Origin of the sequence: Gordonia sp. Z-3 (genome assembly GCF_036233855.1) — a bacterium.
GTDB classification, from domain to species: Bacteria; Actinomycetota; Actinomycetes; order Mycobacteriales; family Mycobacteriaceae; genus Gordonia; species Gordonia tangerina.
The window spans coordinates 1-230686 of the sequence record NZ_JAZARS010000004.1; the positions used below are offsets into that span (position 1 = coordinate 1).

At 66.6% G+C, this 230686-nt stretch carries 223 protein-coding genes, 1 tRNA gene and 2 pseudogenes (1 of these 226 cut by a window edge); 114 read left to right on the forward strand and 112 right to left on the reverse strand.

Annotated elements, in window-relative coordinates; all coding sequences use genetic code 11:
• Positions 1-180 precede the first annotated feature (180 nt).
• Genes VX037_RS05165 through VX037_RS05195 form a run of 7 tightly spaced genes read right to left on the reverse strand, consistent with a single transcriptional unit; the run spans position 181 to position 5993 of the window.
• Entirely contained in the window at positions 181-1551 is a 1371-nt protein-coding gene (locus tag VX037_RS05165; RefSeq protein ID WP_328713483.1) for a SagB family peptide dehydrogenase, read from the reverse strand.
• Positions 1552-1561: 10 nt separating this feature from the next.
• Complete coding sequence (locus tag VX037_RS05170; RefSeq protein ID WP_328713485.1) at positions 1562-2539, reverse strand: ABC transporter substrate-binding protein; 978 nt, start codon at positions 2537-2539, stop codon at positions 1562-1564.
• 57 nt (positions 2540-2596) lie between these two features.
• Positions 2597-3382, reverse strand: coding sequence for an exodeoxyribonuclease III (locus tag VX037_RS05175; RefSeq protein WP_287015365.1), 786 nt, complete (start codon positions 3380-3382; stop codon positions 2597-2599).
• Positions 3383-3385: 3 nt separating this feature from the next.
• Positions 3386-3919, reverse strand: a complete 534-nt coding sequence (locus VX037_RS05180; RefSeq protein ID WP_328713486.1) for a barstar family protein — start codon at positions 3917-3919, stop codon at positions 3386-3388.
• Positions 3916-4374, reverse strand: coding sequence for a ribonuclease domain-containing protein (locus VX037_RS05185; protein WP_235726163.1), 459 nt, complete (start codon positions 4372-4374; stop codon positions 3916-3918). Before VX037_RS05185 ends, VX037_RS05180 begins: the two co-directional genes overlap by 4 nt.
• A gap of 22 nt (positions 4375-4396) precedes the next feature.
• Positions 4397-5365, reverse strand: a complete 969-nt coding sequence (locus VX037_RS05190; RefSeq protein ID WP_235726161.1) for a GNAT family N-acetyltransferase, cg3035/Rv0428c family — start codon at positions 5363-5365, stop codon at positions 4397-4399.
• Between the two features lie 13 nt (positions 5366-5378).
• Entirely contained in the window at positions 5379-5993 is a 615-nt protein-coding gene (locus VX037_RS05195) for a peptide deformylase (RefSeq protein WP_235726160.1), read from the reverse strand.
• 218 nt (positions 5994-6211) lie between these two features.
• Between VX037_RS05195 and VX037_RS05200 the strand changes: the two genes are divergently transcribed.
• From VX037_RS05200 to VX037_RS05215, 4 genes are all read left to right on the forward strand, one after another.
• Positions 6212-6574 carry a DUF3263 domain-containing protein gene (locus VX037_RS05200; protein ID WP_235726159.1) on the forward strand — a complete coding sequence of 121 codons (363 nt, stop codon included), beginning with the start codon at positions 6212-6214 and terminating at the stop codon, positions 6572-6574.
• Positions 6575-6643: 69 nt separating this feature from the next.
• Positions 6644-7138 carry a LytR C-terminal domain-containing protein gene (locus tag VX037_RS05205; protein ID WP_235726158.1) on the forward strand — a complete coding sequence of 165 codons (495 nt, stop codon included), beginning with the start codon at positions 6644-6646 and terminating at the stop codon, positions 7136-7138.
• Between the two features lie 105 nt (positions 7139-7243).
• Positions 7244-7912, forward strand: a complete 669-nt coding sequence (sodC, locus tag VX037_RS05210) for a superoxide dismutase[Cu-Zn] (protein WP_235726157.1) — start codon at positions 7244-7246, stop codon at positions 7910-7912.
• 54 nt (positions 7913-7966) lie between these two features.
• Positions 7967-9091 carry a glutamate--cysteine ligase gene (locus VX037_RS05215; RefSeq protein WP_235726155.1) on the forward strand — a complete coding sequence of 375 codons (1125 nt, stop codon included), beginning with the start codon at positions 7967-7969 and terminating at the stop codon, positions 9089-9091.
• Positions 9092-9219: 128 nt separating this feature from the next.
• Here the strand turns inward: VX037_RS05215 and mnhG are convergent, their stop codons facing one another.
• Genes mnhG through VX037_RS05245 form a run of 6 tightly spaced genes read right to left on the reverse strand, consistent with a single transcriptional unit; the run spans position 9220 to position 15721 of the window.
• Positions 9220-9552 carry a monovalent cation/H(+) antiporter subunit G gene (gene mnhG, locus VX037_RS05220; RefSeq protein ID WP_235726154.1) on the reverse strand — a complete coding sequence of 111 codons (333 nt, stop codon included), beginning with the start codon at positions 9550-9552 and terminating at the stop codon, positions 9220-9222.
• On the reverse strand, positions 9549-9812 hold the full coding sequence (locus VX037_RS05225) for a monovalent cation/H+ antiporter complex subunit F (protein WP_235726150.1): 264 nt from the start codon (positions 9810-9812) through the stop codon (positions 9549-9551). Before VX037_RS05225 ends, mnhG begins: the two co-directional genes overlap by 4 nt.
• On the reverse strand, positions 9809-10600 hold the full coding sequence (locus tag VX037_RS05230) for a Na+/H+ antiporter subunit E (RefSeq protein WP_235726149.1): 792 nt from the start codon (positions 10598-10600) through the stop codon (positions 9809-9811). Before VX037_RS05230 ends, VX037_RS05225 begins: the two co-directional genes overlap by 4 nt.
• A complete protein-coding gene (locus VX037_RS05235) occupies positions 10597-12204 on the reverse strand; it encodes a Na+/H+ antiporter subunit D (RefSeq protein WP_235726147.1) in 1608 nt (535 codons plus the stop codon). The genes VX037_RS05230 and VX037_RS05235 overlap by 4 nt, the downstream gene beginning before the upstream one ends.
• Positions 12201-12812, reverse strand: coding sequence for a Na(+)/H(+) antiporter subunit C (locus VX037_RS05240; RefSeq protein ID WP_235726145.1), 612 nt, complete (start codon positions 12810-12812; stop codon positions 12201-12203). Before VX037_RS05240 ends, VX037_RS05235 begins: the two co-directional genes overlap by 4 nt.
• Positions 12809-15721, reverse strand: a complete 2913-nt coding sequence (locus tag VX037_RS05245; RefSeq protein WP_235726144.1) for a Na+/H+ antiporter subunit A — start codon at positions 15719-15721, stop codon at positions 12809-12811. Before VX037_RS05245 ends, VX037_RS05240 begins: the two co-directional genes overlap by 4 nt.
• A 76-nt stretch (positions 15722-15797) precedes the next feature.
• On the opposite strand from VX037_RS05245, the gene VX037_RS05250 reads away from it, so the two are divergent.
• A complete protein-coding gene (locus VX037_RS05250; RefSeq protein WP_235726143.1) occupies positions 15798-16217 on the forward strand; it encodes a hypothetical protein in 420 nt (139 codons plus the stop codon).
• Between the two features lie 159 nt (positions 16218-16376).
• Positions 16377-16940 carry a hypothetical protein gene (locus VX037_RS05255; RefSeq protein WP_235726142.1) on the forward strand — a complete coding sequence of 188 codons (564 nt, stop codon included), beginning with the start codon at positions 16377-16379 and terminating at the stop codon, positions 16938-16940.
• Between the two features lie 55 nt (positions 16941-16995).
• Here VX037_RS05255 and VX037_RS05260 read toward each other — a convergent pair whose 3' ends face one another.
• The 4 genes from VX037_RS05260 to moeA all read right to left on the reverse strand — a co-directional run bounded on the left by VX037_RS05260 (position 16996) and on the right by moeA (position 22381).
• On the reverse strand, positions 16996-19287 hold the full coding sequence (locus VX037_RS05260; RefSeq protein WP_235726141.1) for an AAA family ATPase: 2292 nt from the start codon (positions 19285-19287) through the stop codon (positions 16996-16998).
• On the reverse strand, positions 19287-20237 hold the full coding sequence (locus VX037_RS05265) for a CDP-alcohol phosphatidyltransferase family protein (RefSeq protein WP_372475449.1): 951 nt from the start codon (positions 20235-20237) through the stop codon (positions 19287-19289). Before VX037_RS05265 ends, VX037_RS05260 begins: the two co-directional genes overlap by 1 nt.
• A 103-nt stretch (positions 20238-20340) precedes the next feature.
• Entirely contained in the window at positions 20341-21057 is a 717-nt protein-coding gene (locus VX037_RS05270; RefSeq protein ID WP_235726138.1) for a phosphatidylserine decarboxylase, read from the reverse strand.
• Between the two features lie 109 nt (positions 21058-21166).
• On the reverse strand, positions 21167-22381 hold the full coding sequence (gene moeA / locus VX037_RS05275; protein WP_235726137.1) for a molybdopterin molybdotransferase MoeA: 1215 nt from the start codon (positions 22379-22381) through the stop codon (positions 21167-21169).
• A gap of 69 nt (positions 22382-22450) precedes the next feature.
• Here moeA and VX037_RS05280 point away from each other — a divergent pair, with 69 nt between their 5' ends.
• Entirely contained in the window at positions 22451-23251 is an 801-nt protein-coding gene (locus VX037_RS05280; protein WP_235726136.1) for an HAD-IIA family hydrolase, read from the forward strand.
• A 290-nt stretch (positions 23252-23541) separates the two neighbouring features.
• Here VX037_RS05280 and VX037_RS05285 read toward each other — a convergent pair whose 3' ends face one another.
• The 4 genes from VX037_RS05285 to VX037_RS05300 all read right to left on the reverse strand — a co-directional run bounded on the left by VX037_RS05285 (position 23542) and on the right by VX037_RS05300 (position 27160).
• Positions 23542-24015, reverse strand: a complete 474-nt coding sequence (locus tag VX037_RS05285; protein ID WP_235726135.1) for an SRPBCC family protein — start codon at positions 24013-24015, stop codon at positions 23542-23544.
• Between the two features lie 230 nt (positions 24016-24245).
• Complete coding sequence (locus VX037_RS05290; RefSeq protein ID WP_235726134.1) at positions 24246-24674, reverse strand: DUF350 domain-containing protein; 429 nt, start codon at positions 24672-24674, stop codon at positions 24246-24248.
• Positions 24675-24797: 123 nt separating this feature from the next.
• Positions 24798-25910, reverse strand: a complete 1113-nt coding sequence (locus tag VX037_RS05295; protein WP_235726133.1) for an acyl-CoA dehydrogenase family protein — start codon at positions 25908-25910, stop codon at positions 24798-24800.
• Between the two features lie 53 nt (positions 25911-25963).
• Positions 25964-27160, reverse strand: coding sequence for an acyl-CoA dehydrogenase family protein (locus VX037_RS05300; protein ID WP_328713489.1), 1197 nt, complete (start codon positions 27158-27160; stop codon positions 25964-25966).
• A 182-nt stretch (positions 27161-27342) separates the two neighbouring features.
• Between VX037_RS05300 and VX037_RS05305 the strand changes: the two genes are divergently transcribed.
• Entirely contained in the window at positions 27343-27957 is a 615-nt protein-coding gene (locus VX037_RS05305) for a TetR/AcrR family transcriptional regulator (RefSeq protein WP_328713491.1), read from the forward strand.
• Positions 27958-27993: 36 nt separating this feature from the next.
• On the opposite strand, the gene VX037_RS05310 is transcribed toward VX037_RS05305, so the two are convergent.
• Positions 27994-29238, reverse strand: coding sequence for an MFS transporter (locus VX037_RS05310; protein ID WP_328713492.1), 1245 nt, complete (start codon positions 29236-29238; stop codon positions 27994-27996).
• Between the two features lie 79 nt (positions 29239-29317).
• On the opposite strand from VX037_RS05310, the gene VX037_RS05315 reads away from it, so the two are divergent.
• On the forward strand, positions 29318-29938 hold the full coding sequence (locus VX037_RS05315) for a TetR/AcrR family transcriptional regulator C-terminal ligand-binding domain-containing protein (protein WP_442903638.1): 621 nt from the start codon (positions 29318-29320) through the stop codon (positions 29936-29938).
• A 9-nt stretch (positions 29939-29947) separates the two neighbouring features.
• The gene (locus VX037_RS05320) at positions 29948-31360 is read left to right on the forward strand and encodes an amidase (protein ID WP_328713496.1); all 1413 of its coding nucleotides are present in this window, start codon (positions 29948-29950) and stop codon (positions 31358-31360) included.
• A 181-nt stretch (positions 31361-31541) separates the two neighbouring features.
• Here VX037_RS05320 and VX037_RS05325 read toward each other — a convergent pair whose 3' ends face one another.
• Both VX037_RS05325 and VX037_RS05330 read right to left on the reverse strand, forming a co-directional pair.
• Positions 31542-33173, reverse strand: coding sequence for a solute symporter family protein (locus VX037_RS05325; protein WP_266060306.1), 1632 nt, complete (start codon positions 33171-33173; stop codon positions 31542-31544).
• Positions 33170-33529 carry a DUF485 domain-containing protein gene (locus tag VX037_RS05330; protein WP_266060308.1) on the reverse strand — a complete coding sequence of 120 codons (360 nt, stop codon included), beginning with the start codon at positions 33527-33529 and terminating at the stop codon, positions 33170-33172. The genes VX037_RS05325 and VX037_RS05330 overlap by 4 nt, the downstream gene beginning before the upstream one ends.
• Before the next feature lie 347 nt (positions 33530-33876).
• Between VX037_RS05330 and VX037_RS05335 the strand changes: the two genes are divergently transcribed.
• A complete protein-coding gene (locus VX037_RS05335; RefSeq protein WP_328713498.1) occupies positions 33877-35124 on the forward strand; it encodes an HNH endonuclease in 1248 nt (415 codons plus the stop codon).
• A gap of 193 nt (positions 35125-35317) precedes the next feature.
• Here the strand turns inward: VX037_RS05335 and VX037_RS05340 are convergent, their stop codons facing one another.
• From VX037_RS05340 to VX037_RS05355, 4 genes are read right to left on the reverse strand one after another with little or no spacing between them, the layout of a single operon-like run.
• Positions 35318-37060 (reverse strand): sodium/solute symporter, encoded by a 1743-nt coding sequence (locus tag VX037_RS05340; protein ID WP_328713499.1) that lies wholly within the window; start codon positions 37058-37060, stop codon positions 35318-35320.
• Positions 37057-37437: a hypothetical protein gene (locus VX037_RS05345; RefSeq protein WP_266060313.1), complete on the reverse strand. Its 381-nt coding sequence runs from the start codon at positions 37435-37437 to the stop codon at positions 37057-37059. Before VX037_RS05345 ends, VX037_RS05340 begins: the two co-directional genes overlap by 4 nt.
• Positions 37434-38219, reverse strand: a complete 786-nt coding sequence (locus VX037_RS05350) for a LytR/AlgR family response regulator transcription factor (RefSeq protein ID WP_328713500.1) — start codon at positions 38217-38219, stop codon at positions 37434-37436. The genes VX037_RS05345 and VX037_RS05350 overlap by 4 nt, the downstream gene beginning before the upstream one ends.
• Positions 38220-38247: 28 nt before the next feature.
• The gene (locus VX037_RS05355) at positions 38248-39465 is read right to left on the reverse strand and encodes a sensor histidine kinase (protein ID WP_266060317.1); all 1218 of its coding nucleotides are present in this window, start codon (positions 39463-39465) and stop codon (positions 38248-38250) included.
• 142 nt (positions 39466-39607) lie between these two features.
• On the opposite strand from VX037_RS05355, the gene VX037_RS05360 reads away from it, so the two are divergent.
• The 6 genes from VX037_RS05360 to VX037_RS05385 all read left to right on the forward strand — a co-directional run bounded on the left by VX037_RS05360 (position 39608) and on the right by VX037_RS05385 (position 43775).
• Entirely contained in the window at positions 39608-40447 is an 840-nt protein-coding gene (locus VX037_RS05360; RefSeq protein WP_328713502.1) for an alpha/beta hydrolase, read from the forward strand.
• A gap of 42 nt (positions 40448-40489) precedes the next feature.
• Positions 40490-40837, forward strand: coding sequence for an AraC family transcriptional regulator (locus VX037_RS05365; protein ID WP_328713504.1), 348 nt, complete (start codon positions 40490-40492; stop codon positions 40835-40837).
• A 103-nt stretch (positions 40838-40940) separates the two neighbouring features.
• Positions 40941-41519: a hypothetical protein gene (locus VX037_RS05370; protein ID WP_328713506.1), complete on the forward strand. Its 579-nt coding sequence runs from the start codon at positions 40941-40943 to the stop codon at positions 41517-41519.
• The gene (locus VX037_RS05375; RefSeq protein ID WP_328713507.1) at positions 41480-41899 is read left to right on the forward strand and encodes a helix-turn-helix domain-containing protein; all 420 of its coding nucleotides are present in this window, start codon (positions 41480-41482) and stop codon (positions 41897-41899) included. The genes VX037_RS05370 and VX037_RS05375 overlap by 40 nt, the downstream gene beginning before the upstream one ends.
• A gap of 7 nt (positions 41900-41906) precedes the next feature.
• The gene (locus tag VX037_RS05380; RefSeq protein WP_328713508.1) at positions 41907-42791 is read left to right on the forward strand and encodes an AraC family transcriptional regulator; all 885 of its coding nucleotides are present in this window, start codon (positions 41907-41909) and stop codon (positions 42789-42791) included.
• A gap of 186 nt (positions 42792-42977) precedes the next feature.
• Entirely contained in the window at positions 42978-43775 is a 798-nt protein-coding gene (locus VX037_RS05385; RefSeq protein ID WP_328713509.1) for an alpha/beta hydrolase, read from the forward strand.
• Positions 43776-43785: 10 nt separating this feature from the next.
• Here the strand turns inward: VX037_RS05385 and VX037_RS05390 are convergent, their stop codons facing one another.
• The 6 genes and pseudogenes from VX037_RS05390 to VX037_RS05415 form a co-directional block, all read right to left on the reverse strand.
• Entirely contained in the window at positions 43786-45384 is a 1599-nt protein-coding gene (locus tag VX037_RS05390) for a polyamine aminopropyltransferase (RefSeq protein WP_328713511.1), read from the reverse strand.
• A gap of 18 nt (positions 45385-45402) precedes the next feature.
• On the reverse strand, positions 45403-45828 hold the full coding sequence (locus VX037_RS05395; RefSeq protein ID WP_235723915.1) for a DUF350 domain-containing protein: 426 nt from the start codon (positions 45826-45828) through the stop codon (positions 45403-45405).
• 71 nt (positions 45829-45899) lie between these two features.
• On the reverse strand, positions 45900-46517 hold the full coding sequence (locus VX037_RS05400; RefSeq protein ID WP_328713513.1) for a DUF4247 domain-containing protein: 618 nt from the start codon (positions 46515-46517) through the stop codon (positions 45900-45902).
• Positions 46514-47053, reverse strand: a complete 540-nt coding sequence (locus VX037_RS05405) for a DUF2617 family protein (protein ID WP_328713515.1) — start codon at positions 47051-47053, stop codon at positions 46514-46516. The genes VX037_RS05400 and VX037_RS05405 overlap by 4 nt, the downstream gene beginning before the upstream one ends.
• A complete protein-coding gene (locus VX037_RS05410; RefSeq protein WP_328713517.1) occupies positions 47050-47682 on the reverse strand; it encodes a DUF4178 domain-containing protein in 633 nt (210 codons plus the stop codon). Before VX037_RS05410 ends, VX037_RS05405 begins: the two co-directional genes overlap by 4 nt.
• 129 nt (positions 47683-47811) lie before the next feature.
• Positions 47812-48993 (reverse strand): annotated as a pseudogene (locus VX037_RS05415) (nitrate ABC transporter substrate-binding protein).
• A gap of 296 nt (positions 48994-49289) precedes the next feature.
• Here VX037_RS05415 and VX037_RS05420 point away from each other — a divergent pair.
• The 8 genes from VX037_RS05420 (at position 49290) to VX037_RS05455 (ending at position 57609) form a co-directional block, all read left to right on the forward strand.
• On the forward strand, positions 49290-50069 hold the full coding sequence (locus VX037_RS05420; protein WP_328713518.1) for an ABC transporter ATP-binding protein: 780 nt from the start codon (positions 49290-49292) through the stop codon (positions 50067-50069).
• On the forward strand, positions 50066-50980 hold the full coding sequence (locus tag VX037_RS05425) for an ABC transporter permease (protein WP_328713519.1): 915 nt from the start codon (positions 50066-50068) through the stop codon (positions 50978-50980). The genes VX037_RS05420 and VX037_RS05425 overlap by 4 nt, the downstream gene beginning before the upstream one ends.
• A 129-nt stretch (positions 50981-51109) precedes the next feature.
• Positions 51110-52141, forward strand: a complete 1032-nt coding sequence (locus VX037_RS05430; RefSeq protein WP_328713520.1) for an isopenicillin N synthase family dioxygenase — start codon at positions 51110-51112, stop codon at positions 52139-52141.
• A gap of 55 nt (positions 52142-52196) precedes the next feature.
• Complete coding sequence (locus VX037_RS05435; RefSeq protein WP_287015403.1) at positions 52197-52874, forward strand: GntR family transcriptional regulator; 678 nt, start codon at positions 52197-52199, stop codon at positions 52872-52874.
• A 304-nt stretch (positions 52875-53178) separates the two neighbouring features.
• On the forward strand, positions 53179-54804 hold the full coding sequence (gene groL, locus VX037_RS05440; RefSeq protein WP_235723923.1) for a chaperonin GroEL: 1626 nt from the start codon (positions 53179-53181) through the stop codon (positions 54802-54804).
• A 225-nt stretch (positions 54805-55029) separates the two neighbouring features.
• Positions 55030-55815 carry a glycoside hydrolase family 16 protein gene (locus VX037_RS05445; RefSeq protein WP_235723924.1) on the forward strand — a complete coding sequence of 262 codons (786 nt, stop codon included), beginning with the start codon at positions 55030-55032 and terminating at the stop codon, positions 55813-55815.
• A 37-nt stretch (positions 55816-55852) separates the two neighbouring features.
• Entirely contained in the window at positions 55853-56662 is an 810-nt protein-coding gene (locus VX037_RS05450) for a tyrosine-protein phosphatase (protein ID WP_235723925.1), read from the forward strand.
• Positions 56663-56733: 71 nt separating this feature from the next.
• Positions 56734-57609: a hypothetical protein gene (locus tag VX037_RS05455; protein ID WP_235723926.1), complete on the forward strand. Its 876-nt coding sequence runs from the start codon at positions 56734-56736 to the stop codon at positions 57607-57609.
• Positions 57610-57671: 62 nt separating this feature from the next.
• On the opposite strand, the gene VX037_RS05460 is transcribed toward VX037_RS05455, so the two are convergent.
• On the reverse strand, positions 57672-58172 hold the full coding sequence (locus VX037_RS05460; protein WP_235723927.1) for a PaaI family thioesterase: 501 nt from the start codon (positions 58170-58172) through the stop codon (positions 57672-57674).
• A 47-nt stretch (positions 58173-58219) separates the two neighbouring features.
• Here VX037_RS05460 and VX037_RS05465 point away from each other — a divergent pair, with 47 nt between their 5' ends.
• The 6 genes from VX037_RS05465 (at position 58220) to VX037_RS05490 (ending at position 62747) form a co-directional block, all read left to right on the forward strand.
• Positions 58220-58825 carry a TetR/AcrR family transcriptional regulator gene (locus tag VX037_RS05465; protein WP_235723928.1) on the forward strand — a complete coding sequence of 202 codons (606 nt, stop codon included), beginning with the start codon at positions 58220-58222 and terminating at the stop codon, positions 58823-58825.
• Between the two features lie 113 nt (positions 58826-58938).
• Positions 58939-59616: a DUF4166 domain-containing protein gene (locus VX037_RS05470; RefSeq protein ID WP_266060337.1), complete on the forward strand. Its 678-nt coding sequence runs from the start codon at positions 58939-58941 to the stop codon at positions 59614-59616.
• A gap of 63 nt (positions 59617-59679) precedes the next feature.
• Positions 59680-60120, forward strand: coding sequence for an SRPBCC family protein (locus VX037_RS05475; RefSeq protein ID WP_328713521.1), 441 nt, complete (start codon positions 59680-59682; stop codon positions 60118-60120).
• Positions 60121-60245: 125 nt separating this feature from the next.
• Positions 60246-60764: a DUF6764 family protein gene (locus tag VX037_RS05480; protein WP_235723933.1), complete on the forward strand. Its 519-nt coding sequence runs from the start codon at positions 60246-60248 to the stop codon at positions 60762-60764.
• A 159-nt stretch (positions 60765-60923) separates the two neighbouring features.
• Positions 60924-61886, forward strand: coding sequence for a polyphosphate kinase 2 (ppk2, locus tag VX037_RS05485; RefSeq protein ID WP_372475024.1), 963 nt, complete (start codon positions 60924-60926; stop codon positions 61884-61886).
• A 42-nt stretch (positions 61887-61928) separates the two neighbouring features.
• The gene (locus VX037_RS05490; RefSeq protein WP_266060340.1) at positions 61929-62747 is read left to right on the forward strand and encodes a hypothetical protein; all 819 of its coding nucleotides are present in this window, start codon (positions 61929-61931) and stop codon (positions 62745-62747) included.
• 13 nt (positions 62748-62760) lie between these two features.
• On the opposite strand, the gene VX037_RS05495 is transcribed toward VX037_RS05490, so the two are convergent.
• A complete protein-coding gene (locus VX037_RS05495; protein WP_328713522.1) occupies positions 62761-64827 on the reverse strand; it encodes a prolyl oligopeptidase family serine peptidase in 2067 nt (688 codons plus the stop codon).
• Between the two features lie 192 nt (positions 64828-65019).
• On the opposite strand from VX037_RS05495, the gene VX037_RS05500 reads away from it, so the two are divergent.
• Complete coding sequence (locus VX037_RS05500; protein ID WP_235724027.1) at positions 65020-66642, forward strand: serine hydrolase; 1623 nt, start codon at positions 65020-65022, stop codon at positions 66640-66642.
• A 21-nt stretch (positions 66643-66663) separates the two neighbouring features.
• Here VX037_RS05500 and VX037_RS05505 read toward each other — a convergent pair whose 3' ends face one another.
• Positions 66664-67863, reverse strand: coding sequence for an NADH:flavin oxidoreductase (locus VX037_RS05505; protein WP_235723936.1), 1200 nt, complete (start codon positions 67861-67863; stop codon positions 66664-66666).
• The gene (locus VX037_RS05510; RefSeq protein ID WP_235723937.1) at positions 67863-68459 is read right to left on the reverse strand and encodes a TetR/AcrR family transcriptional regulator; all 597 of its coding nucleotides are present in this window, start codon (positions 68457-68459) and stop codon (positions 67863-67865) included. Before VX037_RS05510 ends, VX037_RS05505 begins: the two co-directional genes overlap by 1 nt.
• A 249-nt stretch (positions 68460-68708) precedes the next feature.
• On the opposite strand from VX037_RS05510, the gene lpdA reads away from it, so the two are divergent.
• The 4 genes from lpdA (at position 68709) to VX037_RS05530 (ending at position 73537) form a co-directional block, all read left to right on the forward strand.
• Entirely contained in the window at positions 68709-70094 is a 1386-nt protein-coding gene (gene lpdA / locus VX037_RS05515) for a dihydrolipoyl dehydrogenase (protein WP_235723938.1), read from the forward strand.
• A gap of 404 nt (positions 70095-70498) precedes the next feature.
• Entirely contained in the window at positions 70499-71584 is a 1086-nt protein-coding gene (locus VX037_RS05520; protein ID WP_235723939.1) for a helix-turn-helix domain-containing protein, read from the forward strand.
• A complete protein-coding gene (locus tag VX037_RS05525) occupies positions 71581-72612 on the forward strand; it encodes an AraC family transcriptional regulator (protein ID WP_328713524.1) in 1032 nt (343 codons plus the stop codon). Before VX037_RS05520 ends, VX037_RS05525 begins: the two co-directional genes overlap by 4 nt.
• A 52-nt stretch (positions 72613-72664) precedes the next feature.
• Positions 72665-73537 carry a DNA-3-methyladenine glycosylase family protein gene (locus VX037_RS05530; protein WP_287015461.1) on the forward strand — a complete coding sequence of 291 codons (873 nt, stop codon included), beginning with the start codon at positions 72665-72667 and terminating at the stop codon, positions 73535-73537.
• Between the two features lie 32 nt (positions 73538-73569).
• On the opposite strand, the gene VX037_RS05535 is transcribed toward VX037_RS05530, so the two are convergent.
• Together VX037_RS05535 and VX037_RS05540 are read right to left on the reverse strand one after the other, a co-directional pair.
• A complete protein-coding gene (locus VX037_RS05535; protein WP_235723941.1) occupies positions 73570-74211 on the reverse strand; it encodes a class I SAM-dependent methyltransferase in 642 nt (213 codons plus the stop codon).
• Between the two features lie 24 nt (positions 74212-74235).
• Positions 74236-74772 carry a carboxymuconolactone decarboxylase family protein gene (locus tag VX037_RS05540; protein WP_328713526.1) on the reverse strand — a complete coding sequence of 179 codons (537 nt, stop codon included), beginning with the start codon at positions 74770-74772 and terminating at the stop codon, positions 74236-74238.
• 25 nt (positions 74773-74797) lie between these two features.
• Here VX037_RS05540 and VX037_RS05545 point away from each other — a divergent pair, with 25 nt between their 5' ends.
• The gene (locus VX037_RS05545) at positions 74798-75265 is read left to right on the forward strand and encodes a MaoC family dehydratase (protein WP_235723943.1); all 468 of its coding nucleotides are present in this window, start codon (positions 74798-74800) and stop codon (positions 75263-75265) included.
• A gap of 22 nt (positions 75266-75287) precedes the next feature.
• Here VX037_RS05545 and VX037_RS05550 read toward each other — a convergent pair whose 3' ends face one another.
• The 3 genes from VX037_RS05550 to ramB form a co-directional block, all read right to left on the reverse strand.
• A complete protein-coding gene (locus tag VX037_RS05550) occupies positions 75288-76694 on the reverse strand; it encodes a lipase family protein (protein WP_235723944.1) in 1407 nt (468 codons plus the stop codon).
• A gap of 245 nt (positions 76695-76939) precedes the next feature.
• Complete coding sequence (locus VX037_RS05555) at positions 76940-78220, reverse strand: lipase family protein (RefSeq protein WP_372512330.1); 1281 nt, start codon at positions 78218-78220, stop codon at positions 76940-76942.
• Between the two features lie 627 nt (positions 78221-78847).
• Complete coding sequence (ramB, locus tag VX037_RS05560; RefSeq protein WP_266060349.1) at positions 78848-80266, reverse strand: acetate metabolism transcriptional regulator RamB; 1419 nt, start codon at positions 80264-80266, stop codon at positions 78848-78850.
• Positions 80267-80360: 94 nt separating this feature from the next.
• Between ramB and VX037_RS05565 the strand changes: the two genes are divergently transcribed.
• From VX037_RS05565 to VX037_RS05580, 4 genes are all read left to right on the forward strand, one after another.
• Positions 80361-81149 carry a hypothetical protein gene (locus tag VX037_RS05565; RefSeq protein WP_235723946.1) on the forward strand — a complete coding sequence of 263 codons (789 nt, stop codon included), beginning with the start codon at positions 80361-80363 and terminating at the stop codon, positions 81147-81149.
• Positions 81150-81554: 405 nt separating this feature from the next.
• Entirely contained in the window at positions 81555-82850 is a 1296-nt protein-coding gene (aceA, locus tag VX037_RS05570; protein WP_235723947.1) for an isocitrate lyase, read from the forward strand.
• Positions 82851-83034: 184 nt separating this feature from the next.
• Positions 83035-83934 carry a 3-hydroxybutyryl-CoA dehydrogenase gene (locus VX037_RS05575; RefSeq protein ID WP_235723948.1) on the forward strand — a complete coding sequence of 300 codons (900 nt, stop codon included), beginning with the start codon at positions 83035-83037 and terminating at the stop codon, positions 83932-83934.
• 244 nt (positions 83935-84178) lie between these two features.
• A complete protein-coding gene (locus tag VX037_RS05580) occupies positions 84179-84904 on the forward strand; it encodes a heparin-binding hemagglutinin (protein WP_235723949.1) in 726 nt (241 codons plus the stop codon).
• A 193-nt stretch (positions 84905-85097) separates the two neighbouring features.
• Here the strand turns inward: VX037_RS05580 and VX037_RS05585 are convergent, their stop codons facing one another.
• Positions 85098-85628: a helix-turn-helix domain-containing protein gene (locus VX037_RS05585; protein WP_328713528.1), complete on the reverse strand. Its 531-nt coding sequence runs from the start codon at positions 85626-85628 to the stop codon at positions 85098-85100.
• A gap of 75 nt (positions 85629-85703) precedes the next feature.
• On the opposite strand from VX037_RS05585, the gene VX037_RS05590 reads away from it, so the two are divergent.
• Positions 85704-86897 carry a benzoate/H(+) symporter BenE family transporter gene (locus tag VX037_RS05590; RefSeq protein ID WP_328713530.1) on the forward strand — a complete coding sequence of 398 codons (1194 nt, stop codon included), beginning with the start codon at positions 85704-85706 and terminating at the stop codon, positions 86895-86897.
• 97 nt (positions 86898-86994) lie between these two features.
• Here VX037_RS05590 and VX037_RS05595 read toward each other — a convergent pair whose 3' ends face one another.
• From VX037_RS05595 to VX037_RS05605, 3 genes are all read right to left on the reverse strand, one after another.
• Positions 86995-87489, reverse strand: a complete 495-nt coding sequence (locus tag VX037_RS05595) for a hypothetical protein (protein ID WP_235723952.1) — start codon at positions 87487-87489, stop codon at positions 86995-86997.
• Positions 87490-87639: 150 nt separating this feature from the next.
• Positions 87640-88452, reverse strand: a complete 813-nt coding sequence (locus VX037_RS05600; protein WP_235723953.1) for an SDR family NAD(P)-dependent oxidoreductase — start codon at positions 88450-88452, stop codon at positions 87640-87642.
• Positions 88449-89267 carry a TetR/AcrR family transcriptional regulator gene (locus VX037_RS05605; protein ID WP_235723954.1) on the reverse strand — a complete coding sequence of 273 codons (819 nt, stop codon included), beginning with the start codon at positions 89265-89267 and terminating at the stop codon, positions 88449-88451. Before VX037_RS05605 ends, VX037_RS05600 begins: the two co-directional genes overlap by 4 nt.
• A gap of 37 nt (positions 89268-89304) precedes the next feature.
• On the opposite strand from VX037_RS05605, the gene VX037_RS05610 reads away from it, so the two are divergent.
• The 6 genes from VX037_RS05610 (at position 89305) to VX037_RS05635 (ending at position 94511) form a co-directional block, all read left to right on the forward strand.
• Entirely contained in the window at positions 89305-90657 is a 1353-nt protein-coding gene (locus tag VX037_RS05610) for a DUF445 domain-containing protein (protein WP_235723955.1), read from the forward strand.
• A 63-nt stretch (positions 90658-90720) separates the two neighbouring features.
• Positions 90721-91227 carry a helix-turn-helix domain-containing protein gene (locus tag VX037_RS05615; protein ID WP_235723956.1) on the forward strand — a complete coding sequence of 169 codons (507 nt, stop codon included), beginning with the start codon at positions 90721-90723 and terminating at the stop codon, positions 91225-91227.
• Positions 91228-91229: 2 nt separating this feature from the next.
• Positions 91230-92060 (forward strand): histone H1-like repetitive region-containing protein, encoded by an 831-nt coding sequence (locus VX037_RS05620; protein ID WP_235723957.1) that lies wholly within the window; start codon positions 91230-91232, stop codon positions 92058-92060.
• Positions 92061-92161: 101 nt separating this feature from the next.
• Positions 92162-92455, forward strand: coding sequence for a DUF2516 family protein (locus tag VX037_RS05625; protein ID WP_235724030.1), 294 nt, complete (start codon positions 92162-92164; stop codon positions 92453-92455).
• 61 nt (positions 92456-92516) lie between these two features.
• The gene (locus VX037_RS05630) at positions 92517-93356 is read left to right on the forward strand and encodes a MerR family transcriptional regulator (RefSeq protein WP_235723958.1); all 840 of its coding nucleotides are present in this window, start codon (positions 92517-92519) and stop codon (positions 93354-93356) included.
• Positions 93357-93398: 42 nt separating this feature from the next.
• Positions 93399-94511: an alpha/beta fold hydrolase gene (locus tag VX037_RS05635; protein WP_235723959.1), complete on the forward strand. Its 1113-nt coding sequence runs from the start codon at positions 93399-93401 to the stop codon at positions 94509-94511.
• Here the strand turns inward: VX037_RS05635 and VX037_RS05640 are convergent.
• Entirely contained in the window at positions 94495-95526 is a 1032-nt protein-coding gene (locus VX037_RS05640) for a UDP-N-acetylmuramate dehydrogenase (protein ID WP_328713688.1), read from the reverse strand. The two genes, VX037_RS05635 and VX037_RS05640, sit on opposite strands and share 17 nt — an antisense overlap.
• A gap of 106 nt (positions 95527-95632) precedes the next feature.
• On the opposite strand from VX037_RS05640, the gene VX037_RS05645 reads away from it, so the two are divergent.
• From VX037_RS05645 to VX037_RS05670, 6 genes are all read left to right on the forward strand, one after another.
• Entirely contained in the window at positions 95633-96127 is a 495-nt protein-coding gene (locus tag VX037_RS05645) for a DUF2505 domain-containing protein (RefSeq protein WP_287015416.1), read from the forward strand.
• A gap of 67 nt (positions 96128-96194) precedes the next feature.
• Positions 96195-96704 carry a DUF2505 domain-containing protein gene (locus VX037_RS05650; RefSeq protein WP_266060361.1) on the forward strand — a complete coding sequence of 170 codons (510 nt, stop codon included), beginning with the start codon at positions 96195-96197 and terminating at the stop codon, positions 96702-96704.
• A 38-nt stretch (positions 96705-96742) separates the two neighbouring features.
• Positions 96743-97492 carry a class I SAM-dependent methyltransferase gene (locus VX037_RS05655; protein ID WP_372475042.1) on the forward strand — a complete coding sequence of 250 codons (750 nt, stop codon included), beginning with the start codon at positions 96743-96745 and terminating at the stop codon, positions 97490-97492.
• A 74-nt stretch (positions 97493-97566) separates the two neighbouring features.
• On the forward strand, positions 97567-98385 hold the full coding sequence (locus VX037_RS05660) for a carbon-nitrogen hydrolase family protein (protein ID WP_328713531.1): 819 nt from the start codon (positions 97567-97569) through the stop codon (positions 98383-98385).
• Positions 98386-98397: 12 nt separating this feature from the next.
• Positions 98398-99498, forward strand: a complete 1101-nt coding sequence (locus tag VX037_RS05665; RefSeq protein ID WP_235723964.1) for an LmeA family phospholipid-binding protein — start codon at positions 98398-98400, stop codon at positions 99496-99498.
• Between the two features lie 141 nt (positions 99499-99639).
• Positions 99640-100443: a DUF1542 domain-containing protein gene (locus tag VX037_RS05670; protein ID WP_328713532.1), complete on the forward strand. Its 804-nt coding sequence runs from the start codon at positions 99640-99642 to the stop codon at positions 100441-100443.
• 59 nt (positions 100444-100502) lie between these two features.
• Here VX037_RS05670 and purU read toward each other — a convergent pair whose 3' ends face one another.
• Positions 100503-101432, reverse strand: a complete 930-nt coding sequence (purU, locus tag VX037_RS05675) for a formyltetrahydrofolate deformylase (protein ID WP_287015421.1) — start codon at positions 101430-101432, stop codon at positions 100503-100505.
• 27 nt (positions 101433-101459) lie between these two features.
• Between purU and deoC the strand changes: the two genes are divergently transcribed.
• The gene (deoC, locus tag VX037_RS05680; protein ID WP_235723966.1) at positions 101460-102134 is read left to right on the forward strand and encodes a deoxyribose-phosphate aldolase; all 675 of its coding nucleotides are present in this window, start codon (positions 101460-101462) and stop codon (positions 102132-102134) included.
• 14 nt (positions 102135-102148) lie between these two features.
• On the opposite strand, the gene VX037_RS05685 is transcribed toward deoC, so the two are convergent.
• Complete coding sequence (locus VX037_RS05685; protein WP_235723967.1) at positions 102149-103120, reverse strand: NAD(P)/FAD-dependent oxidoreductase; 972 nt, start codon at positions 103118-103120, stop codon at positions 102149-102151.
• Positions 103117-104049 (reverse strand): class I SAM-dependent methyltransferase, encoded by a 933-nt coding sequence (locus VX037_RS05690; RefSeq protein ID WP_235723968.1) that lies wholly within the window; start codon positions 104047-104049, stop codon positions 103117-103119. Before VX037_RS05690 ends, VX037_RS05685 begins: the two co-directional genes overlap by 4 nt.
• 48 nt (positions 104050-104097) lie before the next feature.
• Between VX037_RS05690 and VX037_RS05695 the strand changes: the two genes are divergently transcribed.
• A complete protein-coding gene (locus VX037_RS05695) occupies positions 104098-104661 on the forward strand; it encodes a helix-turn-helix domain-containing protein (protein ID WP_235723969.1) in 564 nt (187 codons plus the stop codon).
• 74 nt (positions 104662-104735) lie between these two features.
• Entirely contained in the window at positions 104736-105992 is a 1257-nt protein-coding gene (locus VX037_RS05700; protein WP_235723970.1) for a L,D-transpeptidase, read from the forward strand.
• A gap of 25 nt (positions 105993-106017) precedes the next feature.
• Here the strand turns inward: VX037_RS05700 and VX037_RS05705 are convergent, their stop codons facing one another.
• Positions 106018-106785: an SDR family NAD(P)-dependent oxidoreductase gene (locus tag VX037_RS05705; RefSeq protein ID WP_235723971.1), complete on the reverse strand. Its 768-nt coding sequence runs from the start codon at positions 106783-106785 to the stop codon at positions 106018-106020.
• Between the two features lie 42 nt (positions 106786-106827).
• Here VX037_RS05705 and VX037_RS05710 point away from each other — a divergent pair, with 42 nt between their 5' ends.
• The 3 genes from VX037_RS05710 to VX037_RS05720 are packed head-to-tail and all read left to right on the forward strand — an operon-like array spanning position 106828 to position 109858.
• Complete coding sequence (locus VX037_RS05710; RefSeq protein WP_328713534.1) at positions 106828-107970, forward strand: ROK family transcriptional regulator; 1143 nt, start codon at positions 106828-106830, stop codon at positions 107968-107970.
• A complete protein-coding gene (locus tag VX037_RS05715) occupies positions 107967-108779 on the forward strand; it encodes a transglutaminase-like domain-containing protein (protein WP_235723973.1) in 813 nt (270 codons plus the stop codon). Before VX037_RS05710 ends, VX037_RS05715 begins: the two co-directional genes overlap by 4 nt.
• Positions 108780-108784: 5 nt before the next feature.
• Positions 108785-109858 (forward strand): zinc-binding metallopeptidase family protein, encoded by a 1074-nt coding sequence (locus VX037_RS05720; RefSeq protein WP_328713536.1) that lies wholly within the window; start codon positions 108785-108787, stop codon positions 109856-109858.
• A gap of 184 nt (positions 109859-110042) precedes the next feature.
• Here the strand turns inward: VX037_RS05720 and otsB are convergent, their stop codons facing one another.
• The 4 genes from otsB to VX037_RS05740 all read right to left on the reverse strand — a co-directional run bounded on the left by otsB (position 110043) and on the right by VX037_RS05740 (position 114115).
• Complete coding sequence (otsB, locus tag VX037_RS05725) at positions 110043-110828, reverse strand: trehalose-phosphatase (RefSeq protein ID WP_235723975.1); 786 nt, start codon at positions 110826-110828, stop codon at positions 110043-110045.
• Positions 110825-112360: an alpha,alpha-trehalose-phosphate synthase (UDP-forming) gene (locus VX037_RS05730; RefSeq protein WP_266060377.1), complete on the reverse strand. Its 1536-nt coding sequence runs from the start codon at positions 112358-112360 to the stop codon at positions 110825-110827. Before VX037_RS05730 ends, otsB begins: the two co-directional genes overlap by 4 nt.
• 5 nt (positions 112361-112365) lie before the next feature.
• Positions 112366-112527: a hypothetical protein gene (locus VX037_RS05735; RefSeq protein WP_006330670.1), complete on the reverse strand. Its 162-nt coding sequence runs from the start codon at positions 112525-112527 to the stop codon at positions 112366-112368.
• 127 nt (positions 112528-112654) lie between these two features.
• Complete coding sequence (locus VX037_RS05740; RefSeq protein ID WP_235723977.1) at positions 112655-114115, reverse strand: threonine/serine ThrE exporter family protein; 1461 nt, start codon at positions 114113-114115, stop codon at positions 112655-112657.
• Positions 114116-114119: 4 nt separating this feature from the next.
• On the opposite strand from VX037_RS05740, the gene VX037_RS05745 reads away from it, so the two are divergent.
• Positions 114120-114194, forward strand: a tRNA-Thr gene (locus tag VX037_RS05745).
• Between the two features lie 126 nt (positions 114195-114320).
• Here the strand turns inward: VX037_RS05745 and VX037_RS05750 are convergent.
• Complete coding sequence (locus VX037_RS05750) at positions 114321-115205, reverse strand: formylglycine-generating enzyme family protein (RefSeq protein WP_266060548.1); 885 nt, start codon at positions 115203-115205, stop codon at positions 114321-114323.
• A gap of 80 nt (positions 115206-115285) precedes the next feature.
• Between VX037_RS05750 and VX037_RS05755 the strand changes: the two genes are divergently transcribed.
• Positions 115286-116833, forward strand: a complete 1548-nt coding sequence (locus tag VX037_RS05755) for a carboxylesterase/lipase family protein (RefSeq protein WP_266060382.1) — start codon at positions 115286-115288, stop codon at positions 116831-116833.
• 171 nt (positions 116834-117004) lie between these two features.
• A complete protein-coding gene (locus VX037_RS05760) occupies positions 117005-117283 on the forward strand; it encodes a hypothetical protein (protein WP_235723979.1) in 279 nt (92 codons plus the stop codon).
• 133 nt (positions 117284-117416) lie between these two features.
• Here the strand turns inward: VX037_RS05760 and VX037_RS23715 are convergent, their stop codons facing one another.
• The gene (locus VX037_RS23715) at positions 117417-121211 is read right to left on the reverse strand and encodes an nSTAND1 domain-containing NTPase (protein WP_442903639.1); all 3795 of its coding nucleotides are present in this window, start codon (positions 121209-121211) and stop codon (positions 117417-117419) included.
• Between the two features lie 381 nt (positions 121212-121592).
• Here VX037_RS23715 and VX037_RS05775 point away from each other — a divergent pair, with 381 nt between their 5' ends.
• The 5 genes from VX037_RS05775 (at position 121593) to VX037_RS05795 (ending at position 126225) form a co-directional block, all read left to right on the forward strand.
• Positions 121593-121991: a RidA family protein gene (locus VX037_RS05775; protein WP_266060384.1), complete on the forward strand. Its 399-nt coding sequence runs from the start codon at positions 121593-121595 to the stop codon at positions 121989-121991.
• Positions 121988-123175 carry a winged helix DNA-binding domain-containing protein gene (locus VX037_RS05780; protein WP_328713538.1) on the forward strand — a complete coding sequence of 396 codons (1188 nt, stop codon included), beginning with the start codon at positions 121988-121990 and terminating at the stop codon, positions 123173-123175. Before VX037_RS05775 ends, VX037_RS05780 begins: the two co-directional genes overlap by 4 nt.
• A gap of 104 nt (positions 123176-123279) precedes the next feature.
• Positions 123280-124005 carry a response regulator transcription factor gene (locus VX037_RS05785; protein WP_287015429.1) on the forward strand — a complete coding sequence of 242 codons (726 nt, stop codon included), beginning with the start codon at positions 123280-123282 and terminating at the stop codon, positions 124003-124005.
• The gene (locus VX037_RS05790; protein ID WP_287015430.1) at positions 124002-125489 is read left to right on the forward strand and encodes a sensor histidine kinase; all 1488 of its coding nucleotides are present in this window, start codon (positions 124002-124004) and stop codon (positions 125487-125489) included. Before VX037_RS05785 ends, VX037_RS05790 begins: the two co-directional genes overlap by 4 nt.
• A gap of 58 nt (positions 125490-125547) precedes the next feature.
• On the forward strand, positions 125548-126225 hold the full coding sequence (locus VX037_RS05795; RefSeq protein WP_235723984.1) for a DUF899 domain-containing protein: 678 nt from the start codon (positions 125548-125550) through the stop codon (positions 126223-126225).
• A gap of 3 nt (positions 126226-126228) precedes the next feature.
• Here VX037_RS05795 and VX037_RS05800 read toward each other — a convergent pair whose 3' ends face one another.
• Both VX037_RS05800 and VX037_RS05805 read right to left on the reverse strand, forming a co-directional pair.
• On the reverse strand, positions 126229-127068 hold the full coding sequence (locus VX037_RS05800) for a hypothetical protein (RefSeq protein ID WP_266060386.1): 840 nt from the start codon (positions 127066-127068) through the stop codon (positions 126229-126231).
• Positions 127069-127447: 379 nt separating this feature from the next.
• Positions 127448-128551 (reverse strand): DNA adenine methylase, encoded by a 1104-nt coding sequence (locus VX037_RS05805; RefSeq protein WP_442903640.1) that lies wholly within the window; start codon positions 128549-128551, stop codon positions 127448-127450.
• An 80-nt stretch (positions 128552-128631) separates the two neighbouring features.
• Here VX037_RS05805 and VX037_RS05810 point away from each other — a divergent pair, with 80 nt between their 5' ends.
• Positions 128632-129060: an HIT family protein gene (locus VX037_RS05810; protein WP_235723986.1), complete on the forward strand. Its 429-nt coding sequence runs from the start codon at positions 128632-128634 to the stop codon at positions 129058-129060.
• A gap of 58 nt (positions 129061-129118) precedes the next feature.
• Here VX037_RS05810 and VX037_RS05815 read toward each other — a convergent pair whose 3' ends face one another.
• Positions 129119-131212: a RecQ family ATP-dependent DNA helicase gene (locus VX037_RS05815; RefSeq protein WP_266060388.1), complete on the reverse strand. Its 2094-nt coding sequence runs from the start codon at positions 131210-131212 to the stop codon at positions 129119-129121.
• A 132-nt stretch (positions 131213-131344) separates the two neighbouring features.
• Between VX037_RS05815 and VX037_RS05820 the strand changes: the two genes are divergently transcribed.
• The 3 genes from VX037_RS05820 to purD all read left to right on the forward strand — a co-directional run bounded on the left by VX037_RS05820 (position 131345) and on the right by purD (position 136137).
• Complete coding sequence (locus VX037_RS05820) at positions 131345-132637, forward strand: bifunctional glycosyltransferase family 2/GtrA family protein (protein ID WP_266060390.1); 1293 nt, start codon at positions 131345-131347, stop codon at positions 132635-132637.
• Positions 132634-134763 (forward strand): ArnT family glycosyltransferase, encoded by a 2130-nt coding sequence (locus VX037_RS05825; protein ID WP_266060391.1) that lies wholly within the window; start codon positions 132634-132636, stop codon positions 134761-134763. The genes VX037_RS05820 and VX037_RS05825 overlap by 4 nt, the downstream gene beginning before the upstream one ends.
• Positions 134764-134883: 120 nt before the next feature.
• Positions 134884-136137, forward strand: coding sequence for a phosphoribosylamine--glycine ligase (purD, locus tag VX037_RS05830; RefSeq protein WP_266060393.1), 1254 nt, complete (start codon positions 134884-134886; stop codon positions 136135-136137).
• A gap of 30 nt (positions 136138-136167) precedes the next feature.
• On the opposite strand, the gene eutC is transcribed toward purD, so the two are convergent.
• From eutC to VX037_RS05875, 9 genes are all read right to left on the reverse strand, one after another.
• Positions 136168-136944, reverse strand: coding sequence for an ethanolamine ammonia-lyase subunit EutC (gene eutC / locus VX037_RS05835; RefSeq protein WP_328713539.1), 777 nt, complete (start codon positions 136942-136944; stop codon positions 136168-136170).
• Complete coding sequence (locus VX037_RS05840) at positions 136941-138350, reverse strand: ethanolamine ammonia-lyase subunit EutB (protein ID WP_266060394.1); 1410 nt, start codon at positions 138348-138350, stop codon at positions 136941-136943. The genes eutC and VX037_RS05840 overlap by 4 nt, the downstream gene beginning before the upstream one ends.
• Positions 138347-139792 (reverse strand): ethanolamine permease, encoded by a 1446-nt coding sequence (gene eat / locus VX037_RS05845; RefSeq protein WP_266060396.1) that lies wholly within the window; start codon positions 139790-139792, stop codon positions 138347-138349. Before eat ends, VX037_RS05840 begins: the two co-directional genes overlap by 4 nt.
• Positions 139793-139945: 153 nt before the next feature.
• Positions 139946-140902, reverse strand: a complete 957-nt coding sequence (locus VX037_RS05850; protein ID WP_266060398.1) for an alpha/beta hydrolase — start codon at positions 140900-140902, stop codon at positions 139946-139948.
• 187 nt (positions 140903-141089) lie between these two features.
• The gene (locus VX037_RS05855; RefSeq protein ID WP_235723995.1) at positions 141090-141698 is read right to left on the reverse strand and encodes a mycothiol-dependent nitroreductase Rv2466c family protein; all 609 of its coding nucleotides are present in this window, start codon (positions 141696-141698) and stop codon (positions 141090-141092) included.
• A gap of 14 nt (positions 141699-141712) precedes the next feature.
• Positions 141713-142114, reverse strand: coding sequence for a DUF302 domain-containing protein (locus VX037_RS05860; RefSeq protein WP_235723996.1), 402 nt, complete (start codon positions 142112-142114; stop codon positions 141713-141715).
• A 62-nt stretch (positions 142115-142176) separates the two neighbouring features.
• Positions 142177-142446 carry a metal-sensitive transcriptional regulator gene (locus VX037_RS05865; RefSeq protein WP_235723997.1) on the reverse strand — a complete coding sequence of 90 codons (270 nt, stop codon included), beginning with the start codon at positions 142444-142446 and terminating at the stop codon, positions 142177-142179.
• Positions 142447-142512: 66 nt separating this feature from the next.
• A complete protein-coding gene (locus tag VX037_RS05870; protein WP_266060402.1) occupies positions 142513-144654 on the reverse strand; it encodes an MMPL family transporter in 2142 nt (713 codons plus the stop codon).
• 210 nt (positions 144655-144864) lie between these two features.
• A complete protein-coding gene (locus VX037_RS05875) occupies positions 144865-145431 on the reverse strand; it encodes a TetR/AcrR family transcriptional regulator (protein WP_266060403.1) in 567 nt (188 codons plus the stop codon).
• Between the two features lie 119 nt (positions 145432-145550).
• Between VX037_RS05875 and VX037_RS05880 the strand changes: the two genes are divergently transcribed.
• Positions 145551-146456, forward strand: coding sequence for an SDR family oxidoreductase (locus VX037_RS05880; RefSeq protein WP_328713541.1), 906 nt, complete (start codon positions 145551-145553; stop codon positions 146454-146456).
• A gap of 4 nt (positions 146457-146460) precedes the next feature.
• Here VX037_RS05880 and VX037_RS05885 read toward each other — a convergent pair whose 3' ends face one another.
• Complete coding sequence (locus VX037_RS05885) at positions 146461-146931, reverse strand: nucleoside deaminase (protein WP_235724001.1); 471 nt, start codon at positions 146929-146931, stop codon at positions 146461-146463.
• A 119-nt stretch (positions 146932-147050) separates the two neighbouring features.
• On the opposite strand from VX037_RS05885, the gene VX037_RS05890 reads away from it, so the two are divergent.
• Genes VX037_RS05890 through purB form a run of 3 tightly spaced genes read left to right on the forward strand, consistent with a single transcriptional unit; the run spans position 147051 to position 149566 of the window.
• On the forward strand, positions 147051-147644 hold the full coding sequence (locus VX037_RS05890) for a TetR/AcrR family transcriptional regulator (protein WP_266060406.1): 594 nt from the start codon (positions 147051-147053) through the stop codon (positions 147642-147644).
• A gap of 33 nt (positions 147645-147677) precedes the next feature.
• Complete coding sequence (locus VX037_RS05895) at positions 147678-148082, forward strand: hypothetical protein (protein WP_266060408.1); 405 nt, start codon at positions 147678-147680, stop codon at positions 148080-148082.
• 56 nt (positions 148083-148138) lie between these two features.
• Positions 148139-149566 (forward strand): adenylosuccinate lyase, encoded by a 1428-nt coding sequence (gene purB, locus VX037_RS05900; protein WP_235724004.1) that lies wholly within the window; start codon positions 148139-148141, stop codon positions 149564-149566.
• A gap of 49 nt (positions 149567-149615) precedes the next feature.
• Here the strand turns inward: purB and VX037_RS05905 are convergent, their stop codons facing one another.
• Positions 149616-149909: a SelT/SelW/SelH family protein gene (locus VX037_RS05905; RefSeq protein ID WP_235724005.1), complete on the reverse strand. Its 294-nt coding sequence runs from the start codon at positions 149907-149909 to the stop codon at positions 149616-149618.
• Positions 149906-150145: a hypothetical protein gene (locus tag VX037_RS05910; RefSeq protein ID WP_266060410.1), complete on the reverse strand. Its 240-nt coding sequence runs from the start codon at positions 150143-150145 to the stop codon at positions 149906-149908. The genes VX037_RS05905 and VX037_RS05910 overlap by 4 nt, the downstream gene beginning before the upstream one ends.
• A gap of 17 nt (positions 150146-150162) precedes the next feature.
• Here VX037_RS05910 and VX037_RS05915 point away from each other — a divergent pair, with 17 nt between their 5' ends.
• Positions 150163-151053: a phosphoribosylaminoimidazolesuccinocarboxamide synthase gene (locus VX037_RS05915; protein ID WP_235724006.1), complete on the forward strand. Its 891-nt coding sequence runs from the start codon at positions 150163-150165 to the stop codon at positions 151051-151053.
• An 8-nt stretch (positions 151054-151061) separates the two neighbouring features.
• Complete coding sequence (locus VX037_RS05920; RefSeq protein ID WP_266060412.1) at positions 151062-153218, forward strand: S9 family peptidase; 2157 nt, start codon at positions 151062-151064, stop codon at positions 153216-153218.
• 222 nt (positions 153219-153440) lie between these two features.
• Here the strand turns inward: VX037_RS05920 and VX037_RS05925 are convergent, their stop codons facing one another.
• Both VX037_RS05925 and VX037_RS05930 read right to left on the reverse strand, forming a co-directional pair.
• On the reverse strand, positions 153441-154997 hold the full coding sequence (locus VX037_RS05925) for a DHA2 family efflux MFS transporter permease subunit (protein ID WP_266060413.1): 1557 nt from the start codon (positions 154995-154997) through the stop codon (positions 153441-153443).
• Positions 154994-155563, reverse strand: coding sequence for a MarR family winged helix-turn-helix transcriptional regulator (locus VX037_RS05930; RefSeq protein ID WP_328713543.1), 570 nt, complete (start codon positions 155561-155563; stop codon positions 154994-154996). The genes VX037_RS05925 and VX037_RS05930 overlap by 4 nt, the downstream gene beginning before the upstream one ends.
• 192 nt (positions 155564-155755) lie before the next feature.
• On the opposite strand from VX037_RS05930, the gene VX037_RS05935 reads away from it, so the two are divergent.
• The 5 genes from VX037_RS05935 (at position 155756) to VX037_RS05955 (ending at position 159287) form a co-directional block, all read left to right on the forward strand.
• On the forward strand, positions 155756-156238 hold the full coding sequence (locus VX037_RS05935) for a glutathione peroxidase (RefSeq protein WP_235724010.1): 483 nt from the start codon (positions 155756-155758) through the stop codon (positions 156236-156238).
• Positions 156239-156386: 148 nt separating this feature from the next.
• Positions 156387-156626, forward strand: a complete 240-nt coding sequence (purS, locus tag VX037_RS05940) for a phosphoribosylformylglycinamidine synthase subunit PurS (protein ID WP_235724011.1) — start codon at positions 156387-156389, stop codon at positions 156624-156626.
• A 7-nt stretch (positions 156627-156633) separates the two neighbouring features.
• A complete protein-coding gene (purQ, locus tag VX037_RS05945) occupies positions 156634-157314 on the forward strand; it encodes a phosphoribosylformylglycinamidine synthase subunit PurQ (protein ID WP_328713545.1) in 681 nt (226 codons plus the stop codon).
• A gap of 4 nt (positions 157315-157318) precedes the next feature.
• Positions 157319-157993, forward strand: coding sequence for a hypothetical protein (locus tag VX037_RS05950; protein ID WP_328713546.1), 675 nt, complete (start codon positions 157319-157321; stop codon positions 157991-157993).
• Between the two features lie 25 nt (positions 157994-158018).
• The gene (locus tag VX037_RS05955) at positions 158019-159287 is read left to right on the forward strand and encodes a M18 family aminopeptidase (RefSeq protein ID WP_235724014.1); all 1269 of its coding nucleotides are present in this window, start codon (positions 158019-158021) and stop codon (positions 159285-159287) included.
• Between the two features lie 10 nt (positions 159288-159297).
• Here VX037_RS05955 and VX037_RS05960 read toward each other — a convergent pair whose 3' ends face one another.
• The 3 genes from VX037_RS05960 to VX037_RS05970 all read right to left on the reverse strand — a co-directional run bounded on the left by VX037_RS05960 (position 159298) and on the right by VX037_RS05970 (position 162665).
• Positions 159298-160137 (reverse strand): lytic transglycosylase domain-containing protein, encoded by an 840-nt coding sequence (locus VX037_RS05960; RefSeq protein ID WP_442903641.1) that lies wholly within the window; start codon positions 160135-160137, stop codon positions 159298-159300.
• A 226-nt stretch (positions 160138-160363) separates the two neighbouring features.
• Positions 160364-161680 carry a hypothetical protein gene (locus tag VX037_RS05965; RefSeq protein WP_328713547.1) on the reverse strand — a complete coding sequence of 439 codons (1317 nt, stop codon included), beginning with the start codon at positions 161678-161680 and terminating at the stop codon, positions 160364-160366.
• 13 nt (positions 161681-161693) lie between these two features.
• A complete protein-coding gene (locus VX037_RS05970; RefSeq protein WP_235724016.1) occupies positions 161694-162665 on the reverse strand; it encodes an AraC family transcriptional regulator in 972 nt (323 codons plus the stop codon).
• Positions 162666-162755: 90 nt separating this feature from the next.
• Between VX037_RS05970 and VX037_RS05975 the strand changes: the two genes are divergently transcribed.
• The gene (locus VX037_RS05975) at positions 162756-163613 is read left to right on the forward strand and encodes an SDR family oxidoreductase (RefSeq protein ID WP_328713549.1); all 858 of its coding nucleotides are present in this window, start codon (positions 162756-162758) and stop codon (positions 163611-163613) included.
• Positions 163613-164092, forward strand: a complete 480-nt coding sequence (locus VX037_RS05980) for an anthrone oxygenase family protein (RefSeq protein ID WP_235724018.1) — start codon at positions 163613-163615, stop codon at positions 164090-164092. The genes VX037_RS05975 and VX037_RS05980 overlap by 1 nt, the downstream gene beginning before the upstream one ends.
• Positions 164093-164111: 19 nt before the next feature.
• On the opposite strand, the gene VX037_RS05985 is transcribed toward VX037_RS05980, so the two are convergent.
• Complete coding sequence (locus VX037_RS05985; RefSeq protein WP_235724019.1) at positions 164112-164978, reverse strand: SDR family oxidoreductase; 867 nt, start codon at positions 164976-164978, stop codon at positions 164112-164114.
• A 153-nt stretch (positions 164979-165131) separates the two neighbouring features.
• Between VX037_RS05985 and VX037_RS05990 the strand changes: the two genes are divergently transcribed.
• Positions 165132-165545, forward strand: a complete 414-nt coding sequence (locus VX037_RS05990) for a winged helix-turn-helix transcriptional regulator (RefSeq protein WP_235724020.1) — start codon at positions 165132-165134, stop codon at positions 165543-165545.
• On the opposite strand, the gene VX037_RS05995 is transcribed toward VX037_RS05990, so the two are convergent.
• From VX037_RS05995 to VX037_RS06005, 3 genes are all read right to left on the reverse strand, one after another.
• Positions 165533-166873: a VOC family protein gene (locus tag VX037_RS05995; RefSeq protein ID WP_235724021.1), complete on the reverse strand. Its 1341-nt coding sequence runs from the start codon at positions 166871-166873 to the stop codon at positions 165533-165535. The two genes, VX037_RS05990 and VX037_RS05995, sit on opposite strands and share 13 nt — an antisense overlap.
• Positions 166870-167421 carry an RNA polymerase sigma factor gene (locus VX037_RS06000; RefSeq protein WP_372475041.1) on the reverse strand — a complete coding sequence of 184 codons (552 nt, stop codon included), beginning with the start codon at positions 167419-167421 and terminating at the stop codon, positions 166870-166872. Before VX037_RS06000 ends, VX037_RS05995 begins: the two co-directional genes overlap by 4 nt.
• Positions 167422-167496: 75 nt before the next feature.
• The gene (locus tag VX037_RS06005; RefSeq protein ID WP_328713551.1) at positions 167497-168354 is read right to left on the reverse strand and encodes an alpha/beta fold hydrolase; all 858 of its coding nucleotides are present in this window, start codon (positions 168352-168354) and stop codon (positions 167497-167499) included.
• A 72-nt stretch (positions 168355-168426) separates the two neighbouring features.
• Between VX037_RS06005 and VX037_RS06010 the strand changes: the two genes are divergently transcribed.
• From VX037_RS06010 to VX037_RS06020, 3 genes are all read left to right on the forward strand, one after another.
• Complete coding sequence (locus tag VX037_RS06010) at positions 168427-169029, forward strand: TetR/AcrR family transcriptional regulator (protein ID WP_235724023.1); 603 nt, start codon at positions 168427-168429, stop codon at positions 169027-169029.
• 67 nt (positions 169030-169096) lie between these two features.
• Positions 169097-169855 (forward strand): VOC family protein, encoded by a 759-nt coding sequence (locus VX037_RS06015; RefSeq protein ID WP_235724024.1) that lies wholly within the window; start codon positions 169097-169099, stop codon positions 169853-169855.
• A gap of 243 nt (positions 169856-170098) precedes the next feature.
• Positions 170099-172645, forward strand: coding sequence for an ATP-dependent Clp protease ATP-binding subunit (locus VX037_RS06020; protein WP_235724025.1), 2547 nt, complete (start codon positions 170099-170101; stop codon positions 172643-172645).
• A 517-nt stretch (positions 172646-173162) separates the two neighbouring features.
• Here the strand turns inward: VX037_RS06020 and VX037_RS06025 are convergent.
• Positions 173163-174395 carry an RNA polymerase sigma factor gene (locus tag VX037_RS06025; RefSeq protein WP_328713694.1) on the reverse strand — a complete coding sequence of 411 codons (1233 nt, stop codon included), beginning with the start codon at positions 174393-174395 and terminating at the stop codon, positions 173163-173165.
• Positions 174392-174817, reverse strand: a complete 426-nt coding sequence (locus tag VX037_RS06030; RefSeq protein WP_235726351.1) for a YciI family protein — start codon at positions 174815-174817, stop codon at positions 174392-174394. Before VX037_RS06030 ends, VX037_RS06025 begins: the two co-directional genes overlap by 4 nt.
• Before the next feature lie 390 nt (positions 174818-175207).
• On the opposite strand from VX037_RS06030, the gene VX037_RS06035 reads away from it, so the two are divergent.
• Complete coding sequence (locus tag VX037_RS06035) at positions 175208-176053, forward strand: enoyl-CoA hydratase-related protein (RefSeq protein ID WP_266060430.1); 846 nt, start codon at positions 175208-175210, stop codon at positions 176051-176053.
• Between the two features lie 12 nt (positions 176054-176065).
• Here VX037_RS06035 and VX037_RS06040 read toward each other — a convergent pair whose 3' ends face one another.
• From VX037_RS06040 to VX037_RS06055, 4 genes are all read right to left on the reverse strand, one after another.
• Positions 176066-176707, reverse strand: coding sequence for a DUF305 domain-containing protein (locus VX037_RS06040; RefSeq protein ID WP_266060432.1), 642 nt, complete (start codon positions 176705-176707; stop codon positions 176066-176068).
• The gene (locus tag VX037_RS06045; protein WP_328713696.1) at positions 176704-178176 is read right to left on the reverse strand and encodes an LVIVD repeat-containing protein; all 1473 of its coding nucleotides are present in this window, start codon (positions 178174-178176) and stop codon (positions 176704-176706) included. Before VX037_RS06045 ends, VX037_RS06040 begins: the two co-directional genes overlap by 4 nt.
• 369 nt (positions 178177-178545) lie before the next feature.
• A complete protein-coding gene (locus VX037_RS06050) occupies positions 178546-179790 on the reverse strand; it encodes an MFS transporter (protein ID WP_328713553.1) in 1245 nt (414 codons plus the stop codon).
• A gap of 94 nt (positions 179791-179884) precedes the next feature.
• A complete protein-coding gene (locus VX037_RS06055) occupies positions 179885-180487 on the reverse strand; it encodes a TIGR03086 family metal-binding protein (RefSeq protein ID WP_328713554.1) in 603 nt (200 codons plus the stop codon).
• Positions 180488-180577: 90 nt separating this feature from the next.
• On the opposite strand from VX037_RS06055, the gene VX037_RS06060 reads away from it, so the two are divergent.
• Positions 180578-181510, forward strand: coding sequence for a helix-turn-helix transcriptional regulator (locus VX037_RS06060; RefSeq protein WP_266060435.1), 933 nt, complete (start codon positions 180578-180580; stop codon positions 181508-181510).
• Between the two features lie 111 nt (positions 181511-181621).
• On the forward strand, positions 181622-182725 hold the full coding sequence (locus VX037_RS06065) for a DUF2235 domain-containing protein (RefSeq protein WP_266060436.1): 1104 nt from the start codon (positions 181622-181624) through the stop codon (positions 182723-182725).
• Between the two features lie 98 nt (positions 182726-182823).
• Here the strand turns inward: VX037_RS06065 and VX037_RS06070 are convergent, their stop codons facing one another.
• Positions 182824-183261, reverse strand: coding sequence for a DUF1330 domain-containing protein (locus VX037_RS06070; RefSeq protein ID WP_328713556.1), 438 nt, complete (start codon positions 183259-183261; stop codon positions 182824-182826).
• A gap of 226 nt (positions 183262-183487) precedes the next feature.
• Positions 183488-183802, reverse strand: a complete 315-nt coding sequence (locus tag VX037_RS06075) for an EthD family reductase (protein WP_266060439.1) — start codon at positions 183800-183802, stop codon at positions 183488-183490.
• A gap of 206 nt (positions 183803-184008) precedes the next feature.
• Between VX037_RS06075 and VX037_RS06080 the strand changes: the two genes are divergently transcribed.
• From VX037_RS06080 to VX037_RS06095, 4 genes are all read left to right on the forward strand, one after another.
• On the forward strand, positions 184009-184458 hold the full coding sequence (locus tag VX037_RS06080; RefSeq protein ID WP_328713557.1) for a MaoC/PaaZ C-terminal domain-containing protein: 450 nt from the start codon (positions 184009-184011) through the stop codon (positions 184456-184458).
• A gap of 89 nt (positions 184459-184547) precedes the next feature.
• Positions 184548-185645, forward strand: coding sequence for an enoyl-CoA hydratase/isomerase family protein (locus VX037_RS06085; RefSeq protein ID WP_328713559.1), 1098 nt, complete (start codon positions 184548-184550; stop codon positions 185643-185645).
• Positions 185638-186414, forward strand: a complete 777-nt coding sequence (locus tag VX037_RS06090) for an enoyl-CoA hydratase (protein ID WP_328713560.1) — start codon at positions 185638-185640, stop codon at positions 186412-186414. The genes VX037_RS06085 and VX037_RS06090 overlap by 8 nt, the downstream gene beginning before the upstream one ends.
• 235 nt (positions 186415-186649) lie before the next feature.
• Positions 186650-187624 carry an alpha/beta hydrolase gene (locus VX037_RS06095; protein WP_328713697.1) on the forward strand — a complete coding sequence of 325 codons (975 nt, stop codon included), beginning with the start codon at positions 186650-186652 and terminating at the stop codon, positions 187622-187624.
• A gap of 99 nt (positions 187625-187723) precedes the next feature.
• On the opposite strand, the gene kstR is transcribed toward VX037_RS06095, so the two are convergent.
• The gene (gene kstR, locus VX037_RS06100; protein ID WP_235725230.1) at positions 187724-188386 is read right to left on the reverse strand and encodes a cholesterol catabolism transcriptional regulator KstR; all 663 of its coding nucleotides are present in this window, start codon (positions 188384-188386) and stop codon (positions 187724-187726) included.
• Positions 188387-188504: 118 nt separating this feature from the next.
• Between kstR and VX037_RS06105 the strand changes: the two genes are divergently transcribed.
• The 7 genes from VX037_RS06105 to VX037_RS06135 all read left to right on the forward strand — a co-directional run bounded on the left by VX037_RS06105 (position 188505) and on the right by VX037_RS06135 (position 197557).
• Positions 188505-190685 (forward strand): acyl-CoA dehydrogenase family protein, encoded by a 2181-nt coding sequence (locus tag VX037_RS06105; protein ID WP_328713562.1) that lies wholly within the window; start codon positions 188505-188507, stop codon positions 190683-190685.
• Between the two features lie 119 nt (positions 190686-190804).
• Entirely contained in the window at positions 190805-191917 is a 1113-nt protein-coding gene (locus VX037_RS06110) for an acyl-CoA dehydrogenase family protein (RefSeq protein WP_266060447.1), read from the forward strand.
• Positions 191907-193070 carry an acyl-CoA dehydrogenase family protein gene (locus VX037_RS06115; RefSeq protein WP_328713564.1) on the forward strand — a complete coding sequence of 388 codons (1164 nt, stop codon included), beginning with the start codon at positions 191907-191909 and terminating at the stop codon, positions 193068-193070. The genes VX037_RS06110 and VX037_RS06115 overlap by 11 nt, the downstream gene beginning before the upstream one ends.
• Before the next feature lie 220 nt (positions 193071-193290).
• Positions 193291-194301: a bifunctional MaoC family dehydratase N-terminal/OB-fold nucleic acid binding domain-containing protein gene (locus VX037_RS06120; protein ID WP_235725234.1), complete on the forward strand. Its 1011-nt coding sequence runs from the start codon at positions 193291-193293 to the stop codon at positions 194299-194301.
• A complete protein-coding gene (locus VX037_RS06125) occupies positions 194298-194711 on the forward strand; it encodes a MaoC family dehydratase (RefSeq protein WP_328713566.1) in 414 nt (137 codons plus the stop codon). Before VX037_RS06120 ends, VX037_RS06125 begins: the two co-directional genes overlap by 4 nt.
• Positions 194711-195889: a lipid-transfer protein gene (locus tag VX037_RS06130; protein ID WP_266060555.1), complete on the forward strand. Its 1179-nt coding sequence runs from the start codon at positions 194711-194713 to the stop codon at positions 195887-195889. The genes VX037_RS06125 and VX037_RS06130 overlap by 1 nt, the downstream gene beginning before the upstream one ends.
• Positions 195890-195913: 24 nt before the next feature.
• Positions 195914-197557 (forward strand): AMP-binding protein, encoded by a 1644-nt coding sequence (locus VX037_RS06135; RefSeq protein ID WP_328713567.1) that lies wholly within the window; start codon positions 195914-195916, stop codon positions 197555-197557.
• A 221-nt stretch (positions 197558-197778) separates the two neighbouring features.
• Here the strand turns inward: VX037_RS06135 and VX037_RS06140 are convergent, their stop codons facing one another.
• Complete coding sequence (locus VX037_RS06140) at positions 197779-199050, reverse strand: SLC13 family permease (protein WP_235725236.1); 1272 nt, start codon at positions 199048-199050, stop codon at positions 197779-197781.
• Between the two features lie 2 nt (positions 199051-199052).
• Positions 199053-200762 (reverse strand): MFS transporter, encoded by a 1710-nt coding sequence (locus tag VX037_RS06145; protein WP_328713569.1) that lies wholly within the window; start codon positions 200760-200762, stop codon positions 199053-199055.
• A gap of 157 nt (positions 200763-200919) precedes the next feature.
• Here VX037_RS06145 and VX037_RS06150 point away from each other — a divergent pair, with 157 nt between their 5' ends.
• Positions 200920-201060, forward strand: coding sequence for a hypothetical protein (locus VX037_RS06150; protein ID WP_328713571.1), 141 nt, complete (start codon positions 200920-200922; stop codon positions 201058-201060).
• Between the two features lie 92 nt (positions 201061-201152).
• Here VX037_RS06150 and VX037_RS06155 read toward each other — a convergent pair whose 3' ends face one another.
• Both VX037_RS06155 and VX037_RS06160 read right to left on the reverse strand, forming a co-directional pair.
• The gene (locus VX037_RS06155; RefSeq protein ID WP_235725239.1) at positions 201153-201584 is read right to left on the reverse strand and encodes a DUF6918 family protein; all 432 of its coding nucleotides are present in this window, start codon (positions 201582-201584) and stop codon (positions 201153-201155) included.
• A 134-nt stretch (positions 201585-201718) separates the two neighbouring features.
• The gene (locus VX037_RS06160) at positions 201719-202504 is read right to left on the reverse strand and encodes an SDR family oxidoreductase (protein ID WP_328713573.1); all 786 of its coding nucleotides are present in this window, start codon (positions 202502-202504) and stop codon (positions 201719-201721) included.
• Positions 202505-202609: 105 nt separating this feature from the next.
• On the opposite strand from VX037_RS06160, the gene VX037_RS06165 reads away from it, so the two are divergent.
• Positions 202610-203227 carry a TetR/AcrR family transcriptional regulator gene (locus VX037_RS06165; protein ID WP_328713575.1) on the forward strand — a complete coding sequence of 206 codons (618 nt, stop codon included), beginning with the start codon at positions 202610-202612 and terminating at the stop codon, positions 203225-203227.
• A gap of 169 nt (positions 203228-203396) precedes the next feature.
• Here VX037_RS06165 and VX037_RS06170 read toward each other — a convergent pair whose 3' ends face one another.
• The 4 genes from VX037_RS06170 to VX037_RS06185 form a co-directional block, all read right to left on the reverse strand.
• On the reverse strand, positions 203397-204254 hold the full coding sequence (locus VX037_RS06170; RefSeq protein WP_328713577.1) for a MaoC/PaaZ C-terminal domain-containing protein: 858 nt from the start codon (positions 204252-204254) through the stop codon (positions 203397-203399).
• A 4-nt stretch (positions 204255-204258) separates the two neighbouring features.
• A complete protein-coding gene (gene kstD / locus VX037_RS06175) occupies positions 204259-206007 on the reverse strand; it encodes a 3-oxosteroid 1-dehydrogenase (protein WP_328713578.1) in 1749 nt (582 codons plus the stop codon).
• Positions 206008-206090: 83 nt separating this feature from the next.
• Positions 206091-207050, reverse strand: coding sequence for a tyrosine-protein phosphatase (locus VX037_RS06180; protein WP_328713579.1), 960 nt, complete (start codon positions 207048-207050; stop codon positions 206091-206093).
• A gap of 47 nt (positions 207051-207097) precedes the next feature.
• A complete protein-coding gene (locus tag VX037_RS06185; RefSeq protein WP_328713580.1) occupies positions 207098-208147 on the reverse strand; it encodes a ferredoxin--NADP reductase in 1050 nt (349 codons plus the stop codon).
• 178 nt (positions 208148-208325) lie between these two features.
• Here VX037_RS06185 and VX037_RS06190 point away from each other — a divergent pair, with 178 nt between their 5' ends.
• From VX037_RS06190 to VX037_RS06200, 3 genes are all read left to right on the forward strand, one after another.
• Complete coding sequence (locus VX037_RS06190) at positions 208326-209126, forward strand: mycofactocin-coupled SDR family oxidoreductase (RefSeq protein ID WP_328713581.1); 801 nt, start codon at positions 208326-208328, stop codon at positions 209124-209126.
• Entirely contained in the window at positions 209126-209953 is an 828-nt protein-coding gene (locus VX037_RS06195; RefSeq protein WP_328713583.1) for a mycofactocin-coupled SDR family oxidoreductase, read from the forward strand. Before VX037_RS06190 ends, VX037_RS06195 begins: the two co-directional genes overlap by 1 nt.
• Before the next feature lie 269 nt (positions 209954-210222).
• Entirely contained in the window at positions 210223-211722 is a 1500-nt protein-coding gene (locus VX037_RS06200) for an MFS transporter (RefSeq protein ID WP_328713585.1), read from the forward strand.
• Between the two features lie 136 nt (positions 211723-211858).
• Here VX037_RS06200 and VX037_RS06205 read toward each other — a convergent pair.
• The 7 genes and pseudogenes from VX037_RS06205 to VX037_RS06240 all read right to left on the reverse strand — a co-directional run bounded on the left by VX037_RS06205 (position 211859) and on the right by VX037_RS06240 (position 218998).
• Positions 211859-213333 (reverse strand): annotated as a pseudogene (locus VX037_RS06205) (FAD-dependent oxidoreductase).
• A 112-nt stretch (positions 213334-213445) separates the two neighbouring features.
• Positions 213446-214330: an alpha/beta fold hydrolase gene (locus VX037_RS06215; protein ID WP_442903642.1), complete on the reverse strand. Its 885-nt coding sequence runs from the start codon at positions 214328-214330 to the stop codon at positions 213446-213448.
• Complete coding sequence (locus VX037_RS06220; protein ID WP_328713591.1) at positions 214314-215093, reverse strand: glucose 1-dehydrogenase; 780 nt, start codon at positions 215091-215093, stop codon at positions 214314-214316. The genes VX037_RS06215 and VX037_RS06220 overlap by 17 nt, the downstream gene beginning before the upstream one ends.
• Positions 215094-215097: 4 nt before the next feature.
• Positions 215098-215361, reverse strand: a complete 264-nt coding sequence (locus VX037_RS06225; RefSeq protein ID WP_328713593.1) for a hypothetical protein — start codon at positions 215359-215361, stop codon at positions 215098-215100.
• Between the two features lie 6 nt (positions 215362-215367).
• A complete protein-coding gene (locus VX037_RS06230) occupies positions 215368-217032 on the reverse strand; it encodes an FAD-dependent oxidoreductase (RefSeq protein WP_328713594.1) in 1665 nt (554 codons plus the stop codon).
• A gap of 14 nt (positions 217033-217046) precedes the next feature.
• Positions 217047-217424, reverse strand: coding sequence for a nuclear transport factor 2 family protein (locus VX037_RS06235; protein ID WP_328713596.1), 378 nt, complete (start codon positions 217422-217424; stop codon positions 217047-217049).
• A complete protein-coding gene (locus VX037_RS06240; protein ID WP_328713597.1) occupies positions 217421-218998 on the reverse strand; it encodes an FAD-binding protein in 1578 nt (525 codons plus the stop codon). The genes VX037_RS06235 and VX037_RS06240 overlap by 4 nt, the downstream gene beginning before the upstream one ends.
• Positions 218999-219193: 195 nt before the next feature.
• On the opposite strand from VX037_RS06240, the gene VX037_RS06245 reads away from it, so the two are divergent.
• Entirely contained in the window at positions 219194-220834 is a 1641-nt protein-coding gene (locus tag VX037_RS06245; protein ID WP_328713598.1) for a flavin-containing monooxygenase, read from the forward strand.
• Positions 220835-220896: 62 nt separating this feature from the next.
• Here the strand turns inward: VX037_RS06245 and VX037_RS06250 are convergent, their stop codons facing one another.
• Complete coding sequence (locus tag VX037_RS06250; protein ID WP_328713599.1) at positions 220897-221448, reverse strand: flavin reductase family protein; 552 nt, start codon at positions 221446-221448, stop codon at positions 220897-220899.
• Positions 221449-221584: 136 nt separating this feature from the next.
• Here VX037_RS06250 and VX037_RS06255 point away from each other — a divergent pair, with 136 nt between their 5' ends.
• On the forward strand, positions 221585-222265 hold the full coding sequence (locus VX037_RS06255; RefSeq protein WP_442903643.1) for a PadR family transcriptional regulator: 681 nt from the start codon (positions 221585-221587) through the stop codon (positions 222263-222265).
• A gap of 6 nt (positions 222266-222271) precedes the next feature.
• Here VX037_RS06255 and VX037_RS06260 read toward each other — a convergent pair whose 3' ends face one another.
• The 5 genes from VX037_RS06260 to VX037_RS06280 form a co-directional block, all read right to left on the reverse strand.
• A complete protein-coding gene (locus VX037_RS06260) occupies positions 222272-223198 on the reverse strand; it encodes an alpha/beta hydrolase (RefSeq protein WP_328713600.1) in 927 nt (308 codons plus the stop codon).
• Positions 223195-224043 (reverse strand): IclR family transcriptional regulator, encoded by an 849-nt coding sequence (locus VX037_RS06265; protein ID WP_328713603.1) that lies wholly within the window; start codon positions 224041-224043, stop codon positions 223195-223197. The genes VX037_RS06260 and VX037_RS06265 overlap by 4 nt, the downstream gene beginning before the upstream one ends.
• A gap of 174 nt (positions 224044-224217) precedes the next feature.
• A complete protein-coding gene (gene bphC / locus VX037_RS06270) occupies positions 224218-225123 on the reverse strand; it encodes a biphenyl-2,3-diol 1,2-dioxygenase (RefSeq protein ID WP_328713604.1) in 906 nt (301 codons plus the stop codon).
• Between the two features lie 88 nt (positions 225124-225211).
• Positions 225212-226390, reverse strand: coding sequence for an acyl-CoA dehydrogenase family protein (locus VX037_RS06275; RefSeq protein ID WP_328713606.1), 1179 nt, complete (start codon positions 226388-226390; stop codon positions 225212-225214).
• A gap of 46 nt (positions 226391-226436) precedes the next feature.
• Positions 226437-227612, reverse strand: coding sequence for a Rieske 2Fe-2S domain-containing protein (locus VX037_RS06280; protein WP_328713609.1), 1176 nt, complete (start codon positions 227610-227612; stop codon positions 226437-226439).
• A 223-nt stretch (positions 227613-227835) separates the two neighbouring features.
• Between VX037_RS06280 and VX037_RS06285 the strand changes: the two genes are divergently transcribed.
• The 4 genes from VX037_RS06285 to dmpG all read left to right on the forward strand — a co-directional run.
• Positions 227836-228615: an SDR family NAD(P)-dependent oxidoreductase gene (locus tag VX037_RS06285; RefSeq protein WP_328713611.1), complete on the forward strand. Its 780-nt coding sequence runs from the start codon at positions 227836-227838 to the stop codon at positions 228613-228615.
• Positions 228616-228687: 72 nt separating this feature from the next.
• Positions 228688-229476 (forward strand): 2-keto-4-pentenoate hydratase, encoded by a 789-nt coding sequence (locus tag VX037_RS06290; RefSeq protein ID WP_328713613.1) that lies wholly within the window; start codon positions 228688-228690, stop codon positions 229474-229476.
• Between the two features lie 41 nt (positions 229477-229517).
• Positions 229518-230423, forward strand: a complete 906-nt coding sequence (locus VX037_RS06295; protein WP_328713615.1) for an acetaldehyde dehydrogenase (acetylating) — start codon at positions 229518-229520, stop codon at positions 230421-230423.
• On the forward strand, positions 230420-230686 hold the beginning of the coding sequence (gene dmpG, locus VX037_RS06300; protein WP_328713617.1) for a 4-hydroxy-2-oxovalerate aldolase. 810 nt of this gene lie beyond the right edge of the window; the window shows 267 of its 1077 coding nt (coding positions 1-267); it begins with the start codon at positions 230420-230422; the stop codon falls past the right edge of the window. The genes VX037_RS06295 and dmpG overlap by 4 nt, the downstream gene beginning before the upstream one ends.

Below are 230686 nucleotides of genomic sequence, written 5' to 3' on the forward strand. Positions count from 1 at the left end.
CCCCAGCAGATACGACAACGGCACCGGTGTAACCGGTGATGCAGGCGGCCGTTCTGGGTTTCCTACCGTGCCGAGCAACGCATTCGCTCCTGTGCGTGCTTATCCGGTCCGGCATATCGTCATCATCTCGGCCTGCTGGCAAACAAGGTATTCGAACTCGCGTTCGAAGTCAACAACTTTTCACGAACTTTTTGCCGGCGTCCCCACCACAAAACTCCCGACGTTGCATTCAACCAGTTCGTCGACCCCGGTGGCCTCGCCGAACGCGGCGGTGTCGCCGTAACCCTGGGCGACGCCGCCGAGTCCCATGGCGGTGGCGGTGAGGTAAAGCGTCTGGGTGAGCACGCCGACATGTTTGAGGATCACCGCGTACGGCATCTGCTCATAGGTCCACATGATCCGACCGGGGCGCGCCGCCAGTACCAGGAGTATCTGCGGCAGTTGGCCATCGGCAAGGGTGAGCGACGCGGGTGCGAACAATGTGGCGACCGCCGGACTGTCGTAGGGCGCGACCGGCCGCAGGACATGGTCGAAGGAATCGTAGTGGTACATCCCCGGCGCCACGCCGTCGGCGGTGCGCACGACCGGATAGATCTCCAGCTCGTAGAGCGACCCGCCGGACGGGTACGGCCGCGACGGCAGCTCCTCGGGGACCGGCCGGTCGGCGTTCACAGTTCGGACGCTGCGTGTACGCGCGCATCGGAACAGCAGCTCACCGAGCTGGGCGAGGGATATCGGGTGTGCATCGTCGAAGTCGCGCACTGACTTCCGGTCCTCCACCACGGCAGCCAGCGGCGCGTCGGCGGTGCGGAGATCGGAGAGGTCGGGTTCTGGCAGGGCAATCGGGTCGCCGGGGTAGACGTCGCGTCGCGCCGGGACCGGCTCGAATGTGCCCTCGGCCCACCGGGTGGGACCGAAGTGCTGCCAGTTGGTCGCGCGGTCGCCGACCGTGCTGTGGCGATGGAACCAGAGCTCATGCGGACCCCAACTCCGGGTGGGGAACTCGGCATGCTCACAGCCGGCGGCGACCGCGTGACCCGACCAGGCCAGATCGGACAGCAGCCGTTGCTGTACCGATGACTTCGGTGATTCGGAGCCAAGGCCGCCGGCGACGGACAGGATCTCCGGATCGTGGATCTCGACATCACACCAGCTGCGCGGGTTCTCTGCGACGACGACGCCATCCTCGCGCCGGATCACCGTGAACCGCGACAACTCGACGTCGTCGCCGACGTCGGCAACCGTGGGGCGTGCAGTCGGCGGCCGTCGGAACGGCCGCAACGAGTACAGCTTTCGCTCACCCACAGAGACCGTCATCGACAACGCTCCGGCATCGATCAACCGCTCGACGAGGCTGTCGACGTCCGTATCGGAACCCTCGGACACCGTGATCGGGCCCACGTTGAGCGACCGGAGCACGGCCAGCTGCGGTCGGGTGAGCCTGTCCAACCGCTTCTTGGCCGGCAGAACAACCGCGACACCACCGCCGCCCAGCAGGAATCGGGCTCCGGGCGCCAGCGTGTAGACGGTATGTGGGGTGCGCTCGCTCATGAGTCCGACGTCAGGCGGCGGCACGCTGCAGCGCCGGATACATCTTGTCCAGCACGTACGGGATCGACAGCGGCGTCGGCTCGTTGAGGCCGCCGATCTCGGCGACCGACAGTCGGCTGACTGCACCACTTTCAACTGAACGCAGGCCCTGATACCCGGGCAGCTTCTCCAGCGCGTTCATCTGCTGGTCGGTGTTGGCGGTGACCACCAACAGATCCGAATCGAGCATCGGGACGTTTTCGGTGGAGATCGGGAAGCGTGGTTGACCGTTCTTGCGGAATTCCGCGACCAGCTGCGGCGCGATGGTCATACCCAGCGATGAGAACAGGTAGGTGGCACCGTCGTCGGGATCGGCCATCACCTGGATCTGATCGTTGGAGAACATGTAGGCCATCGTGTAGGTCTTGCCGTTCAGACCGGGCATGTCCTGTTTGGCGGCGTTGATCTTCTCGTCGACGCCCGCGGTGATCTCCTTGGCCTTCTCGGGTTCGCGCAGCACCGTGCCGAGGAACGTGACCATGTCCTGCCACGGGTCGATCTGCTTGCCGGTGATGCCGGGGATGGTGGGAGCCAATTTCGAGACACTGTCATAGATCTCGGGCTGCCCGTCGGCCATGTACGACGTCGCAAGGATCAGGTCGGGCTCGGCCTTGGCCACCTGCGCGACGATGTCGTCGGTGCTGATCGGGGTGGAATCCTGCAGCTGATCGCTGGCCCACGGGGCCGGATTGCCGGTCAGCACCTGGATGTTGTCGAGGTAGGCGACGGGGGTGATCCCGAACGACAGGGTGACGTCGATCCACTGTGCGCCGAGGGTGACGATCCGCTTGGGCACACCGTTGATGGTGACCGAGCCCTTGGACGTGTTGACCTGGATCGGGGCGCCCTCGTCGGCCGATTCGTCGGGCGAACTACAGGCACTCAACGCCAGCGCCGCCACCACCAGAGGGGCGATCAACACGAGCAGAACACGCAACGCACGGGTCATGCGTGCAGCCTAACCTAAGCATCCAGATCGGAGGCAGGCCCATGACCGGCCGAGCAATCAGTACTCCAGGACCACCGGCGCGTGGTCGCTGGCGCCCTTGCCCTTGCGTGCCTCGCGGTCCACCCAGGCGCCGCGCACCCGATCGTCGAACGCCGGTGAACATAGCAGATAGTCGATCCGCATGCCCTCGTCACGCGGGAAACGCAACTGCGTGTAGTCCCAGAAGGTGTAACCGTCGGCGTAGGGGAGTGCCGAGTCGCGGAAGCCCACATCACCGATGGCCTGGATGGCGGCACGCTCGACGTCGGAGACGTGGGTGTGCCCCTCGAACGCGGTGGGGTCCCAGACGTCATCGTCGGTCGGGATCACATTCCAGTCGCCGGCCAGCACCACCTGGGCGGCCGGATCATGCGCCAGCCACAACGACGAGATGTCGCGTAGCTTCGCCAGCCAGTCGAGTTTGTACCGGTAATGCGGATCGTCGAGGGCCCGGCCGTTGGGCACATACAGACTCCACACCCGGACGTCGCCGCAGCGGGCCGAGATCGCGCGTGCCTCCCGTGCGGGCGTGGTGTACTCGGCGCCGAACGACGGCTGCCCCTCGAAGCCGGTCTCGACCTCGTCGAGCCCGATCCGTGAGGCGATCGCGACGCCGTTGAAGCCGCCGGTGCCGATGTGTGCGACGTCGTAGCCGGCGGCCAGGAAACTCATCACCGGGAACTCGTCGTCGCGGCACTTGGTCTCCTGCATCGCCAGCACGTCAACGTCGTTGCGTTCCAGCCAGCCGACCACGCTCTCCGAACGGGCGCGGATCGAGTTCACATTCCAGGTGGCGATGCGCATCAGTCAGTCCTCTGTGTCGTCGTCGGCGTCGGGTGCGATCTCGGCCACCACAGCCCCCGCGTCGTGCCACCGTTGCGTCACCCAGCTCGTCAGTGCCGGTGGGGTCAGCAGGATCATCGCGAACGGCAACGGTGTGTCGCGGTCACGGTAGTGATCGCGATAGAAGACCAGCGAATCGGCAAGCCATCGCAGGTCACCCGGGTCGCGACGCAACAGGCTCTCTGCATGATCGACCACCGTCACCAGCGCCGTGAGCGAGCCGTCGGTTGGGGCATCGGCATCGAGGTCGCGCATGCAGTCGTCGAAGGCGTCGCGGTTACGACCGAAATGCGGCGGAAAACCCCACCCCCGTGCGAACTCGTCGAGCAGTGAGCTGAGCGACGGCATTGCGCGGCCGTCGACATGCCGTAGCCGAGTCTGCGCGGGCATCGCCGGGCAGTTTCCGTCGGCGATGACGCCGACGACCGGCCCGTCGCGCCCCGCGTCGAACAGGAACCGCCGCACCCCGATGGGTGTGGGCGCTGCGTCGGGACTCACTGGTCCGGTCCCCGGATCTGGACGAACGAGCGGTAGTGGTCATCGGTGTACCAGGCGCTGCCATCGCTGCCGGTCACGATGCGCTCGGCGTCGCGGCTGCGGCCGGGTTCCTTGGGATTGACGTCCCACTCGCGGTAGTCGATGCGTCCGCCGGCGCTCGTAGCGGGCAGAAGGCCCTCGTTGTTGCGGAAGACCGAACCGCCGCGGGTGCCGGGTGCATCGGCCGCTTCCGGCCATTCGCCGGCGTCGATCAGAGCGAGGGTCGCCATGACGTGGTCGGGGATGTCGGCTGCCACCGTTCCGGTGGCCGTGGCATTGCCCGCGACACCCCGGGGGGCCTGCGATGCGTCGTCGGAGCTGCCGAACGACCAGGTGAGGACCGCCGCGGCGATCGCGAGAACGATCCCGACGACCGACGCGATGGTGCGTCGTCGCGCCACCCTCGTCCTTGTCACGCGCTCACCTTAAGTCGTTCGATCACAGGGCGAGATAGCGGGAGGTGTGATGCAGACCGAAACCCGTCGTCCGATACCAGGTGCCGGCGATTCGATCGGCGGCGTGCACCAGTACATGAGCACGTTGCGCGTCGTGGTCGGCGCCCCACGCGACCAGCGCCGCCAGCACCGCATCGGCCTGGCCGGGAGTCGCCGACGATACGGTCAGGCCGAGCCACCGAGTGCCGTCGGTGCCCCCGGTCACGGTGCCGCGTCCGATCGCGTCGGGTCCGTCGCCGCTCGAGGCGAACACCACCGGTCCCTCCGACGCGCCGACGACAGCAGTCGCGACTGACAGATCGACGTCGGGACCCCGGTAGGCATGCAGCCATGCCGGGCTCGGTGAGTCGTCGAGCCCCACCTGCTCGGCCGGGGTTGTCGGCTCTGTGTGGATCACGTCGAGATCACCGGCCAGGAGCTGCATCTCGTCGCCCAGCGGCTGTCCGACAACCTGCCCCGCCGGGAGCAGCCGCTCGGGGATGGCCACCACCGTCGGCAGGTTGCGCTCCGCGTACCAACCGCGCAGCGCCGACATGGTGGCCGCGTCGGTGCCCGCGCCGAACTCGAGAGGCACCGCCGAGTTGGCGCGGCGGGTGAATCCGCCGCCCGCGCGGAGCAACCATCCGTCGAGCATCGCCGATTCGGTGCCCGGCCAGGCGGCCGCGGCCGCGGCCTCCAGACTGCGGATCTGCGAGTTGCGCACCGTCATCCGCGACAGCACGCGAATCGAGGTCACCGCCGTGCGGGGGATCGGCTGTGGGCCATCGCGGTCGATGACCAACGGGTCCCCGTCGTCGAGCAGCACCCCGGTGACATCGGACAGTGCGGCACCAGAACCGCCGCGCCAATCGGCCGGTGTCGCGTCGCCCAGACGGTATCGGATGACGACGCGGTCACCCACGAACGGGATGCGGTGGCCGGACGCCGGGTCGTCGGACGGGTGTGTCGTCACCGGGAGTTGTCGCTCAGTCGTCGTCTTCGTCGTCGTGCCCGAACGGATCGTCGACGCTGCCGGGGAGCCAGGTCAGGCCGGGTTCACCCCAACCATTGCGCTTGATGGTCTTCTTGGCCGCCCGCGCGTTGCGTCCGATCAGCACGTCGACGTACAGGAACCCGTCGAGATGACCGACCTCATGCTGCAACATGCGCGCGAAGAATCCGTTGCCCTCGATCGACACCTCGTCGCCGTTGCGGTCGACACCGGTGACCCGGGCCCAGTCCGCGCGGCCGGTGGGGAACTGTTCACCCGGCACCGACAGACACCCTTCGACGTCGTCGTCGGGATCGGGCATGGTCTCCGGGATCTCCGAGGTCTCCAGCATGGGATTGATCACCTCGCCGCGGCGACGCGTCGCGGTGTAGCGCTCACCGTCCGGGCAGTCGTAGACGAACATGCGTTTGCCGACCCCTACCTGGTTGGCGGCCAACCCGACCCCGTTTGCAGCGTCCATCGTTGCGTACATGTCGTCGAGTAGTGTCACCAATTCCGGCGACGGGCGGCGGTCGGCATCGAGTTCGACGAGCTCGGTGGGATGGTGCAGCACCGGTTCGCCGACGATGCAGATCGGGAGAATTGCCATGTGGGACAGATTACCCAGCGGCCCCACGCCCCTTTCTCGTGGCGAGTCACATCGCGAACGGGGCCGCCGATCGTGGTTAGATGATCAGCGAACCACATTGCTGTGATTTGTCCGGGCCTCGAGGATCCGGTCGGTGGTGTCGACCGGTGTGGGGCGGGGGTAGCGCCCGCCGGGCGAGCGGTGATGTGATGTGCACGAGGCGATCTTGAGGGAGCGAGATGGACGGCGCAGCTGCGCGAAGCCAGAAGCAGGGCGATCAACCCACACCCGCAGATTCATCCGCCGAACAGACGACGAACCCTGTCGATCCGCACGAGGTCGGGCCGGACGGGCTGTCCCGTCGCGACCACGACATCCTGTCGTTCGAACGGCAGTGGTGGAAGTACGCCGGGGCCAAAGAAGAAGCCATCAAGGAGCTCTTCGGACTCTCGGCAACCCGGTACTACCAGGTGCTCAACGCGCTCGTCGATCGCCCCGAGGCGCTGGCCGCCGACCCGATGCTGGTCAAGCGGCTGCGCCGGCTGCGGGCGTCGCGCCAGAAGGCCCGCGCGGCGCGTCGCCTGGGCTTCGAGATCACCTGACCCGACCACGTCGGTGACTCCCGTGACCGTGACGGGCCCGTCATCGGATGTGAAGTAAGGTTCTCGGTGATGAACGCTGATCACGAGCCGAGTCGCCTGCCGCTGCGGGCGGGGGCGATGATGTTGCTGGCCGTGGCCATTGTCTTTCTCGGCCTGGGCTGGCACTCCGCGGCCACCAGCGGCGATGATCCGGAGCAGGAATTGGAGGCGGCGCAGAGCCAGGCCACCAGCGCGACGACGCAGTCGTCGGCGAGCGCGGCCGCCTCGTCGTCGGCGACGGCATCGGCCGATACGCCACAATTGTGCGTCTTCAACGCCGGGTCGATCTCGGGTCTGGCCGCCGACATCACCGAATCGTTGCAGGCCGCAGGTTTCCAGACCGACGAACCGGGGAACCTGTCGACCGCGTCGATCACCGAGAACACCATCTTCTACGACACCGGACAGCAGTCGGCGGCCGAAGAGGTCGCGGATGCGCTCGGCGGTGACGCCAGTGTCGACCCGCGTCCGTCGTCGTTCACCCAATGCCCGGACGGTATGCCTGTCATCGTGGTCACGCGGTGATCTCCCTCGACGATCCGAGGGGTGGTCACCACACCCGCGAACCCGATGACCACGAACTCCGATGAGCACCCACAGATTTCGGCCCGTTGACGATCAAGGAGTGACATGACCGCCAGTAAGCTTCAGATTCGCCGCACGCTCGCCGTGCTCGCCTCGGCCGGTATCGCCGGCGCAGTGCTGGCCGGCTGCACTCCCGACGAGCCGCCCACCGACGTACCCGGCACCACTCCCTCGGTGGTGACCGGCAATCAGGCGCCCCCCGGCGAGGTCGACGACGCCGACGGCATCGGGCAGTCGCCCGAGGAGGACGCCACCGCACGACTCGTCGACGATCAGGGCGAGGACGTCGGCGAGGCCACCTTCGAGCCCAGCGGGTCGTCGGTCAAGGTCACCGTGCGGCTCAGCGCCGACAGCGGTATCGAGGCAGGCTTCCACGGCATGCACATCCACGAGAACGGGGTCTGCGAGACCGGCGGCGACAGCGCATTCTCCAGCGCCGGGGGGCATCTGCAGGTCGACGGCAACACCGGCCACCCGGCCAGCGGTGATCTGGTCTCACTCAATGTGCTCGAGGACGGCACGGCGGAGACCGTCACCACCACCGACTCGGTGAACCTCGAGCAGATCGTCGGCAAGTCGATCATCATTCACGAGGGCGCCGACAACTTCGCCAACATCCCGACCCGCTACGCGCCTGCCCCGGACGAGCAGACGATGTCGACCGGTGACGCGGGCAGCCGTGTGGCCTGTGGCGTCATCGAAGCGCACGAGTGACGCGGACCCGCTGACCCCGATCGGCACTGACGTGCGCTCCACCGGGCTGTTGTGATGGTCACCCCCATCGAGTTCAACGGTTCACCGACACCGTCGCTGGGCGTGGAATGGGAGTTCGCGCTCACCGACAAGGTGTCCGGTGACCTGTCGAATTCGGCCGCGGACCTGTTCACGCGCGTATCGGAGCATTGCCCGGCCCGGCGGGACAAGGTGCACAAGGAGTTGCTGCGCAACACCGTCGAGATCGTCACCGGCATCTGCCGAGACACCCCGGAGGCGATGGCGGATCTGACCGAGACGCTGGCTTCGGTGCGCGAGCACACCGAAGCGTTGGGCGTCGACCTCTACGGGGCGGGTACTCACCCCTTCGCCCAATGGTCGACCCAACTGCTCACCGAAGGTCATCGGTACGCCGAACTGATCGAACGCACCCAGTGGTGGGGGCGGCAGATGCTGATCTGGGGGGTCCACGTGCACGTGGGGATCAGTCACCGCGACAAGGTGTTACCGATCCTCGGCGCCCTGCTGAACTACTACCCGCATCTGCTGGCCTTGTCGGCGTCGTCGCCGATGTGGGCCGGGCGAGACACCGGATATGCGAGCAATCGCGCGATGATGTTCCAGCAGCTGCCCACTGCGGGATTGCCGTTCCAGTTCGCGACCTGGGCCGAGTTCGAGTCGTTCGTCGCCGACCAGAAGATGACCGGCATCATCGACCACATCAACGAGATCCGGTGGGACATTCGGCCATCACCCCATCTGGGCACCATCGAGGTGCGGGTGTGCGACGGTATGACCAACGTCGCCGACCTGGCCGCGGTGGTGGCGTTGATCCACTGTCTGGTGGTCGAGCTGGATCGGCGGTTGGCGGCCGGGGAGACGTTGCCGCAGATGGCGCCGTGGCTGGTGCAGGAGAACAAGTGGCGCGCTGCCCGGTACGGTCTCGACGCCATCGTCATCCTCGATTCCGACTGCTCCGAACGGCTCGTCACCGACGATCTCGGCGACCTGCTGACGCGGCTGCAACCCATCGCCCGCGACCTCAACTGTGCCACCGAGCTCGCGCACGTCGCCGACATCGCTGCGCACGGCGCGAGCTATCAGCGTCAACGCCACGCCTACCGCGAAACCCGCGACTTGCGCGAGGTGGTCCGGTCGGTGGTCACCGAGCTGTCGTGACCACTCGCCGCAACCCCCGCACTCCCCGCCGGCGGCGAAAGTGCCGTTGATTTGGGTCACCAGGTGACTCAGATCTACGGCACTCTGGCAGACCCATCCGAGGATCGGGGCGCGAGCCGACCGCCACGCTAGTCCTGTGCCGGGTTCTCCATGTCGTCGCGACTGAGCAGTCCGTCGCGGGCGCGTTGCTCCTGGTACACCAATCGGCCGATGCGGTGGGCGATCACCGGGGCGGTCATCAGCGCGAACAGTCCGGCCAGCACCAGCATGCCGACGTCGACGTGCTGGCCGAGCCGGATCATCGCGCCGATGAGCATCAGCAGCAACCCGAAGGTCTGTGGCTTGGTGGAGGCGTGCATGCGGCTCAGCGTGTCCTTGAACCGCAGCATGCCGATGGCGGTGGTCAGCGCCAATGCTGCACCGAGTACCAGGAACACCGAGGAGATGATGTCGCCGATCATGTCTCGTCGTCCCTCACCCGGAAACGTGCGATGGCCACCGAACCGGTGAAGCTCAACAAGCTCAGCGCGACGATCGCCGGGACCACCGTCGAGTCGCGACTGTAGGCCGCCCAGGCGGCGAGGCCACACATGCACAGGGCGATCATGGTGTCGAGTGCGACCAGCCGATCCAGCGACGACGGTCCGCGCAACACCCGAACCGTGGTCAACACCGCGGCGATCATCAGCAGCACGCTGACGGTGATCCAGACGTAGGTCATCGGCGGCCCCCGTCGGTCGGTGGGACGTCGACCACGTCGGGGTTCTCGGTCTCGGCGCGACCGATGTCGTGGACCCGGTGGTACTCGTCGTCGAGGCCATGATACGGACTCGGATGCCATTCGCTGTCGCGCTCGAACGCCCGGATGAAGGACCGTTCGACAAACGCGACCTGGTCGTAGAAGGCTTGTACCTTCTTTTCGGTGCGCACGTCGAAGACATGGATGTAGAGGATGCGTCGTCGGTGGTCGATGTCGAGCACCATGGTGCCGGGGACCAGGTTGAGATAGTCGACGGCCAGCGTCAGCACCATGTCGGATTTGATCGCCACCCGCACCCGGATCACCGCACCCAGCGGTGGTTTGCCCGGTCTGATCGCCGCCCACGCCACCTGTGCACTGGACACGAAGAAGTCGATGACCAACCGCACCAGGATGACCAGCACCGCGATGGGATGGATCCGGCCTTCGACCGGCACCCGGGGCAGTGGCAGGAGGGTGACGATGGCGATCGCGAGCACCAGGCCCCCGAGGATGTTGGCCCAGGACACGGTGCCCCACAGCAACACCCACACGAAGGTCAGCCAGGCCAGCGTCCACAGTCGGACGGCGACCTCTCGTGAGTCGCTGCCCAACCAACGGGGGATGTGGATGTGCTCGCGCATCCACACGAACACCGTCACCGAATGCCAGAACAGGAACAGCAACGACACTCGGCGGGCGGTGATGATGCGCGACCGCACCGGCACGGGTCGGCGTCCGTCCTGCTGCTGTTCGGGTCCGTCGTTCACCGGTCACCTCCCAGAACCGCCTCGATGTAGATGCCGCGATCGGTGATGTCGGTGGCCGCGCGGTCGGTGAAGCCGAGGATGGGTCCGGCCCACAACGTCAACACCAGGCCTGCGATCACCATGACAGCCGTGGGCAACACCATCCCGGCCGGCATCCGCCCGACGTCGTCGCGGTCGTCGAAGGCGCCGTCGGTGCTCTCGTCGATCAACGCCGACGGACCTTGATCGGACAGGTCGCCTTCCGGCGCGTCGGCGCGTGGCCGCCAGAAACCCTTGGTCCAGACACGAGCCACCACGTACAAGGTCAGCAGGCTGGTCACCACCGACCCCGCCACGAGCATCCAGGCCAGCACCGATCCGTCCTGGGTGCCGGCCTCGATCAGCGCGACCTTGCCGACGAAACCGGAAAACGGCGGGATGCCGCCAAGGTTGAGCGCCGGTATCAAGAACAGCGCGGCCAGCACCGGACTGGCCATCAGCCCACCGAGCCTACGCAGTGACGACGACCCCGCCTGCCGTTCGATGAGTCCGACGACGAGGAACAGCGTCGTCTGCACCAGGATGTGGTGGGCCACGTAATAAATGGCCGCCGACAACCCGAACTGCGACGACAACGCGATCCCGAACACCATGTATCCGATGTGGCTGACCAGGGTGAACGACAGCAGACGTTTGATGTCGGACTGCGCGATCGCGCCGAAGATGCCGACCAGCATCGTCAGCAGACCGGCGATCATCAGAATCGTGTCCATCGAGCCGCCGGGGAACAGCAGCGTGTGTGCCCGCACGATCGCGTACACACCGACCTTGGTGAGCAGGCCGGCGAAGACGGCGGTGACCGGAGCGGGTGCGGTCGGATACGAGTCGGGCAACCAGCTCGACAACGGAAAGACCGCGGCCTTGATGCCGAACGCCACCAGCAGCACCGCGTAGAGCGCATTGCGGGTGCCGTCGGGGACGTGGTCGAGGCGTGCGGCCATCTCGGCGAGGTTGAGGGTGCCGGTGGTGGCGTAGGCGAACGCGATCCCCGACAGGAAGATCAACGACGACACCATCGACACCATCACGTAGGAGGCGCCGGCCCGGACCCGTTCGGCGCTGGCACCGAGCGTGAGCAGCACGAAGCTCGCCGCCAGCAGCACCTCGAACGAGACGTAAAGGTTGAACAGGTCGCCGGCGAGGAAGGCATTGCAGACGCCGGCGGTCAGGATCAGGTAGGTGGGCAGGAAGATCGACACCGGCTGATGCGAGGTGCCGTCGCGGATGCCCTGCCCGATGGCGTACACCACCACGCACAGCAGCACGATCGTCGAAACCACCAGCATCAGCGCCGCGAGCTGGTCGACGACCAATGTGATGCCGAGTGGTCCGTTCGGAAATCCCTTGTCGCCCCAGCCGCCGATGGTGACCGCGAAGGTGCCGTTCTCGTTGGTCAGATACAGCAGCAGGCACGACGCGATGAACGCGGTGAGGATGGCGCCGACGGTGATCGGGCGTTGGAAGCGTGGGCTGCGACCGCGCAGCAGGGTGAGCGCCGCGGCGATGATCGGCACCAGGGTGGGCAGCACGATCAGTACCGGCACCCACGACGGTTGCGGTGTCATCGGCCACCTCCGTCGCGGTCCGACCCCGAATTCTCGTGTCCGTTGGCGCCCGGCTCGTCGGGGCCGACCTCGTCGATGACGTCGGCGTCCTCGGGCATCAGGTCGGTTTCGATGAGCCCGCGGTGGCGTTCGATGAATTCCTCTCGGGTCAGCGGATTGCCCTCATCGTCGAAGAAATCGCCGGCACTGGTGTCGGCCAGGGTCACCGGGTCGTCGCTGCGGTCGCGGTCGGGCGCGGTCTGCAGCGAACCGGTGGCGATCTTGCGGTCCTCGGGGTCGTCCTCGACGTCCACGTCGTCGCGGTTGATCACGTACAGCCGGTAGACCAGCGCCAGGACGAATGCCGCGATGCCCATCGTGATGACGATCGCGGTGAGGATCATCGCCTGGGCCAGGGGATCGGCGTCGTGGGCGCGGTTCTCCGAGGCCCGCCCCATGATCGGCGGATTGCCCATGCCGCCGGAGACCACCAAAATCAACAGATTGATGGCGTTGCCGCAGAGCAGGAGCCCGAACAGCATCCGGATCAGGCTGCGTTCCATCAGCAGGTAGGCGCCGCAGGCGGCGAGCACGCCGACGACGATCAGGAAACCGAGGTTGATGCTCACCGGCTCACCTCCTCGGCGTCGGCACGGATGCGCATGGGCTGGTTGTCCGCGATGGAGGTCTCGACGTCCAGGCGCGCGCCGAGGCTGCGCAGGACATCGAGGACCAGGCCGACGACGATCAGGTAGATGCCGAGGTCGAAGAACAGGGCCGTCACCAGTTTCACGTCACCGAGCACCGGCAGGGTGATCTCGAAGACCGCCGACGACAGCACGGGCGCACCCAGGAACATCGACGTCACCGCCGTACCCGCGGAGATCGCCAGCCCGGCCCCCAGGACACGTCCCGGCTCCACCGGCAACGCCTCGCCGAGTTCGTAGCGGCCACCGGCGAGGTAACGCAACACCAGGGCGAGGCCCATGGTGAGCCCGCCGGCGAAGCCGCCGCCCGGCGCGTTGTGCCCGGCGTAGAAGAAGTACACCGACAGCACCACCATCGTCGGGAAGATCAGTCGGGTGGTGGCTTCGAGCACCATCGACCGGTGGCGTGGATCGCGGAAGTCGCTGCCGAGCAGCCATCGGGTGCGGTCGGGCGGGATCGGCTCGTCGACATCCGTGCCGTTGGTGCCCGATTGCAGGCGTGCGGCGTCGGCGACGCGGGGGACCGCGCCGAAGCGGCGGTTGCGGAACACCATCGACGCCACACCGGTCGCGGCGACGATCAGCACACACACCTCGCCGAGGGTGTCCCAGGCGCGGATGTCGACCAGCAGGACGTTGACCGCGTTCGCGCCGTGGCCGAACTCGTAGGCGGCCTCCGGGATGTCGACCTGCACCGGTTGTTCGGAGCGGGCGGCCGCCGCGAACAGTCCGATGACCACGAGGGTGGCGCCGAACGCGATACCGATCAGCGCCCGCAGCGGCTTGAAGCCGGTGGCGTGCCGCGGTTCCGGTTCGGCGGGCAGTTTGCGCAGCACCAGCACGAAGATGACCAGGGTCAGCGTCTCGACCAGGAACTGCGTCAGCGCGAGGTCCGGCGCACCGTAGAGGGCGAACAGCATGCCCGCGCCGTAGCCCGTGAGGCCCACCACCAGGGCTGCGGCGAGCCGGTTGCGCAGGATGATGGCGGCCAGCGCCGACACCGCGATGATGCCGCCGATCACGGCTTGGACCGCCGAGTCGAAACCACGCCACTCCAGCTGGTTGCGGCCACCCCACGCCAGCACCGCGGTCGGCAAGATGATCGCGGTGGACAGGATGACGCCCTGGGTGATCGGCAACGACCCGCGCTGGGTGTTGCGGGTCATCATCAGCGACAGGGTGTCGGCGCCGCGCAGCGTCGCATCGTAGATGCGGTCCGCGTTGAGCAACGGCCGGTAGCGGAACAGCTGACCGCGCAGCTGCCGGACGATCAGGAACAGCAGCGCCCCGGCGACCACCACGATGATGGAGAACACGACCGGCAGACCGAAGCCGTGCCACATGGCGAGATGCTCGAGTTCGTGGCCGTAGGCGGGCAGTGTCTCGGCGTACGGCTCGAACAGCGGGCCGATCTGGGAACTCAGCAAACCGGCCACCACACCGGCGGCGGCGAGGACGACGGGCGCGAAGTAGAACGGCGCGCCTGGCGGGTGCATATTGGCCACGGCCGGACTCGGGGTGGCGCGCACCTTGCGTCCGAAGGCGCCCCACAGGAAGCGGCAGGTGTAGGCGAAGGTGATCACCGACCCGACGAGCAGGACGATGTCGATGGTCTCCGACTGCCAGGGCAGGTAGGCGCCGGAGTCCCACACCGACGCGAAGGCGGTCTCCTTACCGACGAAGCCGATGGTGAACGGCAAGCCGGCCATGCTGGCACCGGCGACGGCCGCGGTGAGCGCGAGGACAGGTAGCCGTTGTCCGAGTCGCGCGAGCTTGCGGATGTCGCGGGTGCCGGTGGAGTGGTCGATGATGCCGACGACCATGAACAGCGACGCCTTGAACAGGGCATGGGCCACCAGCATCGCCATGCCGGCCATCGCCACGTTGGCGTCGCCGATACCGACGAGGACCGCCAGGAATCCCAGCTGGGACACGGTGCCGAAGGCAAGGACGAGTTTGAGGTCGAGTTCGCGCAGGGAGCGCCAGCCACCCAACACCATGGTGATCATGCCGAGCACCACCACGGTGACGTGCCAGCTCGGGGTTTCGGAGAACGCCGGTGCCAGCCGCGCGATCAGGTAGATACCCGCCTTCACCATCGCCGCCGCGTGGAGGTAGGCGCTGACCGGAGTGGGCGCGGCCATCGCGCCGGGCAGCCAGAAGTGGAACGGCACGATCGCCGATTTGCTGAGCGCGCCGATCAACAGCAGGACGACCGCGGTGTCGACGTAGACCCCGGCGGCCGGTGGGCTGGTGAGCAGGTCGGACAGCAGGTAGCTGCCGGTGCGTTCGCCGAGCATGATGATGCCGACCAGCATGGCCAGACCGCCGGCGGTGGTGACCAGCAACGCCTGGGTGGCGGCTCGACGGGCCGTCGCACGGATGCCGTAGAAGCCGACCAGCATGAACGACAAGACGGTGGTCAGCTCCCAGAACACGTAGAGCACCAGCATGTTGTCGCTGACGACGAGGCCGAACATGGCCGCGGCGAATGCGATCATCTCGCCGCCGAAGACGGCGACCCGGGGACGGGCGTCGTCGAAGTAGCGGGCGCAATAGCAGAGCACCAGCGCACCGACACCGAGGATGAGGACCGACAGGATCGCGCTGAGGGTGTCGAAGCGGGTGACGATGTCCATCTGCAGGACCGGTACCCACTCGATGGTCTCCACCCGGGGTGGTTCGCCGGCAGTCGGCCAGTTCAGGATCACCCAGATGAGTGCGCCGGCGGGGGCAAGGGCGAGGACATAGAAGCCGCGCGTGCCCAGCCACTTGATCACCGGGGGTGCACAGAGCGCGCTGAGCGCGAGCGCAACCAGTACACCGATCAAGTGGGCACACCGTCTTTCAACTGTTGGGCGGGGTGTCACGGGCATCGCCCGCGTCGACTACTTTACCGTTGCGAACATGAACCGCTTCGACAGGATGGTGTCGGTGCTGGTGGCCGGGATCGCACTGATCGCACTTCTCGCCGCGTGTAGTGGGGTCGAGGAGGATCGTCCGCCCGGTGCCGCCTTACCGCAGGATTTCCCGGTTGCGCAGGTCCCGCTCGTGGAGGGCACGGTGCTGACCGCCGACGGCACCCGCGCCGACGGGTGGGCGGTCACCGTGCAGGGCGCGGCCGGTGCGGGCAACATCCTCGACGCCGCGGTGTCCACTCTCACCGATGCCGGGTTCACCGAGTCGCAGCGCACCACCGAGGGCGGTCAGCGGGTGGTGGTGCTGTCCGCGACCAAGGACGCCACCGACTACTGGGTGCAGGTCGGCAGTACCCCTGGCGCCGCCGGTGGGCCGGGGTCGGTGTTTTATCAGGTCTCTGTGGAGTGATGTCCCCTGGTGCCTGAGGAATCCCGGAGCTTGCGGAGGGATGTCACGAAGGCACGATCGCCCGACCTCACAGCCAACTGACAGTCTCGCGGCAGTCCGCTGACAGACCCCGTCCGCACCGTGGATGTCACTTTTCACGTCCACGAAAGCGAGACGACGATGTCCACACCACACCCGACGACCGACGCGACGACCACCGAGGCTCCCCGCGACCTGCAACAACCGCAGGATCCGCAGCCGACCGATCGCCCCGACGTCGCGGCACAGCACAACGCCCCGACCGAACCGATCACACAGGCCGGTGCGGTCCCCCCGAACGGACCGTACCCGCCCTACGCCGGCCCACCGCCGATGTATCCGAATCAGCCGAATTCGCCGAACCAGGCGAATGGCGTCAGCGACAAGGTGCGCAACGCGGTCATCGCCGGCGGCATCGGGGTTGCGGTGGTGTTCGGTCTCATCGGGTTCGGCGCCGGCTACGTCGTCGGCGACTCATCGTCATCGAATCAGGGGCCGGGAATGAACATGCAGCGCGGCGGCGGTTTCGGCGGGCCGGGCGGCTTCAACCAGATGCCCGACGGACAGGGCGGCATGGGTCAGATGCCGGGTCAACAGGGGCAGATGCCGGGCCAGCAGGGGCAGGTACCGGGACAACAAGGCCAACTTCCCGGTCAGGACGGGCAGACCACGACCCCCAGCACGGAGAGCGGGACTGGGGCCTGAACCGAGTGAGGTGAACGTTGCGGATATCGGCACGTTCACCTCACTGCGCGGCGGGTCAGTCGGCACGTCGCTGCGCGAACGCCTGCAGGTTCGCCACCTGCGCGGCATCCAGCGACGGCCGCACCCGACCGCGGGCGTCGGCGATGTCGTCGGGACCAACGGTCGCAGCGTCGATGTCGCGCCGCATCGCGGACAGGGCGGCCTCGCGCAGCAGCGCCGAACAGTCGGCGGCCGAGTAGCCGTCAAGATCGTCGGCGAGTGCCGTGAGGTCGACGCCGTCGGCCAACGGCACGTTGCGACCGGACGCCCGCAGTATGTCGGCGCGCGCCGCGGCGTCGGGTGGTGGGACGAACACGAGTCGTTCGAGGCGGCCGGGGCGCAGCAGTGCGGGGTCGATCAGATCGGGGCGGTTGGTGGCGCCGAGCACCACTACGTCCTGCAGCGGTTCGACGCCGTCGAGTTCGGTGAGCAGCGCCGCCACCACCCGGTCGCCGACACCTGAGTCGCTGGACTGTCCGCGACGCGGGGCCAGCGCGTCGATCTCGTCGAGAAAGATCAGCGACGGCGCCGACTCGCGGGCGCGGGCGAACAGATCCCGCACCGCTTTCTCCGACGACCCGACCCACTTGTCCATCAGTTCCGCACCCTTGACGGTGTGCACCGACAGCCGGCCCGAGGCGGCCAGCGCTCGCACCACGAACGTCTTGCCGCAGCCGGGTGGTCCGAACAGCAATACTCCGCGCGGCGGGGCGACACCGAGGCGGGTGAAGGTGTCGGGATGCTGCAGCGGCCACAGCACCGCCTCGGTGAGTGCCTGCTTGGTCTCGACCATGTCGCCGACCTCGTCGAGCGTGATCGACCCGACCGCGACCTCCGGGGAGTCCAGCCGCGACACCGGGCGGATGACCGCCAGCGCACCCAGCAGATCGTCGGTCCGCAGCGCCGGTTCCGGCCGTTCCTCGTCATCCGCCGAGGTCACCCGGGCCGCGGCGCGCAACGCGGCCTCGCGGGCCAGGGCGGCGAGATCACCGGCGACGAAACCGGGTGTGCGGGTGGCGATCAGGTCAAGGTCGAGATGACCCTCGGTGGGTACGTCGGAGAGAATGACGCCAAGCAGTCGGGCACGCGTCGACGAGTCGGGTAGTCCGACGATGAGTTCGCGATCGCACAGGGCAGGGTCGCGCAGGCGGCTGTCGAGGCGGACGGCTTCCCCGGTGGTCGCGATCAGTGCGACACGGCCGCCGCCCACCGTGGCACGCAGTTCGTCCAGGATCAAGGTGGACACCGGGTCGGCGGCCGCGGATTCCCGGGGTGCGGGCAGGAGGGCGTCGACGTCGGTGATCATCAGCACCCCGCCCGTCTCGGCGAGGTCGGCGATCGCCGACCGCACCGCAGCCAGGCGGGCCCCGCTCTCCAACGCCCCGACCGTCGGGCCGTCCACCACGGTCAGCGGTCGCTCCGTGCACACCGAACGCACCAGGGTGGCCTTGCCGCCGCCGGGCGGCCCGGTGATCAGCACCCCGAGGCGCGGCGCGGCACCGAGGGTGTGCAGAACCTCGGGTTCGTCGAGGGTGATCGACAGCCATTCGGTCAGCCGGGCCACCTGGGTGTCCACGCCCACCAGCGTCGACACCGGGCGCACCAGCGGCCCGGTCGACGCGCGGTGCGACACCACGCCCATCGACGTCGTCGACCGCGCCGCCGTCGGCTCCAGCGGTGCGCTCGCGGCGAATCCCAGTGCCGTGGACGGCGGGGGCGTCGGCGCAGATGTGCCACCGGTGCCACGTTCACCCGCCCACATCACAGCCGTGTTGGTCTGCACGCTCACGGGCCCGTCGGGTTCGGTAGCCGAGACCGTCACCAATTCGTTGGTCCAGGTGATCCCCACTGACACCGCCAGCGCACGGGTGGCCGGCGTCGCGGTCAGTTCGGGACCGAGGTCGCGGGGCAGCAATGAGACCGAGTCGCCCACCGAGACGACCTTGCCCAGCAGTGCGCGCCGCAACGTGGGTTCGTCGACCTGTCCGGCGGCCAATGCCGAGCCGGACACGGTCACCTGTCCGGCGCCGTGCACCGTCACCGGCGCCACCACCACCGATGCGTTCTCCCGGATGCCGGCGTTGGCGAACGTGATGTCGTCGAGCAATGCGGTGCCCGGCGGGGTGTCCGGGCCGGCCGTGGCGAGGACCGCAGCGGTGACGCGGGCACCGGTGATCGACGCGGCATCCCATTCGCGCAGGCCCAGCGCGGCGAGCACTTCGGGATGCACCCGGACGATCCCGCGGCGCGCCTCACCCGCGGCGGGATTGACCCGTGCGGTCAGCGTCAGCTGGACGTGGCCGGCCATCAGCGCTCCTCGACGTCGTGGCCCTGGTCTACACCGGAGGCCGTGGGCTCGATCGTCCCGGTCGGGCGGCGCAAGCCCAGCCGAGCCTGCGACCGGTTCGTTGACGTCAATCGCGGGCGTCGGGGCTGTGAGCGGGCCATCGCGCGCCGTTCGGCCCGACGTTCCGACGGGTGCGCCTCCCAGTGTTCGGGTCTCGATGCCACCCAGCGCTGATTGCGCCAGGCGAAGGGGATGTGCAGCAGATATCCGCCGATCGCGATGAGCATCAGGGTGTAGGGGAACGTCAGCAGCAGAGCGGCGCCGATCGCGACGACGATCAACAATCCGGCCAATGCACGCGGTGGAATCGACGCGGTCTTCAGCGACGCGGTCGGGATGCGGCTGACCGCGAGGAAAGCCACGAACACCAGCCACCCGCCGACCACGGGCAGCGACGTCCACCAGCCAGACCCGAACTGCTGGGACAGCCCGACCGGCAGCAGGGCGATGATCGCCGCGGCCGGGGCCGGGACACCGACGAAGAAGTCGCGGGTGTAGCCGGGCGCCTCGTCGTCGTCGATCAGCGTGTTGAAGCGAGCCAGCCGCAACACGATCGCGCAGCAGTAGATCAGCGCGAACGCCCAGCCGATGTCCTTGTCGGGCGTCAGATACAGGTAGACGATCAGGGCGGGTACCACGCCGAAGTTGATCGCGTCGGCCAGCGAATCGATCTCCGCCCCGATCCGGGTGGTCGCCCCCATCATCCGGGCGACACGGCCGTCGATGCCGTCGAGGAGTGCGGCCGCCACGACCAGACCCATCGCCGCATCGATCTGACCTGCGTCGGTGACCCGAACCGCGGTGAGACCCGCGCAGATCGCCAGGATCGTGAGCGCCGACGGCACGAAGAGTCGTCCGGCGGCAGCCTGACCGCGCAATCCGGTGCGCTCGGGTGCGGCAGCGGTGGACACGGTGGTGCGTGCGCCTCGCGTCGGATGCGCGCTCGGCGTTCGGTGGGAACTCGGTGTTCGGTGGGGAGTCGGACGTTCGGACCTGCGGGCGGGAGGCATGCGATCAGCCGAGCGTCGCGAACAGGGTTTCGCCGCCCACTGCGCGCTGGCCGACCCGGACGTTCAGAATCGTGCCTGCGGGCAGGTAGACGTCGACGCGGGAGCCGAATCGGATCAGGCCGTAGGTGTCGGCGATGGCCAACTCGTCGCCGACGACGGGTTCGCACACGATGCGCCGCGCGATGAGTCCCGCGATCTGGACGACGGCGACGTCGTGGACGGTCTGGCCGACCGGGCAGCGCAACGTCATCGTGGACCGCTCGTTGACCGAACTGGCCTCGGGCAGATCGGCGGAGACGAAAGCGCCGGGTGTGTGCGTCACCGACGTCACCCGACCGGCCACCGGTACGCGCTGGACGTGTACGTCGAAGATGGACAAGAAGGTCGACACGCGGGGCAGTGGCTCATCGCCGAGGCCCGACTCCGGTGGCGGCACAGCCGCGTCGACCAGGGAGATGGTGCCGTCTGCGGGGGCGACGACCGCGCCCGCGTCGGCGGGCGGCACGCGTGGTGGATGCCGGAAGAACAGCGCACACGCCGCTGCGGTGAGTGCGGCAGGCCGGGCGATCCACGGATGGCGTCGGCCCAGGAAGGCGACAGTGGCCGGTCCCACCACGAAGGGGATACCCGCCGAATGCACCGGGGGAATGGTCTCCCGCGCGAGGTCGACGAGATGTCCTGGTCCGCTGCGCGTTCCGTTCGGCCGCGGGCGCCTGGCCACCATCAACCTCCTGCTAGTCGACTGGGCACATGCGATGTCACGGCCCGCTCGCCCCAGCTTAGAGTGTCGAGCCCGTCGGTCAGCGTGACGGCGGCCCGCTGCGAGCACGTCACACCTCGATCACCTGGACGGATGTACCCTCGCTGACCGCATCGACATCCTCGGGAATGTCGATCAGTGCGTTCGCCTGCGCCAGATAGCGCAGGTGATGGGAGGCCGGTGGGCCGATGGGGTCGACAACCGCGCCGGTGTCGTCGCTGCGCAGCACTCCGCGCATGAACTGTCGCTTGCCGGCCGGCGACACCACGTCGGCGCTCAGCCGGGCCGTTCGGGTCGGACGGTCCTCCGGCAGCCCCATCGCCGCGCGCAGCGCGGGCCGGATGAACATCTCGAACGACACCAGCGAACTCACCGGGTTGCCGGGCAGCGTGATGATCGGTACGCGGCGACCGTCGGGCCCGGGGTAGTGGCCGCAGCCCTGCGGCATGCCGGGCTGCATCGCGACCTTCACGAACTCGATGTCGTCGCTGTCGGTGAGCGCATCCTTGACCACCTCGAAAGCGCCCGCACTGACCCCGCCCGAGGTGATGATGACGTCGGCCCAGCCGCTGATCTCGTCGAGCCGGGTGCGGAACGCGTCGACGTCGTCGGTCACATAGTGCAGGTGGGTGGCCTCGGCGCCGGCTTCGGTGGCCGCCGCGGTCAGCATCGGCCCATTGGATTCGTAGATCTGTCCGTGGTGCAGCGGCTGACCGGGGGTGACGAGTTCGGAGCCGGTCGAGAGCACCACCACGCGCAGCCGCCGGAGCACCGCGACCTCGGTGATTCCCAGCGCGGCGAGCAGGCCGACCTGAGGTGCACCGATCCGGGTGCCGGCGGCAATGGCGGGCCGGCCGGCCTCGATGTCGGAACCGGCGCGACGGATGTGCTTGCCAGCGGGGATCGAGGAGCGGATCGTCACCTGGTCCACGCCGCCGTCGGTCATCTCCACCGGCACCACGGCGTCGGCGTCGGCGGGCATCGGCGCACCCGTCATGATGCGATGCGCCGTGCCGGGGGTCAGCGTCAGCCGGTCGGTGCGTCCCGCGGGTATGTCTTCGGCGACCGGCAGTGTCACCGGTGATTGCTCGGTGGCGGAGGAGATCTCGCCGGCACGCACGGCGTAGCCGTCCATTGCCGAGTTGTCGAAGCCGGGCAACGCCGACGACGCGAGGATCTCAGTGGTCGTGACGGCGCCGAGCGCAGCGGCCACCGGCACGGTCTCGGACACGGGGTCGCCGAAGAGTGCGGCGACGACGGCCTGGTGGTCGGACACCGATCGCATGCGCTCAGCATGCCATCTCGCGTCGGCCGGCCGTGCAGGGTGCCGTCGACGGGACTAGATTCAAACACCATGGCGCTCGGTTTGCTGCTCGACATCGACGGGGTGATGGTCACCTCGTGGAAGGCGCTGCCGGGAGCGGTCGACGCGGTCGCGAAACTGTACGAGCGGGGTTATCCGCGCATGTTCCTGACCAACACCACCTCGCGGTCGCGGGGTGACATCGCCGAGGCGCTCAACGCGTGTGGCTTCGAGGTGTCCCCCGAGGAGATCCTCACCGCCGCCAAGCTCACTGCCGAGTATCTGACCGCGAACCACCCCGGCAAGCGGGTCTGGGTGCTCAACGAGGGACCCATCGCCGAAGACATGACGGGTGTGGAGCTCACCGACGACCCCGCGTCGGCCGAAGTCGTGGTGCTCGGCGGCGCCGGACCGGTGTTCGATCACCGGTCACTGTCCCAGGTGCTCGAATCGATGGTCAGCGGTGTGCCGGTGGTGGCCATGCATCGGTCGATGACATGGTCGACGGCCGGGGGGCTCAGCATCGACACCGGCGTCTACCTCGAGGGACTGGAGAAAGCCGCCGGGCGCAAGATCAAGGCGATCGGCAAACCGTCCCCGCTCGGCTTCCGTGCCGCCGTTGACCTGATGCAGCTCGAACCAAACCAGGTGATCATGGTCGGCGACGACATGCACAACGACGTCCTCGGTGCGCAGGCCGCCGCGCTGATCGGTGTGCTGGTGCGTACCGGTAAGTTCCGGGACGAGGCGTTGCGCGCGCTACAACGCGACGAATTCGGGCCGGTGCCCGACCACGTGATCGATTCGGTGGCCGACCTGCCCGCGCTGGTGCAGAAGTTGGCGGAGCAATAGCCGCCCTGGCGTCCGCTCTTTCTGTCTGCTGGTCGAGTAGTTCCGAGCCGCTCTTTCTGCTGGTCGAGTAGTTCCGAGCCGCTAGGCGAGGGACGTATCGAGACCAGTTGCGCGAGAAGCGGTCTCGATACACCCCCTCGCCTAGCGGCTCGGCGGCTACTCGACCAGCGAATGAAGGGCGCTCGACCAGCGAATGAAGGGCGCTCGACGAGCGAATGAAAGGCGCTCGGCCAGCGGTGTATGCCCGTCACCTAGCGGCAAAAGGCTTCCAGCGAGGTCCGACTACCTGCTCAGGCAGCGCGCGCTGCCGACGCCTCGGCTTCGCGCTTGATCTTGCCGAGGGTCTCGGCCATCCCGAGCTTGAGTTCGGCCTCGAAGTTGGCGGTACCACCCATGGCCTTGTCCACCAGGAACGACGACACAGCAGTGGTGCCGTTGCCGACCTCCCGCTTCTCGATCAGCGTCACACCGTTGTCCGTGGGCTCGATGGTGTAACTCCACACGGTGCGGTTCTCGGCGACGCGGAACGCGAGTTCACGGTTGGGGGCGAACCGGACCACCTTCGACGTGGTCGGCCACACGAGCGGGCCGCGACGGTTGATGTTGATGGTCTTGGTGCCCAGGCCCACGGCGCCGCCGCGGATGATCATCTTCTTGCACTGCGGGCTCCACTCGCCCATGCGCTTGAGGTCGGAGATCACCGCCCAGACGTCCTCGGCAGAGGCGGTGATGACGATGGATTCTTCGATCAGGGGCGCGGCCATGCTGTTTCTCCTCGGTGAGTGGCTATGCGATTGCCACGAGACTAAGAGCTTGTTGTCTGGTGGTCAATAGGCAATTGTCTACGAGTCAATAGTGGGCGGATGGCGTCTCTGGGGCTGCGGATGTCCGCGAGCATCACGGTTGGGTGCCATCGGCTGGATAATCCATCCGAGCGCGCTCAGCGGTGATGCCGGCGGACACGCTTGACCAGATTCGGAACGCGCGAGCGCTACTACAAGCCGATGGCAGCGCCGATGACCGCGCCGATCCCGATGAACACCGCGCCACAGATCCACCCCGCCGGGTGCCCGTCGTCCTCCAGCAGCAGCGTGCCGAGTTTGCCGGGCGTGAGCCAGTCGATGAGAACGAACGACCACATCATCACTGCGATCGCTAGCAATACATAGATGGCGGTGTAGAGCACTCCTCGCCACAGTTCGAGCGCCAGCGAATCGCGTGCGCCGGCAACAAGGACGATCGAAAGACCGATGACCTGGGCGGTCGCCAGCATCACCGCGTTGCGGTTGTGGTCGAGCCAGATCAGATTGCGCAATCGGCCGGGGGTCACGAGGTCCAGGGCCACGAACCCCGCGATGAGCAACGCGATTCCCACGAGGCTGTAGGCGGCGGCATCGCCCAGGTTGTCGCGCAGTTGGTCCATGGGAGAAACAGTAGCGATCCGAGACGAGGCGCGGCGCCCGATAACGCCCAGGCCCCTGCCGGCCGATCGGGATAACTCCCGGAAAGGGCGGCAGGAGCCTGGACGGTCAGGTGTCGAATCGACTCAGCCGACCATCACCATCTCGTGGTCGCCGACTGAGCGGGCCAGGACCGACACGTGGTCAGCGGCATCGCCGAGCGTGTGCGAAATCGCGGTGAGTCGGCTGAGGTAGTGGCCGACGGGATACTCGGCGGTCATGCCGATGCCGCCGTGCATCTGCACTGCTTCCTGGCCGATGGCCCGGCCCGAGCGGCAGATCTGCAGTTTCGCCCGCGAGGCGATGATTGGATCGCAGATGCCGTCGGATAATGCGGTCGTCGCGTAGAGGCTCATACTGCGGGCCAGTTCCAGTTGCGCGTACATGTCCGCGGCGCGCTGGGTGAGTGTCTGGAACTGTGACAGCGTGACACCGAACTGCTTGCGGGTCTTCAGGTATTCGACGGTGAGGTCGAGGGCACGCTCCATTGCGCCGACGGCCTCGGCGCACAGGGCGGTCTGGATGCCGACCTCGGCGTCGGCGATGACCTGCGTGGCGTCGCCGCTGCCCAGACGCACCGCTGCCGCGTCGGCGAACTCGATCTGCGCCCCGCGACGGCGATCATGTGAACGGTACGGGGTGCGCGTGACATCGCCGGCGTTCGCGTCGACCAGGAACAGCCCGACGCCGTCGTCGGTGCGCGCCGACACGACCAGCTTGTCCGCGCAGTCACCGTGGCCGACAAGTGTTTTGGTGCCATTGAGCTTGCCGTCGGTGGCGGTGGTGGCCACCTTCGCGCCCGGCCAGCGGTCGCCGGCTTCGAGGTGGGCGAATGCCATCAGCAGTTCGCCGGAGGCCAGCCCGCCGAGCAGCTCGGCGCGGGTCTCGTCGTCGGCGGTTGCGGCGACCAGCGACCCCGGAACGAGGACGGAGTCGAGGTAGGGCTCAGGTGCCAGGGCGCGACCGATCTCGGTCATGACGCTCGTGAACTCCACCGGACCGGCGCCCATGCCACCGTCGTCCTCGGGGAAGGTCAGGCCGAGGATGCCGATGTCGGCCAACGACTTCCACACCCCCTTGTCCCAACCGAGTTCGGTGTCGGTGACCTTACGCAACGTCTCGACGTCGTACTTGCGGGTCAGCACCTCGCGCACGGTGTCGCGCAGCATCGTCTGTTCGTCGGAAAGTTCGAAATCCATGAATGGTTCCCAGGTTCTCGTGAGTCGTGAAAAGTAGTGAGGCGGCGCTTGGCTCAGAGACCCAGCACGGCCTTGTCGATGATCTGGCGCTGAACCTCCGACGATCCGCCGTAGATGCTGACCTTGCGGTAGTTGAGGTAGGTCGGCGCGGACAGCTGTGCCCATTCCGGCGACGTGACGTCGGCGGTGCCGTTGGCGGCCGACGCATCGAGACCGGCAACCGGCAGCGAGTCGGCGCCGGCGATGTCGGCGAGCAACTCCATGGCGTCCTGCTGCAGTTGGCTGCCGCGCAGCTTCAGCAGCGACGACGCCGGGTTGGGCTTTCCGTCCGCCGACGAGGCGGCCACACGCAACTGGGTCATCTCCAAGGCGAGCAGGTCGTTCTCCAACTCGGCCAGCCGGGCTGCGAACAGCGGGTCCTCCAGCAGGGTGCCGCCGGACGCCGTGGTGATCTGGCGTGCGAGTTCCTTGGCCTTGGCGAGTTTGGTCTTGGTGTAGCCGACCCGCGCAATGCCGCTGCGCTCGTTGCCGAGCAGGAACTTGGCCTGCGTCCAGCCTTCGTTCTCCTTGCCGACCAGATTCTCTACCGGCACGCGGACATCGTTGAAGAAGACCTCGTTGACCTCGAAGCTGCCGTCGATCAACTGGATCGGCCGCAGTTCCACGCCGGGGGTGTCCATCGGGAACAGCAGCATGCTGATGCCGGCCTGTTTCTTGGCGTCCGGATCGGTGCGCACCAGGCAGAAGATCCAGTCGGCGAACTGGCCGAGGGTGGTCCACGTCTTCTGGCCATTGACGATGTAGTGGTCACCATCGCGCACCGCGCGGGTCTTGAGCGAGGCGAGGTCCGAGCCGGCCTCGGGCTCGGAGAAGCCCTGGCACCACCAGATGTCGAGGTTGGCGGTCTTGGCCAGGAAGCGTTCCTTCATCTCTGGCGAACCGAACTGCGCGATGACCGGGCCGATCATGCCGACGTTGAACGGCAGCAGGTCCGGGACATGCATCAGGCTCATCTCCTCGCGGTAGATGTGGCTCTGAATGGGAGTCCAGTCGCGGCCACCGGCCTCGACCGGCCAGCCCGGCGTCGCGACCCCGTGTTCGTTGAGGATGCGCGTGGTGGTGACCAGGTCGTCGGGGTAGTTCAGCTTGCCCGCTTCCGACCGGCGCCGCAGATCTTCGGGAACCTTCGCGAAGATCGCCCGCAACTCATCGCGGAATGCCTCTTCTTCGGGACTGAATGTCAGCTGCATGAGTTCTGTCTTACTCCTGGTCAGGGGATGTGGGGTGCGGTCGCGGAACTCGGTGGCCGGTTGTCCGCGGCTGCTGACTAAGCGCTTGCTTAGTGATACTGTGCACTATGCCGCGCCCCGCGGCCCCTGTCAATGTCCGGAGCCGTGCAACCGGCGAGATGTCGAGAACGGAGAACGGGGACATGTCTGTCGTGGAACCGCCGTCCCGTGCCGTCGCGGCACGCTCACGGTTGCTGCGCGCCGCGGTGGAGGCCTTTGCCGCCAAGGGGTTCACCACGACCACCACCCGCGACATCGCCACCGGCGCGCAGATGAGTCCGGCGGCGGTGTACGTGCATTTCAAGTCCAAGGAAGAGGTGCTCTACGAGCTCTCCGACGCCGGGCATCGGTCGTTTCTGCGATTGATCGACGCTTCCGACGACCCCGAGCAGTCGCCCGCCCTCCGGTTGCGGGTCGTGATCGGTGCGCTCGCCGCCCACCACGCCCGCGATCACGTCTGGTCGCGGGTGGTCAATTACGAGTTGGACTCGCTCTCGCCCGAGCATCGCGCGGCCATCGAGGTCATGCGCAAGGAGGTCGCCGCACGAGTCGGCGCGATTGTGGGCGCGGGTATCGCAGACGGGGCCTTCGACGTCGACGACCCGAAGGCGACGACGACTCTGCTGCTGTCGATGGGCGTCGACGTCGCGCGTTGGTACCGGGAATCGGGTGCGATGACACCCGAGCAGATCGGTGAGTTCCATGCAGATATGGCTGCGCGGATCGTCGGTGCTCTGGAGTCCGACGCGGGTACGTGACGTTCGGGACCGAGCGACTGCGTGTGTGCGAGCTCCTCAGCGAGGCGCCGCGATCGCGTGGTCGGCTGCCTCTGCTGCTGAGGCGTCGCGTCGCGTCGACCGGCGTCGCACCGCGTTGACGAGCGCGCCGAGGATCGCCAGCGTCAGGACGTAGGCCACGTACCCGACGACCGTTGCCTGCAGGCCGGCATGGGACACGACGAGCCCGGCCACCACCGCAGGGAGGCTGAACGCGAGGTAGCTGGCGACGAACACCGATGAGAAGACCTGTCCGCGTTGTTGTGTCGGGGTTGCCGCGACGACGCTGTCCAGTGCGCCGAGGAAGGTCGCGGCGAATCCGGATCCGGCCACGATCGAACCTACGACGTATAGCGGCAGCGCCTCGGACAGCACGCCCGACAGGGAGATGACCGCACCACCGGCGAGCGCGGGATAGCCGAAGGCCAGCTTGGTGGCGGCTTCGCGACCGGTGATCAGCAGAGAAGTGACCGCAGCCGAGGCGAAGAAGGTGAACAGCAGCACGCCTGCCTCGGCGTGGTTCTCGACGCCGAAGACCCGCGCCACCACCGACGACCCGAGCGACAGGTAGAGCCCGCCGAGCGACCACGTCGCGACCAGCGCGGGCACCGCCGCGACGAACACCCGGCGGACCGACGAGGGGAGGGTCACCTGCGGTGAGAGAGTGGCGACAAGGTGCCGTCGGGAGGTGAAGCCGACGCGCTCGGAGGTTTCGGGGACCACCAGCAACGCTACGAGGAGCGCGGCGAACAGTCCGAGGATCACCTCGTAGACGAGGAACCGTGGTGCCGGTGCGTACTCGACCAGCAGTCCGGCGATCGCGACACCGCCGGCGAGTCCGATGGCCGGCGCGGCGCCGGTGATGGCAGAGCCGAGGCGGGGAGTTGGCTGCAGGTCCACGACGGTCGCGGTCAGGGTGCCCATCGCGGCGCCGGTGGCAAGGCCTTGCAGGGCGCGTGCGGCCATCAGAACGCCGACGTTGTCGGCCACGACGAACAGCACCATGCTCGCGATCAGCAACGCGAGCGCCACCGCGAGCACCGGACGTCGTCCGATGTGGTCGGAGAGCGCGCCCACCGTGAGCAGGCTGATCAGCATCGTCGCCACGTAGATGGCGAAGACCGCGGTGAGGGTGAATGCGGAGAAGCCCCACAGCTCCTGATAAACGGGGTAGAGGGGCGAGGGTGCCGCAGAGGAAAAGAGCACCATCACGAACGTGGCGGTGACCACCCAGAACGCGCGGTGCGGGTGTAACCGGGGCATCGCCACTCCTAAAGCAAAGACATTTGCGTTAGATTCAACGTATCCAGAGGCCGCCACTAAAGCAACTTGATTTGCAATAATGGATCGCATGAGTAGTTCCCATGCCGCCGCATCGCGTCCGGACGCGGGTGATCGGGCGCGTCGGCCCGGCGGACGTAGCGCGCGAGTGCAGTCGGCGGTCTATGCCGCGGTAGGTCAGCTCGTGGGCGCAGGTCGGCGTGACACCATGACGATCCCCGAGGTCGCCGAGTTGGCCGAGGTCAATCCGACCAGTATCTACCGGCGATGGGGTTCCATCGAGGCGTTGCTGGGTGAGGTGGCCGTCGCAGCGCTCACTCAGGGTGAGCCGCTACCCGACACCAGCGATCTCGGCGCTGATCTGGCCGAGTGGTCGCGGATCATCGCCGCCGACATCGGTCGGCCCAAGCGCCGCGCCTACCTCCGGGCGATGGTGTTCGCCCGCGATGACGTAGTGGAGGAGTGCCCGTGCTGGGAGATCCGGCGCGAACAGGCCGAACAGATGGTGGATCGGGCCGCCGAGCGCGGCGAGGCGACGCCGTCGGTGCGGCAGATCCTCGACCATGTCATCGCGCCCCTGTATCACCACGCGGTGTTCGGCCTGGGGCTCGACGACACCTACGCCGCGACGCTGGCCGCCGATGTCATGCGCATGACCGAATCGCGCGGCACATCGCGCTAGGGTCGGCGCATGCGACACGTGCATGCCTTCGGCGATGATGCTCTCGGCGATCGGGACGGGGTGGGCATCGCCGCCGCGATCGCCGGCGGGGAGATATCGGCCGCTGAGGCGTTGGAGGCCGCTCTGGCCCGCATCGATGCGGTAGAGCCGCATCTGAATGCGGTCGCCGTCGACGATCGCGAGCGGGCCCGCAAGCGGGCGGTCGGGGAGGGCATCCCCGGCGGATCGTTCGCCGGAGTCCCGTCGATCATCAAGAACAACACCCTGTTCGAGGGGTTGCCCGTGGGCAACGGGTCGGCCGCGATGCCCGATCTGCCGGCAAAGGGCAACGAGCCGTTCACCGAGCAGTTGTTGTCGACCGGCGTGAACATCGTCGGCGCCTCGACATTGCCGGCCTTCGGGCTCACCGCGACCACGGAGTTCGTCGACCGCGAACCCACCCGAAACCCCTGGAACACCGACTATTCGGCGGGCGCTTCGTCGGGAGGCTCGGCCGCGTTGGTTGCCGCCGGGGCGCTGCCGCTGGCGCACGGCAACGATGGTGGCGGCTCGATCCGGATACCGGCTGCGGCGTGCGGGCTGGTCGGGCTGAAGCCGTCGCGCGGGCGTGTCGAACCGTCGCCGACCGGACGCATCCTGCCGGTCGACATCATCTCCAACGGCATTCTGAGTCGAACCGTGCGTGACACCGCGCATTTCATCGACGATGCCGAACGTTTCCGCGCGCCCGAAGGCCTGCCCAGCGTCGGGCTGGTGGAGGGGCCGGGAACGCGCCGGTTGCGTATCGGACTGATCACCGACACCGTTACCGGCGCCCCGATCGACGACGACACCGCCACTGCGATGACCGAGGTGGTCGAACTGCTGACGTCGCTCGGCCACCACGTGGAATCGACCCCGGTCCCGCTGGACGAGACCTTCGTCCGGCAATTCACCGACTACTGGTCGATGCTCGCGTTCACCATGGACCGCGCCGGAAAACTCATGGTCGGCAAGGACTTCGACAAAGAGGCCCTGGACCCGTTCACTCGGGGACTTGCGCGGCGATACGCGCGGGCGTTCTGGCGCACCCCGGCGACGATCATCGGGCTCAAACGAGCCACAGCGAAGTTCCGCACCGTCTTTGACCGTTTCGACCTGCTGCTGTCGCCGACACTGTCGCACACCGTCCCACGGATCGGCTACCTCGATCCCGGCGGCGACTTCGACGTGATCTTCGAGCGGCTCGTGCACTACGTCGCCTACACGCCTGCGAACAATACGTCGGGCACGCCAGCGATGAACCTGCCGCTGGGCCGGACCTCCGACGGTCGTCCGCTGGGCATCCACTTCGGTGCCGACCTCGGGCGGGAGCGGCTGTTGCTGGAGCTGGCGTTCGAACTTGAAGCAGCACAGCCGTTCGCGCGGATTCAGGAGAGCTGAGGGGCCCGCGCGGGTCGGCCGAGAAAACGCAGGTCGTCGACCGCCCGCGCGATCCGAGCCAACCCGCGCGACCCGAGCCGACCTGCGTTGATCCTGGCCGTCGGTGCCGACGACGCACATCGTTCCCGCTCCCTCAAGCGAGAGAGCGGGAACGAAGCGGTGGAACGGAACCCCGCGAAACCTAGTGCGCGACCGCCTTTTCCGCACCGACACCGGTCAGCGAGCGAACTTCCATCTCCGCGTTACGTTCCGGGGTGCCGGCATCCTTCGGCGTGGTCAGCGTGCCGACGATGCCGAGCAGGAAGCCCACCGGGATGGAGATGATGCCCGGATTGGACAGCGGGAACCAGGCGAAGTCGGCGCCGGGAATCATCGCGGTCGCCGATCCGGAAACGGCCGGCGAGAAGATGATCAGCACGATCGTCGAGATCAGGCCGCCGTAGATGCTCCACAGCGCACCGCGGGTGTTGAACCGCTTCCAGTACAGCGAGTACAGGATCGTCGGCAGGTTCGCGGCTGCGGCGATGGCGAACGCCAGGGCCACCAGGAAGGCGATGTTCTGACCGTTGGCCAGGATGCCGAGGATGATCGCCATGATGCCCAGCACCACAACGGTGTAGCGCGACACCTTCACCTGGTCGTCCTCGCTGGCCTGGCCGCGCTTGATGACACTGCCGTAGATGTCATGGGCGAACGACGCAGACGCGGTGATGGCCAGGCCGGCGACCACGGCGAGGATGGTCGCGAACGCCACCGCCGAGATGATGCCGAGCAGTACCACGCCACCGAGTTCGAAGGCCAGCAGCGGTGCAGCCGAGTTCTGTCCGCCTGCGGCGTTCATGATCTCGTCCGGGCCGACCAATGCGGCGGCGCCGTAGCCGAGAATCAGGGTGAACAGGTAGAACGCGCCGATCAGCGCGATGGCCCACACCACCGACCTGCGTGCTTCCTTGGCCGTCGGCACTGTGTAGAAGCGCATCAGCACGTGCGGCAGACCTGCGGTACCGAGCACCAGGGCGATCGCCAGCGAGATGAAGTTGATCTGCGACGAGAGCGATCCGCCGTATTGGGCGCCGGGGGCGAGAACGTCACGGGCGGCGACCTTCTCATCCGACGACCCGGTGATCGCATCCTGTGCAGAGCCGAGGATGCTGGACACGTTCATACCGAACTTCGCCAACACGATGAACGTCATGACCGCGGCACCGGTGATCAGCAGGACGGCCTTGATGATCTGCACCCACGTGGTGCCCTTCATACCGCCGATGAGGACGTAGACGATCATCAGCGCACCGACGATGGCGATCACGATCGACTGGCCGACGCGGCTCTCGATGTCGAGCAGCAGCGCCACCAGACCGCCGGCGCCGGCCATCTGGGCGAGGAGATAGAACAGCGACACCATCAGCGTAGAGATGGCCGCGGCCAACCGCACCGGACGCTGGCGCAGTCGGAAGCTCAGCACGTCGGCCATGGTGAATTTGCCGGTGTTGCGGAGCAATTCGGCCACCAGCAGCAGGGCGACGAGCCATGCGACCAGGAAGCCGATGGAGTAGAGGAAGCCATCGTAGCCGTAGACGGCGATGGCGCCGGCGATGCCGAGGAAGCTGGCCGCCGACAGATAGTCGCCGGCAATGGCAATGCCGTTCTGTGGCCCGGAGAAGCCACGGCCGCCGGTGAAGAAGTCAGCTGCGGACTTGTTGTTCTTGCTCGCCCGGATCACCACGTACATGGTGACGGCGACGAACGCTACGAAGATGGAGATGTTGGCGACCGGGTTGCCGACGGACGCAGCCAGATTGATCGTGGTCATGCGCTGATCTCGCTTTCCATCTTCTCGCGGATAGCGGTGGCCCGCGGGTCGAGGTCACGGTTGGCGAACCGTACGTAGAGCCCAGTGATCACGAAGGTCGTGACAAATTGCAGCAGGCCCAGGATCAGGCCGATGTTGATATCGCCCCAAACCTTTGTGCCCATGAAGTCGGTGGCGAACGCCCCGAGCAGCACATAGAGCGCGTACCACAGCAGGAAGAACGCCGTCAGCGGAAAGACGAACCGGCGCAGTCGATGCCGCAGGTCTTGGAATTCCGGGCTGGCCTGGACTTCCAGCCACTGCTCGCCGGTCGGCGAATGCGACGCCGAGCCGGGCGGATGTTCGATCGTGGACACGCCTACCTCCTGAATGTCTGTGATGACTCTCGACTGGCAAGCGTATTGAGGTGCAAGTCACAGCAGAATGGGGTGTTGTGGGTCACACGGCGAAGTAGTGAGACTGTGCGACGGACGGTCGATGACAGCCGACGAGCGGTTGGGTGGGGAACCCCTCGCCAAGTCTCGCGGCCGCACAGGGGTCATGAGGCGAGTGCCTCAGCCCGCCGCCCCCTCGTTGGTTGAGTAGCGGCGTGCGAGCTTGCGAGCCCGCCGCGTATCGAAACCACCCCACCCGCTCGAAAATCTTCTGCACTATTTTCAAGAAACTCCTTGACATCGAACTGGTGTTCGACCATAGTGGAGTCATGGGAGCTTCGGGGGATCTCACCACCATCACTGATTCTGTTCGTGACCTGCACTTGGGCGACGATATGTCGGGGCGTGCAGCGTTTGATGCGATGGCCGCTCTGGTCACGTTGCGTAATCTGATCGACCATCACGCTGCGACGGTGGTCGGCCATCTGGACCGACTGGGTGTGGCCCGCGACCACGGCCGCAAACTCAGTGAGTTGTTGATCGTGATGGGGTTGGCACCGGCGGTCGCGTCCCGTCTGATCCGTATCGCCACTGCCCGTGCGCAGCTGCCCACTCTGGGCGCGCATGCCGCCGATGGGGCGATCTCCGCCGAACATGTGGATGCGGTGGGTAAAGGGGTCGATCATGTCGGGAAAAGATCGGCGGAACCGCTCGACGATGTGGCGCGTCTAAACATCGTGACCGAACTTCTCGCCCAATTCTTTTCCGGCGCCACCCCCGCCGACATCGGTAAACGTGCGCGTCGTCTGGGCAACCAGGCCGCCGCCGACACCGGTGGGCTACCGGCATCCGAGGACCGCAACCTCAACACGCTCACCCACGATGTCGATGGTGACGGACGGCTGCAGGTGCGCGCCGACCTCAACACCGAGGTCGGCGAAAAATTCTCGGCTGCGATGGAAGAGTTGGCGGCTCCGCGCCCTGAACCTGACGGTTCACCGGATGCGCGTTCCACCGAGCGCCGGCATGCCGACGCCCTCGAAGCGTTGCTGGATATCGCTGCCCGCAGCGGTGATGCGGCCTCGGCACCACGTCACCAGTTATTGGTGTCGGTGCCCGCCGATACCCCGGATCTGGCCGAACTGCCGTTCCTGGGGTCGATCTCCGAAGCCATGCTGCGCACGTTGACCTGTGACACCACCGCGACCGTCGCGATCGTCGACGGTGAGGCGGTGCCGATGGAGATGAGTAAAGACAAACGCCTGTTCCCAGCCCATCTACGTAAAGCGTTGCACAAACGCGACGAGTGCTGCATCAAATGCGGCGTGGCGGCCTCCCGCTGCCAGGGCCATCACCTCGTGCATTGGGCTGATGGTGGAATCACGGTGTTGGACAACGGCTGTCTGCTGTGCCCGTCGTGTCATGCCGACATCCACCACAACGGGTGGGAGGTGATCATGGGTCACGACCGACATCCCTGGCTCATCCCACCCGCCGCTGTTGACCCGACACGTCGGCCGATACCGGCCTACAACCGACGCACGATGAACCTCGACAACCTACCCGCCGCCGCCTGAGCCACGCTGACCGGCGAGTAGGTCACGCAGCCAAGTCTTCCCACGCACCCGGCCCCGGTCGGGACCGCAACCGTCCCTTGAGAACTCCATAGCGTGAAACAACGGCGCCGCAACGGTGTCGCGTACCCGACGGCCACATCGGTTGCACAGCAACCCTTGTGGTGCGCGATACGCGACACCGTACGCCGACCGCCTACTCGCTCGGCAGACGCTCGATCCCCATGCCCAACCGCTCCGGCACGTGCATGCGGGCGAAGGTCCGTGCCAGATCGTCGGGCACCCGGCGACGGGTCGCGAGACTCACCGCAATCATCGTCGCGAACGCCAGTGGCACGGTAACTGCGGCCGGATAGCCGATGATCTCCGCAGGCCAACCGCCGAGCACGTCGTTGCGCACCACCCCGGCGATCGCCAGGCTGGTCGCGGCACCCGAACTCACGCCGCCGACGATGAGCCCGGCAACCGCGCCAGGCGCGGTCAACCCGCGCCACCAGATGCCCAGCACCAGAAGAGGGCACAACGTCGATGCGGCGACGGCGAACACCAGCCCGACCGTCCGCGACAACTCCAGCGACGACGCCGCCAGCGAGAGACCGATCGGGATGACACCGCCGATGAGCGCGGCGATGCGGAAGTCGCGCACTCGTCCGCGCAGCACGTCCGTGGACAACGCGCCTGCGACGCTGACCAGCAACCCCGACGAGGTAGCGAGGAACGCCGCGATGGCACCAGCGGCCACCAACGCCGCCAGGATCTGCCCGGCCAGCCCCCCGACGGCGGCAGCGGGCAGCAACAACACCGCGGCATCGGACGTACCGGTGATCAGCAACTGCGGTACATACAGGCGTGCGAGGACCCCCAACACGGTCGGGAACAGATAGAACAGCGACAGCAGCGCGATGACCGCCAACGCAGTGCGTCGCGATGACCGCCCGTCCGGGTTGGTGTAGAACCGCACCAGCACGTGCGGCAGACCCATCGTGCCCAGAAAGGTGGCGATGATCAGCGACAACACCTCGAACAGGGGCTGACGTCCACCCAACCCGCCGCCCGAGGCGATCCAACCCTCACCGGTCGTCGGCGCACCATCTACGACCGGGGTGGCCGCGCCGGCCTCGAGTCGGATAACACTGCCCGCGCCGACCTCGTGGGTACCGGTGCTTGGGAACGGTGCGGCGTCGACGTCCGCGCCGTCGAGGGTGCCCGTGATGAGTAGACCGTCGACCTCGGGAACGGTCATCGTGACCGGGGTGGTGACATTCACCGTGGTCGCCTGATCCACCCGCGGCGGCACCGGATCTCCCAACGCCGCACGGTCGGTGAGAAACACGCCGAGCAACACCAGAGCGGGCACCGCGATGGCGGTCAGTTTGAGCCAATACTGAAACGCCTGCACAAAGGTGATCGACCGCATGCCGCCGCCGACCACGTTGACGATGACGATGGCCCCCACGGCGACCGCACCCACCCACACCGGTGCGCCGAGCAGGATGTTCAGGGTCAGCCCGGCACCTTGCAGCTGCGGGATCAGATAGAGCACGCACACCACCACGACCACGGTCATCGACGTCAGGCGTGCGGCGCGGGAGTTCAGTCGGAACTCGGCGAAGTCGGGCACGGTATAGGCGCCGGATCGGCGCAGCGGAGCGGCGACGAACAGCAGCAGCCCCAAATAGCCGGCGGTGAATCCGATCGGATACCACAGGGCATCGGCCCCATATTTGGCGACGAGCCCGGCGACACCGAGAAAGGATGCGGCCGAGAGGTACTCGCCGGACACCGCGGCAGCATTCCATCGCGGTCCGACACTGCGGGAGGCCACCAGGAAGTCCGAGGTGGTGCGCGAAAGTCGGCCACCGTAGGCGCCAACGGCGACGGTGGCGATGGCCGCCAGCCCCAGGGCGATCGCGGTGAGGGCGTCGACGTCGGTGTTCATTCGTGGTCGGTCTCGTCGTCGACGACCCGTAGGAAGTCACGCTCGGCCTGCTCGGCGAAGTGCACATAGATCCGACCGGCCACATAGAGCAGCGGATAGAGCGCGAACACCAGCACCAACCAGTTCAGGCGCACGCCGAGGATCTCGACCGAGGTCAGCCACGGAAACACGGTGCCGGTCAACGGGATCGCCACGATCACGACGATCACGGCCGCTGCCAGCCGCAACGCGATCCCCAGCTGCGCGCGCATCAAACCGCGGACCAGCGCGTCACCCACCTCGGTCTGCTCCTGCACCTCGACGCGGGTGCGCATCATGCGGGCGTTGCGACGCTGTGACAGCACGACCCGTTCGCGGCGGGGTGGCTGTTCGGTCATGGCTCGCCGTCGGAACGATACTGGCGCATGGGATCGCGGATCAGCAGATCCTTGAGTTCGCGCAGTTGGCGTCGGCTCACCGGCAACTCGACGGCCTCCGAGGCGCCGTTGGCACGTACCGCCACCACCGTCGACGACCCGGTGGCGCGCAGACTGGTGACCATCGGCAACGCCACCAGATAGGAGCGGTGCACCCGCTGAAATCCGTGATCCTGCCAGCGGGTGGCTAACGTGGACAGCGGAATCCGCACCAGATGTGCGCCGGTGTCGGAGTGCAGTCGGGCATAGTCGCCGACCGCCTCCACCCAGGAGATGCTGTCGCGGCGAACCAGTGAGGTCACCCCGGACATCTCCACCGGGATGACCTCGTCGGTGGCGCCGGCGCGAACCGCCGGATCGGAAGTGCGTGGCGCGGTGTCGCGACCGGCGAGCACACGTGTGATCGCCTGCTCGAGTCGTTGCTCACGTAGTGGTTTCAGCAAGTAGTCGACGGCACCGACGTCGAAGGCGTCGACCGCCTTGTCGTCGTGCGCGGTCACGAACACCACCTGCGGGGGTTCGGCGTACTGCCGCAAAACCCCGGCGAGTTCCAGACCGCTCAGACCGGGCATGTTGATGTCCAGGAAGATGGCGTCGATACGCCGCTCGCTGAGTTCGCGCAGGGCGTGCGTGGCGTCGCCTGCCGTATGCACCTCGCCGACCTCGGGTTGGCGTCCGAGCAGGTAGGCCAGTTCGTCGAGCGCCGGCGGTTCGTCGTCGACGGCGAGGACGACGAGGGTCATCGGCCACCTCCTTGCACCACCGAGATCGTCACGCGCGGATACCGGCACGGAATTTGGGGACGCGCATGCCGACCCGCGTACCCGCACCCACACCGGTGTCGACCACTAGACCGTAGTCGTTGCCGAATGCGGCGCGCAGTCGATGGTCCACATTCGTCAGCCCCACGTGCGCCCCGTCGGATTCGCTGCGTTCACCGGATGCAGACGGCGCGTCGAGCGCGTCGATGTCGCCGGACCGCAACAGCTCCGGATCCATTCCCACGCCGTCGTCCTCGATGGTGATGACGCAGTCGGCGCCCTCGTCGGCCGCGGTGATGGTGATGGTCCCGCCGCCCTTGCCTGCCAGCCCGTGGCGAACGGCGTTCTCCACCAGCGGTTGCAGTGCGAGAAACGGTACGACGACGTTGAGGACCTCGGGCGCCACCTGCAGCTTCACGTCCAGCGCCGGCCCGAACCGGGCGCGCTCGAGGGTCAGGTAGCGGTCGATGTTCCGCAGCTCGTCGGCGAGGACGGTGTACTCGCCCGCGGCGCGGAACGAGTAGCGGGTGAAGTCGGCGAAGTCCAGGATCAGCTCTCGGGCGCGGTCGGGGTCGGTGCGCACGAACGATGCGATCGTGTTGAGCGCGTTGTAGATGAAGTGTGGACTGATCTGTGCTCGCAACGCCAACACCTCGGCGCGATCGAGCCGTGCCCGGGACGCCTCGAGTTCGGCGAGCTCGATCTGACTGGATACGTACCGGGCGACCTCGCCGACCGCGCCGAGCATGCCGGGCCCGGGACGGTGGGTGGTGGCGACCACCAGCACCCCGACACTGGTGTCCTCGCCTGCGAGGGGCGCCGCGACCAGTGCGCGTACCGGCGACTCCGTGCCGCACGGATCGTTGACCAACACCCGGCGCTGGTCGTCGTCGGCGATCGTGGCGGTGTCCGCGGCTGCCGCGACCAACTGGGTGTCCCAGAACGGATCGTCGTCGGGTTCGCGGGCCAACAGTGCGCCGTGCGCGTCGTAGAGTGCGACGGCATCGGCGGCGGTCAGGGCCCGCAGGTGCGGTACGGCATCGCGTGCCGACTCCGCCGAGAGCCCGGTCCGCAACGACCGAGCCGCCCGGGATGCCGTCTGCAGGGCGAAATGCACGGCACGTTCAGTGGGGGTGGAGACCACCCGCCGGGTGCGGATCAAGACCACTGCGATCACCACGACCAGGACGGCCACCGCCGCCAGCGCTACCGCGAGCTGTCCGGACATGGGTCCAACACTCTCATCCCTGATGCGCTGAGACCATCGAGACCACCAGGCCGGCTGCACGCTCAGCACATATCCGTGCAACCAGATGGCGGGGGCGGGCCATCCCTACGGTGATCGCATCCGGTTTCGAGAAAGGTCGCCGATGTCTGCTCTCCGCCCCGATCTGCGTCTCTGGATCACCCGCGCCGCGCTGGTCCTCTCCGCACTGGCACTCCTCTTGGGCGCGGCAGCGGGGCCCGCGTCCGCGCAGAACCCGAAACCGACGATCGTGCTCGTGCATGGCGCGTTCGCCGACTCCTCGGGGTGGAAGGACGTGGCGGCAAACCTCCGGGGGCAGGGCTACGCGGTGCAGACCTTCGACAATCCGCTCCGGTCGCCGGCTTATGACTCCGCGCAGCTGGAGAAGAAGCTCACCGATATCCCCGGCCCGATCGTGCTCGTCGGGCACTCCTACGGCGGGTTCGTCATCACCAACACCCACGATCCCGACGTCCGCGCCAACGTGTACATCGCTGCGTTCGCCCCGGCCTCCGGCGAATTCGTCCAGGGTCTGCTGAATCCGATCACCTATCCGGGCAGTCGGTTGCTACCCCCCGCGCTGCAGGTGAAGCTGGTCGAGAACGACCCGACCGGAATCGCCGGCCGCAACATCGACGGCTACATCGCCCAACCGTACTTCCGCGACATCTTTGTCCAGGACGTCTCACCGGCGGTGGCCGCCGACATGTACGCCCACCACAAGTCGGCGGCGCTGGTGGCCAACCTCGAACCGTCCGGCGCTCCCTCGTGGACCACGGTGCCGAGTTGGTATCTGATCTCGCAGCAAGACCGGGTCATCCCGCCCGCGCTGCAACGCTTCATGGCGTCGCGTGCGGCACCCGGACGCACCGCCGCGGTGGATGCCTCACACGCCTCGCTGGTTTCGCGGCCGGACGCGGTGACCGCGATCATCCTGTCGGCCGCGACCGCGGTGAGTAGCTGACGCGTACCCAGGGGTCGACAGCAGGCGCGCTCAGGGGTGCCGATGTCCCGCAGCGACGGGTGGTCGGAGTTGATGCGCCGGATCGACGCTCTGCTGGCAGACCACATCGCAGATCTCGATCTGACGGTGGCCACCGTCGCGCACGCGGTCGGGGTGACGGAGTGTGAGCTACGCCGGATCACCTCCGAAAAGGACGTCGACGTGCAGCGTTGGATCGTCGGGGCACGTCTGTCGCGTGCTCGCCGTGACCTGATGTCCGCATCCGCGGAGCCCGATACGGTGTTTGCGCGTGAGCACGGATTCCACGATCTCGCGGCACTCGTCGTGGCCTTCACCACCACCTACGGCCTGACGCCGTACGCCTGGTGGGCGATGCGGGCCGAGGGTTGAGACCGATCTGGCCGAGATTGCGCGTGGCGTCGAAGTACGCAGTATTATTGCTGGTCACAGCGCTGTGGCAATTGTGGGATCGGCCAGTCACCCAGGGAGAGACATGGCGATCGTGTTTCGTTCCGCCGACATTGCGGTCAACGATCGCGAAGAGGTCACCCGAACGGCATTCCTCGAACAGTCCTGGCCGACCACGGTGGACCTCGACGAACCGACCGCAGCCGACTCGTTCATCGAGGTGTTCACCTACGGCCGGGCCAGTATCCTCCGCGCCCAGATGACCGGGGTGCATCTGTCCAGGTCGGCCCGGCAGGTGCGGTCGAGTCCGGCGGATGTGCTGGCCATCGCCGTTCAGGAACGCAGCACAGCACGCCACGAGATGTACGGCCGCCAGCGTGCGGTGGCGCCGCGCGACCTGATGGTCAACGACATGAACTCGCCCTACCGATACGCCTGGCCGGGCCGCGGAAGTTCACGCGCGCTATATGTTCCGCTCGCCGACCTGAACCTGCCGACCGACGTGGTCCGGGCGGCGTCGACCCGGCTGCCCGCCAGCCCGGTGTACCCGTTGCTGCGCACCTGCATCGACCAGATGACCGACGCCGGGATCGGCTCACCGCCGATCCCGGCACCGCCGAGTCCGTGGGGGCGGTCGCAATCGATGTGGCGCGTGCGCTGCTGACGTCGGCATACGACATCGAGTACGGCCGTGGGTTGATGGCCGACGTGCTGTTGCCTCGCATCCGCGGCTACGTTCGTCGCCACCTCGGCGAACCCGATCTGTCGCCGGCGATGATCGCAGCCGCGCATGGCATCTCGATTCGTCGACTCTTCACGATCTGCGCCGCGGCGGACTTCAGCATCGAACAGTGGATCATCTCCTCCCGACTTGAAGGTATCCGTGACGAACTCGCGCGACCCGAATCCCGGCACCGATCGGTGGCGGAGATATCCCGTCGCTGGGGTTTGACCAACCCCTCCTATGTGAGTCGGCGCTTCCGCGCGACGTTCGGGATGAGCCCGAGGATGTGGCGTCAACTCGCGCTGTCCGCGGAGCGGTGATGTTCCCGTGAGTCAGCTCCCGGCGCCACAGCGATTGGCCGATCACATCGCCGTGTCGACGCCCCGCGGGCACTGCGTCGGCACGCCGGACACATACGTCACCCCGATGGGGGATGACATGTGGTTGACCCGCGTCCGATATGACGGCATCGCGGTGACCGACAATCGACGGTTACCGGGTATCGCGCTCCGGATCCTGGTCGCGGTACCCGACAACGACCGGTGGATTCTGCGGCGTGGACGTGATCTTGCGCAGGCGAATCCCTGCGTGCTTGCCGTCGCCGACCCGTCCGAACCCCTCGACTTCCGAGCGTTCGGTCCGGGAACCGCTGTGGTACTGGACTTTCCAATGTCCTGGCTCACCCTCCCGGTCGACACAGTCCGACGTGGTATCGACGGGCTGAACGATGCCAACCCGCTGTCGGCGTTCGTCGGCGAACACCTGACCCACCTCGGGGGTGTCGGAGCGACCTGTCCGATGATGCTGCCCGACCTGGCACCGCCGACGATCCAGCTCATCCGTTCCCTGTTGCTCACGTCGGTCCGGTTCGGCGAACCCAGCCCGTCAACTGAACTCATCGTGCGGGTGAAGCTCTATATCGACGAACACCTCACCGACGCCGACCTGTGCGCGGGTCTCATAGCGTCACAGCACAGCATCTCTACCCGAAAGCTGTATGCGGAGTGGCCGAACGACGGCCCCGCACTCGGTGACTACATCATCCGGCGGCGGCTCGAACGCGCCCGCGATGCGCTGATCACCCGGCGCCATCTCACCATTCCAGCCGTCGCGCGCTCACACGGGTTCGTCGACCCCACCCACTTCGCGAAACGATTCCGCATGGCCTTCGGTGTTTCGCCGTCACAGTGGCGCCGCGACAACGCCGGGTGATGAGCATCGCCGGCCATGCCGGTCACCGCACGCAGAGCACACAATTGTGCGTGCACGACCAGATCGGGCGGCAGTTTCGGCCGTAGGGTGGCCGCGCGCACATCGCACCGAGCTTCGCCTCGCACCCCGATCAGGATCGGAGCCTGTCATGGCCACACCCGACACCATCGTCCTCATCCATGGCCTGTGGGTCACGCCGCGGTCCTGGGAACACTGGTGCCCTACTACGAAGCCAAGGGCTACCGGGTGATCACGCCCGCCTATCCGGGCTTCGACATCGAGGTCGAGGCGTTGCGTGAGAATCCGGATGTGATCGCGACACTCACGGTGCCGCAGACGGTCGATCACCTGGCGGGTGTGGTCGAGGCGCTTCCGACCCCGCCGATCCTTATGGGGCACTCGTTCGGTGGCATCATGACCCAGTTACTCGTCGATCGTGGGCTTGGCGCCGCCGGCGTGGTGATCGACTCCGCGCCCACCGAGGGCGTGCGCACTCAGCCGCCATCGCAGGTCAAATCGCTGCTGCCGATTCTCACCCGGTGGTCCAACCGCCACAAGGCCGCCGGGTTCACCCCGGAGCAGTGGCATTACGCGTTCACCAACACCCTCGACGATGCGGAGTCGCGGGCCGTCTACGATCGCTATGCGATTCCCGCGCCCGGGGCATGGGTGTTCCGTTACGGGGTGTTCGCGAATCTGCTTCCCGGACATCAGGAGACGTGGGTCGATTACGGCCGGAGTGATCGTGCGCCACTGCTGTTCATCGCCGGGGGAGCCGACCACATCATGCCAGCCGCGGTGAACAAGTCCAACGCCCGCAAGTACCGGAAGTCGGGGGCGGTCACGGACTTCCATGAGTTCCCCGGACGTTCGCACTGGACCTGTGGTGAACCGGGTTGGGAGGCGGTCGCCGATCATGCCCTTGACTGGGCGGTCGCGCAGACGTCGCCGCGCTCGCCAGAGACCCTGCCACACACTCCGTGAGGGCCGTCACTCAGTAGACCGCCCACTCCGACTGCGCATAGCGCAAAATGCGCGGATCCATCAGCGTCGACGGGGGCATGTCCAGCGGTGGACGATCTGCGGGGAACACCGATGCTGCGGTCAGCTCCGCCTGGTCGAGGAAGCGAAGGGGCGCCGGCAGGTCAAGGGCGAGCTCGGGTTCGGTGTCTCCGGCGAGGAAGTAGCCCCAATCGCCGAACGAGGGGACGTCGACGTGGTAAGGCAGCGTGCGCAGACCGGCCGAGGCCGCGGTTGCGCCGATGCACCAGAACGACTTCGGAGCGAAGTACGGCGAACCGGCCTGGATCACGGCTCGACCACCATCGGCGAGATGGGCGCCGACCAACGAGTAGAACTCTGTGGAATACAGTTTGGCGGTTGCCGATTCGTCCGGATCGGGCATATCGACGATAATGACGTCGAACGCGCCGGAGTTCTCGCGCAACCAGGAGAAGGCATCGGCGGTGATGACGGTGCTGCGCGGGTCGTCCAGCGACCCCTTGTTGAGTCGTGCCAGTCGTTCGTCCTCTCGGCCGAGCCGAATCATCTCCGGGTCGAGTTCCACCAGGGTCGCCGAGGCATCGGGGTAGCGCAGCACCTCGCGTAGTGCCAGGCCGTCTCCGCCGCCGAGGACCAGAACCCGCTGGTGTGTGCCCGCCATCGCCGGATGCACCAGCGACTCGTGATACCGGTACTCGTCGATCGACGAGAACTGCAGGTCGCCGTTGAGATAGAGCCGGGTGTCGGGGCCCAGGGGCGTGGTTCTCTCGGTGATCACGATGTCCTGGTACGGGGTTCGCTCAGCGGCGACGATCGGGTCGCGGAACATCGCCTGTCGGGCGGTCACCTCGAACCGGTCGGCGAACACCATGCCGGCGATCAGTGCAGCGATGACCGAGACCGCGGCGACACCGAGGACTGCCCGTGCCGGACCTGACAGGTCGTGCCGGAAGACACCGAACACGAGGAAGGAGCCTGCGGCGGCGTTGACCAGACCCACCACCAGGGCGCCCTCGAGTTGCCCGAACAGTGGCAGCAGCAGGAACGGGAAACACAGACCACCGACGAGCGCACCGATGTAGTCGACGGCGAACATGTCGGCGACTGCGCTGCCGGCGTCCTGTCGGCGGATGCGCTGCAACAGCACCATCAGCAACGGGATCTCGGCGCCGATCAGCACGCCCAGCACAAACGCGACCACCACCAGCGCGGGCGTGTACAGGGCCAGATAGGCGAACGCCGCATACAGTGCCATCACCGACAAGCCGCCGAGTAACGCCAATGCCAGTTCGATCGCGGCGAAGGTGACGATCGGCCGCGACTGCAGGGGTTTGGCGGCCAGCGACCCGATGCCCATCGCGAACACCATCACCGCCAACACGATCGACGCCTGGGTCGCGGTGTTGCCGATCAGGAACGAGCCCAGCGACACAAGCGCGAGCTCGTAGACGAGGCCGCACGCCGCGCAGACGAAGACGACGGCGAGCAGCGCCGCACGTGACCACCGGGCCGAGGGCCGCGCCGCGTCGTCGGCGACAGGGAAGTCGGTCAGCTCGGGCTCGGGCTGCGCGGAGTCATCGGTGGCGGTCATGGTCGAGACGAAAGGTGACTACAGGATGGAAACTGCGACGATCAGCGCGATCGCGATGTGCACGACACCGTGCACCCACACCGCCGGGTGACTGTCCGGGTGGACGACCAGCTCGCCGAGCTTGCCGGGCGTGAACAGGTCGATGATGTAGAAGGTGATCGTCATGATGGCGACCCCGATGACGGTGTACACGACGGTGTAGGTGAGGCCTTCCACGAGTCGGCCCTCGCTCGCCACGATCGCCGCCGCGACGATGATGGCGACGGCGAAGGCGTTGGAGCCGACCAGTATTCCGGCATTGCGGTTGCGGTCGGCCCACAGCAGGTGCCGCAGGTTTCCGGGGGTCATGGCGTCGATGACCGCAAACGATGCCAGCATGAGGACCATGCCGGTCCCGCCGTATGCTGCGGCTGCGTAGCCATTTCGGACGATGTCGGTGAGCACGTGTCCTCCGGTTCAGATGGTGATGCGCGTCGGATGGGGATTCGAGGGTGGTGCGATGGTCGAGCTGGTGGTCATTTGCCGCCGCCTCCTGAGCCGCCGCCGCGGTAGCTACTGCCCGAGCCGCCGAAATTCGGTGTCGGAACCCAGAAACCGCCGACATACGGCAGGAAGTGGTTGTACCCGGATCGGTAGTCGCTGCTCAGCATGACCTTGGTGGTCCCGGCCGTGAGCGGGAACAGTCCGACAACGTAGTCCGGATACTGCAGGAATTCGGTGCCCGCGACGTTTTCGGTGTTCGCAGTGTCACCGGCGCGCTGATCGGTGGGCTGTTCCACCCCGCTCAACTCGGAGGCCACCGACGACGGCGTGCCTTGTGCGACATAGGCGTCGACGCTGCCCTCGTCGAGCGCGGGGTCTCGCTGGTAATTCGCGGTGATGTAGTTGCGGACGTTGGCGTTGTCGCCGGTGAGCCCGTTGAGGGCCTTCACCGAACAGGTGGCGACGATCGCGAACACTGCGATCATGACGATCACCGCGATGATGATGTTGCGGGTGCGGTGCAGGCCGCGGCGAGGGTCGTCGCCGAATCCGGGGGTCGGGCGGAATCCGCCGGGTGGCGGGCCGCCGGGCGGTGGCGGTGGGGGCCCGCCAGGGGGTGGGGGTCCACCGGGCGGAGGAGGGTAGGTCATCGCGTGCCCCCGCCGTCCCGCAGTTCACCAGTGGTCGTGACCACCTCCGCCGTCTGTGGGTAGGTGTGCCAGGTCTGCCACCCGATGCCGTCGCCGCGGGTGGTGGCGATCGCCGCGGTCACCGCCATCGGCTGCCCGGGAAAGCGGCCCAGCAACGACGGCAAGCCCTGGGCGCGGTGATCGGCCGTGCGGTGATGAAGTTCGTCGACCAGAGCCGCCATCTGTTCGGCATCGCACTTGCGGACCGACGACGTGAACGTATAGGTGCCGTCGGCGACTGTGCCCGGAAGCGGTTCGTCGAGCCCGGGCAGGCACGCGACTGTCTCGCACATTCGGTGGTCGCCGTCGTCGACGATGATCTGATGACTGGCGCCGAGGAGTCGCAACGACACGGTGCGGGAGCCGAATTGGTGGTCGCATCGGGCCAGCGGCGCTCGCGGATCGGCGGTGAGCGAGAAGGCGAGCTGCGCGGCGCTGGTGTCGGCGTAGGGCACGTCGAGCAGCACGTGGCCGCTCGTGAGTCCCGCGGCCGTCATGTGCCCGGCGCCGGATCGGTCGGGTAGATGCGGTACTCGCTGCGTGCGAGGACCTCACCGCGGGCGCTCTCCCAGCCGGAGCCGAAATCCTCGAAGGACAGGCGTTCGCCGCCGGCTTCGTAATCGTGGTACCGCATCGATCCGCGCTGGTTCAGGCCGGTGGTGCCGGTCGAGGAGAACTCGGCCGACCCTGCCTCGTCAGAGTGATAGCGCCGCCCGTCGAGTTCGAGCGCATCCGGTCCGGGGGTGAGGGTGACGCCGGTCAGTTCGTGCCACAGCACGACCTCGAGGTCGGGGTCGTCTTCGACGGAGAGCCAGGCCTTGCGGCCGGTCCCGGTGTCGAGGAAGTTCTCGGTCCACTCGAATCCGCTCTGCGACAACCGCAGCGTCCCGCGTACCGCGAACGTCTCACCGCGCAGTTCCACCAGGTCGCCGGGCTTGAGTTGCCGAGGATCGCCGCGGACCGCATCGTCGTCGGCGGTCGAGAACGGGTCCTTGGGACCGTAGGCGCGCTGCTTGAGGGCATCGGTCTCGGCCCGTCTCGCCTTACGGCTGCCCAGGAAGTTGAACACCACGACCACCGTAATGATCAGCAGCAGGGCCACGATGATGATCAGCAAGAACTCCACGCGGCCGACCCTATCTTCCTCACGCCGAAACCGACATGCCGGACGTCGACGTCATGAATGACGGCAGACACCGACGGCCACCCGCTGCGTTCGGGTGGCCGTCGGCGCCTGTGCGCGGCTCGGCGCGGATCAACGCACCTGATCGCTGATGAACTCCGTGGTGAACAGCTGATCGGCGGGCAGATCTGTGGGCAGGCCGGCGCCGCTCTCGTTCAGGATCGGCGTGAGGTCGTCGATGATCGACTGGGCCTTGGCCATGTCGTAGCTACCCCACACACCGTCGGAGCCGGGTGCGATGACGGCCTTGTCCTTCAGCAGCGCCGCCGAGTACGCGGCTTCACCCTCGCTGTATGGGGTGAAGCCGACGTCCTAAGACACCCAGTCGACGATCGTCGCGTTGATCGCGTCCGGCGCGGCAACGTAGTCCTTGCCGGTCTGCTGGATCATCGGGACGAGTTTCTGCAGGCACGGGGTGAGGCTGTCGAGCCTGTCGGCGCGCACCGACACGTTGGAGGCATATACGTCGTACCCGGCGTCCTTCACCATCGCGTAGGCGATCGGCTTGTCCCACGACGGCGTCTCGTGCTCATAGGTGTAGGGCTCGGAGTTGGCGAAACCCTGCTGGGAGATGCTGGGATCGCCGACGAAGCGGGCCGGCGCACCGTCGTAGCTGGTGTCGAGCTGGCTTTGTTTCAGTAGTCCCTTCGCGACCAGCCATTGCGGGAAGATCTGGTCCTTGCTGACCACCACGGTCTCGTCGGTTTTCCCGATGTCGGCGATGGTCTTCTGGTCCGGGTGGGTCTCCGGATCCCACATCAGGATCGACGGGTTGTACTGCAGCAGTGGCGTCACACCCACGACGCGCTGATCCGTGGCCGCGGCGATCAGCTGGTCGCCGTGGACGAGGCCGAGGTCGATCGAGTCGTCGGCGTACATCGCCGACGGGACCGACTGGAAGCCGATGGCCGGACCGCCGGCACGCAGGGTGATGTCGACGCCGGTGTCCTGCCCGTCGAAGGCCAACGGGCCGGACACCGACTTCGTGTCGGTGTCCACCTGATAGCCGGGTCCGAGCAGCCCGATGACGCCCGCCATGTCGGACTGCGGCTGCCACTGCAGCTGCACCACGACGTTCTCGGGGCAGACCTCGGCGAGGCTCGTCTCCGCCGATGCCGGCGCCAAGCTGCCGGTCGCGGCGGAATCGGTGCTGTCGTCACTGCCGCAGCCGGCGAGCGCGGCGGCGCACAGTGCGGCGGTCACCACGGCGAGGGCGCGTGTGCGGCGCGCGGCGAACAGATCACGTGTGGTCATGAGAACTCCTGAGGGCTGATGCCGAGAATGTCGCGTTCTGCGATCTACATGTAAAGCTAGGGCGAGGGCGACGATCTCGCCAGTCGATGCATGTAGCTGAAAGCGGCTTTGGCGTGCGCCGAAAAGGCACGTCAGGCTAGCTGAACTGCTGGAAGTGCCTGATAGAAGCTGGTGGACCGGGTCCGTTCGTCATGCAATGTTTACATGCGGACACCACACCGAAATACATGTAACGAATGATCGAACACGGCAGCTGGCTCGCCATCTACATGTACTTCCGATCCAGGGATGTGGACATGACCCTTTTTGACACCATGAACGACGCGGATGCGCGGCACCTCACCAAGGGCGTCGTCATCTCGGCGTCCGGCGTGACCAAGCAGTTCGGCTCGGGCACCTGGGCTCTCGACGGGGTCGACCTCGACATCGCCGACGGCGACTTCGTCGCGGTGGTGGGTCCGTCCGGATGTGGCAAGTCGACGCTGCTGCGGATGGCCGCCGGCCTCGAGCGCCCCACCGACGGTAGTGTCGCGCTCGCGACCGACTCGGTGGGCTTCATCTTCCAGGAGCCCACATTGTTGTCGTGGCGGTCGGTGCGAGCGAACGTCGAACTCTGCGCCGAGATCGCCCGCCTCCCGCGGTCCGAGCGTCGCGCCCGTGCCCAACAGGCCATCGATGCAGTGGGCCTGCGCGGATTCGAAGCACAGTTGCCCCGGATGCTGTCGGGTGGCATGAAGATGCGGGCATCGCTGGCGCGCACACTCACCTCCGAGCCGAAGGTGATGTTGCTCGACGAGCCGTTCGGAGCGCTCGACGAGATGACCCGCCTGGACATGCAGACCGAGCTGCAGCGGCTCTACGCCGAACGCAGGTTCACCGGCATGTTCATCACCCACTCGGTATCGGAGGCGGTGTTCCTGGCCAACCGGGTCATCGTCATGTCGGCCCGGCCCGGGCGCATCGTCGCCGACCTGCGTATCGACTTCCCCTATCCGCGAGACCCCGACCTGCGCTACGAATCCCGATTCGTCGAGTATGTCGCCGAGATCACCGAGACCCTGCGAGGCGCCCGATGACCACTACCATCTCCGCGACGGCAGCGAGTGGACCCATGGCCGGCACAACGGCTTCCGACACTCCGAGCTCCGCGACCACCTCAGCCGCACCGACGCCGTCGGGTCCGGACCGGACTTCGACGTCGGAGCGGAGTCGGCGCTGGGTCAGATCGATTGTCCGCTATGGTCTTCCACCGGCACTGTCGTTCGCGGTCGCGATCGGGCTGTGGTATTGCGTCAGTTATCTGATTCTCAGCCCGACCCGGCGGTTCCTGCTGCCACCGCCGCACGAGGTGCTCACCAATTCGTTGCTCGACCCCGATCATGTGGGTCCGATGCTCGACGCGCTCTGGGTCACCGCGAAGGTCAGCGTCGTCGGATTCGCCTTCGCCGCTCTGATCGGGGTGGCCGTCGGGGTGGTGATGAGCCGAGGCTCCTTCTTCGAGCGTGCGATCTATCCGTGGGCCGTTGTGCTACAGGTCATCCCGGTGCTCGCGATAGTTCCGCTGATCGGATTGTGGTTCGGCTACGGGATGGTGGCGCGCACCATCGTGTGCGTGATCATCGCGATCTTCCCGATCATCGCCAACACTCATTTCGGCCTGGTCTCGGTGGACAAGGGCTCGCACGAATTGTTCACGTTGTCGAAGGCGTCGACCGCGCAACGGCTCGCGAAACTGGAGTTCCCGTCCGCCCTGCCGTCGATGATGACCGGTTTCCGCACGGCGTCGGGACTCGTCGTGGTCGGCGCGATCATCGGCGACATGTTCTTCGCGAAGGGGGAGCCGGGGATCGGAACGCTCCTCGACATCTACCGTGCGCGACTGCAGTCCGATGACCTCATCGCCGCCATCGTGCTCGCCTCGCTGTTCGGCATCGTCGTGTTCGGCATCTTCAGCGTGCTCAACGCGTTCGTCCATCGTCGGCGGTGACCCCCGCTCCCGAGCGTCACGTCGGGCCCTGAGGAGCGAGCTTGCGAGCGTCCCGCTGGTCCCTGAGGAGCGAGGCGCTGGCCGAGCGTCACGAAGGGCCGCCAACCAACGAAAACCAAGGAGGAGAACATGTTCACCGTCCCCACCATCGACATCTCCAGCTACGTCGACCCCGCCGGCGCACCGGCCGACCGCGCCCGAGTCGCCCGCGAACTCGACGACGCCTGCAGCACACTCGGGTTCGTACAGGTTGTCGGGCATGGCGTCGACGCCGCCACCATCGATGGTCTGACCGCGGCGCTCGATGAGTTCTACGCCCTGCCGCTGGAGGTGAAGAAGCGCTACACCCGGCCCGGCGAGAATCGCGGCTACAGTCCGCCCAAGAGTGAGTCGCTGAGCATGAGCCTCGGAGTCGCAGCGGCCAATCAGATGAACGATTTCTACGAGGCGTTCACCGTCGGTTCCGACCGCGGATGGTATGCCGAGAAGGATCTACCCGCCTCGAGCTATGCGGCCAACACGTGGCCCGACGCAGCACCCGCTTTCCGTCCGGGCGTCGAGGCCTGGTTCGACGCGGCGCGCACGGTGTCACGCGTCCTGCTGACCGCCTGCACCGATGCGCTCGGGCTGCCGGAGGGGTACTTCGACGAGCTGACCGATCACTCCATCGACGCTCTCAAGATGAACAATTACACGCTGCCCGAAGGCGAAATCGAACTCGCCGGCGAACTCACCGGCATGGGGGCGCACACCGACTTCGGCATCCTGACCGTGCTGTGGGCCGATCAGGTACCCGGTCTCCAGGTTCTCGGCGCGGATGGCGACTGGCATGACGTGCAGCCCGCCGACGGCGCGCTGTTGGTGAACCTCGGCGACGCGATGGCCCGCTGGACCAACGACCGGTGGCGTTCGACGGTACATCGCGTCGACCCACCCGTTGTCGACGGCCGCATCATCATTCGGCGGTCGGCGGCCTTCTTCTTCGACGGCAACCACGACGCGCTCATCGAGACGCTGCCCGGTTGCGCGAGCGCCGAGCGTCCCGGGTATCCGCCGATCACCGTCGCCGAGAACATCGACGCCAAACTCGCCGGGATGAAGTCGGGGGTGGCCCCGGAGTTCGCCGACCGCGAAGCGCAGCGCGTGATGGCCGCACGATGACCGGCATCCACCGCCGATCAGTCACAATCGACGCATCGACCACCACGGACAGAACATGAGCATCCCCGACAGCCTGCAGGCGCTGCGGTCACCCGGCGCCGACGGTGCGCTGTTGACGCAGGCAGTACTGCGCCAGCTGCGCGACGAGATCTTCTCCGGAACGTTGGAAGCGGGCACCTCCCTGTCGGTGCCCGGCCTCGCGGCTCGGCTGGAGGTGTCGCGGAGCCCCGTGCGTGAGGCGGTGCAACAACTCGTCGTCGACGGACTGGCGGTCTACACACCGCGCGCGGGGGCGAAGGTGGCCCACCTCGACGACGACATGCTGCGCCACGTCTTCCAGGTACGCGAGGTGCTCGACGGTCTCGCAGCCCGGGAGGCGACCACCCGGGTGACCCTTGCCGACCTCGGTGAGCTGTGGGAACGGGTCCGCGAGCAGGAGTCCTATCTGCAGACCCCGGCCGATCATCGTCGCGATGCCGATCTGGACCTGGACTTCCACACCGCGGTGCGCGCCCACTCAGGTAACAAACCCTTGTGTGACGCCCTGTTCCGCCTGGACACACAGACACATCTGTATCGGTCGGACATGTGGAGCCACGACGTCAACCGGCGGCTCGCGGTGGCCGAGCACCGGCGCATCGTCGGCGCGCTGGAAGCGGGGGACGCCGACGAGGCCGAGCGCGCCGCGAAGGCGCATGCCGCCGGTGTGTTGGTCCGGTTGCTGCGCAAGTGAGCGGTGCCGCCCTGGTTCCGCGCACCCGTCGCGTTGGCGCGCATGTCGCGACGTGCGCGGCGTCATGTCGACCGTGCGGTTGTGTCGCAGAAGGTCAGGGGCATCTCTGGCCGCTCGGCCCGAGAGGTCGCCGGCCTTGCACTCGCCCTGCCCGAGTGCTAAAACGGTCTTTGGCACTCGCAAGCAGTGAGTGCCAGGTCGGGACGGTGAGATCGGTTCCGAATGACACACCGGTCGTCCGTCGCGGGCACCGAGTCCGGCCATAGATACCTGGTGTCACCCCCTATCGGAGGATCACTTACCCATGGCCAAGCAAATCGCGTTCGACGAAGAGGCCCGCCGCGGTCTCGAGCGTGGCCTCAACAGCCTCGCCGACGCAGTCAAGGTGACGTTGGGCCCCAAGGGCCGCAACGTCGTCCTGGAGAAGAAGTGGGGCGCCCCCACCATCACCAACGACGGTGTGTCCATCGCCAAGGAGATCGAGCTCGAGGATCCCTACGAGAAGATCGGCGCCGAGCTCGTCAAGGAAGTCGCCAAGAAGACCGACGATGTCGCAGGCGACGGCACCACCACCGCCACCGTTCTCGCCCAGGCTCTCGTGCGTGAGGGCCTGCGCAACGTCGCTGCCGGCGCCAACCCGATGGGTCTGAAGCGCGGCATCGAGAAGGCCACCGAGGCCGTCACCGAGTCGCTGCTCAAGAGCGCCAAGGAGGTCGAGACCAAGGAACAGATCGCTGCCACCGCGGGCATCTCGGCCGGCGACCCGTCCATCGGCGAGCTCATCGCCGAGGCAATGGACAAGGTCGGCAAGGAAGGCGTCATCACGGTCGAGGAGGCTCAGACCTTCGGCCTGCAGCTCGAGCTCACCGAGGGCATGCGCTTCGACAAGGGCTACATCTCGGGCTACTTCGTCACCGACGCCGATCGTCAGGAAGCGGTCCTCGAGGACCCGTACATCCTGCTCGTGTCGGGCAAGGTCTCGACCGTCAAGGATCTGCTGCCGCTGCTGGAGAAGGTCATCCAGGCCGGCAAGCCGCTGCTGATCATCGCCGAGGACGTCGAGGGCGAAGCCCTGTCGACCCTGGTCGTCAACAAGATCCGCGGCACCTTCAAGTCCGTCGCCGTCAAGGCCCCGGGCTTCGGTGACCGTCGCAAGGCCATGCTGGCCGACATCGCCATCCTCACCGGTGGCGAGGTCATCAGCGAAGAGGTCGGCCTGTCGCTGGAGAGCGCCGGCATCGAGCTGCTCGGCACCGCTCGCAAGGTCGTCGTGACCAAGGACGAGACCACCATCGTCGACGGGTCGGGCGATGCCGACGCGATCGCCGGTCGCGTGGCGCAGATCCGCAGCGAGATCGAGAACAGCGACTCCGACTACGACCGCGAGAAGCTGCAGGAGCGTCTGGCCAAGCTGGCCGGCGGTGTTGCGGTCATCAAGGCGGGCGCGGCCACCGAGGTCGAGCTCAAGGAGCGCAAGCACCGCATCGAGGACGCCGTGCGCAACGCGAAGGCTGCCGTCGAAGAGGGCATCGTCGCCGGCGGTGGCGTGGCCCTGCTGCAGTCCGAATCGGCCATCGAGGGCATCTCGCTCACCGGTGACGAGGCCACCGGCGCCAACATCGTCAAGGTTGCGCTGTCGGCCCCGGCCAAGCAGATCGCGATCAACGCGGGTCTCGAGCCCGGCGTCGTCGCCGACAAGATCCTCAACTCGCCGAAGGGCACCGGCCTCAACGCCGCCACCGGCGCGTACGAGGACCTGCTGGCCGCCGGCATCAACGACCCGGTGAAGGTCACCCGATCGGCGCTGCAGAACGCAGCTTCGATCGCGGCGCTTTTCCTCACCACCGAGGCCGTCGTCGCCGACAAGCCGGAGAAGAACCCGGCCCCGGCCATGCCGGGCGGCGACGAGATGGGCGGAATGGGCTTCTGAGTCCAGCTCTCGTTTCGTAGCGAACAACCGAAGGCCGGTCACCCGACAGGGTGGCCGGCCTTCGGCGTGCCCGGTCGGTCTGTCGATCATTCGGGCCGCCGTGGCGTCGAGTGCAGGGAGGTGCCGACCGTGACTCGGTGTGCCTGCCCCACAATCGGTCTCAACGATCGTTGGGTTTCGGCGGCGATGCCCCACGGCGAAATCGGCCCTGCTACGTTCTCCGGTATGCCTAACCTAACTTTTCGTCTGCGGATTCGGGTCGCGGTCGGCGGTACCGTTGCCCTCCTGTTCGCCTCGATGTGCGCGGCGGTGGGATCGGGGTCTGCCCACGCATTTCCGTTCACCGGGTCGCTCGGTGGTTCGGGTACCTGCACCACGACGGCCGCCCAGACCCAGGGGTGGGGCAGCCCGGATCACTCCGACGACTTCACCAGCGCTGCCTCGCTCGACAATTGGCACCGATATGAGGGTGTCGGTCATGCGGGTAATGGTCGGCGTACCCCGGATGCGGTGACGGTGTCCGACGGCGCACTGGTGATCAGCGCCGACCTCGCCGGCAACAGCGGTGGCGTCACCCCGCGCTGGGGTGGCCGGCTTCACGGCCGGTGGGAGATCTGCGCCCGGTCCACGGTGGCCTCCACGGCGTGGACGCCCAACGCACTGCTGTGGCCCGACGCGGAGGACTGGCCCGCAGGAGGGGAGGTCAACTTCATGGAGATCCCGTATCCGCTGCGTGACAGCGTGGACTACAACCTGCACTGGGGCAACAGTGACAACCTGGAACGGCACACGCGGTCGGTGGACGCCACCGCATGGCACAACTGGGCCGTCGAATGGACCCCGACCCACATCGCCGTGTTCCTCGACGGCGTCGAGTGGGCGCGAAGTTCCGACGTCAACCGCCTGCCACCGCGAGCCATGCACCTCGCACTCCAATTGGACAACTACGGCGGCGTCACCTTCCCGACCGGGTCGCTCTACGTGGACCGGGTCGCGGAGTACCCGTTGTAGTCTGCGCGTGTTCACGCGGGTCTGCGACGATGAGACGATGACCGAACACAGTGTCGACCGCCTCGATCTCACCACCGTCGCCAACTTTCGCGACCTCGGCGGCTGGGAGGGCGTCGATGGCCGGCGCGTGACGTCTGGCCGCGTCTATCGATCCGCCGCCCTGCACGACGCCTCGGAGACCGATCGCGCCTTTCTGGCCGGGCTCGGCATCCGCACGATCTACGATCTGCGCTCGGTGGCCGAATCCGAGGCGGAACCTGATCTGGTTCTCGACGGTGTGGCCGGAGTGCACCTCGACGTTCTGGCCGACGCCGAGACGGTGAGTGCTCCCGACAACCTGGACAAGGTGCTCTCCGACCCGGAGACCGTGGCCGCGGCCAATGAGAAACTCGCCGACGGTAGCGGTGTCGAACACATGCTGGGGGCCTACCGGGAACTGGTGAACCTGCCCAGTGCCCTGCGCTCCTACCGGACCCTGTTCACCGGTCTCCTCGAAGGGTCGCCGGCGCTGTTCCACTGCACCGCCGGCAAGGACCGGACCGGCTGGGCCGCAGCATCATTCCTGACACTCCTCGGGGTGTCGCGGGACGCGGTCTACGAGGACTACCTGCTCACCAACGATATGTTCCTGCCGGCCATCGGGCATGTCTTCGATGGTTTCGAGGCCGCCGGTGGCGATCCCGACCTGCTGCGTCCACTGCTCGGGGTGCAGGCGGCCTACCTCGACGCCGCGTTCGCCGAACTGCAGGATCGGTTCGGGAACATCGAGAACTACTTCGCCGACGGTCTCGGGGTGGACGCTGCCGCTCAGCACGCGCTGCGTGAGCGCTACCTCGACGCCGACTGACCCGGCAACGGCGGCAGCCAAACCACGCGAATGTGCCGCGTAGGCGGACCGGCCGCAATAATATTCGCGATGTGACATCCTCATCCGGAGCCGGGTCGGTTCCGCGTCGCAGAGGCGCATCGTTGGTGCGTGCGTTCGTGAACTCGCCACTGTCGGGCCTCGCCCCGTGGATCGTGATGGCGTTGTTCAGTGGACCGGGCCGCTTCGAGGAGTCGGTGTCGGCCGCACTCGGTCTGGCGCTGCTGGTGATCTTCGCGAGTTGGCGTCTGGGCAACTCGATCAAGTTGCTGGAGTGGTTCGACGCCGTCTTCTTCGGCGTGATGTGCGTGATCGGTCTGATTGCCTCGTCGTCGGTGATCGACTGGCTGGAGCTGTGGGGCGGTGAACTCGTCAACATCGCCCTGGTGACGTTCGCGCTCTTCTCGGTGGTGATCCGGCGTCCGTTCACCATCGAGTACGCCAAGGAGCAGACACCCGAGGAGTTCTGGGACTCACCGATCTTCGTCCGGACCAACTATGTGATCACCTGGGCGTGGGTGGCCGCATTCGGGGTGTCGGCGATCGCCGGTCTGATCGGCGACGCCGTCCTGGACACGTCCGATAACTTCTGGACGGGCTGGATCATCCAGATCGGCGCGACGGTGTTCGCCATCGCGTTCACCGAGTTCTACCCCGACTACGGCCCGCCGAAGGCGATGGCGGAGATGGGCCTCGCCACCGAACCGCCCGTCTCTGTGGCGAGGTTGTTCGACTGGCTGCCGGTCTTCGTCCTGATCGTCGGGATCGCCGGGCTCGTCACCGATTCCATTTCCAGCGTCCTGGGGTGGATTCTGATCGTGGTGGGTGCGGTGGGGATCAAGCTGATGCGGGTGTTCTTCCCGGACGAACCGAAGCCCGGTGCCGGGGAGACCGATGCGTCGGCCGGCGGAGTGTCGGCGCAGCAGTGACCGCGTCGCACCGACCGGTCGCTTAGCACCGACCGCTTAGCACCGACCGCGGCCGCCCATGCTCAGCGAAAGACGATGCAGGTGGTCGTGCCGTGTGCGACGAGTTTGCCGTCGTGGGAGAACACTTTGCCTTCGGCGGTCGCGGTGCGTCCACCGGCATGGATCACGGTGCCGGTCGCGGTCAGCTCACCTGCGTCGGTCGCGACCGCCCGGATGTAATTGATCTTCAGTTCCAGCGTCGTGTAGCCGACGCCCGCGGGCAGCGTGGTGTGCACCGCGCACCCCATAACGGAATCGAGCAAGGTCGCGCAGATTCCGCCGTGCACCGTGCCGAGCGGGTTGGCGAAGTCGGGTTGCGGTGTCACCGTGAAGGTCACCGTGCCCTCGTCGATCTGCTTCGGGACCATCCCGAGGAGTCGTCCGATGCTGGGTCGCGCGTCCCGGTCGGGATCGGACTGCCACGCGCGGAGCAGGTCGAGTCCCGACATCGAGAGCGGATCGGTGGCGGTTGCGGCTTCCGGCGAAGTCTGCGAGGTGGTCGTCATGATTATGTATGGTTGCATAGAAGCGTCCGATTATGAAGGCCTGCATAGTCGAGGGAGTGTGAGCGATGACAACCGACTCGACGTCGGTGCCTGCTGAGGCATCGGCCGGCCGGGGGCCACGGGAACGGATGGTGGTGCACGCCGCCGATCTGATCGGCCGCGACGGGGTGGCCGCGACGTCGATCGGTGACGTCATCGCCGCCAGCTCGGCGCCGCGCGGTTCCATCTATCACCACTTCCCGGGTGGCAAGACGCAGCTGATGACCGAGGCGGTGCGTCACGCGGGCGATTTCATCTCGCATCGGATCAGCCGTGAGCGGTCGGCGACACCTGCTGCGGCCGTCGGCGAGATCGGCGACATCTGGCGGCGAATGCTGGTCACCACCGATTTCGAATTCGGGTGCCCGGTCCTGGCCGGCGGGCTGGCGCGCCGTTCGGAGCCCGAGGTCGCCGACGAGGCCGAGGAGATCTTCGGTCGCTGGACCCGGCAGATCGCCGCCCGTCTGGTGCACGAGGGTGTAGAGGCGGATCGGGCGGACTCCCTGGCGCAGTTGATCATCGCCGCCATCGAGGGGGCAGTCGGGCTCTGTCAGACCCAGCGCAGCGTCGAACCACTGGATCGGGTGATCGACGAACTGGCCCGACTGTGCGACAGTGCGGCAGGGCGATAGTCCAGGCCCGACGTGACCGGGACCACTGTCATCGCGTAGGTTCTTTCCCCAATGGCACGAGGTGTCGTCGGATGGAGACGGCGATGCGCAGGTGATTCGGGGAGGGTGACGTCATGGCGCCGGTGTACCGGCAGATCCTGGGCTCGGACTTCGACCGCCTGCACCCCAACGTGGCGTGGCGCTACAGCATCGACTCGACGTCGGGTGTGGCGCAGGTGGCCACCGGGATCTATGAATCGGTGTATGTGACCTCCGCGCTCCCGCCGCCGTTCTTCTGGCACTACGCGAAACGTAATGCCCTGCCACCCAAGAGCAGTCGGATGGTGCCGTTCACGCAAGGTCACTACTGCTACGTCGACGAGTTGGAGCGTGAATGTCTCGCCGTGCTGCGTGCATTCCAGTACACCAACGGCACGCGGAACCTGAACTCGCTGCTGGTGTCCGGTCGGGGCGGCCTCGTCGACTATTTCGGTGATGGTCCCGAGTTGCTCTATCCCATCGAGCCGTCGGTCACCGCCGCGGGCGAGCTGCTGCTGGAGAGTGGTCCGATGCGGTGGCTCGGACGTGGCCCGAAGATCGGCATGAAGGGTATGTTCGCCACCCAGATGAAGTACATCGAAGGGTGGGACGAGTCGCGGCAACGGTTCCGGTGCGATGCGACGGTCCGCAACCCAGTGATCGGTGAGATCTTGCATTTCCGCGGCTGGTTCACTGCGACCGACCAGGCATGCACCCTGCGTGACATCCCGGACGAGGCATGGCCCCTCAATCTCGTCGACCGCGAGACCTGACCGGAAACACCGGTGTATCGGGTTCGTCCTCTCCCGCTGATTGCGGAGGGTAGGTTCTCTGCCATGGCTGTCTCCGCGAAAACCGAATTCGATGTAGCCGCGCCCCCGTCCGTCGTGATGGAGGTCCTCATGGACATAGAGTCCCTGCCCGACTGGTCGGGTCCGCACCGGGAAGCCGAGATCCTCAGCGAGCACGACGACGGGTCGCCGCACGAGGTGCGGGTCGTGGTGACGGCCGCGGGGATTTCCGACGAGCAGACCCTCAAGTACAGCTGGACCGAACAGAGCTGCACGTGGGATCTGGTCAAGGCCAATCAGCTCAGCGAACAGCACGGCGTCTACGTCATCACCGAGACCGAAGAAGGCTCGCACATCGAGTTCACCCTCGACGTCGAGTTGAAGATCAAACTGCCCGGGATGATCGTCAAACGGGCCCAGAAGATGGCCGTCGACACCGCACGCAAAGGACTCACGGCCGAGGTCGAACGGCGCTCTTCGGACTAATCGGGCGGTGGGCGCCGTACCGGCGACTCGCAGTCGACCCCGGGCGTACGAGCCGCCGCCGGATGGGTACTCTTTCCCCACGTGCCGGGTCGGTGCGTTCGGGGCGATCGAGGAGTCGAATGCTAATGCGTATCAACAAACTTCGGATTCGTGCGGCGGCCGTCGTGCTCGGCGGCGGAGTGCTGGCGGCGATGGCGGCATTCGGCGGCGGGACGGCCGACGCAGCGACGACGTGTTCGGCATCCAACGGTCACCAGATCGAGCGCACCGTCGGCCACGGCGGCTGCGGGGCGAAAGCCGGCCCCGGCAGCACCGCCTTCGCCGAGGACTCCAGCGATGCAGGCACTGCGGTGGCGGTTGCCGACAAGGGTGGCAATTCCACGGCCCGTAATCTGCAGCCCGGTTCCACCGCCCTCGCCGGCGCCTCGACCGGGGGCACCGCGTTCTCGGTGACCACCGGACCCAAGGCATTCTCGGTCGCCCAGGCACGTCAGGGTGGCACAACGGTGGCCATCGGGGGATGGGGCGGACAGGCAGTCGCCGGCCCCGACGGCACCATGTGCCAGGGCGGATTCGCGACGGCTTTCGACAGCACCACCGGCAAAGCCTGCCTGCGCTCGGGAACCATCGACCTGCGCAACTGAGTGCCCTCACCCCTGGTCCCCGAGGAGCCCGGCGCTTGCGAGCGTCACGAAGGGCCGCCCTTCGTGACACTCGGCTGGCGCCTCGTTCCTCAGGGAGCGGGCGTGGCCCGTTTACCTTGTCGCCACGCGACGTTTGACGGCTGCGCATATCGTTGAGACGTGACCGAGACACACGATCCTGTACTGAGTACCTCGGCCGAGCCCGGCCCGGATTTCAGCGTGATGAACGGGCGAGAGGCGCTCCAGCGGCTCGTCGACCTGCGCGACACCACGCAGTTCACGGTCAACGACGACGATGATGACGACCCCGTCCTGTTGACGCTGCCCGAACGCAATGTCGTCGACACCTGGCGGCAGGACTATCCGTACGACGAACGGATGAGTCGGCGTGAGTACGAGGTGACCAAACGTCGCCTGCAGATCGAGCTGTTGAAGTTGCAGAAGTGGTCCAAGCAGACCGGGCAGCGGCACCTGCTGGTGTTCGAAGGCCGCGACGCCGCCGGTAAGGGCGGCACCATCAAACGGTTCAACGAGCACCTCAACCCACGCGGTGCACGCACGATCGCACTGGAGAAGCCCAGCGAACGTGAGGCCACCGAATGGTACTTTCAGCGGTACGTGCAGCATCTCCCCGCAGCCGGTGAGATGGTGTTCTTCGACCGTTCCTGGTACAACCGCGCCGGCGTCGAGCGGGTGATGGGTTTCTGCACCCAGGAGCAGTACACCCAGTTCATGCACCAGGTGCCCGCATTCGAGCGGATGCTGGTCGACGACGGCATCAACCTGGTGAAATTCTGGTTCTCGGTGACCCCGCTCGAGCAGCGCACCCGCTTCGCGATCCGCCAGATCGATCCGGTGAGGCAGTGGAAACTCTCACCGATGGACCTTGCGTCGCTGGACAAATGGGAGGCGTACACCGCCGCCAAGGAGGCGATGTTCGCGGCCACCGACACCGACCACGCGCCCTGGACCGTGGTCAAGAGCAACGACAAGAAGCGGGCCCGGATCAACGCGATGCGTCACGTGCTGAGCCTGTTCGAGTACGAGGGCAAGAACACCGAACTCGTCGGCGCCCCAGACCCGTTGCTGGTCGGACGCGCCCGCGACCTGGTCGGGGAGTAGGCGTCAACGGTCGTCGGCGACGGCGTCGGTAGCCTCGTGGGCGTGCGGACTTTCCTCAGTGGGTTGTTGACCGTGGTGGCGATGGTGGCGATCGTCGTCGCCTTCCCGTCGCTGTGGGTCAAGGAGCGACTCGTCGATTCCGAGGGCTTCGTGGCGACCATCACGCCGATGGCGCAGAACGAGCAGGTACAGGACTACCTGGCGGGTCAGATCGCCGACAGTGTCGCCGAGGAGGTCGGCATCGCGGCGACGGCCCCGGTCGTGGAGCCGGCGGCCCGCGCCTACACGCACAGCGACGCGTTCGAGGCCGATTTCGTCGACGTGGTGTCCCAGCAGCATGCGTGGTTGTTCGATGAGCCGCCGGCCGGATCGGACACCACGACGATGCAGCTCGACATCACCGACATGGTCAACCGGGTGATCGCGCAGACCGGCGTGGACGCGCGCGTCTCCGGCCCGATCCTGGTGCCGCTGAGCGGTAGTGGCGGTGCGGGATTGGAGGCGGGTCGCTATCACGAGGTCGGCCGGCAGATCACCGCGATGGCCTACGCGTCCTTGGCGGTGGCGATCGCCGCCGGAGTGCTCGCGTTGCTCTTCGCTCGGCGCCGGTCGGTCGTGCTGGCCTGGCTGGGTGTCGCCGTCGTGGTCTCGGCGGTGTTCGCCTGGGCGGTGGCGTTGTTCTTCTCCGATCGCGCCAAGGCCGAGGTCGAGGCCGCCGAAGAAGGCGGCCGCGAGGTGTCCGCGGTGATCATCGACGGCGCCGCATCCGACCTGCAGGACCTGGCGCTGGTCGTCGGGGGCATCGGTGTCGGGGTGGTCATCCTCGGCGTCATCGGGCGGCTCGCGAGCGGTCGCCGCTGACCGCCCGGCCCGATCACCCGTCGCCGAGCGCCCGCCACAAGAACTCGTAGGCCAACGCCGACTTGAATGCCGCCTGCTTGTTGTCGGCGGCGCCACCGTGTCCGCCCTCGATGTTCTCGTAGTAGGCGACGGCGTGCCCGAGTTCCTCCAACCGCGCCACCAGTTTTCGGGCGTGGCCGGGGTGGACCCGGTCGTCACGGGTCGAGGTGGTGACCAACAACTGCGGGTACTCAGCGTCGGCCCGGAGATTCTGATACGGCGAGAACGGTTCCATGAACGCCCACTGCTCGGGATCGTCGGGGTCGCCGTACTCGGCCACCCACGACGCCCCGGCCAGCAGCAGATGGAACCGCCGCATGTCGATCAACGGGACCTGGCACACCAACGCGCCGAACAGGTCCGGATAGCGGGTCAGCATGACGCCCATGAGCAGTCCACCGTTGGAACCGCCTTGCGCACCCAACTGCCGCGGGGTGGTGAGTCCTTCGGCGACCAAAGCCGCGGCCACGCTCGAGAAATCCTCGTACACCTTGTGCCGTCCGGCCTTCTGCGCCTGGGTGTGCCACGACGGGCCGTACTCGCCGCCGCCGCGGATGTTGGCGATGACGTAGATGCCGCCACGGGCCACCCAGCCGCGCCCAGCGATCGCCATGTAGCCGGGGGTCAGCGAATTCTCGAAGCCGCCGTAGCCGTACAGCAGTGTCGGCCCCGACGTCACGTCGGATCGGCGCACCACGAAGTATGGGACGGTGGTGCCGTCATCGGACGTGGCGAAGCGTTGTTCGGCCACCACGTCGGCGGAGTCGAAGAACGCCGGCGACTGCTTGATGACCTCGGCGGCGGCCCCCGACTGCCCGTAGAGCAAGCTCGGCGGCGTGGTGAACGAACTCGCCGACCAGAAGATCTCGTCGCTCTCGTCGGGGTCGGTGTCGAGCACGGAGATCGTCGCCAACTCGGGCAGACCCGGGGTCTCGATCGGTGCCCAGTCACCCAACGACAACGTCGTGATCTCGGTCTGCACGTCGCGCAGGGTGGTCAGGATCAGATGGGACCGCGTGAAGGAGTAGTCGGCGAGACTGGTGTGGGCGTCGGGGGTGAACAGCACGGTCGCCGTCCGGCCCCCGTCGAGGTACTCCGCGTAGTCGAACACCAGCAGGCTGCCCGACGCGAAGGTCTGCTCTCCGAGGACCCACTCCGATCGCGGCATCACCAGCAGCCAGTCCAGTCGCACCGCCGAATGCGCGTCGGTGGGGACGTCGATGGCGATGGCCTCGCCGTCGCGTAGTTCGTAGCGCAGCGAGTTGAAGAAGTCGGTGGCGCGACTGGCGAAATGCCGTTCGTAACCGGGGGTGCTGTCGTATCCGGCGCCGGCCGACACGTCGTCGACGAGACCGGCGAACACCTCGACAGCGTCGGAAAGCGGCGTGCCCCGGGTCCACCGCTTGGTGATCCGCGGATACCCCGACGTGGTGAGCGACGATGACCCGTCCGGCTGCGGGCCGAAATCGGTTCCCACGTAGACGGTGTCGCGATCGATCCACCCGATGCTCGACTTGTTCTCGGGCAGCACGAAACCGTCGGTGACCCACGACCTGGTGTCGATGTCGAACTCGCGGATCACGGTGGCGTCGGCGCCACCCCGCGACAACGACACCAGCGCGTGCCGGTAGTCGGGCCGCAGCACGGTGGCTCCTGCCCACACCCAGTTCTCGTCTTCGGCGGCGGCCAGCGCGTCGACGTCGATGAGCACATCCCATTGAGGTGCGTCGGAGCGATAGGAGTCCAGCGTCGTGCGGCGCCACAGCCCCTTGGGGTTGGTCGCATCGCGCCAGAAGTTGTACAGGTACTCCCCCCGACGACGGACGTACGGGATGCGGTCGTCGGTGTCGAGCACCTCGAGGGCCTCGGCCTCCAGCGCGGCGAACCGGTCGCCGGACCCGAGGTCGTCAACGGTCGGCTGGTTGTGCGCCCGGACCCAGTCGAGTGCGCGGTCACCGGTGACGTCCTCGAGCCAGAGGAACGGGTCGTCGCCCTGCGCAGAGGCGGCGGCGGTAGGTTCGGGGCCTGCGTTATCGCTCACCCGGCCAACCTAGCGCGAGTGCCGGAGTGGCGTCGTCGGGGTTATCGGCCGAACCCAAGCGCATGTGTCCGGAATGTCCGCGTCGACGTCGCGATGTCGTAGCCTGATGGGCGGGTCGGACAGCGTCATGCCCGCCGTGGCATGCAGAACAGGAAGCAGGTGCCCGTGGTGGTCGCCCTTGCCCGATCGCTCATGCGTCGACGCCCGGTCGGGGTGGTGACCTCGGCTCTCGTCGTCGCGGCCCTGGTGGCGGCCTGCGACACCGGCTCGAGCAGCGACGGCACAGCATCGTCGACGCCGCCTGCGTCCTCGAGTTCGGAAGCTCTCGCGAATCCGGCCGCCGAGGTGGCGCTGGCGTTGCCGGACAATGCGGTGGGTAGCGCCGTGGATCAGCTCGACGGTCTGGTCGAATCGCTGATGGAGTCCACCGAGATCCCCGGGATGGCGGTCGCGGTGGTGCACGGCGGAGACACCGTCTATGCCAAGGGCTTCGGGGTCACCGAGGTCGGCACCGACGGTGCGGTGGACGCCGACACCGTCTTTCCCCTCGCATCGATGTCCAAACCCATCGGGTCGACGGTGATCGCCAAGCTGGTCACCGACGACGTGATCAGCTGGGACACCCCGGTGGTGACCAATCTGCCCGGCTTCGCGCTGGCCGACCCGTGGGTCACCGACAACGTCACCATCGCCGACATGTACACACATCGTTCCGGGTTGCCCGAACATGCCGGCGACAAGCTCGAGGACATGGGTTACGACCGCCAACAGGTCCTGGACCGGCTGCGCTACATCCCGCTCGATCCGTTCCGGATCACCTACCACTACACCAACTTCGGTCTCACCGCCGCTGCTGAGTCGGCGGCGCGTAAAGCCGACTCGGATTGGGCGACGTTGTCGGAGAACTCGATCTACGAGCCCCTCGGGATGACGCACACCAGTTCACGGTTCAGCGATTTCGAAGGTGAACAAAACCGGGTGGTCGGCCACGTCAAGGTCGACGACGAATGGGTCACGACGCCCGCCCAGCGCGACCCCGATGCGCAATCGCCGGCCGGCGGTGTGTCGTCGTCGGTGAACGATCTGTCGCACTGGATGCGGATGCTGCTCGCCGACGGTGAGTACGACGGCACGCAGGTCGTCGCCGCCGACGCGCTGCTGCCCGCCGTGACCCCGCAGATCGCGTCGTCACCGGCAAAGACCCCCGACGAGCGTGCCGGCTTCTACGGGCACGGATTCAACGTCGGCGTCACCGAGGCCGGTCGCACCCAGTTCAGCCATTCCGGCGCGTTCGCGATGGGCGCGGGTACCACCTTCTTGGCGATTCCCTCCGCAGACGTCGCCATCGTCGCACTCTCCAACGCGGCACCGATCGGCGCGGTGGAGGCGCTGACCGGTGAATTCGCCGACCTCGTGCAGTTCGGTGAGATCCGCAACGACTGGCGCGACCTCTACGGACAGGCATTCGCACCGTATTCCGCGCCGACCGGTGACCTCGTCGGTGCTGAACAACCGCAGAACCCGGCGCCGGCGCAACCGCCGTCGACCTACGTCGGCACTTACCGCAACGACGTCTATGGTCCGGCCGAGATCCGCGACGAGGATGGGAAGCTGGTCCTCGCGATGGGGCCCGATGGCATCACCACCCACGAACTGCGCCACTGGGATGGCAACACCTACACCTTCACGCTGCGCAACGAGAACGCCGAACTCGGGTCGATCTCGAAGGTGTCCTTCGAACCGGAGGCGTCGCGGATGGTGATCGAGTACTACGACGACGACAGCAGCGATGGAGTATTCACCAAGGCTGAGTAGCGTGCCGACGCTGCGTGGGTGTCACACCGCGGCGAGTGGATCGAGGACTTCGCCTTCCCGGATCGGGCAGCGGGTGCGCGAGTAGATCGTCGGCATGCACAGATTGCAGTGCACGCAGCGTGACGTGACCGTCGGGTCGCCCTGGATGCGCAACGGCAGATCGGGCTCGCGCAGCAGTGCACGACCCATCGCGACGAAGTCGAAGCCGGCGTCCAATGCGGTCTGCATCGACGCCCGGTCGGTGACGCCTCCGAGCAGGATCAGCGGCATCCGCACGGCTGCGCGTAGTTGCCGGGCCAGCGGCAACAGGTAGGTGTCGTGATAGTCGTAGTGCTTCAGGAAGAACGGGGCGGCCACCTTCAGTCCGGCACGCATGCTGCCGTGAAAGGCGTTGGCGAACTCTGCTCTCGGCGGAGCGCCGTGGAACAGATACATCGGGTTGAGCAGGGAACTGCCGGCGGTCGGTTCGATGGCGTCGAGGTGGCCGTCGGACTCCAGCAGCTGCGCCACCGCGCAGGCGTCGTCGATGCCGAAACCGAGTCGGCCGGCGCCGTCGTACATGTTCAGCTTCGCCCATACCGCTGCCTCGTCGCCGACCTCGTCGCGGACCCCGGCTATCACCTCGCGGGCGAATCTGGCCCGGTTGACCAGGGTGCCGCCGTATTCGTCGCGCCGCCGGTTGAGCAGTGGCGACAGGAAACTACTGATCAGATAGTTGTGGCCGCAATGGATCTCGAGTCCGTCGAAACCGCAGTCCACCGCGATGCGCGCGGCCCGCCGAAACGTCGTCACCATCTCGGTGAGGTCATCACGGTCGAGTCTGCGGGTCACCGACATCCCCATCGGTGCGGGAATGCGAGACGGGCCCAACGCCTTACGGCGGTTGGACACGGAATTGGCCACCGGACCGGCATGCCCGAGTTGAGCCGCAGCCAACGCGCCTTCGGCGTGGATGGCATCGGTCAGGTGGCGCAGCCCGGGCATCGCCTCATCGCGCAACCAGATCTGATGCCGATCGGTTCGTCCCTCCGGTGCGACCGCGCAGTAGGCGACGGTGCTCATGGCGACGCCACCGGCTGCCACCTCGCGGTGGAATTCGATCAGGTCGTCGGTGACGAGCGCGTCGGGGGTGGCGCCCTCGAACGTCGCGCATTTGATGAGGCGGTTACGCAGGGTCCGCGGCCCGAGCCGAGCCGGACTGAAGGGATCGAGCGTACTCATCAGGACTCCTCGGGTGCCGGGCTGGTACGGGCGGGTGTTGACAGGCCGGCGACCACGAAGTCGCGCAGCGCGGCGGTGGCGGCCGACGACAGCGGTGCATCGCCGGCGAACTGCTCCAGGATCAGACCGAAGGCCAGGCCCCACCGGCGGCGCGCATCGCCGACGTCGACACCGTCGACGATCTGTGCAAGCACCTGCGACCACCGGTCGAGTCGAAACCACGGCCGCGTCCACTCCGCGTCGGGGTGGGCCGCGACGAACCGGGCCAACAGGCGCAGGTGCAGGTGACCGACCGGCTCGGAACCGATGGTGGTGAACGGCTCCAGGATCAGGTCGACGAGGTCGACGACCTGCGCGGAGGCAGGGTCGAACCGGTCGAGCAGCTCGGCCCATCGCGGCGCCATCCGGTCCTCGAGGAGTGCCACCACCAGCGCATCCTTGGAACCGAAGTGATAGTGCACGGCAGCGGGGTTGGCGCCGGCCGCCGCGCAGATCGCGCGGACCGATACCTGCTCGTACCCGTCGGTGAGCAGGAGGGATTCGGCAGCTGTCAGCAGGGCTGTGCGGGTCGTGGCGCTGCGGGTCGATGCGGGCATGGCTCGATGCAAGCACAGTTCCATCAATGATTCAATCAGTGTTGGAAATCGGTGGCGCAGCGTATGGCCAGGTGTGGCGCGGGGCGTCTTCGGTGGCGCAGATGGTGTTGGGTGGCGTGGGCTGTCGACGACGCTCCCCGGTCCGAGCGGACCTGCGTGATCCACTCCGACCCGCGCGAGCTGGTGAAGTTACCGGTGAGTACGGGGACACGCTGCGGTCCCGACAGTGCCCGACGTAGGCTGGCAGGCGTGGCTGAACACTTTCAAACAGTTGTACTAGGTGCAGGTCCTGGTGGATACGTGGCCGCGATCCGGTCCGCCCAGCTGGGCATGAAAACCGCCGTCATCGAAGAGAAGTACTGGGGCGGCGTCTGTCTCAACGTTGGATGTATCCCATCCAAGGCGCTGCTGCGCAACGCCGAGCTGGCTCACATCTTCAACCATCAGGCGAAGACCTTCGGCATGTCCGGCGACGTCTCGTTCGACTTCGGTGCGGCATTCGACCGCAGCCGCAAGGTGTCGGAAGGGATCGTCAAGGGCGTCCACTTCCTGATGAAGAAGAACAAGATCACCGAGATCGACGGCTACGGAAAGTTCACCGACGCCAAGACCATCATGGTGGGCGATCGTGAGATCACCTTCGACAACGTCATCATCAACACCGGCTCGACCGTGAAGCTGCTGCCCGGTGTCGAGCTGAGCGACAACGTGGTCACCTACGAGGATCAGATCCTCACCCGTGAGTTGCCGTCCTCGATCGTTATCGTCGGCGCCGGCGCCATCGGCATGGAGTTCGGCTACGTGCTCGCGAACTACGGCGTCGACGTCACCATCGTCGAGTTCCTCGACCGCGTGCTGCCCAACGAGGACGCCGACGCATCCAAGGCCATCGCCAAGGAGTACAAGAAGCTCGGCGTGAAGGTGCTGACCTCCACCAAGGTGCAGTCGGTCAAGGACGATGGCGACAGCGTCACCGTCAGCTACAAGGATGCCAAGGACAACGACGGCGAGATCACCGTCGACAAGGTCCTCATGTCCGTCGGGTTCGCCCCACGAGTGGAGGGCTTCGGCCTGGAGAACACCGGCGTGAAGCTCACCGACCGCGGCGCCATCGACATCGACGACTTCATGCGCACCAACGTCGACGGTATCTACGCCATCGGCGACGTCACCGCCAAGCTGATGCTCGCTCACGTGGCCGAGGCGCAGGGCGTGGTGGCCGCCGAGGCGATGGCCGGCGCGGAGACCATGACGCTCGGTGATTACCGCTTCATGCCCCGCGCCACCTTCTGCCAGCCGCAGGTCGCGTCGTTCGGACTCACCGAGGCGCAGGCCAAGGACGAGGGCTACAACGTGAAGGCCATCACCTTCCCGTTCAGTGCCAATGGCAAGGCGCAGGGCCTCGGCGAGACCGCCGGCTTCGCCAAGCTGCTCACCAACGCCGACACCGACGAGCTGCTCGGCGGACACCTGGTGGGTGACAACGTCTCCGAGATGCTCCCCGAGATGACCCTGGCGCACAAGTGGGACCTCACGGCCAAGGAACTGGCACGCAACGTGCACACGCATCCGACGCTGAGTGAGGCGATGCAGGAGACGTTCCACGGCGCGTTGGGGCACATGATCAACCTGTAGGTGGTTTCGGGCCCCCTTCTCCATGTCGAGAGAACCCGGATTCCTGCCGAGGGAACCCAGATTTACATTGAGAGCATCTGATTCGCGACGCGGGCCGGGTTCTCTCGACGACAATCGGGGTTCCCTCGACCGCCGCGGCGGAGGGACGAGAGGTTCGTGTAGCAGCAAGATTGTGCCGTGCGGGGGAAGAATCGGTGCCAGCTCTGACCTGCACGACACGGCTGGAGTCGGCCATGTGGTGGACGTAGGCGGCCCTGTCGAGCTCAAACAACTTGTGGCACGGGGTTTTTGGTGCGTCACCAGATTGTGGCAGGGGTTGACGCGCGGCAAACGGGTACCTCAATCCCGTGACATCGGTGACATAAAGCATCTCATCCGTCGGCGTGTTCCGTTAATTTCAGATCATGAACACGGTTGAATTGGCCGGTTCTGGCGCGACGGCATCCGCAGTGCCGTCCGCCGCAACCGGTTTGTCGGAAAAGCAAGTTCGGCATTGGCGAGACCGCATGGGGGTCGGCGATGATCCGACAAGATTCGCACGTGCGTCCCATATCGACCAAGCCGTATCGACCGACGGCAACCAGACCCCGGCGCTCGTCGACGTGATCGGTCGGCCCGACCCCGACGACTACGCCGAGATCGTGTACTCCCGTCAACTCTCGGTGCTGGGCGTGTTCGCCGCGCTCCGGACACCGGCAACCGCGGAGCGCACCCCCTCGTTGATCCGGCGCGCTCCCGAACGCGCGATACTGGTGTGCTCGCAACTGTCCGCCGGTGGCGGCCACCTCGACCTCGACGGTCGGCGCCACGAGTTTCAACACCCATCCGACCTGCTGGTTCTCGACTACAGCACGCCATTTCGGCTGTCCACCGACGCCGTCACCGATCCAGTCGGCATCTGGGTTCCCGCCGAGGTCCTCGGTCGTGACGGCGACTGCATACAACATGAAATCGAGTCGGTGCAATCCTCGCCGCTGGCGCGGGCAACCGGCGCGTTCATCGTCACGCTGGCCGTCACCGCCGCCGTCCGCGGGGCCGACATCGACACCGAAACGGAACTCGCCGCAGTCGACCTCGTCCGTGACCTGCTCGGTGCAGCCGGGGGCACGCCGCCCCGGTCGACCGGAAACGGAGTCATTGTGCGCGAGGCCGCTCGGGCGCTGATCCGCCGCAATTTCCGCGACCCAGACTACTCACCCGACCACATCGCGACGGCCCTGTACATGAGTCGACGCAATCTGTACCGGCGGTTGGCCGAAGCGGGGAGCTCACCGGCCGCCCTCATTGCCGAGCAGCGGTTGGAGCGCGCGCGTCACCTCCTCGGCAGCACTCGGGCGCCCATGATCGACCACGTTGCCAAGTCCGCAGGTTTCAGCTCTCCGGCCACCCTACGGCGACACTTCAGGGCGAAGTATGGGGTATCGCCTGAGCGGTACCGGCGCGACCACCGACTCGACGACGCGGCCGCTTCCGCCGGCGACGGGTCATGAGACGGGCCTCCTACTCGCGTCACGGCATCGACCACGACACGCTGACGAGATGGCGCAAATCCGTGGGCGTCGACGACGAGCACGGTCCCGACGCGGCGACCGCGATGGAACTACGCGGCCGAACCGGTCTAGCCGCCTACGGCGCGGCCTTCTCCAGGGTCATCGTCGATGATCCCGACGCGTTTCACGCGGTCATCTACCACCGCCCGTTGTCGATCCTGTCGGCGCACTGCGAGCTGTCGACCCCGCGCACGACCGAACGATCCGACGACATCATTCGTGCCCAACCGGCGCCCATCGTCATGGTCGGCTCCCATCGGCTCGACGGCCGGCTACGCGTCACGCAGTCCGGTGTGCAACGCCAGTACGGCGAAGGGCAACTCGTGGTGATGAGCATCGAGCACGCCTTCGTCGACGAGTGCCCCAGCGTCTGTGACACCACGCTGTTGCTGGTACCGAGTGACATGCTCACTCACGAACTCTCCGATGCGGCCACGTCGTTCCTGCCGGCGGTCGCCGACTCACCCCTCGGTCGGGCGACGGCGACGTTCATCCGCCGGTTCGTCTGTGATGTTGCAGTACGCGGACTTCCGGTGACGCCCGCCGACGAACTCGCCGTGATCGATCTGATCCGATCGGCGATCGGTCACCACGCGCACGATTCTCACCGCATGGAGAACAACGCCCTGTTCGTCATCGAGGCGGTACGCGAACTGATCGACGAGCGCTTCAGCGATCCCCACTTCACCGCGGACTCCATCGCCGAGGTGCTCCAACTCAGCCGTCGTCACCTGTATCGCCATCTCGAGAGCATCGGCGAGACGCCGGCGGCGATGATCAGCGCGCGGCGACTGCGGTATGCCCGTGAGCTGCTTGCCGTCGACGAGCAGCTCGGGCTGGACGAGGTGGCGTCGCGTTCCGGTTTCTCCTCGACAGCCACCCTGCGCAACCGCTTCCGGGCAGAGTTCGGGATGACGCCGGGCGCCTTTCGCGATGCGATGCGACGAGGGGTCGCCGGCCGCGGATGACCGCCCGACCACCGCGGCGCGCGGTCGGTACCGTCGATGTGTGGCCACCACTATGCGCACCCGCGACTGGGTTCCGCCGTGGCCGCTCGACATCCGTGCCACCGTCGGACTGCATCGGCGGGGAAGTGGTGATCCATCATTCGTCTACGGCCGGGACGGCTCCGTGTGGCGGGCGGTCCACACCCCCGACGGACCGGGCACCCTGACGTTTCGGTCAGACGGCACCATTATCAGCGGTCGGGCCTGGGGCCCCGGCGCACAATGGTTGCTCGAACAGATGCCCGACTTTTTGGGCGCGCGCGACGACCCCGACGCGCTGGTGCCCCGTGACGACGTCGTGCGGGAACTGGTCCGGCGTGCTGAAGGGCTGCGGATCGGCCGGACCGATCGGGTCTGGGCGGCGCTGGTGCCGGCAATACTGGAGCAGAAGGTGGTGGGGGCGGAGGCCTTTCGGGCGTGGCGATATCTGGTTCGGCGCTATGGCGAACGGGCGCCGGGACCGGTGCCCGACACCATGCGAGTGCCCCCACCGCAGTCCGAGTGGGCGCGTATCCCGAACTGGGAGTGGCATCGCAGTGGGATCGAACCCGTACGGATGCGCACCATTCGGGGAGCGACCGCGCTGGACGTGGAACGCCACCATGACCGCCTGACGCTGCTCCGGGGGGTCGGCCGCTGGACCGAGGCCGAGACGCGTTCGCGGGCCGTCGGCGACCCGGATGTCGTGAACGTCGGCGACTATCACATCCCGAAGCTGGTGGGGCTCACTCTGGCCGGTGTATCGGTCGACGATGACGGAATGCTGGAACTTCTCGAACCCTATGCAGGACAACGGCAACGGATCATCCGGATGGTGGAGCGACACGGGGTGCGACCGGAGCGGCGCGGCGCGCGGATGACGGTGCGTGACTACCGTGAGTTCTGACCGAGTCGTGCCGGGCGCATCGGAGCAGGGGGTCAGCCGGGCTTGACGGCGAGAACGTACTGCCCCTGTCCGGTGATGGTCTGCTCGACGTGGTCGGCGCCCGCGGTGTGCAACCGGTCGACAATCTCATGTTTTCCGAAGATGCGATACCCGGACATCTCGGTGAGGGGACGCACTCCCGGCAGTGTGGTCAGTTCAGTGGCGACCGACGTGAAGATCACCACCTCACCGCCGGGTCGGGTGACCCGGACGAGTTCATCGATCACCGGGAGCGGGTCGGGGATGAGATACAGCGCGGCCAGACAGGTGACGGTGTCGAAGGTGTTGTCGGCGAAGGGGGTTGCGTGGGCATCGGCGCGAATGTAGCTGGCCCGACCGGTGGCGTTGGTGCGCGCAGCCTGGGTCAGCATGCTGGGCGAGAAGTCGATGCCGATGCAGCGGCCGTCGCCGCGCAGGCCGTCGGCCAACTTGCGGGTGTAATTGCCAGGGCCGCAGGCGACATCGAGAATGAGACGTTCGCCGGGGCGTGACAGGTAGGCGGTCAGGGCCTTGTCGAAGTCGGCAGTGCCGGAACCACCGAGACTGAACAGTCGGGTGAAGGTGGGACGCCAGAGTCGCTCGTAGACTTGCGAGAACAAGCGGTTATGCATCAATTGCTGCGCGATCGAACTCATGTAGCCCCCCGGCTGTCGTGGTGATCAGACTCTGGTGTCTCGCTGCACGCGCAATGTCCCGATCGTGGTGGCCAACATGTCGTACTGCCCGACGAGCAGGACAAACGCGACGAGCTTCGCCTCGTCGAGGTGTCGGCGCAGCGCCGCCCATGTCGGATCGGAGATGTCCTTGTCCGTCACCAACTCGTCGGTCGCGCGGAGCAACGCCCGTTCCCGGTCACCCCATCCTTCGTCGGGCCCGGCCAGGATGCGGTCGAACTCGTCGGATGAGATGCCGGCGCGCGCGCCGAGTCGCCGATGATGGTCGAGTTCGTAGTCACAGCGGCGGAGATGTGCGACGCGGATGATGATCATCTCGGAGTCCCTGCGCGACAACGCCCCGAACGGCATCAGTCGTGCGCCGAAGTGCAGCCAGCCGCGGAACAGCCCCTTGGCGCGGCCGAGGGTGGAGAAGATGCGTGCCTCGTCGACCCCGATCACCCGGGCCGCGCCGCGCGCGAACACCCAGTTGATCGGACCGAGGTCGCCGAAGCTGCCGGGAGCGACGCGAGGAGTGCTCATGGGGCCACGGTAGACTACCGAAACTATGACGAGCACCACACAGCGGACGTTTTCCAGTGTCGACGAACTCAAGGCTGCGATCGGGGAGGACCTCGGTTCCGGTGAGTGGATGACCATCGAGCAGGAGCGCGTCAACGCGTTCGCCGACGCCACCGGCGACCACCAGTGGATTCACGTCGACCCCGAACGCGCGAAGGACGGACCGTTCGGCGCGCCGATCGCCCACGGCTACCTCACGCTGTCGCTGCTGCCGGTGCTGGCCGGCGGCATCTTCACCGTCAAAGGGCCCAAGCTGGTCATCAATTACGGCCAGAACAAGGTGCGCTTCCCCAACCCGGTCAAGGTGGGTTCGCGCATCCGGTCGAACGCGGTCATCAAGTCCGTCGAGGAGACCCCCGCCGGGGTGAACATGGTGGTCACCAACACCATCGAGATCGAGGGCGAGGCCAAGCCGGCCTGTGTCTCGGAAAGTGTGCGGGTGCTGGTCTACTGATCGACCGAAGTAGTGCGGTCGGTCAGCGGAGCGGGCAGCTGCTCGTCGGGGCGCGCCCGGCCAGCCGGGCCTCGATCCAGTTCATCGCGTCGTCGAATGCGGTGAACACCGTGGTCATGTGCTCACCGGGGTACTCGCGATACGTCGCGTTGACCCCCAGCCGGCATTGTTCGGCGAAGAGTGAACGGGCCTGGCTCGCCGGGATCCACCATTCTTGCGCGCCGTGGTAGATGAACACCGGCATCGCCGCCTTCATGTCCTTCATCGACGTGATGTCGAAGATCTCCTGCGCTACCGGCGAACCGAAGGGGTCCGGCACGTTGGACAACGCCTGGGTGGGCACGAACGAGAAGCCCATATAACCCATCGTCCCGGTGCACAAATTCTTGAAGAAGTCATTGGTGGCCAGCCAGCGCGCGACATTGTTAGCCATCGGCAGCAATTCCGGCCGTTCGCGTGTGATGCCGAGGATCGCGGCGTGGAAGACGCCGGTGGCGAGGTTGGCGTTCATCGCCGCGGCAAGCTCGCGATAGTCGGCGGGCACACCACCGATCGCGGCCCCGACGAAACGCGCGGCAACCTCTGGCGCATACGACTTCGCCAGCTTCGCAGTGGCATTCGTGGCGATCGCGCCACCGGAGTAGCCGAGCATCGCCAGCGGTCCACGTGCAAAATTCTTCGCGTCGTAGCTTTCGGCGGCCCGGATCGCGTCGAGAATGACGTGTGCGGCGACATACGGCTCGGCGTAGGCCATGCGCGCGCCGGTGTGATCGGGGACGATCACCGCGTAGCCCTTTTTCAGGGACTCCTGGGTGGTCGGCGGGTCGAGATCGGTGTCGTTGGTGTCGCCGCTCTTGCCGTGCGACAGCGTGTAGCCGGTAGTGCAGCGGGTGCCGAGCGCGACGATCGGCGGGTTGTTGACCATCACCGGCCGAGCACCCCGACCCGTCCACGGGGTCGGCGGCACGAACAACGTGGCGGTCGCGAACAGCGGACGATCCTGCGCGTCGCGGGTGGCGAACTTGATCTGCCGTGCATACCCGACCTGCACCTCCAGGAGCGGCGCAGCGACCGGGGCGACGTCTCGGGACTGAATGATCTCGCCCGGTGCGCGGCGGTCCAGGTCGGCCGGCCAGGTGTCGAAGAAGGCGTCGCCAGTGGGCGTCGGCATGATGGCTTCGCGCAGTTCCTGCAGGTCCTGGGTGGCGCCGGGGGTCACCGAGCGCGCCGGGATCGAGTCCAGTCGTGGCACGTCGGGCGCGGGGACCATCGAGTCGATCCGGTTGGGGAACTGGTCGGGAAACGGCATCAGATTGGCCGGTGCGGGCGCCGCGGACCCACTGCCCGCAACCAGGGCGACTGCGGCCACCGTGACCGCCACTGCACAACGGACCGACGACTTGATTGAACCCGACCACCGCGTGGACATCGCCCACCTCTCACTGCGCGAACGACGACACCGTGCGATGCTCGCGCTTCGGACCACGTCGTCTTTTCGCTATTGCTAACAATCCTTAAAGGATTCTAAGTGGGATGACTGACTTTCGCGGAGCCGGGATCCTTCGATCGACCCGATTCGTCCGAATTGACTACACCTCGGGGCCGGCGCTCGGCGCCCGTGTGGTCGAGTGTGGTGCAGGCATCCGGGCCGCTCGCACGGCGAGGGGCCGATGATCAAGGACATTCGTCGCCAGCGGGTAGGCCCTGTAGTCGGCGGTCGAGCCAGTTCAACGCCTCCGGATAGCCGATGACTGCGGCCGACAGGTGTTCGCCGAACACCTCGCGATAGGCGGCGTGGGCGCCGAGTCGGCATTGTTCGCGATACAGCGCCCGGGCGCCGGCCGCGGGAATCCACCACTCGTGCGTGCCGTGATAAATGTAGAGCGGCACGGCCGATCGTCGTCCGGGCATGGCGTTGATGCGATAGATGCGTTCGGCAACCGGGGAGTGGAATGGGTCCGGGTGGTTTGCGAGAAGCTGCATCGGCCAGAATGTCTGACCCGCCAGTGCGGTCGGGATGGTGCACAGATTCTTCAGCGGCGACGATGCCAGCCAACGGGCGAAATCGTTGGCCATGGTGAGTATTTCGGTGCGCTCGCGGGCGATACCGAAGGTCGCCGCGTGGAAGAAGCCCGTCGCGAGATTGGCGTTCATACTGCCTACGAGCATCCGGAAATCCGCCGGAACCCCACCGAGAGCGGCGCCGACCACCCGCGGCGCCAACTCGGGCGCATAGACGTCGAGCAGTCGTGCGGCACCACCGGTGGCGATCGCGCCCCCGGAGTAGCCGGTCATCACAATGCGTGGGGTACCGAACTGTCGGTGGTCCAGGGCGGCAATCGCCCGGATCGCATCGAGGATCACGTGACCGGCGACGACGGGTTCGGCGTAAGCCATGCGGGGGCCCTGGTGGTCCGGGACCAGCACGGTGTAGCCGCGTGCCAGGGCCAACTGTGTGGTCGGCGGGACCAGGTCGGTTGGATTCGTTGCTATCGAGAAGCCATGTGACAGGGTGTATCCGGGTGTGCAGGCGGTGCCGAGCGAGTCGATCGGCAGATTGTTCACCACGATCGGGCGAGGACGGGCGTCGGTTCCACCGCTGCGAGGCACGAGCACCGTGGCCGTGCCGAATGACGGTGCGCCCACCGCGTCCGTGCTGCGGAACTTCACCAGCGTGGCCGAACGGATGGGGGTGGTCACCACAGGTGCGGCCCTCGCCGTCACGTCGCGGGTGGCGATGATGTCGCCGGGACGTGATCCGGTCAGGTTGTGCGGCCATCGATCGAACACGGGATCGCCGGTGGCAGAGGGTAACACCGCCTCCCGAAGCTCCAGAACCTGCCGCGAGAACCCTGCGGCAAACGCACGCCGCGGTATCCGGCTCAGGGTAGGGATGGGGGCATCCGGTACGACGGCATCGATGGCCGCCGGAATCTGCGGTGGAATGGACATCATGTTCGGTGGCTCTGCCCGCGCAGGTGCCATGACCATGCCGGCCACGGCGATCACCACCACAAGTCCAGCGGTCCCGGAGCGCAGACAACGCATTCGAATCAGACGTATTCGGCAGTGCGACAGCAGACCTGGACGTCCGGGCACCATGACGTGCTCCTTCTGTGTGAGGAGTTCCCCGTTGAACTCCTCACCGTATGACCGTAGGCCGGATCGCGGGACAATCGTCTGGGACATTCGACCCACATCCCAAACGTTATGGGATTGAAACGATGTGGTGTCGTCGAGCGACCCATGTCCCGACTCGCGAGCTGTCGGCCGTCGCTGGTTGAGTAGCGGCGCGCGAGCTTGCGAGCCCGACGCGTATCGACACCAGGCTCGCGGCAACTGATCTCGATACGCCTCCTCGCCTAGCGGCTCGGACGCTACTCGATCAGCGACAAGGGTTTCGTCGGGTTGGGCGTTACTCGTTCAGCGGCAAGGGTTTCGTCGGGTTGGGCGTTACTCGTTCAGCGGCAAGGGTTTCGTCGGGTTGGGCGTTACTCGATCAGCGGCGGGTGTGGAGAGGGAGTTGTCATGCTCGGGTCCTACCTGTTCAGCGCCGCAAACCTCAAGCAGTGAGAAAGGCCATCAGCTGGTCATATAGGGCGACACTGTGCTGCGGTGTTCGTCGATCTGCAGGCTCGCCCCAAGCGCCGGGAACGCGCGTTGCGGACAGTTCTGACGTTCGCACACACGGCAACCGGCGCCGATCGGGGTGATTCGTGCCTGCGGGCCGATCTCCAGACCGTCGGAGTAGATCACCCGTCCGGCGTGGCGCAGTTCGCAGCCGAGTCCGATGGCGAAGGTCTTGCCCGGCTGGCCGAATCGGGCGGCGCGGCGCTCAACGGTGCGTGCCACCCAGAAGTAGTCACGGCCGTCGGGCATCTCCGCGATCTGGGTGAGGATCTTGCCGGGGGAGGCGAAGGTCTCGTACACGTTCCACAGCGGACAGGTGCCGCCGCTCGACGAGAAATGGAAGCCGGTGGCGGACTGTCGCTTCGACATGTTCCCGGCGCGGTCGACGCGCACGAACGTCCACGGGATGCCCCGAAGATTCGGCCGCTGCAGGGTGGAGAGCCGATGGCATATGGTCTCGTAGGAGACGGCATAGAAGGCCGACAGGCGTTCGATGTCATACCGGAAATCCTCGGCTGCGCCGTGGAACTGGCGATAGGGCAGCACCACCGCCGCGGCAAAGTAGTTGGCCAGCCCCAACAGTGCGAGTGAGCGAGCCTCGTCGCTGGTGAAGTTGCCGTCGTCGACCAACCTGTCCATCAGATCGCCGTACTCGAGGTACCCGAGCTCGGCAGCCAGTTTCATGGTGCGCTGACCTGCCGACAGTGCTGCGGAAAACTCGAGACGCCGCGAGTCGGGATCGAAGCGGTGCAGGGTGTAGTCCCCGAGGTCCACCCGCCGGACGATCTGTACGCCGTGCACGGTCTCCAGGCGGTTGGCCACCTCCCGCCGGATGTCGGCCGAATGCATGCGCATCCGCACCGTCATCTCCTCGGCGGCCACGTCGAGCTCGTGGATGTAGTTGCGGCGCTGGTAGAAGTAGTCGCGCACCTCCTCATGCGGAGCGGTGATGGAGCCGCGCATGCTGCGATCGCCGCGTTCGTCGGTCGCCGCGGCCAACTGGTCGGTCGCGATCCGATAGCGCTGATGCAGGTTGACCATCGCCTGGGCGATTTCCGGATGCGCGGCCACCAGAGAGCTGATCGCGTGTGCCTCCACCGCGGCGGGCGCTGCCTCCACGTCGTCGTCGAGCAGGACCTCGCGCAACTCCGCGACCAGCCGAACGTTGTCCTGGGTATCGAAGAACTCCTCATCGATCCCGAAGACCTCGGTGATCTTGGACAGCACCGGCACCGTCAAAGGCCGCGCGTCGTGTTCGATCTGGTTGAGGTATGACGGCGAGATGGACAAGGTCTGAGCCAGCGCGACCTGGGACAGGCCGCGTTCGGACCGCAATTGGCGCAGTCGCGATCCGACGTAGGTCCTGGTCATGCCAACCTCCTGCCGTCACGATCGGCGACCACCCGGGCCGGTCCGACGACGCCGGCCGGCCTGGTCGCCCGCCTGTTCAGGGTACGGTGACCGCGTGCGAGTCCGAGTGCTGCGTGGCCGGGGGGCCTCGGTGATGGTGATCGCCGTGATGGCGGCGACGGCCTCACTGGTCGGATGCGGCGACGGCACTGTACCGCCCGCGTCGGTGGCGACGTCGGCGGTCCCGGCAGATCTGCTGCTCGCCCCAGGCCAGTTGCCCGGAGGGTTCGCCCCGGCCCAGCTGGCGGTGGCAGACCTGGTCGAGGGCAATCGAGGAAACATCGAAGCGGCGAACGCTGCCGAGGTCACACCACCGGACTGTCGGCCCACCGCCGACGCCGACCTCAACGAGCAGATCGACGCGGCGAACTCCGCCGTGCTGGCGGCACGGAGCTCTACGGCCTCGCTTGTCGAGCTGGTCACCACTGCGCAGCGCGACATCCCCGCCGACATTGCCGCCTCGACCGGGCGGTGCGCCATCACCACGACGGTCATCCGCGAGGGAAACCTGCGGGGCGCGCGGATCGTGACCCGATACACGGAGCTACCCACGCCCGCGCAAATGCAGGGATCGGACCGGCTGCACCAGGCCCTGGTGTTGCGCTCGGACGTGACCACCACCCTGCCCGACGGGGCCGCCAGCACGCAGGTCGGATTTGCCGGTTACGCGCTGCTCTCCCCGGCTGCGGAGCAGACCGCTGCTAGCGATGCGGTGACCGTGCAGCTGACGATGTCAGGCGAGTCCACACCGGCATCTGATCCGCCGACCGATGCACAACCACCGGTGACCGACGCGGCCTTCGGGAAGCTGTTCGACGACGCCGTCAACGCCGCATCACGCTGACCGACGATCCCTGTCAGTGTGAAAGGCGTCACATTCACACTGACTGCGCCGGGTCGCGGCGCCCATCCGCGTCGGCGCAGGGGTGCATCGGCGGCTACCGACGGGTAGATTAAAAACCCAGTACGCGCGTACTTTTTGGCGTGACCGTGTCGGATTTCGCAACTCGACATTCGCAAACTTTGCAAAAGTTGGCCGATGTGTGGCCGGATTTTGCACTTGAAAGGGATTGGACCTGCAGGTTTGTCCTGTGGCACTCTTGTTCCAGACACCGAAGGCAACGAGGGATTTGTTCGCACAATTCGCGGCAAGCCACTCGCCGACGGGATGTCTGACAGCAGATCGGCCCGGGCGCCACCGGGACGATGCACGAGTGCCCGCGTCAATGAACCGAAAGCGAAGTAGGCAATGAGCAACGTCGGAAAGCCCCGCACCGCCGCGGAGATCCAGCAGGACTGGGACAGCAACCCGCGCTGGAACAACGTCAAGCGCGATTACACCGCCGAGCAGGTCGCCCAGCTCCAGGGTTCGGTCGTCGAAGAGAACACCCTCGCCCGCCGCGGCGCCGAGATCCTCTGGGACGGCGTGACCAAGGGTGACGGCAGCTACATCAACGCTCTCGGTGCGCTGACCGGTAACCAGGCCGTGCAGCAGGTGCGCGCCGGCCTCAAGGCTGTGTACCTGTCGGGTTGGCAGGTCGCTGGTGACGCCAACCTCTCCGGCCACACCTACCCCGACCAGTCGCTCTACCCCGCCAACTCGGTGCCGAGCGTGGTGCGTCGCATCAACAACGCGCTGCTGCGCGCCGACGAGATCGCCCGCGTCGAGGGTGACGACTCCGTCGACAACTGGCTCGTGCCGATCGTCGCCGACGGTGAGGCCGGCTTCGGTGGCGCTCTCAACGTCTACGAGCTGCAGAAGGCCATGATCGCCGCGGGTGCCGCCGGTACCCACTGGGAGGATCAGCTCGCCTCGGAGAAGAAGTGCGGCCACCTCGGTGGCAAGGTGCTCATCCCGACCCAGCAGCACATCCGCACCCTGAACTCGGCGCGTCTGGCCGCCGACGTCGCGGGCACCCCGACCGTCGTCATCGCCCGTACCGACGCCGAGGCCGCCACCCTGATCACCTCCGATGTGGACGAGCGCGACCGCGAGTTCATCACCGGTGAGCGCACCGCCGAGGGCTACTACCACGTGCGCAACGGCATCGAGCCCTGCATCGCGCGTGCCAAGTCCTATGCTCCGTACGCCGACATGATCTGGATGGAGACCGGTACCCCGGATCTCGAGCTGGCTCGCAAGTTCGCCGAGGCCGTCAAGTCCGAGTACCCCGACCAGCTGCTGTCCTACAACTGCAGCCCGTCGTTCAACTGGAGCAAGCACCTCGACGACAGCACCATCGCCAAGTTCCAGAACGAACTGGGCGCCATGGGCTTCACCTTCCAGTTCATCACCCTGGCCGGCTTCCACTCGCTCAACTACGGCATGTTCGATCTGGCCTACGGCTACGCCCGTGAGCAGATGACCGCCTTCGTCGACCTACAGAACCGCGAGTTCAAGGCCGCCGACGAGCGTGGCTTCACCGCCGTCAAGCACCAGCGTGAGGTCGGCGCCGGCTACTTCGACAACATCGCCACCACCGTCGACCCCAACACGTCCACCGCGGCGCTGAAGGGCTCGACCGAGGAAGGTCAGTTCCACTAGGAATTGCGCTCTGGCGAGAAGCATTGCCTTCAGATGAACCCGGGGCGGGCAGGGTAGACACCTTGCCCACCCCGGGTTCGTCTTCTCCCACCGGGCCTTTCCGGTGAACCCTTCTGCAACGGTGCGGCTTTCGGCCAGCTGCCGCGTACGTTGCGACAGCGTTGTCAATCCCGAGGAGTAGATCATGGCAAGCGACAAGATCTCTCGGGTCGGTGTGGTCGGTGCCGGCCAGATGGGCGGCGGTATCGCCGAGGTCTGTGCGCGCGCCGGGGCCGACGTGTTGGTCTACGAGGCGACTCGCGAACTTGTCGCCGCGGGTCGGGCTCGGATCCTGAGATCGCTCGATCGTGGCGTGTCCAGCGGCAAACTCACCGAGCGCGAGCGTGAGGACGCCGCCGCAAAGCTACGTTTCACCTGCGACCTCGGTGACTTCGCGGATCGGCAGTTGGTGTGCGAAGCCGTCATCGAGGACGAGTTGGTGAAGATCCAAACCTTCGCCGATCTCGACAAGGTGGTGACCGACCCGGGCGCAGTGCTCGCGTCCAACACCTCGTCGATCCCGATCATGAAGCTGGGGATGGCCACCCAGGACGCCGGACGTGTGATCGGCATGCACTTCTTCAATCCGGTGCCGGTGCTCCCGCTGGTCGAACTCGTCACCACCTTGATGACCTCCAACCATGTCAGTGCCCGGGCGGAAGCCTTTGCGCACGACGTCCTCGGTAAGCAGGTCGTTCGGTCGGCCGATCGCTCCGGATTCGTCGTCAACTCACTGCTCGTTCCTTATTTGTTGTCGGCCATTCGTATGGCAGAGAGTGGCTTCGCGACCGCCGAGGACATCGACAAGGCCATGGTGCTCGGCTGCGCGCACCCGATGGGGCCACTGAAGCTCACCGACCTCGTCGGTCTCGACACCGTGAAGGCCATCGCCGACAAGATGTACGAGGAGTTCAAAGAGCCGCTCTATGCGCCTCCGCCCCTGCTGCTGCGGATGGTGGAGGCGGGCCGACTCGGCAAGAAGGCCGGCCACGGGTTCTATCGCTACACCGAGGCCGGCGCCGGCAAGCAGGGCGTCGGCGCGTAGGCGATCGTCAGGCGTCGGCCGTGTTGACGGCAGATCAACGTCACGTGACATGTGCCACCTGCGCTTGCATAGTGCTTGCATTTGCTAGCAAGACGTGGATACTGGTTGTTGGAACCAGACAGATACGCCGATTGGTCCGTCGAGACATCCGGCACCGTCGGGTGATCTGTGGGGGTGGTCATCCGCGGCATCGCGGCTGGTGACCACGACCGACCTACCGCACATCACACAGGAGGTGTGAACCGTGAGTGAATCCACACGCACACTGGCCAACCCGATCTATGCCGCTGTCGGCGCCGGAGACTACGTCGTCACGCAGTTCAACGACATCATCGCGCAGTTGCGCGAGCGCACCGAGTCGGCCACCGAGAGCGCGCAGACCCGGTTCGAGCAGACCCGCACCGACGCGCAGACCCGCATCGAGGAGGCGCGGACCCGCATCAACGCTCTTCCCGAGGAGCTGCCGGGCGAGATCGAAGAACTCCGGGGCAAGCTGACCTCGGACGAACTGCGCAAGTTCGCCGAGGGGTACCTCGATACCGCCACCGAGTTCTACAACTCGCTGGCAGAACGCGGCGAGACGACCGTCGAGCGTCTGCGTCAGCAGCCCGTCGTCCAGGAGAACCTGGGTCGCGCCGAGAAGTACTACAACGACGCCGTCGACATGACCGAGGACGCGCTCGGTGTGGTCTCCTCGCAGACCCGCCTCGTCGGTGAGCGTGCCGCCAAGTTGACCAGCATGGTCAGCAGCCGGGTCGAGGACGTCGCCGCCGACATCGAAGAGGCCGGCGAGACCATCAAGGGCGAGACCGCCGAGGCGGCTTCGGAGATCGGTGGCGCTGCCGGCACGGTGGAGGCCAAGGCACGCACCTCGAATTCGTCACCGGCGAAGAAGGTGTCGGCTGCCAAGAAGGCCCCGGCCAAGAAGGCGCCCGCGAAGAAGGCGCCGGCGAAGAAGGCCACCAGCTGATCTGACGCTACATTCGAATCTCGGTCCCGCTCACCCGGTGTGGTGAGCGGGACCGAGTCGTTCTGCGTTCCCTGCCGGATCTGGCTGCGGTGTCGGCGGTCGGCCGACACAATAATTGGCGGTGCCAACCGCTGTGACCGCAGCTGGATACGTCGTCGGCGGTAAGCCGGGGCGGCCGGCAACTGACGGGCCGTTATGCGCCCGGCGAGCGAATGGTCAGCACCGCCTGGGCCGGCACGTCGCCGCTGCGATAGGTGTGCTCGACATCGCTGTGCCACGTGAGCGAATCACCCGACGCAGCACGGCGTTCGGCGCCGGTCGGGCCGGCGGTGAGCTCACCCTCCACAATGAGGATGTGCTCGGTCACCCCCGCTCCGTGTGCCGGTGACACTCGGGTGCCACCCGGCAGGACAGTGAGCCAGACGACCTCGGTTGTTGCGCCATCGGGATGGTGCTCGACGTGCAGTACGCGGGCGAGTAGATGATCGCCGCTGCCTTCGGTGCCGGCCTCCTCGCCCAGCAGTGCCGTCAGTGGCACACCGAGGGGGCCGGCGATGGCGTAGAGGGTGTCCAGGGTCGGATTGCGCTGTCCGGACTCGATCTCCGACAACGACCCTTTGCCGATGCTCGCGCGACGGGCGAGTTCGGACAGCGACATCCCGCGCTCGGATCGGGCGGCGGCGATGCGGCTGCCGACCGCGCGTCGGCGTTGGTCGATGGTCACGGTCGCCTCTCTGTCCGACGCGGTCGTTCTACTTAGGCCGTTCTGTTTACGGAACGACTGCGCTATCCTACTCCGATGACCATCACAGCACAGGCCGGGCTGCGCGAGCCTATCGTCGCCGGTGTCGTCACGGCGCTGGTCGGTTTCACCTCGTCGTTCGCAGTGGTGATCGCAGGTTTGCGGGCGGTGGGTGCCACTGCCGAACAGGCGGCCTCGGGACTGTTCGCGCTGACCGTCGTGTTCGGGCTCGGGATCATCGTGCTCAGCATCCGGTCACGGGCGCCGGTCACCCTCGCCTGGTCGACCCCGGGGGCGGCGCTGCTGGTGAGCATGGGCGCGGGCTACGACGCCGGGTGGGCCGCGGCCGTCGGTGCATTCCTCGTCGTCGGCGGTCTGATCCTGCTGGTGGGGCTGATTCCGGCGCTTGGTGACCTGATCGCCCGCATCCCGACCCCGATAGCGCAGGCGATGCTCGGTGGCGTGTTGTTGTCGCTGTGCCTGGCGCCGATGGAATCGGTGGCCGCGGAGCCCCTTCTGACCCTGCCGGTCCTGATTGTCTGGCTGGTGGCGACGCGCTGGCTGGCGCGGTGGGCGTTGCCGTTGACACTGCTGACTGCGCTCGCCGTCATCGCGGTCTACGTGTGGGTACACGGCAACGAGCAGCACCTGGAGGCGACCTGGCTGCCAACGCTGTCGTGGACCACCCCGCACCTGGATGTCGCAGCGATCGTCGGCATCGCCATCCCGCTGTTCGTGGTGACGATGGCATCGCAGAACATACCTGGCGTCGCGGTGCTGTCATCGTTCGGCTACACGACGCCCTGGCGGGCGGCGATGACGGTCACCGGCGTGGGCACTGCGGTCGTGGCGCCGTTCGGTGGTCACGCGATCAACCTCGCCGCGTTGTCGGCGGCGCTCGCGGCCGGCGACGAGGCCGGGCCCGACCGGTCACGCAGGTGGATTGCGGGTGTGTCGGCCGGCGTGAGCTACCTCGTACTGGCGGCGTTGTCGGGGGCGTTGGTGACGATCGCGGCGATCGCACCCGGCGGTCTGGTGGAAGCCGTTGCCGGACTGGCGCTTTTGGGTACCTTCGCGGCAGCGGTGGTGGGTGCGTTCACCGCTGTCGAGACCCGCGTGCCGGCCGCGCTCACGTTCGTGGCCGCCGCCTCCGGCCTCACTTTCTTCAGTGTGGGCGGGGCGTTCTGGGGTCTGGTGATCGGGTTGGTCGCGCATACGGTGCTACGGCCCCGAACCGCCGCTCCCCGTTGACTGGGCGCCGTTTCCCGTCGAGTGGGCGCTGTATCCGGTCGGTAGGCCCCGGTTGGGTGCCGACTCGACGGGACTCGACGTGGGAGGAGGCGAGGCGTCACGCAGCAGGGCATGCTTCCACCGGGACCATGATCTCGATCGGGTCCCGGTCAGCGAAAGTGAAGGTGACGCTGAAGGATTCACCGGGCTCGGCGTTCTCGCGGAGGCCGCGCAGGGTGGTGGTGAACGCCGGATCGCCGGGTGCGAGGTCCGCGCCGCTGACGCCTGAGTTGATCTCGGACTGTGGCTCTACGGTCTTCGGACCGGGTGGGGACATCTCGGCCGACTCGGCGACATCGGTGGTGATCCCGGTGAAGGTCGCGGAGTCGCTGTCGGAGATGTTGGACACGATGTAGCGGAAGCCGGCGTCGTCGCCGACCTGCAGGGCACACAGTCCGTTGATGTTTTCCGGTGTGATGAAGGCGTTCTCGATGCTCACGGGGTCGGTTTCCGATCCGGAACCGCGATTGGGGGACCCGCCTTCGGGGTCGTTGGTGCATGCGACGGCAAGCAGGGCCACGCCGCCGATCAGGGTGATGGCTCGTGTTCTCATGTCGCCGACGGTAGGCGGTGTGGCGCAGGATCAGAAAACGGAGCGATAACGATTCGACGACGTTGAGAGTTTGGTGGTCGCATCCCGTGGCGGGTGCCCATTGACCCAATTGACCGAAAGAGCGCCCAGTCGACGGGAATTGGCGCCCAGTCAACGACGGTTGGGTTGGGAGTCAGAGGGGCTGGGCGGGAACAGTGGTCCGCCGCCGAAGGCGGCCCGATGCGAGTCGGGCGGCGTGCCGTCGTTGTTGGTGAGGCCGTACGCGGCACCGAGTTCCGCGGTCACCAGCGTGTGCCCGTTGTAGCTGTCCAACTGCGGGTCGTCGGCGAGGGCGGCAATGACCCGTCCGACGAACTCTGGGTCCTCCGCCCGCTGCAGGGAGAATCCGGCGAACTCGTCGACGCCGAGCGACAGCAGCAGTTCGGTACGGATCAACCCGAGCCACAGCGACACCGCGGTGACCCCGGTGCCGGACAGTTCGTGGCCCATGTCGAAGGCCATCTTGTCCAGGCCGGCCTTACTCATCCCGTACAGCACCGAGTGCAGGTGCCCGCGCGACCCGAATGACGATATCGACGCGATCAACCCGCTGCCACGATCCACCATCATCTGCGCGGCATGGACCGAGGCGACATAGTGCGCCCGCAGCCCGACTCCGATGAGCGTGTCCCAGTCGTCGACCGGGCGCTCCCAGAACTTGTCGGAGAAGCCGCCGAAACCGCGGGGCGCCGCCCACGCGTTGTTGACCAGCAGATCGAGGCTGTCGGTGTCACCTTCGATCTGTGTGAAGACGTCGGCGACGGCGTCGTCGTCGGTGTGGTCACAGGCCAGCGCGATGGCACCGTCGGGTCCGGTCCCGTGCCGCGATGTCACATAGACAGTCCAGCCGGCCGCGATCAGCGCGGTCGCCACGCCACGTCCCACACCGCGGCTGCCGCCGGTGACCAGTGCGGTCGAACTCATCGGTTCTCCCCGGCCGCGCCACCGGTCGTGTGTGCGGGGGTGTGATCGACCGCGTCGGGCAGCGGGGGAGGCTGGGCGATGAATGCCTCGCGGGACCCGTTGACCGCGGCGATGCCCACGATGGTGCTCCACGACAACATCGTCAGGTAGTCGATGAGGTCGGCGACGGGGATGGAGCGTTCGGTCATCCACCAGTCGACGGCCCGCTGGATCGCACCGACCAACGCATTCGACCACACCTCGGCACCCGAGGTGTCGGCGTCGCGCTCGGTCATCCGGATGACCAGCACGTTGGTCATCAACTGGGCGACCAACTTCTCCGAGTCCGCGGTGGCCACCGACGACGGAGCGCCGGTGAGCGCGAACTTGTAGAGGTTCGGTTCGTCGGCCACCGCTTTCACATAGACGCCGACGACGGTGCGGGTCAGCGTGTACTCGTCCACGTCGTCGGTGATGGCCTCGGTGAGGCGTGGCAGCAGGGTGGACTCGAAGAAACGCACCGCCGTGGCGACGGCGAGGTCGTTCTTGTCGGTGAAGTATCGGTAGAGCACGGTCTTCGACACACCGATGTGCGCGGCGATCTCGTCCATACCGACGTCGGCGCCCAGCTCGCGGACGGCGCGAATCGTGCCGTCGGTGAGTTCGGAGCGGCGCGCCACCTTGTGCTTCTCCCACCGCTGGCGCCGACCATCCGGCTTGCCCCCGGGGTCGGTGACGGAGTTCAGCAACGCATGCTCCAGACCCCGGGTGACGTTCGCGGCGGCGGCCACGGCGGCGCGGGCGGCGGCAGCCGGGCTCGAACGGTTGGGCGTCACCTGGCCAGCCTAGTGGGTGGCAGGTAAAACTGGTTCAATGCCGCCCACAGTCATTTCGGACGTTCCCGGCACACCGGATCGTCCACCCGAGGTGGAGCCGCCGCGATCGTCGCTCGGCTTCGGAGCCGACGGCGCCGGTGACGCCGCACGCCGCCGTGACCTGCGCCGGATGAAGGTCGTCGCCACTGGATTCCTGCTGTTCGCGGCCGCGGTCTATCTGTTCACGCGCTACCTCGAACATCGCGACGGCACCGACGTCGCCGCCTGGGTCGGTTACGTTCGGGCAGCGTCGGAGGCGGGCATGGTGGGCGCCTTGGCCGACTGGTTTGCGGTCACCGCACTCTTCAAACATCCGCTGGGCCTGCCGATCCCGCACACCGCGCTGATCCGCAAGAAGAAGGACGACATCGGCGATCAGCTCGGGGGATTCATCGAAGAGAACTTCATGACCGTGGAGGTGATCGAGCACCGGGCGCGCAGCCTGGACCTGCCACGACGGTTGTCGACGTGGCTGGCCGATCCGGTCAACGCGCCGCGGGTGTCCGACGAGGCGGCCCGCCTGATCTCACTGGCCGCGGAAATGCTGCGCGACGAGGACATCGAGAAGCTCATCGAGCACGCGATCAAGTGGGCCGGTGAGCCGGAATGGGCACAGCCCCTTGGTCGTGTCCTGGAGCAACTCATCGCCGAAGATCGGCTGGAGCCGGTCTTCCAGCTCGCCTGCGACCGCGCGCATGAATGGGCGTTGGGCAGCCAGGATCTCATCGACCGTGTCGTCGACGAGGACGTCGGGCCGTCGTGGAAACCGAAGTTCGTGAACGTGCTGCTCGGCGACCGGATCTACCGCGAACTCGTCGACTTCACCTACAAGGTCAAGGTCGATCCGCACCACCAGCTGCGGAGGTCGATGCACACCTTCGTGGAACAGTTCGCCGACGACCTGCAGCACGACCCGGACACCATCGCCCGCTTCGAGAAGATCAAGCAGGAACTGATCGGGCGCGACGAGGTCTCCGATGCCGCCTCGACCGCGTGGAAGACCGGCAAGGCCGTCATCGAACAGATGCTCACCGACCCGAACAGCACACTGCGCAACTCGTTGTCGGACGCCACCATCCAGCTCGCCATCCGCATCCGCGACGACCGCCCGCTGCAGGACAAGATGAACGGTTGGGTGGTTCGTGCCGCACGCCACATCGCGGCCAACTACTCCCAGGAGATCATCTCGGTGATCACCGAGACCGTCCGCGGCTGGGACGCCGACGACACCAGCCGCAAGATCGAACTGCAGGTGGGGCGCGATCTGCAATTCATCCGGATCAACGGGACCGTCGTGGGTGCGCTCGCCGGACTCGTCATCTACACGGTGTCGGTGCTCATCTTCGGGTGACGTCTGCTTGCACGTGTTAGCACGCCCGCCGATACTGGTGAGCAGGACCGAAACGGGAGAGTGATGGAGCCGGACGACAACGAATTGCCCGATCCCGTCGAGTCTGTCGACGGTGATGGCGACGTCCGGACACCCGCCGATCAGACCGACGACGCCGATGGCGGTGGTTCCAGCGGTCCGGTCGAAACCGTGGAGGCGGTCGCGACCGCCGCGCAAGACGCGGTGGCCACAGCTGCGCAGGACATCGGCGGCTTCATCCGGTCACAGCGCGTTGCCGCGGAGGTGTCGCTGCGCCAACTCGCCGAACGCGCCGGGGTGAGCAACCCGTATCTGAGCCAAATCGAACGTGGCCTGCGTAAACCGTCGGCCGATGTCCTCGCACAGATCGCCAAGGGCCTCCGGTTGTCCGCAGAGGTGCTCTACGTGCGTGCGGGCATCCTGGAGGAACGGCCAGCGAGCCCGGTGCGTGATGCGCTTCTCGCCGATGACTCGATCAGTGAACGCCAGAAACAGATGCTGCTCGAGATCTACGAGTCGTTTCGGAAAGAGAACACCGACGTCAAGGAGTGAACATGCCGGAGAATCCCTTGAACACGGTCATCGCGCAGGTGACCGCGTTGCTCACCGACCTGCGGGAACGCAGTGAGGCCGCAGGTGAACAGGCGCAGAAGCGTCTTGGTGAGGCCCAGTCCCGGGCGCAGAACCGGGTGGACGAGACCAGGGATTCGGCGCTGACGGTGTTCGAGGATGCCAAGAACCGGTTGTCGTCGTTGCCGGTGGAATTGCCCACCGAGATCGATGAGTTGTTGACCCGGTTCAGTCCCGACGAGCTACGCAAGGTGGCCGAGGCGTACCTTGCCGTGGCGGCCGGTCTGCTGACCGCGTTGTCCGAGCGCGGCGAGGAGGTGGTTGAGCGGCTGAAGACCCAGCCGCTGGTCGAGGAGAACCTGCCCCGCCTGGAGAAGGTGTACAACGATGCGCTCGGTATCACCGAAGACGCGCTGGGCACGATCTCGACCCAGACCCGTGCGGTCGGGGAACGCGCCGCCACCATGGCGGGGCTGAGCACCGGCAGTGCCGATGAGGTGACGCTCGACGCGGTGCCGGCGAAGAAGGCCCCGGCGAAGAGTTCGGCAGCACAGAAAACGCCGGCGAAGAAGGTAGCTGCGAAGAAGGCAGCTGCGACCAAGGCGCCGGCCAAGAAGGCTCCCGCTAAGAAGGCTCCCGCAAAGAAGGCGGCGGCCAAGAAATCCCCGGCCAAGAAGGCGCCGACCAAGAAGGCCGAGTCCGTGCAGGAGCCGGCGAAGAAAGCAGTGGCGAAAAAGGCGGCGAAAAAAGCCCCGGCCAAGAAGGCGCCCGCGAAGAAGACCCCACCGCAGCGGGTGAACCCGGACGAGGCCTGAACCACCGCGCGATCCCGACGCCGGGGCGGCACCCTGACCGGTTCGCCCGGAACGCGTGTGGCGTCGATGTCTAAGCTGGTCTCGTGGACCTGTTGAGTGTGATGGCCTACGGGCAGAATCTGATCTTGCTGCTGCTGACCCTGGTGGCCGGGGTCGCCGCGGCGGTGGCGCTGCTCCACGCCGCCCTCCAACGCAAGGATGCGTTTCCGGCGGTCGATCGACAGAGCAAGGTGATCTGGGTGTCGATCCTGGCTGCGGCGACCCTGTTCATCTGGCTGTTCGGCGCGGTCAATTTCCTGGGCATCATCGGTGTGGTGGCCATGCTGGTCTATCTGGTCGATGTCCGCCCCCGGGTCGACGACATCCAGGGCAAGCGCTGGTTCAGCAAGAGGTAGTGACCCGCCCGGTCCGGCCGGGGTTTTCAGGTGGCGCCGGCACGGGCAATAGACTGGCGAAGTGGCCGAGTACCGGATCAACGACCTGGCAGACGCGTCGGGTGTCAGCGTGCGCAACATTCGCGTCTATCAGGACCGCGGGCTGTTGCCGGCGCCGACGATCCGTGGCCGCACCGGCTGGTATTCCGACGAGCACCTGGTCCGACTGAATCTGATCTCGCGCATGCTCGAACGCGGATACACCTTCGCCACGATCAGCGAGCTGCTACACGCCGCGCACTACGGGATGCGGGTCGAACAAGTGCTGCGCGGGGCCCCCAGGGGCGGTCGCTTCCGCAACTTCAAGCGGGCGGCCACGATCACCATCACCGAACTGCGCAAGACGTTGAACGCGACCGACCGCTCCATCGCGCTGAGCCAGAAGTTGGGTCTGCTGGCCAAGGACGGCGCGCACTACGCGATCCGCAATCCGGAACTACTCGAAGGGGCCGAGACCCTGGTCAAGGCCGGGATCGACATCGACGTACTGCTCGATCGCTGGGTGCGGGTGCAGGACGACCTCGAAGATGTCGCCAAGAGCTTCGTGTCGATCATCACCGACAAGTACTTCGACGAGAACCTGCCCGACCTGGGAGAAGAACAGGTCAGCAAGATGGCGGAGCTCATCCAGACCGTCCGGCCGATGGCCCACGACATCGTCGAATCGACCTTCCGGAAGGCCCTCGACGAACAGATCTCGGCGGCCATCGGGGAGGCCAGTACCTACTTCGACGCGACCGCTCCGGGTGGTGTCGATGGTGACGCCGCCGGTGCGAATGCCATTTCGGGGCCGGATGCCGACGCCGGCGTGGGGGAACCGGCGGGTGACGAGACGCGCAGCGTCGGCGATCGGACGGATTAAGCGCAGGTAGAGGCTGCGGAAATCGAACTGCAAGGGGGAACGATGACCGAGAAATCGACAACGAGGCGATCGGCACGTCGCGCAATCGCGATCGCCGCCGGAGCAGGAGCGGCGGTGGGTGTGGGTGTCCTCGCCGCCGGGGTGGGGACCATCTTCGCCGGCATGCTGCGTGAAGCGTTCCGCGCGCAGCGCGCCGTCGACGACGGGCCCGACGATCTTCTGAGTGTGCCGCAACAGCCGCCGCGACGAATCACGGTCGAGAGCAGCGGCGGGGTGCGGCTCAACGTCGAAAGGTATGGGCCCGCCGACGCTGATGGCGACGTCGTGGTGATGGTGCACGGCTGGACCTGCAACACCGCCTATTGGTATCCGCAGATCAACCATCTCGCCGGTGACCGTCCCGTTATCGCCTACGACCAGCGTGGGCACGGTGCCAGCGAACTCGGCCGGGTGCGGCCCACCATCGCCATGTTGGGACAGGACCTGAATCGGGTGATCGAGGCCACGGTGCCCAACGGGCGTCGGGCGATCCTGGTGGGCCACAGCATGGGCGGCATGACGATCATGTCGTGGGCGGCGCAGTACGCCGATCAGGTGTCGTCGCGGGTGTCGTCGGTGGTGCTGACCTCCACCGCCGCCAAGGCGGTGATGCAGAACCACCTGCTCATCCCGGTGGGGCTGCCCCGCTACACCAAACCGTTCGAGTCGACGGTCGGCAGGCTTGTCACGTCGTCGCCGATTCCGGTGCCGCACACCGATCGAGCCGCCTGGTTGTCGCACTACATCGCGCTCGGGCCGCAGGCGCGCAAGGCGCACGTCGACTTCGTCGACGCCATGATCATGGCCTGCCCGCCGCGTTCACGGGCCGGCTGGGGATCGGCGATGGGCAAACTCGACGTCACCGCGGGTCTCGACGCACTCCGCGTGCCGACGACCGTCGTGGTGGGTACCGAGGATCGGCTCACCCCACCCGTACACGCCGAAGAGATGGCAGAAGTGTTGCGGCGCAACGGTGTACTCCGTGAGCTCGTGAGCCTTGAGGGTGTGGGGCACATGTCGAGCATCGAGGCGAGCGTACGGTACAACGAACTGCTCGACGAGGTGTTGGCCGAGGTCACCCGCCCCGAACCGGCGGGGTCTACAGCTCGCAGTTGACCAGCACCGGCTCCGGATACAGGGTGATGCCGAATGCCTCGTGCACCCCGTCGCGGACCGTCCGGGCCAGATCGAGGAGATCTGCGGTGCGGGCGGTGCCGCGGTTGGTCAGTGCCAGAGTGTGTTTGGTCGACAATCGGGCCGGGGCTGCCGGTCCCGGATATCCGCGGGTGAAGCCGGCCCGCTCGATCAGCCATCCCGCCGACAACTTGATCCCACCCTCGGTAGGGTAGGTGGGCACTCGGGTCTGCGCCCCGAGGCGCGTGGCAATGCGGTCGAGGACCTGCGAGGCATCGTCGTCGGACACGATCGGGTTGGTGAAAAACGAGCCCGCGCTCCAGGTGTCGTGATCGCCGGGGTCGAGCACCATGCCCTTGCCGCGTCGCAGGGTCAGCACCCGATCGCGCACCGCGGCGGCGTCGGACGTAGCGCCGGGCTCGACCCCCAGCGCGATCGCCAGTTCGCCGTAGCGGATCGGTCGGCTGATCCGATCGGCGTTGAGCCAGAACGACACCCCGAGCACCACGTGATCGTCACGATGCTTGAGATTGCTGGTGCGGTAGCCGAGTTCGAGCGCACTCGGCGCAACCCAATGCCGTCGTCCCGATCGACGGTCCAGCAGTTCGACGCTGCGCAGCAGATCGGCCACCTCGACGCCGTAGGCGCCCACGTTCTGCACCGGTGTCGCGCCCGCGGCACCGGGGATGCCCGAAAGACACTCCAGTCCACCGAAGCCCGCCTGAACGGTGGTCGCGACGAGATCGTCCCAGCCGACACCGGCCTGAGCGGTGACGAATGGGACGCCGTCCTCGTCGCCGAACACCACGTCGGATGTCTCGATGAGCACCACGGTGCCGTCGAAGCCCTCGTCGGCGACCACCAGATTCGATCCACCCCCGACCAGGAGGCAGCGATCCCCGGCGCGATCGAGGGTCGTGACGACTTGCGCCAGGTCGTCGGTTTCGCGGCATCTGTGCACCGCGCGTGCGGGCCCGCCCAGGCGCAGCGTCGTCATCGTCGACAGCCGCGTGTCCTGGGTCGTCGGTGTCGGGTGCCGCGGGCCGCTCTCACTCACCCGTGTAACGGTAGCCGGGTCGTCGTACTCCGGTAGTGTCCCCCTCATGGCCAGCACGATGGAACACACGGTGTCCTATCCCTTCTCGGTTCAGCGGCTGTGGGAGGTCCTGTCGTCGGAAGACTATTGGCGGGATCTGCTCGAGGCCATCAACTCCAGCCACGGCAAACTCGAGTCGTTCGAGGTGTCCGGGGACACGGTGACCGTGGCGATGCAGCAGGGCGTGCCGGCGGAGAAGCTGCCGTCGATGGTGTCCAAGGTGCTCAACGGGGACGCGCAGATCCCGCGCCGGAACACCTTCCGGCTCGTCGGCGACGAGATCGCCGGTGAGATGACCGCCACGGTGTCCGGGGCGCCGGCGAAGGTCGCGGGGGCCGTGGCCATCAGTGGTGACCCGGCGACCACCCGATATACCGCCGACGTCGACGTCAGCGTTCCGTTCGTCGGCAGCAAGATCGAGAAGGCCATCATCGACCAACTCGTGGAGTTGCTCGACGCCGAACACGAGCAGACGGTGTCGTGGGAGGCGTCGCATCGCTGAAGGGGCCGGCGCCATGACATCGCCAACGAATTGGGAAGCAACGAATCGGTAACGTAGCCTGGTCGCCATGGCACGACGGCTCAGCTACTCGGCGCGCTTCACCCATCCTGCGGAAACGCTCTACCAGGCGCAGAGCACCCGACAGTACTGGGACGACATGATGGCGGGCTTCCAGATGATCTCCCCGCACTGTGCGGTCGACTCGTTCACCGCCGACGAGACCGGGATGAAGGTCGTGCTCAAGCAGACGATCGGCCGCGACCAGCTGCCGGCGCTCGCGCAGACCGTGCTGATGAAGGACATGGTGATCACCCGCGAGGAGACCTTCGGCGCGTTCGACCCGGACAACACCAAGGGCGACTACACCGCGTCGATCCCGGCCGGCCCGGGCAGCCTGCAGGGGTGGCAGGAACTTTTCCCCACCGAGACCGGCTGCACCATCCGCAAGACCACCGAGGTCAAGGTGTTCATCCCGTTCGTCAACGGCAAGCTCGAACAGCTGATGCTGGTCAATCTCGTCGACCTGTTCCGCGCGGAAGCCGAATACGCGGCCGACTGGGTCAAGAAGAACCTCTGAGCGCCGGCGGGGCCGGCCAGAGTAGGCCGCTCGGCCGCATCACCCGCGGCACCACCAACATCAACCGGCTCCGGCGGGTGGACCGGTGGATGGTGCATGACGCCGCGATCGGCATCGCACTCGGTTCGGTGCCCCGTCCGCTCGTCGTCGACCTCGGCTACGGGGCGCGCCCCGACACGACCGTCGAGATGGCGCGGCGCCTGCGGACGATTGCGCCGAACCTCGAGATGGTGGGCCTGGAGATCGATCCCGAGCGCATCGTCGGTACCCGCGACGAGGTGCGATTCGCCCTCGGCGGCTTCGAACTCGCGGGCTTGCGTCCGCAGCTGGTTCGGGCCTTCAACGTGCTGCGGCAATACGACGAAGAAGAGGTGGCCGCGTCCTGGGCGCAGATGCGGCATGCGCTGGCCCCGGGCGGGCTCATCGTGGAGGGCACCTGCGACGAGATCGGTCGCCGTTGCTGTTGGATCGTGCTGGACGCCGCCGGGCCGCGCACGCTGACGCTGAGCTGGTCGCCAGAACACACGGCGCGACCCTCGGAACTCGCGGAACGTCTGCCGAAGGCGTTGATCCACCACAATGTTGCGGGCGAACGGATTCATGAACTGCTGACCCGGGCCGACCGTGCCTGGGACATTGCGGCCGGTCACGCGGCCTACGGCCCGCGGACTCGGTGGCGCCAGGCGTTGACGGCGATGCGTGCGGGCGGCATCCCGGTGGTCATCGGCCGGGGCCGATCGGTCGACAATGTGCTCACCGTGCCGTGGTCGGTGGTTTCTCCCGACTGATCCGTCATCTGATCGTGCGAATGCCCCATGATCAGCCGGTTGTCAGCAGCGTGCCGGTCCGTACGCTGGTGGCCATGCGAATTGCGATGGCGCAGATCACCTCCGGCACAGACCCGGCGGCGAACCTGGAGCTCGTGGAGGCAGCGGTGGCCGAGGCCGCCGCCGACAACGCCGATCTGGTGGTGTTGCCCGAGGCGACGATGTGCCGGTTCGGCGTCCCGCTGGGCCCGGTCGCCGAGCCGGTGGACGGTCCGTGGGCGCGTGGAGTGTCGTCGATCGCCGAACGCCACGGGGTCACCGTTGTCGCCGGGATGTTCACGCCCGCGGGCGATCGGGTCGCGAACACGCTGCTCATCGCCGCCCCGGACGGGTCGCGCACCTCCTACGACAAGATCCATCTCTACGACGCCTTCGGTTTCACCGAGTCCCGGACCGTTGCGCCGGGCGATGACCCGGTCACCTTCACGATCGGCGACGTCACGGTGGGTGTCGCCACCTGCTACGACATCCGCTTTCCCGCGCTGTTCACCGAACTCGCGCGCAGCGGCGCGCAGGTGATCGTGGTGCCCGCATCGTGGGGTGCCGGCCCGGGCAAGGTGCACCAGTGGCAGGTGCTGGCCACCGCGCGGGCACTGGATTCGACCAGTTTCGTGGTCGCCGTGGGGCAGGCGGTACCCACCGATCAGCAGGTGTCCGAGTCGTCGGCACCCACCGGAACAGGTCACAGCCAACTCACAGATCCCTTCGGTACCGTGGTCGCCGCATACGACGACAGCGTGCAGGTCGGGGTCCACGAGATCGATGTGAACGCAGTGGAGAAGGCACGCAAAGCCCTGGCCGTGCTCGACAACGAACGGCCCATCCGACAGGTCTCGGCACCGAGCAGCAACTGAGGACCGCACGACATGACCGACAGCGAGAACACCGACCGGCCGGCAGCCGGCGAGGACCCGCAGAAGCGGTCCGACAACGAGCCCACCCCGCAGACGGGTCGTCCCGACGAGCCGGGTGCCCATCCGTACCCGGACGATCACACCGCGCGGCTCGACGCCGCGGCGACGACCGATCAGTCACCGCGCGCCTATTCGCAGGTGCCGCGCACCGAGACCGCTCAGTTCGGCCCCGGGGAGACCGGCGGGTTCCCGGCGAGTGGGACCGACGGTTTCGCGCCGATACCGCCCGAAGCGCAGCCCGGTGTCGTGTCGTCGGCGCCGGCCAAACGGCGCAGCACCGGCAAGATCGTCGCACTGGCCTCGGTGGCGGTGGTCCTGGTGTTGGTGATCGCCGCCGTCGGCAGCGAACTCTATCTGCGCAACCAGGCGACCGACTGCATGGAGAGCGCCTTCACCGACCTCACCGGTACCGAGACCTCGGTGTCGTTGAGTCGCAAGCCGATGCTGTTGCAGGGCTTCGGCAACGACATCCCGTTCGTCCAGATCGACACCGCCGACGAGCCCGGCCAGATGCGGTTGCATGCGCGGGCCGAGGGCATCACCGGCGACGGGGACACCACCAACATCCGCTCCTTGGTCGGCACCGGGTTCATCCCGTTCGATCGGGTGGTCGCGATGAGCGAGTCGGCCACCGCAAGCCCCGATCCGTCGACCTCGGGCAACGGCGGCAACGGGGCGAGCAGCCTGATGCAGGGCGCCAGTATCGAGTCGATCACCGGCAATGCCGCCGACGGGACCATCAAGGTCGATTCCGCGGTGCAGCTCGCCTTCCTGCCGATCCCGGTGTCCACCACGATCAAACCCGTGCTGCAGGACGGGCGCGTCGACTTCGAGGTGGTCGAGGCCAACGCCTTCATCTTCGGCATCCCCTCCGACTTCGCCCAGCAGGTGGTCGACAGTGTGTCCGATTCGATGTTCGGCCCGCTGTTCGACGAGGTCACCGTGCAGAACATGAAGGTGACCGACCAGGGCGTCGACTTCGCCGTCGACGGGCAGGATGTGGCGCTGTCGGGTCAGATGACCGGAGATTCCGGCGGCTGCTCGGCGGCCTGAGCGACCGCCGCCGAATGCGGACGCGGCGGTGAGCCGACGATCGTCGGTACGCTGGGAGATGTCCGATTTTGCCGATCTTGGCGGAGCGCCCCCGCGGTCTCCCGGGAGGGCAGCGCAGGTGTACCCCCTACGGAGGAAGAGATGAGCGCACTGATCTTGATCGCGGTGGTCGTCGTGGTGGTTGTCGGCATCGTGGTGATGTCGCAGCAACGATCCGGGGCCAACGCCGCTCGCCAGCTCGACGACGCCAAAGCCGATGCGCGCCAAGCCATCGAACGGCTCGGCGGCCAGGTGTTCATGCTGGTGGGTGACGACCCCGCATCCAAGCAGGCGCTCGCCGACGCCGGCGAACGCTACAACGCCGCGGGATCGCAGATCGAGCAGGCGACGTCGCCGGCGCAGGCGCGCCTGGCCAAACAGACCGCGCTGGAGGGTCTCTACTACGTCCGCGCGGCCCGCACCGCCATGAATCTCGACCCGGGCCCACCCGTGCCCGAACTCGAGGGTCAGAAGAGCGCCGGCGCGGTTACCGAAGACCGCACGGTCGACTTCGAGGGCCGGCAGATCGAGGCGTCGCCCGGCCCCTCGGAGCGAACCCCCAACTACTATCCCGGTGGTCGTGTCGCCGGGCGCCCGGTGCCGGCCGGCTGGTACTCCGAGCCGTGGTGGAAGCCCGCCCTGGTCGCCGGCGCGTGGGGCATCGGGTCGATGTTCCTGTTCTCGGCGCTGTTCTCCGGCATGGCGGGTGTCAACTACGATGCGAACGCCTTCGAGAGCGGTGCAGGTGACGGATCGGACGCCGGCGCACTCGACGGTGGAGACGCCGGTGGTGACGCCGGCGATGCCGGTGGCGACTTCGGTGGCGGCGACATGGGTGGCGACTCCGGCGGCGGTTTCTTCGACGGCGGCGGCGATTTCGGAGACTTCGGCGACTTCGGCTTCTGACGATTTGTAGTATCAACCGGCGGAAAAACGCCGGTCGATACTACGAATCCGCGGTGACGTCAGGTGAAGACGACCGTCTTGCGGCCGTGCACCAGGATGCGGTCCTCCAGATGCCAGCGCAGGCCGCGGGAGAGCACCATCGTCTCGATGTCGCGGCCCTGGCGCACCATGTCGGCGACGGTGTCGCTGTGATCGACCCGGATCACGTCCTGCTCGATGATGGGTCCCGCGTCGAGGTCGGCGGTCACGTAGTGGCAGGTGGCGCCGATCAGTTTGACACCGCGTGCGAACGCCTGGTGGTACGGGCGGGCGCCGACGAAGCTGGGCAGGAAGCTGTGGTGGATGTTGATCGCGCGGCCTGCCCACGCGTCGCAGAGCTGTGGCGGCAGGATCTGCATGAATCGCGCCAACACCACGGCATCTGGTGCGTACTGCTCGACCACGGTGGCCACCTCATCGAATGCCTGCGCCTTGCCGTCGGATGGGAACGGCACGTGGTGGAACGGGACATCGAAGCGGGTGACGAGCTCTTCGAGATCCCGATGATTGCCGATCACCGCGGACACGTTGGCCGGCAGTTCGCCGCGATGCGCACGGCCGAGCAAGTCCACCAAGCAGTGGCTCTCCTTGCTGACCAGCAGCACCACCGACTTCGGTGCGCCGGTGTCGGTGAGCCGCCACTCGGTGTCGGAGCCGATTTCGGCGGCCACCTCACGGGCGAAGCGTTCGCGCATCTCGTCGAGGCCGATCCGGACCGATCCGGCCCGCACGGTCTGCCGGGTGAAGAACCACCCGGTCTCGCTGTCGGAGTGATACCCCGCCTCGGTGATCCAGCCGCCGATCTCGGCGAGGAACCCGGAGATCCGCGCGACGATTCCGGTGCGGTCGGGGCATCCGAGGGTCAGGACGTACCGCCGATCGCTGTCGGGGGAGGACGATGTCGTCGATGCCGCGACGGCCGCTGCGGGCGTCGGCTCTGATGCTGCCACGTCTGTCAGTGTGCCAAGCTCGTCTGTGTGATCACCACCGACCTGACCCGGCGCGATGTCGCGGCCCTCATCGACCACACTCTGCTCAAACCCGAGGCCACCCGCGCGGACGCTGAGGCCACCGTCGCCGAGGCCGCCGACCTGGGCGTTTATGCGGTGTGCCTGTCGCCGTCGATGCTGCCCATCGACACCGGCGAGCAGAAGACCTGCGTGGTGGCCGGGTTCCCGTCGGGCAAGCATCATTCGCTGGTCAAGGCGGCCGAGGCCCGTCTGGCCGTCGACACCGGAGCCGAGGAGGTCGACATGGTGATCGATGTCGGCGCCGCGGTCGACGGGCGTTTCGACGAGGTGTTCGCCGACGTGCTGACCGTCCGCGAAGCCATCGGCGACGTGGTGTTGAAGGTCATCATCGAGTCTGCTGCGCTGCTCGAATTCGCCGGCCCCGACACGGTCACCGAGGTCAGTCGTCGCGCGGCGCAGGCGGGTGCGACGTTCGTGAAGACCTCCACCGGCTTCCATCCATCCGGCGGCGCGAGCGTGGAGGCGGTCCGCCTCATGCGTGCCGCGGTCGGCGAGACGGTCGGGGTGAAGGCCAGCGGAGGCATCCGCACACCCGAGTTCGCGGCGGAGCTGATCGGCGCAGGCGCGACCCGGCTCGGACTGTCCGGGTCGCGTGCGGTGCTCGACGGCTTCGCCGACTGACCGCGGCGCGGCGGTCAGACAGCTTCGTGGGCATCTGCGAGGGCGCGTGAGCGTCGGGCCTGGACCGCGCGGCGTGTGTCCTCGGTGATGAGATCCATGTGCAGCGCGCCGGCTGCGGTTACGCCCGCACCCATCGACACCGCGACCGTGGCGGCAAGGTTGGTGACGTTACCGGCGGCCCACACACCGGGGATGTCGGTGGCGCCCATCGGATCGGCCGCCACATACTGCCCCATCGGGTGATCGGTGAGCGTTCCCCCCAGGCTGAAGTAGAGCGCGGATCGGACCACGAACTTCGGCGCGACCACCAGTGCGTCCCGTTCGATACGGTCGCCGTCGGTCAGTGCGACGGCCGCCAGCGTGCCGTCGGCGATGTCGAGATGGTCCACCGTCTGATCGATGATGGCGACGTCGAGTGCCGAGAGCTGTTCGCGCTCGGCGGGTTCGATCTCGCCCATGGTGTGGGTGAACAACGTGACATCGTCGCTCAGTTGGCGGAACAGCAACGTCTGGTGGACGGCCATCGGCCCGGTGCCCAGGATGCCTATCCGCTGACCGCGTACCTCCCATCCATGGCAGAACGGACAGTGCAGCACCGTGGAGCCCCAGAGTTCGGGCACTCCGGGTACCTCGGGTAGCTCGTCGACGAGACCGGTGGCCAGCAGCACGCGCCGTGCGTCGACCGTGTCGCCGCCGGCGAGGGTCAGGGTGAACGTGCCGTTGTCGCCACGCGCAGCGTCGATCACCTCATCGGAGACGAAATCCGCTCCGTAGCTGCGCGCCTCGGCCCGCCCGCGGTCCAGAAGTTCGGTCGGTGAGATGTTCTCCTGGCCGAGGACGTTGTGGGCGCCGTCGGCTGGGGCGTTGCGGGGTTGGCCGCCGTCGACGACGAGGACCGAGCGCAGGGACCGCGCCAGGGTGGTGGCCGCGCTCAGCCCGGCGGGGCCGCCGCCGACGATCGCGACGTCGAAACTCTTGCTGCTCATGGTTTCTCCTGGTTGTGTTCGGGCCGCCGGGCGATCCATGCGGTGCGGCGGGTGCTGACAGTGAGGTCCTCGCGCGTGCCCAGCGACGATGGTCCGGCGGGGGCGAGCAGGTCATCGAGCCGGGACCGGTCGGTGTCGGACAGTTCCTCGGCCAGGCCGTGCGCCATCCGCGAGATCCAGGCGTGCGCATAGCGACTCGTGAGATCCGGCGGTGCCGGTGCATTCGTGATGGCGTGGGTCTCGAGCAGGTCGAAGCCGGCGCCGACGATCACCGGCGACCAGTCGGGGTGGGCGTTGGCCCCGCGCTCGGTCATGATCGTGTGCAGGCGACGCTCCAGCTGTCCATCGGGTGTGTCGGGCGGGAGGAAAGCGGGAAGGCCGTCGAGCTCCACCACGATCAGCAGGCCGCCGGGCCGGACTGCGGCGTGGACATTGCCGAGTAGGTCCGCCGGCGCGGCGAAGTGGTGCATGGCCGACGACGACCACACCACGTCGAGGTCGGCAAGATCGCCCGGCAGTGCGGTGTCGAGATCGGCGACCTGCGTCCGGACACGATCGCCGACACCGGCGGCCCGGGCCGCGTCGCGGACGCGGTCGAGCATGTCCGGCGCATTGTCGAGCGCGGTGACCTGTGCCGACGGGAAGAGGGCCGCGAGGCGCGCGGTGAGCCCTCCGGTGCCCGACCCGAGGTCGACGACGGAGCGTGGCGCGGCGATCAGGTCGGCGATGCGTTCGGCGAGATCGTCGACGAATCCGCCGGAGGCCGCCGCGTCGAGGTCGAGTACCTCGGCCATGCCTTCGACCATCGCGTCGGCGGTGGCCGGATCGTGCACGTGCGCGTCGTGGGCGCTGTGGTGATGGCCATGGTGTCGGTGTGCGTCGTGACCGGGATGATGCCCGGCATGCGGTGGCTGTGCGGACTGAGGCATACCGTCGACGGTAGCGAGGGAATGCTGGATTGGCATACAGTCTTGCGCATGGAGCAAGAAATTGATGCGGTGGTGCGTCAGCGGATTCGTGGGCTGCGGGTCGCCAAGGGGTGGACCTTGGACTCGCTGGCCGCGCGTTGCTTCCTGAGTCCGTCGACGCTGAGTCGCATCGAGACCGGGCACCGCCGCGTGGCACTCGACCAATTGGTACCGATCGCGCGCGCCCTGGGTACCACCCTGGATCAGCTGGTCGAGCCGTCCAACGACGAGGACGTGGTGATCCGTCCAGAGTCGCACCGGACAGCCGGAATGACCGTGTGGAAGCTATCGCGGGATCAGACTCCCGGTGGGGTCACGGTGGCCAAGATGCGGATTGCCGAAGAGCACGTCGTGGACCCGAACAACCTGGGCGTTCACCCTGGCCGCGAATGGTTCACGGTCATCTCCGGGACCATCCGGCTGCACCTCGGGGAGCGGGTGATCGCGGTCCCTACCGGCCAGGCGGCGGAGTTCTCGACCATGGTGCCCCACGGAATGGCCGCCGTCGACGGGCCGGCCGAGATCGTGTCGATCTTCGACCACGAAGGTGAGCGCGCCCACCTGCCCGGGTGATCGTCGGTTTTTCAGCCAGATCACAGCTGGCAGATGGGGTTTTCCGGACATTCGCTCGGTAGGCTCGAGGTGTTATGACTGCGAAATCTCTCGTCACTCGTCGCACCGTCCTTGCCGCCGCCGGACTCGGCGCTGTCGGTGCGGCGGTTGCCGCGTGTTCGGGCGGCGACTCCGCCAGCGAAAACGCGGGACCCGCCGAGCCCACCGTGCAGGTCGTGTTCACGCCTTCGCTCGACTCGCCGGACGCCCCGAACCCCACCGACACGTTCTCGGTGAAAGCCGAAAACGGTCAACTCAATCCCGACATCAAGCTGCTCAACCCGAACGGCAAGGTGGTGCAGGGGGAGATGTCGGATGACCAGACCACCTTCACCATCACCGAACCTCTGGGGTACGGGTCGGAATACACGTGGCAGGGCAGCGCCATCGGCAGCGACCGGGTCACCGCGCCGGTCGAAGGGACGTTCACGACGCTGACCCCAGAGTCGCAGATCAACGTGGTGGTCAACATCGGCGACGGCCAAGAGGTCGGTATCGCCGCGCCGATCATCCTGAAGTTCAATGCGACGGTCGATGACAAGGAAGCCGTCGAGAAGGCGCTGAGCGTCACCACCGAACCGCAAACCGAGGGTGCCTGGGCCTGGCTCGGCGAGGACAACGGGTCACGAGTGCACTGGCGGCCCAAGGACTATTGGGTGCCGGGCACCAAGGTCCACATGTCGGCCGACCTCTACGGCGTCGACCACGGCGGCGGCGCCTATGGCGCGGCGGATGTGACCAGCGACTTCGGTATCGGGCGGTCACAGATCGTCAAGGCCGAGGCGTCGTCGCATCAGATCGTGGTGCTGCGAGACGGTGCCGAGCTGATGACACTGCCCTGCAGCTATGGCGAGGGCGACCTGGATCGCAACGTCACCCGCTCGGGCATCCACGTGGTGACCGAGAAGTACGAGGACTTCTACATGAGCAATCCCGCGGCGGGGTACTTCAACGTCCGCGAACGTTTTGCCGTCCGCATCTCCAACAACGGCGAGTTCATCCACGCCAACCCGGAAACCATTGGGGTGCAGGGTTCGTCGAATGTCACGAACGGGTGCATCAATCTGTCACTGGAGAATGCGCAACGCTACTTCGAGACCGCGGTCTACGGCGACCCGGTGGAGGTGACCGGTACCCGCATCGATCTGTCGGAGGCCGACGGCGACATTTTCGACTGGATCTTCGACTGGGACACCTGGACCGGGATGTCGGCGATCCAAGGTGATCCCGACCAGATCGATGCGCCGGCAACGCCATCCGGTGCGCCGCGGTCGGCGGCGCCGGCGGGTTGAGTTCGTCGGGTACGGGTGGGCGCGCCTACCCCGTCTTGATGTTTCGCCGAGCCGAGGCCTGATCTCGCGGTTTCAGGATGATCTGGTCGAGGTTCACGTGCGGCGGCCGCGAGGCGACGAAACCGATCACCTCGGCCACGTCGTCGGCGGTCAATGGGGTCAGGCCCTGGTAGACGGCATCGGCGCGGTCCTGATCTCCGCCGAACCGGACAAGCGAGAACTCGGTTTCGACCATGCCCGGTGCGATCTCGGTGAGGCGCACCGGCTTTCCGAGCAGCTCATAGCGCAGCGTGCGATGCAGCACACCCTGTGCGTGCTTCGCGGAGGTGTAGCCGGCGCCGTTGTCGTACGCCTCGAGGGCCGCGATCGAGGAGATTGTCACGATCAGGCCGTCGCCCGATGCGATCAGTGCGGGCAGCAGCGCCTTGGTGATCCGCAGCGTGCCGAGGACGTTGGTCTCATACATCCACCGCCAGTCGTCGAGGTCTGCGGTCGCGATGGGATCGAGCCCTTTGGCGCCGCCGGCGTTGTTCACCAGGACATGGACGGTATCGAGTCCGTCGACGAAGGACGCGACCGAATCCTCGTCGGTGACGTCGAGGCGACGGCCGGTGCCGCCGATCTCCGCGGCGAGTTCGTCGATCAGCTCGGTACGTCGGGCGCCGAGGACGACGTGATAGCCCTGTTCGGCAAGCTGACGTGCGGTCGCCGCGCCGATCCCCGAGCTCGCGCCGGTCACCACCGCGATCTTTTTGTCCGTGTCCGTCGTGCCGTGTTCGAGGGAGCTGCTCATGACCTCAGCTTAGCGACGGCACTGCGTTGCTAAGTTTGGAGCATGTCGTCGACCGGAGTCGTGCCCGCGGCCCTGCAGGTCGGCTCCACGCCCGCCGCGGCCGTGCTGCACGCCATCCGGGTCAGCGGCCCCGTGACGCGTGATCACCTGGCCGCCGCGACCGCATTGTCACCGGCGACCATCAACCGTCAAGTCGCCGCATTGTCGCGGATCGGTCTGATCGTCGACCGGCCCGATCTGGTGGACCCCGGCGGTATCGGGCGACCCAAACATCCCCTCACCATCGACCGAGACACATTGTGCGTCGCCGGAATGCACATCGGCGCACGGCGAACACTGCTGGCCATCGCCGACCTCGGCGGACGGACCCTGTACAGCCATGCGGTCCGCACACCGCGCGACGAGGCGGCTGTCGGTGATCTGTGCGATCAGCTGGCCGAACTCGTCGACCGGTTCAGCGGGCGTCGGTTGCTGTGGGGTGGTGTCGCCGCCGGCGGTGCCGTGGATGCGGCAACGGGACGAATCGACCATCCGGTTCTCGGCTGGCGGCGTGTCCCGGTGGGGCAGATGCTGGCCACCGCTCTCGGCGTGCCGGTCTCGGTCGGCGAGCACGTGCAGGCGATGGCGGCTGCCGAACTGTTGCTGAGTTCGCCGCGGGAGATAGTGGGTACCGGCCTGTTCTTCTATGCCCGCGAGACCGTCGGCATGGCGATGTTTGTCGACGGGAAGGTGTTGATGCCGCTGCGCGGCGCCGGTTCCATCGCGCATCTGCCTGTCGTCGCACCCCATCTCGCCTCCGCGGCGCGACCCGTCCTGCAGGATGTGATCGGCCGGGGTGCCGCGCAGTCCGCGGCCCGACGGCTCGGCGTCGGTGAGAACGACTCGGCGATCGTCGATGAGCGTGCCGAGGTACTCGGTGGTGTGGTCGCGATGCTGCGCGACGTCCTCAACCCGGACGGTGTGGTCGTCGCCGGCGACGCGTTCGCCGCTCACCCGCACGGTCTGGCACCCGTGCAGGCCGCGTTCGATGCGGCGACCACCATCGCCCGCCCGCTCGAGATCTCGCCGTCGCAGTTCGGTCTGCGCGTGCAGGAGAGTGCGGCCGTGGTGATGGCGCTCAGTGTTGTCTATGCCGACCCCGTCGCCGCGACCACCGGTGAGCCATCGCCTACCGTTGGGGCATGACCACAGCCACGCGCGATGTCTCCGCCAACCTCGAGGTGTACGTCACCGCTGCCACGGAGCTCGAATTCCAGATCACCGTGGCGAAGCTGCCCGGTCTCGACCTCACCGAGGAACTGTCGATGACCATCGACGGCGACGCCGTCGAACCCGAGGAGATCGTCGGCGAGCACGGATCCCGCATCCACCGCATCCAGGTCGAATCAGGCTTGGTGGTGGTGGACTACTCGGCATCGGTCACCGCACCGGCCGACCCCATCGCGGTCGAGGTGACCGACCATTCGATCTACCTGCGGCCCAGTCGATACGCTGAGGCCGACAAGTTCTTCGGATTCGCTGCCGGACAGTTCGACATAAACTTGCCGCCCAGTGAACTGCTGCAGCAGGTGGCCGAATACGTCGAGAATCGGCTCAGCTACATCCCGGGCGCCAGCGACCCGATCGACGGAGCCGCGGACACCTTGCTCGCCAATGCCGGGGTATGCCGCGACTATGCACATCTGGTGGTGGCTCTGCTGCGTGCGTTGAACATCCCGGCCAGACTGGTCGCGGTGTACGCGCCGGGCTGCGACCCGATGGACTTCCACGCGGTCGCCGAGGCACTGGTCGACGGACGGTGGGTGGTGGTCGACGCGACCGGGCTGGCGCCGCGGCAGTCCATGGTGCGGATCGCCACCGGCCGCGACGCCGCCGACACGGCGTTCCTCGACAACCATCGGGGCACCATCAACCTGAACTCCTACAAGGTGACCGCCGTGGTGGCCGGCGACCTGCCGACCGACACCGGAGAGGCCCGAATCGGGATAGGCTGAGCGCTGTGCATGCGCTCTCGTGCCCCGTCTGCAACGCGTTGTCGGGGTTCGTCCCACGGCAGTGTCCTCAATGCGGAACCGCTGTCGGCGTCCACCTTCCGAGTCGTTCACTGGTTGTCGTCGCAGAGGATGGCGTGCTGATCGACGGCCGACGCTGGGTGTACTGTGCCAACCGCACCCGCACCGGCTGCAATTGGGTCACCCCCGCGGAAGTGGGGCCGGAGTCGATCGGGCTGCGGGGCCGGTGTTTTCCGTGCTCGCTGGTCCGACGGCAACCCGATCCGGATGACACGATCGCTTTGGAAAAACTCAACTCCACCACCCGCGACTTGCGCATGTTGGTGTATCAGCTTGTCGATCTGGGCCTGCCGGTGGAGCCGTTCTGGCGCACCGACGGCGGCCTTGCCTTCGACCTGTTGTCGAGCCAGACCACCGGCCGGCCGGTGACCATCGGACATGCCAACGGTGTCATCACCATCGACCTCGCCGAATCGCTCGACGCCCATCGTGAACGGCTGCGCGTCGACCTCGGCGAGGCCTACCGGACGATGCTCGGTCATTTTCGGCACGGCGACGGCGCAACGGAATACCTTGATGAGGCCCGGGAGCTCTTCGGCGACGAGCGGGCCTCATACACCGACGCGATCGACAGACATTACACCTACGGTCCGCCGCGCAACTGGCGCGACTCCTTCATCTCCGAGTACGCGACGATGCACCCGTGGGAGGACTTCGCGGAGTGTTTCGCCCACTACCTGCACATCACCGGAACCATCGACACCGCGCGTGAATCCGGGTTGATGCTGAGCAGTGCGCAAGTCGTGTTCACCATGGACCGTGACATCGTGCCGTTGCAGTCCTACGCCGACGAGCCGATCGAACGGTTGCTCTACGATTGGAAGTGGTTGTCCACCATGTTCAATCGGGTGAACGGCGCGATGGGGGCCCGTCCGCTGCACCCGTTCGAGATCCCGCGGCCGGTGGTTCGCAAGCTCGGCTTTGTCCATCGCGTCATCCGCGAGTCGGCGAAACGGGCGCGCACGGTTGATCCGTTGGTGGGGGCGGGCGCGGTGGGCTGACCTCGACTGCGGTGGGCGCATTCCACGCGACCTATCCGTTTCGGACGTGTCCGCGAGCATCACCTGTGGCAGTGGTCGACTGGATTATCCATCCGGACAGGCTCAGCGGTGATGCGGACGGACACGGAGCCCAGACCGCGGCGTTGCTTCGCCGGTCGACGACATCGATCGCAGCCAGACTGCACTATCGGCCTGTCGACTCCCGCCGCCGTGCGACGATGAACTCGAGCACCGTTGCGACGTCGTCGGTGTCACCGATCCGATGGGTGGCGATGGTGTCACCCGCGCCGACCTTGATACTCACGTCGCCGCGCTCGGAATCGAGGTGCGCGAACGCCTTCTCGTCGGTCACGTCATCGCCGAGGTAGATGACCGCGTCGGCGCCGACCCGGTCGCGGAGCACGTCGAGGGCGTGGCCCTTGCTGGTCTCGATGACGGCGAGCTCGATGACCTCTTTGCCTTCGGTGACATGCACTCCGGGCCATCGCGCGGGGCCTGATCGCGCCGCCTCGAGCGCTGCGTCGGCGTCGGCCGGTGCGGCATTGCGGACATGCAGCACGGTGCTGGCCGGTTTGGTCTCCACCCGCGAACCAGGGTGATCTGCTGCGATCGAACGTAGTTCGTCGATCAACCGATGAAGTAGCTCGCGGTGTGCTTCGGAGATCTCCTCGACGAAGCCGGTGTCGAACTCGCTGCCGTGGCTGCCGACGAGTGTCACCGGACCCTTCACCCCGGACAGGTCGGCCAACACCGCCAGCTCCCGGCCGGAGACCACGGCGGCCGCCGTATCGGCGAGGGCTGCGGCCGCTTCGATGGCGGCGACCGACGCCGGGTTGGGTACCGCATCCTCCGGGCGTGACACCAACGGCGACATGCATCCGTCGTAATCGGAGGCGACCAACAGCGTGGGTACTGCAGCGGCGGCGGTCAGTGACTCGCGCAAGTCTGCGGGGATGCCCGTGGCGCTCATTCGTTGCTGTCCGACGATTCCGTTCCACCCTGGACCAGATGTACCCCGCGATTGGGGTCGGCGGCGGTCTCGGTCACCGACTCCAGTGTGCCGAGGAAACTCTCGGCCCATTTGGCGACGTCGTGGGCGAGCACCTGGCGACGCAACGCACGCATGCGTTTGCGGCCGTCCTCGGTGGACTGTTGCACCGCAGCCTCGATCGCGTCCTTGACGCCGTCGAGGTCATACGGGTTGGCCTGATAGGCGGAGCGCAACTCGGCTGCGGCCCCGGTGAATTCGCTGAGCACGAGGGCGCCACCGAGGTCGCTGCGGCACGCCACGTACTCCTTGGCGACCAGGTTCATCCCGTCGCGCAGCGGCGTCACCAGCATCACGTCGGCCGCGACGAAGAAGGCGATCAGTTCGTCGCGCGGCACCGGCCGGTGCAGATACTGGACCACCGGCTGGCCGACGGTCGCGTAGACACCGTTGATGTTGCCGACGAGTTGTTCGATCCCGGCGCGCATCCGGACATAGCTGTCGACACGTTCCCGGCTCGGCGTCGCGAGCTGGATCATCACGGTCTCTTCGGGCTTGATCCGGTGCTCGGCCAACAATTCGGAGAGCGCCTCGAGTCGTACGTCGATGCCCTTGGTGTAGTCGAGACGATCGACGCCGAGCATGATCGTCTTCGGATTGCCGAGTTCTTCGCGGAGCTCGGCGGCACGTTTGCGGATGTCCTTGGACCGTGCCTTGGCGTCGAGGTCACCGGAGTCGATGGAGATCGGGAAGGCGCCGACCCGAACGGTGCGGAAGCCCACCTGCACGACACCGAACCGTGAGCGGACGCCGACCGTGCCCTTGCTGGTGGCCTGGCCGGCGAGTCGACGCGCGAGGAACAGGAAGTTCTGGGCGCCGCCCGGCAGATGAAATCCGATGAGGTCGGCGCCGAGCAGACCCTCGACGATCTCGGTACGCCAGGGCAGCTGCATGAACAGCTCGACCGGCGGGAAGGGGATGTGTAGGAAGAAGCCGATCTTGAGGTCCGGGCGCAACATCCGCAGCATCTTGGGGACCAGCTGCAGTTGGTAGTCCTGAATCCAGACGATCGCGCCTTCGGCCGCTGCGGTGGCGGTCTTCTCGGCGAAGCGTCGGTTCACCTCGACGTAGGTGTTCCACCACTCGCGGTGATACTCGGGTTTGACCAGAACGTCGTGATACAGCGGCCACAGCGTGGCATTGGAGAACCCCTCGTAGTACTCGGCGATCTCCTGCGTGGACAGCGGCACCGCATGGATGTCGATGCCCTCGATGTCGGGGTTGTCGTCGGAGTCGGCAATACCGGACCAGCCCACCCAGGCGCCGGTCTGCGACCGAAGGATCGGTTCCAGCGCGGTCACCAGACCGCCTGGGCTGCGTTTCCAGTTCACCGTCCCGTCGGGGAGGACCTCCTTGTCGACGGGCAGTCGATTGGCGACGACCACGAACTGCGCGTCACCGAACTCATGGTCGGCGGTGGTCCCGCCGTTGGACTCGTCCCCGGACCCCGCCATGCGTTTCAGGCGTTCTCGCCCGGCGCGATTCCCAGCATGGACAGCAGCATCCGGCACTCGTCGGCGTCGGTTGCGTAGGCGGCGACGACGCGACGTGCGGAACTTGCCGTCTCGTCGGCGACCGGCTCCAACTCGTCGTCGGTGATGTCGGTGGTTTTCGCAGGCATTACAGTCCTCTGGCTTCACAGCGGTGTGCCGCCGGCGGTGACCGGTGGCGCGTGCACGACCGGCGTTGGTGTGCGCATCACGATGTTACCTGCTCCGCGGGCGGCCGCCGGTCACACGCCGGGAAGGTCACGGGCGTCGGCGATACCCCTGCAGTCGATTGCGTCGCAGCATCCCCATCCACGCCGGACGGACGGGCAGCTGCGGACGCCGCAACGAGCGGGCGATGAACTCACCAAGCGTGACACCGGCCGCAAGCGCGGCGCCGATGCCCAGGGCGTTCATCATCCAGGTGATGCCGTCGAGGGTCTGATCCCCCAGCAAACCGTAGAGCGCGCGGTAGACCGCGAGACCCGGCAGGAGCGGCGTGATGCCGGCGATCGCCACAACCAGCGGCGGGGTCAGCGCGCGGCGGGCGAGCAGACCACCCACCAGTCCGACCAGGGCAGCGGCCACACCGTTGGCCACCACGTCACCGACCGCGGCGACGAAGGACGCCGACGCGACCACCGCGGCGCCGATCGCACCGCCCATGAACGCCACCGGAAGGGCGCGCTTCTCGGCGTAGCTCGCCAACGCGAAGGCGAACGCGGCCAGGGCGCCGGCGAAGATACGGACCGGCAGTTCGACGGCCGGGAAGGTGGTCTGCGGTGTGATCGTCGGCAGATAGATGCCGACATGCTCCAGGACGCTGATCGCGATACCGACACCGCCGATGAGGCCACCGGTCATCAGCAACAACTCGAAGAATCTCGCGACACCGGTGATCGGGGCGCCGGTGATCGCGTCCTGCACCGAACCGACCAGCGACAACCCCGACAACAGCACCACGATGCCTGCCGCGATGACGAACGATGGCATCAGGTCGATCGACAGATTCAGGTTCTGCGCGATACCGAACGCGGCGGCGGCCGGCACCACGGCGATGAATCCGCCGACGAGCTGCTGGAAGAACACCGGGGTACCGATCCGATTGAGGCGGCGGTTGATCACCACGATGACGACCGTCGTCACAAAAGCGATGAGCGCGCCGAGTTCGGCGCCGCCGAGCAACACCGACACACCCGCGGCCATCAGGCCCCAGGCGCCGGTCGCGATCCGGTGTGGATACGGGTGCGGCGCGGTGATGATCTCGTCTACCTTGCGGTGTGCCGTCGACGGTGTGATCGCCATGTCGCGGATACGACGGACCAGCCGGTCGATCTGTGCCAACCGGGTGAAGTCCATCGAGCGGTAGTAGACCTGCTCCATCGTCGTGATGGGCGGCAACGTCGCTCCGCGGCGCGCGCTGACCACGATGGTGTTGTAGGTCACGTCGACGTCGACGTCCTCGAGTCCGTAGACACCGCACACGAAGGCGATCTGCTGCTGCGTGTCGATCGCAGCGGTGCCCGAATCCAGTAGGACCGCACCGATCTTGGTGGCGAGGTCGAGCACCTCGGTGATCGCCGCGACGTCGAACCTGTCGATCGGTTTGCGCGGCGAGACCATGATGCTGCCCGGCTCGATCGTGTCGATCGTCGCCGGACGGTCCTCGATCAGCCGGACGGGGTTCAACCATCCCAACGCACGGCCGATATACTCGCGCACGCATGCCTCCTTAGCTCAGTGGTAGAGCACTCGCCTTGTAAGCGAGCGGTCGTCAGTTCAATCCTGACAGGGGGCTCCAACAACCCGCCTCCGGCAGGGGGGCTCCAACAACCCGCCTCCGGCGCCAGAACCGAGAAGTCAACGGCCTCGGAGGCGGGGTGTGTTCCTGGTTGTGACGCGTTTCATCCGCGCGAGATCTGCCTACTCACACCACGCACCGAAACCCCAGATGCGACGTCGCCGAGTCGTCGGACTGCGCCGAGCGCGCGGCCGGTCGATAGCGGCGGCAGTACTCCGGTGCGCACAGATGCGATCCACCTTTGGTGACCCGCATGACCTGCGGTGACGTGGTGGGCGCAAGGAGGTTCGGGCGACCGTCGGCATCGACGGCTGCGGTGTCGGACACCGGGTGACGCGGTACCCACACGTCCGAGCATCGCTCCCACACGTTGCCGATCATGTCGAGCAGGCCGAACCCGTTGGTCGGGTACGTGCCGACCGGCGACGTCGTTCCCCAACCGTCGTTGCGGTACGGAAATCGGCCCTTCCAGGTGTTCGCCATGTCGCGCCCGCCGGGCCGCAGCTCGTCGCCGGGCCAGGCGTACTCCTGCCCGTCGAGACCGCCGCTGGCCGCGAACTCCCACTCGGCCTCGGTCGGCAGGCGCCGGCCGACCCAGTCGGCGTAGGCGGCGGCGTCGCGGTAGGCGATATGCACCACCGGGTGCTCGGCGCGGGCCACGAGGAGATTGTCGGTGCCGGTCGGTCGGCGCCAGCTTGCGCCGGGCTGCCAGCGCCACCACACCCGCCAGTCGTGCAGGTCCACCGGTGCCGCGCTCGGGGTGAACACCACCGAGCCGGGCAGGAGGGAGGCCGGGTCGGCGTCGGGGAAATCGGCCGGGTCCGGCGCCTGCTCGGCGACCGTGACATATCCGGTGGCTGCGACGAACTCGGCGAACTGTGCGGTGGTGACCGGATGGCGTTCGATCGCGAACGGCTCCACTACCCGGTCGTGGGCAGGTTGTTCTTCCGGGTAGTGCCGGTCCGAGCCCATCCGGAACCGGCCACCGGGCAACTCGATCAACTCGGTCATAGGCACGGTTCCGAGAGTAGAAGGTGACCGGTGTGTCACATCTGTGGGCGCGGTGTGCGGGTTCGCGCCACGATGGGGACATGGGCGAAGCAGATCTGGTCGTGACGACCACCCACGGACCGGTTCGGGGCAGCAGTCGCGACGGTGTCGACGTCTGGCGCGGCATCCGGTACGCCGCGGCTCCGGTCGGGGGCCTGCGGTGGCGTCGGGCGCGGCCCCCGCAACCCCACGACGACGTCGTCGATGCCACCGAGTTCGGCCCGGTGTGTCCGCAGGAACGCAACCCCGCCATCGCATTGGGCGCCGATGCCCAGATGGGTGAGGACTGCCTGTTCCTCAATGTGTGGGCGCCGGTCGCCGATGAGGCGCTACCGGTGATGGTGTGGCTGCACGGCGGTGCCTACGTGTTCGGCAGCGGAAGCCAGCCGCTCTACGAGGCGACCGACCTCGCCCGCGACGGCCGCGTCGTCGTGGTGACGCTCAACTATCGGCTCGGCGCACTCGGCTTCGCCGACCTCACATCGCTCAACGACCTCCTCGACTCAACGCAGCCTCGGTTCGAGTCGAATGCGGCGCTCAGCGACATTCTTCTCGCACTGCAGTGGGTGCGCGACAACATCGCCGGCTTCGGCGGCGATCCCGACAACGTCACCGTTTTCGGTGAGTCGGCGGGCGCCGGAATCGTCACCACGCTGCTGACGATGGCGGCCGCCGACGGTCTGTTCCATCGGGCGATCGCACAGAGTTCACCGGCGACGTCGATGTACGACCACGAGCGCTCGGCGGGGATCGCCGAGAAGCTGATGGCGGCGCTCGGTCTGCGATCCGCCGACGCCGAGCAACTCGCCACCGTTGACGTCGCACGGATCACCGAGGCGACGATGACGGTCTTCACCGACGTTCCGGTGGACAATCCCGGCACCATCGCGTTCGCCCCGGTCATCGACGGCGACCTGGTTCCCCGGCACCCGATGGATGTGTTCCGGGCCGGCGAATCGATGCCGGTGCCCCTGTTGATCGGGACCAACAAGGACGAGGCGGCGCTGTTCAAGTGGATGAAGTCGCCGTTGATGCCTATCACCCCCAGCGACATCGAGCGGATGTTCGCCGACATGATGGCCGAGTACCCGGATGTCACGGTGCCGCCGCGCGCGCAGATCACCTCGGCGTACTCGGGGATGCGGCCCAAGGTCGCCGGTCTCGGTGTCGCGCGGGACATCGCCTTCCGGATGCCCACGGTGTGGCTTGCCGAAGCGCACGGACGGCACACACCGGTCTACCTGTACCGCTTCGACTGGGCCACCCGGATGCTGCGGGCCCTGCGGGTGGGGGCCACGCACGCCACCGAACTGCCCTACGTCTGGGGCAATCTCGTCGCCGGGCCCAAAGACATCACGTTCAAGCTCGGGGGACGCAAGACCGGCGAGGAGATCTCCGGTCGGCTGCAACGGCGCTGGACCTCGTTCGCCCACCACGGCGTGCCGGATGACGGCGGTGCATTGCCGTGGCCGATGTTCGACGAACAGACGCGGTCCACGCTGGTCGTCGATTCCGACGACCGCGTCGTCGACGATCTCGACGGCGACATTCGCCGGGCGTGGGGCGACGAGGTGCTGAGCTTCCGGTAGTCGCTGCGCTGTGGTGAACCGCCGGTCCTCACTGGCAATTGTCGCTGCCCGATAACTTTTGTGACTCAAGCCATCTCGATGTGCCCGGCGGCCCGATCACCGCATACATTGGTTCACTGCAGTCATTCACACGACACTCGCGCCTGAGGCGGGGGAAAGGCGGTCGACGAGATGGGCCGGGGAATCAACGAGACGAGCGCACGCGGTACGCGGGCGAAGGTCGTGCGTCGGGTGGTCGGAGCAGGGTTTGCGGGGGCAGCCATGGCCGGGGCGATGGCGTTCGCCGCGGCGCCCGCGAGCGCGCAGCCGCTGCCGACCATCGAGCCGACGGTGGAGAACGCGGCGCCGACGCTGGACAACATCAAGCTGGGCATCACCAAGGCCGTCGAAACCAATCCGGAACTCGAGTCGGTCGGCGAGTGGGCCTTGACGCTGTTCCCGGAGTACTGATACTTCGCGAAACGCCGAGCCGGAACCCGTCGCAGATACGCCTGCGGCGGGTTCCGTCGTCTGTGGACCGTGACGGCGACGATCGCGCGGGCCCAATCGGCTGGCGCGTGACCCGAGGCCGCTCGCGCGGCGATCAGCTATGGCATTCGTCGGCGATGTCGGTGTGCGGCAGATACAGTTCGCGCTGCGACTCGGTCAGGTGCGGTGTGCTGTCGCAGATCCACCGGTTGGCGGTGGCGAGGTCGGTGGTCTGCAGGTGGATGCTCCCGGTGACGTCACCGGCGGTGATGATGGTGTCGTCGCTGTACATGTGATCGGGGAACTGCCACTTCGTGGTGGTGTCGGTGGTGGTGATCAACGGGACGATTGACTGCTGGGCGCCGAGTCGGCCGCGATCGAACACGAAGGTGGTGAGGTGATGCGTCGCGGTGCCCACCACCAGCCGGGTCGGTGTCAGCGACAACGTTGCCGCGTGGATGTTGGGTCTGCGATCGATCTCCTCGGCACCGCCGTGCTCGACGTCCCAGGTGGAGAGGTCACGTGCGGCGATGATCAGTGCCGTGCCGTCGCGGCTGAACACCGCCCGCGCCGCCGGGCTGGTGTCGGTGACGACGGCGCTCGGCGCGCGCCGGTCGCCGTCGAGGTCGTAGACGTAGGTGCGTTTGTCGTCGGAGGTCACTGCCAGCCGTCGGCCGTCGGGGCTGAACGCGACACTGCGGATGAGGTCTTCGGGCCCGGTCAGTGGGGCGCCGACGGCCCTCGGTTGCCGGGGATCGCCGACGTCCCAGAGTTGCACGGTGGTGTCGGTGGTGCCGGTGGCGAGAAGGTCGGCTTCTGGGGAGAAGGCGATCGCATTGGTGTATCGCGTCGACACCCGCAGATCGGCGGTGCGACGCGGATCGGCGTGGTCGGCGATATCCCACAGCTGCACCAGCCCACCGTTGTTGTTCGCCGTAGCGGCCAACGTGCCGTCAGCGTTCACACTGACCGACGGGTGATCGTTGACCCGCCGCTGGATCGGAGTGCGTGACTGCCGGGCCCATCCCTCCGGGCTGGTGGACCACACGTTGAGGGTGGTGTCGGTGCCGACCGTGGTGAGCACCGTGCCGTCGGCGTTGTTCGCCAGGCCGGTGACGGTGCCGCCACGATCGGGGATGACGCCGGTGGGCAGATGCCACAGGTCGATGGCGCCGTCGGAGCGCCCGACCACCATGCTCGACCCGTCCGGGCTGAAGATGCTGGAGAACGTCCGGACCGAGCCCTGTTCCGGCGTGCCCTGCATGCTGGCCGACTGCAATGTCCATTGCGTCACCGGCATCGCCGGGTCGATGGTGTTCCACACCGTCACCCGCCCGTCGGCGCGGGCCGAGGCGAGTTGATCGCCGTCGTCGTCGAAGGTGATCGACCAGGAACCGGCGGTGGTGTTGGGCAGTGAGGTCGTCACCGGGGTGGGACGCGAAGGCGTCGCGACATTCCACAGCTGGGCGTTGGGGCTGTCGCCGGTGACCGCGAGGGTGCGGCTGTCGGGACTGAACGCGACGGCGTGGGTGATGCTGGGAAAACCGGTGATCGGCGGGGCTGCGGGCACCGGTCGGTCACCGTCTGAGGTGTCGAACAGTCGCACCACCTTGTCGTCGCCACCGGTCGCCAACAGTCGACCGTCCGGGCTGTAGGCTACGGTGCGTGCGGCCGCGGAATGGGCGGCCAGCATGGCCGTCTCGCGTACCGCCCCGGACGCGTCGACGGCGACGATGGTGACCGTGCCGTCGTCTGACGACGCGGCGAGGTGGCGCCCATCCGGCGCGAAGCGCACCATGTAGACGGTTCCGTGCCCGGGACTGACCGAGACCTGTTGGCGTGGCGCCGACGGTTCGCTGATGTCCCACACGCGGACGGTGCCGTCACCACTGCCGGTCGCCAGCAGGGCTTGGCTGGGGTGGAAGGCCACCGAGGTCAGATAGTTGCCGTAGCCGCCCAGCGTCGACACCGTCCGATACGAGCCGTCGGCGGTACGTTGCCACAGCCGGGCGGTGCGGTCGCCGCTGGCGGACGCGAACATCGTGCTGTCGGCGGAGAACCGGACGTCGTACACCGGACCGGAGTGCCCGGTCAGCGGCTCCGACAGCGGACTGGTGGACGCGCCCAACACGCGTTGGCTGATGGTCGGGTCGTCGGGATAGAGATCGAGCGCCACCAGCAGCAGGCGCGCCGCCATCGACGGATTGGTCTGCTGCAGGCTGTCGATGTGCGACAACAGCGCGGCCCGTTCGGCGTTGTTGCGCTGCTGGGTGAGGTCGTGGGCCTGACGTAGGACGATGGCCGCGGTGATCGTCGACACCACGGCCAGCACCACCACCACCGTGATCGACAGCACCCGGATCAGTCGTCGTCGGCGCTGCTGGGTGAACGCGGCGTCGAGGAATGCCTCGTTCTCGGCGGAGAGCAGATGCTGGTAGGTGCGGCGCAGCGCGGCGCGATGTCGGCGGGCATCGTCCAGGCGCGATCCGGTGTAGAGGAATGAGCGGCTGCGATCGGTGTCGAGCCACGCGGTGGTGTCGGTGTCGAGTTGCTGTCGCCACTGGTGGATGCCGGAGTCGGCGGCGATCCATTCGGCCAGCCGGGGCCATGCCGTCAGGACCACGTCGTGGACCAGCATCACCGAGTCCGACGTCACGATCAGCAGACGGGCCTGCGCGAAGATGTCGATGACCGCGGAGATGCGGGCCGGGAACCGGTCGGCGATGGTGTCGGTGTGCAGCGGCACGCGCAGCGCCGCACCGCCCGGGCCCACATGCACCAGCGCCAGCAGCAGTGCGCGGGCCAGGTTGCGGTCGTCGGGTTCCACCGCCGACCAGGCGGCTTCGGCGGTGTCGGCGACGGCACGCGCGATGCCGCCGGTGGCGCGATACCCCGAGATCGTCATTCGGTTACCCGACCGGCGTGTCCAGGTCGCCGCCAGCACGTGGGCCAGCAGCGGGAGTCGGCCGGCCCGGTCGCCCACGGTGGACGCCGCATGCAGGTCGCTGATCAGCACGTCGGCGAGGCCCGACTCGATCCGCCCGCCGGCCAGCCGGACCGGACCGGTGATGACCTCGCGCAACTGGGCGCCGGTCATCTCCGACACGATCACACAGCGGGTTTGCCAGGCCTGCGCGAGGAACCCGAACTCCACGCATTGGCCGAAGAAGTCGGCACGCACGCCCAGCACGACCACCGAGTCCTGCGACAGCTCCTCGACCGCGCGCATCGTCTCGACCAGCACGGTCGGCGGCAGCGCGAACACATCCTCGAACTGATCGAGCACGATCACCTCGGGGAGCCGACGCGACGACCCGCTGTCCGCCGGCTCGGGCTCGGCATGTGTGCCGGGGTAGGCCGTGGGTAGCTGCAGTCCGGTCGCGGTGATCACGGCCCGGCGGGGGGCCCGCACGCGGCGGTCGCGCGCCAGGCCGGCGTCGAGCAGGGAAGACTTTCCGGAGCCCGACACACCGGCCACGATGATCAGTCGGGGACCGGTCGGGGCGTCGGCGGCCTCCACGATGGTGTCGACGAGCGTCGAGATCAGATCGTCGCGGCCGAAGAACACGGCGCTGTCGGCGGCGGTGACCGTCGCGAGCCCGGCGTACGGGCGGGCCACCGCGGAAGTGGTCGGTCGCGCGAGGTCGGGCTCGTCCGCCTCGGTCAGGTGCTTGTCCCAGAGGTCCTTCCACTGCGGCAGGCTCAACACCTCGTCCTGCCCATCGGCCACCGCGCGCGCCGTCAGCCACAGCAGCAGCGGTTCGACGGTCGCGAAATCCCGCGGCAAGTGGCGCCCGTTACGCCAGTCACTGATCCGTTGCGCCGACACCGTCGAGCGTGCCGCAGCAGCCCGCAGTGTCGGCCGGCCCGCCTGCACGAACAGGCGCGCCAACGCACTACCGAAGTCCACTCACCATCACCGAAAATCCCCCGACCGACACTCTCCGGAACATCATGCGCCCAACGTCGCCCGGATCGCCATTCCAGTGAGGCCGAACACCTCGGGTGAATGACCCACGCCAGGGGGTTTCGCGTCGCCGGATCCCCTCCGGTGTCCGGTCCGGAATGTGCGTTTACGCCCTGAACAGCGACGATGTCGAGTCCCGGCGCCGGTCGCTGGCCTGGCGGCGGCGATCGGGGTGAACTGACATCAGCGCGTGAGACCGCCATCGAACGCGCGACTGCAGCCGTTGCCCGACGCGCGGTGGCGCGACGGACGCCGTCAGGTCGGGGGTGCGGGTCGTGCAACGGCTGCAGTCGACCTCTCGAGCGTCGACGTAGGATCGCGGGCATGGCCCGTCTCCGTCTGAACGGTTCGTCCACGCTCCCGGCCGCCGGCTTCGCCTACAGCGCGACAGTCACCGCGGGACCGCTGATCTTCACCGCGGGCATCAGCCCGCTCGACGCGGCCGGCGCGATCGTCCCGCCAGGCGATGTGGTCGGCCAGACGCGGACCTGTCTGGCGAACCTGCGCTCCGTGCTCGACGATCAGGGTGCCTCGATGGCTGACATCGCGAAGCTGACGATCTACGTCGCCGAGCAGTTGCAGGCAGATCTGGTGGTCGCCTGGGACGAGATCGTCGCCGAGTTCGGCACCCCGGTACCGCCGGCGATGATGATGGGCGTCACCGTCCTCGCCTACGACGACCAGCTCGTCGAGATCGAAGCGATCGCCGCACCCGCGGCATGACGACCCGACCCGTCGTCGACGACGCCGAACGCCGCCGACGACTGATCCGACGTCATCACCTCGACCGAACCGACCCCACCGCGGCGCTGACCGAGATGGTCGACGACCTCGTCGGACTGCACGCCACCACACCGTCGACGGTCTACCTGTCGGCGTGGGCGCGGCTTCCCGGGTTCGATCCCGAGACGATGGACCGCGCGCTGTACGCCGATCGGACTCTCGTCAAACAACTCGCCATGCGCCGGACGTTGTTCGTGTTCGGACACACCGTGCTCGCCGAGGCGATCGGTGCGGTCGGCCCCCGCGTGACCGCGTCCGAGCGCACCAACATGCTCCGCGACCTGCGTCGCAGCCCCGACTTCGACGACCCGGACGCCTGGATCGACGCGGCGCGGGCCGCGGTGGCCACCGACCTCGCCGACGGCTGCGCGCGGACCTCCACCGAACTGCGTCGCCGCAACCCGGTCCTCGACGGCCACGTGGTCTACGGCGAGGGCAAGTCGTGGGGTGGTCGCGTCGCGATGGGACCGCGCGTGCTGAACATGATGAGCGCGGCCGGGGAGATCGTGCGCGGACCCAACTCGGCGACCTGGACGTTGTCGCGGCCGTCGTGGGTGGCGATGGAACGTTGGCTGGGCCACGAACTCCCGGAGGTGTCGGCGGCCGACGGTCACCGCGCCATGGTGCGCCGCTGGTTGCGAGCATTCGGACCGGGCACCGAGACCGATATCGTCTGGTGGTTGGGCAGCACCAAACGTGTCGTGCGTACCGCGCTGGCCGACCTCGACGCGGTCGAGGTCGACCTCGACGGCGGCGCCGTCGGCTACCTGTTGCCCGACGACCTGCCCGACGGTGCCGACGATGCGCCGCCACCGCAGGCCCATCTGCTGCCCGAACTCGACCCCACCACGATGGGCTGGAAGGAGCGTGGTTTCTACCTCGGCCCACATGCCGAGCACGTCTTCGACCGCAACGGCAACGGCGGGCAGACGGCCTGGTGGGACGGGCGGATCGTCGGCGGTTGGCGTCAGAACAAGGACGACGGACACATCGAGTTACACCCGTTCGAGAAACTGCCGGCGGTGGCGATGCGCGCGCTGACCGAGCAGGCCGAGGCGCTGGCGGGGTGGTTGGGGGAGGTTCGGCCCACCCCGGGCTACCCTGCGCCGTTCATGCGTGGCTGAGCCCGCGGCCTGGTCGACATCCGGCATCAGGGCTGGTGAGCATTCACAGAGTTCTCCCAGGAACCGTCCAGATCCATGGCAGGCTGGTCGGCGAGAGTGATGGCATGAGCGAATCTGTGAACGGTCCGGCAGGCGGCCAGGGCGCCAAGGTACTCGTCGTCGACGACGAGGAGAACATCCGCGAGCTGCTGTCGGTGTCGCTCAAGTTCCAGGGCTATGAGGTTTCGACCGCCGAGAACGGGCCGTCGGCGCTCGACCGCTGCCGCACCTTCAAACCCGATGTATTGATTCTCGACGTGATGATGCCGGGGATGGACGGTTTCGGGCTGCTGCGCCGGCTGCGCGCCGACGGCATCGACGCCCCGGTGCTGTTCCTGTCCGCCCGCGATTCGGTGGAGGACAAGATCAACGGACTGACCATCGGCGGCGACGACTACGTGACCAAACCGTTCTCGCTCGAGGAGGTCGTCGCCCGGCTGCAGGTGTTGCTGCGTCGCAGCGGTTTCGACGAGCAGGCCAAGGAGTCGGCCCGCATCACATTCGCCGACATCGAACTCGATGACGAGACGCATGAGGTGTGGAAGGCGGGCAACTTGGTGGCGCTCTCACCCACCGAATTCACCCTGTTGCGCTATTTCATGGTCAACGCCGGAACCGTGTTGTCGAAGCCCCGCATCCTCGACCACGTGTGGAATTACGACTTCGGTGGCGAGGTCAATGTGGTCGAGTCCTACGTCTCCTATCTGCGCCGCAAACTCGACACCGGCGACAAGCGCCTGATCCACACCTTGCGCGGCGTCGGCTATGTGATGCGAGAGCCCCGCGGGTGACCTCCCCACCTGCCACCGCCCCGACCGGACACGCACCGGAGCCGGCCCGCAAGCGCGGGCTGCCGCTGCGGCTGTCTTTGGTCGGCCTGACCCTGGTCCTGGTGGTGCTGGGCCTGTTCGCGTCAGGCATCGCGGTGACCTCAGCGATGAAACAGGACCTGCTCTCACGGACCGACGAAGGTCTGACGTCATCGGTGGAGACCTGGGCCAAGCCGCGCGACCCGGTCAGTTTCACCCCGGGACCGCCGTTGGGGCCGCGTCGCCCGCCGTCGCAGTTCTATTCGATGATCGTCACCAGCGACGGCAACACCATCGTCAACAACGACTTCTCGTCGCAACCCGATCTGGGGTCGCTTCCCGAGGGCAGCGCCGGACCGATGACCGTCGATTCGGCCGACGGCGACGGCCCGCAGTGGCGGGTGATCAAGGACGAGACGCCCTACGGTGTGTCGATCGTGGCCACCCCGCTCAGCGATGTCCACGCCACGCTGACGCGGCTGATGTGGCTGCAGTTGGGCATCGGTGCGTTGGTCGTGCTGGCGATCGGTGTGCTCAGCTATCTGCTGGTGCGGTCGAGTCTGCGGCCGCTGCGTCGGGTTGAGGAGACCGCCCACGCGATCGCGGCGGGCAACCTCAACATGCGGGTGCCGCCGGCCCCGCCCAACACCGAAGTCGGCAGTCTGTCGGAGTCGCTGAACACAATGCTCGGCCAGATCCAGCGGGCATTTGCACGAACAGCCGCCTCTGAACAGCAGGCTCGCTCATCCGAAGAACAGGCACGCACCTCGGAGGAGAAGATGCGCCGGTTCATTGCCGACGCCAGCCACGAGCTGCGTACACCGTTGACCTCGATCAAGGGGTTCGCGGAGTTGTACAAGCAGGGCGCAGTGCCCGACGCCGCCGATGCGATGGGCCGGATCGACGCCGAGGCCGGCCGGATGGGTCTGCTGGTGGAGGACCTGCTGATGTTGGCTCGCCTCGACGCCCACCGCCCCGTCGACAACCGCCCGGTCGATCTGCTGGCCGTCGTCGCCGACGCGGTGCACGGTGCTGCGGCGGCCGCCCCGCACCGTGAGATCCACGTCGAGATAGGTACCACCGGTGAGCCGCCCGTGGTGACCGGCGACGCGCCGCGGTTGCTGCAAGTGCTGCGGAACCTGATCAACAATGCCATCGCGCACACACCCGACGACGCGTCGATCACCGTGGGCATCGACGTCGACACGACCGCCGAGAACGATGACGTGGTGATGACCGTGGCCGACACCGGGCAAGGTCTGACCCCCGAGGAGGCCGCGCATGTGTTCGAGCGGTTCTACCGGGGCGACTCGTCGCGTCATCGCGGCGACCGTGGCGGCGGCAGCGGGCTGGGGTTGTCCATTGTTTCGGCACTGGTGGACGCGCACGGCGGTACCGTCGGGGTGGACTCGACACCAGGGCAGGGATCGCGGTTCTGGGTGCGATTGCCGCGTCGGATCGACTAGACCGATGAGTTTCGTCGCCCGGCACGGTCAGTAGTGGGACAGCGAAAGGGGATCACTCATGTCCGCACAGATGCCGCCGGTCGTCGACGAACAGTCCTGGCGAACCGCCCTCGCCGAACTCCGGGCCCGGGAGAAGGCCGCCACCCGCGAACTCGACGCGATCGCCGCGCAGCGACGCCGCTTACCGATGGTCGAGATGCCCGATTACACACTGATCGGACCCGACGGGCCGATCTCGTTGGTTGACGTCTTCGACGGCCGCGCCCAGCTGATCGTCTACAACCACATGTGGAGCGACGGCGCAGAATTCCAGTGCGGCGGCTGCACGAGCTTCACCGCACAGTTCACCCGGCTCGACTTCCTGGCGAACTATGACGCGCGGTTCGTCATCGTCACCAACGGGCCGATCGAGGAAGCCCTCGCCTACAAGGCACGCGTCGGCAATCAGATGGAGTGGTACTCGTCGTCGGAGAGCTCATTCGGCGCCGACGTCGACGCCGGGCCGGGTGAGGGATTCGGCGTCAACGTTTTCCTCCGTGACGGCGACACCGTCTACCGCACCTGGCACACGAATGGTCGCGGCACCGAGCAGCTCTCGCACACCTTCCCACTGATCGACGCCCTGCCCTACGGGCGGCGCGAGGAATGGCAGGATTCCCCCGACGGTTGGCCGCGCACCCCGACGTATTCGGGCTGGCTGGATTCGCCGGACATCGCTCGGCTCTACGGCGAATAGCAGTCAGATCAGTCGGCGCAGCGTCGCGAACTCGCGGACGTCCTCCCGGAACCGGTCCAGGCTGACCAATGTGTACATGCCGTCGATCTGCCGGTCGGCCCACAGTTGGTGGATACGCCGTAGATCGGATTGCCTTGATTTCCAGCCGATTCCGTCGATCACCGCGAGGACGAGTTGTCGCGGCAGCCGCACCTCGGCCATCTCCTCGATCTCACGGACCGCGTCGGTGAGTTTGCTGCCGGTGGAGTCGAAACCCTTGGCGGCCACCACGATGTCGGCGGTGTCGGGATCGCCGATGATCAGATCGGCCGGGGCGGTGCGGCCGTTGCGGCCGGTGAAGCGCGACCGCGTGGTGTAGTCGAGTCCGAGATCCTGTGCGATGGACTCGATCTCGTCCTCGATGCGGCGTCCGGAAGCGCCGGCCCGGGTGGCGGTCACCCGACTGCCGGCACGGGCGACCAGGATGTCGGCAAAAGTGTACGTACGTTCCAGTTGGGTGCGCAGCATCCGGACCAGGTCGAACTCGGTGTCGAGCCAGGTGACCAGATCCACCGGCTGAGTGCGCGCGACGCCGTGCCATCCGGTGGTGCCGAACCGGTCACGCAACACATTCTTCAGCTTCTCCTGGGAGAGACCGACCGCCAGCCCGAGAACCGGGACGTCGGCGGGATGATCGCGGACCCAGGCCGCGAGCCCGGCGACGTCGGTGTCGAGGAGCTCACCCAGGCTGCCCGTGGCCGTGGTGATCCGCTCGGCCTCCGGCGTCGATGCGGTCGGGTCGACGTGAGAGGTCAAGCGGCCCAGCGTCTTCAGGTAGTCGTCGAAGTCTCCTGCGTCACTCATCCGACGCTGCTTCCGCTGGTCGTGTAGCCCGTGAGGTACGAGGGGGTGTGGTGTTCGCTGGTCGAGTAGCCCGCGAGGAACGAGCGGGCGTGGTTTCTGCTGGTCGAGTAGCCCGCGAGGAACGAGCGGGCGTATCGAGACCAGGTTGCGTGGTCTCGATACGCGGGCTCGCCCTGGGGGGCTCGCTCGCTACTCGACCACCGATGGAGGTGGCTTTCTTCGCTGGTCGAGTAGTCCGTGAGGTACGAGGGGGTGTGGTGTTCGCTGGTCGAGTAGCCCGCGAGGAACGAGCGGGCGTGGTTTCTGCTGGTCGAGTAGCCCGCGAGGAACGAGCGGGCGTATCGAGACCAGATGCAGCTACCGAGAACGTCATCACCGCTCAGTCGCGACCGATGAAAAGGTACTCACTCACGTCCCGCCGGGTGGCGGCGACGTGCGTGCCGAAACTGTACTTGTGGTCGATCGCGATCACCTCCACGGACGGCTTGACCTTACCCAGCAGATCGACGATCCGGTCGGCGCCGGGCAGCGCGTTGGACGAGTAGGAGAGCACGATCGCCCCGGCCTGTTCGAAATGCTCGAAGGTGCGCACCAGTGCGTCCTCGATCGAATGCTTGTAAGCAAACGGTGTGTAGCGCTTGGTGAGCTTCTTGGTCTTGGTGTGCTCCATGATCGTCATACCCTGCCAATACGCGCTGAGGCCTTCGAGGAAGTGGTAGCGCTTGATGTAATCGTTGTCGTCGGTCGGCGGCGCGTACGGCGGATCGAGATAGACGAGGTCCGGTGGGGCGTCGAGCGCCGACAGATCGAGATCGAAGATGTCGCTGCTCACGCTGCGGTTGGACCGCCCGTTGCTGAACACGGTGGCGTTGTACTCGGCGGCCGACCGCGTGCGGAAATGGTCGCGCAACGACATCCGCAGGTCACGGCGGCCGTCGGCATAGCGCGACGAATCGGTGAAGGTGAACACCCCACGCGGTTGTTTACGGGCCGCCGACAACACAAGCGCCGAAATGGCCAGGTCGCGGCGGTAACCGCGCAACCGGTCGATGTGTGACCAGGCCGAGTCCAGGAATGCGCGGTCCTCAGCGTCGAAGTACAGGCCGTCGAAGGTGGTCTGGATGAAATCCCGATCGTCGGCGGGCGGACCACAGATCTCGTCGATGAGGTCCGACTCCAGTCGCACGCTGGAGTTGGCGACCGTGGCCCGGGTGATGATGTGCGGGAAGGTGAGGAAGTCGTTGCTCAGCACCTGAAAACCCTGCGCCTTCAACAGGTACGACACGACGCCCGAACCGGAGAACGCGTCGACGGCGGTGCTGCCGCCGATCTCTGCGAAGGTGCGTTCCAGGTGCGGTAGGAGCCGAAACTTCGAACCCATGTACCGCAACCGCGGGAACCGCTGGGCGTGCTCGACCACGTCGGTCGAGGCAACGGTGTGGACCCGGGACGGTCCGCCGCGGGTGAACTCTGGTCGACTCACACGAAAAGAATGTCATGGACCTCCGACAGGTCGCCGACAACACGTCGGGCGGCACCGGGCTCGCAGCTACAGTGATCCCCATGGCTTCCGTCTTCACCATGATAATCAACGGAGAACTGCCCGGACGGTTCGTGTGGCGTGACGGCCAGGCCGTCGCCTTCCTCACCATCAACCCGGTGACGCCCGGACATGTGCTCGTCGTGCCCCGCAAAGAGGTAGACCACTGGGAACAGATGGACACCGCCTCCTACACCCACCTCACCGACGTCTCGCAGAAGGTGGGCCGGGCGGTGAAAGAAGCCTTCGGGGCGTCCCGGGTGGGCACGATGATCGCGGGGCTGGAGGTGCCGCACGTGCACATCCACGTGTTCCCGCTGGAGAGCATGGACGCCTTCGACCTGGGCAATGCGCAAAAGGATCCCGACCCCGCCGAACTCGACGACGCGGCCGCCAAGATCCGCGCAGCCCTGCGCTCCACCGGCTACGGCGAGTACGTCGCCGACGCCTGACCCCCGATTTCGTAGTATGAACCGGCGATTTCTGCACGGTTCGTACTACGGATCCGGGTCAGACCGTGCGGTGGATGAGCAGCGGCGACACTGTGGCGGCGCCGGCCTCGCGCAGCGCGGCGGCGGCCAGTGTGATCGGCCAGCCCGACGCGTTCTCGTCGACCACGAGGAGCACGTTCTGACCGGCGACGTCGGGCATGTCACCGAGGTGATCGCGCCAGTAGACGGCCTCGGTGGCGCCGGTCGCGTCGCGACCCGGGGGTTCGCCCATCCGTACCGGGATCGAGAGGCCCGGACGCTTGCCCACCCGACACAGATACTCGGTGACTTGCTCGGCGAGCGTGGTACCGGTCAGCCGCAGCGACGCGATCACATCCGGACGAACGCCGCCTTCGCGCACCCAGGCCGCGAGAGTCGCGACTGCCGCGTCGCCGAGATCGCTCAGCGCGGCGTCGTCACCTCGACGTGCTCCGGCCAGCAACTCGGTCCACTCCGGGGCATCGGCATGCGCCAGCACTCGTCCGGTCTCCGCCGCGAGCGTGGCCGGAATGCGTCCGCGCGTGCCGAACACGCCGCCCGGCCACATCTTGCGTGGCTCGAGCCGCAAAGCCGAACGACGTAGTGCGCCGGTGATCGTCCGCACCGTCTCGGTGGGCACGTCGGCCGACAATGGTTCGGTCAACCGGCCGCGGCACACCGAGCAGCGCCCGCACGGCTGTGCCTCGGGGTCGTCGAGCGACGACGTGAGCAGCTGCATGAGGCATTGCCGCCCGGCTACATAGGAGCGCATGATGTCGGCCTCGCGACGGCGCACCTCGATGACGCCGTCGTAGTGTGCCTGGTCGTAGGTCCATTCGACCCCGGTCGCCTGCCATCCGTCGGGCCCCCGGTCGGTGGCGCCGTCGACGGCCAGTTGCTTGAGCATCAGTTCCACTCGGCCCCTGCGGAATCCGGTGGATGCCTCGAGTTGGGGAACCGACATTGGGCCGTCCGCTGAGTTCAGGGCATCGAGCAGTGCGTGCATCTTGTCGGGTTCGGGGATGGTCGCGGTGGCGAAATGATCCCAGATGGCGTCATCGGTGCGTGATGCCAGCAACATCACCACCGCCTCGTCGAGTGCGCGCCCGGCACGACCGACCTGCTGGTAGTAGGAGACCGGTGACGGTGGTGCGCCCACGTGCACCACGAAACCGAGGTCGGGTTTGTCGTAGCCCATGCCCAGGGCCGAGGTGGCCACCAGTGCCTTGACCTCGTTGCGCAACAACGCATCCTCCAGCTCGTGCCGCCGCTGCGCGTCGAGCTGGCCGGTGTAGGCCGCGACCGGATACTCGGTGCCGTGCACAGCGGTGATGGCGTCGACCAGGCGGTCCGCATCGGCGACGGTGAGGACGTAGACGATGCCCGACCCCGGCAGCTGCGGAAGGTACTCGGCGACCCAGCCGTAGCGTTGGATCGGCGAGAGCGCATCGATCACGTTGAGGTGCAACGATCGTCGTGCCAGTGCGCCCCGCAGCACCAGGGTGTGCGAGCCGAGTTGGGCGGCCACGTCCTCGGTGACCCGGGCGTTGGCGGTTGCGGTGGTCGCCAGCACCGGCGTCTGCGGGTTCAGTGTCTGCAGCACGTCGGAGACGCGACGGTAATCGGGTCGAAAATCGTGACCCCAGTCCGAGATCGCGTGGGCCTCGTCGATCACCAACAGCCCGAGCTGACCGGTGAGCGCGTCGAGCACACGCCGGCCGAACCCGGGATTGGCCAAACGCTCCGGGGACACCAGCAGCACATCGAGATCCCCGCCGCGCAGCTGTGCCTCGATCATCGACCACTCGTCGACATTCGACGAATTCAGGGTCGCCGCCCGTAGCCCGGCCCGCTCGGCCGCAGCGACCTGATCACGCATCAACGACAGCAAGGGCGAGACGATCAGGGTGGGCCCGGCAGACGCGCTGCGCAGGATCGCCGTCGCCGACCAGTACACCGCTGACTTACCCCACCCGGTGGCCTGGACCACCAGCACGCGCGCCGACGGCTCCAGCAGCGCTGCCACCGCCGTGAGCTGATCGTCGCGTAGGCGTGCACCCGGCCCGGCGAGACTCTCGATCACCCGGTCGGCGGCCGTCTGCTGGTCAGGGCGCAGGGATGTGGGGGAGTTCATGACGCCAACCTATCGGTCGTGACCGACACCCGATGGTCGACTCGATCCGTTGTCCACAGACGTCAGGCCCTCACAGGAACCTGACAGCTTCAGCGCAGAGTGGGCGAAGTTAGGCATCCGATCCTCGTACACATGACAGCAGAAGCCCTTCCGACGACAGGCGAGCGCGTGGTGACGGTGGCCGACAGTTCGACACCCGCGCCCGTCCTCGACATCGTCGTCCCCGTGTACAACGAGCAGACCGATGTCGCCGGAGCGGTGCGGCGGCTGCGCGACCATCTACGGGTCAACGTGCCGTACCCGTCCCGGATCACCGTCGCCGACAATGCCAGCACCGATTCCACTTTGGCCATCGCCGCCGAACTCGCCGGCGAGATCGACGGTCTGCGGGTGGTGCATCTCGACCAGAAGGGTCGAGGACGCGCGCTCAACGCGGTGTGGCGGGCCAGCGACGCGCAGATCGTCGCCTACTGCGACGTCGACCTGTCGACCGACCTCAACGCGTTGATGCCGCTGATCGCGCCGTTGATCTCCGGGCACTCCGACATCGCGATCGGCACCCGGCTGTCGCGGTCGTCACGGGTGGTGCGCGGACCGAAGCGCGAATTCATCTCCCGCTCGTACAACCTCATCCTCAAAACGACGATGCGCGCCAAGTTCTCCGACGCGCAGTGCGGTTTCAAGGCCATGCGCACCGATATCGCCCGGCAGGTGCTGCCCTATGTCGAGGACACCGGTTGGTTCTTCGACACCGAGCTGCTGGTGCTGGCCGAGCGGATCGGCCTGCGGATCGCCGAGGTGCCCGTCGACTGGGTCGACGACCCCGACAGCACCGTCGACATCGTCTCCACTGCGGTCGCCGACCTGAAAGGCTGCGCCCGCGTCGGCTACGCCTTGACGACGGGCCGGTTGCCCATCGCCGAACTGCGTGCCGCCCTCGGCCGCGGCCGAGGGCCCGGCCCCGACATCGACGGCGTCCCGTTCGGATTGGTCGGCCAACTCGCCCGGTTCTGCGTGATCGGCATCGCCTCGACCATCGCGTATGCCGTTCTGTACCTGATGCTGCACGCCTTCCTCGGCGCTCAGGTCTCCAACTTCGCTGCACTCGCGATCACCGCCGTCCTCAATACCGCCGCCAACCGGCGCTTCAGCTTCGGCGTGCAGGGGCGTGCGGGGATGATGCGGCACCAATTCTTCGGACTCGGTGTGTTCCTGTTCGGCTGGGCAGTGACCGCCGGTTCGCTGGTCATCCTGCACGGGGCCGCGCCCGAGGCGTCCAAGCATGTCGAACTGGTGGTACTGGTGGTGGCCAACCTCGTTGCCACGCTGACCCGATTCGTCGGCCTGCGCTGGGTGTTCCGCAGCCACAACAATGCCCGTGACGTCGCCGGCCCGGCCGGCGCGATGGAAGGCGCCGCCGAATGACCGCCGTTGTCGACGCACACTCCGCCGCACCCGTTCCGCCCGACGCACCCGCGTCCGGGCGGAACGCCCCTGTGTGGCAGCGTCTGTCACTGGTCGCGTTGCTGCTCGGCACCGCGATCGCGTATCTCGCGAATCTTTCCGCCAACGGCTGGGCCAACTCCTTCTACTCGGCGGCCATCCAGGCCGGATCGGAGTCGTGGAAGGCGTGGTTCTTCGGGTCGTCGGACATGGCCAACTCCATCACCGTCGACAAACCGCCTGCCTCGCTGTGGATTCCGGGGATCTCGGTGCGTATCTTCGGACTCAACTCGTGGTCGATCCTGGTGCCCGAGGTGCTGATGGGTGTGGCGTCGGTGGCGTTGCTCTACCTGATCACCAAGAAATACTTCGGCCACTGGCCGGGCATCCTCGCCGGCCTGGTGCTGGCGGTCACGCCGGTCGCTGCGATGATGTTCCGCTTCGACAACCCCGAGGCCCTGCTCCTGCTGCTGATGATCGCGGCGGTGTGGGCGACGCTGAAGGCGGTCGAGGACGGCAGACTGCGCTGGATGGTCCTGACCGGTGTCTTCGTCGGTTTCGGTTTCCTCACCAAGCAACTGCAGGTGATGCTCATCGTGCCGCCGCTGGCGATCACCTACCTGGCCTTCGGCCAACACACCTGGGTCAAGCGCATCGGGCACCTGTTCGCCGCGTTGGGAGCGATGATCGTCAGCGCCGGTTGGTGGATTCTCGCCGTCGAACTGTGGCCGGCGTCGTCGCGCCCCTGGATCGGTGGCTCGCAGAACAACTCGATCCTGGAACTCACGCTGGGCTACAACGGTTTCGGTCGACTCAACGGCAACGAGACCGGCAGCGTCGTCCCTGGTGGTCGGGGCGGTGGCTACACCGGAGCGATGGGCGGACCCGCCGGTTACGTCGGTGCGGGCGGGCCACCCGGTGGTGGACCCGGCGGCGGTGGCGGGATGTGGGGGCAGACCGGCTGGCTGCGCATGTTCGAACCGGCGCAGGGTGGTCAGATCGCCTGGCTGATCCCTACCGGCATCGTGCTGGGGATCGCTGCGCTGGTACTGATCGGCAAGGCCCGACGCACCGACGCACGCCGCGCCTACCTCGCGGTGTGGGGACTGTGGCTGCTGGTGACGATGGCGGTCTTCAGCTTCATGGCCGGTATCTTCCACAGCTACTACACCGCGGCGCTGGCACCTGCGGTCGCCGCGGTAGTGGCTGGTGGGGCAGCGGTGTGCTGGTCGCAGCGGGATCGGCTGTGGGTGCGCATCGTGCTCGCCGCGGCCGTCTGGATCGCCGCGATCTGGGGTTTCGTACTGCTGAACCGGTCACCGGACTTCGTGCCGTGGCTGAGGTGGATGGTGCTGCTCGTCGGGCTGGTCAGCGGTGTCGTGATGCTGTTGGCACATCGGACCTACCTGTCGGCGGTCGCGGCGATCACCGCACTGGCTGCTGGGTTGGCCGGGCCGATCGCCTACACGGTTGACACCATCGCCACACCCAAACAAGGGTCGATCATCAGTGCGGGCCCCCGTGTCGAGGGCGAATTCGGCCCCGGCGGGGGTGGACCCGGCGGCCGGGGTGGTGGGGGACGCGACGGTGCGCGCGGTGGTGCGGCCGGTGCGCCCTGGATGACGCCGGGCGGAAACGCCGGTGCGAACGGTGCCGGTCCGGCCATGCCCGCCGACGGTGGATTCCCCGGCATGGCGGGTCCCGGCATGATGGGCCCTGAGGCGGGCACCGGCGGACCGGGCGGGCTGCTCAACGGCTCGACACCGAGCGCCGAACTCGTCGCGATGCTGCGCACCGACGCCGACAGCTACACCTGGGTGGGTGCGGCGGTCGGATCCAACGAGGCGTCGGGATACCAACTCGAGTCCGGGTACTCGGTGATGCCGATCGGCGGCTTCAACGGGACCGACCCATCGCCGACGCTGGAGCAGTTCCAGAAGTTGGTCTCCGATGGGCAGATCCACTACTTCCTCGGTGGTGGCCGCGGGTTCGGCATGTCGGATGAGTCGCAACCCTCGGCGCAGATCGCCCAGTGGGTGGCCGACAACTTCACCGCCGAAACCGTCGACGGCACCACGGTGTACGACTTGACGGCGCCAACTGAGTGAGCCGGTTCCTCCGCCCGGTGTCGGTTACCCGTCCGGAAACGGCGGGCGGAGGACCACAAACCCGGGTACGAACGAACCGGAGGAGAGGCGGTGCACCGAAGACCCACTAGAGTCATCTGCGTGCGCGTACTCGTGATCGGCTCGGGCGGCCGCGAACATGCCCTGCTCATCGGACTGTCAAAGGACCCCTCGGTCACCGAACTGCACGCCGGGCCCGGGAATGCCGGCACTTCGGCGATCGCGACCAATCATCCGGTCGACATCGTCTCCGCCGATGCCGTCGTCGCGCTGGCCAAGGGCGTCGAGGCGGATCTGGTGGTCATCGGACCCGAGGTGCCGCTGGTGGCAGGCGTCGCCGACGCCCTGCGCGCCGCCGGCTTCGCCACATTCGGACCCAGCGCCGACGCCGCACGTATCGAAGGATCCAAGGCGTTCGCCAAGGACGTGATGGCATCGGCCGGCGTGCGTACCGCACACAGTGAGATCGTCGACAACCCGGCCAAACTCGACGCCGCCCTGGACCGTTTCGGACCCACCTGGGTGGTCAAGGACGACGGGTTGGCCGCCGGCAAGGGTGTGGTGGTCACCGAGGATCGTTCGGCCGCACGCGACCACGCGGCCGAATTGCTGGAGAACGGTCACCCGGTGCTGTTGGAGAGCTACCTCGACGGACCCGAGGTGTCGTTGTTCTCGCTGGTCGACGGCGAGGACGTGGTGCCGCTGATCCCCGCGCAGGATCACAAACGCGTCGGCGACGGCGACGCCGGCCCCAATACCGGAGGCATGGGTGCCTACACACCGCTGCCGTGGCTGCCCGCCGAGGTGACCCAGCAGATCGTCGACGAGGTGGTCAAGCCGGTCGCGGCCGAGATGGCCAAGCGCGGCACCCCGTTCTCGGGTCTGCTCTATGCCGGCCTGGCCATCGGCAAAGACGGGCCGGCCGTCGTCGAGTTCAACTGCCGCTTCGGCGACCCGGAGACTCAAGCGGTACTGGCGTTGCTGAAATCGCCTCTGGGGCAAGCACTCAACGCGACTGCCACCGGGACGCTCGGTGAGCTGGCGCCGCTGGAATGGGCGGACGGTGCCGCGGTCACCGTGGTGGTGGCTGCAGAGAACTATCCGGGCAAGCCGCGCACCGGTGACGTCATCGGTGGTGCCGAGGGCGAGGGTGTCCTCCACGCCGGCACCGCGCGGTCCGACGACGGTGCGGTGGTCTCGGCCGGCGGACGGGTGCTCTCGGTCGTCGGGACCGGCGTCGACCTCGCCGAGGCGCGCGCACAGGCCTACGACCGCATAGCGGCGGTCAAACTGCCCGGATCGCATCACCGCACGGACATCGGTCAGGCCGCACTAGAGGGGCGCATCAGTCTCTGACGTCCTCGGACCGGCGGAGTGACCGTCTCGTCACGACTGATCCAACACTTCGCGGGCGCTGTCGGGGAGTTCGGCGCGCGAGGTGTCCTTGAGTGCGACGCCGGACCGACCGAGCTTGCGGGCGCCGTCGACGAGGGCGGCGGTGATGGCGGCAGCGGTGTCGTAGTCGAGTCCGTCGGGCGGATGGATGTTGGAGATGCAGTTGCGGTCGGCGTCGTTGAGGCCCACTCGCGGTCGGTGGGTCAGGTAGATGCCGAGGCTGTCGGCGACAGACAGTCCGGGGCGTTCTCCGATGATCATGATCACCGTCTGCGCCCCGAGCGCCTGCCCGATGTGGTCGCCGAGTGCCACGCGGGCCTGGGTGGCGATGACTGGCGGCGCGAGGGTGAACCGCGAGCCGAGTCTCGCCAATAGCGCCGCCAGCAGCCCCGACCCGTGATCGGTGAGTGCGCGTGGCGACAGTCCGTCGGCCAGCACGATGGCGATGTCGGCGCCCGTGTCGGGGAGATGGGCGACGTCGGCAGGTCGGCGACCCAGATCGGGGCGGCGCAGGTACTCGCTGCGGGAATGCGCTTGGCTCTCGACTGCCAGCGCGGGCGCGATGTCGAGGTCGGCGAGTTGCTTTCGGAGGTCGTCGAGGTCAAGCGGATCGTACACGGCGTCGCGTGCGGCGGCATGCGCCGCCTGGAATTCGAGCACCCGACGCGACGGCATCGAGTTGCCGGCTCGTCCCAGACCGATGCGGGCCTGTGTGGTGCGCCGCAGCTCGGACCAGATGTCCTCGGCGGGGCGGTGTGCGCCGGTCATCGAGCCGCAGTGAGGGATCGCAGGGGCGAGCCGGCCAGATCGACGGGCAGGATCCGTCCGTCGTCGTCAGCCATTCCGAGGCCGGCCAGCCACGTCTCGAACTCGGGGGCGGGGCGTAGCGAGAGTGCCTGACGCACGTACAGCGCGTCGTGAAATGACAGGCTCTGGTACCCGAGCATGACGTCGTCAGCGCCGGGCACGGCGATGACGAACGCGGCTCCGGCCACGCCCAGCAGGGTCAGCAGGGTGTCCATGTCGTCCTGATCGGCTTCGGCGTGATTGGTGTAGCAGACGTCGACGCCCATCGGGAGTCCGAGGATCTTGCCGCAGAAGTGATCTTCGAGTCCGGCCCGGATGATCTGTTTGCCGTCGTAGAGGTATTCGGGGCCGATGAATCCGACGACCGTGTTGATCAGCAGGGGTTCGATGTCGCGGGCGACGGCATAGGCGCGGGTCTCGAGGGTCTGCTGATCGACGGGTTTGCCGCCGGTCCCGACGTGGGCGTCGGCCGACAGCGCCGACCCCTGCCCGGTCTCGAGGTACATGACGTTGTTCCCGACGGTGCCACGACGCAGCGAGCGTCCCGCTTCGTTGGCCTCACGCAGCAGCGCGATGTCGACGCCGAAACTGCGGTTGGCGCCCTCGGTGCCGGCGATCGACTGGAAGACGAGGTCGACCGGCGCCCCCTGTTCGATGAGGTCGACGGTGGTGGTGACGTGCGACAGCACACACGACTGCATGGGAATGGCGAATCGCTGCCGGATGTCGTCGAGCAGATGCAGCAGATCGGACGTGGCGTGGGGGGAATCGGTGGCCGGGTTGATCCCGATCACCGCGTCACCGCACCCCATCAGCAGCCCGTCGAGCGTGGCCGCCGCGATTCCGCGCGGGTCGTCGGTGGGGTGATTGGGCTGCAGTCGGGTCGCGATGGTCCCGGGCAGTCCGATGGTGGTGCGGAAGGCTGCGGTCACCGTCGCGGCCGAGGCCACCAGGATCAGATCTTGGTTGCGCATGATCTTCGACGTGGCCGCCACCATCTCGGGCGTCAAACCCCTGGCGACAGAGGCGATCCGGGCGGCGCTGTCGTCGCGGGCAGCGGTCTCGAGAAACCAGTCGCGCAGTCCGCCGACGGTGAGATGGGAGATGACTCTGAACGCCTCGCGGTCGTGGGAGTCGATGATCAGGCGGGTGACCTCGTCGGACTCGTACGGAACGACCTGCTCGTCGAGGAATGTGGTGAGCGGCAGATCGGCGAGTTGCCAGGCCGCGGCGGCCCGTTCGGCATCCGACTCTGCGGCACATCCGGCGAGTTCATCACCGGATCGTCGGGGCGTCGCCTTGGCCATGAGGTCGACAAGGCCATCGAACTCATATGTCGTCCCCGAGATGGTCTGGCTGAACTTCACCGCAGCTCCTCCTCCGCTTGCGCCAGGGCAGCGAACTCCTCGTCCGGCGAGTTCGCGACGAGCCGATGACGGCTGTACACAGCGAAGTACAACATGAAAAGTGCGAACACGCCGAGGCAGCACAGCGCGGCCACCACATCGACGAGGAACGTCGCGATCACGGCGATGACCGCGATCACCAAGGCGAATCCGGTGGTCACCACGCCGCCCGGTGTGCGGTAGGGGCGCTTCATATCGGGCTCGCGACGACGAAGAACGATGTGGCTCACCATGATCAGCACGTAGCTCGAGGCGGCGCCGAATACCGCCATGTTGAGTAGCAGGTCACCTTCGCCGGTCAGGGACAGCAAGAACCCGATGACGCCGGGCACGATCAGCGCCAGTGTCGGAGCCTTGCGTCGGTTGGTGACCGACAGGATCGTCGGGAGGTAACCGGCGCGTGACAGGGCGAACAACTGTCGTGAGTAGGCGTAGATGATCGAGAAGAAGCTCGCGATCAGGCCCGCCAGGCCGATGTAGTTGACCACCTTGGCCATCCCGGAATCGCCCAACGCCTCGACCAGCGGATTGCCGGACTCCGACATCGGGCCCGCACCACCGGCACCGGTGGTCAGCACCAGTACCGTCACGCAGGTGATCAACAGGACGCCGATGGCGGCGATGATGCCGCGCGGGACATTCCGTTCCGGGTTGGAGGTCTCCTCGGCGGCCAGGGGGACCCCTTCGATGGCCAGGAAGAACCAGATCGCGAACGGGATGGCCGACCAGATTCCCAGGTAGCCGAACGGCAGGAACGACGATGAGCCGGCCGCGTCGGTGGCCGCGATGTCGGTGAGATTTCCGGCGTCGAAATGCCCGATTGCGGCGATCGCGAAGACGACCAGACCGACCAGGGCGATGGCGGTGATCACGAACATCACCTTCAGCGCCTCGCCGACTCCGGAGAGATGGATACCGATGAAGATCGCGTACACGGCGAGGTAGATCCACCACCCGTCGACGATGCCGAACAGGTTGAGCGAGTCGACGTAGGCGCCGATGAACGTGGCGATGGCGGCCGGGGCGATCGAATACTCGATCAAGATGGCTGTGCCGGTGGCGAATCCGCCCCACGGGCCGAGGGCGCGCCGGGCGAAGGTGTAGCCGCCGCCGGCTGCCGGGAGGGCGGAGGACAATTCCGCCATGCCCAGAACCAGGCACAGATACATCGCCGCGATGATGACGGCGGCGATGGCGAGGCCGCCGAATCCGCCCTCGCCGAGTCCGAAGTTCCAGCCGGAGTAGTCACCGGAGATCACGTAGCTGACGCCGAGTCCGGCCAGCAGCAGCCAGCCGGCGCTGCCGCCCTGTAGTTGGCGTTTTGCGAGATAGCTCTGTGACTCGGAGTGGGTGTCGACACCACCGGTGAGGTGATGCGGATGCCTTGGGTCCTCGGTTGCCACGGTCGGCCTCCTTCTGCGCACCGGTTCATGATGTGAACAACACTGACTGACAAACGTGATCCCTGACACTATTGAGACAACGTTGCAACCGAGTTGGTCAGGCGCGGCACTGGCCGTTCGGACAGGAGGGCGGGACGTGGCGGCCGAGGACGCTCATCGTGCGAGACTGCGGCCGAGGAACTCCACGTGATCGGGTAACACGCTGCGCCAGTAGCGGTTGGTGTGCCCACCTGCGGAAGTGCCGAATGCGGCGGGCGGGTGGAGGTCGGCGGCCCACTGTCGGGTGTAGGTGAAGAACTGGTCCGACGACCCGATGCAGATCAGCAGCGGGATCCTGGCGAACGCGGATTGCTGCCCGAACAGCGAGTTGACTCGATAATCGGCGGCCGAATCGAAGGCGCGGGGTGGGAAGTTGCGTGGATCTGCCCACAGCGCAGGGGAACTCACCGACACCGCGGCGACCTTGGGTGGCCCGACCAGCGCGCCGAGCCGGAGCGCGCCGTAGCCACCCATCGACCAGCCGAACAGGCCGATTCGCTCGGTGGACAGGTTCAGCGCCTCGTCGGCCTCGAGCATTGGTAGGAACTCGTCCAGGATCATCGCGGCACCGTCGGCGCCATCGGTGCGCCGGTGGTAGTAGTTGCGCCCGACGTCGGCCGACGCCAACGCGAACGGCACACCGCCGTCGTCGACGTAGCGTTGCAGCACGTTCTGCATCTGCTGCTTCTCGGAGAAGATCGATTGCTCGTTGGTGTTCAGCGCGTGCAGTACCACCACGACCGGCAGTCGCCCGGTGACGCCGTCCGGGCGTGCGACCGCCCAGCGTGTCTCGCGGCCGCCCATCTTGGCCGATCGAAAACTGCCGGTGATCAGCGCCGGACCCTCGCTGGGGATCTCCGCCGGACTCTGCTCGGGGGGTAGTTCGTCGTCGGCGGCGTGCGCGCCCAGACGCGGCGGGTCGATGTCGGGTTGCTCGTCGTGGGCGCAGGCGGACAATCCACCGATCATCGCCGCACCCAGACCGCCGACGAGGACCGAACGCCGGCTGACCCGTCCACCGCTGTGGGTGAACGGGTCAGCTGCGATCGGGAAACGTGGTTCGCGGGGCATCGACTCCACAGCGTACTGGTGTCGTCGTGACGGTCAGCCGCGCCGGAAGAAGCCACGCTTTCTGGCATCGGCGTGCCCCGGGCACCACTTATTCGCGGGCACCATCCGCCGCACAGCGTCGACGTGGCTGCCGCAGCCGGCCCACGTGGTCTTGCCGCATTGGGGGCAACGGGTGGGATGGCACATGTCAGGCCGGCGTTTCGTGCATGTTCGGTGGGCCGGACTTCGGTCGCTCCACCTGCGCGAAGGCCGGTGACGAAGCCAGTGCGGTGAACCCGCCGAAGAGGCGTACCGCTTCCTCAGGTGCCGGGATCTCGGTGAGTACCGGGCCGAAGAAGGCGCGACCGTTAACGACGGTGATCGGACTGCCACCAGAGTCGCCGAGTGCATCCTGGCTGCGTTGGTGTGCCGCACGTACCGCGTCATCCCAGCTCTCGTCGTCCATGGCGGAGACCAGTGACGGTTCCAGCCCGCACTCGCTGAGCGCCTCGCGGGCCAGTTCGTCGGTCAGCTCGTTGCCCTCGGCATGCAGTCGTCGGCCGAGAGCGGTGTACAGCTCGCCGAAGTCCTCGGTCCCCGTTGCCGCGGCCACCAGGCGTCCGATGCGGCGCGATGTCTGTAGGCGCGCGGCCTGGGCGTCGTCGGCGTCCTGGTCCTCGTTCAGTACGGCGAGGCTCATCAGACGCCAGGTCACGCGGACGTCGCTGTGCTCGGCGGCGCTGGTGAGCCATCGCGAGGTGACCCAGGTGAACGGGCAGATTGGGTCTCCGTAGATCTTGACGTCGGTGTCGGTCATTGTGTCTCCGCCCCTCATGCCGATTTCAGCGCGTCCATGGCGGCCTGCAGCTTCGTCGAGGCATCGGCCGCGACGTCGGGGAGGCCCGGGGCGTCGGTCACCTGGACCATGATGTCGGGATTCATGGCCTCGACGATCACGGTGCCGTCGTGCTCGGTGTCGTCGCGGACCACGACGTTGCAGGGCAACAGCAGCCCGATCTGCCGGTCGACGTCGAGGGCGCGATGCGCCAGCGGTGGATTGCAGGCGCCGAGGATCAGGTAGTTTTCCATGTCCTCGTCGAGCTTCTTCTTCAGCGTGGCCTTCACGTCGATCTCGGTCAGCACGCCGAATCCCTGCTCGGACAGGGCCTCGCGGGTGCGAGTCACGGCGTCGTCGAAGGTGGTCTGCAATGTCGCGGTGTAGCCGAGTTGCATCGCTCTCATCCTTTCTGTTGGGGGTGTTCTCATGCTGTCCGACCGCCCGGACCCCCGGTGGGTCAGGCCAGTGCCAGAAACAGCTTCTCGAGTTGTTCTTCGGTCATGGGTTCGGCGTTCTCGACCTCCTCGCCGGACATGCACTGACGCAATCCGGTGGCGACGATCTTGAATCCTGCCCGGTCGAGAGCCCGAGACACCGCGGCGAGCTGGGTGACGACGTCCTTGCAGTCGCGGCCCTGCTCGATCATCGAGATGACGCCCGCGAGCTGGCCGTGCGCCCGCCGCAACCGGTTGAGCACCACGGTCATCGATTCTTGATCGCCTACCATGAGGTTCCTTCTTTCATTCAGTGACGCTCTCAGTGTATACCCCTCGGGGTATCGGGAGAGCGATCCTCAGTGGCTGAACGACACCTTGGGCAGGATTCGCCGTAACCACGCCGGACTCCACCAGGCACCGTGGCCGGTGATCCGCAGCAGCACGGGCAGCAGTACCAACCGAATCAGCGTGGCGTCGAGCAGGACCGCGACACCCAGAATGATGCCCATCTCCTTCGGCGGCAGCGGATCTGCCAGGGCGAAAGTGAAGAACACCGCGACCATCACCGCAGCGGCGGCGAAGATCACCCGACCGGAATGGGCGAGCCCGTCCACGTGAGCCACCTTGGGGTCCTTGGAGCGTTCATAGTGCTCCTTGGCGGTGGCGAGTAGGAACACGGTGTAGTCCATCGCGATCGCGAAGATCATGGCGAAGAAGAACACGGGGCCCCAGCCGTTCAGGAAGCCCTGAGGTTGGAAACCGAGCACCCCCGATCCCCAGCCTTCCTGGAAGATCAACCGCGCGACGCCGAAGGCGGCGGCGGTCGACAGCAGACTCACCACGGTGCCCAGGAGTGCGATCAACGGGGCCTGCAGCGCGATCAGCAGCAACAGGAAACCGAGCGTGAGGATCACCCCGACCACGATCGGGAACCAGTCATTCAGGGCTTGTTGCAGATCAATGTTCTCCGCGGGAGCGCCGCCGACCAGGGCGTCGGGCGGAAGTGCAGTGCGCAGCTCGGTGACGATCGTGTTCATCTGGTCATCGGAGGGGTCGACCGCAGGGATGGCCTGCAGCATCACGTAGCCGGAGCCGTCGGCGTCCGGTTGCGGGGGAGTGACCATCGCGACGCCGGGTGTCGAGGACGCAACCTCGGCGGTCTGTGCGGCCTGAGCCTCGGGTGCGATGATCTGCAGCGCACCGGGTGCACCCGGGCCCATGGCTTCCTGTACGACCTCGTAGCCCTGGCGCACCGGTGCGTCCTCGGGGACGACGCTGATCGACGGCATGGCGACCTTGATACCGATCACCGGCAACGCCAACACGATCAGGATCGCCAGCGATCCGACCGCGAACGGCCACGGGTGGCGGTGCAGCAGTTCACCCCACCTGGCGAACACCGGCGAGCGATGCTGCTGGCGCTTGGCCCACGGCAGTGAGACGGCGTTGACGCCGTTACCGATGGCGCCGAGCACCGCGGGCAGCAAGGTCATCGTGGCCGCCAGCACGAACACGACGGCCAGCATGATGCCCACCGCCATGGTTCGGACCGCGGGCGCGGGCACCAGGAGCACCGCCGACAAGCTGACCAACACCGTCAGGCCGGACAACATCACGGCCTTGCCGGCCGTGTCCATGGTCTCGACGGTGGCCGCGACCTTGTCCTTGCGGTGAGCCATCGCGGCGCGGAAGCGAGAGACGATGAACAGGGCGTAGTCGATGCCCAGGGCGAGCGCGAACATCATCGCGAAGTTCATGGCCCACACCGAGATTGGCGTGATCATGTTCAGCAGCACCAGGCCGCCGGCAGAGGCGACCAGGCCGGCGATGGTGAGCAGCAGCGGCAGGCCGGCGGCGACCAGTGAACCGAAGGCGAGCACCATGATCGCGAGTGTGATCGGCCAGGAAACCATCTCGGCCTTGATCATCGCGTCGTGGTTGGCCTTGTTGAAGTCGCTCCACAGGGCGGACGCACCTGTCGGATAGACGTCGATTCCGTTGCCGGACAACGCTGTCAGTTCGTCTTTGTGGTCGTCGACAGCCTTCACCATGTCGTCGGTGGTGCCGTTGGCTCCGATCAGGACGATACCGGTATGACCGTCCGGGCTGATGGTCATGCCTGGTTGTGGCGGCACGACCGCGCCGAAGCGGTCGTCGGTCGTGGCGACATCGGTGACCTGCCCGATGACCCGCTGCATGTCTTGACTCGAGATGTCCTGGTCATCGGAGTGGACGACTACCTGGACCGCCGCCGACGAGTTGCCGCCGAAGTGTTCCTCGGCGAGTTCGCGTACGGCCACCGACTCCGAACCATTGGCCTGCCACCCGGCGCCGGCCAGTGAGTTGAAGACCGAGGGTGCGAAAGCGCCGAGGCCGATCACGAGCAGCGCCCAGATCGCGAAGACCCAGCGTCGGTGTGTGGCGGTGGCGCCACCCAATCGCCCGAGGGGCCCGGTTTTCCGGGACTCCTCGGTATCTGTTTCTGCCGTTGTTGTCACGAGGTTGCCTCCAGACGCCCGGGAATATACCCAGGGGGGTATTGATCGGAACGTAGGCGACCATACCCCAGGGGGTATGAGTAGGCAAGGGGGATCATCTACTCGGATGGCCCCTCGGTTCGGTTTGGGAGTCTTAGTGGTCCCGTCTGTGAATTCGTCGGGCGTCTTCGGTGTTCGAGGCAATCCCGAAAGAATTTACGAGCAGCACCTTCAGTCGGTGGCCAGGCTGCGCAATCGGGCCACCGCCGTGTGCAGCAATGCGTCGAGTGTTTCGACGTTGTCGGCCGCCACCCACTCGGCGAAGGCGACCTTGAATGCGGCGATACCCATCTCGGCGGACAGTCGGGCGGTCGTGGCGTCGACGTCGCGGTTCTCCAGGGAGGTGGCGACGGCGTCGACAAGCGAGGTCATCTTGAGCGCTTCACGTTCGCGCAGTTCGGGATTCGCGTCGATGACGCGTTGTCGGGTCCGCGCGAACTGCATGCGGTCGGCGAAGAATGTGCCCGCGGCGCGGTGCAAGGTCGCGGCCACGGATTCCAGTGGCGGGCGGCCGGGCGGTTGCCGGTTCAGGTCATCGACGATGGCGTGTTCCAGGGTGTGTCCACTGTCGAAGAGGACTTCGCGCTTGTCGCCGAACTGGCGGTAGAACGTGCGCTCGGTGACCCCGGCGGCGGCGGCGATGTCGGCCACCGACGTCGCCTCGTAGCCCCGCTCGACAAAGAGGTGGAGCGCGGCGTTCTGCAGGCGCTCCCGCGATCCTGTCGGCCATCGTCCCACGGCCGACACGATACGTGATGACAGAACGTGACATCAGGCGTACCGTTCGTGATGTCAGATTGTGACATCACAAATCCATGGACCCGAGGGCGGGTTCCGCGATTTTCAAGGAGACTCTCGTGAAGGTTTTCGTCACCGGCGCATCTGGCCACCTCGGTTCCGCGGTGGTCCCCGAGCTCGTAGCCGCCGGCCATTCCGTGGTCGGGCTGGCACGTTCGGGCAAGGCGGCCGAATCCGTGCAGGCGCTCGGCGCTGCGGTGCGGCGCGGCGGACTCGATGACGTCGATGTGCTGTCCGCGACCGCTGCCGAGGCCGACGCCGTCATCCACCTGGCCTTTCGGCACGACCTGATGCAAGTGGGCGACCTCGCGGCGGCTGCCGAGGCCGATCTGTCAGCGGTCCGGGCGATGGCCGAGCCGCTGGTCGGAACCGGCAAGTCGTTGGTGGGTACCTCCGGCACCGCGATGCTGGCGCACATGGGTGTCCGCGGCCGTGCCGGCACCGAAGGCGACGTCGGCGACGGTGGGTACCGGATCGACACCGAGAACGAGATCATCGCCCTCGGCGAGCAGGGTGTGCGGTCATCGGTGGTGCGGCTGCCGCCCTCGGTTCACAGCGACCTCGATCGGCACGGTTTTGTGCCCGCACTGATCGGGTTCGCCCGCGACAACGGGTTCGCCGGCTACTTGGCCGACGGCACCAATCGGTGGCCGGCCGTGCACACCCGCGACGCCGCACGCCTCTACCGGCTCGCCGTGGAGTCGGCGCCCGCGGGCACCCGGCTGCACGCGGTCGGCGACGAGGGGGTTGAGTTCCGCGACATCGCGGCTGCCATCGGACGTGGGCTGGATATCCCGACCCGTCGAGTGGCGCCCGACGATGCCAGTGCTCGTTTCGGCTTCCTCGCCGCCTTTGTGCCCGTGGATAATCCGACATCTGCCGCGCGCACCGAACAGCTGTTGCAATGGCAGCCCGAACACCCAGGGCTCATCGCCGACATCGACGCCGGCCACTACTTTCGTTGACCGCTCAGGAGTGCCAGAAACCGGCATGTACCTCGCGGGCTGCCAGGATGTCGAATGGTCCGCGCACCGCGGTCGGATGTCGGCCGCGGGCGAAGACCTCCCGGCAGGGCAGCGACATGGTCGGGTTCTTGACGTCATCACCGGTCATCGCGCGCAGTTCGTCCTCGCCGAGCGCGAACACCACCGTGCGGATGCGGGCCCAATAGATGGCACCCGCACACATCGCGCACGGCTCGGTGCTGGTGTAGAGCGTCAGCGTCGCGCGGATGTCCGGATCGAACCGCTTGCCCGCGACCCGAACAAGATTGGTCTCGGCGTGGCCGGTCGGGTCGTTGTCGGTGTCGACGGTGTTGAGGGCGGTGCAGACGACCTCACCGTCCGCGTTCACCAGCAGGGCGCCGAAGGGGTGGTTTCCGTGGGCCCGTGACTCGGCCGCCAGATCGATGGCCTGATGCAGAAATGCGACGTCGTCCATCCCTCGATGATCTCAGCACGGTGCCACCTCCGTTGCCGGGATAGCGCCGAATTCACCGTTCGTGAAGCGGCTTTTGCCAAAGCAACACCCGGCAGCCAACCCTTTGGCAGCATGTTTTCATGACTTCGGCGGCAACCCCGAAGGGGCTGCGACGTCGGTCCCGATTGATCGAGGCCGCTGGTGAATTGCTGCTCGAAGGCGGGTTCGACGCGGTTCGTCACCGGGCAGTCGCCGAAAGGGCCCAGCTGCCGTTGGCGTCGACGACCTACTACTTCGGATCTCTCGAAGATCTGATGGCGGAGGCGGCGGCCGAGGTCTGCCACCGTGAGGAGAAATGTATTGCGGCCCGCCGCGACGCCGTCTCGCGTCGACGTCGCGGCGGGCACGCCACCGCCGATGCGCTGGCGGAGGTCTTCGTGGGGCCCGACACCACCATCGAGACCTTGGCCGCCCGCTACGAGACCATCGCGTTGGCCGCCCGCTATCCGCGTTTGCACGATGTGGTGGCGGATCGTCGGATCTTGTTGGCGGAGATGCATTCCGATGTGTTGCAGAAGTCGTTCCGGATCGCCGAATCCGCACGCGTGCAGCAGTTGATCGCGGTAGAAGACGGAGCCGTGGTCGGGGTGTTGGGTCGTCGGGAGGCGAGCGCCTACACGGCGACGCGGGAGGCGTTGTACGAGGTGATCGAGGTACTTGCGCCTCGCGAGTAGCGCGGGCGCATGAAGCGAGGGAGGGCGCCAGAGATGCGACAACGGGGATGGCCGCGGGTGCGGATCGTGCCGGCAGCGCTGCTGGCAGCAGCGACGGCGATGATGGTCTCACCCGGGTCGGCTACGGCAGTTCCGGTCGGCAAGGTCGATGCCGGTGTGCCGTTCTCGTCGGTCGTCTACGGCACCGGATGCCGCTACGACCTGACCGTCGACGTCAACTCGGTCGGCACGGTGACCTTCTGGGAGAGGCCGCAGGGCGCGCCCGCCCGAGTCCTCGGCTCGGCCGAGGCAGACGGGGCCATCGCGACCATCAGTTGGGTGCCGCGCCGGGTGGCCACCACACAGTTGTATGCGACGCAGAACGGGGTGACCGGCCCGGTCGCGGTGTTGCGCGTGCATCAGGGTTATGGGTCGGGGTGGGCCTGTTTCGCTTTGTGAGCGGCGGCGCGGACGTGTTCGGCAATGGGTGAGTGGGCCGCGACTACACTGTGTGCGTGTCGAAGCCCTCCATTTCCAACGTCCTGGCCGGTCGCTACGCCTCTGCTGAGCTGGCCGAGATCTGGTCACCCCGCCACAAGATCGCGCTGGAGCGTCAGCTGTGGATCGCAGTGCTCAAGGCGCAGCGCGACCTGGGGATCGATGTCCCCGACGACGCCATCGCCGACTACGAGAGAGTTGTCGACCAGATCGACCTCGACTCCATCGCCGAGCGTGAGCGGATCACACGACACGACGTGAAGGCGCGGATCGAGGAATTCAACGCGCTGGCCGGACACGAGCAGATCCACAAGGGGATGACCAGCCGCGACCTCACCGAGAACGTCGAACAGTTGCAGATCCTGCGATCGCTGCAACACGTGCACGCCCATGGCGTTGCGGTTCTGGCCCGGGTGGCCGACCGCGCCGCCCAGTACTCATCGGTGGTGATGGCCGGTCGCAGTCACAACGTCGCCGCGCAGGCCACCACCTTGGGCAAACGTTTCGCCAGTGCCGCCGACGAACTGATGATCGCGCTGACCCGCGTGCACGAACTGATCGACCGTTACCCGTTGCGGGGCATCAAAGGCCCGATGGGAACCTCGCAGGACATGCTCGACCTGCTCGGAGGCGACGCCGTGAAGCTCGCCGATCTCGAGGCTCGGGTGGCCGATCACCTCGGTTTCGCACGGTCGCTGACCTCTGTCGGCCAGATCTATCCGCGCTCCCTCGACCACGACGTGGTGTCCGCACTGGTGCAGCTCGCGGCCGGTCCGTCGTCGCTGGCTCACACCATCAGACTGATGGCCGGCCACGAGCTGGTTACCGAAGGATTTCAGCCCGGCCAGGTCGGCAGTTCGGCGATGCCGCACAAGATGAACACGCGTAGTTGCGAGCGGGTCAACGGCCTGCAGGTGGTGTTACGCGGCTACGGTTCCATGGCGGCCGAGCTGGCCGGCGCCCAGTGGAACGAGGGTGACGTCTTTTGTTCGGTGGTGCGTCGGGTGGCATTGCCCGATGCCTTCTTCGCCATCGACGGGCTGATGGAGACCTTCCTCACCGTGCTTGCCGAGTTCGGGGCTTATCCGGCGGTCATCGCCAATGAGCTTGACCGCTACCTGCCGTTCCTGGCCACCACCAAGGTGCTGATGGCGTCGGTGCGCGCCGGCGTCGGCCGGGAGAGCGCGCACGAGGCGATCAAGGAGAACGCGGTGGCCGTAGCGCTCGCGATGCGCGAGGAAGGGCGCGAACCCGACCTGCTCGACCGCCTCGCCGCCGACGACCGAATTCCGCTCGACCGCGCCCAGCTCGAGGACTTGCTCGCCGACAAGTCGGTGTTCGTGGGCGCCGCCGAACAGCAGGTCGCCGATGTGCTGGCCGCGGCGGAGAAGGTCGTCGCGCAGTACCCCGACGCGGCTGCCTACACGCCGGCGCCGATCCTGTAGCTGCTCGCCACCCTGGTCCCTGATGAGGTTCGGAGCTTGCGGAGGACCGTCACGAAGTGCTTTCCGACGCCCGATCCGCGTGCCCGAGGTTCCAGTCCGGCAGTGCGACGTCGCGTACCAGCTTCTTGAGCGTCACCACATCGGGGAAGCCGCCGTCGCGTTTGCGCTCCCACACCTGCTCACCGTCGACGTCGATGTGGAACACACCCCCGGTTCCGGGTACCAGCGTCACCGCCCCGAGGTCGGTGCCGAAGGTATTCAGGAGCTCGCCGGCCATCCACGACGCCCGCAGCAGCCAATTGCACTGCGTGCAGTAGGTAATGGTGATCTGCGGGCCGGTCACGCTGATCCCGCCACGACGGTGGTCTCGTCGGACTGCCGGCTCGGGCCGAATCGTGCGCGCAGACGCCGAGGTCGATGATTCATGCCGACCATGATCGCCAACGTCGCCGGGGAACACAACGCGCCGACGACCGATGCCGGGCCCGATCCGAGAGCTCGCAGGGTCTCCCTGCGGTCGAGATAGAACGACTTTCCACTCTGTGTCCGTGCTGCCGGGGCACGCGGCTTCCCGGGCATGTCCTAGGGTCGAAGCCATGCGTCCTGAACTGCAGTCGTACCGGCACCTGGCATCGGGCAAGGTGCGCGAGATCTACGAGATCGACGCCGACACCCTGTTGCTGGTCGCCTCCGACCGCATCTCCGCCTACGACCACATCCTGCGCCCCGCCATCCCCGACAAAGGGCGCATCCTCACCGCGATGAGCTTTTTCTGGTTCGAGACGCTCGGGGTGCCCAACCACCTCGCCGGCGGGCCCACCGACGAACGGATTCCCGCCGAGGCGCTGGGTCGGTCGATGGTGGTGCGCCGCCTGCCGATGGTGCAGGTGGAGTGCGTCGCCCGTGGCTATCTCACCGGATCGGGCCTGCTCGACTACCGTGCGAGCGGCAGCGTCTGCGGCGTAGCGCTGCCCGCCGGGCTCGATGAGGCGAGTCGGCTTCCCGAGCCGATCTTCACGCCGGCCACCAAGGCAGCTCAGGGCGACCACGACGAGAACATCAGCTTCGAGCGGGTCGTCGAACAAGAAGGTGCCGATCTCGCCGACCGACTGCGGTCGGCCACGCTCGACATCTACCGACGGGGTGCGCAGCTCGCTGCCGAACGTGGAATCATCTTGGCCGACACCAAGTTCGAGTTCGGATCGGGTGCGGACGGGGAGCTCGTGCTCGCCGATGAGGTGCTGACACCGGACTCGTCACGCTACTGGGAGGCGGCCACTTACCAGCCCGGGCAGGTGCAGCCCAGCTTCGACAAACAGATCGTGCGCAACTGGCTCACCGGTCCCGATTCCGGTTGGGACCGGGCTGCCGACACAACACCGCCAGCGCTGCCCGAGGATGTGGTGGCACGCACCCGCGAACGCTATATCGAGGCCTACGAATGGATCTCGCAGAGATCCTTCGCCGACTGGCCGGACCATGATTAGGAGATGATGTGACCACCGACGTGACCGCGCCGGTCGCCAAAAAGGTTCCCAGCGAGCGCACCCACCACGGCGACACGTTCGTCGACGATTACGAGTGGTTGCGCGACAAGGACGATCCCGAGGTCATCGCCTATCTGGAAGGCCAGAACGCGTTCACCGAGTCGCACACGGCCCAGTTGGACGGCCTACGCAAGGACATCTTCGGCGAGATCAAGAGCCGCACGCAGGAGACGGACATGTCGGTCCCGAGTCGCCGTGGCCAGTACTGGTATTACGCCCGCACCGAAGAGGGCAAGCAGTACGCGATCCGATGCCGCTGTCCCATTGTCGATCCCGATGACTGGACACCACCGGAGGTGGCCGCCGACGCCTCGCTGCCCGGCGAGGAGGTCCTGCTCGACGCCAACGTGGAAGCCGACGGACACGACTTCTTCAGTCTCGGCGGGTTGACCGTCAGCGACGATGGGAACTGGCTCGCGTACAGCACCGACATCGTCGGTGACGAGCGATACACCCTGCGATTCAAGGACCTTCGCAGCGGTGAATTACTCGACGATGTTATCCCGAACACTGCGGGTGGCGCCGTGTGGTCGGCCGACGCGAAGCATGTGTTCTATCAGACCGTCGACGATGCCTGGCGGCCAGACACGGTGTGGCGGCACGACATCGGTGCCGACGCCGATGATGTTCGCGTCTTCCACGAGCCGGACGAGCGGTTCTGGGTGGGCATGGGAGCCACCCGCAGCGACAAGTACCTCATGATCGGGGTGGGCTCCAAGATCACCACCGAGGTATATGTGCTCGCTGCCGACGACCCCACCGGCGAGTTCCGAAGTGTCGCTCCGCGAGTCGATGGGGTGGAGTACTCGGTGGAGCATGCGGTGATCGACGGAACCGATCAGTTCATCATCGTGCACAACGAGATTCGGGACGGGGTGAAGGCCGAGAACTTTGCGATCGACATCGCGCCGGTCGACGACCCCACGGATCGGCGCGAACTGATCGCGCACGATCGGGACCGTCGGATCGAAGACCTCGATGCATTCCGCGACTACCTCGTGTTGTCCTACCGTCGAGCGGCACTTCCGAAGTTGGCCATCGCAGACCTTCGCGGCATCGACGGTGTACCCACCCTCGCGGACTTCCATGAGGTCGAGTTCCGTGAAGAGCTGTGCTCGGCCGGGCTGGCAGCGAATCCGGAATGGGTGACGCCGAAACTGCGGATCGGTTACGGGAGTTTCGTCGACCCGACCGAGGTGCTCGACCTGGACGTGGCCACCGGCGAATTGGTTCTGCTCAAACGGCAGCCGGTGCTCGGTGGGTACGACGCCGCCGACTACGTGCAGACGCGGGAATGGGCAACCGCGGGCGACGGCACCCGGATCCCGCTGTCGATCGTGCGGCGCAAGACGGTCGACGCCGATCGCCCGGCGCCACTGCTGCTCTATGGCTACGGCTCCTATGAGACCAGTATCGACCCGTCGTTCTCGGTGTCGCGGCTGTCATTGCTGGACCGCGGGGTGGTCTTCGCTCTGGCCCATGTCCGCGGTGGTGGTGAGATGGGCCGCTACTGGTACGACAACGGCAAGACACTGACCAAGAAGAACACCTTCACCGATTTCGTCGACGCAGCGCGCCATCTCGTCGACACTCAGTGGACGACACCGCAACAGATGGTGGCCGAGGGCGGCTCGGCCGGCGGGCTGTTGATGGGCGCCGTCACCAATCTGGCGCCGGAACTGTTCAACGGCATCCTCGCGTCGGTTCCGTTCGTCGACGCCCTCACCTCGATCCTCGATCCGTCGCTGCCGCTGACGGTCATCGAATGGGACGAGTGGGGAAACCCCCTGCACGATCCGGATGTGTACGCCTATATGCGTTCTTACTCACCATACGAGAACGTCGAGGCGAAGCCATATCCGCCGATCCTCGCGCTCACCTCACTCAACGACACCCGGGTGTTGTTCACCGAGGCGGCGAAATGGGTTGCGCGACTGCAAGAACTGAGCACCTCGGGGAATCCGATCCTGCTCAAGACGGAGATGTCGGCCGGCCACGGCGGTGTCAGCGGGCGGTACAAGCAGTGGGAGGAAGTGGCCTTCGAATTGGCGTGGATCCTGCAGCAGACTGGTGCGGTGAAGCCTTCGGCACCGCTGGTCGAGTAGTCGCGAGGCCTGCCGTCCGCTGGTCGAGTAGTCGTGAGCCGCTAGGCGAGCGGCGTATCGAGACCCCCGCTTCGACGCCGACAGAACCCCGAAAATCACCGAGAGAACCCACCGTCTTGGATGACGGCCCGCGCTGTGTGACGCGGGTGGGTTCTCTCGGTGATTTTCGGGGTTCTGTCGGCCGCCGTGCTGGTGGCGATCAGGACGTGGGTGCCGGCGGTCCTAGTGCATGATGATCGGCGCCGGCTGATCCATGTCCTCTTCGATCAGCGGCGAGGCGATCTTCTTGCGCGGCAGGAACAGCGCCGGGATGAAGGTCAAAGCGATCAGGACCACCGAGACCAGGAAGGTGGACCCGAAGACATCGGCAGCCGACTCGAAGAACGACGGCGGCAGGGCAGTGCCCTGCATCTCCGGTGGCAGGTTCTGCGGCGCGGTGTTCGACGTGATCGCGATACCGGCTTGCATGCTGCCGGCCAGCCCGCTGGCCAGGACCACCGAGATCACCGCGGAACCGATCGACGACGAGCTCTGCTGCACCACGTTCATCAGCGTGGAGCCATCGGGGACCTGGGCGTTGTTCAGCGTCGCCAACGCGGCGGACATGATCGGCATCATCGTCATACCCATGCCGAGACCCTGCACGAACAGTGCACCGCACAGCAGCAGGTACGAGGTCTCTGCGCCGAGGAAGACGAACACGCTCATGCCCGCCGTCAACAGCACGATGCCGGTCAGGACGAACTTTCCGGGCCCGATCTTGTCGGTCATGCGGCCTGCGATCGGCATTGTGATCATCGCGCCCAAGCCCTGCGGCGCCAGCAACAAGCCGGCGGTCAGGGTCGATTCACCGCGCACGCCGATGAAGTACTGCGGGAACAGCAGTGCGGCGCCGAAGAAGGCGATCATGAACAGGGTCATCGTGATGACCGCGATCGACAGGGTGCGGTTGCGGAACAGTCGCAGATCCAACAGCGGCTTGTCGGTGTGCAGTGCGTGCCAGATGAAGCCGGCGATCAGAACGGCGCCGATGATGGCGGGGATCAACACGCCAGCGGTCATGAATGTGCGATGTTCGGCGCTCGACGACACACCGAAAAGGAACAGTGCCAGACCGGGCGAGAGCAGCAGCAGGCCAACGACGTCGATCTTCGGCCGGGACGTCTCTTCGTCATCGCGCAGCACGAACCACGAATAGATCAGCGCCGCGATGCCGATCGGCACGTTGATCAGGAACACCCAGTGCCAGCTGGCCTTCTCGATGAGCAGGCCACCGAGGATCGGGCCGCCGATGGGTCCGAGCAGCATCGGAATACCCAGGACGGCCATCACCGAGCCGACCCGCTCCGGACCGGCGGCCTTGGTCAGGATCATCATGCCGATGGGCATCAGCATGCCGCCGCCGAGGCCCTGGATGACGCGGAACGCCACGAGTGAGCCGATGTTCCAGGCCAGCGCGCACAGCACCGAGCCGAGGATGAACAGCACGAGTGAGGTGAGATACACCTTCTTGGTGCCGAATCGGGATGCCGCCCAACTGGACAGCGGGATCACCGCGGCGAGCGCCAGGGTGTAGCCGGTGGCGGTCCACGCCGCACCTGCGGCGTCGGTGTTGAACTCCTGCTGGAAGGTGTTCTGCGCGACCGCCACCACGGTGACGTCGAGAATCGACATGATGGCGCCGAGCACCACCACACCGGCAACCATCAAGACATGCCGGTCCAGTTTGGTGTCCGGTGGGCCCGCATGTGCGTGCGCCGGAGTCGAAGAGGAGGTCATGAGGTGACTTTCTGTGTGTTGTCCTGGAACGGGCGGGCAGTAGCGTCGGGCATCTCCTCGCCGTGAAGTCCGGCAAAGTAGTCGACGTCGTTGTCGACGATGGCGGCCATGGCGGCCCCGAGGTCGACCTGCAGCGGTTCGGGAAGTCCGGCCACGAAGGTGCGGAGGAGTTCCCGGTGGATGTTTACGTGGGAGGTGATCACGTCACTGCCCTCTGCGGTGAGGGATACGCGCTTGACGCGGCGGTCCGTCGCATCCTCGCGACGGTGCACGAGCCCGGCACCGACGAGTTTGTCGACGGTGCGGCCCGCCGCCGCCAGAGAAAGGTTGATGTGGTCGGCGATCTCGTTCAACGACATCGATTCGGCGCCGTCGCCGTGCGCTCCGAGCGCGAACATCACGCGCATTTGCGAGAACGTCAGATCGGCCGCGGCCAGCGAGTCCATCGTCTGCGCTTTGGCAACGCACGCCAGTCGATCGAGGAACTCGGTCAATTTGCCGGTGGTGGCGGCGACAGATCCCGAGGTAGCTGAAGGGTCGTCGACAGGCGGGGTGTTCGAGAGCACTGATAAAAGCTAACGCCTACGCAACTATTTCTCCAACGCAATCAATGGTGAGATCCACCATAAGCTCTCGCGCCGAGTGACCGGGCTCACCGGACGTGTTCGCGATCGCTTGGTCAACGGTCCTCTGCCACTCGTCGTCGAAACGACGAGTGGCACCCGGGTCTTCGTCGCGAGGGACTACCGTCGGGTGCCATGAGCAATGTCAAGGACATCCCCGTCAAGGCGCTCGACGGCAGCGCACTGAACCTCGCCGATTTCGCCGGCCCGTTGCTGGTGGTCAACGTCGCCAGCAAGTGTGGCCTGACGCCGCAGTACACCGGACTGGAAGAGATCGCCAAGACCTATGGCGAGCGCGGTCTGACCGTCCTCGGGATGCCGTGCAACCAGTTCATGGGCCAGGAGCCCGGCAGCGCCGAGGAGATCGCCACTTTCTGCTCGACCACCTACGGCGTCACGTTCCCGCTGCTGGAGAAGGCAGATGTGAAGGGCGACGATCAACACCCGCTGTACTCGGCCCTGACCCAGACCGCCGATGCCGACGGGGAGGCAGGCGACGTGCAGTGGAACTTCGAGAAATTCCTGGTGAACGCCGACGGCACCGTGGTCAACCGCTTCCGTCCGCGCACCGAGCCGACCGACCCGGCCGTGGTGTCGGCCATCGAAGCCGTCCTCTAGCCCACCCGTCCCATCCCCGCCCGAGTGGACGCCCTGTCGCGTCCACTCGGCTGGTGGAGTCACGAGTCATGGCGCCCGCTCGACGGGGGGCGACCAACCGGTAAGCTGAGCGCGGAACTGCGCACCTGTGAGAACGGAGCAACTGCCCATGGCGCGAGTGGTGGTCGATGTGATGCCGAAGGCTGAGATCCTTGATCCGCAGGGCCAGGCCATCGTGGGGGCCCTGGGCCGCTTGGGATTCTCTGGAATCGCCGACGTCCGACAGGGCAAGCGCTTCGAGATCGAGGTCGACGAGAACGTCGACGATGTGACCCTCGAGCGCATCGCCGAGGAGCTCCTCACCAACACGGTGATCGAGAACTTCAACGTCTCACGGGTCGCGGAGTAAATCGACGATGACAGCTCGTATCGGGGTCATCACCTTCCCGGGAACGCTCGACGACGTCGACGCGGTCCGCGCTGCCCGACTGGCCGGCGCCGAGCCGGTGGAGCTGTGGCACGGCGACGCTGACCTGAAGTCGGTCGATGCGGTGATCGTGCCCGGCGGTTTCTCCTACGGTGACTACCTGCGCGCCGGTGCCATCGCCCGATTCGCCCCGGTGATGGGTTCGGTTGTCGACGCCGCCGCCAAGGGCATGCCGGTTCTGGGTATCTGCAACGGCTTCCAGGTGCTGTGCGAGGCAGGGCTGCTGCCCGGAGCGCTGACCCGCAACGAGGGTCTGCACTTCATCTGCCGCGACGAGTGGCTCAAGGTGCAGTCCAACACCACCGCATGGACCACCCGTTTCGAACTCGGCGCCGACATCCTCATCCCGCTGAAATCCGGCGAGGGCCGCTACGTGGCACCACAGGACAAGCTCGAGGAACTCGAGGGCGAAGGCCGGATCGTGTTCACCTACTCCGGCGGCAACCCGAACGGCTCGTCACTGGACATCGCGGGCATCTCCAGCGCCGACGGTCGCATCGTCGGGCTGATGCCGCACCCCGAACACGCCACCGAGCCGCTGACCGGGCCCAGTGACGACGGTCTGGGTCTGTTCTACTCCGTAGTAGATTCGGTACTGGCCGCGGCTTGATCCGATGACATCGGTGATCATGGTGGCGATCGGCGCCGCCATGCTGGTGGTGGCGGCCTTCGCATTTCGTCTGACGTCGCGGGTGGGCGCAGTGGCGATCCTGCTGGGGGCGATCAGCCTCGGCCTGGCCTACGACAACATCGCCGTCGCGGTCGGCCGGTTGGTTGGCTACGGCGACACCCTGTCGGCGATCAACCTGCCGCGCTTCTGGATTCACGCGATCGCGGTGCCCCTCCTGATCGTCGCCGCCGGCAACCTCGTCGGTCGCCTCGGTGTGGAGCAGGCACGCACCCGCAACGTCACCCTCGGTGGATGGGCGCTGGTCGTCATGCTGATGGTGATCGGGTTCGTCGAGGACGTGGTGCGCCTCGATCTCGAACCAGAGGACGCCGGTGACGCCCTGCGGTATGTCAACGCCGGTTTCGACGGACCGCCACTACCGGCCATCATCACCGTGCTCGCAATTCTGGTCCTCGGCGTGATGGCGTTCCGCTACGCCGGATTCCCATGGCTGTTCGTCGGTGCGCTGGTCATGCTGATCGCCGCACCGATCGGCAGCATGCTGCTGTGGGTCGGCAACCTCGGCGAACTCGTGCTGATGCTGTCCATGCTGGTGACCATGGCGGCCGTCGGGGGTCTACCCGTCCCGACCACGCGGCCGATTCCGCGACCGAGATGACACCGAAGAGATCGGAGGCCCTGTTGTGACCACCTTGACCACCACCGCGACGGCTGCGGGACTCGGCGAATTCATCGACGCCTCGCCGTCGCCGTTCCATGTCTGCGCAACCGTCGCCGCGCAACTGGAGTCGGCCGGCTACACCCGCCTCGCCGAGGATGACCAGTGGGCTGCGCTCGCCGGACGTCATTACGTCATCCGGGGTGGGTCGATCATCGCCTGGGATGCGGGAGACGGCAACACCTTCCGTATCGTCGGCGGCCACACCGACAGCCCGAACCTGCGGGTCAAGCAGAAACCCGGACGCACGTCCGCGGGGATCGGCATGGTGGCGCTGGAGCCCTACGGCGGAGCATGGCTCAACTCATGGCTCGACCGCGACCTCGGAATATCGGGGCGGCTGGCTTACCGAGCCGGCGACCGCGTGGACCACGTGCTTGTGCACGTCACCGAACCGGTGATCCGGGTGCCGCAACTGGCGATCCACCTGTCAGAGGACCGCAAGGGTGTCACCCTGGACCCGCAGCGCCATCTCGACGGCATCTGGTCGTTGGACAGCGACGCACCCGACGTGCTCGAGTGGACCGCCGGCTACGCCGGGATCGACCCCGCCACCGTGCTCGGCTGGGAACTGATGACCCACGATGTGGCGCCCAGCCGGCTGATCGGCGCTGACGACGAGTTGCTGAGCGCGCCGCGGCTGGACAACCAGGGCACCTGTTACGCCGGTCTGCGAGCGCTGCTCGACGGCGCGCCCACGATCCCGACGCGGGTGTTGGCGCTGTTCGACCACGAGGAGGTCGGCAGCGGCTCGGAACGCGGTGCCGCCTCGGATTTCCTGGCGACGATCATCGAACGAATCGTGTTGGCCCGTGGAGGATCTCGAGCGGACTATCTGCAGGCTATGGCCGGCAGTGTGTGCGTCTCCGGTGACATGGCGCACGCCACCCACCCCAACTACCCGGAGCGGCATGAACCGGCACACCGGATCGCGGTCAACGGCGGCCCGGTGCTGAAGGTCAATCAGAATTTGCGCTATGCGTCGGATGCGTTGGGGGAGGCGATCTTCGCCGTCGCGTGCGAAGCCGCCGGAGTGCCGATGCAGCGGTACACGCATCGCGCCGACCTGCCCTGTGGCTCAACGATCGGTCCGATCACCGCAGCCCGAACAGGCTTGACGACCATCGACGTCGGCGCTCCGCAGCTGGCCATGCACAGCGCGCGCGAACTGATGGGCGCCGGTGACGTGCCGATGTATTCGGCTGCGCTGCAGGCCTTTCTGGGCGAGCCCTGACCGCCTGGGATCAATAGGTGCGAGCGTAACCGAGTACGTCGTCGACGTAGTCCATCGAATTGTTGTAGCGCAGGATCGCGCTCACCTGAGCACGTGGATTGCGCAGGTCGCCGTGATCGTCGCACAGGTAGGTCGCGGTTGTCAGCGCCGCGTCGAAGACGTTCTGCGGGTCGGCCTTCCCGTCGCCGTTCCCGTCCGCCGCGTAATGTTCCCAGGTCGACGGGAGGAACTGCATCGGGCCCACCGCCCGGTCGTAGCGGGTGTCGCCGTCGAGCTCGCCACCGTCGGTGTCGGCGATCACCTCGTTGCCTGCCAGGGTGCCGTTGAGGATCGGTCCGTAGATCGGCGCCCGGAGATCTCCGGTGGACGGGTCGACGTCCCCGTTGTTCGCGTGATGGGATTCCACCCGACCGATCCCCGCGATCATCGGCCACTCGATGCCGCAGCTAGGGTCTGTCCGCGCTATCGACTGTGCAGCATCACGATAGGCATCATAGTTGGCCACCGGGACCGCTCCACTGACGACACTGGCGGGCTCGGGTGGCGGCGGTGGGGGTGCCGGTGGTGGCGGTGGGGGTGGTGCAGCAGGCGACGTGGCGGCCTCCGGGGGCAGCGGATTGGGTGCCGGTGTCGCCACCGAGTCAACCGTCGAGGCCAGCGGTGCTGCGGACTGCCCGGCACCCGCGGTGGTGGTGGCCGCCGCAGCCAGGACGCCCAGAGGGACGACGGTGGCGGCCAGCCATGGCGGGCGGGGCCGGCGTGATCGGTGCGACCGGCTGCGCGAGGGTGCTGACGTCGGACCAGGGATTCCGGCGAACGGCAACGAACGCGGAGCGGAGTGCTTTCCCAAACGGATCAACCTCGCGGACAACGATTTCGGACAATACGGGCCGGCACACAAGCCCGGTTGGCCATGGCCGCGCCCGACCGTACCCGAAACCCGCGCCGTGGTGGGAGCGCGGCGCTGCCGAGTCTGAGAGCTTCCTGACCGCTTGCTGATCGTCGGCGACGGTACGCAGGTCGAGCGCGTCACACTGTAATTGTGATGCCTGCCACACCGATCGGTGATCGGTAGGTCAGTTGGGTCGCAGCACCGACAGGCTCGAACCCTGATGGAGCACGAGGTATCCGTCGACGACATCGGCGGCGCCCACGATCGACCTGGTCCACGCGATCTCGCCGGTCTCGGCGTCGACCGCGGTGAGCTGATCCGCATTGGCGAAGACGAGATTTGTTCCGGCGGAGCCGATGCAGTTCAGATTGTCGATGTTCTCACCGGGCGTCTCGAAGCTCGGGGGCGCCATGGCGCCGATCCGGTCACCGTCGGCGAGGCCGTAGAAGATCCGTGACCGGTCCTTCAGCGCGAAGGCCACTTCGGTTCCGCAGGGTTTGGTGTTGGCCTTCGACAGTTCGGGATCAGTGATCTGCCATAGTGCATCCGCTTGTGCGGGATCGCGAATCTCGTAGCGTCCCTGCGCCATCTGCACCTGGCTGTCGCCGGTGCCGGTGAGCACCGGAAGGACCGACGGCCCGCCGACGACGCGCAGTCCGTCGGACACCGACGTCGCCGGAGTGCGTAGGTCGTCGCCGTCCACGGCGTAGGTCTCCACTCGCTGTTCTGCGGTTGCGTCGTACTGGACGGTGATCCCGGTCGGGTAGCTGGTGATGGTGCATTGCGCGCAGGACAGTCGGTCGGCGCCGGTGGCCGGGTCGAGGATGTACCGGCCGCTGTCCGCGGTCGCCACGACCAGCATTCCATCGGGACGAACCTCTGCGGATGCGGCCGCAGCGAATGTGCGCGACCAGATCTCGCGTCCGTCGGGGGTGCGGAGGGTCACGTGATAGCCCGCCTGATCGATCCGCAGAAAATCGGTGCCCACGCCGACGATCTGTTTGGTGTCGTCGAGCGTGGTGGGGGTGGCGAGGTTGCCGCGCTCGTCGACGAGATAGAAACCGTCTCCGACGTCGCCGCCGAGTTTGATCGCACAGCCGACCTGCCCGAACCCGTTGAAAGCGCAGTCGCCGAGGCCTGCGACGATCGGCTGATCCCAGACGGCGGTGCCGGATGACCGGTGCACCAGCAGGAATGCGCGTCCGATTCCCGAGGGATAGCTGATCAGCCAGTGATCCTGCCAGGTGTCGACGACCTCGACGCGCCGCCCGGCGCCGTAGCCCGGCAGGGTGTCGTCCGACAGCGTCCAGGCGACATCGGGTTCACGGTCGTAGCTGCGGAGTTGCCCGGCAGAATGGTCCAGCTGCGGATCGGCCGGCGTGCCGATGGCGAGTACTGCGGCGAACACCGCCACCATCGCGGCGACGAGGATCATCGTGACCGTGCCCATGCCGAAGGGTGGGCGCCGTGCGGGACCGGACAGCGGGGAGCGGGCGGGCATGGCCATCAGTGAATCACGTGGCGCGTGCCGAGAGTTCTGCAGCGTCGCGCGATGGCGCAGAACGAAACGCTGCCGGACTCATCCCGCGGTGCCGTTTGAAGGCGGCGCTGAATGCGAACGGAGTTCCGTATCCCACCCGGCGGGCCACGGCGCGCAGCGACAGCGCGGGATCGGCCAGCAGGTCGGCAGCCACCGACATCCGCCATGCGGTCAGATACGCCATCGGCGGCTCGCCGACCAGCTCGGTGAACCGCCGAGCCAACACCGCGCGTGACACGCCGGTGGCGGCCGCCAGCGAGCTCACCGTCCACGATTCCTCGATACCGTTGTGTAACAGCCGGAGTGCGTTGCCCACCACCGGATCGGAATGGGCCCGATACCACTGCGTCGCACGCATTCGGCCGGATTCCATCGATTGGCGCAACCCGGTGATGAGCAGCAGGTCCAGCAGTCGATTCAGGACGGCTTCCTGAGCCGGCGAATCACGCACGATCTCGTCCTCCAGCAACCCCACCAGGGGGTGGTCTCCCATGGGGACCAAGGTGCACCGGTCCAGTGCGTCGAGTAGTCGTTGACTGACCTCGCCGGTCGCGTAGGTGCCGATCAACATGATCGCGTCGGCGGACGTGTCGTCGTCGCAGTTGCCCCACGACCGCACGCCGAAGCACATGTCCTCGGCCACGCTGTGGGTGCCGGTCGGGTCGAAGCAGTCGCCGTGTGTGTCGATCCGGGCCACCCAGTCGGTGCCCGCCTGATCTCCCACCGCGTATGGGTGTGTGCCACGCACCAGGGCGACGTCGCCGGGCACCACGCGGTGTGTGGTCCCATCGTCGTAGGTGAGGACGGCGGTGCCGCGGGTGACGGTGACCACGGTGAGCGGTGCGGTGTCCTCGATCCGGATCGACCACGGCGATCGCATCACCACCCGCAGCATCATCGGACTCCGGGCCCGCGGCCCGTTGAGCAGGCTTCCCAGTGCGTCCACGGGCTCGGTGCTACGCCGCCGAGACGAGTGCGTATGGAATCGAGCGAAATGGCCATGGATCGTCTCGCCCGAGCCGGGTGGACTGAGGACATGACAACTCAGCAGGCATCTTCGACAACAACCAACTCCGTCCTGGTGATCGGCGCGACCGGCAAAGTCGGGCGGCGCGTCGCCGACCTGCTCGATACCCGTGGCGTCGACGTCCGGCGCGCCAGCCGGTCGAGTGCGACCCGGTTCGACTGGACCGACCGCACCACCTGGGCCCCGGCGCTCGACGGTGCGGGTCCTGTCTACATCTCGTACCAGCCAGACCTGATCGTCTCCGGCGCTGTCGACGACGTCGCCGAACTCGTACGGCGCGCGAAGTCCGCTGGGGTCACGCGACTGGTGTTGCTCGCCGGGCGCGGCGAGCCCGAGGCCGAGGCGGCCGGTCGCGTCGTGCATGCCGCCGCCATCGATTCCACGGTGCTGTCGTGTGCCTGGTTCGACCAGAACTTCTCCGAGGGCGGTTTCGCGCCCGAGATCGCCATGGGTTCGCTCACCCTCCCGGTGGGTGCGGTCGGCGAACCGTTCATCCACACCGACGACATCGCCGAGGTTGCGGTCGCCGCGCTGCTCGACCGGGCCGCGGGTGTGAACCCGCACGCCGGACAGACCTACGATCTCACCGGGCCCCGTCTGCTCACTTTCGCCGAGGCTGCGGCAGAGATCGGCCGGGCGCGCGGAGTCGACATCCTCGCCACCGAGGTCACCCTCGACGGCTATCGGCAGATGTTGTCGCAGTACGGTCTTTCCTCCGCCGATATCGGCGTTCTGATGACGTTGTTCGGCACCCTGTTCGACGGTCGTAACAGTCGCATCGGCAACGATGTCGAGCACGTGCTGGGCAGACCGGCCCGTGATTTCGCCGATTTCGTGAATTCCGAGATGATGCAACAAGTCTCGTGATGAGCGCACTCCGCGACGTGCTTGTCGTCCTCACCGTGGTGACCTCGGCGCTGACCGCCGGGCTGTTGTCGGCCTTTGCCTACGCCATCATGCCCGGACTGCAGCGGACCGCCGCACCGGCGGCTGTGGCCGCGATGCAGCGGATCAATGTGGCGATCGTGAACCCGCTGTTCGCGCTGATCTTTCTGGGCCCGTTGGTGTTCGGCGGCCTGGCGGTGCTGCTGTGTTGGGGTGACCCGCTGCGCTGGTATCTGGTCGTGGGTCTTGCCCTGGCCTCGATGTCCGTCGCGATCACCCTGGGATTCAATGTGCCGTTGAACAATCGCCTCGACGCGGTGGGCCGCGTGGAGGCGGATGCGGCGACGGCGCCGTGGGCGGACTTCGTCGGACCCTGGGTGCGCTGGAATGTGATCCGTGCGGTGGCGTCGACGGCGGGTGTCGCGGTCATCGTCGTGGGACTCGTGCGGGCGGCATCCTGAGCCGTGACGCCACCGAGGGTCAGATCGTGGAGGCGAGCCCGCCGCGGATGACCTCTGTGAACGACACGGCAGGACGTCCGAGTAGGTCGATCAGGTCGGTCGAGTCGGAGTCGAGCGCACCGGAACCCACTCCCGCATCGGAATCGGCCAACACCGTGGCGAAGGGCGCGGGGATTCCGGCATCGACCAACCCTGCGGCATAGTCGGCCTCCGGGAGGTTCTGGTAACGCACTTCCCGCCCGCCGACCTCGGCAAAGGTTGCCGCGATGTCGGCATACGACAGATGCTGCGGACCGACGAGTTCGAAGATCTCGCCCGGGCCGGCGGAGAGCAGTGCCGACGCGGCGGCGTCGGCGTAATCCGAGCGAGCCGCCGGAGCGACGCGGCCGTCGCCGGCACTTCCGTAGAACACCCCGCCCTCGATCGCGGTCGGCGCGGACGACAGGTAGTTCTCCGAATACCATCCGTTGCGGAGCAGCACGAACCCGATTCCGCTGTCGACCAGGATCTTCTCGGTGGCGACGTGTTCGGTGGCCAGTGCCAGGGGAGAGCTGTCGGCGCGAAGGATGCTGGTGTACGCGATCAGGTCGACGCCGACGGCCACCGCGGCCTCGATCACATTGGTGTGTTGCGCGACGCGCTGTCCGACCTCGGAGCCGGAGACCATGAGCAGCTTGTCGACTCCCGCGAGGGCCGTGTCGAGTGCGGCGCGGTCGGTGTAGTCGGCCACCCGGACATTCACGCCCGCATCACTGAGTTCGGAGGCCTTGGCGGCGTCGCGTGCCACCGCAACGATGTCACCGGGTTCGACTCCCCGACTGATCAGGGCGCGAACGGCTGAGCCGCCGAGTCCGCCGGTCGCTCCGGTCACTGCGTATGTGGTCATGACTTCTCCTCTGTGTCGGTGTGCGTCTGTGGTGGCTACGGGTCGCGCCCATCGCCGGGCGACCACCGCTATCCATCGATGGTGCACTTACTATTTGTATAGTGCAAGCGTGATGGTAAGCACAGTGTGCACGGTTTGGGTAGGATGAAGGCCATGTCCGCAGCGCACCCCGCCCCGCATCCAGGGCGTGACGAGGCCGATCAGGCGTTTGTGGCCGACGTCTTCGCGAGGAACTGTCAGTCGCGAGACATCTTGCAGAACGTGACCAGTCGCTGGGGTCTGCTCGCGCTGGTCGCTTTGGGGGAGAGTGACATGCGGTTCAATGCGTTGCGGCGCCGGGTCGACGGTGTCAGTGAACGGATGCTGTCGGTGACCCTGCAGGCCCTCGAGCGGGATGGATTCGTGAATCGATCAGTGCTGCAAGCGATCCCGCCTCGGGTGGAGTACTCGCTCACCGATCTCGGAGCGGCCGTGGCCGCCCGATTGACCGGATTGATCGAGTTCGTCGAAGCACATGTCGACGACGTCGACCGGTCGCGGGCGGCCTACGACGGTCAGAAGAGCTGACCCAGATAGAATTCGGCGCCCTGATCGTCGGAGCAGTAGGCCATGATCCCGTAGGCCTGCGCGTCCGGGTCGGTGATGACCCGTCCACCCGCGGCGCGAACCCGGCCGACCGCGGCGTCCATGTCGGGCACATTCCACATCGGAACGGCCCGCTGATCGTCGGCGCCACCGGCGATCCCGATCTGGGGATGCACGTCGTCGACCTCCCAGCCGTCGTCGATCCGACCGGCGCGGAACTCCCAGCCGAGCACGGCGCCATAAAAAGCGCGGTAGCGGGCGCTTGACGGCGTCTGGACGGTCAGATACGACATCTCGCCGACTCCACGTGGGTGCTGATCCGTCCGCGTCGTCCCGGGTGCAGGGACGTGCACAGAGAATGCGACGCCCTGATCGTCGACGGCGTCGAGAACGTGCGCGCCGTCGCGGCCCACCTCGGTGACGTCGTCGGCGGCGCTACCGCCCGCGGCCCGGATCGCAGCTCGTGCGGTGTCGAAATCGTCGACCGCGTACACGCAGAACAATGTGTTCGAGCCGTATCCGCCGGCATCCGAGATACCCAGGCGGTGGCCGAGATTGGTGACCTGTCGGCTTTGCGGGTCGTAGTCCCATCCCAGTACCGCGCCATAGAACGCGGCCGCGCGTGCGGCATCCGGGGTCTGCAATGACATGTAGACGATGTCGCCGGTGCGGATGCGGTCGGCGGCCTCCGCGCCCATCTCCGACGGCCCGGTGAGCATCCACCGATGCCCGAACGGATCGATGATCGTCCCGGTGCGATGTCCGTACCCTTCGTAGGGTTCGCGCGTCACCGCAGCCCCGCCGCGTTCGGCGGCGGCGACGGCGGCGTCCGCATCGTCGACGGCCAGCATCAGGCTGACCGACACGTGGCCGGGCTGCGGTGCACGCAGGCCCATGTCCCCGAATTCGTCGGCGAGATAGATGGCGCCCCCGCCGATCTCGAGTTCGGCGTGGCCGAGTCGCCCGTCGTCCATGATGATCGGCTCACCGCGCAGGCGTGCGCCGAGATGTTCGACGTACCAGTCGAGGGCGGCCCGCCCGTCGGGCACCGTGAGGTAGGGCAGCGCGCCCGGACGTTCGACGGCGGGTTCGTCGTCGTGGGTGGTCGCTGCGTTCAGTTCGGTGGCGGTACTCATGAGAACTCCTTGGGGTAGGGTCGCGCCGCGTTCGAGTCGGTCCCGCAGTCGCCGGGTGAACTCGGCGTCGGGTGCGACCGGGTCGGTCCAGCCCGGGGCATCGGCGGCCCGCAGGGCGACGAACGGGTCAGGCGGTGTGCTGCCGCCGTGTTCGGTGCGGTTGTACTCGCTCATGCGTGACCTCCTCTCCGCGAGCCGGTGGATCCGGATCGGGTGTCGGTATCCGGATAGGCCGCGCGGAAGGCCCGCTTGGCCCGGGTGAGCAACGCTTCGGTGGCCCCGACGGTCCGGTCGAGTAGTGCCGCACAGTCGCCGACCGGGAGGTCATCGACGTAGCGCAGAGTCAGCACCGCGCGATGGGTCGGGGACAGGGTGGCCAGGGTGTGGTGGGCGACCATCCGGTCCAGGTGGGCGTCCCACTCGTCGTCGCCGGTGTCGGGCACCTCCTCGACCGGGTCGGGTGTGCGTTGCATCCGCCGCCAGTGGTCGGCCAGCTTGTGCCGGGCCACCCCGATCAGCCACGGCGTCGTCGGCCGCGCTGTGTCGTCGCGTCGGACGGCGTCCATCGCGGCCAGGAACGTCTCGGAGGTGAGGTCCTCGGCGACCCGCTGATCCGTGCACCGGCGCAGCAGGTAGCCGTACACCGCCGGCAGCGCATCGTCGTACACCGCCAGCAGTGCGGGCGCCCCACCTCCGGGAGAGCCCTCGTGTTCGCTGCTCACACCTTCATCGTCGTCCGTGGGAGGCGAAACCCGACGCCCGATCGGGGAAATTTCTTCGTGGCGACGGCTGAGGCGTCAGCGATCCGACCGAGCCGATGCCGCCACCACGCCGTCCGCGACGGCCTGAGGTTGATCGAGCGAGACGAAGGTGCGTGCGTGCGGCACCTCGATGAACTGCGCGTCGCCGAAGACGTCCGCGAAGCGGCGGCCGTGCTCGGGAGTGAAGCACCGATCGCCGGTACCCCACACCATGGCCACCGGCACCTGGACTCGCGACATCCGTGGCGTGACCGCTGCGAGGTCGGCCGGATCGATCTCGTGCAGGAATGCGATGAGGTCGTCGCGGATGCGCGCGTCGGTGCGCAGCGGTTCGAACACTGACCGGGTCAGGTCAGGGTCGGGATCGGTGACGAGCAGACCGACGCCGAGCGACGAATGCCGCAGCGCCCGCCACCGCATCGTCTCGATCAGCGGCGTGAGGAGCAGTCGCTGTCTCAGCAGCGCAAACACCAGCTGAAACGGTTGGGGCGGAAAGAGATCGAATGCATCGCAGTTCGTGAACACCAGGGCCCGGACGAAGTGTGGGTCTGCGTCGAGCGCGTACTGGGTGATCGCACCGCCGGTGTCGTTGGCAACCAGCGTGGCGTCGGCCAGGCCGAGTCGGTCGACGAACTCGCGCAGCAGTCGCGCCGCACCGCGTGGACTCCGGTCCGCAGACGGGCCCCACGGGATGTGATGCGACCCGAGCGGCATCGTCGGCGCATAGCTGCGGTATCCCCGCGCCGCCAGGATCTCGGCCACCGGCTGCCACAGCCGATGGTCGACGGCGACGCCGTGCATGAACACGATCGGCGGGTGCGCACTCTTGTCAGGGCCGTAGGACGCGTACTCCACGGTGCCGGAGGGAAGTGTGATCGTCGAGGTCGTGGTCATGATGGCGGCGCCTCTCGCATAGGCTGATATCTCACTTACGAACACTCGGTATGAAAGTTACGTGCAGACTGTATGAAAGTCAATCGTCGTACGCAGGCGGAACGAACAGCAGCGACCCGTTCGGCATTGATCGCCGCGGGGCGAAGCCTGTTCGGTGAACACGGCTATGCCGCCGTCGGCACCCAGGCCATCGTGGTGGCGGCGGGCGTGACCCGCGGCGCCCTCTATCACCAGTTCGACGACAAAAAGGGTCTGTTCACCGCGGTCTACGACCAGGTCGAACAGGACATCACCACGGAAGTGGCCGAGCGCGTCGGGGATCTTGCCGTCACTGATCCGTTGGCTGCACTGAAGGCCGGGGTGCGGGTCTTCCTGGAACGGGTGACCGACCCGGCGGTGCACATGATCTCGCTGGTGGATGCGCCGTCGGTGCTCGGGTGGAGCGAGTGGCGGGCCCGCGGCGAGGAGTTCGGCTTCGCGCTGATCGAGGGCATATTGCAGGCCGCCATCGCGGTCGGGCAGATCGACGACCAGCCGGTGCGTCCGATCGCGCACGTCGCCATCGGCGCGCTCGACGAATCCGCGCTGTACGTGGCCGCCGCCGATGACAAGGGCACCGCTGCCGCCGAGGTCCTCGTCGTGCTCGATCGGGTCATCGACTCGTTCCGACGCTGAGCTGTATCGCAGCCCAGACGATGCCGATACCGATGACTTCGGCGCGCGGGGCCGGTCAGTATGGAACATGGCCACCGCGACGATTTCCTCCATGCTCCTGTCCAGCGACGACCCGAAGCGCCTCGCGCGCTGGTATGCCACCGTTTTCGAAGCCGAGATCCAGACCGACCCGGATGCGCCGGGCTACGAGATCATGGAACTCGACGGCTTCTACATCATGTTCGACCAGCGCGACGACGTGTCGGGGCGCGCCACCGGCGGTGCACGCCTGATCCTCAACGTCGAAGTCGATGACCCGGTCGCCACAGCCGCTCGGATCGACGACCTGGGGGCGGACTGGATCAGCCCCCTCGCGGACAAAGGAAGAGGCACCTATTTCGGCACCGTCACCGATCCCGACGGCAACTGGCTGCAGATCGTCCGGATCTCCGACGAACTCGAAGCGCAGATGAGCACACCGACGTCGGCGTACAGCAGCTTCGCCGTCATCGACCTCGATGCCGCGTCGACGTTCTATCGCGATGTCCTCGGTATGCGGGTTCTCCACCTGGAGGTGGGGGTGTTGGGTGTGCGCATCAACCGCACCACCACGGTGTTGGTCTACCCGAAACCCGACCACCGGCCGGCCGAGTTCACCGTCCTCAACATCCCCGTACAGAACCTCGAGGAAGCGGTCGACGATCTCGTCGCCCGAGGCGTCGAATTCCTCAGATACGAGCAATTCGATCACGACGAGCGGGGGATCGCGCGGGGCGGCGAGCAGGGACCCGACCTCGCCTGGTTCACCGATCCGTCCGGAAACGTGCTCGCCCTGCAGCAGAAATGACCACGTCAACGAGCCGTTCGCTCTCGGCGTACTGAGGCCGGAACACAGCGCCGACGTGCGCGGTTGTACAAGCAGAACCCCCGCCATGACCATTTCGTGAATGATCTGCGACCGGCGTTAACTGTAGCTGCACCTGAAGCGACCACTAGAGTGGAAGCAGGCTGGTCGTCACCTATGACACCGCTGCAGTCGACGCCGCTGTGGTCACCGACGGCCGGGGCGCTAGCAACGTGAGGGAGAACAATGTTCGAACGGTTCACCGACCGCGCTCGACGAGTCGTCGTGCTCGCCCAAGAAGAAGCGCGGATGCTCAACCACAACTACATCGGCACCGAGCACATCCTGCTGGGTCTCATCCACGAGGGCGAGGGCGTGGCCGCCAAGGCACTCGAGTCACTCGGGATCTCCTTGGAGGGTGTCCGCAGCCAGGTCGAGGAGATCATCGGCCAGGGCCAGCAGGCGCCGTCGGGACACATCCCGTTCACGCCGCGCGCCAAGAAGGTCCTGGAGCTGTCGCTGCGCGAGGCGCTGCAGCTCGGACACAACTACATCGGTACCGAGCACATCCTGCTCGGCCTCATCCGTGAGGGCGAGGGCGTGGCCGCTCAGGTGCTGGTCAAGCTGGGTGCCGACCTCAATCGGGTCCGCCAGCAGGTCATCCAGTTGCTGTCCGGCTACCAGGGCAAGGAGCCGCAGGAGGCCGGCACCGGCGGACGCAGCAGCGAGTCCGGCACCCCGTCGACCTCGCTGGTGCTCGACCAGTTCGGCCGTAACCTGACCGCGGCCGCCGCCGAGGCCAAGCTCGACCCGGTCATCGGGCGCGAGAAGGAGATCGAGCGGGTCATGCAGGTGCTGAGCCGCCGCACCAAGAACAACCCGGTGCTCATCGGCGAGCCCGGCGTCGGCAAGACCGCCGTCGTCGAGGGCCTCGCCCAGGCCATCGTCAACGGCCAGGTGCCCGAGACGCTCAAGGACAAGCAGCTCTACACCCTCGACCTCGGTTCGCTGGTCGCGGGCAGCCGCTACCGCGGTGACTTCGAGGAACGCCTCAAGAAGGTGCTCAAGGAGATCAACACCCGCGGCGACATCATCTTGTTCATCGACGAGCTGCACACGCTGGTCGGGGCCGGTGCCGCCGAGGGCGCGATCGACGCCGCCAGCATCTTGAAGCCGAAGCTGGCCCGCGGTGAGTTGCAGACCATCGGTGCCACCACCCTCGACGAGTACCGCAAGTACATCGAGAAGGACGCCGCCTTGGAGCGCCGGTTCCAGCCGGTGCAGGTTGGCGAACCGTCCGTCGAGCACACCATCGAGATCCTCAAGGGTCTGCGCGATCGCTACGAGAGCCACCACCGGGTGTCCATCACCGATGGTGCACTCGCCGCGGCTGCGACGCTGGCCGACCGCTACATCAACGACCGGTTCCTGCCCGACAAGGCGATCGACCTCATCGACGAGGCCGGTGCCCGCATGCGTATCCGCCGGATGACCGCTCCGCCAGACCTGCGCGAGTTCGACGATCGCATCGCCGAGGCGCGCAAGGAGAAGGAGTCCGCGATCGACGCGCAGGACTTCGAAAAGGCCGCGAATCTCCGCGACAAGGAGAAGCAGCTCGTCGGCGAGCGTGCCGAGCGGGAAAAGCAGTGGCGCAGCGGCGATATGGACGTCGTGGCCGAGGTCGACGACGAGCAGATCGCCGAGGTCCTCGGCAACTGGACCGGCATCCCGGTGTTCAAGCTCACCGAGGAGGAGACCACCCGTCTGCTCCGCATGGAGGAGGAGCTGCACAAGCGGATCATCGGCCAGGAGGACGCGGTCAAGGCCGTTTCCAAGGCGATCCGTCGTACCCGTGCCGGCCTGAAGGACCCGAAGCGCCCGTCCGGGTCATTCATCTTCGCCGGCCCGTCCGGTGTCGGTAAGACCGAGCTTTCCAAGGCTTTGGCGAACTTCCTGTTCGGCGAGGACGACGCGCTCATCCAGATCGACATGGGCGAGTTCCACGACCGGTTCACCGCGTCGCGGCTGTTCGGTGCTCCTCCCGGCTATGTCGGGTACGAAGAGGGCGGCCAGCTCACCGAGAAGGTGCGTCGCAAGCCGTTCTCGGTGGTGCTGTTCGACGAGATCGAGAAGGCCCATCAGGAGATCTACAACACCTTGTTGCAGGTCCTCGAGGACGGCCGTCTGACCGACGGTCAGGGACGCACGGTCGACTTCAAGAACACGGTGCTGATCTTTACCTCGAACCTCGGTACGTCCGACATCTCCAAGGCCGTCGGACTGGGCTTCACCAGCGGAGACGACTCGCAGTCGAACTACGAGCGGATGAAGCTCAAGGTCAACGACGAGCTCAAGAAGCACTTCCGGCCGGAGTTCCTCAACCGTATCGACGACGTCATCGTGTTCCACCAGCTGACGCAGCAGGAGATCATCGAGATGGTCGATCTCATGATCACCCGCGTCGAGCAGCAGCTGAAGAACAAGGACATGGCCATCGAGCTGACCGACAAGGCCAAGGGGCTGCTCGCCAAGCGTGGCTTCGACCCCGTGCTCGGTGCCCGTCCGCTGCGACGCACCATCCAGCGTGAGATCGAGGATCAGCTCTCGGAGAAGATCCTGTTCAACGAGCTGACTGCGGGTCAGATCGTGCTGGTCGACGTCGAAGGCTGGGACGGCGAGGACGACGGCGAAGACGCCCGGTTCGTCTTCAGCGGCTCGGAGAAGCCCCGAGAGCTGCCCGACGCCCCTGCCGAGCTGACCAATGCCGGCGAGGGCAAGGGCGAAGCGAGCTAAGCCCGAGGCAGATACCCCACAACGACGACACCACCTTGCTTCCGAAGCAAGGTGGTGTCGTCGTTTCGGGGTGTTTAGTCGCTGTTTCCGGTGGTCGAGTGGTCGCTGTTTCCGGTGGTCGTGGTCGCCGTTTCCGGTGGTCGTGGTCGCTGTTCCCGGTGGTCGTGGTCGCTGTTACCGGTTGGTCGAGTGGTCGTGGTTCCCGGTGGTCGAGTGGTCGTTGTTCCCGGTGGTCGAGTAGTCGCGAGCCGCTAGGCGAGCGGCGTATCGAGACCACGTGAGCCGCAAGCGATCTCGATACGCCCTCGCCTAGCGGCTCGGCCTACTCGATCAGCGTATGGACCTGCGGCTCGGCCTACTCGATCAGCGGCTCGGCTTACTCGATCAGCGTATGGACCTGCGGCTCGGCCTACACGATCAGCGGATTGCGCTGCAGGCCTACTAATGGGAGCTACTGGGTCTGGTCGTGAGTTTTGGGTCAGACTTGGTGTGGTGGCTGCTGCTGGGTGAGCACCCGTCACAACGCCGCGATCTTGTCCTCCAGCACCCGACGTTGAGCGCCGTTGATGGCCAGCTCGCGGGCCCGGCACAGTTCGGCTCGCGCCTCCTCGGTCCGGCCCAACTGCGCGAGCAACTCACCGCGCACGCTCAACAACAGATGAGATCCGGCCAGTTTCGCCACGTCGACCTCCGCGTCGAGCACCGTGAGCGCGTCGTGCGCGCTGGCCGCCATCGACACCGCGACCACCTTGTTCAAGGTGACCACCGGATTGCCGGTGAGCTGTTCGAGTGCCTCGTACAGGATCACGATCTGTGGCCAGTCGGTGTCCTCTACCGTCGTGGCGCGGGAGTGGCAGGCCGCGATTGCCGCCTGCAACGAGTACGGTCCGCGACCCCGACCGAGGGTGTCGACGCGGTCGAGCGCCGCGAGCCCCCGGGAGATCTGACCACGATCCCACCGGTGACGATCCTGCTCGGCGAGCAGGACTGGACGGCCATCGGCATCGAGCCGCGCAGCGAACCGTGACGACTGCAGTTCCATCAACGCGACGAGACCGTGCACCTCCGGTTCCCGCGGCACCAGTGCGGCGAGCACCCGGCCCAACCGCAGGGCTTCCGCCGCCAGATCCTGCCGCATCCAGCTATCGCCGACTGTGGCGGCGTATCCCTCGGTGAAGATGAGGTAGATGACCGCGAGCACGCCGTTGAGGCGTTGCGGCCATTGCGCCGGCTCGGGCACCTCGTAGGGCACGCGGGCCGCCGACAACGTCTTCTTGGCGCGCACGATCCGCTGCTGAATCGTCGGGACTGAAGTGAGGAACAGTCGGGCGAGTTCCTCTGAGCTCAGGCCGCCGACCACCCGCAGCGTGAGCGCCACCTGCGCCTCCCGCTTCAGGACGGGGTGACATGCGACGAACACCAGCTTCAGCACGTCGTCGCGGACGGGTACCCACTCGTCGTCGTCGACTTCGGAGAGGTCGCGGGCGATCATCTGATAGCGCTCGTCGAGCCGTTCCTGCCGGCGCCATCCGTCGATGGCCCGTCGCTTGGCCACCGAGGTCAGCCAGGCTCCGGCGTTCCGCGGAACGCCGGTGCCCGGCCATTTCTCGAGTGCTTCGGCGATCGCCTCCTGAGCGAGATCCTCGGCGAGGCCGACGTCGCCGACAACACGGGCCAGTGTCGCCACCACACGACTGCCCTCGATGCGCCACACCGCATCGATCGTGCGTCGGATCTCGGGATCGGTCATGCGGTGCCGAGCTGTTCGCGCCACCCCTTCTCCCTTTGGACGTACTCGTTGTCGGAGTACTCCTCGAAGTCGGTTTCATCGCTGACGCGTCGCACCTCGAGTTTCACGCCTGGGCCGAGTGGGGCCTTCTTCGCCCACTGCGCGGCCTCCTCCTTGCTGGAGACCTGCAGAATCCAGAAGCCGTTGAACAGTTCGTGGATCTCGCCGTAGGGGCCATCGGTGACCAGTGGGTCCTCGTCGGCGGAAAAGCTCACCACGAAACCCTCCGACGCATCGGTGAGTCCCTCGCCCGCCAGCAGCACGCCGGCGTTGATCATCTCCTCGTTGTAGCGACCCATGGCGTTGATGATCTCGGTGAAGTCGACATCGGCTGCTGCGGCTTCGGCTTCGGCGGTGGAACGCATGATCAGCATGTACTTCATGGTCTTGCCTTTCTCTGGTGAACATCTCTGAGGAATCAGGGCTCGTTCGGTGCCCCTCACCATTACGTCGAACGAGACGAGCGCAGATCGACACTGCGCCCAGAATAGTTTTCGTCAGGGCAATTCCGGTGGTCGAGTAGGCGCGAGCCGCTCGCTTCACCCGGTGGTCGAGTAGTCGCGAGCCGCTAGGCGAGCGGCGTATCGAGACCACGTGAGCCGCAAGCGATCTCGATACGCCCTCGCCTAGCGGCTCGGGCTACGCGATCAGCGGGAGTGGTGCCAGCGGCTCGGACTACGCGATCAGCGGGGTTCTGCCTTCGCGCGTGCCAGATGACCCCGCATTCGCCAGACTTCACGAACGATCGCTCGGTCGTCGAGTAGGTTGAGTCGGTGACCTCTCCGACCGAGCAGACCGCCGAACAGCACATCGTCCTCGAACGCGACGGTGACGTCGCGATCATCCGCCTCAACCGGCCCGACCGGCTCAACGCCTTCACCCACCAGATGGGGGAGGAGCTGATCGCGGTTTTCGACGAGACCGACGCCGACGACACGGTGCGGGCAGTGGTGATCACCGGGACCGGCCGTGCCTTCTGCGCCGGCGCCGACCTCGGTGGCGGCGCCACCACGTTCGAACTCGAACAGCAGGAACCGGGTGAGGTACCCCGTGACATGGGCGGGCAGGTCACACTGCGCATCTTCGAATCACTCAAACCGGTGGTGATGGCCGTCAATGGTGCGGCCGCCGGCGTCGGGGTGACCATGACCTTGCCCGCCGACGTTCGCATCGCCTCCGACGACGCGAAGTTCGGTTTCGTCTTCGCCCAACGAGGATTGGTGCCCGAGGCGGCCTCGACGTGGTTCCTGCCGAAACTGGTCGGACTGCCGACGGCCCTGCAGTGGACGATGGGCGCCAAGATGGTGCCCGTCGCCGAGGCGCATGAGCGGGGGCTGGTGCAGCAGGTGGTGCCCAAGGACGAGGTGCTCTCCACGGCGATCGCCACGGCGCGTGAGATGACGTCGACGACGGCTCCGGTCTCGGTGGCGTTGACCAGGCAACTGCTGTGGCGGATGGCCGGCGCGCCCAGCCCGTGGGACGCCCATCGCGCCGACTCCAAAGCGATCTACTATCGCGGCACCATGGACGATGTCGCCGAGGGCGTCACCTCGTTCTTGGAGAAGCGGCCCGCCACCTTCTCCGACCGCGTCTCCACAGACCTGCCGGACATCTTCTGACGGCTCGGGGTGTCACGTCGGCAGGGGCTGTGCGTCACGCTCCCGCAGCATTAGTGTCATCTGGCCGATCTCGTCGCCCTGCTCCCCGATCATGGTGAGCGCGAGCTGTTTGGTCGGCGAGCTCGACCGAGGGTCGTTGTATGCCGCCTGGGCCATATCCAGCCCTCCACGATGATGTCGGATCATCAACTGCAGGAACAGAATCTCCGCGTCGCGGCCGTGTGCGGCGGCCAGTCGGTCCAGTTCGTCGATGCTGGCCATGCCGGGCATCGGCGGTGCGTCGGCGGTCGGCGCGTGGGAGTGCCCGTCGGTCGTGGCCATCCAGGACATCGGGTGCTCGGTGGTCACGGGCAGTGAGAACCAGGTCAGCCAGCCGCGCATGGTGGCGACTTCCGCGGCCTGCGCAGCCGTCATGCGGTCGGCGAGTCCGCGAATCCGCGGGGCCACATCACGGGACAGGCTGGTGCACATGAGAATCGCCTGATCGTGGTGTGTCGACATGTCCTGGGCGAAGCCCACATCGACGACGCTCGGCGCCGGTGGCTGTGCGTCGGAATCACGGTGGGTTTGCCAGGCCATGCCGAACACCACACCCACCACGACCAGCAGTGAGGCGACGCCCAGGGCGCCGACGATCCGTACCGCAGAACTCATCCGAGATACGAGTCCTGGTCGGGCGGCGGGGTGTACACCCGGGGGCTCAACGTCATGGCATAGAAACCGCCGTCGGCGCAGGTGGTCCAGATTTGATTGCCGCGCCACTCCGGTGGTGAGAAGCACCAGTCGGTGGCCATGTCGCCGCCGACCAGCATGCCTGTGCGCGGCCCGATCATCTCCTCGAACCGGACCTTCCCATTCAGGATCGACATGCCCAGGCTGAGAAACTCGACGGCGGGCACACCCGACGCCGACGCCAACACATGCGGAGAGTTGGGTAGGTCGACGACGGTCGCGTTCTTCTGGGCCGGCGGATTGAAGTAGCCGATCTCCTTGATCTTCTTGATGTTCTGGATGTCGAACACGCGAATGCCCGACGACTCCCAGGAACAGGCGAGTGCGGTGGGGTTGTCGCGTCGGTCGACCGCGCAGTAGTGCGGGTTGCTGCTGAAGACGCCGCCGCCCATCGACGACCGCAGGTTGGTATCGAGGTTTTCGGGCAGGTTGATCTCGAGTTTGATCTGGGCGACGTATCCGGGCTTGTTCACCCGGCTCACATCGAAGAATTTCACACCGCCGGAACCGAGTTCGTCGACGGTGATGATGTGCGGGCGGCCCCGGTAGGTCACCGGGATGGTGTGCTGATTCACCTGCCCGTCCGGCCAGAGGTATGCCGCCTCGTGCGGCACCTGCGGGTAGGGCGCGCGGCGCTGTACGTCGCTGATGTCGAGGACGGTGACACCGGCCGCGTTGGACAGGAACATCCGGTTACCGTCAGGGGTGATTCCGAACCCGTGTCCGACGAAGCTGTGCAGTCCTTGCCAGATCACGTGTGGTGCAGCCGGATTAGAGATGTCGATGGCGGTCAGGTGGCCAGGGGAGATTCCCGAGGCCCAATAGGTTCGGCCATCGGGGGAGAACCCGCCCTCGTGCGAGGTGAACGGCAGCGGTGTGGCCGTGCCGGGGCCGTGGTTGAGCAGTTTCGGGTGCGCGCAGTCGGAGATGTCGTAGACCGAGAAGAATCCGCCGCCCCACAGCAGCGGAACGGAGGTGGCGGCCAACAGTTTGCGTTCCTGGTTGACCTTGAGCGTCTCCCAGGTGCCACCGCGCATTGCGGGTTCGGTCAGCGAGCCGACGATCCGGGGACTGCGGGGATTGGCGACGTCGACCACCTGGACGCCCGGCTGCGGCACCAAGTTGGTGCCGGGGAACAGGCTTCCGGTGTAGCTGCAGTGGTCGAATGTCGCCGAGACGATACCGCCGCCGGAGCCACGCACGTGACCGACTTCTGCCATGTTGCAGCGGTAGCCGAGGCGCGTGCGACCCGAGTTGCGGTCCTCGGCGCTGACGTCACCCTGCAGACCACGTTCGGGCAGGTCGCCGGGGCCGCATTCCGCTCTCGCGACCGACTTCTCCGAGATGTCGGGGAAGTAGTGGGTCGCGGCGCTCGCGGCAGCGGCGCCCATCGTCGCGAGCGTCACGGCAATGGCGAACAGTGCGCACGACACCAGCGCCCGGTGGCCGGGCGAGGATCGATGCGCGTCGATGAGTAGCGATCGGTGGGACACAGCCGACTCCCCCCAGAGTAGGACAGTTGATCCGCTCAACCTAACTGCACGAGTCGGTTTCCATGGGCGGTTTCGTCGATATCGGCACGACCGGATGACAGGTCATTGAGAGCACCGGGAGCGTGCGAGCGTCGCGAAGGGAGTCCCTTCGTGACGGCCCTCCGCAGGCTCCGGGCCTCCTCAGGGATCAGAGAATTCTCACCTGGTCCCTGTCACGCCGCCCTGAGGTTCGAGCTCGCGAGCCTCAAGGGAGCGAGCTTGCGAGCGTCACGAAGGGCCGCCCTCCGTCGACCGCATCCGCACCGGCCGACGACGATTCCCGCGTCGCCACACCGCGGCACCGAGTGCGGCCGCGACGAAGCATGAGACCGCACCCACTCCGAGACCCACCCGCGCATCGGTGACCTCACAGATCGCGCCGATGATGGGTCCTCCGATCGGGGTAGAGCCCATGAACGCCACCGACCACAGCGACATCACCCGTCCACGCATCCGCGGGTCCGCGTTCAGCTGCAGCGTCGCATTCCCGGTGGACATGAAGGTGACGCTGAGCCATCCGACAAAGAACAGCGCGGCGATCGCGACCGGCAACGACGGGGCGATCGCGGTCGCGGCAATGGTCACTCCGAAACCGGCTGCCGCGATGGTCAAGGGCCGCAGGCCGGTGGTGCCACGCGCCGCGACAAGCAGACCACCGACCACAGCTCCTACCCCCATGGCCGAGGTCATGAACCCGAGCGCCTGCGGGCCACCCTCGAACGTATCGGCGGCGGCCGCGGGCAGCGACACCTGGAACTCGTAGGCAAGCGTGCCGACGAGCGCCATCATCACCAGCGGGATCCACAGGGCGGGGGAGCCGCGAACGTACCGCAGACCCTCGCGGAGCTGTCCCTTGGCGCGGGCGATGGGCTCTTCGTGTTCGATGGTCGCGGTGTTCATCGCGACGAGCGAGACGACCACCGCGACGAAGCTCAGCGCGTTGATCGCGAAGCACCATCCGGCGCCCACGGCCGCGAGGACGAGACCGGCGACGCCGGGTCCCACTGCTCGGGCCGCGTTGACCATCACCGAATTCAAGGTGACGGCGTTGCGAATCAGCTCCTCGCCCACCACCTGATGGATGAACGCCTGGCGGGCCGGGTTCTCGAACGCATTGTTGAGGCCGACGAGCAGCGCCAACACTGCGACATGCCAGATCTGCACCCACCCGCCGAGTGTCAGCACCGCGAGGATGCCGGCGAGAATCCCCATGATGGTCTGCAGCACGATCATCAACCGACGGCGATCGACCCGGTCGGCGATCACTCCCGCGTAGGGGCCCAGCAACAGGATCGGCAGCGCTTGCAGGGCGACGATCGCACCCAGTACAGATGCCGACCCGCTGAGCGTCAGAACGAGCCAGGCCTGGGCCGTCATCTGCATCCAGGTTCCGGTGAGTGACAGCGTCTGCCCGGCGAAGTACAGCCGATAGTTCGGGTTGGACAAAGAGGCCAAAGCGCCCTTCGGTGTCACGCCGTCCGTACTCACTTCGGGCGTACGACGGAGAGACACAGGGATCCATTCTATGCCGCCGAATTCCGGTCACCCGATCTGCGGATGAGCGCGGTCACCGTGCGGCCGCACCCACCCAGGGCGACGATGAACGTCCGGTCCAGTTCGCCAACCGTTCGGTCGGACCGGCCTCGGAGCGAGGCTCGACGACCGGTCCGAACGGCACGTCGGGGTTGGCGCGGATCTCGGCCGGGATGAACTGGCGCGCGACCGCCAGTACCGGGTCGACCACGGCCGGATCGGTTTCGGCGGACTGACCGGTGGCGACAGCCAGGTCCCAACCGTGCACCAGGGTCTCGCTGACGTAGCCCCACAGCGCGCCTGCTCCCGGGACCTCACCCCACGGGACGGTGACCGGCGCGGTCAGGGTGGCGTCGTCGGACCACAGCTCGATGGCTTTGCCGACGGTGACGGCGTATGAGTGTGCGTCATAGGTGTCGGCGAGGCGGGGCAGTGCGAGGGCGTCGGCACCCTCGGCGAGCGCGACCGCGCGGTTGGCCGTGGCGATCAGGTGTGCGGCGAGCGTGCGGACGTCGAACTCGTCGCAGGGTGTGGGGGCCGACCATTGATCTTCGGACACGCCGTTGAGCAATTCGGTGACCCACGCGGTGGCGGCGGCGTAGGAGGGGCGGGGATCGGCGGTCGGGGAGTTCGTCATCGTGATTCCTTTGAGTTTCCTGGCTGGTGATCTCAGTCAATCTCCTAATCACGACATCTTCTGTCGTGATTGTGCGACAGAATCGGGGATGTGCGAGCCGAACGTCTCATCGCGGTGCTGATGCTGTTGAAGAAGCATGAGCGGCTGACCGCTGCTGCCATCGCCGAGGAACTCGGTGTCTCGGAGCGTACGGTGCTGCGCGACATCGATGCGCTGTCGTTGTCGGGCGTGCCGGTGTATGCCGAGCGCGGTCGACACGGTGGTTTCGCGTTGCTGCCCGGCTATCGCACGGATCTGACGGGGCTGACCGTCGATGAGGCGACATCGTTGTTGGCCGGCACCGGGCGACTGGATTCACCGGCATTCGCCAGCGCGATGCGCAAGGTGGCCGCCGCGCTGCCCGAGGCTCATCGTGGCCGGGCGGTCGACGCCGCTCAACGTGTCCTCGTCCGGCCCGAGGGTTTCGTGCGTGAACCAGAAAAGGTGAGCGCGTTGGGGGCCGTGCAGCAGGCGGTGTTCGATGGTCGACGACTGCGGGTCGGTTATCGCAGACGCGGCGATGACGAAGTACGCGAACGGATTCTCGATCCCATCGGTCTCATCGTGGCCGGCGAGACCTGGTACTTCGTCGCGGCAGTGAACGGTGACGAACGCATGTATCGGGTGTCGCGGATGTCCGACGTCGAGGTCCTCGACGAGCCGGCGCAGCGGGATCCTCAGGTCGACCTCGACGAGATCTGGCAACGACATCGAAGCGCGTTTCGGGCATCGTTCGAACCGGTCGAGGTGGTGATCGACTGTGCTGCCGAGGATCTGGATCGACTCGGGCGTGCCGTCGCGATTCACGACACCGCGACGCCCAACGCAGCGACCGTGCGAGCCCGGCTACGGTACGCCGACCGGACACGAGCACTGAGGATGGTGTGGGCTCTGCTGCTCGAGCACTCCTTCGACGTCGTCGAGCCCGACTGGATCCACGACGCCATCAATGCGCGGGCGCGCGATGTGCTGCGGACGCCGTGACCCGCCGACGAGCCCGGCGGCAGCTGTCGATCAATCACGCGACGCATGAACCATTCGACGCCGCATAGGATCTAAAGCACCTGTTCCACCTGAGAAGGAGATCAACTCATCATGCCGAGACGGCTGATCGTGTGTTGCGACGGCACCTGGAATGTGTTCGGGCAGAAACACCCGACGAACGTGGTCAAGCTGTATCAGGCGATCGCCGGCACCGACGATGCCGGCGTCATCCAGGACTCCGTTTATGTGGCCGGGGTCGGGACCAAGCCGTGGCACAAGGTTCGCGGAGGAGCACTGGGACTGGGGCTGTCCAAGAATGTGAAGAAGGGGTATCTCGAACTCGTCGATATGTACGAACCCGGCGACGAGATCTTCTTGTTCGGGTTCAGTCGCGGCGCATATACCGCGCGTAGCATCGCCGGTTTCATCCGCAACGCGGGCCTGCTGTCGCGAGAGCACCGCGGCCGTCTCGACGAGGCCTTCGCGCTGTACCGCGATCGGGACCGGTCGTCGGCGCCGAGCGGCGAACGCGCCGTCGAGTTCCGTGAGCAGTATTCACATGAGGTGCCGATCCGCTTCATCGGGGTGTGGGACACCGTCGGCTCGTTGGGAATTCCACTCAGCGGCAAGCTCTTCGAATGGATCAACCGACGGTGGGCATTTCACGACACTCAGCTCAGTTCCACCGTCGCGGCCGCTTATCATGCGTTGGCCATCGACGAGAAGCGCGGACCGTTCAAGCCGACGCTGTGGCGTGCGCAGCCGGATGCCCCGGACAGCCAGATCATCGAGCAGGTCTGGTTTTCCGGAGTGCACTGCAACGTCGGCGGTGGCTATGCCGACAGCAAGATCAGCAACATCCCACTGGTGTGGATGATGGATCGGGCGCGGCGTCACGGACTCGCGTTCAACGATGACAAGGAAGCACCGGCATCGGGACCGGCGACCGTCAGCGTAATCAGCGCGATCAGCCAATTCCTCATCGACACCGACGCGTTCGCAGTCCCGCTCCAGGAGTCACGGAAAGGCTTCTACCGCTTGATCGCTGGACTTTCACGCCCTATGGGGGTCGTCGACTCCGGGCATGAGTTCGTCGCATCGAGCGCGGCCCGCCGGATGGACACCGTCGCCGCCTACGATCCGGCGAACCTCGCCGCCTATCGAGAAAATGACGGACCAGAGCTGGCAGTCGATTTCCACCCGACCGAGACCTGAGCTTGGCCTGTCGAAACTTCCGACCGCAGTTCCCGGTTCCGGCTTGGAGCCGGAGCTGCGGCCAGAACGGTTGCGCCGTCGGCGGCGGGCGGCTCCGGCTACGACGTGGTCGTCGCGATGAGCCGGGAATCGGCCAGTGCTGCAGTGCGATGGCGCGACAACGACTGGTACTCGGGATCGGTGACCATGTCCAGGAACGCTTTCGGGTTCGGGTAACGCACCAGCAGTATCGAATCCCACGTTTCGTCGGCCGGGCCGATCACGGTGGGACCACATTCGCCGTGGTACACCACCTCGGCGCCCGCCTTCTCGATGTGTGGGGTCGCTGCCGCGCCGTAGCGGCGATATGCCTGCTCGCCCGAGATCGGCTGCTCGGGGGCGAGATCATCGGCGGCCGAGTAGTGGGCCACATCGCGATACCGCAGCAGATTGAGCATCGTGACCGGCTGATCGGCAGGTAACTGCATGACCTCGGCGAGCTGGTGACGGCGCGGGTCGACGGTGCGGCGGTCGGTAGGTGGGAGGTCGGTGCTCATCGGTCCACTGTAGGTTGTCGCTCCCCGGCGATTGCGACGAATAGGTCGCCAAGGCTGGCACGGCCAACCCGCCTCCCGCGCAGTAGCGATCTACCACATGGAGAACTGACATCCACACAGGGTTGTAACCGCCGTGGATGTCAGTTCCCCGTGTGGTTGGCGTCGGGTCCGCACACCGGTGGAAACGACGGACCACCATCGACGTGGCGTCGAACGCGCCGAGCGGTTACCGCAGAACCGAGGCTTCCTCCTGGGTGAACATCGTGACACCACCGGTGGCGAAGTTTGCGACGTCAGCGCCGGCCGCCGCCATCTCCTCGGAACCCGCAGCCGCCATCAAGGCCTCTTGGTCGGCGAAGTAGAGGTTCGCAACGGCGTAGTACGGCGGCTCCGAACCGTCGAGGGTAGCGGCCTTGCCCCAGGTGTAGTCGGTCAATCCAGGGACCTTCGACGCGAGGGGGATGTGGACCTGCTCGTAGTACTCGTCAAAGGCGGCGGGATCGTTGGGATGCCCGTAGCAGACGGCGACGCGGATGGTCATGTGGTTACTCCTTCTGGACTGTGGGACCTAGTGGCATGTCCCGGTGAGCTCACCGTAGGTGGGCGGACTGAGTGAGAGGGCACGGATCGTCGGAAGAGATCGGCGGCAAGCGCATCGGCGGCCACGTCGGTGCGAACGAGGCCACCTGCGTGCGGTCCGCCCGGTCGCTCGCATCTCATCCGGCAACGCCCGATAGCGTGACCGCGGTGACCACGGAATCCTGCGCCTTTGCCGACGACCTCGAAGTGGGCCGTCATCACGAGTTCGAGACCTTCACCATCAGCGAAGGCGACCTGGTGGACTTCGCCTCCCAGTGGGACCCGCAGAGCTTTCACGTCGACGCCGACGCCGCTGAGTCGGGTGCCTTCGGTGGACTCATCGCCAGCGGCATCCACACCTTGGCGGTGTTCCAGCGGTTGGCCGTGCGTGCGGTCTTCGATCACTGGCAGGTGATCGCCGGACGCCGTCTGGTCGATGTCGCCTTTCTGCGTCCGGTCCGGCCGGACGACACCCTCACCGGGTCGATGACCATCGACACCGTCACCTTCGACAAGCCCGGTCGTGCGCTGGTGACCTGCGCCGGACGCCTGGTGAACGGCGACGACCGCGAGGTCCTTTCGACGACGATGGAAGTGTTCGTGCGCGCCCGGGACTGAGGTACTCGGGACCTGCGCTGTACTCCTTTACTAGGATATGCAAGTATCTGAGGGGTAATCGGACGAATCTGCGCGAGGGAGATCTGAGCATGGTGGACGAACCGTCCGTGCTGTCCACGATCGACGCCGGGGTCGCGACCCTGACGTTGAACCGGCCGAAGTCGATCAACGCGCTCGACCATCCGATGGTGACCGCCATGGACGAGCTCCTGCGCGGCTGGGCGGCCGATCCGCAGGTCAGCGCGGTGGTGCTGGTCGGTGCCGGCGAGCGCGGTCTGTGTGCCGGCGGCGACATCGTGGCCATTCACCGTGATGCCTCGGCGCTGAGCAGCTCCGGCGCCGGTGACGCCGAGGCGGCGGCGTGCCCGTCCGCTCTGTTCTGGGCCGACGAATACCGGCTCAACGCCGACATCGCGCGCTACCCCAAGCCTTATGTCGCCATCATGGACGGCATTGTGATGGGTGGTGGTGTCGGTGTCTCCGCCCACGCCAACACCCGGGTCGTCACCGACCGCACGCGGCTCGCCATGCCCGAGGTCGGGATCGGATTCGTGCCCGACGTCGGTGGCACACACCTGCTGGCCCGGGTGCCGGACAACCTCGGCGTCTACGCCGGGCTCACCGCCGGCCAGTTGTCCGGTGCGGATGCCATCGAGCTCGGTCTCGCCGACCACTACATCCCGGCCGCCGACCTCGGCGCATTCCGTCGGGCGATCGGCGAGACCTCGCTCGATGACGCGCTCGCCAAGTATGCACAGGAACCGCCCGAGTCGAAGATCGCCGGGCAACGGGAGTGGATCAGTCAGGCTTTCGCCGCCGACTCCATCGCCGAGATCATCGACCGCTGCAGTGCCGCCGGCACCGACGATGCCAAGAAGACCGCCGCCACCATCGCCGGCAAGAGCCCGCTCGCGCTGGCCGTGACCCTGCGGTCGCTGCGGCAGGCCGAACCCACCCTGCCCGAGACACTCAAGCGTGAATTCCGGGTGTCGCTGCGCAGCCTGCTCAATCCCGATATGGCCGAGGGTATCCGCGCGCAGGTGATCGACAAGGATCGCAACCCGGCGTGGCGCCACACCGATCACACCGCCGTCACCCCCGCCGAGGTGGACGCCTTCTTCGCGCCGCTGCCCGACGGCCTGGAACTTGTCATCAACCCCGCACCGCAGGAGGATTCGAGTGTCTGAGCACGAGACCATCATCGTCGAGCGTGACGGGCGCGTCGGCGTCATCACCTTGAACCGGCCGAAGGCGCTCAACGCGCTCAACACCACGCTCATGACCGAGGTCGTCGGCGCGGCAACCGCATTCGACAAGGACCCGGACATCGGGGCAATCGTGATCACCGGGTCGGAAAAAGCCTTCGCCGCCGGCGCTGACATCAAGGAGATGTCGTCGAAGTCCTACAGCGACGTCGTCGGCGAGCAGTTCTTCGCCGCCTGGGACGATCTGGCCCGCCTGCGCACCCCGATCATCGCGTCGGTGACCGGGTACGCCCTCGGCGGTGGCTGCGAGCTGGCGATGCTCTGCGACATCCTGATCGCCGGTGACAACGCGGTATTCGGTCAGCCCGAGATCAATCTCGGCGTGATCCCCGGCATCGGCGGATCGCAGCGCCTGACCCGCGCGGTCGGCAAGGCCAAGGCGATGGATCTGATCCTCACCGGCCGGAACATGAAGGTCGACGAGGCCGACAAGCTCGGGCTGGTGTCGCGGGTGGTGCCGAAGGAGAACTGCCTGACCACGGCCAAGGAAGTGGCCGAGACCATCGCATCGAAATCATTCATCGCGGCCTCGCTGGCCAAGGACGCGGTCAACCGCGCCTTCGAGTCCGGCCTCGGCGAGGGGATCCGCGCCGAGCGGGCACTGTTCTACTCGACATTCGCCACCGACGACCAGGCCGAGGGCATGGCCGCGTTCGTCGAGAAGCGTGAGCCGAAGTTCACCCACTCCTGACATATACCCAATCGCCAACGCCACCTTGCTTCCAAGCAAGGTGGCGTTGGCGATTCGGGGTGGCTGCCGAGAGGCCGGCGCCCGCACGTCACAAGTGCCTAACGAGCACCGTTCCGGCTGTTGGTTGAGCTGCTCAACCGTTAAGGTTGTGACAACTGTGACTTGTGAGGTTGGAGGGAAGGTGTTGGTGAACGCACTCGGGGGACGTCGATGGCGCGTGTGGGTGGCTGCGGCGATGACGGCGACCGTGGGTCTCACCCTCGGCGCGGCAGCTGCGCAGGCGACACCGACCCCCGACCCCAAGATCTCCCGCGTCGACACCGTCATCCACGACAACCCGCAGCACACGACGCTGATCGTGTGGTCGGCGTCGATGCAGAAGATGATCCCGATCACCGTGCTGCGTCCGCGCAACACCAGCAAACCCCGGCCGACGTTGTATCTGCTCAACGGGGCCGGCGGTGGTGAGGACTCCGCCACCTGGACGGCCAAGACCGACTATGTGAAGTACTTTGCCGACAAGAACGTCAATGTGGTCACCCCGATCGGTGGCGCGTTTTCCTACTACACCGACTGGCAGCGCGACGATCCGGTCCTGGGCCGCAACAAGTGGCAGACGTTCCTGACCAAAGAACTCCCGCCGCTCATCGACAAGGAATTCGACACCACCAAGGTCAACGCCATCGCGGGTATCTCGATGGCCGGGACGTCGGTGCTGAATCTCGCGATCGCCGCCCCCAAGCTGTACCGGTCGGTGGCCGCCTACAGTGGTTGCGCGCGCACCAGCGATCCGTTGGGGCAGGCCTACATCCGGATGGTGGTGGCTGACCGCGGGCAGGGCAACCTCACCAACATGTGGGGGCCGGTCGGTGGACCGGGTTGGCGGGCCAACGATCCCTACCTCCGGGCGGCGAAGCTGCGCAGCACCAAGGTGTACATGACCAGTGGTACAGGTCTGCCGGGTAAGTACGACCAGATGAATGCCGAACTGGTGCAGGGAAATCCGCTCGTGCTGGCGAATCAGGTGGTGCTCGGCGGCGCGATCGAGGCGGCGGTCAACCAATGCACCCAGGACATGGCGGCGCGGCTTCGGTCGCTGCGCGTGCCGATGAAACTGATTGCGCGACCCAACGGGACGCATTCCTGGCAGTACTGGGAATCCGACCTCAAGCGCACGTGGCCGATGATCGCGGCGGATCTGCGGCGGTAGGAAGCGGCTGATCTCGATACGTTCTCGCCTAGCGGCTCGAACTACTCGATCAGCAGTTGGGTTCGGGCTCTCGCGAATAGACCGGATGACTCCGCAGACCTATTGAATCCGATCCTTCAGCAACAACCGCACCGTCAGTTCGAGGCGGTTGGTGACGTCGGTGGCCGAGGCGCGGCGGGTCAACCACTGCACCAGATTCGACATCCACACATCGGAAATGACCCGGGCGATGGCCAGATCCTCCTCGCCGGGCTCGCCGTCGTCGACCATGGCGCCCGCGAGTAGCCGATCGATGATGCCGGCGACCTGATCGACCTCGGCAGTCGCTGAGGCGTCGGCGAACATGAATGCGCGCGTCATCGCCTCGGTGAGCAGCGGATCGCGTTGCATCGCATAGGTGATCATGTCCAGCACATGACGCAGCCGCTCGATTGCGTTGTCGCCGCGCAGCTGTGAGCGATCCACTCGCGACTCGACGCGTTCGAACTCGCGCGCGAGGGCGGTGACCAGCAGATGCACCTTGGAGGGAAAATATCGGTAGAGCGTACCCACGGCGACGTCGGCCTTGTCGGCGACGGTGCGCATCTGGACCGCGTCGTAACCACCTTTGGATGCCAACGCCAGCGTCGCATCCAGGATGCGACGACGCCGTTCGCGCTGCGCCGCTGAACCGGTCTCGGTGCCGCTCGACGCTGAACCAGCTGCCGAGGCGGTGGGGGCCGCGGGCTCGACGGGCGCCTTGGCCGCTGCAGATCGTGCCATGTGCTCGAAGACATCCTCACGTGGTCGGTTCGAACGGTGCCTACCGGTTGGCAAACACCCATGGCATATTAGAACAGGTTCTATTTGCCCGTCACAACCTGACATACAGAGGATTCACGTGACAATCGCCACGTCAAGCGAACAGATCGCCGTCTGCGACGCGATCGATACCTGGGCGCGCAGCGTCTCGACCACCGAACTGGTCCGTGCCGACATCGACAAGCCTGCCGACCAGTGGACCGGTCTGTTGGCGCAACTCGCCGAGTTCGGTGTCTTCGCGGGCGCCCTGCCCGAGGACTCCGGCGGCTTCGGTGCGACCTTCATCGATGTCGCCGCCATGATCGAGCAGTGCGGTATCAGCCTGGTGCCGGGCCCTATCGGTCCGATGGTCGCTGCCGCGCTCGGGCTCTCGCGGTCCGACGACGCGCGCGCCGGTGACTTGCTTGCGCGGGTCGCCTCCGGGGCAGTGGCCGTGGTCGCTCCGGCAGCTGCGTACGCCGGGATGGCGGCAAATCCTCCGCACGACGGTGCGCTCGACCTGGGCCTGGTGCCCGGTTACGTCGACGGCTGCGCGGTGGTGATCCCGTACGAAGACGGAGGCGACGGGGTCTCCTGGCGAATCCTGCCCCCGGGCGTTGGTGCCACCACCGCCGAGGCACACGGCGTCATCAGCGGCACCGTGTCGGTGTCGCGGGTGCAGGTCACCGGCGTGCAGGGTGGGGACCTCATCGACCTGCCGGACGGTGATCTGGTCACCGCGAGTCTGTCGGCCGCGACCGCCGCCTACCTGAGCGGCATCGCTCGGTGGTCGCTGGACACTGCCGTCGACTACGCCACGGTGCGCACCCAGTTCGGTACACCCATCGGCTCGTTTCAGGCGATCAAACACATCTGCGCCGACATGCTCTGCCGCAGCGAAGAGCTCACCGCGGTCGCATGGGATCTGGCGCGCGCGGTGGACGAACGTCTCGCGACCGACGACGAGGAGGTCATTGCCCAGCTCGCCGTCAGCAGGTGCGCGGCGGACGTCATCGCGGCCGAAGCCGCCACGACCAATGCCAAGGACTGCGTGCAGATCCTCGGTGGCATCGGCTTCACCTACGAACACGACGCTCATCTCTATTTGCGGGCAGCGCTGACCGCTCGCGCCGCCATCGGCCAGGGTATGTCGTCGGCTCGGGAACTCGCCCGGCTCGGAATGGCGGGGCACCGAAGGAACTTTCGGATCGATCTGTCCGCAGTCGAGGACCGGCGCGCGGAGGTCCGGGCAGCAGTGGACGACATCGCCGCCCTCGATCCGTCGCGGCGTCGGGCGCGACTGGCCGATTCCGGCTATCTGATGCCGCATTGGCCCGCGCCCTATGGGTTGGGTGCCGGCGCGGCCCTACAACTGCTCATCGACGACGAGTTCGAGCGCGCGCGGATCGAGCGGCCCGACCTGGTGATCGGCGCGTGGGCGATCCCGACGATCCTCGAACACGGCACCGACGAACAGCGGCAACGATTCGTGTCGCCGACCCTGACCGGCGACATCGTGTGGTGCCAGCTGTTCAGCGAGCCCGAGGCGGGCTCGGACCTCGCGGCGTTGCGTACCAAGGCCACTCGCGCCGACGGCGGCTGGCGCCTGCAAGGGCAGAAGATCTGGACCTCCCAGGCGCACAACGCATCCTGGGGGGTGTGCCTGGCGCGCACCGACGCCGACGCACCGAAACACAAGGGCATCACCTATTTCTTGATCGACATGAACACCTCCGGTATCGACATCCGGCCGCTGCGCGAACTCACCGGCCGCGCGAACTTCAACGAGGTGTTTCTCGACGACGTGTTCGTCCCGGACGAGTGCGTCGTCGGTCCGGTCAACGGCGGCTGGCGGCTGGCCCGTACGACCCTGGCCAACGAACGCGTGGCGATGGGCGGTTCGGGCCTGGGCAAGGAGATGGATTCCCTGCTGCGTCAGGTCGAGGCGATGGCCCGCGAGCTGACTCCCGACGAGTTGGCCGGCCTCGGGCGCCTGGTGGCCGAAGCCCACACCGGTCGCGTCATCGACGCCCGTGCGGTCACCCGGCGTCTGGAAGGTCACGACCCGGGGGCGTTGTCGAGCGTGCGCAAACTGATCGGCGTCCAGCATCGTCAGTCGGTTCCGGAATTCGCTTTCGATCTGCTGGGCGTCGACGGGGTGGCCGCCTCCGACGCGTCGGACGCATTGCTGCAGAACCGGTGCCTGTCCATCGCCGGGGGCACCACGCAGATCCTACGGACCGCAGCCGCGGAACGGATTCTCGGTCTGCCCCGCGGCTGACCTGTGACGACGCCCGGAGAGCGCGGGAAATCTGCAGTTGAGAGGCCATAACTCCCACACCGGACACGCCATCTGATACAACTAGAACAAGTTCTAATTTGTGGCAAGGAGGCACCGGGGTGGACTTCGCCCTCGACGACACGGCGGTAGCAGTTCGTGATGCCGCCGCAGAGGTATTCGCGCGGCACCAACCGGACTGGGAATCCACGTTCGGTCGGCGCGATCGGCAGAGCAACGCGCCCGGCGGATTCGACACCGCGTTGTGGCGGTCGGTTGTCGACGCCGGACTCGCCGCGCTCGCATTACCTGGCGATGTCGGAGGCGACGACGTCTCCGTGATCGACCTACTGCCCCTGCTCCGACGCATGGGGGAGTCGGCGGCTGTGACGCCAGCCGTGGGATCACTCGTGTCGGCCCTGGCGCTCGGTGCCGCCGAGCGGTCAGTCCGCGGGACGTGGTCGCCTACGGTGGCGAACGGCGCCTGGCATGCCATCGCCATCGGCGAGCTCGGCGATGCCCTCACCGAGACGCCGCGCACCACCGTGCGCGACGGCCGGCTCACCGGCATCAAGACGGGAGTCCTGCATGCGGAGGGATCGTCGGCGCTGCTGGTGACCACCGACGATGGCGCGGTGCTGGTGGCCTCCGACGCGGACGGGGTGAGCATGACGCGCACACCGACCTCGAGCGGGTGGGGCGAGTACACCGTGCGCTTCGACGGCGTCGCGGTCGGCACCGACGACCTCGTCGCCACCGAAGCCGGAGCCGTTCGCGATCGGTATCGCCTGCTGCTGGCAACGTATGCGCAGGGACTCGTCGCCGGTGCCGCTCGACTCACCGCCGACCACGTCACCCATCGTGAGCAGTTCGGCAAGCCGATCGCGATGTTCCAGGCCGTCGGACAACAACTCGCCGACATCTATGTGGTCGCCCGGTCACTGGATCTATCGACGACCGCGGCTGCCTGGCGAATGAGTGAAGGACTCGACGCTACACAGGATCTGGGAATCGCCGCCTACTGGGTGGCTACCGAGATACCGGCAACCCTGCGGACCATGACCCACCTGCACGGCGGGATCGGTGTGGACGTGACCTATCCGTTGCACCGGTACTTCTCGATCGCCAAGGACCTCGCCCGGCTCGTCGGCGGGCCCGACGCCCGTCTCGACGAGATCGCCGACGATTCCGACGCCCGTCTCGACCCGAAAGGGCAGGCAACAGATGTTCATTGATCTCACCCCCGAGCAGAAGGCGCTGCGGGTCGAACTGCGCGAATACTTCACGAATCTCGTGAGCGCCGAGGACGCGCGGGTGATGCTCACCGAACGTCACGGCGAGACCTACCGCGCGGTGATCCGACAGATGGGCAAGGACGGGTGGCTCGGTGTCGGGTGGCCGAAAGAATACGGCGGCAAAGGTTTTGGTCAGATCGAACAGCAGATCTTCACCAACGAGGCCGTCCGCGCCGACGTCCCGTTGCCCTCGGTGACCCTGCAGACCGTCGGACCCACGTTGCAGGAACACGGCACCGACGAGCTCAAGCGAAAGTTCTTACCCGACATCCTCGCCGGTGAGGTGCACTTCGCGATCGGGTACACCGAACCCGAAGCGGGGACCGACCTGGCCTCGCTGACCACCAGCGCGGTGCTCGAAGGCGACCATTATGTGGTCAACGGGCAGAAGATCTTCACCACCGGCGGCCATGACGCCGACTACATCTGGCTGGCCGTCCGGACCGACAAGGACGCACCGAAGCACAAGGGCATCTCGATCCTCATCGTCGACACCCGCGACCCGGGGTTCAGCTGGACCCCGATCATCACCGCCGACGGTGCGCACCACGTGAATGCCACCTACTACAACGACGTGCAGGTGCCGGTGTCGATGCGGGTCGGCAATGAGGGCGACGGGTGGAAGCTGATCACCACCCAGCTCAATCACGAGCGGGTGATGCTCGGGCCCGCGGGCCGGATCGACGGACTCGCCGCGCGGGTACGAGCCTGGGCTCAGCAGTCCGGCGCGGACGGCACCGTCATCGCCAAGCACTCCGACGTCCGGCGGGCCCTGGCCGAGATCGATGCCTACGCCCGCATCAACGAACTCCTCAACTGGCAGGTCGCCTCGACCGGGGAGGCGATCTCCATGGCCGACGCCGCGGCCACCAAGGTGTTCGCCACCGAGCGGCTGCAACACGTCTGCCGACTGATCAACGACATCGTCGGGCGTTACGGCGATTTCACCGATCCCGAGACTGCAGCGTTGGTCGACTGGCTCGACGTGCAGCAGAAGCGAAACGTCGTGATCACCTTCGGCGGTGGCGTCAACGAGGTGATGCGCGACATGATCGCCACCGCCGGATTGGGATTGCCGAGGGCCAAGCGATGAGGGCGAGGGTGTCACGAGGTCTCGATACGCCTCCTCGCTGCCGCTCGTCGGCTACTCGACCGGCGGGGAAGGACTCGTCCCGCCGGAGGGCTGCCCTCTGGTGGTCGGTGTCTCGTCCGGTGGGGACGGGTGCTTCCCTCTGGTGGTCGAGTAGCTGCGAGCCGCTAGGCGAGCGGCGTATCGAGACCACCCCCGCCGACCTTCGATTGCGAGGGCGATGATGAGCACACCCACCGACATCCTCTCCGCTGCTGAGGCCATCAAGGCTGACGGACCCAGCGCCCCCAGGGCGGGCCGAGATCCCATCAACCAGCCGATGATCCACAACTGGGTGGAGGCGATGGGGGACCGCAATCCCGTCTACGTCGACGACGACGCCGCTCGCGCTGCCGGACACCCTGGGGTCGTCGCGCCGCCGGCGATGGCGCAGGTGTGGACGATGCGCGGACTGCACGCACAGCGGGCCGCCGACGATCCGCTGGGACGTGCCACCGAACTGTTCGATCAGGCCGGTTACACCTCGGTGGTCGCGACCAACTGCGACACCGTCTATCACCGCTACACCCGGCCCGGCGAACAGGTCACCATCTCGTCTGATCTCACCGACGTCGTGGGCCCCAAGCAGACGGCTCTTGGCGAAGGTTGGTTCTTCACCACCCGCAACGTGTGGTCGGTCGGTGACGAGGTGGTCGCCGAGATGTCTTTCCGCATCCTGAAATTCCGGCCGTCGGCGAAAACCCAACCGGCGGAACCGGCGGAACCGCAAGTACCGGATGATCTCGATCCGACCCGGATGCTCAAGCCGAGCGCATCACGCGACACCGCGTTCTTCTGGGACGGTGTCGCGTCCCATGAACTGCGCATCCAGCAGCTCGACGACGGCACGTTGCGCCACCCGCCGATTCCGGCGACGTGGAAACCGCGCCAGGCAGACGGAACCGTACCCACCACCGACTACCTCGTCGCCTCCGGCCGGGGCACGGTGTTCAGCTACGTGGTGCACCACGCCCCGAAGGTGCCTGGTCGGCAGTTGCCGTTCGTGGTGGCGCTGGTGGAACTCGAGGAAGGTGTCCGGATGCTGGGTGAGCTCCGCGACGTCGACCCGGCGGTTGTCACGATCGGGATGGCGGTGGAGGTCACGTTTCTGGACTTCCCGGCCGACACCGAGACAGGAACCGACCCATGGACCCTGTATGCCTGGACCCCTGCGACAACGAAGGGACAGCCGTGACCAGTCTTGCCCCGCAACCGGTCCGGATCGCGGACACGTTGCCACCGCTGACCATCGACGCATCGCCGACATTCGTGGTGGCGACGGCGCTGGCCACTCGCGACTTCCAGGACGTGCACCACGACCGGGACCTGGCACAGGCCAAAGGGTCCAAAGACATTTTCGTCAACATCCTCACCGACACCGGGCTGGTGGAGCGGTTCGTCACCGACTGGGCCGGACCATCGGCACGCATCCGCTCGATCAATCTGAAACTCGGTGTGCCGTGGTACGCCTACGACTCGGTCACCTTCACCGGTGAGGTGACCGACATTGCCGACGACGTCCTCACGGTGTCGGTGACCGGAACCAATTCACTGGGCAAGCACGTGATCTCGACGGTCACCCTGACGATCGGGGGTGGTGCATGATGGGCGGTTTGTCGGGCAGAGCGGCCATCGCCGGCATCGGTGCCACCGAGTTCTCCAAGAACTCCGGACGCAGCGAACTGCGGCTGGCGGCCGAAGCGGTCCAGTCCGCGATCGCCGATGCCGGACTCACACCGGCCGATGTCGACGGACTGGTGTCTTTCACGATGGACACCAACGCCGAGATCGCCGTCGCCCGTTCGGTCGGTATCAAGGAGATGACCTACTTCTCCCGCATCCACTATGGCGGCGGTGCGGCCTGCGCGACGGTTCAGCAGGCGGCGATGGCGGTGGCCACCGGTGTTGCCGATGTCGTCGTCGCCTACCGTGCGTTCAACGAACGATCGGGCTTGAGATTCGGCCAGGTCAACAGCGCGGTGGCCAATCAAGAGAACTCGTCGGGCACCGACAACGCGTTCTCATATCCACACGGCCTGTCCACGCCGGCGGCTTTCGTTGCGATGGTCGCCCAGCGCTATATGCACGAATACGGTGTCACCAGTGAGGATTTCGGACAGATCGCGGTGGTGGACCGCAAACACGCCGCAGTGAACCCAAACGCGTTCTTCCACGGCAAACCGATCACCCTCGACGACCACCAACAGTCGCGCTACATCGCCGAGCCGCTGCATCTGCTCGACTGCTGTCAGGAGTCCGACGGCGGTGTCGCCATCGTGGTGGTCTCCGCGGAGCGGGCCAAGGACCTGCCGCACACCCCCGCGGTGATCGCGGCGGCCGCTGCCGGCAGCGCCGACGACCAGTTCATCATGTCCAGCTACTACCGCGACGACCTCGCCGGCCTGCCCGAGATGGGCCTGGTCGGCCGTCAACTGTGGAAACAGTCAGGTCTCGGCCCCTCCGACATGGACCTCGCCATTCTCTACGACCACTTCACCCCCTACACCCTCATGCAACTGGAAGAACTCGGGTTCTGCGCACGGGGCGAGGCGAAAGATCTGGTGCGAGAGCCGGGTGCGCTCGAGGTCGGTGGGCAACTGCCGCTGAACACCCACGGCGGTCAACTCGGTGAGGCCTACATTCACGGTATGAACGGCATCGCCGAGGCCGTCCGGCAAGTACGCGGAACCTCGGTCAACCAGGTCGACGGTGCCGCGCAGGTCGTGGTCACCGCCGGCACCGGAGTTCCGACCAGCGGCCTGGTCCTCACCCGAACCACCTAACACCGCGCTCAGCAAGGAGACGACATGAAGTTCAATCTGGCCGACGTGTTCGAGACGGTCGCCGATGCGGTACCTGACCGGATCGCGTTGAGCTACGAGGGCCGCCAGATCAGCTATGCCGAACTCGACCAGCTGGCCAATCAGGTCGCGCACCTGTTGTCGGAGTCGGGAATCGGCGCGCACGACAACGTGTCGCTGTTCCTGAAGAACAGCGTCGAGCATGTCACCAGCCTGCTGGGCCTGCTCAAGATCCGCGCCGTTCCGGTCAATATCAACTACCGGTACACCAACTCCGAACTGCACTACATCTTCGACAATTCCGACTCGCGGGCGATCATCGTCGAGCTGGAAGAACACCAGCGCAGTGTGGCGCAACTCCTGCCGGAGCTGCCCAATGTGCGGGTGGTCTTCGTCATCGGCGAGCTGGCTCCCGAGTTGTCCGACGCGGCGGTGGACCTGCCCGGCGACCGGTCGGTGGAGATCGTGTCTTTCTCCGACGCGGCGACGACGCCCACGCAGCGTGACTTCGAACCGCGCACCGGCGAAGAGCTGTACCTGCTCTACACCGGAGGCACCACCGGGTACCCCAAGGGGGTCATGTGGCAGCACGACGACTTCTTCCGCAAACCTCTGTCCGGGGGTAACCCGTACGGTGAGGCACGCAAGGACCTCGCGGAGATCGCTACCGCGGTCAAGGATTTCCCCTCGATGGCGTTTCTGCTCGCTGCACCGCTGATGCACGGCGCGGCGTCGTACTCGTTGTTCACCTTCTTCACCCTCGGTGGTCGGCTGGTCATCCAACGTGACTTCAAACCCTCGGCCATCGTGTCCGAAGTCGAGCGGGAGAAGGTGCAGATCATCCTGATCGTCGGCGACGCGATGGGTATGCCGCTCGTGGAGGAGTTCGAGCGACGCCAGGGCGAGGTCGACCTGTCGTCGTTGTTCTCGGTCACCTCCGGTGGGGCGATCTGGTCCCAACACGTGCGGGACCGGTTCCTCGCGGTGAAGCCGGATCTGGTGCTGCGCGACAACTTCGGTGCCTCGGAATCGGGAAACGACGGCGAGATCATGATGGATGAGAACGGCAACCTGCGGGTACCGCCGACCGACAAGATGATGGTGGTCGACGAGCGGCTCAACAAGATCGAGCCCGGCTCGGGCGACGTCGGCTACATCGCACGGATCGGGAACGTGCCGCTGGGTTACTACAAGGACGAGGCCAAAACGGCGAAGACCTTCCCGACCCTGCCGGACGGAACACGGATCTCGATCCTCGGCGACATGGGCACCGTCGAGGCCGACGGAACCATCGTCTTCCTCGGCCGAGGTTCACAGTGCATCAACACCGGTGGCGAAAAGGTGTACGCCGAAGAGGTCGAGGCGGTACTGCACGCCCACCCCGCCGTGGCCGACGCGCTCGTCGTGCCGGTGCCCGACGCCAAGTACGGCCAACGGGTGGCAGCGGTGGTGGCAGTGGCCGAGGATGCAGTGGAACCGTCCATCGATGACATCGGCGCCCACTGCCGGGAATCGCTCGCCGGGTACAAGGTTCCGCGCATCGTGGTGTTCGTCGAGGAGGTGAAGCGCACCCCGGCCGGCAAGGCCGACTACAAGTGGGCCAAGAATGCCGCCGCCGAAGCCACCGAGCCCGCGGGCGCGGCGAACTGACGTAGCTCGCGCCATTTCGCTGGTCGAGTAGCCGCAAACGGAGTGAGTGGCGTATCGAGACCCTGGTGCGTGTGTGAATCTCGATACGCTCGCTCGCCTGGGGGCTCGCGCGCTACTCGATCAGCGGGGGGTGGGATTAGCGGTCGCCCGGTGGCCGCGCGCCATTTCGCTGGTCGAGTAGCCGCGAACGGAGTGAGTGGCGTATCGAGACCCTGGCGAGATCACAACCCGCCGAGGCGCACAGATATCCACAACGCCACCACCGCGACCAGCAGCGTCGGCGGCACGGTCAGCGCGCCGAGCCGCAGGTAGTCCCGGGATCTCGGGGCCGCCGTCGAGTCGCGGCGCATGATGTCCCGCCACAGCAGGTTCGCGAGCGATCCGAAGTAGGCGAGGTTGGGACCGATGTTCACGCCGAGCACCACCGCGAGCACCAGCGCCGGCTGATGGGCGGTGAGTGGGACGAGCAGGAGGGTGGCGGGCAGGTTGTTGACCACATTGGCCGAAATCGCGGCGAGCACGGCCACCGCGACCATGGCGAGGAAGCCGGAGCCTGTAGGGATCAGATGACTCACCGCGTCCCCGATCGCGCCCTCGCGGACCGGCAGGATGATCACTCCGAGAGCTGCCACGAATGCCAGGAAACCGACGTTGAGCGCGCGGGCTGTATGCCGCGCGGTCACTGTTGGGTCGCGAAACGCCATCGGGGCCAACATGACCGCTGCGCCCACCGCCGCCGTCGCGGCCAGCGGCACGCCCAACGGTTCGGACACCACGAAAGCAACGAACAGAAGTGCCAGACACGTCAACACCCAGCGCGGTGTGTGCGGTGGCGTTGCGGGATCCCTGTTACGACGTGGTGATCTGACCGTCAGGTCGTCGGCGAAGAACCACCGGAAGATCAGATACTCCACCACGATCGCCGCTATCCACGGCGCCGCCATCACACCCGCAAACCCCAGGAAACTCAAGCCGGTTGCACTGAACGCCAATAGATTCGTCAGGTTCGAGACCGGAAACAGGGTGGAGGCGGTGTTGGCAAGATGATTTCCGGCGTATGAGACCGGCGTGATACGCGCACCGAGTCGGCGGGCAGTGATCACGGCGACCGGCGTCAGCAGCACGATCGTGGTATCGATCGACAACACCGCGGTGGTGACGGCGGCGACCACGAAGACGATGCGCAGCAGTCGATTCGGTGACCCGTGGCTCCAGCCTTCCACCACCCATCCGACCCAGGTGAACACGCCCGTCCGGGCGCAGACGTCGGCCACCACGAGCATGGCAGCGAGAAAGGCGATCGTCGGTGCGATGAAACGGATCTCATCGGCTGCAACGGGCACGTCGGTCAAACCCAGCGCCACCACCGCCACAGCCGAGGCCACAGCGATGACAGTCGCGACACCGCGCCGCACGGTGACCGTTGTGACGACAACGAGCGCCAGAACGGCGACGGCGAGGACGGTGCCGACGACGCCGTCAGACGACAGCACCCTCAGTCCGGGCGGTTGGTCTCAGGGCGCGCCGAGGTCTCGGTGTCGATGGCTGCGCCGACGGAGATCTCATCGGTCGAACGGGTGGCATCGACACCGTCCGGCTCTGGGACCACGCGACGCGGCGCGAGCCACAGTAGCGCCACCGCGCTCGCCATCAGCACCGACCCGAGCACGATGTAGGCCTGCCGCATCGGTTCCAGGAACGCGTTCTGGGCGTCGGCGGCGATCTGCATCGCCAGCGGCGCGGCCTGTTCGCTGAGTCGTTCGACGACGGCGGTCGCCTCGGCCAGCGATCGCCGGATGTATTCGGCGGCTTCGCCGGCCTGCTGCACCAGCATCTGACCGACGATCGGGTCGCCGGCGGCGATGCGTTGTTCACCAGCTGCGGTGAGCTGAGCCTGCGCGTTGTCGGCGACCGGCCCGATCCGCGACGCATATCCGGCGGCCATGATGCTCCCGGCCACCGCGATGCCGATGGCGGCGCCGAGTTCGCGTGCGGTGTCGTTGACCGCCGAACCCACCCCCTGATTGTCGGTCGGGGTGTTGGACATGATTGCCGTCGTCGACGACGCGGTCGCCAAGCCGATACCGATGGCGCACAACACAATGATCCATAGTGCAGCCCAGTAGGTGTCGTATTCGATCGTGCCCAGCAGCACGATGCCGATCCCGCTCAGCATGATGCCGCCGGCCAGTACGAACCGCAGGGCGTGGAACCGTACCGCGATCCAGTTGCCGATCAAGGCGAACACACCGACGCCCGCCACCATCGGCATCAGCGCGAACGCCGACTGCAACGGTGTGTAGCCGAACACCAACTGGAGTTGCTGCAGCATCAGGTAGAACACGCCGAACGACGCGAAGAACTGCATTGCGATCGACAGCGAACCGGAACCGAAAGCGCGGTTGGTGAACAGCCGGACATCCAGAAGTGGAGAGGAGCGCCGTAATTCGAGGACGACGAAGGCGACCGCCAGTGCGATGCCGCCGACCAGGCTGATGAGTACGAGCGGGTCGGCCCATCCCCGATGCGGGGCCTCCAGCAGGCCGAGGACGACACCGCTGACGGCCAGGATCGACGTCACCGACCCGGCGATGTCGAAGCGTCCCGGGTTGCTGTCGCGCGAGGTGCCGATGGTGAGGCTGAGCAACGCGGTGAGCAGTGCCGACGATGCGAAGGTGATGAAGATCGAATGCCAACTGAAGAACTCGAGCAGGACACCGGTGACCAGGAAACCGGCGATGGCGCCGCCACCGGCGACGGCTGCCCAGATGCTGACGCCGATGGCGCGGCGATGCTCGGGCACGCCGGAGGTGATCAGCGAGAGCGTCGCGGGCATGATCAGCGCGGCGGCCGCACCGGCCAGGACGCGAGTCACGACCAATTGCACCGGATCGTTGATCCAGATCGGCAGCATCGACGCGACCGCGAAGGCGAAGAGTCCGACGATGAGTACACCTCGTCGGCCGAACCGATCACCGATCGCTCCGGCCGGCAACAGCAACGCCGCCAACGCGAGGGTGTATCCGTCGACAATCCAGGTCATCTGACCGGAATCGGCGCCGGTGTCGACAGCGATTTCCGGTAGGGCGGTGTTCAGCGCGGCCATCGCGGCCACCACCATGCTGACGGCCGCACACGCGATGGCGATCAGCCATACCGAGCGAAGGTCGAAGCCGCGCGTGCTCGTGGTTGCCGTCTGCACCATCTGTCCTCCGACCTGTTGCCTTTTCGTGATCATGACACGCACCGTCGGTGAGTGCGATCACCAGAAAACATGTGACACATTTATCACTGCAGTACCAAGACCGGTGATCGCCGTCCAGTTGGTCAGCGTTGACCCGGACTACTGAAAGTGAGAAGTCATGGCGTCACCACAAGTCGCCTCTTCGCAACGTACCGACTACACGCCTGCACGGGTGCACGTGTGGCGAGTGCTGTCGATGCTCGGCGCGTTGATCGCCGTCGTCGTCTGTCTGCTGCTCATCGTCACCTCTGCTGCCTGACCAGCCGCCACTGGGCGCAAGCGCATACGACAGCGCCCACCGATCAACCGTCACGGCTGGTCGATGGACGCGTGGGTCGGACTCGTGACGTGCTAGCCGGCGTGCTTCTCGATCGCCGCGCCTACCCGCGGAAGTGACGCCGCGACATACCCCTTGGCCTTTCCGCGTAGCGAGCCGTAGGCCTTGGCGAGTGCAGGGCGGGCCGTGGCCGTTTGATCGTCGGTGACGGTCAACAGCGCCTCGGCGGCCGCATCGCTGTTGGCGGCCAGATGGTCGGCGAACGATACGTCGGCCGGCTTGTTATCCCAGAACGGCTGCAGCGCGGTCAGGAAATCGGGTAGCAACAGGTTGGTCGCCGAGGTGACCACACCCGGCTTCACCTTCTGCGCGGCGGCGTAGGCGGTCTTGACTGCAGCGCCGCCGAGTCCCTTCTGATCCGCGACCTCGGCGTCGATGACGTCGACGAGGTCGGCCACCACGGCCGGGCGGTTGGTGTCGAGTAAGGACTGCAGCGAATCACTCATCAGGTCTCCTCGCGGGATCGCCCGGTGCGGGCGGGGTTTGACTGCGGATGGTCCGCGTCGAGACTACTGTCCGATTCGTCGTCTCGGGACGACGCCCACCACGGTGTGGTGAGAACCACGGGAGGTATCGGGGATCAATACTTCTCGGACTGTCCGCCGTCGATCGGAATGGTGGTGGCGTTGATGAACGAGGCGTCGTCGGACAGCAGGAACGCGACGAGGTGGCCGACCTCCTCTGGGCGTCCGAACCGCTGCATCGGATTCGCGCTGACGAACTGACGGCCAGCCTCTTCCCAGTTGTCCGGGTCGATCTGCTTGAGTGACCCCTCGACCATGGGGGTCATGATCGCGCCGGGAGCGATGGCGGTGACTGTGATGCCGTACTGGCCGTACTCGATCCCGGAATTGCGGGTCAGGCCCACCACGCCGTGCTTGGCGGCCGCGTAGCCGGACTGGTTCCCCACACCGCGGATGCCTCCGACGGACGCCGTGTTGACGACATGTCCCGCCCCCTGATCCTTCATCACTGCCAGGACGTGCTTGAGGCCCAGGAATACGCCCCGCAGATTGATCGACACCACCTTGTCGAATTCCTCGGACCCGAAATCCTCGGTCAGGTTCTGCTTGCCCTCGATGCCGGTGTTGTTGAAGAAGCCGTCGATACGACCGAACGCCTCGACCGTCTTCTGCACGTAGGACTCGACATCGGACTCGTTGCTGACGTCCGCGACTAGCTGCAGGACTTTGGTGCCCGAGGCGATCTCGGTCACCTGCGCAGCCGTGTCGGCGAGTCCGGCCGCGCTGACGTCGATCAGTGACAGTGACGCGCCTTCGGAGGCGAGTTGGAGGGCCGCGGCGCGGCCGAGGCCCGAACCGGCGCCGGTGATGAGAACGACCTTGTCGGTGAAACGTGTGGTCATAGAGAGTCCCTTCCTTCGCGAAATCGGTCCGTCGCGGTGGCGGGCCGCCTACACCCACAATAACGAGACGAAGCGTTCCGATATTTCCGGGTGTTGAATACGGGGGTGACGTCCGGAACGAGCAGCGAGTCTGCAGACTGCATCGGCGGTGACGACGTCGGGGCCCAGCGCGGACGCGGGCGCCCGCGCGACCCGCACGTCGACAACCGGGTACTGGCCGCAGCGCGTGAACTGGTGGGTGAGCTCGGCTATCACCAGGTGACAATGGAATCGATCGCGCGGCGTGCGCGGGTGGGCAAGGCGACGCTGTATCGGCGTTGGCCCAACCGGGCATCGGTCATCACCGATGCCTTCGCCGACGAACTGGCCGAGCCGCCGACGCCGGACACCGGTGAGTTGCGCACCGACGTGCTGGCCTACCTCCGGGAGATCGTCGAGACACTCACCCTGCTCGGCGATCCATCTGTGGTGGCCAGTGCACTGGCTGAACGTGGGCAGGAGGGAGAAGCCGGCCTGCGGGACATCCTGCGGGCCCGACGTGGCCCGGGCCTGCGCATGCTGCAGCGCTGGGTTGCTGCCGGGTTGCTGCCGGAGTCGTTGCCGGTGGACGTCGTGGTCGACGGGTGGGCCGGATTTCTGCTGTACCGCATTGTCTTCGGGCGGCAGGTGCCCGGCGATGGCGAACTGGGGGAGTTGGTCGATATGCTGCCACAGGGTGGCTGATCACCGTGTGGCGGAGCGTGTATCGCGGTGGTCGGGTTGTTCGGTGGGGTGGGCCTTTTCGGTGGTCGAGTAGTCCGAGGCGCCAGCCGAGGGCGTATCGAGACCACGCCACCTGGTCTCGATACGTTCCCTCACTTCGTTCGTCGCCGCTCGACCAGTGGGCCCACGCTCAGAGCGTCAACACCACATTCCCGAGAGCCGGCGCGTCGTCGCGGTCGGCGACGGTCGCGGTGATCAGCAGCGTTCCGTTCTCATCCCAGACGCTGACATTCAATGTCTCGCCGGGGAAGACGACACCGGCGAAGGTCGATGAGTAGTCACGTACCGCCGCCACGTCGCCGTCGAGCAAGGCGTCGGTGACCGCGCGGCAGACGGTGCCGTAGGTGCACAGGCCGTGCAGGATCGGTCGTGGAAAGCCTGCCGCAGCAGCGAATGCCGGATCGCTGTGCAACGGATTTCGGTCACCGCAGAGGCGATATAGCAGCGCCTGTTGCGGGAGCGTCGGCACCGAAAGACGATGGTCCGGTTCTCGATCGGGATACGCGACCTTGTTCGACGATCCGCGTTCGCCGCCGAAGCCACCTTCGCCCTTGGCGAAGATCGATGAGCGCGCCGTCCACAGTGGCTGGCCCGAGTCGTCGGTGGTCACCGACTCCTGAATGATCACTGCCGCAGAACCCTTGTCCTGCACCTCGGCGATGGTGGTGCGGGTGGTGGCCTTGCCGCTGGCCGGCAAAGGTCGATGCGCGGTCACCTGTTGGCTGCCGTGCACCACCTTGGCCAGGTCGATGTCGATGCCCGGGAACGAAACCTTCGGCGCCTCGGTCGCGTGGAAGGAGGCGGCGACAGTGGCGAACGATGGCAGGACCTTGGGGGACTGATCATCGATGTAGGCCAGTCCCGCGGTGTCCATGGGATCGGCGGCCGCACCGACCGCGAGGTGATAGAGCGCGACATCGGAGGCCGACCATTGGAAGCTGATCTCGGGGAGCTCGGCGCCGACGGCGACGGTGGGATCGATGGGCATCGTGTCAGGCTCCTGTGCTGGTCGCAGGGGTGCTGGTGGCGGTGGACTTCGACGCCGCGTCGAGTGCGGCGAGATAACCGAAGACCAGCGCGGGTCCGATGGTGGCGCCGGGCCCGGCATAGGTGTGGCCCATCACCGGTGCGCTGGTGTTGCCGGCGGCATACAAACCCTCGATCACCGAACCGTCGGCCCGCAGCGCGCGGCCGGACGCGTCGGTGTCGATGCCGCCCTTGGTGCCCAGATCGCCGGGCACCATCTTGACCGCGTAGAACGGTGCTTTGCGCAGCGCGCCCAGACTCGGGTTCGGCTTGTTGGTTATGTCGCCGTAGTAGTGGTCGTAACCGCTTGTGCCGCGCCTGAAGTCGGCGTCGACCCCGGAGCGGGCGAAACCGTTGAACCGCTCGGTGGTGTTCGCCAGGGTGTCGGCCGGGACGCCGATCTTGTCGGCGAGCTCACGGATCGACCCGGCTTTGACCACCACTCCGGCCTCGAACCATTTCTTCGGAAGCGGTTGGCGCGCATTTACACCCGCGAACAGGTACCGATTGCGGCAGGTCTGGTCCATGATCAGCCACGACGGCACGTTCTCACCCGGACCGTCGCCCTGGCCGAAGTCGCCGCCGTACATCTGATGGACGGCTTCGACATACGGGAGCGACTCGTTCATGAACCGCTCGCCGCGTTCGTTGACCATGAACGTTCCCGGGACGGCTCGTTCGGACAACGCGAACCACGGTCCGCGCGGCAGCGGGATCGTCGGGCCCCACCACGAGTCGTCCATCAATGACACCGCCGCACCGACCTTGAGCCCCGCGGTGATGCCGTCGCCGGTGTTGGACGGGGCGCCGGTGGTCCAGTCCGAGCCGATCGGCTCGCGCTGATACTTCTGCCGCATCTCGGCGTTGTGCTCGAAGCCGCCGCAAGCGAGGATCACGCCGTGACGAGCGTGGATGGCGAATTGGGTGCCCTCGGATTCGGCCAGCACCCCGACCACCCGGCCGTCCTCGGTGAGCAGATCGGTCAGGCCGGTGTTGAGCTTCAGCGGCACACCGAGCTTCCGCACCCCGAGCAGCAATTCTGCTGCCAGAGCGGCACCCATCGCGATCAGCTTCTTACCGCGGGAACGGGCCCAGAAGAATCGGCTACCGACCTTCGCCATCCGCAACGGGCCACGCCAATGCCGCAGCCCGGTGTTGAGCCAGCGGTAGTCTGACTGCAGCACCACCATGTTCAGTGGCGCCTTGGTGTATTGCGGATGCAGTGTCTGCAGATCATCGCCCAACGCCCGGGCGTCGAAGGGACGAGGCTCCACCGATCGTCCGCCGAGCCTGCCACCCGGCGCCTCCGGGTAATAGTCGGAGTAGTTCTTCACCCATTCGAGTTCCAGTGGCGCGTGCTTCATCAAGAAGTCGAGCGCCTCGGGGCCGCGGTCGATGTAGGCGTCGATCTTCTCCGCGGGCGCATGTTCGCCGATGATCGCGTGCACGTACTCGCGGGCCCGGTCGACGGTGTCGTCGACGCCGTCGCGCTTCAGTACCGAGTTGTTCGGAATCCACACGCCGCCACCCGACCGTGACGTCGAGCCACCCCAGTACGGGGACTTCTCGATGATCACGGTTTTCAGGCCACTCGCAGCCGCGGTGATGGCCGCGCTGAGGCCGGCAGCGCCCGCACCGACGACGATCACGTCGTAGGTCTCGGTGTTGGTCTGCGGGGAGGTGGTGGTCTCTGCTGGTTCGGTCGCGCCGGCCATGGAAGTCCCTTCATGCGCCACGGGTGGAACGTGTTCTCACCTAGAATTAGAACACGTTGCAGAAATGCGGCGCCAGAGGAGTGTCAGTTGGTGCTGCCGGAACCGAGCGGTATCGGCAGCTCGGGCGGGATTCGGTGCCGCAGCATTCTGGTCGACAATGCCCTGATCGTGGGGATATCGAGGCCCAATCCGCGGGACAGGTACCGCTGGAAGGACCCGTAGGAGCGTCGCATCTGGTCGAACGACGCCTCGAGGAAGTCGCGCTGAACACCCAGGATCGGGGCGAACAACGAGGGATCGCTGACGAGTCCGTGGTCGACGAGCGCTTTCATCTGCGCTGCGTTGCCGTCGGCCAGGCGATCATTGGAGGTGAGGAAGTCCTCATACACGGCCGGTTCGGGCACGCCCAACAGAGTGAGCAGCACCGCCGAGGTGAGGCCGGTGCGATCTTTGCCCGAGGTGCAGTGAATCAACAGCGGCGTCGGCACGGTGGCGATGTCACGCAGCGTCGCGCCCATCTGGTGCCGGGCAGCCGGGTCGGTGACCATCCAGCGGTAGTAATCGCGCATCATCTGCGCGGCCTTCCCGGAGCCGAGTGCCTCCCGCTGTGCGGCCGGGCCTGCGCCGATGATGCGATTCACCCGCACGTAGAAGTCGTCGGCGGGGTTCCAGATCGGTCGCTTGGTGTAGCGGACGGGCGGCAGGTTGTCGGGATTCGCCGCCACCTCGTTCGGGGACCGGACATCGATGATGTGGGTGACGCCGAGCCGGGTGAGCTTCTGCTTGTCGACGTCGGTCAGCGTATTGAGGGCGTTGCTGCGGTAGACAACGCCGGTACGCACCACAGATCCGTTGCGTGTGACGTAGCCGCCGATATCGCGGGCGTTGGCCGCCGAGATCCCGATACTCGCGCCGGCGGGCGGTGCCGCGGAAGCGACCGGGGTGGCGTCGGGCAGGGTGCCCAAGCCGACCGAGGTCAGCGAGACGGCCAGTGTCGCGGCGGCCACGCTGATGAGGTTGCGTCGACGGAAGCTGGTCAGCACAGGTGATCCTTTCAGGAACGTAACAGGGCAGGATGGCGCGGGGATTGTCAGAACCGGATTCGGGCAAAGGCGCCCTTCGGCCTTGACTGGCAGGCGAGGACGTACCCCTCGGCCAGGTCGTCATCGTCGAGGACGCCGGCGTCGGCCATGGTCACCTCACCTTCGACGACGACGGCCGCGCAGGTTCCGCACTGGCCCTCTCGGCAGGAGAACGGGACGTCGAGCCCGCGGGTGAGCATTGCGTCGAGCAGGGTCTGCGAGCGGGGCCAGCCGATGGTGTAGGTCTGGCCGTCGGCGTCGACCTCGACCGTCGCCGCATCCGGGTCGGCCGCCGGCTCTGGAACGCGTGCGGCAAACGGGTCGCCGCTCAGCGACGCGAAGACCTCGGCGTGCACATGTGATCGTGGAGTACCGATTCGCCCCAGGGCTTCTCGGGCAATCGTCATGAAGCCGGCCGGTCCGCAGATGAAGGAATGTCGGACGGCGTATGGGCTTGCGAGTTCGGCGAGCTGGTCGGCCGTGGGTATCTGCCGTTCGGCCTCGAGCCAGTGGATCACCGTCAGCCGGTTCGGATGACGAGTCTGGAGATCGCGCAGTTCGTCGCCGAAGATGACCGAGTCCGCATCGCGGTTCGCATAGACCAATGCGACGTGGCCGGACCCGGACGCCAACGTCGCCTTGATGATCGACACCAGCGGAGTGATCCCGCTGCCCGCGCCCCACAGCAGGAGATCGTCGTCGAGAGAAGCCGGTGTGAAGACCCCGGCCGGGGGCAGGATATCAATGACATCTCCTTCGGAGATGTTGTCGCACAGCCAGTTGGAGCCGTACCCGCGACTGGTTCGCTTGACTGTCACGACCAGTTCGACATCGGTGGCCGGGCAACTCGACAACGAGTAGCACCGTGCCACAGAGCCGTCGCGATCGCTCGGGATGCGCAGGGTGACAAATTGTCCCGGGCGATAGGCGAAATCGCGGCAGCGGTCGTCTGGCACCGTGAACGCGAACGACTTGGCGTCTCGGGTCTCGTCGATGACTCGAGTGACCCGGACCGATGCCGAGCGCGGCGGAGCCACGTCGATGGCGACCGTCGTCATTGGAACCTCCTGGAGTTGCGTCGCCGCCATCGTGGCCGGGGTCGACGGCCGAAGGGGTTGCGCGTTCTGCTGTCCGGGAGGATTTGTGTGGACGACCACTGAGCGGGAGGGGTCCTGAGTCTGACCGCTGGGATCACCTTAGGGTCGCCGCCATGTACATCTATAGCGAGAGAACACGGTGAATCGCCTGTGCGATCGGGTCGTCCTGATCACCGGGGCGGCCACCGGGATGGGGCGAAGTCACTGCGTACGTCTGGCCGAGGAGGGCGCGCGGATCATCGCGATCGACGTGGCGTCGGCTGCCGATGAGTTGGTGCAGACGACGAAAGAGGTCGAGTGGGTCGGCGGGCGGTGTGTTTGCGCATTTGCCGACATCCGTGACGTCGATGAACTCACAGCGGCGGTGAAAGTCGGTGTCGACCGTTTCGGTGGACTCGATGCGGTGGTCGCCAACGCCGGCATCTATCCGGATGCCGCGCCATCGTGGGAGATCGGTGACCACGAGTGGCGTCACGTGCTCGATGTCAACCTGACCGGTGCGTGGCATACCGTGAAAACCACCGTGCCGCATCTGCGTTCGGGAGGGGCGCTGGTGCTGATCGGCTCCACGAATGCGATCAAGGGATCGGCCGGGACATCGCACTACTGCGCGAGCAAGCACGGCCTGGTCGGTCTGTCGCAGACGTTGGCCAATGAACTCGGCCCGGATGGCATTCGCGTCAACGCCGTCCACCCCGGGTCAGTGGGTACGTCGATGATCCTCAATGAGCGGGTGTTCGCCAAGCTCCGACCCGACCTTGCGGTACCGGGCGAGCAGGATGCCCAGGCGGCGCTGGCCTCCCGCAACCTGCTGGGTATCGGATGGGTGAGTCCTGTCGACGTCAGTAACGCCGTGCTGTTCCTGCTGTCGGAGGAGGCCCGATACATCACCGGGACCAACATGATTGTGGACGCCGGTCTCGTGGCGAAGGCGTTGTGATGGGGCGCGTGGAAGGCAAGGTCGCGCTCGTCACCGGGGCGGCACGCGGGATCGGGCGTGCACAGGTGTTGCGGTTCGCCGAAGAAGGTGCCGACGTCATCGCACTCGACATCTGTCGGCAGGTGGACAGCACGGTGACCCCACCGTCTACACCCGACGACCTGGCCGAGGTCACCCGGCAGGCCGAGGAGTGCGGCGCCCGTGTGGTGTCCGGCATCGTCGACGTACGCCGGGGCGATCGGCTCCGCGAGGCCGTCTATGCCGGCGTCGCGCAGCTCGGCGGACTCGATATTGTCTGCGCCACTGCCGGTATCACGTCGAAGGGATCGGCGGTCGACCTCGACGAGCGGGCGTGGAACACCATGCTCGACGTCAACCTCACCGGGGTGTGGCAGACGTGCAAGGCGGCAGCACCGCACCTGATCGATCGACGCGGCGGTGCGATGATCCTGACCAGTTCGATCGCAGGTCTGCGTGGTTTGATGGGTGTCGCCCACTACGCCGCAGCCAAGCACGGCGTGGTGGGGTTGATGAGATCGTTGGCGAATGAACTGGCGCCGCATGGCATCCGGGTGAACTCGATCCATCCAACGAATGTTGACACACCGATGATCCAGAATGCGGCGGTGCGCAGCGCTTTCCGTCCCGACCTGGTGAACCCCACCCGGGCGGAGTTCGCCGAGGCGGCGGCGACGATGAACATGCTGCCGATTCCGTGGATCGAGCCCGAGGATGTCGCGAACGCTGCGCTGTTCCTGGGATCGGATGAGGCTCGCTACATCACCGCGGTCACCCTACCCGTGGATGCGGGCTCGACCCAGCGTTGACCCGCATAGGAACCCAGAACGACGATGTGGTCCGGAGGGATCGGGCCACATCGTCGTTCTGCGTCTCGACAGTTTGGCAGAGTGAATTAGGTTGTCGCCGAGCAGCTAATGAGGACCATCTGCTTGGCGAAGGTCCTCCCGGACAGCGGGACGCCCTGCTGGTGGGCGCGGTACGGGATCGATGTGATGTGACTGGCACCACATCAGTGGATGTCGATCACTCCACTTCGGCCCGACACCTCCGGGCTGACATCTTTGGAAGGTACGCGATGCCTGTACAACCCACCCCTAACGAGGACTCACTCGCCGGTCCCGAATCCGGCCAGGCCGAGGACATCCGGGTCTGGACGCCCCGTCTCGTCCTCGGCCTTGCGTCGATCGTGTTGCTGCTCGAGGTGCTGGCGATCAGTTATCTGATGATCTCGACCGCTCTGCCGTTCATCGTCACCCACTATCAGACCACGCAGGGCGCCTGGCTCCTGACGGCCTTCCTCTTGACCGGAGCGGTGACCGCACCGGTCATCGGTCGCCTCTCGGACATTTTCGGCAAGCGTCGACTTCTGCTCGGATGCGTCGCACTCGCTGCGGCCGGATGCCTGTTGTCGGCGATCGCACCGTCTTACGGCGTCATGATCGCAGGCCGGGCCATGGCGGGTTTCTTGGTGCCCTGCCTGTTCCTCGGCTATTCGCTCATCCGAGACGTCTTCCCGCCGAGAGCCGTTGCCCTGGCGGTCAGTATCGCCACCACCGGGATGGGCTTGGTGGCGGTGCCCGCGCCGTTCCTCACCGGCTGGCTGATCGACGACTACGGGTTCCGCAGCATCTTCTGGTTTTTGTTCGTCGTCGTGGTGGCGATCGGGTTCGCGATCCTGGTGACCGTCGACGAGTCGCCCCTGCGGGTCCGGACAACCGTCGATCTGGTGGGCGCGGTCCTGCTCGGCGCTGGGCTGGCCGGAGTGCTTGTGGGCGTCAGTTTCGGTCCGTCCTGGGGCTGGACCTCGACCTCGACCCTGACGTACCTGTTCGGCGGCGCGGCATTGCTGGTGGCATGGCTGGTGTCGGCTCGGATGGTGACCGACCCGCTGGTCGATCTCGACGTGCTGCGGCGTCGGCCCGTCTACCTCACCACCGTGAGCGCAGGTGTTGCTTATGGGATTTCCGGTCTGTTCGCGGTTCTGCTGCCGATGATGGTGATGGTGCCCGGCGTGATGGGTCTCGGATATGGCTGGGGACTCTCCGCCGAGGACTTCGCGCTGTTCCAGCTGCCGATGGTGATCGCGATCGTCGCCGGCGGACTCCTCGTCGGTGTCCTGGTGAGCCGCGGTGTCGCGCCGCGGCTGTTGATGTTGGCGGGCCTGTCGCTGATGGCGGTCGGCATGCTGGTGGTGGCGTTCAATCACTCGGAGAAGTCGACGATCATCCTAGGTGCGGTGATCCTCGGTCTCGGTCAAGGGATGTCGTATGCTGCGGTGCCGAACCTGGTGATCGAGGCGGTGGCACCGAAACTGCAGGCGAGCACGGCCAGCGTCGTCGCGGTCAGCCAGAGCGTCTTCCCGGCGGTGTTGTCGGTGGTCGCCTTTGCCGTGCTGAACAACTCGCATGTCGCGATGGTTGCCGAAGGCTCCACGTTCTACGACTCGGACGGGTTCACGGTGGCGTTCGTGATCGGCGCCGCAGTGTCGGTGGTGGGTGCGCTCACCGCGCTGGCCATGCCGCGCCGGGTGGCCGATGAGATCACTGATACACCAGGGGTGTTGGGCGCGGCCTGAGGGCATTTTCACCGGTCCCTGAGGAGCACTCGCGAGGAGCGCGCGGTCGTTACCACCTGATCCCTCAGGGACCGGGATGTGACGCTCGCATGCTCCCTCCTCAGGGACCGGGTGGCCTTGTCGGCATTGTCACACCTCAGCGAGTATCGCCGGCAGCCCGACCTGCTCGACGACCGAAGAACGTGCCGTCGCCCAGAGAGGTGCCGCTGATATAGCCCCACGAATGCAGGCCCGACGTGGCGCGCCCGGCCGCGAAAAGCCCTGGGATGGTCTCCCCGTCGAGGTCCCGGACTGCGCCGTCGACCGTGGTGCACAACCCACCAAGCGTGAACACCTCCGCGCCGCCACCGCCGGCGGCCCCATACTCCGGCGGGGTGATGCCCTTGCGGACGTCGATCGCGGCGAAGGGTGCCTGCAGCGGGCGCAACCATCGATCGGATTTGTGGAAGTAGGGATCGATGCCGTCGGCGGCGTGCCGGTTGTACTCGGAAACGGTTGTCTGCAGGGCGCCGTCGGGCATGCCGATCTCGCGTTCGAGTTCGGCGACGGTTTCGGCGACGAAGTGCGGCACCACACCCCACCGCTCCACCTCGGGAACCTCCTCGTAGGCCTGTTCGTCGAGGATCACCCATACCCGTAGGCCGTGTTTGAACAATGCTGCCTGGCCTACCAGTCCGGGGTAGACGTCCTCGTTGATGAAGCGCTGGCCGAGATCGTTGACAATCATGCCGCGCACCATCATCCCCGGGATCAGGGAGATGCCGACCTGCCCGGCCGACATGTGCTTGACCGCGGCGCCTGCCCCCTGCGCCATCCGGATGCCCCGGCCGTCGTCGCCGCCGTCGCTGTTGACCCCCAGGCCGACCAGCTGCGGAGCGTGCTGGGCGACCATGTCGGCGTTGTCGGCGAATCCGCCGGTGGTGATGACGACACCGGACCGCGCCCGATAGGTGACCACCTCGCCGAAGTGGCGGGCGAGCACCCCGACAACCCTTCCGTCCTCGACGATCAGTCGTGCGGCACCGGTATCGGTGTGCACGGTGACACCTGATGCGTCGATCGCGTCGGCGAGTACATTCATCAACACCTTGCCGCCGAAGCCGTCCGAGGTTACGCGATGCCCTCGTGGTGCGGGTGTGGCGATGTCGCGGAATGGAAAAGCGTTCTCACCCTCCACATCAGTCCGTCGTCGGTTGGTGGTACCCACGTCGGTGATTCCCATACGGACGGTTTGAACGGCACCCCGTGCCCGACGAGCCACCGATGGTGGGCGACACTGTCTCGGCAATAGAGCGAGACGTTCGCGGCATCGGCGTCCGGGCCGAGAGCAGCCAGCAGAAAGCTCTCCATCGCCTCAGGCGTGTCCGAGATCCCACAGGCCTGCTGGGTCTCGGTGCCGCCGCCGAGGTAGATCTCACCTCCCGACAGAGCGGCCGAACCGCCGCCGCCGCTCTGGCGCTCCAGCAGGATCGTGCCCGCGCCGCTCGCATCGGCTTCTAGCGCGGCGGCAGCACCGGCACAGCCGAATCCGATCACCACGACATCGGTTTCGTGGGTGTATCGCTCGATGGCGGCGGCGTCGATGGGTAGTACCGAAGTGGTTGGGTTCATCTGAACTCCTCTGATTGGTGACTGACTATCGGGGTGAAAAGGGTTGAGAACCAGAGGCGAACGCCACCTCATCATTAGACGAGGTGGCGTTCACGAGCGGATGGAGGTCTGGCTACCGAACGGGCCGGTGCAGAAAGGCCGAGACAACATTCTCGAACGCGGCCTTCTGTTCGATCATCGCCCAATGACCGCACCGGGGAAAGACATGCAGCTCTGCGTTCGGAATCGTCCGCATCGGGATCAGCGCCATGTCAAGGGGACTGACGCGGTCGTCGCGCCCCCAGGTCACCAGCGTCGGCGCGGTGACCTTGTGCAGCATCGACCACGGCGGTGGCGAATCGGAGTTCTCCATCGCCGCGATCATCGCGGCGAACGCCTCGGAACCGTACATGCGGCGGGCGCTGCCCAGCGTGGTGGGAACGGTGGCCTGTTCCCAACGTTCCTCGATGAGCTCGTCGGTGATCAACGCAGGGTCGTAGACCATGGAGTGCAGCCAGCGCACCAGTCGTTCGCGACTTGGGGCATCGGTGAACTCCTGCAACAGGCGAATACCTTCAGAAGGCCCTGAACTGACGATGTTCTTGCCGATTCCGCCGATAGTGACCAGTCGCCCGACGTTCGCCGGATGGGCGGCGGCATAGCTCAACGCGACGCCACCGCCCATCGAGTTGCCGATGATCGACAGATCGGTGAGAGACAACCCGTCGACCAGCTCACGGACGGCGTCGAGGGCGGTGACCATCGGGTGCGCGCCGAAGTCGTCGCTGACCCCGAAACCGGGGAACTCCAGAACCAGACAACGGAAGTGCTGCGAGAAAAACGTGAGGTTCCCGCTGAAGTTGCGTAGCCCGGTGACTCCCGGTCCGGAACCGTGCAACAACAGCAGGTCTGGCCCCACACCGATCTTGTGGTAGCGCAACGTACCTCGAGATGTGGACAACTCGTGCGTGGAGAGTGCCGCAAGCGTCGTGGTCACGCAGTCACCGACCCATCGCATAGTCGACGGTCGGGCCGGCGGTCCACCCACCGTCCACCGCCAGTTCGGCGCCGGTCATGTAAGCGGCGTCGTCGGACAGCAGAAACGCGACGGCTCCGGCGATCTCGTCGGGCATCCCGACACGTCCCATCGGGGTGTTGGGATACTTTCCGTCGCCGGTCTCGATACCGATCGTGGAGGTCATCGGCGTGTATGTCATGCCGGGATGCACGGAGTTGACGCGGATGCGGTCGGCGGCGAGTTCGACCGCGGTGAGTTTGGTGAGACCCCGAACGCCCCATTTCGATGCGCCGTATCCGCTGGTCAGTGGCAATCCGGTGAGGCCGGCGGCCGAGGAGATGTTGACGATGGATCCACCGCCCGCAGCACGCATCGGGGTGATGGCGGCGCGGATGCCGTTGAACACGCCGACCAGGTTGATCTCGAGCACCCGGCGGAAGTTCTCGACGGTGTCGTTCTCGAGAAACGCCCCGGTGGAGATACCGGCGTTGTTGACGACCCCGGTCACGGAACCGAATTCCCGCTGGGCGCGGTCGAAGGCATCGGCCCACTGGTCCGGATCGGTGACGTCGAGTCGGACGTAGCGGGCGGAGTCGCCCAGGTCTTCGCTCGTCTGCTTGCCGACATCATCGAGGATGTCGCCGATCACCACTCGGCCGCCGCGGGCGATGATGCGCTTCGCGAAGGCGGCGCCGAGCCCACGGGCGCCGCCGCTGACGACGACGACCTTTCCGGCCAATGATGTTGCGTCCGTGTCGGTCATGGGATCACTTCCTGAGGTGTCGTGTGCGTGTCGGTTCGACGCGTCGGGTATCGGTGGCGAGGGTTCCCCGCCGGGCGGCTTCCTCGATGGTGTCGCGCAGTGCGGGGCACGTCGGGAGGGTGCTGGTCTGGTCTCCGGCAGCTGTGCGAGCGGCCAACTCGGGGCAGGCGTGCTGGGCATTGCCGAGCCATTGGATGCTGGTGTGGCTGGGGCTGTACTTCTCGGCGAGGACGGTGGTTGCGCAGGTCGCGCAGGTCAATTCCTGCATGCTGTTTCACCGTCCGGATGCGGCGCGCCGCGCCGCGACGTACCCGAACACCATCGCGGGGCCGATGGTCGCGCCCGCGCCAGCGTAGTCGTTTCCCATCACCGCCGCCGACGTGTTGCCGGTGGCGAACAATCCGTCGATCACCGAGCCGTCCTCCCGCAGCACCCGGCCCTCGGCGTCGTAGACGAGACCACCTTTGGTACCAAGGTCTCCTGCCCGCATCCGTAGGGCGTAGAACGGTCCGCGGTCGATCACGTCGAGGGTGGGGTGGGGAAGGCTGGGGTCGCCGTAATAGTTGTCGTAGGCGCTGTCGCCGCGACCGTGATCCAGGTCCCGACCATCGCGCGCGAAGCCGTTGTACCGCTGCACAGTTGCGGCCAACGCGGCCTGGTCGACACCGATCCGGTCGGCTAATTCCCTGACCGTCTCTGCGCTGTGTAACAGTCCGCTCTGCAGCCAGTCCTCTGGGAAGGACTGACCCGGCATGATGCCGCCGACCGGGTACCGGTTCTTGGCGGTGCGGTCGAAGATGAACCAGGCCGGTTCGTGACCGCCGGCCAGTTGGGAGTGCACGAATGTCACATACGGTGCGGCCTCGTTGGTGAATCGCGCGCCGTGCTGATCGACGATGATCGACCGCGGGATCGACCGTTCGGACACCAGGACCTGGTTGATGCCATCGGGGCGTTGGAACGACGGCATCCACCAGGCGTCGTCCATCAGGTCGACCGCCGCGCCGACGGCGACACCGGCGTTGATGCCGTCGCCCGTGTTGTCGGCCGACGCTGCACTGTAATCGTCGCGTCCGCCCTTGGGCAGGTGGCGTTTACGCATCTCGTGGTTGTGTTCGAAGCCGCCGGTCGCAAGCAGGACCCCGGCCCGTGCCCGGATGCGTAGCTGCTCGCCGCGCTGTTCGGCGACGACCCCGAGCACCGCACCGGAATCGTCGGTGATGAGCGACTGCATGGGGGTCTCCAGCAGCAGCGGCACGCGGGCATCGTTCAGCGCCAACCGAAGCCGGGCGATCAACGCACGACCCAACGTCTCCATGTGGCGTCGCAGCACCAGCGCCTTGATGGCTCGCAGCCCGGTCATCAGCGCGGTACGTCGGCCTTTCCCGGTGCGCATCACCATGTTGAGGGCGACGAAGTCCTTGGACGTGATGAACAGGCCGGGCGGTGTGGCCAAAGCGGCAGGCCGCAAACGGCTCTCGTCGTCGCCCAGCGTGCGCAGATCCACCGGCAACGGTTCGATCGACCGGCCTTCCGGACGTCCTCCGGGACGTTCGGGATGGTAGTCCGAATATCCCGGGCACCACTGGAATCGCAAGTGAGGGCTGATGGTCTCGAGGAACTCGGCCATTCGGGGCCCCTCGTCGATGAAGGTGTCGATGTTGGCCGTCGGCACTCGGTCGCCGACCACCGCGTCGAGGTAGGCGCGGACACGTTCACGCGTGTCGACGATCCCGGCACGCTGCAGTGTCGGGTTGTTCGGTATCCAGATCCCACCGCCGGACAGGGCGGTGCTTCCACCGAATACCGCGGCCTTCTCGATGACCAGGGTGTCCAGTCCTTCGGCGGCGGCGGCCAGCGCGCCGGTGAGGCCGCCCGCTCCGCTACCCACGACGAGGAAGTCGACCTCGCGGTCCCACGTCGAATCTGTTGCAGCCATGTCGTTCTCCCTGCTCATCGTGCGCGGATGCTGAGGTCGTCGGGCGACCAGATGGCGCGCATACTGGTGATCTTCGCGTCGTCGTCGAAGGTCATGACGTCGATCGGTTCGACCACGATGGTCTGGTCGGCGGTACGAGTGGTGACCCGGAATCCGAAGGCCGCGGTGTCGCCGGCGACACGCAGGTTCAGCAACTCGGCCTCGCAGTCTGCGCCGTCGAGTGCGCCGTAGAACTTCTCGATCGCCGCACGACCCGTGTGGACCTCGGATCCCACCGGGTCCTCGACGGTCGCATCGTCGGCGTAGAGCGCCGCGATGTCCGCGGACGTCCCGCTGCCGATGGTGCTCAGATACTGGGCCACCTGCGAACGGATCAGGTCATTTGGATTCATCGGGACTCCTTGCCAGATGTGGGTACGGGTTCGGTGCTGCCGATAGGTGACAGCATGTCCAGCACGGCGAGATGGCTGAACAGGACCGAGGCGCCTATCGGGTTGCCGCCGCCCGGATAGACGGTGCCGCTGACCGCGGCCATCGTGTTTCCGGCCGCGTAGAGCCCGGAGATGCGCACGCCGTCCGCATCGAGCACCGCGGCCGCGGTGTCGGTGCGTAGTCCACCTTTGGTGCCGAGGTCGGAGATCCCGAATGCTGCAGCATGGTAGGGCGGTTGGTCGATGGCGACCATCGGCGACTCTCCGCCGGAGAAGGCGCGGTCGTAGGCCTCGTCGCCGCGGCCGAAATCAGGATCGACCCCGTCGGCGACGAACTCGTTGAACTTTTCGATGGTGGCGGTGAGCCCGTCGGGGTCCACACCGATCTTCGTCGCCAGGTCCTCGAGGGTGTCTGCGGTGTGCCACAAACCGGCGGCGACGTAGTCGGCGGTGTCCACCATGGAGACGTTCGATGCCTTGACGGGCGGCACGGGGCCCTCGGTGTCGTCGTAGATCATCCAGAACGGGAGGGTCGCCGCACTGTCATCGACGGTGCGGATGATCTCCCGACCGAGACGATCGTAGGGAGCGGATTCGTTGACGAAACGTTGTCCGTTCTGGTTCACGAAGATGCCGCCGGTGAACCAGAGCGCAAATGCGGATCGGCCGTCCGGGTGGGTCAGGCCGGGCGACCACCACGCCTGGTCCATCAGGTCCAGATCGGCGCCCGCTGCAATGGCCGCCCGATGTGCCCGGCCGAGGTTTCCCGACGGCCCCATGGTGTCCCGCGCGTTGCCCGGCACGCCGTACTCTGCGCGCATCTCGTCGTTCTGTTCGAAGCCGCCGGACGCCAACAGCACCCCGCGCAGTGCTCGGATTGCGTGCCGGCCGCCGTCGCGCTCCACGACCGCGCCGACCACTCGTCGGTCCTCCACGACGAGCTCGACCAGTGGTGAGTCCAGGTGAAGCGTGGCGTTCGGGAAGTCGTTGATGGCCTTGAGGAACCGTCCGATCAAGGCCTGACCGCCGATGAGCAGATCCGGCAGCGGCGCACCGAGACGGTCGGTGTCCAGCGGGCCGCGCAGCGACTCGCGGAGATCGCCGAGTTCGGCAGCCGGTAGTGGCACGGGAGTGATGTGGCGCTGCCCGTCGAGTCGGGCTCCCGGCGCCGTGCCGAAATAGTCCGGCCAAGGGAACATCTCGAACGCGAAGTGCGGGTCGTTCTCGAGGTACTCGACCACGTCCGAACCCCGGCGCACGTAGGTCTCCTGCAGCTCCGTCGGCGTGCGGTCACCGACCACCGCCCGGAAGTACTCGAGCGCCGCTTCGACGGTGTCGTCGGTGCCGGCGCGCCGCAGTACCGGATTGCACGGGAACCACATCCCGCCACCACCGGAGTACGCCGTCGTGCCGCCGAACTTGTCGGTGGCCTCCACCACGGCCACCCGAAGGCCCTCGCGAGCGGCGGTGTACGCGCCGGCCAGCCCGCCACCCGAACCCGCCACGATGACATCGACTTCCTCATCCCACTGCATGTGTTCCCCTTTCACGTACTCGTGGCCGACGCTAGATGAGGTGTAGCGAGGTGACGGTGTGCTCTCCCGATGATCGGGAGAGCACTCGGTGCAGGTCACCGATGGGCCGATCAGCGGGAGAGTCACTGGCCGCCGGACCGCCGGGGGATCTAGCGTCGGCGGTCGATGAGCAGCTCGATCGAAAGGCGATGTCCTGTGAACAGTCCCAAACCTTCCTCCGCGGCCGTGCGCGGCGTCGACGTCGTCGTCGTCGGAGCGGGGATCGCAGGTCTGTATGCGTTGCAACGGCTTCGGCGCGACGGTCTGGATGTTCAGGTGTATGAGGCCGGTGGGGGAGTCGGCGGTGTGTGGTATTGGAACCGCTATCCCGGTGCACGCTGTGACGTTGAGAGCGTTGACTACTCGTACTCGTTCGACGACGCGCTGCAGCAGGAATGGAACTGGAGCGAGAAGTACGCAACCCAGCCGGAGATCCTGTCCTACCTCGAACATGTCGCGGACCGATTCGACCTGATGCGCGACATCACGCTCAACACCCGGGTGGTCGATATGACCCTGGACGAGCAGTCGTTGCGCTGGCACGTCCGCACCGACACCGGGGAGGAGGTGTCGGCCCGTTTCTGCGTTCTCGCACTCGGTCCGCTGTCGAGCGCTAACATCCCGCACATCCCGGGCCTGGCATCGTTTGCCGGGGATGTGCATCACACGTCGGCCTGGCCACATGCGGGTGTCGATTTCACCGGCAAGCGGGTCGGTGTCATCGGCACGGGATCATCAGGGATACAGGCTGTTCCGAAAATCGCCGAGCAAGCGGCCGAGCTGACCGTGTTCCAGCGGACCGCCAATTACAGCATCCCGGCCGGAAACCTCGCGCTCGATGACGCCGACCGTGCGCGATACAAAGCCGGCTACGCCGAGCGGCGCCGACTGTCGATGGAAAGCGGCGGCGGATCGCCGCACCAACCGTATCCGTCGCCGGCGTTGTCGGTCACCGACGACGAACGACGCGACGCCTACGAGAAACGGTGGCTGCTCGGCGGTGTGCTGTTCAGTAAGACCTTCCCCGACCAACTGACCGACCTGGAGGCCAATCGGACCGCCCAGGACTTCTGGGAGTCGAAGATCCGCGCCGTGGTCGACGATCAGGCGGTCGCCGACATGTTGATCCCGCATGACCATCCCATCGGAGCCAAGCGGATCTGCACCGATGACCATTATTTCCAGACGTTCAATCGAGCGAACGTACACCTCGTCGATGTGCGGGCAACGCCGATCGAGCGGATCACACCGACCGGCATCCGTGTCGATGGCCGTACCGTGGAACTGGATTCGCTGGTGTTGGCCACCGGATTCGACGCCATGACCGGTGCGGTGGAACGGATCAACATCGTCGGTCGCGCCGGTGAGACCCTGAAGCAGGCATGGAGCGACGGGCCCAGCACCTACCTGGGTCTAGGCGTCGCCGGATTCCCGAATCTGTTCAACCTCACCGGCCCCGGCAGCCCGTCGGTGCTGGCGAACATGGTGTTGCATTCCGAACTGCACGTCGATTGGGTGGCAGCCGCCATTGCGGCGGTCGAGGTGAAGGGCGCTGACGCCATCGAGGCGCGGGCCGAGGCAGTGGACGGGTGGGTGCGCGAGTGTTCCGAACGGGCCGCACAGACCCTCATGCCCGCCGCGAACTCCTGGTACCTGGGTGCCAACATTCCCGGGAAGCCGCGAGTGTTCATGCCGTTCGTCGGCGGGTTCGGCGTGTACGGCCAGATCATCGCGGACGTGGCCGCCGATGATTACCGCGGGTTCGAGATGTTCCGTGCTGCCGATGTCGACGACTGAGTACCCCCTCGACGCACAAGCTCCCCGGTGTTGGGCCGGGGAGCTTGTGTGTTGTTGCCGTTTCAGCCGGCGAGACCGCTCAAGCTGCCGCGAAAGAACAGCAGCGGGGTGCTGTCCTCGTCGGCGGACAGTGCGGTGATCGCGGCGACGGCGATGCTGTGGTCTCCGGCGTCGTGCTCGGAGACCAGGTGCCCGTCGATGTGAGCGAGCGCGCCGCTGATCGCGGGCGCACCGTTACCGGTGGGTGACCAGTCGATGCCGCGGAACTTGTCGGCGCCGCTCACGGCGAACTGCCGGCACATCTCCTGCTGATCGGCGGCCAGGATGTTGATGCACAGCGCGCCGACCTCACGGGCAAGTGGCCAGGTGGTCGACGTGCGCGATGGGCAGAACGACATCAGCGGTGGATCGAGGGACACCGAGACCACCGACTGGCAGGTGAACCCGATCGGTCGCTCACCGTCGTGGGCCGTGATCACCGCCACCCCGGTGGCGAAGTTGCCCCACACGCGGCGGAGATTCCTGGCACTGGGGGCCTGGGCGGGGGGATCGATGTCGCCGTTCGCGATCAGGCCGTCGCGCGTGGCGTCCCTGGTTGTCACGTGTGATGTCATGTCTCCTCCGAATACTGTTATCCACCAAAATGTTCCGTCCACGTCCTGCAGAGCCGCAAGAGGATGTCCCGGTCAGCGGGGAGTGCGGCGGGATCGAGTTCGCGGGCCATGGTCGTGCGGTTGGTACCATGGCCGCGTGACCTCGGCCCCGACCCGATTCGAGGAGCTACCCAACCTCCCTCCGACCTCCTGGGCGATTCTCTGCATGCTCGCCTACGAGGAAGAAGTGTCCGGTTACGACATCAAGAAGTGGGCAGACTGGAGTCTTCGGCACTACTACTGGAGTCCCTCGTTCAGCCAGGTCTACTCCGAGCTCAAACGCGTCGAGCAGCATGGTTACGCCACCTCATGGATGGCCAACGGCGAGGGCGGGCGCAATCGGCGCGTCTACAAGATCACCGACGCCGGACGTCGGGCGGTAAGGATCTGGGCGTTGGATGCGCCGGTGGACCCACCGATGCTCAAACACGGTGTGGTGCTACGTACAGCGTTCGGGCATCTGAGTACGCCGGAGAAGCTGAAGGCGATGCTGGCGGAGCACGTGGCGCGGATGGATGAACTGCAGCACCGTGTCTCGATCGACGCGGCCGCGGCCGAGGCCGAACCGGCGTGGTCCTATGCGCGGATCGCGATGCGTTGGGCAGAGCGCTATTACGCGAGCGAACGTGAGCTGGCGCTGCAATTGATGGACGAGATCGACTCCGCCGACCAAGCATTCATATCGGGAACATCCGTGGGCGAGGCCTTTCCGAAGCCGCGGCCCGGGCACTGGCGTGAGGTGGAACAGCAGGTAAAGGACCAAGAACACAACGACTGATCCTGGTCACTTCACGAGAGTGCGGATGTCAGACCACGTCTGGGCACGGGCACGGGCACACAACTGGAGCGACGGCATGGTCATGAAGCCGTGGACGGCGCCCGGGTGGTCGCGATGTGTGGTTGACACCCCGGCGGCCTCGAGCGCATTGACGAAGCCACTGCCTTCGGACCAGAGAGGGTCGTACCCCGCGGTCACGACGATGGTCGGGGGTAGGCCCAGGAGGTCGGCATGAGCGGGCGAGACATGCGGGTGGGTGCGGTGGTCGCGTACCGGAACATACTGGTCCCAATACCATTTCATCGCGCTAGCGGTGTTGTAATGCCCCTCTCCGAAACGCACATACGATTCGGTCGTGAAGTCGGCGGAGATCACCGGATATAGGAGCACCTGCGCGCGGACTCCGGGCCCGCCGCGATCGCGGGCGAGCACGGTGGTGACGGCGGCGAGATTGCCGCCGGCGCTGTCGCCGACTATCACCAACCGTTCTGCGTCGGCAGCGAATTCCTCGGCACGGTCGGCCGCCCACGCCACGACGGCGTACACGTCATGTGCGGCGGCCGGCCACGGATGTTCTGGGGCTAGTCGATAATCCACCGACACGACGATCGCGCCGGTACCGGCTGCCATCGAGCGGCACAGGTCGTCGTGAGTATCCAGGTCGCAGAACACAAAACCGCCGCCGTGTGCAAACACCACCAGGGCGGCGCGCTCGGCCGGGAACGGGTCGAGTGGGTGGTAGATGCGTACGGGGATCTCGCCGGCTGGTCCCGGCACCATGCGGTCGCATACCGACGCCACGGGAGTCGGGTCGGAAACGGGCTGCAGCCGAGCCCTTATCGCTTCTCGTGCCTCCTCGCCGGACATACCCTCGACACGTGGAAAGGCGCCATTGAGCACGGGGAGGATGGCCGCGATCTCAGGGTCGATCATCGTGCCACCGGCATCGCGGCGATACCGATCGACGGGTTCGCCGGGCCCATCCGGAGTTGATGGCGACGTTGCAGCGTCGGCACCACACGTGTCGCCCCGTCGTCGAGGTTGCGCCAGATGGCCAGCGCGGTCATTCGGACGGGTGCGGCCAATCGGTGATCGAATGCCATCCGGTCGGCCGGTCCGCAGACCGACACCGCTGCCACGTTCTCGTCGAGCTCCCCGATCGGTGCGGCAACACAACCGATGCCGGCGACCGACTCTTCGCGTTCGTAGGCGACCCCATGGGCGCGGACCTTCGCGAGCTCGGCGTCCAGGCGGGTGGTGCTGGTGATGGAATATCTCGTCTTCTGCATCAGCGATTCCCCGTGAGCTCCGCGGTCGCGGGCATCAGCGAACGCCATGATTGCCTTGCCGACGGCGGTGCAATGTGCGGGTTGCCGACCTCCGACACGGGTCGGGACAGAGGCCGCGAGAGCGCCGCCGATCTTCTCCAGATAGAGCACGTCGGATCCGTCGAGGATGGCGAGGTGGACCACGAAGCCGGTCGCTCGATGCAGTTCGTGAAGGTAGGGCAGTGCGGCCGCATGGAGTCGGTCCTGGTGGACGGCGATGGAGCCGAGCTCCATCAGTCGGATGCCGAGCTCGTAGTCGCGCCCCTGCCGTCGCAGCCAGCGCAGATGTACGAGACGTTCCAGTATGCGGTGCGCCGAGGATCGGGGCAGGCCGGTGCGACGCACGATCTGCGCGAGGGTGAGCCTTCCCGGTCCATCGAATGCGTCGAGCACGAGTGACGCGCGATCCAGCGCAGCGGCCGGGGTGTGGGAGTCGAGGTTGACGGTCATGAGCACCTCCATGGGGCTGACGAAGGGTTCATATGCCTACGGCTCGTATGCCTATTAGGTATATGCCGATTAGGAATATACGTTGTGTTGGCAATCACATCAAGTCTGTTTGCCGCTGACAACGGGAGCGTCCCACCCGAAGGGCGAGACGCTCCCGATTTCATTGGTGCGGCGTTACATCGCGGCGAGCGGTTCGCTGGCCGACCAGTCGTGGCCCCAATAGCTGTCCGCGGTGATCTCCTCGGCCGTGTAATGGGTTTCGTCGACCTTCATGCCATCGGTGCCGAACTCGATGTCCCAGCCGCCGGGCGCTCGGACGTAGAAGGACACCATCTTGTCGTTGGTGTGGCGGCCGAGGGTCGACGACACCGAAAAGCCGTCCTTGACGACGCGGTCCAGAGCCTGTCCGACGGCGTCGAGGGAGTCCACCTCGACCATCACATGGATGAGTCCGGGTGCGCCGCCGTGCGGGGCGGGGCACAGGGCGAGGCTGTGATGACGCTCGTTGATGCCCAGGAAGCGGATGCGCATCGGACCGTACTCCGGCGGAGCAGGCAACCGCATCGCGCCGCGGGGCAGAAAGCCGAGCACCTCGGTGTAGAAATCGAGCGCGGCGGCGGGGTCGGTGGTGGGCAGGACGACGTGGCCGAGTCCCTGGGCACCAGTCACGAATCCCGCGCCGAACGGCGTGACGAGTGGGCTGTGGTCCAGGACCGGACCGTGGAAGATCTCTACGGTGGCTCCGGTGGGGTCGGTGAACGAGATGACTTCCTCGACCCGACGTGCCTCCGCCTCCTCGATCGAGAGCGGTTTCACCGCGATTCCCGCGCGCTCCAGGGTCGCCTGCACCCGGGTGAGTGCCGCGGCGTCGCGCACCTCCCAGCCGATGTCGACGACTTCGTCTGTCTCGCCCCCGACGATGACGATGCGGGCGGCGCGTTCGTCCATCCGCAGATACAACGCGTTCTCGTCGGGTCCACTGCCCTCGGCGAAGCCCAGCACGTCGAAGGCGAAGGTGCGCCAGCGGGCGATGTCGTTTGTCTGGATCTTGAGGTACCCCAGACCCTTGATCTCTGTCATGTCGAACTCCTTGATGTGTCGATGGCCGATGGCCGATGGCCGATGGCCGATGGCCGATGGCCGATGGCCGATGGTCAGATGTGGCGGCTCAGATCATCTTCTGCAGTGCTTCAGGCGGCTCGAGGCCCAGCGATGTGAGCGCCGAGGCGTGATAGACGGTGCTGGGCACATGGATCGCGTGATTCAGGCCGGCGTGGGCGTCGCGCCAGAACCGCTGGAGCGGCTTGTCCATTCGCAACGCGTTGCCGCCGGATCGTGCGAAGATCTGATCGACCGCCATCACCGCGCGCCAGGCCGCACGAACCTGGGTTCGACGTCCCGCGGCCCGCTGTTCGAAGGACACTTCCTTTCCGGCGTCGACGATGTCCCACATCGAGTCCACGGTGGCCAGCAACTCCTGGCGAGCCGCGTTGATGTCGGCGGCCGCCTCTCCCACGGCGAACAGTACGTACGGGTCGTCCTTGATCGCCGTGCCCTGCGCGCCCACACGGTCACGCTGATAGTCCAGGTGGGCCGCGAGCGCACCCTCGGCGATCCCGATCACTGCCGACGAGATACCCAGGGGGAACATGTTGGACCACGGCATCTTGTAGAGCGTCTCGGTGACGCCGTACTCGCGCTGCGCGGTGCCGTCGATGACGTGATCGCCGTTCATCACCCGGTAGTTCGGGACAAAGGCGTCCTTGACGATGATGTCCTTGGAGCCGGTGCCCTTGAGACCCACGACGTTCCACGAGTCGTCGACGATCTGATAGTCGCTGCGGGGCAGGATCATGTGCAGCATCGTCGGCGGTTCGGCGATATCGCCCGCGGCGGTGCCGAGCATCGCGCCGAGGAAGATCCAATCGCAATGGTCGGTGCCCGAGCTGAACTGCCAGCGGCCGTTGAAGATGTAGCCGCCGTCGACCGGCACGGCGACGCCGGTGGGTGCGTATGGCGATGCCATCCAGGTGTCGTTGTCGCTACCCCAGACCTCTTCCTGGACGCGCTGATCGGCAAATGCGAGCTGCCACGGGTGGACGCCGACAATGCCGCAGACCCAGCCGGTCGCACCATCGAGGGCTGCCGCGGCCATCACGGTCTCGGCGAACTCGCGGGGGTGGGCTTCGTAGCCGCCGTAGCGTTTGGGCTGCAGTAGGCGGATGGGCCCCGCCGCCTTGAGCTTTTTGGCGGTCTCGTCGGGCAGTTGGCCGAGACGTTCGGCCTCGTCGGCTTGGCCGCGGATCTCCTCGGCCAGTGCGGTGATGTTCTCCAGTGCTTCATTCATGTTGTTTCCTTGTCGATTCGATCGGTGATGCGCGCTGTTCGGCCGGTCAGCTGTGCGCTTGCAGAGTCGTCCCGGCGGCGATGTTCTCGGCGACCTCGGCCTCCCAGCTCTGCACGGCGCGATCGGTGTCGATCTCGAACTCGAAGCGGTTGGTCATGTCGTCGGTGATGTCCTCGACATCGACATAGAACTGCTCATACCACCGACGCAGCTGATAGACCGGCCCGTCCTCTTCAGAGAGCAGCGGATTGTCGATGGGCGCCTTGTTTTTCCAGATCTCGATGTCCTGTTCGAAGCCCATCTCGACACCCTGGGCGAATTGTGCGGCCATACCGGCGGCCATCTCGTCGGACATGCCTTCGGGCTTCTTGACCATCGCTCCGTACTGCAGCACAAAGGAGTTCGATGTGACCGGGTAGTGACAGTTGATCAGCACGGTCTCGATGGTCATGCCCTGGGCTTCACTCCACAGCCAGTCGATCATGTAGGACGGCCCGAAGTAGGACGCATCGGATCGCAGAGTGGAGTTCGGGTCGTCGTAGTTGGTACCGACCTCGATGTCGTGACGTGGGGTGGACCGCATGTACTGAGTCGCGGTGTGCCCCTCGAACACATTCTTGAAGTAGCGGGGAAACGCGTAGTGCACATAGAAGAAGTGCGCCATGTCCACCACGTTGTCGACGATCTCACGGCAATGCGACCCCTCGACCAGGATCGAGTTCCACGTCCAATCGGTCCACTCCGGACTGCCGAAGCCCTCGATGACCGGGATCGTCACATCGTCGGTGGGCTTGCTGCCCTGCGGATCGTGCCATACGAACAGCTGACCATTGCGTTCCAGTGCTGGCCACGCGCGTGTCTTGGCCACCGGCGGAACCCTTTTGGCGTAAGGGATGTCGGTGCAGCGGCCGTTTCCGCCCCACCGCCAGTCATGGAAGGGGCAGGCGATCGAATTGCCCTTGACCGTGCCGCGAGCGAGATTGCCGCCCATGTGCCGGCAGTACGCGTCGAGTATGTGGATCTTCCCGGTCTCCTGCGCCGCGAAGACCACCAGGGTGGTGCCGAAGGCCTTCACCTCATGCGGTTGACCGTCGCGAAACGTGTCGAGCAGCCCGAGGCAGTGCCAGCCCCGGGCAAACCGCGTTGGTGCACCCGCGGCCTCGATCGTCCTGAATTCCTCTACTTGCGAGGGTGATTGACCTTGTGTCGTGTGACCCAGCATCGAGACCTCCAACTCTCCGGACGTACTGACCTGTCGAGGTCGATGGTCGTCGGAGGTGGGGCGACCTGGGGCTGCGGTCTCCCGTTCAGCGGACGAGGATTTCCGCCTTCCCACTCAGTGGGTGCGATTTCCTACCCCGGGCACACAGTCTGGTGGTATCGCTGAACGTAGCGAGCCCAGACGCCGACGATGTGAGGTCGGCGAGTGCAGCGAGGAGACTGCCATGCAGCGATACACAGGACGACGCGTTTTGATCACTGGTGCCGGATCGGGGATCGGTCAGGCGACCGTGCTCCGGCTGCTCGATGAGGGTGCCGACGTTGTCGCCGCCGACATCAGCGAGGCCGGACTTGCCGACACCAAGAGCAAGGTAGGGGCCTCGTCGAAGCTGACGACGGTGGTGATCAACGTTGCCGATGAGGCATCCGTACGTGCCGGGGTCGCCGCCGCGATCGAAAGTCTGGGTGGCCTCGACGTCTTGATCAACGCCGCGGGAATACTGCGGTCGGCGCACACCCACGAGCTGGCGCTCGAGGACTTCGAGTCGGTCATCCGCATCAATCTGACCGGTACGTTCCTGATGATCCGCGAGGCCATCCCGGCGCTGGGGCAGGGTCGCTCACCGGCGGTCGTGAACTTCAGCTCCACGTCGGCGGCGTTCGCCCACCCTTACATGGCTGCCTATGCGGCCAGCAAGGGTGGCATCCAGGCGATGACACACGCGTTGGCCTCCGAGTATGGGAAGGCCGGCATCCGCTTCAACGCCGTCCAGCCGGGCTCGATCTCATCGGGGATGACCGACGGTACGGGGGCCAGCGGACAGAGCCTGGGACCGGGCCTGCCCGAGGACGCCGACTTCTCGTTGTTTCCCACGCCGTTGCTGTTCGGCGGTGGGTTTGCGCCGCCGGAGACGGTGGCAGGTGTCGTCGCCATGCTGGCGAGCGAGGATGCGGCCTTCGTCACCGGCACCGAGGTGCGCGTCGACGGCGGTTCACACGCGTGAACCAGGGGCGTGTCGAAAATCTGCAACGTGTTCTAAACTAGAACACGTTCACTCTACCCAGAAGGAGACGAAGTGGCGGTCGACCAGGCAGTTCGGGAGCAGATCGCGGCCGATCTGTGGAACGCGGAGCAGTCGGCGGTGGCGATCGATCGTCCTACGGACTCCCACGTGGGCCTCGACGTCGTCGACGCGTACGAGATCCAGCTGATCAACATCCGCAAACGCCTGGACGCCGGCGCGAAGGTCGCCGGGCACAAGGTGGGCCTCGCGTCGGAGGCCATGCAGAAGATGATGAACGTCGACGAGCCGGACTACGGGCATTTGCTCGATGAGATGCAGTACTTCGAGAAGACCCCGATCGATGCCGGGAAGCTGTGCTTTCCGCGGGTGGAGGTCGAGGTCGGGTTCATCCTCGGCAAGGATCTGCCCGGTGCGGGATGTACCAACGACGACGTCATCGATGCGGTCGAGTGGGTGGTGCCGTCGATCGAACTGATCGACTCGCGGATCGCCGATTGGAAGATCACGCTGTGCGACACGATCGCCGACAACGCGTCGTCGTGTGGCTGGATTCTGGGGGAGCAGCGCGTCCCGATCAGCGAGGTCGATACCGGGGATATCGATGCGGTGTTGCACCGAAATGGGGAGATCGTGGCGAAGGGCAATTCGTCGGCGGTGCTCGGCCACCCGCTCAACGCCGTGTCGTGGTTGGCGCGCAAGGTGGAGAGCTTCGGGGTGCGGCTGCGCAAGGGAGATGTGATTCTGCCCGGTACCGCCACCCGTGCCATCGACATCAGCTCGGGCGACCATTTCGTGGCCGAGTTCGCCGGCCTCGGGTCGGTCACCCTCGACTTCACCTGACCATCAACGACTTTCGACATGTCAAGAAACAGGAGGCGCACGTGCCAGCCAAGCTGACCGCAGCAATCATCGGGTCGGGCAACATCGGCACCGACCTGATGTACAAGCTGCAACGATCTGAGGTCATCGAGCCCCGGTGGATGGTCGGTATCGACGCCGACTCGGAGGGCATGAAGCGAGCCGCCGACCACGGACTGATCACCATGAGTGGCGGTGCCGACGAGCTGCTCGGGTCGTCGGACAAACCCGATCTGATCTTCGAGGCCACCTCGGCCTACGTGCATCGTGAGTATGCATCGAAGTACGAGGCAGCCGGGATCACCGCCGTCGACCTCACTCCCGCTGCGGTCGGGCCCGCGGTGGTTCCGCCGGCCAATCTGCGTGAACACCTCGACGCGCCGAACACCAACATGATCACCTGTGGAGGGCAGGCGACGATTCCGATGGTGCATGCGGTGTCGTCGGTGGTGCCGGTGCCTTATGCGGAGATCGTCGCCTCGGTCGCATCGGTCTCGGCCGGACCGGGTACGCGCGCCAACATCGACGAGTTCACCAAGACCACGTCGAAGGGGATCGAGACCATCGGTGGTGCCGTGCGTGGCAAGGCGATCATCATCCTCAATCCGGCCGACCCGCCGATGATCATGCGCGACACCATCTTCTGCGCGATCCCGGAGGACGCCGACACCGACGCGATTGCCGAGTCGATCCACAAGCGAGAGAGGGAGATCCAGTCGTATGTGCCGGGCTATCGGCTGCTGCAGGACCCGCAGTTCGATCCGCCCTCGGCCATCAACGGCGGCCACGCCCGGGTTTCGATCTTCGTCGAGGTCGAAGGCGCCGGCGATTTCCTGCCGCCGTACTCGGGCAACCTCGACATCATGACCGCCGCCGCCACCAAGGTCGGCGAGGAGATCGCGAAGACCAAGTTGGGAGCATCGGCATGAGCACTGCCACCACAGATCTGATGGCCAACGCCCGCAAGTACTCCGGCACCCTCGACATCCGGATCACCGACTCGTCGTTGCGCGACGGCAGCCACCACAAGCGTCACCAGTTCACCGAGCAGGAGGTGCGTGACATCGTCGGCGCGCTCGACGCGTCGGGTGTGCCGGTGATCGAGGTGACTCACGGCGACGGACTCGGTGGATCCTCGTTCAACTATGGCTTCTCCAAAACCCCGGAGCAGCAACTGATCAAGACCGCCGCG

Coding starts and splice junctions, on each gene's coding strand:
- VX037_RS05165 (WP_328713483.1), bottom strand. CDS start 1,551: ATGAGCGAGCGCACCCCACATACCGTCTACACGCTGGCGCCCGGAGCC.
- VX037_RS05170 (WP_328713485.1), bottom strand. CDS start 2,539: ATGACCCGTGCGTTGCGTGTTCTGCTCGTGTTGATCGCCCCTCTGGTG.
- VX037_RS05175 (WP_287015365.1), bottom strand. CDS start 3,382: ATGCGCATCGCCACCTGGAATGTGAACTCGATCCGCGCCCGTTCGGAG.
- VX037_RS05195 (WP_235726160.1), bottom strand. CDS start 5,993: ATGGCAATTCTCCCGATCTGCATCGTCGGCGAACCGGTGCTGCACCAT.
- VX037_RS05200 (WP_235726159.1), top strand. CDS start 6,212: ATGGACGGCGCAGCTGCGCGAAGCCAGAAGCAGGGCGATCAACCCACA.
- VX037_RS05205 (WP_235726158.1), top strand. CDS start 6,644: ATGAACGCTGATCACGAGCCGAGTCGCCTGCCGCTGCGGGCGGGGGCG.
- sodC (WP_235726157.1), top strand. CDS start 7,244: ATGACCGCCAGTAAGCTTCAGATTCGCCGCACGCTCGCCGTGCTCGCC.
- VX037_RS05215 (WP_235726155.1), top strand. CDS start 7,967: ATGGTCACCCCCATCGAGTTCAACGGTTCACCGACACCGTCGCTGGGC.
- mnhG (WP_235726154.1), bottom strand. CDS start 9,552: ATGATCGGCGACATCATCTCCTCGGTGTTCCTGGTACTCGGTGCAGCA.
- VX037_RS05225 (WP_235726150.1), bottom strand. CDS start 9,812: ATGACCTACGTCTGGATCACCGTCAGCGTGCTGCTGATGATCGCCGCG.
- VX037_RS05235 (WP_235726147.1), bottom strand. CDS start 12,204: ATGACACCGCAACCGTCGTGGGTGCCGGTACTGATCGTGCTGCCCACC.
- VX037_RS05250 (WP_235726143.1), top strand. CDS start 15,798: ATGAACCGCTTCGACAGGATGGTGTCGGTGCTGGTGGCCGGGATCGCA.
- VX037_RS05255 (WP_235726142.1), top strand. CDS start 16,377: ATGTCCACACCACACCCGACGACCGACGCGACGACCACCGAGGCTCCC.
- VX037_RS05260 (WP_235726141.1), bottom strand. CDS start 19,287: ATGGCCGGCCACGTCCAGCTGACGCTGACCGCACGGGTCAATCCCGCC.
- moeA (WP_235726137.1), bottom strand. CDS start 22,381: ATGCGATCGGTGTCCGACCACCAGGCCGTCGTCGCCGCACTCTTCGGC.
- VX037_RS05280 (WP_235726136.1), top strand. CDS start 22,451: ATGGCGCTCGGTTTGCTGCTCGACATCGACGGGGTGATGGTCACCTCG.
- VX037_RS05285 (WP_235726135.1), bottom strand. CDS start 24,015: ATGGCCGCGCCCCTGATCGAAGAATCCATCGTCATCACCGCCTCTGCC.
- VX037_RS05290 (WP_235726134.1), bottom strand. CDS start 24,674: ATGGACCAACTGCGCGACAACCTGGGCGATGCCGCCGCCTACAGCCTC.
- VX037_RS05295 (WP_235726133.1), bottom strand. CDS start 25,910: ATGGATTTCGAACTTTCCGACGAACAGACGATGCTGCGCGACACCGTG.
- VX037_RS05300 (WP_328713489.1), bottom strand. CDS start 27,160: ATGCAGCTGACATTCAGTCCCGAAGAAGAGGCATTCCGCGATGAGTTG.
- VX037_RS05305 (WP_328713491.1), top strand. CDS start 27,343: ATGTCTGTCGTGGAACCGCCGTCCCGTGCCGTCGCGGCACGCTCACGG.
- VX037_RS05310 (WP_328713492.1), bottom strand. CDS start 29,238: ATGCCCCGGTTACACCCGCACCGCGCGTTCTGGGTGGTCACCGCCACG.
- VX037_RS05315 (WP_442903638.1), top strand. CDS start 29,318: ATGGATCGCATGAGTAGTTCCCATGCCGCCGCATCGCGTCCGGACGCG.
- VX037_RS05320 (WP_328713496.1), top strand. CDS start 29,948: ATGCGACACGTGCATGCCTTCGGCGATGATGCTCTCGGCGATCGGGAC.
- VX037_RS05325 (WP_266060306.1), bottom strand. CDS start 33,173: ATGACCACGATCAATCTGGCTGCGTCCGTCGGCAACCCGGTCGCCAAC.
- VX037_RS05335 (WP_328713498.1), top strand. CDS start 33,877: ATGGGAGCTTCGGGGGATCTCACCACCATCACTGATTCTGTTCGTGAC.
- VX037_RS05340 (WP_328713499.1), bottom strand. CDS start 37,060: ATGAACACCGACGTCGACGCCCTCACCGCGATCGCCCTGGGGCTGGCG.
- VX037_RS05345 (WP_266060313.1), bottom strand. CDS start 37,437: ATGACCGAACAGCCACCCCGCCGCGAACGGGTCGTGCTGTCACAGCGT.
- VX037_RS05350 (WP_328713500.1), bottom strand. CDS start 38,219: ATGACCCTCGTCGTCCTCGCCGTCGACGACGAACCGCCGGCGCTCGAC.
- VX037_RS05355 (WP_266060317.1), bottom strand. CDS start 39,465: ATGTCCGGACAGCTCGCGGTAGCGCTGGCGGCGGTGGCCGTCCTGGTC.
- VX037_RS05360 (WP_328713502.1), top strand. CDS start 39,608: ATGTCTGCTCTCCGCCCCGATCTGCGTCTCTGGATCACCCGCGCCGCG.
- VX037_RS05365 (WP_328713504.1), top strand. CDS start 40,490: ATGTCCCGCAGCGACGGGTGGTCGGAGTTGATGCGCCGGATCGACGCT.
- VX037_RS05370 (WP_328713506.1), top strand. CDS start 40,941: ATGGCGATCGTGTTTCGTTCCGCCGACATTGCGGTCAACGATCGCGAA.
- VX037_RS05390 (WP_328713511.1), bottom strand. CDS start 45,384: ATGACCGCCACCGATGACTCCGCGCAGCCCGAGCCCGAGCTGACCGAC.
- VX037_RS05400 (WP_328713513.1), bottom strand. CDS start 46,517: ATGACCTACCCTCCTCCGCCCGGTGGACCCCCACCCCCTGGCGGGCCC.
- VX037_RS05405 (WP_328713515.1), bottom strand. CDS start 47,053: ATGACGGCCGCGGGACTCACGAGCGGCCACGTGCTGCTCGACGTGCCC.
- VX037_RS05420 (WP_328713518.1), top strand. CDS start 49,290: ATGACCCTTTTTGACACCATGAACGACGCGGATGCGCGGCACCTCACC.
- VX037_RS05425 (WP_328713519.1), top strand. CDS start 50,066: ATGACCACTACCATCTCCGCGACGGCAGCGAGTGGACCCATGGCCGGC.
- VX037_RS05430 (WP_328713520.1), top strand. CDS start 51,110: ATGTTCACCGTCCCCACCATCGACATCTCCAGCTACGTCGACCCCGCC.
- VX037_RS05435 (WP_287015403.1), top strand. CDS start 52,197: ATGAGCATCCCCGACAGCCTGCAGGCGCTGCGGTCACCCGGCGCCGAC.
- groL (WP_235723923.1), top strand. CDS start 53,179: ATGGCCAAGCAAATCGCGTTCGACGAAGAGGCCCGCCGCGGTCTCGAG.
- VX037_RS05445 (WP_235723924.1), top strand. CDS start 55,030: ATGCCTAACCTAACTTTTCGTCTGCGGATTCGGGTCGCGGTCGGCGGT.
- VX037_RS05450 (WP_235723925.1), top strand. CDS start 55,853: ATGACCGAACACAGTGTCGACCGCCTCGATCTCACCACCGTCGCCAAC.
- VX037_RS05460 (WP_235723927.1), bottom strand. CDS start 58,172: ATGCAACCATACATAATCATGACGACCACCTCGCAGACTTCGCCGGAA.
- VX037_RS05465 (WP_235723928.1), top strand. CDS start 58,220: ATGACAACCGACTCGACGTCGGTGCCTGCTGAGGCATCGGCCGGCCGG.
- VX037_RS05470 (WP_266060337.1), top strand. CDS start 58,939: ATGGCGCCGGTGTACCGGCAGATCCTGGGCTCGGACTTCGACCGCCTG.
- VX037_RS05475 (WP_328713521.1), top strand. CDS start 59,680: ATGGCTGTCTCCGCGAAAACCGAATTCGATGTAGCCGCGCCCCCGTCC.
- VX037_RS05480 (WP_235723933.1), top strand. CDS start 60,246: ATGCGTATCAACAAACTTCGGATTCGTGCGGCGGCCGTCGTGCTCGGC.
- VX037_RS05500 (WP_235724027.1), top strand. CDS start 65,020: ATGCGTCGACGCCCGGTCGGGGTGGTGACCTCGGCTCTCGTCGTCGCG.
- VX037_RS05505 (WP_235723936.1), bottom strand. CDS start 67,863: ATGAGTACGCTCGATCCCTTCAGTCCGGCTCGGCTCGGGCCGCGGACC.
- VX037_RS05510 (WP_235723937.1), bottom strand. CDS start 68,459: ATGCCCGCATCGACCCGCAGCGCCACGACCCGCACAGCCCTGCTGACA.
- VX037_RS05520 (WP_235723939.1), top strand. CDS start 70,499: ATGAACACGGTTGAATTGGCCGGTTCTGGCGCGACGGCATCCGCAGTG.
- VX037_RS05525 (WP_328713524.1), top strand. CDS start 71,581: ATGAGACGGGCCTCCTACTCGCGTCACGGCATCGACCACGACACGCTG.
- VX037_RS05530 (WP_287015461.1), top strand. CDS start 72,665: ATGCGCACCCGCGACTGGGTTCCGCCGTGGCCGCTCGACATCCGTGCC.
- VX037_RS05535 (WP_235723941.1), bottom strand. CDS start 74,211: ATGAGTTCGATCGCGCAGCAATTGATGCATAACCGCTTGTTCTCGCAA.
- VX037_RS05540 (WP_328713526.1), bottom strand. CDS start 74,772: ATGAGCACTCCTCGCGTCGCTCCCGGCAGCTTCGGCGACCTCGGTCCG.
- VX037_RS05545 (WP_235723943.1), top strand. CDS start 74,798: ATGACGAGCACCACACAGCGGACGTTTTCCAGTGTCGACGAACTCAAG.
- VX037_RS05550 (WP_235723944.1), bottom strand. CDS start 76,694: ATGTCCACGCGGTGGTCGGGTTCAATCAAGTCGTCGGTCCGTTGTGCA.
- VX037_RS05555 (WP_372512330.1), bottom strand. CDS start 78,220: ATGATGTCCATTCCACCGCAGATTCCGGCGGCCATCGATGCCGTCGTA.
- ramB (WP_266060349.1), bottom strand. CDS start 80,266: ATGACCAGGACCTACGTCGGATCGCGACTGCGCCAATTGCGGTCCGAA.
- aceA (WP_235723947.1), top strand. CDS start 81,555: ATGAGCAACGTCGGAAAGCCCCGCACCGCCGCGGAGATCCAGCAGGAC.
- VX037_RS05575 (WP_235723948.1), top strand. CDS start 83,035: ATGGCAAGCGACAAGATCTCTCGGGTCGGTGTGGTCGGTGCCGGCCAG.
- VX037_RS05590 (WP_328713530.1), top strand. CDS start 85,704: ATGACCATCACAGCACAGGCCGGGCTGCGCGAGCCTATCGTCGCCGGT.
- VX037_RS05595 (WP_235723952.1), bottom strand. CDS start 87,489: ATGAGAACACGAGCCATCACCCTGATCGGCGGCGTGGCCCTGCTTGCC.
- VX037_RS05600 (WP_235723953.1), bottom strand. CDS start 88,452: ATGAGTTCGACCGCACTGGTCACCGGCGGCAGCCGCGGTGTGGGACGT.
- VX037_RS05610 (WP_235723955.1), top strand. CDS start 89,305: ATGCCGCCCACAGTCATTTCGGACGTTCCCGGCACACCGGATCGTCCA.
- VX037_RS05615 (WP_235723956.1), top strand. CDS start 90,721: ATGGAGCCGGACGACAACGAATTGCCCGATCCCGTCGAGTCTGTCGAC.
- VX037_RS05620 (WP_235723957.1), top strand. CDS start 91,230: ATGCCGGAGAATCCCTTGAACACGGTCATCGCGCAGGTGACCGCGTTG.
- VX037_RS05625 (WP_235724030.1), top strand. CDS start 92,162: ATGGCCTACGGGCAGAATCTGATCTTGCTGCTGCTGACCCTGGTGGCC.
- VX037_RS05635 (WP_235723959.1), top strand. CDS start 93,399: ATGACCGAGAAATCGACAACGAGGCGATCGGCACGTCGCGCAATCGCG.
- VX037_RS05640 (WP_328713688.1), bottom strand. CDS start 95,526: ATGACGACGCTGCGCCTGGGCGGGCCCGCACGCGCGGTGCACAGATGC.
- VX037_RS05645 (WP_287015416.1), top strand. CDS start 95,633: ATGGCCAGCACGATGGAACACACGGTGTCCTATCCCTTCTCGGTTCAG.
- VX037_RS05650 (WP_266060361.1), top strand. CDS start 96,195: ATGGCACGACGGCTCAGCTACTCGGCGCGCTTCACCCATCCTGCGGAA.
- VX037_RS05660 (WP_328713531.1), top strand. CDS start 97,567: ATGCGAATTGCGATGGCGCAGATCACCTCCGGCACAGACCCGGCGGCG.
- VX037_RS05665 (WP_235723964.1), top strand. CDS start 98,398: ATGACCGACAGCGAGAACACCGACCGGCCGGCAGCCGGCGAGGACCCG.
- VX037_RS05670 (WP_328713532.1), top strand. CDS start 99,640: ATGAGCGCACTGATCTTGATCGCGGTGGTCGTCGTGGTGGTTGTCGGC.
- VX037_RS05685 (WP_235723967.1), bottom strand. CDS start 103,120: ATGAGCAGCAAGAGTTTCGACGTCGCGATCGTCGGCGGCGGCCCCGCC.
- VX037_RS05690 (WP_235723968.1), bottom strand. CDS start 104,049: ATGCCTCAGTCCGCACAGCCACCGCATGCCGGGCATCATCCCGGTCAC.
- VX037_RS05695 (WP_235723969.1), top strand. CDS start 104,098: ATGGAGCAAGAAATTGATGCGGTGGTGCGTCAGCGGATTCGTGGGCTG.
- VX037_RS05700 (WP_235723970.1), top strand. CDS start 104,736: ATGACTGCGAAATCTCTCGTCACTCGTCGCACCGTCCTTGCCGCCGCC.
- VX037_RS05705 (WP_235723971.1), bottom strand. CDS start 106,785: ATGAGCAGCTCCCTCGAACACGGCACGACGGACACGGACAAAAAGATC.
- VX037_RS05710 (WP_328713534.1), top strand. CDS start 106,828: ATGTCGTCGACCGGAGTCGTGCCCGCGGCCCTGCAGGTCGGCTCCACG.
- VX037_RS05715 (WP_235723973.1), top strand. CDS start 107,967: ATGACCACAGCCACGCGCGATGTCTCCGCCAACCTCGAGGTGTACGTC.
- otsB (WP_235723975.1), bottom strand. CDS start 110,828: ATGAGCGCCACGGGCATCCCCGCAGACTTGCGCGAGTCACTGACCGCC.
- VX037_RS05730 (WP_266060377.1), bottom strand. CDS start 112,360: ATGGCGGGGTCCGGGGACGAGTCCAACGGCGGGACCACCGCCGACCAT.
- VX037_RS05735 (WP_006330670.1), bottom strand. CDS start 112,527: ATGCCTGCGAAAACCACCGACATCACCGACGACGAGTTGGAGCCGGTC.
- VX037_RS05750 (WP_266060548.1), bottom strand. CDS start 115,205: ATGACCGAGTTGATCGAGTTGCCCGGTGGCCGGTTCCGGATGGGCTCG.
- VX037_RS05755 (WP_266060382.1), top strand. CDS start 115,286: ATGGGCGAAGCAGATCTGGTCGTGACGACCACCCACGGACCGGTTCGG.
- VX037_RS05760 (WP_235723979.1), top strand. CDS start 117,005: ATGGGCCGGGGAATCAACGAGACGAGCGCACGCGGTACGCGGGCGAAG.
- VX037_RS05775 (WP_266060384.1), top strand. CDS start 121,593: ATGGCCCGTCTCCGTCTGAACGGTTCGTCCACGCTCCCGGCCGCCGGC.
- VX037_RS05780 (WP_328713538.1), top strand. CDS start 121,988: ATGACGACCCGACCCGTCGTCGACGACGCCGAACGCCGCCGACGACTG.
- VX037_RS05785 (WP_287015429.1), top strand. CDS start 123,280: ATGAGCGAATCTGTGAACGGTCCGGCAGGCGGCCAGGGCGCCAAGGTA.
- VX037_RS05795 (WP_235723984.1), top strand. CDS start 125,548: ATGTCCGCACAGATGCCGCCGGTCGTCGACGAACAGTCCTGGCGAACC.
- VX037_RS05800 (WP_266060386.1), bottom strand. CDS start 127,068: ATGAGTGACGCAGGAGACTTCGACGACTACCTGAAGACGCTGGGCCGC.
- VX037_RS05810 (WP_235723986.1), top strand. CDS start 128,632: ATGGCTTCCGTCTTCACCATGATAATCAACGGAGAACTGCCCGGACGG.
- VX037_RS05815 (WP_266060388.1), bottom strand. CDS start 131,212: ATGAACTCCCCCACATCCCTGCGCCCTGACCAGCAGACGGCCGCCGAC.
- VX037_RS05820 (WP_266060390.1), top strand. CDS start 131,345: ATGACAGCAGAAGCCCTTCCGACGACAGGCGAGCGCGTGGTGACGGTG.
- VX037_RS05825 (WP_266060391.1), top strand. CDS start 132,634: ATGACCGCCGTTGTCGACGCACACTCCGCCGCACCCGTTCCGCCCGAC.
- eutC (WP_328713539.1), bottom strand. CDS start 136,944: ATGACCGGCGCACACCGCCCCGCCGAGGACATCTGGTCCGAGCTGCGG.
- VX037_RS05850 (WP_266060398.1), bottom strand. CDS start 140,902: ATGCCCCGCGAACCACGTTTCCCGATCGCAGCTGACCCGTTCACCCAC.
- VX037_RS05855 (WP_235723995.1), bottom strand. CDS start 141,698: ATGACCGACACCGACGTCAAGATCTACGGAGACCCAATCTGCCCGTTC.
- VX037_RS05860 (WP_235723996.1), bottom strand. CDS start 142,114: ATGCAACTCGGCTACACCGCGACATTGCAGACCACCTTCGACGACGCC.
- VX037_RS05865 (WP_235723997.1), bottom strand. CDS start 142,446: ATGGTAGGCGATCAAGAATCGATGACCGTGGTGCTCAACCGGTTGCGG.
- VX037_RS05885 (WP_235724001.1), bottom strand. CDS start 146,931: ATGGACGACGTCGCATTTCTGCATCAGGCCATCGATCTGGCGGCCGAG.
- VX037_RS05890 (WP_266060406.1), top strand. CDS start 147,051: ATGACTTCGGCGGCAACCCCGAAGGGGCTGCGACGTCGGTCCCGATTG.
- VX037_RS05895 (WP_266060408.1), top strand. CDS start 147,678: ATGCGACAACGGGGATGGCCGCGGGTGCGGATCGTGCCGGCAGCGCTG.
- VX037_RS05910 (WP_266060410.1), bottom strand. CDS start 150,145: ATGCCCGGGAAGCCGCGTGCCCCGGCAGCACGGACACAGAGTGGAAAG.
- VX037_RS05915 (WP_235724006.1), top strand. CDS start 150,163: ATGCGTCCTGAACTGCAGTCGTACCGGCACCTGGCATCGGGCAAGGTG.
- VX037_RS05925 (WP_266060413.1), bottom strand. CDS start 154,997: ATGACCTCCTCTTCGACTCCGGCGCACGCACATGCGGGCCCACCGGAC.
- VX037_RS05935 (WP_235724010.1), top strand. CDS start 155,756: ATGAGCAATGTCAAGGACATCCCCGTCAAGGCGCTCGACGGCAGCGCA.
- purS (WP_235724011.1), top strand. CDS start 156,387: ATGGCGCGAGTGGTGGTCGATGTGATGCCGAAGGCTGAGATCCTTGAT.
- purQ (WP_328713545.1), top strand. CDS start 156,634: ATGACAGCTCGTATCGGGGTCATCACCTTCCCGGGAACGCTCGACGAC.
- VX037_RS05950 (WP_328713546.1), top strand. CDS start 157,319: ATGACATCGGTGATCATGGTGGCGATCGGCGCCGCCATGCTGGTGGTG.
- VX037_RS05965 (WP_328713547.1), bottom strand. CDS start 161,680: ATGCCCGCCCGCTCCCCGCTGTCCGGTCCCGCACGGCGCCCACCCTTC.
- VX037_RS05975 (WP_328713549.1), top strand. CDS start 162,756: ATGACAACTCAGCAGGCATCTTCGACAACAACCAACTCCGTCCTGGTG.
- VX037_RS05980 (WP_235724018.1), top strand. CDS start 163,613: ATGAGCGCACTCCGCGACGTGCTTGTCGTCCTCACCGTGGTGACCTCG.
- VX037_RS05985 (WP_235724019.1), bottom strand. CDS start 164,978: ATGACCACATACGCAGTGACCGGAGCGACCGGCGGACTCGGCGGCTCA.
- VX037_RS05990 (WP_235724020.1), top strand. CDS start 165,132: ATGTCCGCAGCGCACCCCGCCCCGCATCCAGGGCGTGACGAGGCCGAT.
- VX037_RS05995 (WP_235724021.1), bottom strand. CDS start 166,873: ATGAGCGAGTACAACCGCACCGAACACGGCGGCAGCACACCGCCTGAC.
- VX037_RS06005 (WP_328713551.1), bottom strand. CDS start 168,354: ATGACCACGACCTCGACGATCACACTTCCCTCCGGCACCGTGGAGTAC.
- VX037_RS06010 (WP_235724023.1), top strand. CDS start 168,427: ATGAAAGTCAATCGTCGTACGCAGGCGGAACGAACAGCAGCGACCCGT.
- VX037_RS06015 (WP_235724024.1), top strand. CDS start 169,097: ATGGCCACCGCGACGATTTCCTCCATGCTCCTGTCCAGCGACGACCCG.
- VX037_RS06020 (WP_235724025.1), top strand. CDS start 170,099: ATGTTCGAACGGTTCACCGACCGCGCTCGACGAGTCGTCGTGCTCGCC.
- VX037_RS06025 (WP_328713694.1), bottom strand. CDS start 174,395: ATGACCGATCCCGAGATCCGACGCACGATCGATGCGGTGTGGCGCATC.
- VX037_RS06030 (WP_235726351.1), bottom strand. CDS start 174,817: ATGAAGTACATGCTGATCATGCGTTCCACCGCCGAAGCCGAAGCCGCA.
- VX037_RS06040 (WP_266060432.1), bottom strand. CDS start 176,707: ATGAGTTCTGCGGTACGGATCGTCGGCGCCCTGGGCGTCGCCTCACTG.
- VX037_RS06045 (WP_328713696.1), bottom strand. CDS start 178,176: ATGGGCGCCGCTGCCGCGAGCGCCGCGACCCACTACTTCCCCGACATC.
- VX037_RS06055 (WP_328713554.1), bottom strand. CDS start 180,487: ATGACGAACTCCCCGACCGCCGATCCCCGCCCCTCCTACGCCGCCGCC.
- VX037_RS06065 (WP_266060436.1), top strand. CDS start 181,622: ATGCCGAGACGGCTGATCGTGTGTTGCGACGGCACCTGGAATGTGTTC.
- VX037_RS06070 (WP_328713556.1), bottom strand. CDS start 183,261: ATGAGCACCGACCTCCCACCTACCGACCGCCGCACCGTCGACCCGCGC.
- VX037_RS06075 (WP_266060439.1), bottom strand. CDS start 183,802: ATGACCATCCGCGTCGCCGTCTGCTACGGGCATCCCAACGATCCCGCC.
- VX037_RS06085 (WP_328713559.1), top strand. CDS start 184,548: ATGGTGGACGAACCGTCCGTGCTGTCCACGATCGACGCCGGGGTCGCG.
- VX037_RS06095 (WP_328713697.1), top strand. CDS start 186,650: ATGACGGCGACCGTGGGTCTCACCCTCGGCGCGGCAGCTGCGCAGGCG.
- kstR (WP_235725230.1), bottom strand. CDS start 188,386: ATGGCACGATCTGCAGCGGCCAAGGCGCCCGTCGAGCCCGCGGCCCCC.
- VX037_RS06115 (WP_328713564.1), top strand. CDS start 191,907: ATGTTCATTGATCTCACCCCCGAGCAGAAGGCGCTGCGGGTCGAACTG.
- VX037_RS06120 (WP_235725234.1), top strand. CDS start 193,291: ATGAGCACACCCACCGACATCCTCTCCGCTGCTGAGGCCATCAAGGCT.
- VX037_RS06130 (WP_266060555.1), top strand. CDS start 194,711: ATGGGCGGTTTGTCGGGCAGAGCGGCCATCGCCGGCATCGGTGCCACC.
- VX037_RS06135 (WP_328713567.1), top strand. CDS start 195,914: ATGAAGTTCAATCTGGCCGACGTGTTCGAGACGGTCGCCGATGCGGTA.
- VX037_RS06145 (WP_328713569.1), bottom strand. CDS start 200,762: ATGGTGCAGACGGCAACCACGAGCACGCGCGGCTTCGACCTTCGCTCG.
- VX037_RS06150 (WP_328713571.1), top strand. CDS start 200,920: ATGGCGTCACCACAAGTCGCCTCTTCGCAACGTACCGACTACACGCCT.
- VX037_RS06155 (WP_235725239.1), bottom strand. CDS start 201,584: ATGAGTGATTCGCTGCAGTCCTTACTCGACACCAACCGCCCGGCCGTG.
- VX037_RS06160 (WP_328713573.1), bottom strand. CDS start 202,504: ATGACCACACGTTTCACCGACAAGGTCGTTCTCATCACCGGCGCCGGT.
- VX037_RS06170 (WP_328713577.1), bottom strand. CDS start 204,254: ATGCCCATCGATCCCACCGTCGCCGTCGGCGCCGAGCTCCCCGAGATC.
- kstD (WP_328713578.1), bottom strand. CDS start 206,007: ATGGCCGGCGCGACCGAACCAGCAGAGACCACCACCTCCCCGCAGACC.
- VX037_RS06185 (WP_328713580.1), bottom strand. CDS start 208,147: ATGACGACGGTCGCCATCGACGTGGCTCCGCCGCGCTCGGCATCGGTC.
- VX037_RS06195 (WP_328713583.1), top strand. CDS start 209,126: ATGGGGCGCGTGGAAGGCAAGGTCGCGCTCGTCACCGGGGCGGCACGC.
- VX037_RS06200 (WP_328713585.1), top strand. CDS start 210,223: ATGCCTGTACAACCCACCCCTAACGAGGACTCACTCGCCGGTCCCGAA.
- VX037_RS06215 (WP_442903642.1), bottom strand. CDS start 214,330: ATGCGATGGGTCGGTGACTGCGTGACCACGACGCTTGCGGCACTCTCC.
- VX037_RS06220 (WP_328713591.1), bottom strand. CDS start 215,093: ATGACCGACACGGACGCAACATCATTGGCCGGAAAGGTCGTCGTCGTC.
- VX037_RS06225 (WP_328713593.1), bottom strand. CDS start 215,361: ATGCAGGAATTGACCTGCGCGACCTGCGCAACCACCGTCCTCGCCGAG.
- VX037_RS06230 (WP_328713594.1), bottom strand. CDS start 217,032: ATGGCTGCAACAGATTCGACGTGGGACCGCGAGGTCGACTTCCTCGTC.
- VX037_RS06235 (WP_328713596.1), bottom strand. CDS start 217,424: ATGAATCCAAATGACCTGATCCGTTCGCAGGTGGCCCAGTATCTGAGC.
- VX037_RS06240 (WP_328713597.1), bottom strand. CDS start 218,998: ATGCAGTGGGATGAGGAAGTCGATGTCATCGTGGCGGGTTCGGGTGGC.
- VX037_RS06250 (WP_328713599.1), bottom strand. CDS start 221,448: ATGACATCACACGTGACAACCAGGGACGCCACGCGCGACGGCCTGATC.
- VX037_RS06260 (WP_328713600.1), bottom strand. CDS start 223,198: ATGATCGACCCTGAGATCGCGGCCATCCTCCCCGTGCTCAATGGCGCC.
- VX037_RS06265 (WP_328713603.1), bottom strand. CDS start 224,043: ATGACCGTCAACCTCGACTCCCACACCCCGGCCGCTGCGCTGGATCGC.
- bphC (WP_328713604.1), bottom strand. CDS start 225,123: ATGACAGAGATCAAGGGTCTGGGGTACCTCAAGATCCAGACAAACGAC.
- VX037_RS06275 (WP_328713606.1), bottom strand. CDS start 226,390: ATGAATGAAGCACTGGAGAACATCACCGCACTGGCCGAGGAGATCCGC.
- VX037_RS06280 (WP_328713609.1), bottom strand. CDS start 227,612: ATGCTGGGTCACACGACACAAGGTCAATCACCCTCGCAAGTAGAGGAA.
- VX037_RS06285 (WP_328713611.1), top strand. CDS start 227,836: ATGCAGCGATACACAGGACGACGCGTTTTGATCACTGGTGCCGGATCG.